At 33.8% G+C, this 230,686-nt stretch carries 261 protein-coding genes, 1 tRNA gene and 1 pseudogene (1 of these 263 running past the window's edge); 133 read left to right on the top strand and 130 right to left on the bottom strand.

Annotated features, from left to right (window positions below; genetic code table 11):
* Positions 1–434: 434 nt before the first annotated feature.
* Complete coding sequence (locus BFU36_RS11095) at positions 435–1,166, bottom strand: ParA family protein (protein ID WP_069284089.1); 732 nt, start codon at positions 1,164–1,166, stop codon at positions 435–437.
* Between the two features lie 143 nt (positions 1,167–1,309).
* Between BFU36_RS11095 and BFU36_RS11090 the strand changes: the two genes are divergently transcribed.
* Positions 1,310–1,600 (top strand): winged helix-turn-helix domain-containing protein, encoded by a 291-nt coding sequence (locus tag BFU36_RS11090; RefSeq protein WP_069284088.1) that lies wholly within the window; start codon positions 1,310–1,312, stop codon positions 1,598–1,600.
* A gap of 38 nt (positions 1,601–1,638) precedes the next feature.
* Here the strand turns inward: BFU36_RS11090 and BFU36_RS11085 are convergent, their stop codons facing one another.
* Complete coding sequence (locus tag BFU36_RS11085; RefSeq protein ID WP_069284087.1) at positions 1,639–2,028, bottom strand: MarR family transcriptional regulator; 390 nt, start codon at positions 2,026–2,028, stop codon at positions 1,639–1,641.
* Positions 2,029–2,117: 89 nt separating this feature from the next.
* Positions 2,118–3,950: a glycoside hydrolase family 15 protein gene (locus tag BFU36_RS11080; RefSeq protein ID WP_069284086.1), complete on the bottom strand. Its 1,833-nt coding sequence runs from the start codon at positions 3,948–3,950 to the stop codon at positions 2,118–2,120.
* A 645-nt stretch (positions 3,951–4,595) separates the two neighbouring features.
* Here BFU36_RS11080 and BFU36_RS11070 point away from each other — a divergent pair.
* On the top strand, positions 4,596–5,924 hold the full coding sequence (locus BFU36_RS11070; RefSeq protein ID WP_069284084.1) for a deoxyribodipyrimidine photo-lyase: 1,329 nt from the start codon (positions 4,596–4,598) through the stop codon (positions 5,922–5,924).
* Here the strand turns inward: BFU36_RS11070 and BFU36_RS13635 are convergent.
* The 5 genes from BFU36_RS13635 to BFU36_RS11050 form a co-directional block, all read right to left on the bottom strand.
* Positions 5,892–6,125, bottom strand: coding sequence for a hypothetical protein (locus BFU36_RS13635; RefSeq protein WP_083216395.1), 234 nt, complete (start codon positions 6,123–6,125; stop codon positions 5,892–5,894). The two genes, BFU36_RS11070 and BFU36_RS13635, sit on opposite strands and share 33 nt — an antisense overlap.
* 35 nt (positions 6,126–6,160) lie before the next feature.
* Positions 6,161–6,658: a 3-isopropylmalate dehydratase small subunit gene (locus tag BFU36_RS11065; RefSeq protein WP_069284083.1), complete on the bottom strand. Its 498-nt coding sequence runs from the start codon at positions 6,656–6,658 to the stop codon at positions 6,161–6,163.
* Position 6,659: 1 nt separating this feature from the next.
* Positions 6,660–7,907, bottom strand: coding sequence for a 3-isopropylmalate dehydratase large subunit (locus BFU36_RS11060; protein ID WP_069284082.1), 1,248 nt, complete (start codon positions 7,905–7,907; stop codon positions 6,660–6,662).
* 372 nt (positions 7,908–8,279) lie between these two features.
* On the bottom strand, positions 8,280–8,609 hold the full coding sequence (gene sdx / locus BFU36_RS11055; protein ID WP_069284081.1) for a sulredoxin: 330 nt from the start codon (positions 8,607–8,609) through the stop codon (positions 8,280–8,282).
* 134 nt (positions 8,610–8,743) lie between these two features.
* A complete protein-coding gene (locus BFU36_RS11050; protein WP_069284737.1) occupies positions 8,744–9,496 on the bottom strand; it encodes an SDR family NAD(P)-dependent oxidoreductase in 753 nt (250 codons plus the stop codon).
* A gap of 109 nt (positions 9,497–9,605) precedes the next feature.
* Here BFU36_RS11050 and BFU36_RS11045 point away from each other — a divergent pair, with 109 nt between their 5' ends.
* Positions 9,606–10,244 carry a GntR family transcriptional regulator gene (locus tag BFU36_RS11045; protein WP_069284080.1) on the top strand — a complete coding sequence of 213 codons (639 nt, stop codon included), beginning with the start codon at positions 9,606–9,608 and terminating at the stop codon, positions 10,242–10,244.
* A gap of 119 nt (positions 10,245–10,363) precedes the next feature.
* Positions 10,364–11,176, top strand: coding sequence for a CoA ester lyase (locus BFU36_RS11040; protein ID WP_069284079.1), 813 nt, complete (start codon positions 10,364–10,366; stop codon positions 11,174–11,176).
* On the opposite strand, the gene BFU36_RS11035 is transcribed toward BFU36_RS11040, so the two are convergent.
* On the bottom strand, positions 11,164–11,565 hold the full coding sequence (locus BFU36_RS11035) for a PaaI family thioesterase (RefSeq protein WP_069284078.1): 402 nt from the start codon (positions 11,563–11,565) through the stop codon (positions 11,164–11,166). The genes BFU36_RS11040 and BFU36_RS11035 overlap by 13 nt on opposite strands.
* A 262-nt stretch (positions 11,566–11,827) precedes the next feature.
* On the opposite strand from BFU36_RS11035, the gene BFU36_RS11030 reads away from it, so the two are divergent.
* On the top strand, positions 11,828–12,085 hold the full coding sequence (locus BFU36_RS11030; RefSeq protein WP_069284077.1) for a hypothetical protein: 258 nt from the start codon (positions 11,828–11,830) through the stop codon (positions 12,083–12,085).
* Here BFU36_RS11030 and BFU36_RS14540 read toward each other — a convergent pair.
* Positions 12,071–12,472: a SelT/SelW/SelH family protein gene (locus tag BFU36_RS14540; protein WP_069284076.1), complete on the bottom strand. Its 402-nt coding sequence runs from the start codon at positions 12,470–12,472 to the stop codon at positions 12,071–12,073. The genes BFU36_RS11030 and BFU36_RS14540 overlap by 15 nt on opposite strands.
* 55 nt (positions 12,473–12,527) lie before the next feature.
* Positions 12,528–13,871 carry an FAD-binding oxidoreductase gene (locus tag BFU36_RS11020; RefSeq protein WP_069284075.1) on the bottom strand — a complete coding sequence of 448 codons (1,344 nt, stop codon included), beginning with the start codon at positions 13,869–13,871 and terminating at the stop codon, positions 12,528–12,530.
* A 776-nt stretch (positions 13,872–14,647) separates the two neighbouring features.
* Here BFU36_RS11020 and BFU36_RS11015 point away from each other — a divergent pair.
* From BFU36_RS11015 to BFU36_RS10990, 6 genes are all read left to right on the top strand, one after another.
* Positions 14,648–16,459 carry a phosphoenolpyruvate carboxykinase (GTP) gene (locus BFU36_RS11015; RefSeq protein WP_069284074.1) on the top strand — a complete coding sequence of 604 codons (1,812 nt, stop codon included), beginning with the start codon at positions 14,648–14,650 and terminating at the stop codon, positions 16,457–16,459.
* Positions 16,460–16,770: 311 nt separating this feature from the next.
* A complete protein-coding gene (locus BFU36_RS11010) occupies positions 16,771–17,463 on the top strand; it encodes an ABC transporter ATP-binding protein (RefSeq protein WP_069284073.1) in 693 nt (230 codons plus the stop codon).
* Positions 17,460–19,076: an ABC transporter permease subunit gene (locus tag BFU36_RS11005; protein ID WP_069284072.1), complete on the top strand. Its 1,617-nt coding sequence runs from the start codon at positions 17,460–17,462 to the stop codon at positions 19,074–19,076. Before BFU36_RS11010 ends, BFU36_RS11005 begins: the two co-directional genes overlap by 4 nt.
* 368 nt (positions 19,077–19,444) lie before the next feature.
* Positions 19,445–20,974 carry an acetyl/propionyl/methylcrotonyl-CoA carboxylase subunit alpha gene (locus BFU36_RS11000; protein ID WP_069284071.1) on the top strand — a complete coding sequence of 510 codons (1,530 nt, stop codon included), beginning with the start codon at positions 19,445–19,447 and terminating at the stop codon, positions 20,972–20,974.
* A complete protein-coding gene (locus BFU36_RS10995) occupies positions 20,974–21,480 on the top strand; it encodes a biotin/lipoyl-containing protein (protein WP_069284070.1) in 507 nt (168 codons plus the stop codon). Before BFU36_RS11000 ends, BFU36_RS10995 begins: the two co-directional genes overlap by 1 nt.
* 15 nt (positions 21,481–21,495) lie before the next feature.
* Positions 21,496–23,067: an acyl-CoA carboxylase subunit beta gene (locus BFU36_RS10990; RefSeq protein ID WP_069284069.1), complete on the top strand. Its 1,572-nt coding sequence runs from the start codon at positions 21,496–21,498 to the stop codon at positions 23,065–23,067.
* 8 nt (positions 23,068–23,075) lie between these two features.
* Here the strand turns inward: BFU36_RS10990 and BFU36_RS10985 are convergent, their stop codons facing one another.
* Together BFU36_RS10985 and hel308 are read right to left on the bottom strand one after the other, a co-directional pair.
* On the bottom strand, positions 23,076–23,267 hold the full coding sequence (locus BFU36_RS10985; protein WP_069284068.1) for a hypothetical protein: 192 nt from the start codon (positions 23,265–23,267) through the stop codon (positions 23,076–23,078).
* Positions 23,218–25,353, bottom strand: coding sequence for an ATP-dependent DNA helicase Hel308 (gene hel308, locus BFU36_RS10980; RefSeq protein ID WP_069284067.1), 2,136 nt, complete (start codon positions 25,351–25,353; stop codon positions 23,218–23,220). The genes BFU36_RS10985 and hel308 overlap by 50 nt, the downstream gene beginning before the upstream one ends.
* A gap of 159 nt (positions 25,354–25,512) precedes the next feature.
* On the opposite strand from hel308, the gene BFU36_RS10975 reads away from it, so the two are divergent.
* Together BFU36_RS10975 and BFU36_RS10970 are read left to right on the top strand one after the other, a co-directional pair.
* The gene (locus tag BFU36_RS10975; RefSeq protein WP_409349225.1) at positions 25,513–25,737 is read left to right on the top strand and encodes a ribbon-helix-helix domain-containing protein; all 225 of its coding nucleotides are present in this window, start codon (positions 25,513–25,515) and stop codon (positions 25,735–25,737) included.
* Positions 25,712–26,683, top strand: coding sequence for an inorganic phosphate transporter (locus tag BFU36_RS10970; protein ID WP_069284065.1), 972 nt, complete (start codon positions 25,712–25,714; stop codon positions 26,681–26,683). The genes BFU36_RS10975 and BFU36_RS10970 overlap by 26 nt, the downstream gene beginning before the upstream one ends.
* Here the strand turns inward: BFU36_RS10970 and BFU36_RS10965 are convergent.
* Both BFU36_RS10965 and BFU36_RS10960 read right to left on the bottom strand, forming a co-directional pair.
* Entirely contained in the window at positions 26,672–27,334 is a 663-nt protein-coding gene (locus tag BFU36_RS10965; RefSeq protein WP_069284064.1) for a DUF47 domain-containing protein, read from the bottom strand. The two genes, BFU36_RS10970 and BFU36_RS10965, sit on opposite strands and share 12 nt — an antisense overlap.
* Positions 27,335–27,364: 30 nt before the next feature.
* Entirely contained in the window at positions 27,365–28,507 is a 1,143-nt protein-coding gene (locus BFU36_RS10960) for a DUF763 domain-containing protein (RefSeq protein WP_069284063.1), read from the bottom strand.
* A gap of 32 nt (positions 28,508–28,539) precedes the next feature.
* On the opposite strand from BFU36_RS10960, the gene BFU36_RS10955 reads away from it, so the two are divergent.
* A complete protein-coding gene (locus BFU36_RS10955; RefSeq protein ID WP_069284062.1) occupies positions 28,540–29,226 on the top strand; it encodes a metallophosphoesterase in 687 nt (228 codons plus the stop codon).
* Here the strand turns inward: BFU36_RS10955 and BFU36_RS10950 are convergent.
* From BFU36_RS10950 to BFU36_RS10920, 7 genes are all read right to left on the bottom strand, one after another.
* Complete coding sequence (locus tag BFU36_RS10950; RefSeq protein WP_069284061.1) at positions 29,216–30,190, bottom strand: DHH family phosphoesterase; 975 nt, start codon at positions 30,188–30,190, stop codon at positions 29,216–29,218. The genes BFU36_RS10955 and BFU36_RS10950 overlap by 11 nt on opposite strands.
* Before the next feature lie 12 nt (positions 30,191–30,202).
* Entirely contained in the window at positions 30,203–30,799 is a 597-nt protein-coding gene (locus BFU36_RS10945; protein ID WP_069284060.1) for a cysteine hydrolase family protein, read from the bottom strand.
* Between the two features lie 26 nt (positions 30,800–30,825).
* Complete coding sequence (locus BFU36_RS10940; RefSeq protein WP_069284059.1) at positions 30,826–31,422, bottom strand: endonuclease V; 597 nt, start codon at positions 31,420–31,422, stop codon at positions 30,826–30,828.
* Positions 31,392–31,877, bottom strand: a complete 486-nt coding sequence (locus BFU36_RS10935; RefSeq protein WP_069284058.1) for a dual specificity protein phosphatase family protein — start codon at positions 31,875–31,877, stop codon at positions 31,392–31,394. Before BFU36_RS10935 ends, BFU36_RS10940 begins: the two co-directional genes overlap by 31 nt.
* 12 nt (positions 31,878–31,889) lie before the next feature.
* Positions 31,890–32,456, bottom strand: a complete 567-nt coding sequence (locus BFU36_RS10930; protein ID WP_069284057.1) for a GMP synthase subunit A — start codon at positions 32,454–32,456, stop codon at positions 31,890–31,892.
* 273 nt (positions 32,457–32,729) lie between these two features.
* A complete protein-coding gene (locus BFU36_RS10925; RefSeq protein WP_069284056.1) occupies positions 32,730–33,518 on the bottom strand; it encodes a KaiC domain-containing protein in 789 nt (262 codons plus the stop codon).
* A gap of 523 nt (positions 33,519–34,041) precedes the next feature.
* The gene (locus BFU36_RS10920; protein WP_069284055.1) at positions 34,042–35,400 is read right to left on the bottom strand and encodes a RuvB-like helicase; all 1,359 of its coding nucleotides are present in this window, start codon (positions 35,398–35,400) and stop codon (positions 34,042–34,044) included.
* A gap of 429 nt (positions 35,401–35,829) precedes the next feature.
* Between BFU36_RS10920 and BFU36_RS10915 the strand changes: the two genes are divergently transcribed.
* Positions 35,830–36,684: a carbohydrate kinase family protein gene (locus tag BFU36_RS10915; RefSeq protein ID WP_069284054.1), complete on the top strand. Its 855-nt coding sequence runs from the start codon at positions 35,830–35,832 to the stop codon at positions 36,682–36,684.
* Positions 36,681–37,733, top strand: coding sequence for a DNA polymerase IV (locus BFU36_RS10910; protein WP_069284053.1), 1,053 nt, complete (start codon positions 36,681–36,683; stop codon positions 37,731–37,733). The genes BFU36_RS10915 and BFU36_RS10910 overlap by 4 nt, the downstream gene beginning before the upstream one ends.
* Positions 37,734–37,990: 257 nt before the next feature.
* Here the strand turns inward: BFU36_RS10910 and BFU36_RS10905 are convergent, their stop codons facing one another.
* Together BFU36_RS10905 and rtcA are read right to left on the bottom strand one after the other, a co-directional pair.
* Positions 37,991–39,559, bottom strand: a complete 1,569-nt coding sequence (locus tag BFU36_RS10905; RefSeq protein ID WP_069284052.1) for an aldehyde dehydrogenase family protein — start codon at positions 39,557–39,559, stop codon at positions 37,991–37,993.
* A gap of 362 nt (positions 39,560–39,921) precedes the next feature.
* Positions 39,922–40,941: an RNA 3'-terminal phosphate cyclase gene (gene rtcA / locus BFU36_RS10900; RefSeq protein ID WP_069284051.1), complete on the bottom strand. Its 1,020-nt coding sequence runs from the start codon at positions 40,939–40,941 to the stop codon at positions 39,922–39,924.
* Between the two features lie 15 nt (positions 40,942–40,956).
* Here rtcA and BFU36_RS10895 point away from each other — a divergent pair, with 15 nt between their 5' ends.
* The 3 genes from BFU36_RS10895 (at position 40,957) to BFU36_RS10885 (ending at position 43,763) form a co-directional block, all read left to right on the top strand.
* On the top strand, positions 40,957–41,391 hold the full coding sequence (locus tag BFU36_RS10895; RefSeq protein ID WP_069284050.1) for a hypothetical protein: 435 nt from the start codon (positions 40,957–40,959) through the stop codon (positions 41,389–41,391).
* A gap of 97 nt (positions 41,392–41,488) precedes the next feature.
* Positions 41,489–42,766 (top strand): glutamine synthetase family protein, encoded by a 1,278-nt coding sequence (locus BFU36_RS10890; protein WP_069284049.1) that lies wholly within the window; start codon positions 41,489–41,491, stop codon positions 42,764–42,766.
* Position 42,767: 1 nt separating this feature from the next.
* On the top strand, positions 42,768–43,763 hold the full coding sequence (locus tag BFU36_RS10885; RefSeq protein WP_069284048.1) for an alcohol dehydrogenase catalytic domain-containing protein: 996 nt from the start codon (positions 42,768–42,770) through the stop codon (positions 43,761–43,763).
* Here the strand turns inward: BFU36_RS10885 and BFU36_RS10880 are convergent.
* The 4 genes from BFU36_RS10880 to BFU36_RS10865 all read right to left on the bottom strand — a co-directional run bounded on the left by BFU36_RS10880 (position 43,760) and on the right by BFU36_RS10865 (position 46,927).
* Complete coding sequence (locus BFU36_RS10880) at positions 43,760–44,020, bottom strand: 50S ribosomal protein L13e (protein WP_069284047.1); 261 nt, start codon at positions 44,018–44,020, stop codon at positions 43,760–43,762. The genes BFU36_RS10885 and BFU36_RS10880 overlap by 4 nt on opposite strands.
* Positions 44,021–44,814: 794 nt before the next feature.
* Complete coding sequence (locus BFU36_RS10875) at positions 44,815–45,045, bottom strand: hypothetical protein (RefSeq protein WP_069284046.1); 231 nt, start codon at positions 45,043–45,045, stop codon at positions 44,815–44,817.
* Positions 45,046–45,825 (bottom strand): tRNA 4-demethylwyosine(37)-methyltransferase Taw21, encoded by a 780-nt coding sequence (taw21, locus tag BFU36_RS10870; protein WP_069284045.1) that lies wholly within the window; start codon positions 45,823–45,825, stop codon positions 45,046–45,048.
* Complete coding sequence (locus tag BFU36_RS10865; protein ID WP_069284044.1) at positions 45,776–46,927, bottom strand: amidohydrolase; 1,152 nt, start codon at positions 46,925–46,927, stop codon at positions 45,776–45,778. Before BFU36_RS10865 ends, taw21 begins: the two co-directional genes overlap by 50 nt.
* A gap of 42 nt (positions 46,928–46,969) precedes the next feature.
* On the opposite strand from BFU36_RS10865, the gene BFU36_RS10860 reads away from it, so the two are divergent.
* The 7 genes from BFU36_RS10860 to cutC all read left to right on the top strand — a co-directional run bounded on the left by BFU36_RS10860 (position 46,970) and on the right by cutC (position 50,964).
* Entirely contained in the window at positions 46,970–47,794 is an 825-nt protein-coding gene (locus BFU36_RS10860) for an SIS domain-containing protein (protein WP_069284043.1), read from the top strand.
* A gap of 1 nt (position 47,795) precedes the next feature.
* Positions 47,796–48,035 (top strand): hypothetical protein, encoded by a 240-nt coding sequence (locus BFU36_RS10855; RefSeq protein ID WP_069284042.1) that lies wholly within the window; start codon positions 47,796–47,798, stop codon positions 48,033–48,035.
* 12 nt (positions 48,036–48,047) lie between these two features.
* Positions 48,048–48,635 carry a DUF1404 family protein gene (locus BFU36_RS10850; protein WP_069284041.1) on the top strand — a complete coding sequence of 196 codons (588 nt, stop codon included), beginning with the start codon at positions 48,048–48,050 and terminating at the stop codon, positions 48,633–48,635.
* Positions 48,635–49,360, top strand: coding sequence for a uroporphyrinogen-III C-methyltransferase (cobA, locus tag BFU36_RS10845; RefSeq protein WP_069284040.1), 726 nt, complete (start codon positions 48,635–48,637; stop codon positions 49,358–49,360). The genes BFU36_RS10850 and cobA overlap by 1 nt, the downstream gene beginning before the upstream one ends.
* Positions 49,361–49,366: 6 nt before the next feature.
* Positions 49,367–49,507 carry a YHS domain-containing protein gene (locus BFU36_RS10840; RefSeq protein ID WP_069284039.1) on the top strand — a complete coding sequence of 47 codons (141 nt, stop codon included), beginning with the start codon at positions 49,367–49,369 and terminating at the stop codon, positions 49,505–49,507.
* Positions 49,508–49,615: 108 nt separating this feature from the next.
* The gene (gene cutB, locus BFU36_RS10835) at positions 49,616–50,452 is read left to right on the top strand and encodes a glyceraldehyde dehydrogenase subunit beta (protein WP_069284038.1); all 837 of its coding nucleotides are present in this window, start codon (positions 49,616–49,618) and stop codon (positions 50,450–50,452) included.
* Between the two features lie 5 nt (positions 50,453–50,457).
* Positions 50,458–50,964 carry a glyceraldehyde dehydrogenase subunit gamma gene (gene cutC, locus BFU36_RS10830; RefSeq protein WP_069284735.1) on the top strand — a complete coding sequence of 169 codons (507 nt, stop codon included), beginning with the start codon at positions 50,458–50,460 and terminating at the stop codon, positions 50,962–50,964.
* Here cutC and BFU36_RS10825 read toward each other — a convergent pair.
* A complete protein-coding gene (locus tag BFU36_RS10825) occupies positions 50,935–51,504 on the bottom strand; it encodes a nucleotidyltransferase family protein (RefSeq protein WP_069284037.1) in 570 nt (189 codons plus the stop codon). The genes cutC and BFU36_RS10825 overlap by 30 nt on opposite strands.
* A gap of 28 nt (positions 51,505–51,532) precedes the next feature.
* Here BFU36_RS10825 and BFU36_RS10820 point away from each other — a divergent pair, with 28 nt between their 5' ends.
* The gene (locus BFU36_RS10820; RefSeq protein WP_069284036.1) at positions 51,533–51,952 is read left to right on the top strand and encodes a CoxG family protein; all 420 of its coding nucleotides are present in this window, start codon (positions 51,533–51,535) and stop codon (positions 51,950–51,952) included.
* Positions 51,953–52,000: 48 nt separating this feature from the next.
* A complete protein-coding gene (locus tag BFU36_RS10815) occupies positions 52,001–52,366 on the top strand; it encodes an SRPBCC domain-containing protein (protein ID WP_306416244.1) in 366 nt (121 codons plus the stop codon).
* 235 nt (positions 52,367–52,601) lie between these two features.
* On the opposite strand, the gene BFU36_RS10810 is transcribed toward BFU36_RS10815, so the two are convergent.
* The gene (locus BFU36_RS10810) at positions 52,602–54,170 is read right to left on the bottom strand and encodes a GTPBP1 family GTP-binding protein (RefSeq protein WP_069284035.1); all 1,569 of its coding nucleotides are present in this window, start codon (positions 54,168–54,170) and stop codon (positions 52,602–52,604) included.
* A 62-nt stretch (positions 54,171–54,232) separates the two neighbouring features.
* Between BFU36_RS10810 and BFU36_RS10805 the strand changes: the two genes are divergently transcribed.
* A complete protein-coding gene (locus BFU36_RS10805) occupies positions 54,233–54,751 on the top strand; it encodes a ZPR1 zinc finger domain-containing protein (protein WP_069284733.1) in 519 nt (172 codons plus the stop codon).
* Positions 54,752–54,757: 6 nt separating this feature from the next.
* Here BFU36_RS10805 and hsp20 read toward each other — a convergent pair whose 3' ends face one another.
* On the bottom strand, positions 54,758–55,282 hold the full coding sequence (gene hsp20 / locus BFU36_RS10800) for an archaeal heat shock protein Hsp20 (protein WP_069284034.1): 525 nt from the start codon (positions 55,280–55,282) through the stop codon (positions 54,758–54,760).
* Positions 55,283–55,325: 43 nt separating this feature from the next.
* Positions 55,326–55,748 (bottom strand): methylmalonyl-CoA epimerase, encoded by a 423-nt coding sequence (gene mce / locus BFU36_RS10795; RefSeq protein ID WP_069284033.1) that lies wholly within the window; start codon positions 55,746–55,748, stop codon positions 55,326–55,328.
* Between the two features lie 81 nt (positions 55,749–55,829).
* Between mce and BFU36_RS10790 the strand changes: the two genes are divergently transcribed.
* Complete coding sequence (locus tag BFU36_RS10790; protein ID WP_069284032.1) at positions 55,830–57,491, top strand: methylmalonyl-CoA mutase; 1,662 nt, start codon at positions 55,830–55,832, stop codon at positions 57,489–57,491.
* Between the two features lie 27 nt (positions 57,492–57,518).
* Here the strand turns inward: BFU36_RS10790 and BFU36_RS10785 are convergent, their stop codons facing one another.
* Both BFU36_RS10785 and BFU36_RS10780 read right to left on the bottom strand, forming a co-directional pair.
* Positions 57,519–58,058: a phosphoribosyltransferase gene (locus tag BFU36_RS10785; RefSeq protein ID WP_069284031.1), complete on the bottom strand. Its 540-nt coding sequence runs from the start codon at positions 58,056–58,058 to the stop codon at positions 57,519–57,521.
* On the bottom strand, positions 58,051–59,151 hold the full coding sequence (locus tag BFU36_RS10780) for an alkaline phosphatase family protein (protein WP_069284030.1): 1,101 nt from the start codon (positions 59,149–59,151) through the stop codon (positions 58,051–58,053). The genes BFU36_RS10785 and BFU36_RS10780 overlap by 8 nt, the downstream gene beginning before the upstream one ends.
* 42 nt (positions 59,152–59,193) lie before the next feature.
* Between BFU36_RS10780 and BFU36_RS14100 the strand changes: the two genes are divergently transcribed.
* The 3 genes from BFU36_RS14100 to BFU36_RS10770 all read left to right on the top strand — a co-directional run bounded on the left by BFU36_RS14100 (position 59,194) and on the right by BFU36_RS10770 (position 62,826).
* On the top strand, positions 59,194–59,361 hold the full coding sequence (locus BFU36_RS14100; RefSeq protein WP_185957826.1) for a hypothetical protein: 168 nt from the start codon (positions 59,194–59,196) through the stop codon (positions 59,359–59,361).
* Positions 59,358–60,908, top strand: coding sequence for an NAD(P)/FAD-dependent oxidoreductase (locus tag BFU36_RS10775; protein WP_069284029.1), 1,551 nt, complete (start codon positions 59,358–59,360; stop codon positions 60,906–60,908). Before BFU36_RS14100 ends, BFU36_RS10775 begins: the two co-directional genes overlap by 4 nt.
* 157 nt (positions 60,909–61,065) lie before the next feature.
* A complete protein-coding gene (locus BFU36_RS10770; RefSeq protein WP_409349224.1) occupies positions 61,066–62,826 on the top strand; it encodes an AAA family ATPase in 1,761 nt (586 codons plus the stop codon).
* Here BFU36_RS10770 and BFU36_RS10765 read toward each other — a convergent pair.
* Positions 62,771–63,574 (bottom strand): inositol monophosphatase family protein, encoded by an 804-nt coding sequence (locus BFU36_RS10765; protein ID WP_069284027.1) that lies wholly within the window; start codon positions 63,572–63,574, stop codon positions 62,771–62,773. The genes BFU36_RS10770 and BFU36_RS10765 overlap by 56 nt on opposite strands.
* Complete coding sequence (gene trxB, locus BFU36_RS10760; protein WP_069284026.1) at positions 63,571–64,542, bottom strand: thioredoxin-disulfide reductase; 972 nt, start codon at positions 64,540–64,542, stop codon at positions 63,571–63,573. The genes BFU36_RS10765 and trxB overlap by 4 nt, the downstream gene beginning before the upstream one ends.
* A gap of 90 nt (positions 64,543–64,632) precedes the next feature.
* Here trxB and BFU36_RS10755 point away from each other — a divergent pair, with 90 nt between their 5' ends.
* Both BFU36_RS10755 and BFU36_RS10750 read left to right on the top strand, forming a co-directional pair.
* Positions 64,633–66,138: a dihydropteroate synthase-like protein gene (locus tag BFU36_RS10755; RefSeq protein ID WP_069284025.1), complete on the top strand. Its 1,506-nt coding sequence runs from the start codon at positions 64,633–64,635 to the stop codon at positions 66,136–66,138.
* Entirely contained in the window at positions 66,098–66,541 is a 444-nt protein-coding gene (locus tag BFU36_RS10750; protein WP_069284727.1) for a hypothetical protein, read from the top strand. The genes BFU36_RS10755 and BFU36_RS10750 overlap by 41 nt, the downstream gene beginning before the upstream one ends.
* On the opposite strand, the gene BFU36_RS10745 is transcribed toward BFU36_RS10750, so the two are convergent.
* Together BFU36_RS10745 and BFU36_RS10740 are read right to left on the bottom strand one after the other, a co-directional pair.
* Positions 66,525–66,941 (bottom strand): 6-pyruvoyl tetrahydropterin synthase family protein, encoded by a 417-nt coding sequence (locus BFU36_RS10745; protein ID WP_069284024.1) that lies wholly within the window; start codon positions 66,939–66,941, stop codon positions 66,525–66,527. The two genes, BFU36_RS10750 and BFU36_RS10745, sit on opposite strands and share 17 nt — an antisense overlap.
* A complete protein-coding gene (locus BFU36_RS10740) occupies positions 66,931–67,434 on the bottom strand; it encodes a hypothetical protein (RefSeq protein WP_069284023.1) in 504 nt (167 codons plus the stop codon). Before BFU36_RS10740 ends, BFU36_RS10745 begins: the two co-directional genes overlap by 11 nt.
* 32 nt (positions 67,435–67,466) lie before the next feature.
* On the opposite strand from BFU36_RS10740, the gene BFU36_RS10735 reads away from it, so the two are divergent.
* The 6 genes from BFU36_RS10735 to BFU36_RS10710 all read left to right on the top strand — a co-directional run bounded on the left by BFU36_RS10735 (position 67,467) and on the right by BFU36_RS10710 (position 70,869).
* Positions 67,467–67,844, top strand: coding sequence for a hypothetical protein (locus tag BFU36_RS10735; protein ID WP_069284022.1), 378 nt, complete (start codon positions 67,467–67,469; stop codon positions 67,842–67,844).
* The gene (locus BFU36_RS10730; protein ID WP_069284021.1) at positions 67,837–68,226 is read left to right on the top strand and encodes a hypothetical protein; all 390 of its coding nucleotides are present in this window, start codon (positions 67,837–67,839) and stop codon (positions 68,224–68,226) included. The genes BFU36_RS10735 and BFU36_RS10730 overlap by 8 nt, the downstream gene beginning before the upstream one ends.
* Positions 68,207–68,413: a hypothetical protein gene (locus BFU36_RS10725; protein WP_069284020.1), complete on the top strand. Its 207-nt coding sequence runs from the start codon at positions 68,207–68,209 to the stop codon at positions 68,411–68,413. Before BFU36_RS10730 ends, BFU36_RS10725 begins: the two co-directional genes overlap by 20 nt.
* A gap of 11 nt (positions 68,414–68,424) precedes the next feature.
* On the top strand, positions 68,425–69,036 hold the full coding sequence (locus tag BFU36_RS10720; protein ID WP_069284019.1) for a 6-hydroxymethylpterin diphosphokinase MptE-like protein: 612 nt from the start codon (positions 68,425–68,427) through the stop codon (positions 69,034–69,036).
* Positions 69,037–69,110: 74 nt separating this feature from the next.
* Positions 69,111–70,229: an isopropylmalate synthase gene (locus BFU36_RS10715; RefSeq protein WP_069284018.1), complete on the top strand. Its 1,119-nt coding sequence runs from the start codon at positions 69,111–69,113 to the stop codon at positions 70,227–70,229.
* 10 nt (positions 70,230–70,239) lie between these two features.
* Entirely contained in the window at positions 70,240–70,869 is a 630-nt protein-coding gene (locus BFU36_RS10710) for an MBL fold metallo-hydrolase (RefSeq protein ID WP_069284725.1), read from the top strand.
* Here the strand turns inward: BFU36_RS10710 and BFU36_RS10705 are convergent.
* Positions 70,859–71,035: a ribbon-helix-helix protein, CopG family gene (locus BFU36_RS10705; RefSeq protein ID WP_069284017.1), complete on the bottom strand. Its 177-nt coding sequence runs from the start codon at positions 71,033–71,035 to the stop codon at positions 70,859–70,861. The two genes, BFU36_RS10710 and BFU36_RS10705, sit on opposite strands and share 11 nt — an antisense overlap.
* A gap of 148 nt (positions 71,036–71,183) precedes the next feature.
* Between BFU36_RS10705 and BFU36_RS10700 the strand changes: the two genes are divergently transcribed.
* Entirely contained in the window at positions 71,184–71,498 is a 315-nt protein-coding gene (locus tag BFU36_RS10700; protein ID WP_069284016.1) for a hypothetical protein, read from the top strand.
* 321 nt (positions 71,499–71,819) lie between these two features.
* Here the strand turns inward: BFU36_RS10700 and BFU36_RS10695 are convergent, their stop codons facing one another.
* The 3 genes from BFU36_RS10695 to BFU36_RS10685 are packed head-to-tail and all read right to left on the bottom strand — an operon-like array spanning position 71,820 to position 74,007.
* Positions 71,820–72,053 (bottom strand): Lrp/AsnC ligand binding domain-containing protein, encoded by a 234-nt coding sequence (locus tag BFU36_RS10695; RefSeq protein ID WP_069284015.1) that lies wholly within the window; start codon positions 72,051–72,053, stop codon positions 71,820–71,822.
* Between the two features lie 32 nt (positions 72,054–72,085).
* The gene (locus BFU36_RS10690; RefSeq protein WP_069284014.1) at positions 72,086–73,267 is read right to left on the bottom strand and encodes an ABC transporter permease; all 1,182 of its coding nucleotides are present in this window, start codon (positions 73,265–73,267) and stop codon (positions 72,086–72,088) included.
* The gene (locus tag BFU36_RS10685) at positions 73,264–74,007 is read right to left on the bottom strand and encodes an ABC transporter ATP-binding protein (protein ID WP_069284013.1); all 744 of its coding nucleotides are present in this window, start codon (positions 74,005–74,007) and stop codon (positions 73,264–73,266) included. Before BFU36_RS10685 ends, BFU36_RS10690 begins: the two co-directional genes overlap by 4 nt.
* 53 nt (positions 74,008–74,060) lie before the next feature.
* On the opposite strand from BFU36_RS10685, the gene BFU36_RS10680 reads away from it, so the two are divergent.
* Both BFU36_RS10680 and panB read left to right on the top strand, forming a co-directional pair.
* Positions 74,061–74,738, top strand: coding sequence for a hypothetical protein (locus BFU36_RS10680; protein WP_069284723.1), 678 nt, complete (start codon positions 74,061–74,063; stop codon positions 74,736–74,738).
* Positions 74,638–75,438 carry a 3-methyl-2-oxobutanoate hydroxymethyltransferase gene (gene panB / locus BFU36_RS10675; protein ID WP_069284012.1) on the top strand — a complete coding sequence of 267 codons (801 nt, stop codon included), beginning with the start codon at positions 74,638–74,640 and terminating at the stop codon, positions 75,436–75,438. Before BFU36_RS10680 ends, panB begins: the two co-directional genes overlap by 101 nt.
* Here the strand turns inward: panB and BFU36_RS10670 are convergent.
* Together BFU36_RS10670 and BFU36_RS10665 are read right to left on the bottom strand one after the other, a co-directional pair.
* Positions 75,417–76,217 (bottom strand): 4-phosphopantoate--beta-alanine ligase, encoded by an 801-nt coding sequence (locus tag BFU36_RS10670; RefSeq protein ID WP_069284011.1) that lies wholly within the window; start codon positions 76,215–76,217, stop codon positions 75,417–75,419. The genes panB and BFU36_RS10670 overlap by 22 nt on opposite strands.
* Positions 76,172–76,918, bottom strand: coding sequence for a pantoate kinase (locus BFU36_RS10665; protein WP_069284724.1), 747 nt, complete (start codon positions 76,916–76,918; stop codon positions 76,172–76,174). Before BFU36_RS10665 ends, BFU36_RS10670 begins: the two co-directional genes overlap by 46 nt.
* Positions 76,919–76,972: 54 nt before the next feature.
* Between BFU36_RS10665 and BFU36_RS10660 the strand changes: the two genes are divergently transcribed.
* Positions 76,973–79,231, top strand: coding sequence for a 4Fe-4S dicluster domain-containing protein (locus tag BFU36_RS10660; RefSeq protein WP_069284010.1), 2,259 nt, complete (start codon positions 76,973–76,975; stop codon positions 79,229–79,231).
* Positions 79,232–79,234: 3 nt separating this feature from the next.
* Here BFU36_RS10660 and BFU36_RS10655 read toward each other — a convergent pair whose 3' ends face one another.
* On the bottom strand, positions 79,235–79,687 hold the full coding sequence (locus tag BFU36_RS10655) for a hypothetical protein (RefSeq protein WP_069284009.1): 453 nt from the start codon (positions 79,685–79,687) through the stop codon (positions 79,235–79,237).
* 34 nt (positions 79,688–79,721) lie between these two features.
* On the opposite strand from BFU36_RS10655, the gene BFU36_RS10650 reads away from it, so the two are divergent.
* The 5 genes from BFU36_RS10650 to BFU36_RS10630 are packed head-to-tail and all read left to right on the top strand — an operon-like array spanning position 79,722 to position 84,130.
* Positions 79,722–80,414, top strand: coding sequence for a MoaD family protein (locus tag BFU36_RS10650; protein WP_069284008.1), 693 nt, complete (start codon positions 79,722–79,724; stop codon positions 80,412–80,414).
* On the top strand, positions 80,411–81,745 hold the full coding sequence (gene thiD, locus BFU36_RS10645) for a bifunctional hydroxymethylpyrimidine kinase/phosphomethylpyrimidine kinase (protein WP_069284007.1): 1,335 nt from the start codon (positions 80,411–80,413) through the stop codon (positions 81,743–81,745). Before BFU36_RS10650 ends, thiD begins: the two co-directional genes overlap by 4 nt.
* Before the next feature lie 3 nt (positions 81,746–81,748).
* Positions 81,749–82,303 (top strand): HD family hydrolase, encoded by a 555-nt coding sequence (locus BFU36_RS10640; RefSeq protein ID WP_069284006.1) that lies wholly within the window; start codon positions 81,749–81,751, stop codon positions 82,301–82,303.
* Positions 82,304–82,319: 16 nt separating this feature from the next.
* Positions 82,320–82,838: an inorganic diphosphatase gene (gene ppa / locus BFU36_RS10635; protein ID WP_069284005.1), complete on the top strand. Its 519-nt coding sequence runs from the start codon at positions 82,320–82,322 to the stop codon at positions 82,836–82,838.
* Entirely contained in the window at positions 82,835–84,130 is a 1,296-nt protein-coding gene (locus tag BFU36_RS10630) for a glycosyltransferase family 2 protein (RefSeq protein ID WP_231961136.1), read from the top strand. The genes ppa and BFU36_RS10630 overlap by 4 nt, the downstream gene beginning before the upstream one ends.
* On the opposite strand, the gene BFU36_RS10625 is transcribed toward BFU36_RS10630, so the two are convergent.
* From BFU36_RS10625 to BFU36_RS10595, 7 genes are read right to left on the bottom strand one after another with little or no spacing between them, the layout of a single operon-like run.
* Positions 84,111–85,850, bottom strand: coding sequence for a type II/IV secretion system ATPase subunit (locus tag BFU36_RS10625; RefSeq protein ID WP_069284004.1), 1,740 nt, complete (start codon positions 85,848–85,850; stop codon positions 84,111–84,113). The two genes, BFU36_RS10630 and BFU36_RS10625, sit on opposite strands and share 20 nt — an antisense overlap.
* Before the next feature lie 23 nt (positions 85,851–85,873).
* Positions 85,874–87,727 carry a type II secretion system F family protein gene (locus BFU36_RS10620; RefSeq protein ID WP_069284003.1) on the bottom strand — a complete coding sequence of 618 codons (1,854 nt, stop codon included), beginning with the start codon at positions 87,725–87,727 and terminating at the stop codon, positions 85,874–85,876.
* A gap of 48 nt (positions 87,728–87,775) precedes the next feature.
* The gene (locus BFU36_RS10615) at positions 87,776–88,831 is read right to left on the bottom strand and encodes a TGS domain-containing protein (protein WP_069284002.1); all 1,056 of its coding nucleotides are present in this window, start codon (positions 88,829–88,831) and stop codon (positions 87,776–87,778) included.
* On the bottom strand, positions 88,825–89,463 hold the full coding sequence (rnhB, locus tag BFU36_RS10610; RefSeq protein ID WP_069284001.1) for a ribonuclease HII: 639 nt from the start codon (positions 89,461–89,463) through the stop codon (positions 88,825–88,827). The genes BFU36_RS10615 and rnhB overlap by 7 nt, the downstream gene beginning before the upstream one ends.
* The gene (locus tag BFU36_RS10605; protein ID WP_069284000.1) at positions 89,460–90,173 is read right to left on the bottom strand and encodes a 60S ribosomal export protein NMD3; all 714 of its coding nucleotides are present in this window, start codon (positions 90,171–90,173) and stop codon (positions 89,460–89,462) included. The genes rnhB and BFU36_RS10605 overlap by 4 nt, the downstream gene beginning before the upstream one ends.
* Positions 90,174–90,178: 5 nt before the next feature.
* Complete coding sequence (locus tag BFU36_RS10600) at positions 90,179–90,475, bottom strand: DUF424 domain-containing protein (protein ID WP_069283999.1); 297 nt, start codon at positions 90,473–90,475, stop codon at positions 90,179–90,181.
* Positions 90,472–90,864, bottom strand: coding sequence for a translation initiation factor IF-2 subunit beta (locus tag BFU36_RS10595; RefSeq protein ID WP_231961303.1), 393 nt, complete (start codon positions 90,862–90,864; stop codon positions 90,472–90,474). The genes BFU36_RS10600 and BFU36_RS10595 overlap by 4 nt, the downstream gene beginning before the upstream one ends.
* A 72-nt stretch (positions 90,865–90,936) precedes the next feature.
* Between BFU36_RS10595 and BFU36_RS10590 the strand changes: the two genes are divergently transcribed.
* The gene (locus tag BFU36_RS10590; protein ID WP_069283997.1) at positions 90,937–92,214 is read left to right on the top strand and encodes a tRNA (N(6)-L-threonylcarbamoyladenosine(37)-C(2))-methylthiotransferase; all 1,278 of its coding nucleotides are present in this window, start codon (positions 90,937–90,939) and stop codon (positions 92,212–92,214) included.
* Here the strand turns inward: BFU36_RS10590 and BFU36_RS10585 are convergent.
* The 6 genes from BFU36_RS10585 to BFU36_RS10560 all read right to left on the bottom strand — a co-directional run bounded on the left by BFU36_RS10585 (position 92,209) and on the right by BFU36_RS10560 (position 96,779).
* Positions 92,209–92,757 carry an RNA-processing protein gene (locus tag BFU36_RS10585; RefSeq protein ID WP_069283996.1) on the bottom strand — a complete coding sequence of 183 codons (549 nt, stop codon included), beginning with the start codon at positions 92,755–92,757 and terminating at the stop codon, positions 92,209–92,211. The genes BFU36_RS10590 and BFU36_RS10585 overlap by 6 nt on opposite strands.
* Positions 92,754–93,506: a serine protein kinase RIO gene (locus BFU36_RS10580; protein WP_083216448.1), complete on the bottom strand. Its 753-nt coding sequence runs from the start codon at positions 93,504–93,506 to the stop codon at positions 92,754–92,756. Before BFU36_RS10580 ends, BFU36_RS10585 begins: the two co-directional genes overlap by 4 nt.
* Positions 93,507–93,517: 11 nt before the next feature.
* Positions 93,518–93,844 carry a translation initiation factor aIF-1A gene (locus tag BFU36_RS10575; protein WP_069283994.1) on the bottom strand — a complete coding sequence of 109 codons (327 nt, stop codon included), beginning with the start codon at positions 93,842–93,844 and terminating at the stop codon, positions 93,518–93,520.
* Positions 93,845–93,899: 55 nt separating this feature from the next.
* A complete protein-coding gene (locus tag BFU36_RS10570) occupies positions 93,900–95,084 on the bottom strand; it encodes a thiolase family protein (RefSeq protein ID WP_069283993.1) in 1,185 nt (394 codons plus the stop codon).
* A 116-nt stretch (positions 95,085–95,200) separates the two neighbouring features.
* Positions 95,201–95,740, bottom strand: a complete 540-nt coding sequence (locus tag BFU36_RS10565) for a hypothetical protein (protein ID WP_069283992.1) — start codon at positions 95,738–95,740, stop codon at positions 95,201–95,203.
* Positions 95,741–95,771: 31 nt separating this feature from the next.
* Positions 95,772–96,779, bottom strand: a complete 1,008-nt coding sequence (locus tag BFU36_RS10560; protein WP_069283991.1) for a DUF1152 domain-containing protein — start codon at positions 96,777–96,779, stop codon at positions 95,772–95,774.
* Between the two features lie 141 nt (positions 96,780–96,920).
* On the opposite strand from BFU36_RS10560, the gene BFU36_RS10555 reads away from it, so the two are divergent.
* Both BFU36_RS10555 and BFU36_RS10550 read left to right on the top strand, forming a co-directional pair.
* Complete coding sequence (locus BFU36_RS10555) at positions 96,921–97,463, top strand: hypothetical protein (protein ID WP_069283990.1); 543 nt, start codon at positions 96,921–96,923, stop codon at positions 97,461–97,463.
* Positions 97,442–97,756 carry a hypothetical protein gene (locus BFU36_RS10550; protein ID WP_069283989.1) on the top strand — a complete coding sequence of 105 codons (315 nt, stop codon included), beginning with the start codon at positions 97,442–97,444 and terminating at the stop codon, positions 97,754–97,756. The genes BFU36_RS10555 and BFU36_RS10550 overlap by 22 nt, the downstream gene beginning before the upstream one ends.
* Positions 97,757–98,022: 266 nt before the next feature.
* Here BFU36_RS10550 and BFU36_RS10545 read toward each other — a convergent pair whose 3' ends face one another.
* The 5 genes from BFU36_RS10545 to BFU36_RS10525 are packed head-to-tail and all read right to left on the bottom strand — an operon-like array spanning position 98,023 to position 102,451.
* The gene (locus BFU36_RS10545) at positions 98,023–99,153 is read right to left on the bottom strand and encodes an aminotransferase class I/II-fold pyridoxal phosphate-dependent enzyme (RefSeq protein ID WP_069284721.1); all 1,131 of its coding nucleotides are present in this window, start codon (positions 99,151–99,153) and stop codon (positions 98,023–98,025) included.
* A complete protein-coding gene (locus BFU36_RS10540; protein WP_069283988.1) occupies positions 99,137–100,078 on the bottom strand; it encodes a homoserine kinase in 942 nt (313 codons plus the stop codon). The genes BFU36_RS10545 and BFU36_RS10540 overlap by 17 nt, the downstream gene beginning before the upstream one ends.
* Before the next feature lie 4 nt (positions 100,079–100,082).
* Positions 100,083–101,714, bottom strand: coding sequence for a molybdopterin-binding protein (locus tag BFU36_RS10535; RefSeq protein WP_069283987.1), 1,632 nt, complete (start codon positions 101,712–101,714; stop codon positions 100,083–100,085).
* Between the two features lie 24 nt (positions 101,715–101,738).
* Complete coding sequence (locus tag BFU36_RS10530) at positions 101,739–102,020, bottom strand: PqqD family protein (RefSeq protein ID WP_069283986.1); 282 nt, start codon at positions 102,018–102,020, stop codon at positions 101,739–101,741.
* Positions 102,017–102,451, bottom strand: a complete 435-nt coding sequence (locus BFU36_RS10525; protein WP_069283985.1) for an OB-fold nucleic acid binding domain-containing protein — start codon at positions 102,449–102,451, stop codon at positions 102,017–102,019. The genes BFU36_RS10530 and BFU36_RS10525 overlap by 4 nt, the downstream gene beginning before the upstream one ends.
* Positions 102,452–102,854: 403 nt before the next feature.
* On the opposite strand from BFU36_RS10525, the gene BFU36_RS10520 reads away from it, so the two are divergent.
* From BFU36_RS10520 to BFU36_RS10505, 4 genes are read left to right on the top strand one after another with little or no spacing between them, the layout of a single operon-like run.
* Entirely contained in the window at positions 102,855–103,667 is an 813-nt protein-coding gene (locus tag BFU36_RS10520) for an S-methyl-5'-thioadenosine phosphorylase (RefSeq protein ID WP_069283984.1), read from the top strand.
* Positions 103,634–104,428 (top strand): hypothetical protein, encoded by a 795-nt coding sequence (locus tag BFU36_RS10515; RefSeq protein ID WP_231961134.1) that lies wholly within the window; start codon positions 103,634–103,636, stop codon positions 104,426–104,428. The genes BFU36_RS10520 and BFU36_RS10515 overlap by 34 nt, the downstream gene beginning before the upstream one ends.
* A 4-nt stretch (positions 104,429–104,432) precedes the next feature.
* Positions 104,433–105,278, top strand: coding sequence for a hexaprenyl pyrophosphate synthase (gene gdS-2 / locus BFU36_RS10510; RefSeq protein ID WP_069283982.1), 846 nt, complete (start codon positions 104,433–104,435; stop codon positions 105,276–105,278).
* 35 nt (positions 105,279–105,313) lie between these two features.
* Complete coding sequence (locus tag BFU36_RS10505; protein WP_185957840.1) at positions 105,314–106,201, top strand: RimK family alpha-L-glutamate ligase; 888 nt, start codon at positions 105,314–105,316, stop codon at positions 106,199–106,201.
* Between the two features lie 46 nt (positions 106,202–106,247).
* Here BFU36_RS10505 and BFU36_RS10500 read toward each other — a convergent pair whose 3' ends face one another.
* The 3 genes from BFU36_RS10500 to BFU36_RS10490 are packed head-to-tail and all read right to left on the bottom strand — an operon-like array spanning position 106,248 to position 108,220.
* Positions 106,248–106,709 (bottom strand): Lrp/AsnC family transcriptional regulator, encoded by a 462-nt coding sequence (locus tag BFU36_RS10500; protein ID WP_069283980.1) that lies wholly within the window; start codon positions 106,707–106,709, stop codon positions 106,248–106,250.
* On the bottom strand, positions 106,706–107,704 hold the full coding sequence (locus tag BFU36_RS10495; protein ID WP_409349223.1) for an NAD(P)/FAD-dependent oxidoreductase: 999 nt from the start codon (positions 107,702–107,704) through the stop codon (positions 106,706–106,708). Before BFU36_RS10495 ends, BFU36_RS10500 begins: the two co-directional genes overlap by 4 nt.
* 6 nt (positions 107,705–107,710) lie before the next feature.
* On the bottom strand, positions 107,711–108,220 hold the full coding sequence (locus tag BFU36_RS10490) for a hypothetical protein (RefSeq protein WP_069283978.1): 510 nt from the start codon (positions 108,218–108,220) through the stop codon (positions 107,711–107,713).
* Positions 108,221–108,276: 56 nt separating this feature from the next.
* Here BFU36_RS10490 and BFU36_RS10485 point away from each other — a divergent pair, with 56 nt between their 5' ends.
* A complete protein-coding gene (locus tag BFU36_RS10485) occupies positions 108,277–109,089 on the top strand; it encodes an isoaspartyl peptidase/L-asparaginase (RefSeq protein WP_069283977.1) in 813 nt (270 codons plus the stop codon).
* Positions 109,089–109,628 carry a phosphoesterase gene (locus BFU36_RS10480; RefSeq protein WP_069283976.1) on the top strand — a complete coding sequence of 180 codons (540 nt, stop codon included), beginning with the start codon at positions 109,089–109,091 and terminating at the stop codon, positions 109,626–109,628. The genes BFU36_RS10485 and BFU36_RS10480 overlap by 1 nt, the downstream gene beginning before the upstream one ends.
* Here the strand turns inward: BFU36_RS10480 and BFU36_RS10475 are convergent.
* Complete coding sequence (locus tag BFU36_RS10475; RefSeq protein ID WP_069283975.1) at positions 109,625–109,861, bottom strand: hypothetical protein; 237 nt, start codon at positions 109,859–109,861, stop codon at positions 109,625–109,627. The two genes, BFU36_RS10480 and BFU36_RS10475, sit on opposite strands and share 4 nt — an antisense overlap.
* A 94-nt stretch (positions 109,862–109,955) precedes the next feature.
* Between BFU36_RS10475 and BFU36_RS10470 the strand changes: the two genes are divergently transcribed.
* Together BFU36_RS10470 and BFU36_RS10465 are read left to right on the top strand one after the other, a co-directional pair.
* Entirely contained in the window at positions 109,956–110,339 is a 384-nt protein-coding gene (locus tag BFU36_RS10470) for a DUF5751 family protein (RefSeq protein WP_069283974.1), read from the top strand.
* A gap of 38 nt (positions 110,340–110,377) precedes the next feature.
* Entirely contained in the window at positions 110,378–111,739 is a 1,362-nt protein-coding gene (locus BFU36_RS10465; RefSeq protein ID WP_069283973.1) for a digeranylgeranylglycerophospholipid reductase, read from the top strand.
* On the opposite strand, the gene BFU36_RS10460 is transcribed toward BFU36_RS10465, so the two are convergent.
* Positions 111,710–113,308, bottom strand: coding sequence for a DUF2070 family protein (locus BFU36_RS10460; RefSeq protein WP_069284720.1), 1,599 nt, complete (start codon positions 113,306–113,308; stop codon positions 111,710–111,712). The genes BFU36_RS10465 and BFU36_RS10460 overlap by 30 nt on opposite strands.
* A 182-nt stretch (positions 113,309–113,490) precedes the next feature.
* On the opposite strand from BFU36_RS10460, the gene BFU36_RS14280 reads away from it, so the two are divergent.
* The 6 genes from BFU36_RS14280 to BFU36_RS10430 all read left to right on the top strand — a co-directional run bounded on the left by BFU36_RS14280 (position 113,491) and on the right by BFU36_RS10430 (position 118,904).
* The gene (locus BFU36_RS14280; protein WP_231961132.1) at positions 113,491–113,637 is read left to right on the top strand and encodes a hypothetical protein; all 147 of its coding nucleotides are present in this window, start codon (positions 113,491–113,493) and stop codon (positions 113,635–113,637) included.
* Positions 113,624–114,424, top strand: a complete 801-nt coding sequence (locus BFU36_RS10450; protein ID WP_069283971.1) for an HAD-IIA family hydrolase — start codon at positions 113,624–113,626, stop codon at positions 114,422–114,424. The genes BFU36_RS14280 and BFU36_RS10450 overlap by 14 nt, the downstream gene beginning before the upstream one ends.
* A 588-nt stretch (positions 114,425–115,012) precedes the next feature.
* Positions 115,013–116,713, top strand: coding sequence for a succinate dehydrogenase flavoprotein subunit (locus tag BFU36_RS10445; RefSeq protein ID WP_069283970.1), 1,701 nt, complete (start codon positions 115,013–115,015; stop codon positions 116,711–116,713).
* The gene (locus tag BFU36_RS10440; protein WP_069283969.1) at positions 116,714–117,676 is read left to right on the top strand and encodes a succinate dehydrogenase/fumarate reductase iron-sulfur subunit; all 963 of its coding nucleotides are present in this window, start codon (positions 116,714–116,716) and stop codon (positions 117,674–117,676) included.
* Positions 117,673–118,545: a CoB--CoM heterodisulfide reductase iron-sulfur subunit B family protein gene (locus tag BFU36_RS10435; protein WP_069283968.1), complete on the top strand. Its 873-nt coding sequence runs from the start codon at positions 117,673–117,675 to the stop codon at positions 118,543–118,545. The genes BFU36_RS10440 and BFU36_RS10435 overlap by 4 nt, the downstream gene beginning before the upstream one ends.
* Positions 118,545–118,904 (top strand): succinate dehydrogenase, encoded by a 360-nt coding sequence (locus BFU36_RS10430; RefSeq protein WP_069284719.1) that lies wholly within the window; start codon positions 118,545–118,547, stop codon positions 118,902–118,904. The genes BFU36_RS10435 and BFU36_RS10430 overlap by 1 nt, the downstream gene beginning before the upstream one ends.
* Before the next feature lie 86 nt (positions 118,905–118,990).
* Here BFU36_RS10430 and BFU36_RS10425 read toward each other — a convergent pair whose 3' ends face one another.
* Together BFU36_RS10425 and BFU36_RS10420 are read right to left on the bottom strand one after the other, a co-directional pair.
* Positions 118,991–120,349, bottom strand: coding sequence for a VWA domain-containing protein (locus tag BFU36_RS10425; RefSeq protein WP_069283967.1), 1,359 nt, complete (start codon positions 120,347–120,349; stop codon positions 118,991–118,993).
* A complete protein-coding gene (locus tag BFU36_RS10420; protein ID WP_069283966.1) occupies positions 120,346–121,494 on the bottom strand; it encodes an AAA family ATPase in 1,149 nt (382 codons plus the stop codon). The genes BFU36_RS10425 and BFU36_RS10420 overlap by 4 nt, the downstream gene beginning before the upstream one ends.
* A 385-nt stretch (positions 121,495–121,879) precedes the next feature.
* Here BFU36_RS10420 and BFU36_RS10415 point away from each other — a divergent pair, with 385 nt between their 5' ends.
* Positions 121,880–122,509 carry a phosphoribosyltransferase gene (locus BFU36_RS10415; protein ID WP_069283965.1) on the top strand — a complete coding sequence of 210 codons (630 nt, stop codon included), beginning with the start codon at positions 121,880–121,882 and terminating at the stop codon, positions 122,507–122,509.
* A gap of 2 nt (positions 122,510–122,511) precedes the next feature.
* On the opposite strand, the pseudogene prf1 reads toward BFU36_RS10415, so the two are convergent.
* Positions 122,512–123,582, bottom strand: a pseudogene (prf1, locus tag BFU36_RS10410) (peptide chain release factor aRF-1); the annotation flags it as partial.
* 123 nt (positions 123,583–123,705) lie between these two features.
* Entirely contained in the window at positions 123,706–124,713 is a 1,008-nt protein-coding gene (locus BFU36_RS10405) for a transporter (protein WP_069283964.1), read from the bottom strand.
* 121 nt (positions 124,714–124,834) lie between these two features.
* Here BFU36_RS10405 and BFU36_RS10400 point away from each other — a divergent pair.
* Positions 124,835–124,919: transfer RNA gene (locus BFU36_RS10400), tRNA-Leu, on the top strand.
* On the opposite strand, the gene BFU36_RS10395 is transcribed toward BFU36_RS10400, so the two are convergent.
* From BFU36_RS10395 to BFU36_RS10380, 4 genes are all read right to left on the bottom strand, one after another.
* Positions 124,901–125,098, bottom strand: coding sequence for a putative integrase (locus tag BFU36_RS10395; RefSeq protein ID WP_083216391.1), 198 nt, complete (start codon positions 125,096–125,098; stop codon positions 124,901–124,903). The two genes, BFU36_RS10400 and BFU36_RS10395, sit on opposite strands and share 19 nt — an antisense overlap.
* Before the next feature lie 338 nt (positions 125,099–125,436).
* On the bottom strand, positions 125,437–128,433 hold the full coding sequence (locus BFU36_RS10390) for an FAD-binding and (Fe-S)-binding domain-containing protein (RefSeq protein WP_069283963.1): 2,997 nt from the start codon (positions 128,431–128,433) through the stop codon (positions 125,437–125,439).
* 16 nt (positions 128,434–128,449) lie between these two features.
* The gene (locus BFU36_RS10385) at positions 128,450–128,872 is read right to left on the bottom strand and encodes an HIT family protein (RefSeq protein ID WP_069283962.1); all 423 of its coding nucleotides are present in this window, start codon (positions 128,870–128,872) and stop codon (positions 128,450–128,452) included.
* A 75-nt stretch (positions 128,873–128,947) separates the two neighbouring features.
* Positions 128,948–129,163 carry a hypothetical protein gene (locus tag BFU36_RS10380; protein WP_069283961.1) on the bottom strand — a complete coding sequence of 72 codons (216 nt, stop codon included), beginning with the start codon at positions 129,161–129,163 and terminating at the stop codon, positions 128,948–128,950.
* Positions 129,164–129,218: 55 nt separating this feature from the next.
* Between BFU36_RS10380 and BFU36_RS10375 the strand changes: the two genes are divergently transcribed.
* Complete coding sequence (locus BFU36_RS10375) at positions 129,219–129,824, top strand: hypothetical protein (RefSeq protein ID WP_069283960.1); 606 nt, start codon at positions 129,219–129,221, stop codon at positions 129,822–129,824.
* Entirely contained in the window at positions 129,821–130,327 is a 507-nt protein-coding gene (locus BFU36_RS10370; RefSeq protein ID WP_069283959.1) for an NUDIX hydrolase, read from the top strand. Before BFU36_RS10375 ends, BFU36_RS10370 begins: the two co-directional genes overlap by 4 nt.
* Here BFU36_RS10370 and BFU36_RS10365 read toward each other — a convergent pair.
* Entirely contained in the window at positions 130,299–130,970 is a 672-nt protein-coding gene (locus tag BFU36_RS10365) for a chlorite dismutase family protein (protein WP_069283958.1), read from the bottom strand. The genes BFU36_RS10370 and BFU36_RS10365 overlap by 29 nt on opposite strands.
* Entirely contained in the window at positions 130,963–132,174 is a 1,212-nt protein-coding gene (locus tag BFU36_RS10360) for a hypothetical protein (protein WP_069283957.1), read from the bottom strand. Before BFU36_RS10360 ends, BFU36_RS10365 begins: the two co-directional genes overlap by 8 nt.
* Before the next feature lie 107 nt (positions 132,175–132,281).
* On the opposite strand from BFU36_RS10360, the gene BFU36_RS10355 reads away from it, so the two are divergent.
* The 6 genes from BFU36_RS10355 to BFU36_RS10330 all read left to right on the top strand — a co-directional run bounded on the left by BFU36_RS10355 (position 132,282) and on the right by BFU36_RS10330 (position 136,207).
* A complete protein-coding gene (locus BFU36_RS10355; protein ID WP_231961128.1) occupies positions 132,282–132,806 on the top strand; it encodes an NTPase in 525 nt (174 codons plus the stop codon).
* Positions 132,807–132,862: 56 nt separating this feature from the next.
* Positions 132,863–133,699 (top strand): NAD+ synthase, encoded by an 837-nt coding sequence (locus tag BFU36_RS10350; protein ID WP_069283955.1) that lies wholly within the window; start codon positions 132,863–132,865, stop codon positions 133,697–133,699.
* Entirely contained in the window at positions 133,690–134,502 is an 813-nt protein-coding gene (locus BFU36_RS10345) for a nitrilase-related carbon-nitrogen hydrolase (protein ID WP_069283954.1), read from the top strand. The genes BFU36_RS10350 and BFU36_RS10345 overlap by 10 nt, the downstream gene beginning before the upstream one ends.
* A 346-nt stretch (positions 134,503–134,848) precedes the next feature.
* Positions 134,849–134,977, top strand: coding sequence for a hypothetical protein (locus tag BFU36_RS14410; RefSeq protein WP_255446763.1), 129 nt, complete (start codon positions 134,849–134,851; stop codon positions 134,975–134,977).
* Positions 134,978–135,028: 51 nt separating this feature from the next.
* The gene (locus BFU36_RS10335) at positions 135,029–135,289 is read left to right on the top strand and encodes a winged helix-turn-helix domain-containing protein (RefSeq protein WP_069283952.1); all 261 of its coding nucleotides are present in this window, start codon (positions 135,029–135,031) and stop codon (positions 135,287–135,289) included.
* A 69-nt stretch (positions 135,290–135,358) separates the two neighbouring features.
* Positions 135,359–136,207 carry a lysine exporter LysO family protein gene (locus BFU36_RS10330; RefSeq protein WP_231961126.1) on the top strand — a complete coding sequence of 283 codons (849 nt, stop codon included), beginning with the start codon at positions 135,359–135,361 and terminating at the stop codon, positions 136,205–136,207.
* On the opposite strand, the gene BFU36_RS10325 is transcribed toward BFU36_RS10330, so the two are convergent.
* The gene (locus BFU36_RS10325; RefSeq protein ID WP_069283950.1) at positions 136,204–136,773 is read right to left on the bottom strand and encodes a hypothetical protein; all 570 of its coding nucleotides are present in this window, start codon (positions 136,771–136,773) and stop codon (positions 136,204–136,206) included. The two genes, BFU36_RS10330 and BFU36_RS10325, sit on opposite strands and share 4 nt — an antisense overlap.
* Before the next feature lie 35 nt (positions 136,774–136,808).
* Between BFU36_RS10325 and BFU36_RS10320 the strand changes: the two genes are divergently transcribed.
* Positions 136,809–137,540 (top strand): bifunctional 2-polyprenyl-6-hydroxyphenol methylase/3-demethylubiquinol 3-O-methyltransferase UbiG, encoded by a 732-nt coding sequence (locus tag BFU36_RS10320; protein ID WP_069283949.1) that lies wholly within the window; start codon positions 136,809–136,811, stop codon positions 137,538–137,540.
* On the opposite strand, the gene BFU36_RS10315 is transcribed toward BFU36_RS10320, so the two are convergent.
* The gene (locus BFU36_RS10315; RefSeq protein WP_069283948.1) at positions 137,521–138,504 is read right to left on the bottom strand and encodes a radical SAM protein; all 984 of its coding nucleotides are present in this window, start codon (positions 138,502–138,504) and stop codon (positions 137,521–137,523) included. The genes BFU36_RS10320 and BFU36_RS10315 overlap by 20 nt on opposite strands.
* A 186-nt stretch (positions 138,505–138,690) precedes the next feature.
* Here BFU36_RS10315 and asd point away from each other — a divergent pair, with 186 nt between their 5' ends.
* The 3 genes from asd to BFU36_RS10300 are packed head-to-tail and all read left to right on the top strand — an operon-like array spanning position 138,691 to position 140,974.
* Positions 138,691–139,761 carry an aspartate-semialdehyde dehydrogenase gene (gene asd / locus BFU36_RS10310; RefSeq protein WP_069283947.1) on the top strand — a complete coding sequence of 357 codons (1,071 nt, stop codon included), beginning with the start codon at positions 138,691–138,693 and terminating at the stop codon, positions 139,759–139,761.
* A 32-nt stretch (positions 139,762–139,793) separates the two neighbouring features.
* On the top strand, positions 139,794–140,591 hold the full coding sequence (locus tag BFU36_RS10305; protein WP_069283946.1) for a hypothetical protein: 798 nt from the start codon (positions 139,794–139,796) through the stop codon (positions 140,589–140,591).
* Positions 140,592–140,629: 38 nt separating this feature from the next.
* Positions 140,630–140,974 carry a hypothetical protein gene (locus BFU36_RS10300; RefSeq protein ID WP_069284717.1) on the top strand — a complete coding sequence of 115 codons (345 nt, stop codon included), beginning with the start codon at positions 140,630–140,632 and terminating at the stop codon, positions 140,972–140,974.
* Positions 140,975–140,976: 2 nt separating this feature from the next.
* Here BFU36_RS10300 and BFU36_RS10295 read toward each other — a convergent pair whose 3' ends face one another.
* Positions 140,977–144,207 carry a S8 family serine peptidase gene (locus BFU36_RS10295; RefSeq protein ID WP_069283945.1) on the bottom strand — a complete coding sequence of 1,077 codons (3,231 nt, stop codon included), beginning with the start codon at positions 144,205–144,207 and terminating at the stop codon, positions 140,977–140,979.
* 115 nt (positions 144,208–144,322) lie between these two features.
* Complete coding sequence (locus tag BFU36_RS10290; protein ID WP_069283944.1) at positions 144,323–145,189, bottom strand: menaquinone biosynthesis family protein; 867 nt, start codon at positions 145,187–145,189, stop codon at positions 144,323–144,325.
* Between the two features lie 44 nt (positions 145,190–145,233).
* Between BFU36_RS10290 and yjjX the strand changes: the two genes are divergently transcribed.
* Complete coding sequence (gene yjjX / locus BFU36_RS10285; protein WP_069283943.1) at positions 145,234–145,755, top strand: inosine/xanthosine triphosphatase; 522 nt, start codon at positions 145,234–145,236, stop codon at positions 145,753–145,755.
* Between the two features lie 17 nt (positions 145,756–145,772).
* On the opposite strand, the gene BFU36_RS10280 is transcribed toward yjjX, so the two are convergent.
* Together BFU36_RS10280 and trxA are read right to left on the bottom strand one after the other, a co-directional pair.
* Positions 145,773–146,423: a hypothetical protein gene (locus tag BFU36_RS10280; protein ID WP_069283942.1), complete on the bottom strand. Its 651-nt coding sequence runs from the start codon at positions 146,421–146,423 to the stop codon at positions 145,773–145,775.
* A gap of 8 nt (positions 146,424–146,431) precedes the next feature.
* Positions 146,432–146,830 (bottom strand): thioredoxin, encoded by a 399-nt coding sequence (gene trxA / locus BFU36_RS10275; protein ID WP_069283941.1) that lies wholly within the window; start codon positions 146,828–146,830, stop codon positions 146,432–146,434.
* Positions 146,831–146,886: 56 nt separating this feature from the next.
* Here trxA and BFU36_RS10270 point away from each other — a divergent pair, with 56 nt between their 5' ends.
* Positions 146,887–147,804, top strand: a complete 918-nt coding sequence (locus tag BFU36_RS10270; RefSeq protein WP_069283940.1) for an FAD-binding oxidoreductase — start codon at positions 146,887–146,889, stop codon at positions 147,802–147,804.
* 14 nt (positions 147,805–147,818) lie between these two features.
* A complete protein-coding gene (locus tag BFU36_RS10265; RefSeq protein WP_069283939.1) occupies positions 147,819–148,532 on the top strand; it encodes a D-aminoacyl-tRNA deacylase in 714 nt (237 codons plus the stop codon).
* Here the strand turns inward: BFU36_RS10265 and BFU36_RS10260 are convergent.
* Positions 148,497–149,126, bottom strand: coding sequence for a 2,3-diphosphoglycerate-dependent phosphoglycerate mutase (locus tag BFU36_RS10260; protein ID WP_069283938.1), 630 nt, complete (start codon positions 149,124–149,126; stop codon positions 148,497–148,499). The two genes, BFU36_RS10265 and BFU36_RS10260, sit on opposite strands and share 36 nt — an antisense overlap.
* Positions 149,127–149,194: 68 nt before the next feature.
* Here BFU36_RS10260 and BFU36_RS10255 point away from each other — a divergent pair, with 68 nt between their 5' ends.
* The 3 genes from BFU36_RS10255 (at position 149,195) to BFU36_RS10245 (ending at position 151,212) form a co-directional block, all read left to right on the top strand.
* Positions 149,195–150,172 (top strand): metallophosphoesterase, encoded by a 978-nt coding sequence (locus BFU36_RS10255; RefSeq protein ID WP_069283937.1) that lies wholly within the window; start codon positions 149,195–149,197, stop codon positions 150,170–150,172.
* A gap of 175 nt (positions 150,173–150,347) precedes the next feature.
* Positions 150,348–150,842: a CBS domain-containing protein gene (locus BFU36_RS10250; RefSeq protein WP_069283936.1), complete on the top strand. Its 495-nt coding sequence runs from the start codon at positions 150,348–150,350 to the stop codon at positions 150,840–150,842.
* A 40-nt stretch (positions 150,843–150,882) separates the two neighbouring features.
* Positions 150,883–151,212: a hypothetical protein gene (locus BFU36_RS10245; protein ID WP_069283935.1), complete on the top strand. Its 330-nt coding sequence runs from the start codon at positions 150,883–150,885 to the stop codon at positions 151,210–151,212.
* Here BFU36_RS10245 and BFU36_RS10240 read toward each other — a convergent pair.
* The gene (locus tag BFU36_RS10240) at positions 151,209–152,972 is read right to left on the bottom strand and encodes an archaea-specific SMC-related protein (RefSeq protein WP_069283934.1); all 1,764 of its coding nucleotides are present in this window, start codon (positions 152,970–152,972) and stop codon (positions 151,209–151,211) included. The two genes, BFU36_RS10245 and BFU36_RS10240, sit on opposite strands and share 4 nt — an antisense overlap.
* A gap of 605 nt (positions 152,973–153,577) precedes the next feature.
* On the opposite strand from BFU36_RS10240, the gene BFU36_RS10235 reads away from it, so the two are divergent.
* Positions 153,578–153,994: a Fur family transcriptional regulator gene (locus tag BFU36_RS10235; RefSeq protein WP_069283933.1), complete on the top strand. Its 417-nt coding sequence runs from the start codon at positions 153,578–153,580 to the stop codon at positions 153,992–153,994.
* On the opposite strand, the gene BFU36_RS10230 is transcribed toward BFU36_RS10235, so the two are convergent.
* A complete protein-coding gene (locus tag BFU36_RS10230; RefSeq protein ID WP_069283932.1) occupies positions 153,965–154,879 on the bottom strand; it encodes a nucleoside hydrolase in 915 nt (304 codons plus the stop codon). The genes BFU36_RS10235 and BFU36_RS10230 overlap by 30 nt on opposite strands.
* Positions 154,880–154,987: 108 nt before the next feature.
* Between BFU36_RS10230 and BFU36_RS10225 the strand changes: the two genes are divergently transcribed.
* The 3 genes from BFU36_RS10225 (at position 154,988) to BFU36_RS10215 (ending at position 157,360) form a co-directional block, all read left to right on the top strand.
* The gene (locus BFU36_RS10225; protein ID WP_069283931.1) at positions 154,988–155,458 is read left to right on the top strand and encodes a hypothetical protein; all 471 of its coding nucleotides are present in this window, start codon (positions 154,988–154,990) and stop codon (positions 155,456–155,458) included.
* The gene (locus tag BFU36_RS10220; RefSeq protein ID WP_069283930.1) at positions 155,448–156,068 is read left to right on the top strand and encodes a class I SAM-dependent methyltransferase; all 621 of its coding nucleotides are present in this window, start codon (positions 155,448–155,450) and stop codon (positions 156,066–156,068) included. The genes BFU36_RS10225 and BFU36_RS10220 overlap by 11 nt, the downstream gene beginning before the upstream one ends.
* Before the next feature lie 470 nt (positions 156,069–156,538).
* Positions 156,539–157,360 carry a cation diffusion facilitator family transporter gene (locus tag BFU36_RS10215; protein WP_069283929.1) on the top strand — a complete coding sequence of 274 codons (822 nt, stop codon included), beginning with the start codon at positions 156,539–156,541 and terminating at the stop codon, positions 157,358–157,360.
* Here the strand turns inward: BFU36_RS10215 and nurA are convergent.
* From nurA to BFU36_RS10190, 5 genes are all read right to left on the bottom strand, one after another.
* Complete coding sequence (nurA, locus tag BFU36_RS10210) at positions 157,357–158,373, bottom strand: DNA double-strand break repair nuclease NurA (RefSeq protein ID WP_069283928.1); 1,017 nt, start codon at positions 158,371–158,373, stop codon at positions 157,357–157,359. The genes BFU36_RS10215 and nurA overlap by 4 nt on opposite strands.
* A complete protein-coding gene (locus tag BFU36_RS10205) occupies positions 158,363–160,969 on the bottom strand; it encodes an AAA family ATPase (protein WP_069283927.1) in 2,607 nt (868 codons plus the stop codon). Before BFU36_RS10205 ends, nurA begins: the two co-directional genes overlap by 11 nt.
* Positions 160,970–162,103 carry a DNA double-strand break repair protein Mre11 gene (mre11, locus tag BFU36_RS10200; RefSeq protein WP_069283926.1) on the bottom strand — a complete coding sequence of 378 codons (1,134 nt, stop codon included), beginning with the start codon at positions 162,101–162,103 and terminating at the stop codon, positions 160,970–160,972.
* Positions 162,103–163,599: a DNA double-strand break repair helicase HerA gene (herA, locus tag BFU36_RS10195; RefSeq protein WP_069283925.1), complete on the bottom strand. Its 1,497-nt coding sequence runs from the start codon at positions 163,597–163,599 to the stop codon at positions 162,103–162,105. Before herA ends, mre11 begins: the two co-directional genes overlap by 1 nt.
* A gap of 241 nt (positions 163,600–163,840) precedes the next feature.
* Positions 163,841–164,389, bottom strand: a complete 549-nt coding sequence (locus tag BFU36_RS10190) for a rubrerythrin (RefSeq protein ID WP_069284716.1) — start codon at positions 164,387–164,389, stop codon at positions 163,841–163,843.
* 213 nt (positions 164,390–164,602) lie between these two features.
* Here BFU36_RS10190 and BFU36_RS10185 point away from each other — a divergent pair, with 213 nt between their 5' ends.
* On the top strand, positions 164,603–166,114 hold the full coding sequence (locus BFU36_RS10185; protein ID WP_069283924.1) for a bifunctional ADP-dependent NAD(P)H-hydrate dehydratase/NAD(P)H-hydrate epimerase: 1,512 nt from the start codon (positions 164,603–164,605) through the stop codon (positions 166,112–166,114).
* A 24-nt stretch (positions 166,115–166,138) separates the two neighbouring features.
* Here BFU36_RS10185 and BFU36_RS10180 read toward each other — a convergent pair whose 3' ends face one another.
* Positions 166,139–166,585, bottom strand: a complete 447-nt coding sequence (locus BFU36_RS10180) for a peroxiredoxin (RefSeq protein ID WP_069283923.1) — start codon at positions 166,583–166,585, stop codon at positions 166,139–166,141.
* An 81-nt stretch (positions 166,586–166,666) separates the two neighbouring features.
* Between BFU36_RS10180 and ppcA the strand changes: the two genes are divergently transcribed.
* Complete coding sequence (gene ppcA / locus BFU36_RS10175; RefSeq protein ID WP_069283922.1) at positions 166,667–168,202, top strand: phosphoenolpyruvate carboxylase; 1,536 nt, start codon at positions 166,667–166,669, stop codon at positions 168,200–168,202.
* On the top strand, positions 168,199–169,008 hold the full coding sequence (locus BFU36_RS10170; protein WP_069283921.1) for an ATPase: 810 nt from the start codon (positions 168,199–168,201) through the stop codon (positions 169,006–169,008). Before ppcA ends, BFU36_RS10170 begins: the two co-directional genes overlap by 4 nt.
* Here the strand turns inward: BFU36_RS10170 and BFU36_RS10165 are convergent.
* A complete protein-coding gene (locus BFU36_RS10165; protein WP_083216389.1) occupies positions 168,998–169,858 on the bottom strand; it encodes a DUF1641 domain-containing protein in 861 nt (286 codons plus the stop codon). The two genes, BFU36_RS10170 and BFU36_RS10165, sit on opposite strands and share 11 nt — an antisense overlap.
* A gap of 8 nt (positions 169,859–169,866) precedes the next feature.
* Positions 169,867–171,096: an NAD(P)/FAD-dependent oxidoreductase gene (locus BFU36_RS10160; RefSeq protein ID WP_069283920.1), complete on the bottom strand. Its 1,230-nt coding sequence runs from the start codon at positions 171,094–171,096 to the stop codon at positions 169,867–169,869.
* 154 nt (positions 171,097–171,250) lie between these two features.
* On the opposite strand from BFU36_RS10160, the gene BFU36_RS10155 reads away from it, so the two are divergent.
* A complete protein-coding gene (locus BFU36_RS10155) occupies positions 171,251–171,853 on the top strand; it encodes an alpha/beta fold hydrolase (RefSeq protein ID WP_069283919.1) in 603 nt (200 codons plus the stop codon).
* Entirely contained in the window at positions 171,843–172,502 is a 660-nt protein-coding gene (locus BFU36_RS10150) for a DUF2250 domain-containing protein (protein WP_069283918.1), read from the top strand. The genes BFU36_RS10155 and BFU36_RS10150 overlap by 11 nt, the downstream gene beginning before the upstream one ends.
* Here BFU36_RS10150 and meaB read toward each other — a convergent pair.
* The gene (gene meaB, locus BFU36_RS10145) at positions 172,491–173,399 is read right to left on the bottom strand and encodes a methylmalonyl Co-A mutase-associated GTPase MeaB (RefSeq protein ID WP_069284714.1); all 909 of its coding nucleotides are present in this window, start codon (positions 173,397–173,399) and stop codon (positions 172,491–172,493) included. The genes BFU36_RS10150 and meaB overlap by 12 nt on opposite strands.
* A gap of 19 nt (positions 173,400–173,418) precedes the next feature.
* Positions 173,419–173,844 carry a cobalamin B12-binding domain-containing protein gene (locus BFU36_RS10140; protein WP_069283917.1) on the bottom strand — a complete coding sequence of 142 codons (426 nt, stop codon included), beginning with the start codon at positions 173,842–173,844 and terminating at the stop codon, positions 173,419–173,421.
* A 203-nt stretch (positions 173,845–174,047) separates the two neighbouring features.
* Between BFU36_RS10140 and BFU36_RS10135 the strand changes: the two genes are divergently transcribed.
* On the top strand, positions 174,048–174,335 hold the full coding sequence (locus BFU36_RS10135; RefSeq protein ID WP_069283916.1) for a hypothetical protein: 288 nt from the start codon (positions 174,048–174,050) through the stop codon (positions 174,333–174,335).
* Here BFU36_RS10135 and BFU36_RS10130 read toward each other — a convergent pair.
* Positions 174,325–174,732 carry an ArsR family transcriptional regulator gene (locus tag BFU36_RS10130; protein WP_069283915.1) on the bottom strand — a complete coding sequence of 136 codons (408 nt, stop codon included), beginning with the start codon at positions 174,730–174,732 and terminating at the stop codon, positions 174,325–174,327. The genes BFU36_RS10135 and BFU36_RS10130 overlap by 11 nt on opposite strands.
* Before the next feature lie 95 nt (positions 174,733–174,827).
* On the opposite strand from BFU36_RS10130, the gene BFU36_RS10125 reads away from it, so the two are divergent.
* The 4 genes from BFU36_RS10125 to BFU36_RS10110 all read left to right on the top strand — a co-directional run bounded on the left by BFU36_RS10125 (position 174,828) and on the right by BFU36_RS10110 (position 177,697).
* Entirely contained in the window at positions 174,828–175,367 is a 540-nt protein-coding gene (locus BFU36_RS10125; protein WP_231961125.1) for a hypothetical protein, read from the top strand.
* Positions 175,368–175,838: 471 nt separating this feature from the next.
* Positions 175,839–176,237, top strand: coding sequence for a metal-dependent transcriptional regulator (locus BFU36_RS10120; RefSeq protein ID WP_069283913.1), 399 nt, complete (start codon positions 175,839–175,841; stop codon positions 176,235–176,237).
* Positions 176,234–176,812 (top strand): DedA family protein, encoded by a 579-nt coding sequence (locus tag BFU36_RS10115; protein WP_069283912.1) that lies wholly within the window; start codon positions 176,234–176,236, stop codon positions 176,810–176,812. The genes BFU36_RS10120 and BFU36_RS10115 overlap by 4 nt, the downstream gene beginning before the upstream one ends.
* Positions 176,813–176,824: 12 nt before the next feature.
* Entirely contained in the window at positions 176,825–177,697 is an 873-nt protein-coding gene (locus BFU36_RS10110) for a sulfite exporter TauE/SafE family protein (protein WP_069283911.1), read from the top strand.
* On the opposite strand, the gene BFU36_RS10105 is transcribed toward BFU36_RS10110, so the two are convergent.
* Positions 177,680–177,985, bottom strand: a complete 306-nt coding sequence (locus BFU36_RS10105) for a hypothetical protein (protein WP_069283910.1) — start codon at positions 177,983–177,985, stop codon at positions 177,680–177,682. The genes BFU36_RS10110 and BFU36_RS10105 overlap by 18 nt on opposite strands.
* 97 nt (positions 177,986–178,082) lie before the next feature.
* Between BFU36_RS10105 and BFU36_RS10100 the strand changes: the two genes are divergently transcribed.
* From BFU36_RS10100 to BFU36_RS10080, 5 genes are all read left to right on the top strand, one after another.
* Positions 178,083–178,565 (top strand): hypothetical protein, encoded by a 483-nt coding sequence (locus BFU36_RS10100; RefSeq protein ID WP_069283909.1) that lies wholly within the window; start codon positions 178,083–178,085, stop codon positions 178,563–178,565.
* A gap of 111 nt (positions 178,566–178,676) precedes the next feature.
* Positions 178,677–179,327, top strand: a complete 651-nt coding sequence (udg, locus tag BFU36_RS10095) for a type-4 uracil-DNA glycosylase (RefSeq protein WP_069283908.1) — start codon at positions 178,677–178,679, stop codon at positions 179,325–179,327.
* Positions 179,278–180,060: an SDR family oxidoreductase gene (locus tag BFU36_RS10090; protein WP_069283907.1), complete on the top strand. Its 783-nt coding sequence runs from the start codon at positions 179,278–179,280 to the stop codon at positions 180,058–180,060. Before udg ends, BFU36_RS10090 begins: the two co-directional genes overlap by 50 nt.
* Before the next feature lie 110 nt (positions 180,061–180,170).
* Positions 180,171–181,658 (top strand): ATP-dependent endonuclease, encoded by a 1,488-nt coding sequence (locus tag BFU36_RS10085; RefSeq protein WP_069283906.1) that lies wholly within the window; start codon positions 180,171–180,173, stop codon positions 181,656–181,658.
* A 3-nt stretch (positions 181,659–181,661) separates the two neighbouring features.
* Complete coding sequence (locus tag BFU36_RS10080; RefSeq protein WP_069283905.1) at positions 181,662–181,919, top strand: TIGR00304 family membrane protein; 258 nt, start codon at positions 181,662–181,664, stop codon at positions 181,917–181,919.
* 89 nt (positions 181,920–182,008) lie between these two features.
* Here BFU36_RS10080 and BFU36_RS10075 read toward each other — a convergent pair whose 3' ends face one another.
* The gene (locus BFU36_RS10075; protein ID WP_069283904.1) at positions 182,009–183,307 is read right to left on the bottom strand and encodes a hypothetical protein; all 1,299 of its coding nucleotides are present in this window, start codon (positions 183,305–183,307) and stop codon (positions 182,009–182,011) included.
* Between the two features lie 47 nt (positions 183,308–183,354).
* Here BFU36_RS10075 and BFU36_RS10070 point away from each other — a divergent pair, with 47 nt between their 5' ends.
* Positions 183,355–183,780 carry an NUDIX hydrolase gene (locus tag BFU36_RS10070; RefSeq protein WP_069283903.1) on the top strand — a complete coding sequence of 142 codons (426 nt, stop codon included), beginning with the start codon at positions 183,355–183,357 and terminating at the stop codon, positions 183,778–183,780.
* On the opposite strand, the gene cysS is transcribed toward BFU36_RS10070, so the two are convergent.
* The 3 genes from cysS to BFU36_RS10055 are packed head-to-tail and all read right to left on the bottom strand — an operon-like array spanning position 183,761 to position 186,503.
* Positions 183,761–185,167 (bottom strand): cysteine--tRNA ligase, encoded by a 1,407-nt coding sequence (gene cysS, locus BFU36_RS10065; RefSeq protein ID WP_069283902.1) that lies wholly within the window; start codon positions 185,165–185,167, stop codon positions 183,761–183,763. The two genes, BFU36_RS10070 and cysS, sit on opposite strands and share 20 nt — an antisense overlap.
* Positions 185,168–185,179: 12 nt before the next feature.
* Positions 185,180–186,073 carry a bifunctional phosphoglucose/phosphomannose isomerase gene (locus tag BFU36_RS10060; protein WP_069283901.1) on the bottom strand — a complete coding sequence of 298 codons (894 nt, stop codon included), beginning with the start codon at positions 186,071–186,073 and terminating at the stop codon, positions 185,180–185,182.
* Entirely contained in the window at positions 186,066–186,503 is a 438-nt protein-coding gene (locus BFU36_RS10055; RefSeq protein ID WP_069283900.1) for a hypothetical protein, read from the bottom strand. Before BFU36_RS10055 ends, BFU36_RS10060 begins: the two co-directional genes overlap by 8 nt.
* Positions 186,504–186,558: 55 nt before the next feature.
* On the opposite strand from BFU36_RS10055, the gene BFU36_RS10050 reads away from it, so the two are divergent.
* The 5 genes from BFU36_RS10050 (at position 186,559) to BFU36_RS10030 (ending at position 192,442) form a co-directional block, all read left to right on the top strand.
* Positions 186,559–187,878, top strand: a complete 1,320-nt coding sequence (locus BFU36_RS10050) for an FAD-dependent oxidoreductase (RefSeq protein ID WP_069283899.1) — start codon at positions 186,559–186,561, stop codon at positions 187,876–187,878.
* A gap of 92 nt (positions 187,879–187,970) precedes the next feature.
* The gene (locus BFU36_RS10045) at positions 187,971–189,098 is read left to right on the top strand and encodes a DNA double-strand break repair nuclease NurA (protein ID WP_069283898.1); all 1,128 of its coding nucleotides are present in this window, start codon (positions 187,971–187,973) and stop codon (positions 189,096–189,098) included.
* On the top strand, positions 189,095–190,915 hold the full coding sequence (locus BFU36_RS10040; protein WP_069283897.1) for an ATP-binding protein: 1,821 nt from the start codon (positions 189,095–189,097) through the stop codon (positions 190,913–190,915). The genes BFU36_RS10045 and BFU36_RS10040 overlap by 4 nt, the downstream gene beginning before the upstream one ends.
* 215 nt (positions 190,916–191,130) lie before the next feature.
* Positions 191,131–191,520, top strand: a complete 390-nt coding sequence (locus BFU36_RS10035; protein WP_069283896.1) for a hypothetical protein — start codon at positions 191,131–191,133, stop codon at positions 191,518–191,520.
* Positions 191,498–192,442: an acyl-CoA thioesterase gene (locus tag BFU36_RS10030; protein ID WP_069283895.1), complete on the top strand. Its 945-nt coding sequence runs from the start codon at positions 191,498–191,500 to the stop codon at positions 192,440–192,442. The genes BFU36_RS10035 and BFU36_RS10030 overlap by 23 nt, the downstream gene beginning before the upstream one ends.
* Here BFU36_RS10030 and BFU36_RS10025 read toward each other — a convergent pair.
* On the bottom strand, positions 192,406–193,506 hold the full coding sequence (locus tag BFU36_RS10025) for an MFS transporter (protein WP_069283894.1): 1,101 nt from the start codon (positions 193,504–193,506) through the stop codon (positions 192,406–192,408). The two genes, BFU36_RS10030 and BFU36_RS10025, sit on opposite strands and share 37 nt — an antisense overlap.
* Before the next feature lie 56 nt (positions 193,507–193,562).
* On the opposite strand from BFU36_RS10025, the gene BFU36_RS10020 reads away from it, so the two are divergent.
* Complete coding sequence (locus BFU36_RS10020; protein WP_197490528.1) at positions 193,563–194,324, top strand: SDR family oxidoreductase; 762 nt, start codon at positions 193,563–193,565, stop codon at positions 194,322–194,324.
* Between the two features lie 10 nt (positions 194,325–194,334).
* Positions 194,335–195,081, top strand: a complete 747-nt coding sequence (locus tag BFU36_RS10015) for an exodeoxyribonuclease III (RefSeq protein ID WP_069283892.1) — start codon at positions 194,335–194,337, stop codon at positions 195,079–195,081.
* On the opposite strand, the gene BFU36_RS10010 is transcribed toward BFU36_RS10015, so the two are convergent.
* The gene (locus BFU36_RS10010; RefSeq protein WP_143577114.1) at positions 195,070–196,179 is read right to left on the bottom strand and encodes an MFS transporter; all 1,110 of its coding nucleotides are present in this window, start codon (positions 196,177–196,179) and stop codon (positions 195,070–195,072) included. The two genes, BFU36_RS10015 and BFU36_RS10010, sit on opposite strands and share 12 nt — an antisense overlap.
* 37 nt (positions 196,180–196,216) lie before the next feature.
* Here BFU36_RS10010 and BFU36_RS10005 point away from each other — a divergent pair, with 37 nt between their 5' ends.
* A complete protein-coding gene (locus tag BFU36_RS10005; RefSeq protein WP_069283890.1) occupies positions 196,217–196,747 on the top strand; it encodes an ADP-ribose-binding protein in 531 nt (176 codons plus the stop codon).
* On the opposite strand, the gene BFU36_RS14095 is transcribed toward BFU36_RS10005, so the two are convergent.
* A complete protein-coding gene (locus BFU36_RS14095) occupies positions 196,744–196,905 on the bottom strand; it encodes a hypothetical protein (RefSeq protein ID WP_185957849.1) in 162 nt (53 codons plus the stop codon). The genes BFU36_RS10005 and BFU36_RS14095 overlap by 4 nt on opposite strands.
* Positions 196,906–196,941: 36 nt before the next feature.
* Positions 196,942–197,955, bottom strand: coding sequence for a PTO1314 family radical SAM protein (locus BFU36_RS10000; protein ID WP_069283889.1), 1,014 nt, complete (start codon positions 197,953–197,955; stop codon positions 196,942–196,944).
* A gap of 741 nt (positions 197,956–198,696) precedes the next feature.
* On the opposite strand from BFU36_RS10000, the gene BFU36_RS09995 reads away from it, so the two are divergent.
* Positions 198,697–199,512, top strand: coding sequence for an MBL fold metallo-hydrolase (locus BFU36_RS09995; protein WP_069283888.1), 816 nt, complete (start codon positions 198,697–198,699; stop codon positions 199,510–199,512).
* Positions 199,513–200,730: 1,218 nt separating this feature from the next.
* Here BFU36_RS09995 and BFU36_RS09990 read toward each other — a convergent pair.
* The 7 genes from BFU36_RS09990 to BFU36_RS09960 are packed head-to-tail and all read right to left on the bottom strand — an operon-like array spanning position 200,731 to position 207,024.
* On the bottom strand, positions 200,731–202,152 hold the full coding sequence (locus BFU36_RS09990) for a type II secretion system F family protein (RefSeq protein ID WP_069283887.1): 1,422 nt from the start codon (positions 202,150–202,152) through the stop codon (positions 200,731–200,733).
* On the bottom strand, positions 202,136–203,677 hold the full coding sequence (locus BFU36_RS09985) for a type II/IV secretion system ATPase subunit (protein WP_069283886.1): 1,542 nt from the start codon (positions 203,675–203,677) through the stop codon (positions 202,136–202,138). The genes BFU36_RS09990 and BFU36_RS09985 overlap by 17 nt, the downstream gene beginning before the upstream one ends.
* A gap of 2 nt (positions 203,678–203,679) precedes the next feature.
* Entirely contained in the window at positions 203,680–204,381 is a 702-nt protein-coding gene (locus BFU36_RS09980; RefSeq protein ID WP_069283885.1) for an ATPase domain-containing protein, read from the bottom strand.
* A complete protein-coding gene (locus BFU36_RS09975; RefSeq protein WP_069283884.1) occupies positions 204,363–204,851 on the bottom strand; it encodes a flagellar protein F in 489 nt (162 codons plus the stop codon). Before BFU36_RS09975 ends, BFU36_RS09980 begins: the two co-directional genes overlap by 19 nt.
* Position 204,852: 1 nt before the next feature.
* Positions 204,853–205,317: a flagellar biosynthesis protein FlaG gene (locus BFU36_RS09970; RefSeq protein ID WP_069283883.1), complete on the bottom strand. Its 465-nt coding sequence runs from the start codon at positions 205,315–205,317 to the stop codon at positions 204,853–204,855.
* On the bottom strand, positions 205,314–206,051 hold the full coding sequence (locus BFU36_RS09965; protein ID WP_069283882.1) for a hypothetical protein: 738 nt from the start codon (positions 206,049–206,051) through the stop codon (positions 205,314–205,316). The genes BFU36_RS09970 and BFU36_RS09965 overlap by 4 nt, the downstream gene beginning before the upstream one ends.
* Before the next feature lie 52 nt (positions 206,052–206,103).
* Positions 206,104–207,024 carry an archaellin/type IV pilin N-terminal domain-containing protein gene (locus tag BFU36_RS09960; RefSeq protein ID WP_069283881.1) on the bottom strand — a complete coding sequence of 307 codons (921 nt, stop codon included), beginning with the start codon at positions 207,022–207,024 and terminating at the stop codon, positions 206,104–206,106.
* 124 nt (positions 207,025–207,148) lie between these two features.
* Between BFU36_RS09960 and BFU36_RS09955 the strand changes: the two genes are divergently transcribed.
* From BFU36_RS09955 to BFU36_RS09925, 8 genes are all read left to right on the top strand, one after another.
* Positions 207,149–207,628 carry a hypothetical protein gene (locus BFU36_RS09955; RefSeq protein ID WP_069283880.1) on the top strand — a complete coding sequence of 160 codons (480 nt, stop codon included), beginning with the start codon at positions 207,149–207,151 and terminating at the stop codon, positions 207,626–207,628.
* Positions 207,629–207,975: 347 nt separating this feature from the next.
* A complete protein-coding gene (locus BFU36_RS09950) occupies positions 207,976–209,115 on the top strand; it encodes a hypothetical protein (protein ID WP_231961124.1) in 1,140 nt (379 codons plus the stop codon).
* Between the two features lie 35 nt (positions 209,116–209,150).
* Positions 209,151–209,555: a hypothetical protein gene (locus BFU36_RS09945; RefSeq protein WP_083216388.1), complete on the top strand. Its 405-nt coding sequence runs from the start codon at positions 209,151–209,153 to the stop codon at positions 209,553–209,555.
* A 62-nt stretch (positions 209,556–209,617) separates the two neighbouring features.
* On the top strand, positions 209,618–210,424 hold the full coding sequence (locus BFU36_RS09940; protein WP_069283877.1) for a MarR family transcriptional regulator: 807 nt from the start codon (positions 209,618–209,620) through the stop codon (positions 210,422–210,424).
* Between the two features lie 9 nt (positions 210,425–210,433).
* The gene (locus tag BFU36_RS09935) at positions 210,434–210,919 is read left to right on the top strand and encodes a hypothetical protein (protein WP_069284713.1); all 486 of its coding nucleotides are present in this window, start codon (positions 210,434–210,436) and stop codon (positions 210,917–210,919) included.
* Positions 210,916–211,095: a hypothetical protein gene (locus BFU36_RS13625; protein WP_083216387.1), complete on the top strand. Its 180-nt coding sequence runs from the start codon at positions 210,916–210,918 to the stop codon at positions 211,093–211,095. Before BFU36_RS09935 ends, BFU36_RS13625 begins: the two co-directional genes overlap by 4 nt.
* Before the next feature lie 200 nt (positions 211,096–211,295).
* Positions 211,296–211,511 carry a ribbon-helix-helix domain-containing protein gene (locus BFU36_RS09930; RefSeq protein WP_069283876.1) on the top strand — a complete coding sequence of 72 codons (216 nt, stop codon included), beginning with the start codon at positions 211,296–211,298 and terminating at the stop codon, positions 211,509–211,511.
* A gap of 633 nt (positions 211,512–212,144) precedes the next feature.
* Positions 212,145–212,915: a ParA family protein gene (locus tag BFU36_RS09925; protein WP_069283875.1), complete on the top strand. Its 771-nt coding sequence runs from the start codon at positions 212,145–212,147 to the stop codon at positions 212,913–212,915.
* A 3-nt stretch (positions 212,916–212,918) separates the two neighbouring features.
* On the opposite strand, the gene BFU36_RS09920 is transcribed toward BFU36_RS09925, so the two are convergent.
* The 4 genes from BFU36_RS09920 to BFU36_RS09905 all read right to left on the bottom strand — a co-directional run bounded on the left by BFU36_RS09920 (position 212,919) and on the right by BFU36_RS09905 (position 215,959).
* On the bottom strand, positions 212,919–213,911 hold the full coding sequence (locus BFU36_RS09920) for an alcohol dehydrogenase catalytic domain-containing protein (protein WP_069283874.1): 993 nt from the start codon (positions 213,909–213,911) through the stop codon (positions 212,919–212,921).
* Positions 213,912–213,956: 45 nt separating this feature from the next.
* Positions 213,957–214,328 carry a hypothetical protein gene (locus BFU36_RS09915; protein ID WP_069283873.1) on the bottom strand — a complete coding sequence of 124 codons (372 nt, stop codon included), beginning with the start codon at positions 214,326–214,328 and terminating at the stop codon, positions 213,957–213,959.
* Positions 214,329–214,854: 526 nt separating this feature from the next.
* Positions 214,855–215,241, bottom strand: a complete 387-nt coding sequence (locus tag BFU36_RS09910; RefSeq protein ID WP_069283872.1) for a CBS domain-containing protein — start codon at positions 215,239–215,241, stop codon at positions 214,855–214,857.
* A 103-nt stretch (positions 215,242–215,344) separates the two neighbouring features.
* Complete coding sequence (locus BFU36_RS09905; RefSeq protein ID WP_069283871.1) at positions 215,345–215,959, bottom strand: AAA family ATPase; 615 nt, start codon at positions 215,957–215,959, stop codon at positions 215,345–215,347.
* A gap of 230 nt (positions 215,960–216,189) precedes the next feature.
* Between BFU36_RS09905 and BFU36_RS09900 the strand changes: the two genes are divergently transcribed.
* Both BFU36_RS09900 and BFU36_RS09895 read left to right on the top strand, forming a co-directional pair.
* A complete protein-coding gene (locus BFU36_RS09900; RefSeq protein ID WP_069283870.1) occupies positions 216,190–217,020 on the top strand; it encodes a TIM barrel protein in 831 nt (276 codons plus the stop codon).
* Positions 217,001–217,693 (top strand): phosphoglycolate phosphatase, encoded by a 693-nt coding sequence (locus BFU36_RS09895; protein WP_231961123.1) that lies wholly within the window; start codon positions 217,001–217,003, stop codon positions 217,691–217,693. The genes BFU36_RS09900 and BFU36_RS09895 overlap by 20 nt, the downstream gene beginning before the upstream one ends.
* Here BFU36_RS09895 and BFU36_RS13620 read toward each other — a convergent pair.
* The 4 genes from BFU36_RS13620 to BFU36_RS09875 all read right to left on the bottom strand — a co-directional run bounded on the left by BFU36_RS13620 (position 217,673) and on the right by BFU36_RS09875 (position 219,973).
* Positions 217,673–218,125: an METTL5 family protein gene (locus BFU36_RS13620; protein ID WP_306416248.1), complete on the bottom strand. Its 453-nt coding sequence runs from the start codon at positions 218,123–218,125 to the stop codon at positions 217,673–217,675. The genes BFU36_RS09895 and BFU36_RS13620 overlap by 21 nt on opposite strands.
* Positions 218,126–218,238: 113 nt before the next feature.
* On the bottom strand, positions 218,239–218,916 hold the full coding sequence (locus BFU36_RS09885) for an HAD family hydrolase (protein ID WP_069283868.1): 678 nt from the start codon (positions 218,914–218,916) through the stop codon (positions 218,239–218,241).
* Positions 218,917–218,928: 12 nt separating this feature from the next.
* On the bottom strand, positions 218,929–219,234 hold the full coding sequence (locus tag BFU36_RS09880; RefSeq protein WP_069283867.1) for a transcriptional regulator: 306 nt from the start codon (positions 219,232–219,234) through the stop codon (positions 218,929–218,931).
* Entirely contained in the window at positions 219,209–219,973 is a 765-nt protein-coding gene (locus tag BFU36_RS09875) for a sugar nucleotide-binding protein (protein ID WP_069283863.1), read from the bottom strand. The genes BFU36_RS09880 and BFU36_RS09875 overlap by 26 nt, the downstream gene beginning before the upstream one ends.
* Before the next feature lie 143 nt (positions 219,974–220,116).
* Here BFU36_RS09875 and BFU36_RS14270 point away from each other — a divergent pair, with 143 nt between their 5' ends.
* The 5 genes from BFU36_RS14270 (at position 220,117) to BFU36_RS09850 (ending at position 223,262) form a co-directional block, all read left to right on the top strand.
* Positions 220,117–220,416: a hypothetical protein gene (locus BFU36_RS14270; protein ID WP_069283862.1), complete on the top strand. Its 300-nt coding sequence runs from the start codon at positions 220,117–220,119 to the stop codon at positions 220,414–220,416.
* Between the two features lie 114 nt (positions 220,417–220,530).
* On the top strand, positions 220,531–221,721 hold the full coding sequence (locus BFU36_RS09865; protein WP_069283861.1) for a Cdc6/Cdc18 family protein: 1,191 nt from the start codon (positions 220,531–220,533) through the stop codon (positions 221,719–221,721).
* On the top strand, positions 221,702–222,022 hold the full coding sequence (locus BFU36_RS09860; RefSeq protein WP_069283860.1) for a hypothetical protein: 321 nt from the start codon (positions 221,702–221,704) through the stop codon (positions 222,020–222,022). The genes BFU36_RS09865 and BFU36_RS09860 overlap by 20 nt, the downstream gene beginning before the upstream one ends.
* A 74-nt stretch (positions 222,023–222,096) precedes the next feature.
* The gene (locus BFU36_RS09855) at positions 222,097–222,921 is read left to right on the top strand and encodes a mechanosensitive ion channel family protein (RefSeq protein WP_069283858.1); all 825 of its coding nucleotides are present in this window, start codon (positions 222,097–222,099) and stop codon (positions 222,919–222,921) included.
* 50 nt (positions 222,922–222,971) lie between these two features.
* Positions 222,972–223,262: a 4a-hydroxytetrahydrobiopterin dehydratase gene (locus BFU36_RS09850; protein WP_069283856.1), complete on the top strand. Its 291-nt coding sequence runs from the start codon at positions 222,972–222,974 to the stop codon at positions 223,260–223,262.
* Here BFU36_RS09850 and BFU36_RS09845 read toward each other — a convergent pair.
* The 7 genes from BFU36_RS09845 to BFU36_RS09815 form a co-directional block, all read right to left on the bottom strand.
* A complete protein-coding gene (locus tag BFU36_RS09845) occupies positions 223,254–224,417 on the bottom strand; it encodes an MFS transporter (RefSeq protein WP_069283854.1) in 1,164 nt (387 codons plus the stop codon). The genes BFU36_RS09850 and BFU36_RS09845 overlap by 9 nt on opposite strands.
* A 33-nt stretch (positions 224,418–224,450) precedes the next feature.
* Complete coding sequence (locus tag BFU36_RS09840; protein ID WP_069283852.1) at positions 224,451–224,957, bottom strand: hypothetical protein; 507 nt, start codon at positions 224,955–224,957, stop codon at positions 224,451–224,453.
* On the bottom strand, positions 224,954–225,664 hold the full coding sequence (locus tag BFU36_RS09835) for a hypothetical protein (protein WP_069283850.1): 711 nt from the start codon (positions 225,662–225,664) through the stop codon (positions 224,954–224,956). The genes BFU36_RS09840 and BFU36_RS09835 overlap by 4 nt, the downstream gene beginning before the upstream one ends.
* A 32-nt stretch (positions 225,665–225,696) precedes the next feature.
* On the bottom strand, positions 225,697–226,464 hold the full coding sequence (locus BFU36_RS09830) for a lipopolysaccharide assembly protein LapB (protein WP_069283848.1): 768 nt from the start codon (positions 226,462–226,464) through the stop codon (positions 225,697–225,699).
* Between the two features lie 100 nt (positions 226,465–226,564).
* On the bottom strand, positions 226,565–227,383 hold the full coding sequence (locus tag BFU36_RS09825; RefSeq protein ID WP_069283846.1) for a gamma-glutamylcyclotransferase: 819 nt from the start codon (positions 227,381–227,383) through the stop codon (positions 226,565–226,567).
* 3 nt (positions 227,384–227,386) lie between these two features.
* The gene (locus BFU36_RS09820) at positions 227,387–227,674 is read right to left on the bottom strand and encodes a hypothetical protein (protein WP_069283844.1); all 288 of its coding nucleotides are present in this window, start codon (positions 227,672–227,674) and stop codon (positions 227,387–227,389) included.
* Positions 227,655–228,029, bottom strand: coding sequence for an NfeD family protein (locus BFU36_RS09815; RefSeq protein ID WP_069283842.1), 375 nt, complete (start codon positions 228,027–228,029; stop codon positions 227,655–227,657). The genes BFU36_RS09820 and BFU36_RS09815 overlap by 20 nt, the downstream gene beginning before the upstream one ends.
* A 34-nt stretch (positions 228,030–228,063) precedes the next feature.
* On the opposite strand from BFU36_RS09815, the gene BFU36_RS09810 reads away from it, so the two are divergent.
* Positions 228,064–229,368 carry a thermopsin family protease gene (locus BFU36_RS09810; RefSeq protein ID WP_069283840.1) on the top strand — a complete coding sequence of 435 codons (1,305 nt, stop codon included), beginning with the start codon at positions 228,064–228,066 and terminating at the stop codon, positions 229,366–229,368.
* Positions 229,369–229,391: 23 nt separating this feature from the next.
* Complete coding sequence (locus tag BFU36_RS09805; RefSeq protein ID WP_069284711.1) at positions 229,392–230,201, top strand: slipin family protein; 810 nt, start codon at positions 229,392–229,394, stop codon at positions 230,199–230,201.
* A gap of 33 nt (positions 230,202–230,234) precedes the next feature.
* Here the strand turns inward: BFU36_RS09805 and BFU36_RS09800 are convergent, their stop codons facing one another.
* Positions 230,235–230,686, bottom strand: the end of a protein-coding gene (locus BFU36_RS09800) for a DNA double-strand break repair nuclease NurA (protein WP_069283838.1). Its footprint extends 643 nt past the window's final position; the window shows 452 of its 1,095 coding nt (coding positions 644–1,095); its start codon lies off the right edge, out of view — the gene reads right to left on this strand; its stop codon occupies positions 230,235–230,237.

Genomic DNA, 230,686 nt, shown 5'->3' with positions numbered 1-230,686 from the left:
GTCTTTAAACTAATACTACATTAAGTATTATCTGTACTTAATTTCAGATTTTATTTTAAATATAATTTTATTATTATCGTAACTAAAAGTTCATAAGATTTGAGGATTAAGATATAAACTTATATAATATCATAAACAATTACTAGTTAAATATAGTATTCTAGCGTAATTAAAAACCATTATATAAAAATTTTACAAGACATACCTCCACAGAAAGGTATATGTGAGAGTAGGGACGAGTTTTTATTTTAGATATTACGTAACCTTTGCCTCATCAACCTTTTATTTCTTATAGATAAACGTTATTTTAGATATTACTTGGACTGTCTCGTTATTTTAATGATGAGAGACCAAACCTTACAAAAGTTGAACTAGCATTATGATGAATTACTTAATTACAATCTGATAATGAATTTAACCTTGTTAAGTATAAATCACATTTCTTCTAAGCTTAATAGGATATAACTTGTAAGCTGATCTATCTCCTTAGGCTTTTTTACTCTGTCGAAAGTACTAAATATTGCCTCTTCGATGAATGGTAATTTAACGATTTTATCAGTTAAGTAATAAACCTTACTTAAGTTGATTTTAGACCTCCTATCATACATATTTACTACTGCAGACAAGACGTTAGTTTTAATATCATTAATTTCGTGTGAGGCACTAAATTCCACTAAATAATTTTCAAGAAATATTTTCAAAAATGCTACACTTTCATCCAATAGAATCTGATGGGATGGTAATACGGTTATGAAGTTATAATCAGTTTTCTTTGTTATTGAATTATGAATGTAGTAGGATTCCATTTCTTTCTCAAAGCAAAAATCGGATACTACTGGAGGATTATCCACGATTATTATATCGTTTTCATCAAATACATTGTATATTTCAGCTATCTTAGTAGGTTCAACGCTTTTAACATTGTGATTACAACCAAAATTTAGTACGGTTAAATTTCCTAAGGTCTTATAATACTCTTGAGACGAGTTAGAGGTTAAATAGGATAGCAAGCTTCCCCTTATATGATATATCTTACTTATCGTTGACGTTAAGTCCTTATCTAATAAGAGTACTTTCTTAGATTCACTTAGACTTCTCGTTAGGAAATAAGCTATAAATGACTTTCCTACTCCACCTTTGACGCTCACTATGTCTATTCTTTTCATTATAGTGTTGAATCGTAAGTTAAACCTATATAGTTTGATATTCCTGCTAGGGAGAAAATTAAAGATGTGGATAGAAGAAAAAGAATAGTATATGCTAGAGATTAAGGCAAAAGTTTATAAGCTAGAAAGTATAGAACATCTTAATGGCTAAGAAAAGAAGCAAATTGGAAATAATACAAGCTATTCTTGAGGCATGCAAATCTGGAGCTCCAAAGACAAGAATTATGTATGGAGCTAACTTAAGCTATGCTTTAACTGGAAGATACATAAAGACCTTAATTGACCTAGAGATTATAAGACAAGAAGGTAAATTGTATCTGTTGACCAAAAAAGGAGAGGAGTTGTTAGATGATATAAGGAAGTTCAATGATATGAGGAAGCAGATGGAACAGCTAAGAGAGAAGATAAACGGAGTATTAACGATAAAACAATAGACTTCTAGTTTTTTATTTTGACTTTATTTCTTTTTAAATTATTTTTCTATCTTTAATCCAGTTACTATTATTATCTTAGACTTCATTACATTAGTCAATTGATCTATGTCATTGATTATTTTCTTGCTGAGATATTGTGGGTCAGCCTTATACAGATAAGTCCTTCTCCCTTTCTTTGGCATTTCGGTTTTCTCCTTAATTATTAGACCTTTCTTCTCTAAGTTTAGTATAGATTTATTTACGACAGATTTAGTTATCCCTAATCTTTGCGAAATATCCTCCATCGATAGGGGGGTATTAGAGTTCAGTATCATGCTGAGAATCTCTATATCTCTGTTTGTTAATCCATAAATGAATCCTATTACATCTAGAACACTTACCGTTCTGCCGTCTGGTAATTTTATGCCATTTTCACTACTGCTTTGCATAATTAGAAGGTTTCATATAACTCTTAAAAATCTTTTGGTATCATGTAAACCTATTTAATAGTGAAAAAGGAAAATATTTTAAATTACAATTATGGATTTAACTTTCCATATTTTAATGCATACAATGCCCTAACTAACTCAGCATGACTCCACGCTAAAGGCGCTACAGACGGATAGTTGCCACTCTCAGATATTTGTTCTGGTATCACACCAGTCTGTAAAGAGTTTCTTATAACCCAATCTAACTTCTCCTTGGCCTTATCCTTTTCTCCCATTAACGAGTAAACCTGGGATAACCATAAAGTCGATATAAACCAAATGTTTGGTCTCTTACCTTCTTTTAAATAGGAATCATTTTCATACCTAGCTATACCTCCATTAATATTCAGAGTTTCCTCAACAGTGTTTAAGTTTTTCATAAACCTTACGTCCTCTACTGGAATTACGTCAAATACTGTAGCTAATAACGTACTTGAGTCAACTGTGCGATCTATATTGTAAACGTTTCCATTTTTTATATATAGTGTCCTCGCGAAATGATCTCCTACCCAAAAAAGATCTAAAGCTCTTTGCATTTGTTCAGCTACATTCTCGTACTTAGATGCTAGATCTTCTTCACCGAAGAATCTAGCGAAATATGCAGAAGCCTTTAAACCAGCTATTACGGTAACAGTAGTATAAAAATGGATACCATCTCTCTCCTCCCATAAGTCAAACGATGGCAATGGTAAATTAATTTCCTTATACCTATAACTAACTAGGAAGTTGGCAAATCCTTTAATGATAGGCCTATAATAAGGTTTTATAAAGTCCACATCCTTCCACCTAATAAAATGATACCATAAAGTGTAGATGAATAATGCTGTCTCATCCTCTTGAATAGGTAAGTATTCTAGAGTCCAAGGATGCCACGTAGAACCAAAGTGACCATCTACAGTATATTTTTGAAATAATGCACCGCTTACTGTTACTAGGTTTTTACTAAACTCGAAAAATCTTCTAGGCTTATCAAAATATCCCATTAATTCCAGAGCCATAATGGAAAAAGCTGCGTCTCTATGCCAAACGTAATTGTAAGTATCTCTATTAAATCGTAATATATCAGTATCTAAAGAAGCTACTATAGCTCCATTATTTTGAAAATGAGTTTGCAATATTAATAGGCTTCTCCTTAAAAATGAGTTATACTCACCATAATCTTCTACCTTACTTAACCAGCCCTTCCAATAATCCTTAATTCTCTTTAACAATACTTGAGGTGATCTCTTCTTAACGTAATCGTTCAATGCTCTCGCTTCAGTATAGTTTTTACCAGCTACTATCCATATATAGAAGTCGTTAAATGCCTTGAAGTTCACTGAAAAGTCAACTGAACCTTGGGCTATTGGATTTCCAGACAGTTCACCATCTTCACAGTCTTTCCACGTACCTAAATAACCCTTATATTCCTTTATTCCAGTAGCATATTGATAAAATGGAATCGATGATGATAACAAAAACCATCTAGAGCCCTTATATTGAATCATTGCTTCGCTATAAGGGTCGAACAATGCAGTATCTCCATCTGGAGACCCTCCAACATGAAAATCCACTGATACACAAATCCTAACGTCTTTATTATCAGGGTTACTTAAAGAAACCTTCCTTATCCAAATATCATAAGCCATATCCACTGCGTCTTCCAGATGAAAATCTACGCCATTATGAGAAAAGGAAGAATAAACTGCTAAAGTATCGTCAACGTAATCTATTTTCGGACTAAGAGATTCTATCCACTTAAAATCACCATCTATCCAAACACCAAATCTTAACCTCTCTAAATTATCGGCTATAGTTAATGGCCAATAGAACTCTCTAGGAGTAAAAGTGTTATCGTACAAAATAGTCAAAGAACCATTTCCTAAGATTAAATGCCTAGTCATATCATATTTTTTACTTTCAGCTTAATTTACCTTTTGTCTTATAATTTATGAGTGAAACACTAACTAGAAAATACCTCGCTACAATTTGAGGAAAGCCTCGCCTTTTAAGGCAAGGATAATAAAGGTTTTAAAAGGTAATGTCGTACTTAAATGTGCGGGGTCTCTGAGCCTCGTGAATACCCACCAAATGAGAGATGTAATCATGAATTGATGGGGGAGCTGATGAACCACCAAGGGAATCATTGCCCTTTATTGCGGTGAGGAAGTCATTATCGTAAACGTGGACTTGTAGTTTTTCAGTGAGAGTATATTGCTCTGAACGGATACAGTGAAATCATAAAGCTAAAATTTCTTTATTTTGAATTACCGTGATATGGGTATAAATTCTAGGAAGTACATCACTCATACACAGCTATTTGCAATAATAGATTTACCTAAATTCGGACCCTCATATCTACACTACGTATTAAGCTTAACAAATAATATTTATACTATAGTAAAATTAGATATTGAAATTTTATTTTATGCAATTAATCACTCATTAGCTTTGGAGTATAAATTCAGTTATTATCTCATAAAATTTTTCCCTTTTGTTCTATATTCTTTAATCAAAAGATAAAAGGTCACTATTGAATTCATACTGAAATGTTATGCTTATTCATTTTTAGAAGGGATTTAAGATTAGACGATAATACGGGTTTGGTGAAGGCTCTAAGAGAGTGTGAAGAAGTTATTCCAGCATTCATAATTGATCCTAGGCAAGTAGGGGATACAAATGAGTATAAGTCTGAGAAGGCAGTGAGGTTTATGTTTAACTCAATAAACGAACTAGATGAGGAACTTAGGAGTAAGGGGGCTAGATTGCATGTTTACGAGGGAATTGCAGAGGAAGTTGTAAAAGGTTTACTAAAGGAGGTTGATCGCGTTTACATAAATGTTGACTATACACCCTTTAGTAGGGTGAGAGATGAGAAGATTATGGAGTATTGTAAACATTATAATAAAGAGTTAATATCTACAGAAGATTATTTGCTTACTTCCGTTAATGATTTCAAAAATTATCGTAGCTTTACCGTGTTCTATGCAAGCGTGAGGAAGAAGCAAGTCAGAGAGCCGGTGAAGAATACGTTCTCAAATTATTACTCTAAAAGCATAGGGGATGAAGTTGATTTACCTCCTAGGCATGAGGGACCGGGTGGTAGAAAGGAGGGATTATACTTAATAGAGAGGGCAAAGAAAATAGATTATAGTAGAAGGGATTACCCAGCTGAAGACAACGTAAGCTTTCTTTCCCCACATCTAAAATTTGGAACAGTTTCAGTCAGAGAAGTTTATCATGAACTTAAAGGGAATCAAGCTTTCATAAGGCAACTATATTGGAGGGATTTTTACACACTATTAGCATATCATAACGACAGAGTATTTTCTGAACCTCTAAGGAGAGAATATAAGTACATAGAGTGGGAAAACAATGAAAGGCTATTCACTGCGTGGAAGGAAGGTAGGACTGGATATCCAATAATAGATGCTGGCATGAGACAACTAAATGAAACTGGATACATGCACAATAGAGTTAGGATGCTAACAGCTTTTTTCCTAGTTAAAGTGTTACTAGTAGATTGGAGATGGGGAGAAAAGTATTTTGCAACCAGATTAATCGATTATGACCCAGCTGTAAATAATGGGAATTGGCAATGGGTTGCCTCAGTGGGGACTGACTACATATTTCGTATATTTGACCCATGGAAACAACAGAGGATTTACGATCCAGAAGGTAAATATATCAAGAAATATATTAAAGAGCTAGAACCTTATCCTTCAGAGGTAATACATGAGATTTACAAACATAACGTTCCTAATTACCCTAGACCTATAGTGGACTGGAGAGTTAGGGTGAAATTAGCTAAGAAGTTGTATGAATCTTGCAAAATAAACAGTAAGTTATTTGATTCGGGACGAGAACAACTTTACTAGCTTTTTACCATTATTCCACATGAAGAAAATTACGGTGAATTCTATGACGAATATTAGAATAAGGTATGCCAAAGTGAATGGTAGAGAAGTAAGTATGGAATAAACTACATACCCATATATTGCTCTCGTTAACTCCAGACCTAAAGTGTAGTCCCCTATTGTTAATAAGACTGAGAGTAGGGTGATAATAATCAGCTTCACATGCAATAATGTATAGTTAGTAAAAAATAAACTTTTTAGTTTCGGCTAACTCTCTGCATATTCTTCAAATATTCCATAATACCTCCAGCCTTAATGATTTCTAAAGCCATCCCCGTTATCCCCTTACCTCTTAACAACTTATTCCCAGCTTCTATTTCACCAGTCTCCACATTAACCTTTACTGTAATACCTTCACTTAACTCTTTTGTAGCGTTAGGCAATGTTATTACGGGAAGACCATTATTTATTGCGTTTCTATAAAATATCCTGGCAAAAGACTCAGCTATTACAGCTTTTACTCCAGCCGCTTTCAAGGCTATGGCTGCTTGTTCCCTTGATGAACCCATCCCGAATACTTTACCAGCAACTATAACGACACCCTTGCTAGCCTTCTTATAAAACTCCGGATCTAAAGGTTCCATAGCGTGTTGAGCTAAATATTGAGGATCTGTGTATTTTAGATATCTAGCAGGAATTATAATATCAGTATCTATTTTATCTCCAAATTTCATGACTGGACCTTCTATTATCACCTTAGATCACCCTTGGATCAGTTATTTTACCTTCTAATGCACTAATAGCAGCTACTGCTGGTCCAGATAAATATACTTTTGAATCATTACTTCCCATTCTTCCTTTGAAGTTCCTCGAACTAGTGGATAAAACATTCTCACCTGGTCCCGCAATTCCGAAATGTCCTCCTAAACAAGGTCCGCAAGTCCCATAAGTTACAATACATCCAGCGTTTACTAACGTTTCTATATACCCTCTCTCCATGGCCTCTTTAAACATTTTGTAAGAGGCTGGAATTGCTATACACCTAGTCTTAACCTTTCTTCCTTTCATAATCTTAGCTGCTATCTCAAAATCACTTAACCTACCGTTGGTACAAGAGCCTATATACACTTGATCGATGGGCGTTCCCTCAAGTTCATTAACAACCTTTACGTTATCCACACTATGCGGAGCTGCAACTAATGGCTCCATCTTTTCTAAGTTTATCGTGTACTCATCTACGTATTTTGCGTTTTCATCAGCCTTAATTAAAGGTGGCTCATAACCTCTCATTTCCTTAACATATCTCACAGTCTCTTGGTCTGGATTGAACATTAGCACATCAGCGTTCATTTCAATGCCCATATTTGAAACTGTAGCTCTATAGTCCATTGGAAAGCTTAATGGCTCTTTTACGAAAACCTCTATAGACATTCCATTAAAGTAATCAGCTTTGAAATCTCCTAACAATTTTAGAGCAACGTCTTTTCCAGTTATCCATTTAGCAGGTTTACCTTCTAGAACGACCTTAAATGGTTGCGGAACTACTAGCCATGTCTTTCCGGTTATGGCTGCAGCTGCTATGTCACTAGCTCCCATACCTTGAGCAAAAGCTCCTATTGCTCCAGAAGTAGTAGTATGGCTATCTGCTGCTAATATAACTTGACCAGGATTTGCGTATTGTTCTAACATTACTTCATGTAATATTCCATAATTTATATCATAAAAGTTAGGTATGTTTTGGGATTTCACAAATTTCCTTATATAGACTTGTATCTCAGCACTTCTTACATCTGGTGGTGGTGCTAGGTGATCAAAAGCTATTACTATTTTATTCCTATCAAAAACCTTTAACATCTGAGCTTTTTCCATTACTTCTATAACATGATATCCAGTTAGATCATGGAAAGCTACTATATCTACATTAGCCTCTATTACATCGCCGGGAGATACTTCTTTGCCAGCTGCTCTACTTAAGATCTTCTCCGTTAACGTTTTAGGAGACATCAGTTAATGTTTAAAATATACATAAATAAACATTTCTTACGAAGGAAATACTTTTAGGCTGAATGGAATACGAAAAAAGAACCTAAATCAATAAATATGCGAATAATAAATCTGACTTCCTCCCCTTAGGAAGGTCCTCCTCATCAATTCTCATCTGAAGGGCAGCCGAGAAGATCAGAAAACCTTTCTGAATAATTGGCTTTTAAAAAATTATATCATCTCCGCACTAAAAAGCGAGGCTTTCACCACTTTGTAATGCGTTATAGGTCATGAATCTTAATAAAAACATAATTGGGAAAAGATTACTTTCTAAGCTAGCGTTAATCCTCGATTACAAGAACTTCAGAGTGATTGATTCATAAAAAATACCGCTTATACGTCTACCTCTATCCAACCATTATTATCCCTTATTTGATAGGTTTTCAGACCTAGTTTGTCCTTTGGAGCATCTGGAGCTACATACGGAGGTTCAAGCATTTTACCAGTGTTGAGATCATATAATGCGTGATGACATGGGCACTTAACAGTTAACTTTTCTTCATCTAAAATTCCTAATATACATCTAGCATGGCTACAAACTGCATCCATTGCGTAAAGTTTTCCATTTATATTTGCTATGAATATTACCTTATCTTCAACCTTTACCGAGGCGTATTTTGCCTTCTCGAGAGCCTTAGCCGAAATAGTTCTTTTCCACGCCATAGATTACCACTAGAAAGGTAAAATTTAAGCATGTTTATTATAAACTATTAGAATTTAGAACTTTTATCATTCAGTTTTTATATTCAATAGTACCGCATAGTTGTATATTATGTTATAAAAGGTTAATTAACGGACTAAACTTCGCCTCTAGATATCTCCTCTGGATCAGGCTTTCTACTAATGATCCTACCTCCATCAATGACAATCTCACTACCCGTGATGAAAGTGTTATAATCTGAAACTAAAAACGCTAGTAAATTAGCCACCTCTATTGCCCTACCCATTCTCCCTAACAACGTTGCAGCTCTACTATCTAATTCCTCTGGTACGCTATCTCCTTTAGTGTATATTGGTCCGGGTAATACTGCAATAACTTGAATTCCGTATTTGCCCAAATCTACTGCTAGGCTCTTAGTCATTGCTATAAGCCCACCTTTAACCGTCACGTAAGGTAACGAATGATGAAGAGGATAATATGCTTGTATCGCAGAGATATTAATTATTTTTCCCTTAATTTTATTCTTTATCATCAGTTCTGCAGCCATTTTGGATAGAAGCATGGGTGAGGTTAACTCTAACTCAATCATCTTATCCCACTCTTCCAAGGTTACATCTAGAATGGAGTACCTCGAATTTACCGAAGCATTATTAATTAAACAGTGAATAATGCCTATGTTATTTTTGTACCAATCTATGAAAGAGAGAACTTCTTTTCTGGAAGTTAGGTCAACTTTATAAAACTCAATATTATCAATTTGATTAGTAATTTTTCTACCTAATGCTATAACTCTACAACCTAAATCTGAGAATAGTTTGGCTGTCACCAGACCTATACCGTGAGTTCCACCGGTAATTAAACATACCTTATCCTTAAGAGATATTTGCATATTTATCTTTTTTGTAACACTATTATAAATCATGTTATTTGAATATTAGGGAAAACATTATATGTAGAGAATAACGTTTTTAATCTTCAATTTATATATAATCACGTTTATGTCATTATCACAAACAGCTTATGAAAAAATTCTAGAATTCGTTGTCAGTGGAAAGTATAGACCGGGTAGTATATTGAAAGAAGAGGAGTTGGCATCATTACTTAACATCAGTAGAACTCCAATTAGAGAAGCATTAGTGAGACTGGAAAAAGAAGGAATAATTGTAAAGAATGGCAAATCATACTCGGTAATACCTCTATCAGAAAGTGATATAATTCAGCTTTATGAGGTTAGGATTCCGCTTGAAGCTGAAGCTTCAAAATTAGCTTCAATGCGAGCTACTCAAGAGGAAATAGACAACATGCTTAGGTTAATAGATCAAATAAGGAATACTAAGGAAAACGATCCGCTAAAATTAGCAAATCTTAACGGTAACCTACACAGTTTGATAGCCGAGGCTTCGCACAATAAATATATTGTGGATATTTTAAATAATATCAGATTGAAGTTAAAAATTGTAAGAGTGACGCTTTTTACTAGCTACCAGAGAAGGGATGAAGAATTAAAGGAACATGAAGAGATAGTTCTAGCAATAAGGGATAAGAAGGTTGAATTGGCTTACGAAATGATGAAAAAGCATGAAGAAAACGTGCTAAACTATGTAAAACTAAACGTTCTCCCTTTGCTTTTTAGATAAAAGCTTATGATTAGAAACATTTTTCTCTATTTTTGAAGAAATCTCCAATTTATAAAGAAGAGTTTAGGAACTCTCTATAAGAGGATAAAAATTTATTCTTACAGTAATATTCCATTTTTATGATAAGAAGATCGCAGCTTTATGTCCCTTCTATCTCCGAAAAAATGATAAGGAAATCTGTTGAATTGAATGCTGACTCGATAATTTTTGATCTAGAAGACGCTGTTCCACCAGAGGATAAGGAAAGAGCAAGAGAAATTTTAATAAAGTTAATTAAGGAACTAGACTGGGGTAAGAGGGAGTTATGTGTAAGAATAAACTCGTTACAATTATCAGAATCTTTTAAGGATCTTGCAACGATTTCTAAAGAGGAAAAAATAACATGCATTGTAGTCCCAAAGACTGAAAACGATTTATCCTTTTTATTCAAGGCAACTGGTAAAACTCTTATTCCATTGATAGAGACCGCTAAAGGAATAGCCAAGATAGAGGATATTGTTAGATCTGAAGGAGTAGAGGCAATAAGTTACGGTATAGCTGATCTTTCATTATCATTAGGTGGAGATTTCACTTTTTATGAGAAGAACGAGTTCATTAAAACGTATATCGTAAATATAGCCAAAGCTTATGATGTTGACGCTATAGATAAGGTTTACTTTGATCTTAAAAACCAAGAGGGGTTTAGGAAAGAATGTGAAGAGGCTAGGAAGTTAGGATATGTAGGTAAACAAGTGATTCACCCTTCCCAAGTGGAGATAGCTAATCAAGTCTTCTCACCATCTAAGGAAGAAATAGAGTGGGCAAGAAGAGTTATTGAAGCTTATGAAAAGGCAAAAAAAGAGGGTAGAGGTGCAATAAGGTTAGATGACAAGTTGGTTGATTACGTACACTATAAGATAGCTAAGAGGATTATCGAGTTTCAGAACCTATAGACTACCCAAGTTCCTAAAGCCTTTGCACATAAACTACCATTACCATCATAAGCTGAAATTTCTATAACGACTAACCTATTTCCCTCACTTATTACTTTACCTTCCACTGTGAAAGGACCTTGTTTCATAGGCTTTATGAAGTTCACTTTTAATTCTGCTGTTACCTCATCTTTTACGTTATCTAATGATTTGGCTGCCATACTTCCCGCATAATCTATAGCAGTTAACATTACACCTCCATGAAGAATGCCACCTATTCTTGATAGCCTATCACTATAATTAAAAGAGAGCTTAGCATAGCCTTTATCTATCTTTTCAAATTTTATACCTATAAAGTTAAATATTTCTTCTTGTTTTAAAACTTCGTTTAATTCTTCAACGGAGATCATGAATAAAATCTATAATAAATGAATTTAGATTTAATTCTAACTTCCTCCTCATAAGCCCTAGATAAAAAATGTTTATAATAAAAATAACCAGAGGAAAATCATATACTAAGGAAAGAGTTGGGCATAAACTTCCTCAAAACTGAGGAGGTAATCATATTTTCTTACTAGCACATCTATTCTTGACAAACTTCCATAATTTTCAATATACGAACAAATTCTCGTCTATTCTAACCTTAAAAGCTAGGAAAAACATGTATATAGTATGAGCTGGAAATTTAAAGATTTAAAAGGACTTTCCGCCCCTAAAGACGTTAAGAGTTGTACTGTAGATGAGGCAGTTAGAGAGTTAAAGAAAAAATATGAGGTTGATGTTAAAGTTTTAACTGATATTGCGACTGATATATTAGTAAAGTATTTAACTGAGAATAAGATTAGCCTAGACCAGATAAGGCTGAAGTATAGTTATGTAAAAAATATAGATAATATTATATCTGACATCCTTAAATTAGCTGGCAAGTGATTTCTGTAATCTCTTACTTATCTCTTGTAATATTTCTTGATGGTCAGGGAACCTTTTTTGATTATACCTCGAAAATACTAATTCGTCATTTATATAAACATCGAATATTCCCCTATCCCCTTGCACCAATTCCACGTTAGCCTCCTCAAAGTAACTAAGGATATCCTTTGCTAGGTCTAACGCTCTATCCATGTATTTGCAAGGTCTACAATAAACTACTTTAACATCTATCTTTTTATTCAAATCTTCTTTTTTAACGTACCTTAATGGATCTTTTTTAAACTCCTCTAAACAGTGAGAAGAGCAGAAATAGTATGTTATTCCTTTATAGTTTACCTTGAAGGGAGTTGTATTCTCGACTTCCATTTTACATACCGGATCTTGCATATTACATACAATTAAAGCTATTAAATAAAAAGTGTTAATTATGAAGTTTTGAATTTTATTTATACGAATCGGCTAACTTATACGATAATTCTACAAATTTATTGGGGTTCATAATGTCATTAGGGTCAATTAGCCTCTTAATCTGATACATAAGATCTAAAACTCTGTAACCATTATGCTTGATTAATTGTTCAGCCATTAACTTCGCTTTTTGGACACCTATTCCATGTTCCCCACTAACAGAGCCTCCTAGTTCTATAGCCATTCTAGCAATTTCCTCAAAGGCTCTTTGTCTTAACTCCTCATCCTCTATCACAATATTAGGGTGTAAGTTTCCATCTCCAATATGCGAGATTACATAAAATTTAGTATTATATTTATTACCTATCTCTTTTAGTCTCTTTATTGCCTCCGGCAATTTTGAAATAGGAACTACAATATCTTCAGCATAAAACACGTTCTTAGCCTCAGCTTTAACCGCTATTGCTGCTTGAGCCCTTAAAGAATATAACTTCTCAGCCTCTTCTCCCTCAGCCACTTTAACCTCAACAGCTTTACCATCTAAAACTTTAAGAACATCATTAACTAAATCTTCCTCAACTGAAATTAGTAACATACCACCCTCAGTCTCTTTTAGCCCAGCGTTTAGATGCTTATTTAAAGCTTTAATGACGTCAGAATCCACGTACTCTGAGAGCTCTGGCAGTATTCTATTCTTCCTTAGACCCAAAATAACTTCTCCGGCAGATTCAAAATCTCTAAGTAAAGCTAATATGGTAACAATCTTTCTCTTAGGTAAAGGGATTATTCTCAACCATATTTCAGTAATGACACCTAATGTACCCTCACTTCCTACAAATAAATGTAAAATATCATATCCAGCTCTATTTTTTCTCAAAGGCTCTCCAATTTTTACCACTTCACCACTTGGTAATACTACCTTTATCGCTAAAACCCATTCCCTAAATGAACCATACTTAACCCCCTTCATTCCGCCAGAAGATTCTGAAACAGCACCTCCTACACTACATAGAAAGAAACTTGCCGGATCCGGAGGTAGCATGAAACCTTTCTTCTCCAATTCCTCAAATAGATCCACTAACTTCATACCAGGTTGGACTCTTACATACCAATCTATCTCATTAATTTCAATCACCTTATTCATCCTTGACATATCAATTAGGATACAGTTTTTATCACACGATACCGCTCCGGTTAAACTAGTACCAGACCCCCAAGGTATAATAGGAATTTTATTACTGTTTGCAAATTTTACTATTCTAACTACATCTTCCTCACTCCTAGGATAGAAAACGATTAATGGATTTACTTTCTCTCCGGAGAAATCTTCTCTTTGTTCAACACTGTGTGGGATATCACTTAACTCATGAAAGTCCATATGTTATATTACAAGTTAGTTAAGTAATAAACCTTACAATGTGAGGAAAGCCTTGCCCTTCAAGATGGAGTATGTGGACAACAATTTGGTTGATATGAATTGAATTTTCTTTATTGCGAAAAAGTATTTTTAGGGTGAGGCAAGAATATGTTTGATTTCCTCGCCCAAATTATCTCTACCCTTTTAAGCTTAGTTTCATTCCTTGGACGAGATTATATTAGCCTCGATATTTTGCTTGTCAAGTTGAAGGACTTCATTTCCTCACACTACCTTGCTCTTCACAAGTTGGCTAATGTTAATTATGAGCTTAAGCATGATGTTATGGGGATCGTTTGCTCGTTGATGAGGATTAATGGTGAGTTAGGCATTACGAGCCTGGGCTAATTCTTCATGTAGTTTGCACGTTTATGTAAATGGTATTAAGCTGGAAAATTGGAGGGATAAAGTTACACGATAAGGCTACAAGGCATTCTCTATTGCAGTAATAAACTTGTATGGCTATCTGAGCCTCTCGACTGCTCATCATATGAGAATCGATGAGGTAAACCTCTAAGGGAAGGAAGTCAGATACATTAACTCTGATTTCTATTGAAAGCATACGTTATAACGTATCAGTCTTGTAGTTATCATATTAGTTCATAAGGGAGTTGAATATTTAATTTATAGTTTCATTGTATTTTAAAATGTAACAATCAGGATTAGCTTGAACTTAACAAGTTTTTTAAAACATATACCAAAACTAAAATGTTTTTACCCCTTATTACCGAGTATATAATATGAAGGATGATATAAGTTTTTTAAGCGACTTCGTTTCGGACAGAATAATTAAAAAATTAGAAAGTATTAATAATAGTTCATTAACGCATTTTTTGAGAACCTATGTAGAATTATGTGAACCAGAGAGCCTATACGTTTCGTTAGGTCATGAAAGTGATAAAGAGTATGTTAAAAAGAAGGCAATAGAGTCTAAAGAGGAAATAAAGTTGAAGATGGAAGGTCACACAATTCACTTCGATCATCCATTGGATCAAGCTAGGGCCAGAGAGGATACATTCATCTTAACTGACAACAAAATTCCTTTCGTAAACACAAAACCTAGAGAAGAAGGTTTAAGAGAAGCTTTATCCTTGTTAAAGGGTTCAATGAAAGGTAGAGAAATGTATGTAGGTTTCTACTCATTAGGTCCCAGAAATTCTCGTTTTCAGATTTTAGCAGTCCAGATTACTGATTCTCCTTACGTAATACATAGTGAAAACATACTATATAGAAACGCTTTCGAAGATTTCTCAAATAATAAGCCATTCCTAAAATTTATCCACTCTAAAGGTGAACTAAATATTAAAAAAAGGAGGATAATGATAGACGTTAAAGAAGATACTGTGTATAGCGTTAATACAACCTATGCCGGCAATAGTGTAGGTCTAAAGAAACTAGCCTTAAGGCTTACCGTTACGAAGGCTGTAAGGGAGGGATGGCTTTCAGAACATATGGCAATAGTAGGATTTGAAGGTGATAATGGGATACACTACTTCACAGCATCGTTTCCCTCTGGATCGGGAAAAACGTCTACTGCTATGTTAGGTTCATTAATAAGTGATGACTTAGCGTTTATACGAGAAGTTAGCGGAGAGGTTAAGGCGGTTAATCCTGAAATTGGAGTATTTGGAATCATTCAAGGGATAAATGAAAAAGACGATCCCGTAATTTGGGAAGTATTACATAAGCCGGGGGAAGTCATATTCTCAAATGTGTTGATGACTGAGGATGGAGATGTTTATTGGGAGGGAAGTGGAAAAACCAAACCAGAGAAAGGTTATAATTATGAGGGAGTGTGGAATAAGAATAGTGGCAAACCTGCCTCACATCCTAATGCAAGATTTACCGTGCCTTTGACGTCCTTTAGTAATTTAGATAAAAATTACGATAATCCAGACGGTGTAAGTATTGATGGAATAATATTTGGAGTGAGAGACTACTCTACATTAGTTCCAGCTGTTGAGGCTTTTTCGTGGAACCATGGCATCATTACCATTGGTGCCTCCATGGAATCAGCTAGGACATCAGCGGTCATAGGTAAGGCAGACGAGTTAGAATTTAATCCGATGGCTATTCTAGATTTCATGCCATTATCCTTGGGGAGTTATTTGAATAATTATTTAAATTTTGGAAAAAAATTAAAAAAGGTCCCAAAGATATTTGGATTTAATTACTTCTTAAAGGACGGAAATAAATTCGTAAACTCAAAAGAGGATAAGAAAGTTTGGATAAAATGGGCAGTGTTAAGAGTGGAAAACTCTGTTGACGCAATTTATACACCTATTGGTTTTATACCCTATTATGATGATCTGAAAACCCTATTCATGAAGGTTTTAGGCAAGGAGTATGGAGAAAAAGAATATGAGTTGCAGTTCTCTTTAAAGTTAAGAAGATATTTGGAGAAAACTGAAAGGATTCTAAAAGTTTACAGTCAAATTTCAGATACGCCTTCTGACGTCATAGGTGAGTTAAAAGCTCAACAAGACAGGTTATTAGAATATATTAACAAGTACGGTGATGTTGTCTCTCCTTTAAAGCTAAGTAAAGATTAATATAAAAGTAGCCGATTTTTTAAATCCTTAAAGCACATTTATAGCTGACCTCCTCCTCACCATAAATGACGAGGCTTTCCCTACTTTGTAAAATTGATTTTGGTTGTAGTGAAGATATAGGTAAAATTCCAGAAATTCAAATTAGAATATTCTTAAAGGATCGTATTTCGATAACACTTTTGTTTTAAAGCAAAAAGCTTTTAAGATATTGTTAGGAGAAAGAGAACGGTGAAGTAGTTGGAAGAATCCTAGAGGCGATCAACTTAGCTTATACTTATCCCAATGGCTATGTTGTATTTGACAACATTAATATGTTTACCCGGGAGAGGGAGTTGGTCGCAATAGTTGGACCAACTGGAGTTGGAAAGTCTACTCTACTTAGGATATTGGGTGGTTTCATTCGACCCTCAAAGGGGGAAGTTAGGCTTCTTGGGAAGCTGGTATTAAGTCCATCTCCTAAGATTGCCTTAATACATCAATCTATTGCTACTTTTCCTTGGCTTACGGCACTAGATAACGTTAAGTTAGGCTTAATGAACAGAAAGTTACCCAAAGAGGAGGAAGATAAGATAGCTAGACACGCTTTGGAAATTGTTGGGCTTCAAGGTTTTGAGAGCTTTTATCCTAAACAGATGAGTGGTGGTATGAGGCAAAGGATTGCTATTGCGAGAGCATTGGTTGCAGACCCCTTAGTTCTTTTAATGGATGAACCTTTTTCTCATTTAGATGAGTTAACTGCTGAGGGCTTAAGGCAAGAAATCTATTCTATGCTATTTAATGAGGGTACTACATTAAAGAGTGTAGTTCTTGTATCTCATAACTTAAATGAAGTAGTCGAACTGGCTGATAGAGTTTACGTCCTAAATGGAAGACCAGCCAATGTGGTAGGTGAAGTAGAAATTACGTTAGAAAGACCTAGAAATCCTAAGGATGAGCGTTTTCAAGAATACCTAGACGTCCTCTACGGTTTGTTAACCCCAATTAAGGGGGGCGAGAAAGTATGAACACGGTTTTATTGTTAACCTTAGCCACTTTAGCATCATCAGGTAGAGTGTTCCTAACAATAGGTTTATCTATTCTAACTGGTTGGCTATTAGGATATATTGCTGTAAAAAATAGAGCTTTCGAAAACGCTTATGTATCATTAATTGAGGTTTTTGAGTCTGTCCCCGTAATATCATTCTTTCCTATAGTTCTCATATTTTTCGTTTACAGAATAGGAGGTTACTTAGGTATAGAACTTGCAGTTGACTTTCTAGTCTTTACTGCAGTGGTGTGGAATATATGGGTAGGAATCTATCAAGCCTTTAAAACAATTCCATTAGACCTAATTGAAGTAGTAGATAACTATAGATTAGGTTTTTTGGATAAAATGAGGAAACTATACATTCCTTATTCATGGCCTAGGATAGCAGCTAATTTAATACCTAGCTTTGCAGATGCGTTCTTTTATATAACAGTTAGTGAAGTTTTCTCCATAGGTACTTCTACTTATCACGTATTTGGAATAGGTACACTAATAGCTGAATTATCAGCTGAAAATAATTACATTGCTGTAGGTGAGGGATTAGCAATTTTAGCTGTCTTCGTAAGTATTTTTACATATCTTTTGAGGAGATTTGCAGTATATACTGTCTCCAAATACGGTCTAGATACAGAGATAAAAGTATCTAAAAGAGGTAAGATAAGAATAAGGTATACAACAAGAATTTCTAACACTTTAGCACCATTTACTAAACTATCAAAGTATGCAACCAGAGTAACCAGAATCGTTAGTAGGACTAGTACTGAGGAAGAGGCAAAGAGGACTATGCCATGGAGATATTTAGGAATAGGTATCGCGCTAGCAATTTTAGCCCTTATCATATATGGAGCGTTTTCCACGATTACCTCCATACCTAAGTCTACGTGGGCTTATTTAATATCAACCACACCATCAGACCTTTATAGTTTATTAATAGACTACGCTAGAGTCGCCTTTATAGCAGTTGTAAGCTTTGTTTTTGCTCTATTCTTGGGTTATTATATTGCAATTAACGAAAAGGCTGAAAAGGTAGCTATACCAATAATACAGACTTTCGCGTCTTTTCCAGCTCCGACGTACTTTCCCCTTCTTTTAGCGGCAACTATAGGGATAGTTAGTAAGATATTAGGGGGATGGACTAACGAGTTTTATGTGATACTTTTAGGATTTATCTCAACATTTTATTATGTCTTTTACAGCTATTGGCTTGGAATTAAGAATATGCCTCAACAATATTGGGAAATAATGAAGAACTATAACTTCTCGTTCTGGCAAAAAATGAGATATGTGATAATTCCTGCTACTTTTCCTTACATAATAGCAGGTATCTCAAGTACAATAAATAGTGCTTGGGGAGGATTAGCGATAGGCGAGTACTGGCAAGGAATTTATGATAGTTACACCTTACAAGTTTCTCATGGTATAATGAAAGATATAGCTCTAGCCACAGCTAATGGCAATATACCTTTAGCGGCGTGGGACTCATTATTATTTGGTATAGTTGTAGTGATATACTCCATATTATTCACCAGAAAATTAATGGATATAGCTAGAGAGAAGTATGTTGCAGAGGAAGGAATTTACTTAGCTTAACTATCTGTTACCTTCTAATTCCTTTTTCAATTGATCAGCGTTCGCGCATTTCCTCACTGCTCAGTTCCCGGATTCGTCATCCTCAGTATGGAGTGGCTTACGATAATTAAATATTTTTCTGTATAAAGTTTAGAGTGTTATTTTGTAATTTAGATTCGATATCCATGATTTCAACGCTACTTCAAGTACGTTTCTAGAAAATCTATAAGGAGATAATTTTCCTCTTAATATTTTCTACTTCCCCTCCTTGGACTAACATAAAAAGTTTGATGTTGATCACTTTTTATATTAAAAAATTTTTAGAATTTTATACATAGATAAATTCTAAAGTTAAAAACTTTTAAACCCGATATACACTATTATTATTAATGCCCCCATTTAATAAAGTTCTCGTTGCCAATAGAGGAGAGATAGCAATCAGAGTAATGAAAGCGGTAAAAGAGATGGGAATGAAAGCTGTAGCAGTCTATTCAGATGCTGATAAATATGCTCCTCACGTTAAATATGCGGATGAAGCGTATTGGATTGGACCTTCACCCGCACTTGAGAGCTACTTAAACATAGATAGAATTGTTGACGCTGCATTGAAAGCTCATGCTGATGCCGTACATCCCGGTTACGGATTTTTATCCGAAAATCCAAGGTTTGTAAGAGAAGTAGAGAAAGTCGGTTTAACCTTTATAGGACCTTCAGCAGAAGTCATGGATAAAATAAAAGACAAGCTAGATGGTAAGAGGATAGCTAGAAAGGCTGGAGTTCCAACCTCACCTGGTCCATTAACACCAGTCGAGAGCGTAGATGAGGCTTTAAAGGTCGCTGAGGAAATAGGCTATCCAATAATGCTGAAGGCTGCTGGAGGAGGAGCTGGCGTAGGGATAATAAAGGTTGATAATTCAGCAGAATTGGCTGAGGCTTTTGAAAGGAGCAAAAGATTATCATACTCAGCTTTTGGTAGAGCAGAAATATATATCGAGAAAGCTGCCGTAAAACCTAAGCATATAGAGACACAACTAATAGGCGATAAATATGGCAATTATGTAGTAGCATTTGAAAGGGAGTGTACAATTCAGAGGAGAAATCAAAAGCTGATAGAAGAAGCTCCTTCTCCCTCAATTACCTGGGAAGAAAGAAAAACAATTATTGAAGCTTCGATTAGATTCGGTAAGGAAATAAATTACTTCACCCTAGGTACTATGGAATTCGTATATTCTCCAGTAACACATGACTTTTATTTTTTGGAAATAAACAAAAGAGTACAAGTAGAACACACTGTAACCGAATTTATAACAGGTATTGATCTAGTAAAACTGCAGATTAGACTTGCTGCTGGAGAATATTTACCGTTTTCCCAAGAGGATCTGAAAATTAGAGGACACGCCATTCAATTTAGAATAAATGCTGAGGATCCTTTGAACGAATTTACGCCACAATCTGGTTACATAACATATTATAAAGAACCTACTGGACCGGGCGTGAGAGTTGATAGTGGAATTGAAGTTGGTACATGGGTTCCACCTTATTATGATCCATTAGTCTCTAAGTTAATAGTATATGGTCAAAGCAGAGACTATGCAATACAAGTTGGATTGAGAGCATTAAATGATTATAAGATAGGTGGTGTAAAAACTACTATACCCCTATATAAGCTCATCTTACAAGACCCAGACTTCTGGGAGGGTAACTTTACTACCGCTTATATCTCTGAGAAAATACAATACTTTAAGCAAAAACTAACTGAGGAAGAGGAAAGAAAAGTAGCAATTGCTATAGCTTTATATAATAGAGGTTTATTGAAGAGAAAAGCTGAAGAGAAGAAGATTATAAGAGATGAGAGGGCTCCAAACAAATGGAAGACTTATGGCATCGCTCTACAATCTAATACGAGGGTGATGTGGTAATGAAGGCTTATAGAATCCATACAGAATTGGGAGATTCTTACGTTGTAGCCTATGATCAGCAAGGAAATATAGATAATATAAAAATAGGAGAGAAGGAAGTAAAAGTGAAGTTCTTAGGCAGAGGTACTAGGGAAAATGAATATCTATTTGAGATCGATGGGAAAAATTATTATGTGTTTGTTGAATCAGATGGGACCTTAATATTCGCTAATGAAAACTTTCTCAGATTAGACAGAATAAACGAAATACCAGTTAAAGAAGGAGAAAGTATAGAAAGTGTTTTAAGAGGAAAGGAGGGAGAGATAATTTCACCTCTATTTGGGAGAATCGTTAAGATTAGAGTGAGGGAAGGTGATGCTGTAAATAAAGGTCAACCTTTACTCTCAATTGAAGCTATGAAAGCAGAAACTGTTATTTCTTCCCCTATCGCCGGTATAGTTCAAAAAGTTATGGTTAAAGAAGGTCAGAGTGTGAAGAAAGGTGACATTTTATTACTTATTAAATAGTTAAGGTGATAAGATATGTCCCTATATGAGAAACCATCTGTGGATAAATTAATTGAAGAACTAAAGCAATTAAAAGAAGTGGTAAGAAAAGGAGGAGGAGAGGAAAGAATAAAATTCCAACATAGTAAAGGTAAGTTATTAGCTAGAGAGCGATTAAATCTATTATTTGATGAAGGTACATTTAACGAAATATTGACTTTTGCGACAACTAGATCTACAGAGTTTGGATTAGACAAGAATAGATACTACGGAGACGGGGTAATAGCTGGATGGGGTAAGATAGATGGACGTACAGCTTTTGCTTATGCACAAGATTTTACGGTGTTAGGAGGAAGTCTAGGAGAGACTCATGCCAATAAGATAATTAGAGCCTATGAGATGGCATTAAAGGTGGGAGCTCCAGTAATAGGCATAAATGACTCTGGGGGCGCTAGGATACAAGAGGGAGCATTATCCTTGGAAGGTTATGGTGGAGTATTCAAGATGAATGTAATGGCTTCTGGCGTAATACCTCAAATAACGATAATGGCTGGACCTTCGGCTGGAGGAGCAGTGTATTCTCCTGCATTAACCGACTTCATAATAATGATAAAGGGAGATGCATATTACATGTTTGTAACTGGACCAGAGATAACGAAAGTTTCGATAGGAGAGGAGGTTAGTTATCAGGATTTAGGAGGAGCGATAGTTCATGCTACGAAGTCTGGAGTAGTTCACTTCGTCGCTGAAAATGAACAAGATGCGATAAACATTACGAAGAGATTGCTATCCTATCTACCATCTAATAACATGGAAGAACCACCATTTATGGACACTGGGGATCCTGCTGATAGAGAAATGAAAGGTGCTGAATCAATAGTACCTAGCGACCCACTTAAACCATTTGATATGAGAGACGTGATATACAATTTAGTTGATAATGGCGAGTTTCTAGAAGTACATAAACTATGGGCTCAAAACATTACAGTTGGGTTCGGAAGAATAGCAGGAAATGTAGTGGGCATAGTTGCGAATAATTCTATGTATTACGGAGGAGCAATAGATGTTGATGCTGCTGATAAGGCTTCAAGATTCATCAGATTCTGTGATGCATTTAATATTCCTTTAATAAGTTTAGTCGACACTCCAGGGTACGTACCTGGAACTGATCAAGAATACAAAGGAATAATTAGACATGGAGCAAAAATGTTATATGCCTTCGCTGAAGCTACTGTACCAAAAATTACGGTAATTGTGAGGAGATCTTATGGAGGAGCTCACATAGCAATGAGTATCAAGAGCTTAGGTGCTGATTTAGTATACGCTTGGCCTACAGCTGAAATAGCAGTCACTGGACCAGAGGGTGCCGTAAGAATCTTATATAGAAAAGATTTACAAACTGCAAATAATCCTCAAGAGTTATTGAATCAAAAGATTAGTGAGTATAGAAAATTATTCGCTAATCCCTACTGGGCTGCGGAGAGAGGACTAATTGATGATGTAATAGAACCTAAAGATACGAGAAAGATTATTGCAATGGCATTAGAGATGTTGAGGAACAAGAGAGAGTTCAGATATCCTAAGAAACATGGAAATATACCACTATGATTTTTCTTTTAGATTCTCTTCTTAACTGACAATTGAGAGCAATCTTTAAATTCAATTTCCTTTTGACCTAGAGCTAGAAATATTAATAATAATTTCCTTAAAGTTTCACAATCCTCATCTTTAACTATAAACTCTTTTCCATTCTCTAGATTAATGAATTCTATTAAGTAATCTTGCAGCTTCTTGGACAACTTTCTCACCCATTTTTGCCCCAAGTAAACTCTTCACTTTATCTGGCTCAATTACTATATCTCCTAAGCCCCTAATTCCATTATTATAGAGTAATCTTGCCCTCTTCCTACCTATGCCCTTCACTTGTACTAATTCTAATAAATCTTCCTTAACTCCATCTTTAACTCTCATGTTCAACATTCTTAGCTTCTCACTATGTTCATCCAACCTTAAGACCTTCGATATTTGATAACCACTATAAGTTAGCCAATCCATAGTCTCAATTATGTTTCTTAGATCTCCCGAACCTATACCATACTTTTCTAATATTACATCATTATCTATCTCATCAATCCAATCCTTCACAATCATTGCTACTTTCAATGCGTTTAAATATAATGAGTACTCTTCGTCCTCATAAGGCTCCTCTATTAAAAGATCACAATCTAAATCCTCTATCATACCTATTAGCTCCTCTTCCTCATTTCTACCTAAGGAGACTAGGGGTCCATCTGGAGTAAAAGCAAATAAGTGGAGATAAGCGATATCACATGACGACTTAGCTTTTTCTAACCCTGCCCTCACTACATCTGCAGTAAAGGGGTTTATATATAAGTCAGCTACTCTTTTTCCAAAATCGGTTAAGGATAATACGTGATCACTTAAACTCATAAAATTATGTTCGTTTAACCAGTTCACTGCCTTATCAAAATACGTGTCTACTAAAATTCTGGGAAGAAAAGACTCATATGCATAATTAGCCAAATCATCATATTTCATCTCACCTTCGACAGAAAGTACTCCTAATAAGAACGTATAGAAAGCTCTCTCATTAGCTAATTTAGACTCAATTGGTTCAACAGTTGAGAATATGTATTTCTCAAATACTCTCTCCACACTCTTCTTATCCCTCACCACTATTATTGCTTCCCCGATATCATCAAAACCTGGTCTACCGGCTCTGCCGCTCATTTGTTTGTATTCCATAACCGGTATTTCCTCTTGAAATCCAGCTATCCTTCTGTTATACCTATATATGTCCCCTATTATAACAGTTCTAGCTGGCAAATTTACCCCAGCAGCTAATGTTGGCGTAGCCACAATAACCTTAATCTTCCTTTGCCTAAATCCCTCTTCTATCAAGTCTCTCAGACCCTTAGATAGTCCCGCATGATGAAATGCAACTCCTTTATTTATCAATTCTTTGAGAGCCTCTTTCTCTTCACTTCCTCCATCTTCAACTTCCTCTAGCTTGGTAATTATCTCAGATATTCCTTTGTCATCTAAAGTTATGAAGTTCATATAGCCAGCTATCTTCATCGCTGTGCTTTCTACAATTCTCCTCGAATTTCTAAATATTAACACCTGACCATTTCTGTTTAAACTATCTAGTGTATAAGCAATAATAGGATCGTCCCCATAAACCTTTCTAGTCGAATTATCCTTAAATAATACTGTATATCCTTTCTTATCTGGGTAAAGAACCCCTTCTATCAATGGTACTGGTCTCCAGTTGACCGTTATTGGTTCAGTTCCTAGCCAATTACTCACTTGTTTATAGTTACTTATTGTAGCGCTCAAGGCTAACAAGTTTTGTTTCTTAGCTCTTATTGCTACACTTTCAACTACTGGTCCTCTCTCAGGGTCATTTAAATAGTGAAGCTCATCTAATACGAAATATTTTACGTCATTAAGCCATTTAGGTCTATGTCTCCACAAGGAGTCCAATTTTTCATACGTTGTAACTATTATGTCATAATTCTCTAGCCAAGCATCGTCAGTATCATAATCTCCAGATGTCATAGCTACTTTAAAACCTAATTTCTCCCAATCCTTAAAAGTTGAATATTTTTCATTAGTTAACGCTCTAAGTGGGGTTACATAAACAGCTTTTCCCTTATTTTTCAATAAGAAAGATACCATTCCTAGTTCAGCAATCAATGTCTTACCAGACCCGGTTGGAGATGTTAATAACAGTTTTTTATTATCTAAAAGTCCCTTCTTTACAGCCTCAGTTTGAGGGGGGTTAAGTTTGGTTATACCCCTCTTCAAGATGATTTCTATTACTTCTTTTGGTAAAGGTAACTCGCTAACAGGCATCCACTCTACTGTCATAAAATCAAAATACTTCTTCGCAACCTTTTATAAGTACTTTTACCCCTTTGATACGCGAGTAGTCCTCGTTAAAAATTTTTCAATCTCAACGTATTATTATTTAAGCTTTCTGGTACCTTTTTAAACGAAAGGTTTATCTATCTAAGATAACTATAAAGTATGATTCGTATGCAATCTTTCAGAAAGGTAGATGAGTCTACATTTGAATTAGAAATCTCAAGTACAATAACGATCTCGTTTAAACTGGAGGACGAGTTTTTAAATAAGATAGATAGTATTGCAAGAGATTTAGGCTACACAAGTAGGAGTGATTTTATTAGGGACGCAATATTGGAATATTTGAGGTTCTTAAAGCAAAATGATAACAATAGAAATACTGGTTAATTATGCTTTATTATTAATAGGGGTTGTTTCTGCATATCTGATTGGGAGTAATAATAATGCTACTTCTTTAGGTATTCTATTCGCTACTAATGCAATAAGAAGAAGACAAGCGTATCTACTTAACATGATATCTCTTTTCTTAGGGGTAGTTATTGGAAGCTTAACGATGCTCCATAGTGTTTACGGTCTAATAAGTGGGAACCAGTTATACGTAACGATTTCTATTGTATCCACCCTTTCATCTTCAATAATAACCTTTTATTATCTGAATAAATCTGGTATTCCTTCATCTTTAAGCCAGACCTTTTATCCTTCTTTAGCCGTAATAACATTAGTATCCCACAGTCTACTTGACTTAGACTGGATTAGGTTTTGGATAGTAGTCCTCTCCTGGGCTATCTCACCCATTTCTGCGATATTATTCTCCTTATTTCTTTATTATGTTCTAAGCAACGTGCTGACAAGTGAATATAGGATATTAAGACAGATAAAAATTTATAAGAGCCTTATAATGTTTTCCTCAGCCTTTACCTCATTTGTTGTAGGAGCTAACGCAATAGGTATCATAGTTTCGTCAGCCTTAGTAGTTTTTCCGACATATATAATATTACCCATGTTTGGATTGTCAGCTTCTTTAGGGGTGATATCAAGTCGAAGAATAGCAATTAAAGTAGGATTTAGAGTAACTAAGTTAGGATATTTGGGGGCTTCATCGGCAATTATAGGTAGTAACGTAATCAATGAGATCTTCACTTTTTTCGGAATACCACTTTCCATTACTCAAACTATCATGGGAGGAATAATAGGACTTAGTTTTAGGAGTTTTACCTCAGATGTTAGAAAACAAGTTAGACAAATAATAAAAAGTTGGACAACTTCACCACTAGTTGCAATAGTATTATCATTAGCAATATTTGGAATAATTAAAAGTATTTTAGGACTTTAAAGTAGCGTAGAATATTTCTACACTTAGAGTAGCTTCTTCTAAAGAATCCAAAATATCATCAATGAACAAGATTATATCTTTCATCTGCAATATACTAATAATGTCTATTTCCTTTTCTATCTCATATAACCTCTGGAGTAAGTTATCCTTTATCTCATCTCCTTCTCTCTCCATTGCTTGAATTTCTCTACCTAACTTTAAAGTACCCTCCATATCATTACTAATCTTTCTAGTAAGTTCATGCGTCCTAGAGGAGGCTTCTGCTACTAACGCGAGGTACATATTAACAGTATCGTAAAGTGTGAGAATACACTTCTTATCAATCTTCCTTGATCCTAGAGCTCTAGCTGCATCCTTTACTGCACTTAACGTATTAAAAAGTGATTGCGTTAACATCACCATCGCCTCTTTAAAATCTGGCAAAAACGCTTCCCCATATAAGGTAGATAATATTTCCTCCCTCAATATTTCAGCTTTTTCATGAAGACTTTTAATCTTTATTAAGTAAGAAGGTAATTGTTCGTAACTTTCCTTCTTTACTGCCTCAAATTCATTACTTAATATTTTTACAGCTTCCTCTATGAACTCAGCTAGATAAGTTAATCTTTCAAAAACTTCCTGCTCTTTATTATTAAGCCTTAGCTTAAACATAATTAATATACTTTTAGATTTGTCTATTATTTAAGCTCTCTCGCTTGATCCTAGTTCACGTAATTTACTTAAAGCTAATCTCTTGTCGCTCTCACTTAATTTAGCCTTACTAATGAAGTCTTCTAATGTGTAAATTACTTCCCATGCTACTCTTCTATTCACTGGAAAAGGTATACCATCTTTACCGCCTACTGCAAAAGCGTACTTGAAAGGATCATAGGGATAATTAACTGGGTCCTTATAAGAGGGTGGTTCATTGTATATTAAATCAGCTATTAGATAAAGTGCTCTAGCAGTAGAAGGACCTAATCCGTTAATTAGAGCTTCCTCAAACGTTAACGGTTTAGCCTCATATATGCTACTCAGAACCTCTTGTATTTTACTAATGTCAACAGGTTTCATATATACCAACCTAGCCTCTTTAGAAATTATTGAAATCGAACCACCCTTAACCCACATATCTAGAGTGGACTGTCCTTTTAACATGGCTTCAGCTTGCTTGTACAAGGATAATATCTTTTTAGGGTTCTCCTTCAGTAGGTCTAATACCAATTTTCTAACGTTATCCTTGTTCCTCTCTATAATATTTATTACTTTATTATCCCTCTTCACACCAGCTATTGCTGAATGAGGCTCTACGACGAAATTTTCAGTTTCTTTCCAATGATATCTTCTAGCAAACTTGGTTTCCAAATTCATGCCTTGTTGAACTATACCCCAATTACCCTTCTCAGTAACCAGAAGAGAGTGATGATAAAGTTGATGACCATCTTGAACTAAAGTAGTATCTACCTTAGCCACGATTTTACTTATACGCTTTAACCTACTCTTATCCACATCGAAAGGCAATCTATCTATCTCATCTTGAACTTTCAATGCATTACTACCCTTACCGCCTAGTATAGCAAACCCATGGACTTCAGGCTTAACAACATCTTTTAATATTCCTAAAGTTACCGTGGTAGAACCAGAAGAGTCCCAATCCATCCCTATGGCATTGTTAAAACCTTGAAACCATAAAGGATTTGAAAACCTCTCTATCACCTTCTCTGGACCCCACTCTAGTAACATTACCTCAATTATAGCCTTAGATAACCTTTTCATTATGGGAACAAGCCAAGATGGAACATGCCCAGTATGTAATGGTAAGTCGGCTATTCCTTCTACTTCCATATTTTATAAGTTATCAAAACAAAAGTATATATGTGCTTATTATCTCGACATCAGATATACACTCTCCTAAGTATCTTAATGAATTCTTTCTAGCCTTAAGAGAAATTAGTAATATTAACGCAGACTTAGCCATCCTAGCTGGGGACTTAGTAGAAAAGGGTTATTTTCAGCATTTTAGCCCAGTCTACAGTGCTTTGAAGAATAGGGCTAGGTATGTCATAGCTACATTTGGGAATGAGGACTATTCCGAGAATAGGATGTATTATAAGGAGAAGTATAATGATATTATATGGCTAGATGATGAAAGAATAGACTTAGAAGTGGGTAATATTAAAGTAACAATCGTGGGAAGTGAAGGAGTATTAGAGTCACCAACTAAATGGCAGATGATGAACGGTATTGATGAAAACTTTTATATGAAGAGATTAGAAAAGCTTGAAAATTTGTTATGTAATTCGAGCTCGGATATAAAGATACTTCTAACTCACTATGCAAGCACTTTTCAAACAGTTCTTGGTGAGAGAAAAAGCGTTTATCCACATTTAGGGTACAGAATTATAGAAAAACTAGCCTTAAATGGAAGGGTAGATTGTTTGCCTAATATAGCTATCCATGGACATGCGCATTACGCTAAGAGAACATTTTATGTAGTTTATGGAGTCAAGGTTTATAACGTGGCGTTACCGGCTAATAAAAGGATATTAGTAATTAATACTTAGCCTCAGCTTTTTGATATTTAATAAAACCAACGTCTATAATAGCACGTTCAACCTTCTTTACCACCCAATTCATCATTGGAGAAGATATTCCAATTTTTCTTAATAATCTGTAAATGATAGGTACTGTTAGTTGGGCTCCAGCTGCTAATGGATGCCCTCCTCCTCCTAACTTCACTGCAAATTGTCTGACATCAATATCCCTACTCCTAAACGATACACTTTTACCATTTGCTGAAACGAAAACTTCTGCATTTAATCTAGTCATCAAGAATTGGGATGCATAACTTATATCCGGTGGACCTTTCCACCTTAACGCTATTACCACCTTATGTCCATCTATCTCTATTAATCTCACGTTTTTCATTAATTTTTTATATCCTTCAATTTCCTTAGAAACTATATCCTCTAGCATCCTTTCAAAATTTTCATTCCATAGCACTCCATTATAAAACGTTTTAATTAGCTCGATCTTCCATGAAAAGTCTTTATTAGTCTCCACTATTCTTCTTAGCTTCTCGCCCATAGGATCGTCATGAAGCCAAATGTCTACTGAACAATCAGCTGATGCTAACTTTCGTGAAAATTCGTCTTCTTTGTTTCTATACTTGTATATTACACCTGCCCCACATGTCGAAGTATCATGATAGACCGTAACACCTATTTCCCTCAATTCATCCTTCCACTCATCTCTCCAAACATGATGATCGAACCATTCGATTTCAGCTCCTTCGCTTATTAACCTTCTCAGCTCTTTTACAATCTCATTAAACGTACTAGCGTTAATACCTAAATCGGCTATCATAATGTTATAAACTCCTCTAAGCTGTAAAGATTTCAGCAAGGAATGTAACTTATTAGGCTCTGTGAAAAAAACCGTTTTAGGCAATGACTTGACAGCACGGGCGTATACAGCAGCAGATGCAGTTCCATCAAAATCGTTATGAACTATTGCATAATAATCCAATTTATCATCTACCTACCTTTCAAACTTAATACTATCTGATGTAGTTATTTTGCCTTTATATAAAAAGTCTACTTGTCTGAGTGTTGCATAATAGTCGAATTCTGTTATTGCCGAAATACTATCCTTAGGCATAATAACATTATACCACCTTAATGCTGCACTACCGGCAGTATGTAAAACACATATATTAGCTACTGTTCCAGTAATTATAGTATTCTTTATGTTTTTCACCCTCAAAATGTAATCTAGTGATGTCTCAAAGAATGCATCATACCTATATTTTTTAACAATAAAATCCTCCTTTTCTGGTTTAAGCTCATCTACAATCTCTGCACCCCAAGTACCCGCTAAGGCATGCTCTCCCCAGATCTTAAATTCTGGATCATCCTTCATATGCCAATCCTGCGTATATACTACTAACGCTCCAGCACTCCTCGCCTTATCTATTAGGTTCTTTATATAAGGTATAGTGTTTTCAGCAGTAGGTACTGAAAGTTTTCCATTTTTCCTAACGAAGTCATTTTGCATATCCACTATAATCAGAGCTGTTGACATGGGATTCAAAGTTACTTCTTTCTCTATAGGTATATTAGGAACTTCAATTTTCATTGTTTTTTATATAGCATAAGACACTTTTATTCTTTTTTTAGTTTCTTAGTCAGCATATCTGCTATCTTCAAAACTTTAGGATAACCAGCCTTACCTAGTTCAATGCAGTCCTCTAAACTCACCTTATTCCCCGGGCTATAGTAGTACTTTCCAAATTTGACCCCAACCTTTTCGCCCCTATGTGCTACATAAACTATTCCATTCTCTTCTACAAATTCTCCTATTAATCTAGACTTAGCTACACCTATTGTGGGGAAGTCTAGGATTACGCCAATCACTGAAGCTATACCACTTCTTCTTGGATGTGCTAATCCATGTCCATCAACTAAGATTAGGTCACAGTTAAGCCCTTCTAAGGCTTTCAACATAACAGGTGCTTCTCTCATGAATAAAAACCCTGGTATATAAGGGAAACTAACTTCTCCAATGTAAGATTTATAATAATATTCACCACTCTTCACATTCATGCTTACCCCAACTGAATATCCTATGTTATTTTTATAGGCTACGTCAACACCACAAACTCTCTCTGCCTTATTCACCCCAAAATACTCAATCTTTACATTTTTTGAAATTAAAAGTTGTAATTTTTCTAAGAATTCGAGTAAATGAGATTCAACCAATTCTTTCTCATCCCTTCTATTCTTAAAAGAAACATTTCTTGCTGATATGTTTGCACTGCCCCTGGTCTCACACGCCTAACTTCATCTAATGCCTCCTCTAAGTCTAGACCCTCAAAAAGTATCAAGTAGGAAGCTAAGATTGTTCCGGTTCTCCCTATTCCTCCGACACAGTGAACTAGATTTCCTACTTTTTTACTATTCAGCCACCTCATAATTATTAAAAACTGATCATCTGTTGGAGCCTCACCATCTGTTATAGGGACGTGAATATACTCTAATCCTTTACTTCTAAGTACGTCGAAGTAATACTCCTTATCTCCCCATGCTTCTTCGATCTCCCAGTCCTCTGGCAATACCAAAACTCTCTTAACACCTTGTCTTTTCCACTCTTCTATCTCATATTCATTATAAGGTATTGGAGATCCACCTATGACCCTCTCCCTAACCCAGTACATTGCTCTCTCCTTCTATCTTTTACATACATTTAGAAAATTCTTAAAGATCTCTGTCCCTTTTTCAGTGTGTTTTACCTCTGGATGAAACTGTACACTGAAGATAGTGTTTTCAGCGTTAACCATAGCTTGAACTTTAGCATTACTGCTACTCGCTAGCACCTTAAATCCCTTAGGGGGTTCCACAACCTCATCGTTATGGCTTTCCCAAACGTTTAGCTCTTTTGGTAAACCCTTTAGAATAGTATCTTCATCATGAATCTGTATCTTAGTTAGACCAAATTCTGGATTGTCAGCTTTCTTTACAATTCCTCCTAGCACATAAGCGATTAACTGATGACCTAGACATATTCCTAACATGGGTATTTTTAACTTTTTAATATATAGAGGGGAGTTTCCCATCTTGTCTATCTCAGATGCTACGGAATATGGACCACCACTGAAAATTAAACCATCATAATCTTTAATCTCATCAACTTCTTTATTTGGTATTATAACATCTACATTAGCACCTAGGTATTTCAAGTTTTTTAGTATTAAGTGATTATATTGACCGCCATAGTAAATAAGCCCAATTTTCATTTCTCAGTTAATCCTTGCACTTTCAGTATATAACAGTTACTAAAAACTCTCTTATCTACGCATTACGATATAACTCGTATTGAATAAAGCAGATATTGTAGAATTACGAGAGCTCTTTCTGATGATCACTTTTTGCATCATACTTCCTTTCCATAAATAGTAAGGCTCCCATCTTTCACTCGCGGAATTTTCCGTTATATAGTTAACTTTTAACGTAACTACATTATGTATAGTTTTAACTTTTTTTAAGTTAATAATCATATTTCAATTCAACTATTTTAGCTCCTCTTCCTCCTTCTTAGAACTTTCAATTATCTTATTTTTTACCTTTTCTGGTAGGGCGTAGTCTTCTCTCCTCTCCTCTAATTTTCCTTTCAATACGATCCCTTTACCATTGACTATATCTATTTCCCATACGTGCTTATCATGATCTGTCTGTCTCATTTTCTCAATTATTATATATCTATGAAGCTCTCCATTTTTTATAGCCCTCCTAAATCTTATTATGCCATCTGCTACATGCTCAACCCCAAACCCAAAAGCTTGTGAAGTAGTAATAGCGTATTGCGAAGTAGCGTATATCGTAAAATTCCACTTATTCAAAACCCTCTTGAGATAATAACTTATCTTCCTAGCCATCGCGGGTTTATCGAGAAACAATGCACTGACAGAATCTATTACTAACCTCGCTCTTCCGTAGCCTAATTTCTGCTTAGCCTCAATTATTTTATTCACCACCTCCTCTGGATTAAGACTGATAAGAGACCACTCATCCTCCTTTTCCCTCATTAACGCATCTATTATAATTAACTTCTTTTCTATATGTTCTTCGAAGTTCCACCCAAACTGCCTTGCTTGTCTTATAATTGACTCCCTACTCTCCTCGGTAGTAACATATATGCATGGATCACCCTCTTTCAACCCTTGCGCGGTGAAGTGTAAGGAAAATATTGTCTTTCCAGTTCCGGGTTCACCAGTTAATGCAACAAAGAAACCTTGGGGGATACCTCCTTGAATAAGTTTATCGAATGCCAGTATTCCAGTCGATATTCTACTTGTCACAAATTTAAATATTATAGACAAGGATAATAAAATAGCATGAAGTAAAGCGGATCTTCTGAGAAAGTGATGAAGGTCTTAAGTTACTGATTCTGACCTTCTACAAATTACATTTTAAATACGTTATGCAATGAAATATACTCATGCTCTATTTTAAAAATTAATAAATTACTATAGTGCTCTACCCTCCTCCCCACCTAAAGGGTTCCACTGAGGTCTAAAGCGTTACTCCCCTTTGTTACTCCGTTAGATGTTACTAAGAAAGACAACGACTTTTTCCAATCTACTAACGACCTTACTCCAATTTTCATAATATCATAAAGTTAGGATTCGCCAAACCTCTCTTGTATTACCGTTAATATGGGCAAGAACTCTAAAAGTATATCCCTTACATACGACTTTATGCCCTAATTGATTTTACCTAAATTTAAGTCCTCATGACGGCACTACATAAACAATACTATAAAAGGGAATTAATTTTTCAGCCCTTTAAGTTACATCACTGCCTCAGAGCCGTCACCATACATCATTTTAATAATAGATTCTCATACTCTTTTACAAACTTTACGCTTCTCTTCACATCAGAGAATAACTTAGAAGCTTCTCTAACATCGTCAACCTTTATAACATTTCTATTATTCCTTTGTGCTATTACTTGTGATGGTTCTAATAATTGAACAGCGTATCTCAAACTATTTTCTACACCTATTTTAGTTAACTCATCTAGAGCCTGGGGATCCAACTCAATCTCAAGTTCATCTGCTCTTATCTTAATTATTTCTTTTATTTCTTCAGCATTGTATTGTCTAGTCGGGATTATTAAAAGTCTATCAAGTAAATCTAATGGTATGCCGTGCGGTGACTCTACATCAGTTCCCCTTATTTTAGTTATCCCTCTATTAGTAGCTAAGATTATTATAGGAGCTAATTCTGACTCTAACGCTCTAGTGAGAAAGGAAAAGGCTTCCAAATCTAACATATGAGCATCATCGATGAACAATACACCTACTACCAATTCAGCTCTTCCTTGGTTTATCCATTCTTTAACTAGCCTATCCACTTCCTTTCTAACATCCTCGCTTACCTCCCTTTCTGTGAATAATGAGAATATTGCTGTTACCGCTAAGTTTCTAGCTGCTAAATTTAGGTCTAAATCATTCAAGGTAAGTGTTGTAGTTATCTCCTTCTCTTTCCTCACTGGACCAGAAGGCATTTCAATAACTCTTGAGGTCTCTATATCGTAAGTCTTTATACCTTCAAATCCTTTTGCTTTACCTTGTACTATCACTTGTCCAGTCTGAGCGTCTATCATTATTACATCGCCTTTCTTTACTCCTAAAGAGACTAATTGTTGAGCTATCTCTTCTCCCACAGTCAACGTTCTTTCATCATCTTTGGTAGCTAATGTTATTTGGGCTTCAACAGGGACTTGAGAATAGGGATTTAACCTACTTCTAGCAACCTTAACTTTTCTGTCCTTTAAAACACCTTCGTAAACCAGCCTCTTCTCCCTTATTCTAACGCCTATAGACTTTCTTATTAGTTGTGTTAGTATTTCTGTCTTCTTTAATTCCGTAGAGTATATTTCCGATGCGTTGATAGCTGTAAAAGGAGTATCTTCCCCTAATTCTCTGGCAATGGCTACTGCTATTGCTGTTTTACCAGTTCCGGGTGGACCGACGAATAATATTCCTTTACCTGCCATCTTTCCTTGCTTTATTAATTGAACTACAACCCCAGCTGCTTCTCTAGCCTCAGCCTGCCCGACTAAACCATCAGCTATGAACTTAGCTTTCCCATTCTCATCTAAACCCAATCCCTTTATGTGACTGTGAATACTTGCCTTCTCCCTTACCGGCTTTCTAATCTCTTTTATCTCAGCCATACTATATATAATTATTTAGGAATGCTTTTGAAATTAACCATAAATGCCATACTACTATGTACAATATTAGCATAATCTAACATTTAAGTCACTTAAATCGTAGAACTCACTTGCCATACTTTTATAATACTTTGAAGATTCTACTTTTTTTGATGCCTTTTTTCGTCATAAGAATGTTAAAGCGATTTTAAGTGATATCTCTTAAACTGAAGAGGAAATAGGTATCTCCTTTTTACGTTAAATATATTATAATTGTTAATCTGAAATTATATTATTATTCCTAATAATTGGAATATTTTTCATATTTTGCCATTATCACTCGAAAGACTAACTTTTATTACTAGAAAGTTAGAGAGTAATTTGTGATGAAGACCTTTGGGACTGAAGAAAGTGATGTTGTGGCGGCTGTCTGAAGAGGTGGTCATATAGATGATTCACTTAGCTGTAGGTAGGTTTAACATCGATGTAATAGTAAGACTAGATACGATACCACCTATAGATTCTAATCACGTGACGGACGTATTGGAAATATTGCCAGGCGGGGCTGCAACGAATTACGCAGTAGCTGTTACAAAATTTGGACATTCTGCTAAGTTATTAGCAAAAGTGGGAAAGAATGAAGTTGTGAAAAGCCTAATGGAGAAAGTTATAGAAATGGGGGTAGGCTTAGAATATGTTGAGGAAGTAAATGAAAAACCTAGCGTAACATTGATTTTTCTAAGAAATGATGGAAGTTTATCTATGGTTAGAAGGTTAGGAGCCTCTATACTATTAACTAGGGAAGACGTTAAGAAACACTTTGGACTATTTGACGTAATTCACTTTGCCTCAGTCTCTCCCAACATAGTAACTAGAGATCCATATGCTAAGCTAATATCTTATGATCCTGGACCTTATTCTAAAGATATCAACGTAATAGACGTAGATATTCTATACTTAAATGAAAAAGAATTCGAAAACGTGAAAGACAAGAATATCAGAGCTAAATATATTGTAGTTAAGATGGGTAAGAAAGGGGCTAGAGTAATAACGCAAGATAATGAGGAGTGCGTTGTAGAGTCATTAGAAGTGGAGAAAGTAGTCGATACTACCGGAGCAGGGGATACTTTTGACGCAGCGTTTAACATCTCGATCTTAGAGGATAGAAACGTAGAGAGAGCTTTACAGCTAGCTACAGTAGCATCTGGTTTAAAGATAATGAAAATAGGAGGAATATCTTCGCCCACATTAGAAGAAGTAAGGGAATATTTAAGAAAGAAAAAGCCGAAAGTTATATGTAAATGATTATACTCTTCGTGGACTTCGATTACTTTTATGCTCAAGTTGAGGAAGTATTAAATCCCTCAATAAAGGGAAAACCAGTAGTAGTATGTGTTTTTTCTGGCAGAAGTGAGACTAGTGGCGCCGTAGCTACTGCAAACTACGAGGCGAGAAAATATGGAGTAAAGGCTGGAATGCCAATAATTAAAGCTAAAGAGATTTTACCAAATGCGATTTATTTACCAATGAGAAAGGAATTGTATCAGCAAGTCTCAAATAGGATTATGAATATTTTAAGAAGCTATTCAAGTAAAATTGAGGTAGCCAGTATAGATGAAGCTTACTTAGATATAACTGATATGGTAAAAGATTATGAGGAAGCATATAAATTAGGTTTAGAAATAAAGGGAAGAATTCTGAAACAGGAAAAAATAACTGTTACAGTAGGAATATCCAAAAATAAAGTTTTTGCGAAAATAGCAGCTGATATGTCGAAACCAAACGGCATCAAGGTTATCAATGATGAAGAAGTAAAAAGATTAATCAAAGAACTAGATATAGATGAATATCCTGGGATAGGTAGAGTAACTGCGGAGAGATTAAAAGCTTTAGGTATTAGAAAATTGATTGATATATTGAATTTTGATTTCGAGATTATTAAGAAGCAAGTGGGGGAAGCAAAGGCTACCTATTTATTTTCTATAGCGAGAGATGAATATTCTGAGCCAATTAAGGAAAAAGTTATCAAAAGCGTGGGAAAGATGGTCACTCTAAAAAGAAATACTAGGGACATAGAGGAAATAAAACCATTTTTGTATAGAACAGTTGATGAAGCCTATCTCAGATTAAACGGAATGATGCCTAAGACCCTTCACCTAGTTGCGGTAATGGAGGACTTAGAGATAATCACCAGGGAGAAAACATTCCCTTATGGAGTAAGTAAGGAAAGAGCCTATAAAGAGTCACTAAAGTTGCTTGAAAAACTCTTAGAGGACGATGATAGAAGAATAAGGAGAATTGGAGTTAGGTTAAGTAAGTTCATAAAATCAGCTACCCTGGATGAATTCTTTTGATTTTAATGAAATTACGAGCTATTTTCCAATTAACTAGTAAGTAAACTACGTTAAATAACAATTTTACTATAAATTAAAATATTATGAGTTCGTCTTAGAGAAATTTACTAAGATAGAATAAGACAGCGATTTTTAAAAAGGTATTACTTAAGATAAAATGGTTCATTAATCTTCAAGAATTTTTAAAATATAATAGGAATTGTTGTCATGTAGCAAAGCTACTACTATACGTAAAAAACTGCCTTACTAAGAATCATTTAAACGTATTCAGTTATAGCTTGCTCCCTTAAGAAGGAGAGTAGATAATAGGGACCTCCAGCATTCTTGCCAGTCCAACCAGAATGTTTCCATCCGCCAAAGGGTTGTACGCCCGGCATAGCACCTGTTGTTGACCCGGCAATTCTATTAGCGTAAACTACACCAGCTTGTATATGACTAAAGAAGAACTCAATTTCTTTCTTATCTTCTGAGAAAATACCAGCTGTTAATCCATAATCTACATTATTTGCCAGTCTTATCGCCTCCTCCAGCGACTTTACCTTGCCTATTAAAACTATTGGCACAAATAATTCAGTGTACCATAACCAATGATTATATGGTACCTCTACAACAACAGTCGGCTCTACAAAATATCCTCTTTGATCATCTTTGACATTCCCGCCTACTAGGATCTTTCCATTGCTTTTCCTTACTTCTTCAATATATTTTCTATACTTTTCAATCGCTTGTCTATTGATTAAGGGTCCTAAGAATGTTCTTCTATCCCTAGGATCACCAATTACAATAGACTTCACCTTATCTACGAACGCTTTTACGAAGTTATCGTAGATTGGCTCTTCTACAAATATCCTAGATGTAGCACTACACTTTTGTCCTCCAAAGCCAAATGCTCCTCTTAGTGTACCCTCTACTGACTTATTGAGATCAGCCTTTTTAGTAATAATAGTAGCATTCTTACCGCCTAATTCTAGTACAGCTGGTCTTGGATTTTTACTAATAAAGTCCTTTAATAACCTATGCCCTACTTCTCTAGATCCAGTGAAGGCGAAACCAGCAATACCTAGGTTCTCTATTATTTCTTTTCCAAATAATTCTCCCGATGTAGTAACATAATTAACAGTATTTTTTGGGAAACCAGCCCTCCTCATTATCTCGACCAACTTAAATCCAGATAGTGGAGTATCTGAAGACGGTTTTATAATAGCGGTATTACCGGTAATCACGGCGCTAATAGTCATTGTAGTAGTTATTGCCAACGGAAAGTTAAATGGTGAAATAATTGCCCATACTCCATAAGGTTTCATTACGCTATATGCAATCTCATTCTTGTATATCCTAGACTCCATTGGTCTTACATAACCTTTATTCTCCTCTAAAAGATACGCGTAATACATAAAGTAATCTATTGCCTCGTCCACTTCAGCAACGCTTTCAAACCTATTTTTCCCATTTTCATAAGTGATTATTGCAGCTAACTCAAACTTTTGTCTTTTCATCAATTCAGCAGCCTTGTAACTTAATTCTACCCTTTCATGCCAATCAACATATTGCCATTCTTCAAACGCTTTCTTAGCCACTTCTACTGAATCCTTAATTTCATTAACACCAGCTTTCTGGAATTTGCCTACTAATATTGATGTATCAAAAGGGGATCTGACCTCAAACTTGTCATTCACCTTTACTTCTTTCTCCCCTATAAGAAGTGGGTATTCCTTACCTAATTCTTCCTTAACTCTATCTAATGCTCTTTCGAATTCTCTATGAAATTCGTCTTCTTTACCCTCTTCAACATATCGCTGATACGTTTTTTCATTAACAAATACCATAACACTTTATTGTATAATCGAATAAATAAAAGTTTCTCGTGCAACAATTTAAAACAATTGAATCAAAAATATTACTAATCACTCATATTTTTAACATTTAACTCCTTATGTAGTGCCGTAATGAGGATTTAAATTAAGATAGACAACTTTAGTAATGAATGCAAGTTATTGATATTTTTATAACAATATAACAGCACTATCAGTATCTGTTAATTCTGAACACATATGTGGACAATCGACCATCTAAGGCTTTTTGATTACTGCCTTGTCTTCATTAAGGTTAGTAAGCCTAGTTTTTCCAAATGACAAAATATAAGTGCTTTTTAACATATTAATGATTTGATGTTATCTCTTTGAGATGATCATATGGGTTTACATTCAAAATAGAACGGGCTCTTTCCTTTGATCTCAACTTTAACTTCTAAAAACTTTCTTATTACTTCTATATTAGTTAAGGCATGGCTGGTTAATTCAGCACCTACGAATTCTCCCCTAAAAAGGCAAGCATAGATCATCAACATGTCACTCATATACCTATCCACAGCTGAGCTGGTTTTAAAATCGTTAAGCAAAGTATTAGATGCTTCCTCTCCAACTGTTTCTGCTCTTTTTCCTCTCTCCCCTAATGAGTCTGCTCCAATTACACTATTTTCTCCGATCAAAGCTAAGGTAATCCCGCTGCCCTTACTCCTTTCACCTTGACGCACATCGAGGCTAATATCTATGGGAACGTTAGGTAATGCTTTAGTTAAGATACTCTTAGCTGAATTCATCTGTCTCTCCGCTATATGAGATGGCAATGAAGAGACGTGTGAAATACCTTCAACCTTCTCTACCTTTCCTAGTTTAGTTAATGAAAAATCATGAGGATTACCTTTAACTTCACTTAATATGACTTCTCCACCACCTTCTGGATAATGGCCTCTTCTAATTAAGTCCAAACTAAAGTTTATCCCTATTTTCTCCAATACTCTTTTATAAACTAGTCTAATGTAATCGATTGTAGGTGATTTAGGTACATCGGTACCACCTAGCACTCTTAATTTAATATTCTTATTAACTATTGCAGGTATCGCAGTCTGTAATAACAGCGTTATGCTTCCAGCTGTTTTAATGTCGATAGTTATATTTCCGCCTCCCTTTAATTCTCTAGGTGAGAATACTAATTCTTTGGATCCTACCTCGTCACCCTTAGTTTCAGCATTAGATATTATTTTCATTAGCCTTACAGCCCACAAATGCTGATGCTGTAAACCGGGGTTAGGTCTATTAGCTCTAATGTTAAAAATTCTAAATGGTTTACCAGTTATGACTGAGAGAGACAAGGAAGTCCTTAGTATTTGTCCACCTCCCTCACCAAATGATCCATTAATTTCAATCATTAGGTGATGTAATAAATGAAGATTAAAATAAAGTCAATCGTTAAACCTATAGGCGAAGAAGAACTTTCTATAATACCACTAGCCGAAAATGGCGTGTTTGTAGAATGCCTAAATTTTTATGAGGATATAGAGGGAGGAAGACAGGCTAGGCTAGTAGTTGTCTTAGATAAATATGGTGATATAAAGTTTGACCAAATAAATTACATAAAAGGTAAAAAAACATACATAGATGCTGAGGGTGTAGATGAAGACTTTAATTCAATTAAGAAGATCATAAAATTGGATAGAATAGCTAGGATGTACAGAGTTCCATTATATTTTGATATACAAATTGTTGACAATCCAGATATGAATAGTAGAGGGATCAAAGGCTTGATAAATTATTTAGCTGTACATAAGGAAATCAATATTACTAGTTTAAGAAATGTGGTAAGGTTAGAAGTTATTTAAGGTTTAATTTGTTTAGCATTTTTAGTAGTTATCAGAATGGAGAGACTAGGCTCTATAAGTTTTATTAAATAATACTTCTAATCCTTTATGAACAAAAGTGTACAAGGAGAATGTACTCGACGTATTAAAATCTGGTAAGATAGATTATGTCAGAGTTGAGATTGTTGACCTCTTAGGAAATACTAGAGGTAGATCTTTAAGAAGAGCAGAATTTGAAGATATGATAAATAGTAATAGAGGAGTAAATTACCCTGAATCTCTTGTACTAATGGATTACATGGATAGACCAATCAAAAGCAAATACGAAGACGTCACTGCGATACCAGACCTTAACACGTTTATTATAGTACCTTATTTAGAGAGGACTGGTAGGGTCTTATCGTTTATTACAAATCCAGATAATTCTCAATACGCATTTTGTAGCAGAACAATCCTTAGTAGGGCTATAACCAAATTGGAAGAGATTGGGTATTCATTAGAAATCTCTTTTGAACCAACATTTTACTTGCTTGACAAAGATTTTAACCCTGCAGATTATGCTAAGGCATTCTCGTTGGAAGGTTTGCTAGAACAACAAGATTTTCTAAAAGCCCTTATAAAGTATTTGGAGGAGGCTGATATAAAAGTAGAGACCATAAACAAACACTATGGTCCGGGACAATATGAGATAAAACTGTCACAGAAGTCTTTAATGGAGGCGGCTGATGCTCTTATAGCAAGCAGAGAAATTATTAGAGATACGGCTAGGTTCTATAATTTATTAGTTACATTCATGCCTAAGCCATTCAAAGAATACCCTAGCAGTAGTATGGATATAAAGATTAGCATAAAATCAAAGGATGGAAATGATCTTATGTACGATTCTAACGATCCAAGGGGAATAGGCCTAAGTAAGGTGGCTTATAATTTCTTTGCTGGAATATTAGAACATCTAGCTTCTATATTGGCATTTGCTGCACCTACGGTTAATTCGTATAAGAGATTTAAGGAACTTGTGACTCCAAACATTATGGGCATAGGAACGGAGAGACATTATATTGTAAGAATACCTAACTCTTATAGGGATTCACATTACATTGAATTTAGATTGGCTGATCCTCTATCTAATCCTTATTTATTATTAGCCTCTATGATTTATGCCGGAATTGATGGAATCGAGAGAAATCTAACTCCTAACTTGAATGAGTATTACGGAAATTTGCCACAAACACTTAAAGAGTCCTTACAGAAGCTCGATAGTGATAACTATATGAAATATAATTTAGGGCAGGAATTAATAAATACATATATTAATTTAAAGAACATTGAAATTGAGGAATACGAGTCACAGATAACTAAGTGGGAGAGGGAGTATTATCTAAAAGCCGGATGGTAAAATGAAAGCAGCTTTGTTTAAAGAATACGGAATTCCATTAAATATAGAAAACGTAGCGGAGCCTAAAGATGGAATAATACTGCGAGTTTTAGGAACTGGATTATGTCATGGGGATGTTCACCTAATCTTTGGAGATTGGAAGTACGATATTAAAATTAACACTCCTAGAATTTTAGGACATGAAATAATCGGGGAAGTGGTAAGTGGAAATACAAAATCTCTTGAAAGAGGTGATATGGTACTAGTATATAATGCAGTAGGTTGCATGAATTGTAAATATTGTAAAATTGGACATTACCAATATTGTGAAAATGTAAACATAATAGGACTTCACTTAGATGGGGGATATGCTGAATATGTTAAAGTGCCTAGTGAGAGGAATCTATTAAAAGTTGAAGGAAATCCTATTGAGCTAGCTCCTTTAGCTGACGCAGGAATAACGGCTTATAACTCAGTAAAGGGGATAAGTGAAGACGATAATGTATTACTTGTTGGAACGAGCTACGTATCACTTTTAGCGTTACAAATCTTGAAAAATAGGAGAACAAAGGTTGCAGTAGTTGGAAGAAATTTAAGCAAACTGAGTAAATTTAAAGAGATAGGAGCTGATGAGATAATTCCTTTGAAATCCAATTCTGTCGGACAAGCTGTGGGTGAGATTTCCTCTTTATATAAGTTTGACTACATAATAGATTACGTAGGAAACAATACTACACTCACCGATTTGCCATGGTTGTTAAGGAACGAGGGAGAATTAAGGATAGTTGGCGAATTTGGAGGGGTTCTAAATATTCCGGAACAACTCCTAGTTTTAAGGGGGATTAAAGTGAAAGGAATATTATATGGAACTTATGATGATTTATTAGGAGTATATGAGTTATATAGCAAAAAAGTAATCAAAACTTTTCCAATACCTTATTCATTAAATGAAATAAATCAAGCTATTAACGATGTAGCTAATGGAAAAATTTTTGGCAGAGCTATAATAATTCCCTAGGTTTTATTGTCCTTTTGTTGCGTCTTATTTTCTATAAATTTCTTGAGCATTTGAATATTTTCTTCATGTACGGACTTTCTCCTAATATCCACATAGATACCCAATTTTCTAGCTTTCTCAATAGTTAATCCCGCTTTAACTATTTCACCTACACTAAAGCCTTTTCCTACCCTATATACCTTCCTATCATTTTTATACTCGAAAGTAAAGTTAGGCCTTTTTATTTTTGGGGTGGGAACTTCAGCCCTTTCAGTCATATATATTGCTAAGCCTAAAACTTCTTATAAAGTTATAATTCGTTTTTAAACAATAGTCGATTGCATAAGCTGAATACGCATATAAAAATTGTTAAAACTGGTCCCCTTCTTGCCTTAGGTGACTAACCTTTCCTCATTTTCTAAATCTTATCTATAGTTTTAGCTCATTTATTCGTTACAAAGTGAGGAAAGCCTCACAAGGTGAGGATGAAAAGTATATAAACCCCTTATCTCTTCACCTGCGAGTAGGGGAGTTAAAAAGGGTAGGTTAGAAATCATGACTACTATTAACCTTATGATTTTCCTTACCTTCCCCTACTCAACCTTGTTGAAAGACATGAGAGAGGTTTAGTCTTCACCCTAAACCGGCACAAGACTGTTATAGGGATGCAATAGCAATACACAAGGGTTAGTTGAAGAACCCTAAACGCAGTAGGTATCCTAGAATACGTAAAGCATCAGTTTGGTTAACTCCTAATATCTTATAAAAGATATAGAAAAGGTCGCTTATAGGTATTTGCGTTACTATGAGAATGATAGGGATGTAATTGCTATCATGAATCTTCATGATTTTCTGAGCCTCTCAACATATGAGAGATGTAAGCACGAATCGATGAGGGAAAAGGGGAGGAAGTCAAGTAAAGTCTCTTAGTTGCTAAAATAGTTGTTCCTCCCATACCCGCTATTCTACTACTAACTGTAACTATGTTTTTTATTATTTATTTTAGTTTTAATCGGAACTTTTAAATTTTATAATTATCAAATCAACGATGAAAAACTCATAATTTATATCACTAAAGAAGCTTGTATATTATTGATCCAGCGAATATGACAGCATTTCTATATTCTGTAAAAATTCCGCTTCTAACTAGCTTATCATCGTGGTATAAGTTAACTATATAAAAGTACATATTTTTCTTGCTATTTTTTCTCCTATGGAATTTTAAGACATACCTACCTAGTATTAATGTCTTCTTTTGTGAAGCATAATAACCTAAAGACATAATTTCTATTTCATCTACCATTTAATTCACCTTTATATCCAATGCCACATGGTACTTGTGAGGATTAACACTCCTTACAATTCGGGCGAAATATGCTCCATACTTCTCTTTAGCAATTCCTACTGGATCTTCTCCTTTACTTACTTCCACTTCTGCGTACAAGTGAATTATTCCACCTTTTCTTATCTTTTCTAAAGCTACTTGATAAGCCTTGTCAGCTAACTCTGGAAGAGGGATAATGATTCTGTCAGCTTCCTCTAGATCATTTATTCTTTTAAAAGCATCTCCATAAATTGGAATAACCGCGTAAGTTTTGTTTAGTTCGATATTTGCCATCATATAATAATAAGCATAAGGATTTATATCTATAGAGTATACAATTCTAGGTTTTCCAAGACTTGCAGATAGGATTGAAAAAGGTCCAAAGCCCGAGAACATATTTATTATTACCTCCCCCTCTTTCACTTGCCTAGCCACTCTCAAGTGTTCAAATGAGAGCTTGGCTGAAAAGAAGACCTTTGTGAAGTCTAAGTAATATTTACATCCATGTTCTTTGTAGATAGTTTCACTTCTCTTCTCCCCTGCTATATGAGCATAAGACGAAAGTCTATATGTACCAGAGACATCTCTATACCTACCCCAAACCGATTTTATATAAGGAAATTTTTTAAGAATTTCTTCAGCAAATTCTATTAGTTCCATTGGTTTCTTTCCAAAAGGTATTCCTATTACTGCAATATCACCTATGATCTCAATTCTTTTCCAAACTTCTTGGTTCTTTTCCCCTTCTTCTGTTTTCAATTTCAGTTAACCTCTCCTCAGCTTTTTTAATATCTTTAATTCCCACATTTAACGGAACTCCTCCATCTAATATGGCTTCTCCATTAACTAGTATAGTCTCTGGATAATCTAGGTTAAACATCATTGTTTCGTAAGGTGCTTCTAGATCAAGAGGAAAAGACGGGGGTTCTCTGATCTCATATATTACTAAATCAGCAACTTTATCATTCTCTATCGAGCCTCTATCATTATACTTCAATTGGCTGTAACCCCAGACAGTAATAGCACTAAGGGCTTCCTCAGGTGTTAACAAAAGCCTAGTTAAACTTACCGAAACTTCGTGCTTTATATTAAAGGATGGTGTTAGATCTAATGATATTGAAGGCTTATACTGAGATAATGGGAACTGGGATACTTCATAAGATGGGGTAAAAGATAATGAAAATCCATTCTTCTTTATTAATTCTAGATCGCTTCTAGCCCCTCCTCCTAATCCTATTACGTTTACAGCATTATCAATATTTTCCAAATTCACAAACCTTTCCACTAAAACTGGTATGTTGTACTGTTTTGATATCTCAAATACCTCCTTTGCATTGTCTTTACTACATAATCTAAATATAACCCTATTTTCTTCCCTACTCGACCATCTATTATAAAGTGATGTAAACTCCTTCTCCCAATTCTCTTTAGAATCTGGACAATTTACTCCGACAGCTAGTATTGGTTTGAGTCCTACTTCACTTATTGCTCTAGCTATCATGTCTAGATTTGGACCAGAAGTTACAATAGTTGTGACGCCAGATTTTAAAAGATGATATGCACCAACTAACGAAAAATAGTAAATGTCATTAGGGGATAAGACACTAAGCAATTCAAAAGCATTAAGTTTACCAGAAAATATTCTATATCTAAACGGGTATAAATACACAAAGGAGTGTGTAGTGATGAAACCGGGCAAAACAACCCTATTTTCTCCTCCTATAATATATTCTGCATACTCATATTCCTCAGGTTCTTCTTTAGATATTACTTTAATTCTTCCCTCCTCAATCCCTATATAAACGTTTTTAAGCGGTCTCGGTGAACCTAATGATAGAGTAGCCTTTACTAGAACTTTCATCCTAAAGCACTAATATATGTCTATCTTAATTAAAGTTATTTAATGTACGTGGAATTAATCCAAAAGGAACTGGAACAAGATTTCGTCGTAAATACTGATTTAAAGTTAGAAAGGGCTTACGTCGCAGGTGCAGGAGACTCTTATGCAGTAGCTTTAACGATTGAGGGAAAGACAAGGGGAAAGTTTAAGGCATTAGATCCTTATGAAGGGTTAGAGTATGAAGAATTAGAACGTCCTTTAGTTATAGTCTCTGTATCCGGTAAGCCAAAAAGTAATATTCAACTTGCCTCTAAATTTAAAGGTAAAACTAAAATTTTTGTAATTACCGCAAATGAAGAATCTGAACTTTCAAGGTTTGCTGACTACCTTATTTTAATACCTTACAAATCTAAAATACAATTACCCGGCACATTGTCCTTTTTAATGAGTTTAAGTGCAATATATTCTTTAGCAGGAGAAAAAATTGATAGCGAGGAAGATAATAACGTAATAAGTTTATCTAATAATCCATTCTTCGTAGGACATGGAGAGAACTTCGGTATTGCATATTACGCTACGTTGAAATTCTCTGAAATCTTCGGATATAGTGCTAACAGCGAAAAATTAGAACAATTTTGCCACTCACCTATATTTATGACTAGCAATAGACAAATAATATTACTTAGAAGAGGCATAGAGAGAGAAGAAGAACTCATTAGTAAAATTGACTACACTAGCATAGCATCTACAAAATGTAATGGAGCTTTTTGTAACGCTAAAGTATTAATAAAGTCAATATTAGAAAAAATGAGGAAGGAGAATTGGGACAGGATTTACTTCATAGATAACAAAAAAATATTAAACATTAGCTCACAAATGATATATTGATATGGATGAACTGGATTTAACTAAAGCTGATACAAGATGTGGGGCTGACTCGCCGTCAATTAGACTACTGAGGTTTTGGTTAGAGGTAGGCGGAAATAAAGAAGTTAAAGTGATAGCATTAAGAGGTGTTCAAGAAGATCAAGTGGATATGTGGATAACGGCTATGAACGAGAAAGGAGTAAGATTAGTTAATAAAGCTAGTGAAAAAGATAAGGTAGTATATACAATATTCCTCCCCTAGTAGGGAGTTTTTATGAATTTTTTAAACATATCAAAGTATTTAGGTTTTTCAATATTAATAGGGTCAGCGGTAGCATATATATTGCTAGATCCTATTGATAGATTGCTTTCATATCAAGGTCCAATCATATCCGGAGGACTATTAGGTTGGTATGTTTTAATGTCAAATACTCCTCAAGATAAGTTTGTAGAAGTGGATAAGGAGAAAGTATCTATAGTTTCCTTACTACTTCGAAAGAGAGTGCCATTATTCATCACTATTGCACTAGCGTTAATCATTCCATGGCTACTCCCTCAAATATATATTATATCTACTAAATTAGAGTGGCTATTCGCATGTTCGTTCATCTCAGAATTCGTAGGAGGATTCCTCGTCGGTTATAGTATAAACTCCTTAACTTTTACGGAGAAGATCATATTATATAGTTTAGGATTTGCAGGAGACACTCTCTTTTTACTAATACTATACGTTGCATCTAACCTATTTGCTATACCACCACAAAATATACTTAACTCAATCATATTACTAGTTTATGCAATTAAGTTTCCTGAAGGTGCGGCATTTGCGATTTATATATTCAAAAAAGTAAATGTCATTTAATGAAAGGGAAGGTTTATATTGTAGGTGCTGGTCCGGGTGATCCTGAGTTAATTACCCTTAAAGGTCTTAGACTACTACAGATGGCAGACGTTATTCTTTACGACAGGCTTATTTCTAAAGAGCTATTAAATTACTCTAAAAGAGAGGCAGAAAAATTGTATGTTGGGAAAAGTATTGGGGATTACGTTATTCAAGATGAGATAAATCAGACGTTAGTGAAAAAAGCATTAGAGGGCAAGATAGTCGTAAGACTAAAAGGAGGAGATCCTTACGTCTTTGGCAGAGGAGAGGAGGAATGTATCTATGTCATATCAAAAGGAATAGAATGCGAGATAGTGCCCGGAATAACTAGTGCGATAGCTGTGCCCGCTTATGCAGGTATTCCAGTAACTAGCAGATTGTACTCAAGCGGGTTTACAGTAATTTCTGGAACTAGAGCTGAAGATGAACTAATAGATTCTAGTTATATTCCAAAAAAGGGTACCTTAGTTATTTTAATGGGTATACGAAAAATAGACGAATTAGCGAAAATGCTTATTAAAATCAGAGATGAGAACGAACCATTTGCGATAATAGAAAACGGTACTACTCCTAATCAGAGAGTGTTATTAGGGAAGCTTAAAGATTTAGAGAATATTGCAAAACAAGATGAAGTTAGGTCTCCAGCCGTGATAGTAATAGGAGAAGTTGTTAAATTAAGGGAATACTTATGGAAATTTAAGTGATCAAATATGAAGTGTACTGTGTGTGGAGAAGAGATTAGAGGAAAAGCCTATACTTACACTTATAAGGGTAATACTTACTATTTCGACAATCCAATGTGTATGGCAGAGTTTAAGAAGAGACCAGAAAAATATATTGCAAAAAAATAATTTTATATGCTCTATGATTTTTAATTATACTAGAGAAGTTTGAGATTTTAGTTTGCGTTTTAAAGATTCATGAGCTAAGTATATAAGTGACTAAATAATATTATCCATGTGTACCCGCCAAAGATTGGATATGTAATACCGGATAACGTGAAAGAAGCCATTGAGTTCCTTGAAACTCATGAGAACTCTAGACCATTAGCTGGAGGACATAGCTTAATACCAATGTTGAAGCTAAGGATATTAAGACCATCATACTTAGTTGAAATAAGGAGACTTCCAGAATTGCATTACATAAAAAGTGAAGGAAACGCAATAAAAATAGGCGCTACAATGACTCATTATGATATTATGAAGGCTAATATACCATTGCTAAGCGAAACAGCGTCAAAAATAGCTGATCCACAAGTCAGAAATATGGGTACTATAGGAGGAAGTATATCCCACTTAGACCCAACTGCGGACTATCCAGCTGCATTAATTGCGTTAGATGCTAAAGTAAAAATAGCTAATAGTAAAGGTGGGAGAGAGGAGAAATTCTCTTCCTTTGCAAAAGATATGTATACGCCTGATTTAAATCAAGGAGAATTAGTCACAGAGATTGAAATACCTAACCTAAAGGAATATAAATATTCGTATCAGAAGTTAGAGAGAAGGGCAGGAGATTTCGCTATTGTAGGAGTAGCAGTATTGCTAAAAGTTAATGGCGATATGATTGAGGATGCTAGGATAGGGTTAACTGCTGTAAACAATGTACCCGTTAGAGCTGCTGAAAGTGAGAAAATTTTGATGTCAGGTAAAATATCTGAGAAATTAATAGAGGACGCTTCAAATGCGGCAATTAAATACGCTAATCCAACCTCTGACATAAGAGGATCAGCTGAATATAAAAAGAAAATGGTTAAAGTTATGACTAAGAGAGCTATATTATCTGCATTAAATAGGTGAAGAAAATGAAGGTATTTGAAAAAGATCAAAAAGTAAAAATCCATCTAAAAATAAATGGTCAAGAGTATGAAACAGAGACCGAGCCCAGGAGATTATTAGTTCACGTTTTAAGAGAACTAGGCTTTACTGGAGTGCACATTGGATGTGACACAAGTAATTGTGGTGCCTGTACGGTAATACTAAATGGAAGAAGTGTCAAATCATGCACGTTATTAGCAGTTGAAGCTGATGGAGCTGAGATATTAACTATAGAGGGCTTGTCCAAGGATGGTAAGCTTCACCCTATTCAAGAAGCTTTCTGGGAAAAGCATGGATTACAATGTGGTTATTGTACTCCGGGTATGATAATGGAAGCTTATTGGTTATTGAAGCAGAATCCAAATCCAACTGAGGAAGAGATAAGAGAGGGAATTTCTGGAAACTTATGTAGATGCACTGGTTATCAAAACATCGTTGAAGCAATAAAATTAGCATCACAAAAACTAAGGATGGAAATCCCTAAAGCTCATTAGATCCTCTTTTTTATCAATATCTATTAGAATACCTTTTCCACATTCTGCAAGGCATATCTCTCTTTCACTTAATTTTTCCAATATGATTCTAGCCCCTACATCTCCACTTAACTTATTTAGTTCTGGAAACAATTCCTTGGAAATTAACACAGGATTTCCTCTCTTACCTTTATGAACTGGGATAACGACTTTACAGCCTGGTTTAAACGAATTTAAGATTTTCATTACATCCTCCCTCGTAACGTAAGGCATATCAGCTAACGCAAAAAGAACTCCATCATAATCGTTAAACATTTTTACACCTAACTTAATTGAACTACTAATTCCTTCCATCCAGTTCGGATTATAAATTACGACTTGGTCTAACAATATTGATATAAGATCTTGAACATACTTTCCAACTACAATTACTTTCTCTAATTTATCATATATACTGATAGTCTTCAAAATAATTGGGACTCCATCTATCTTTGCTAATAATTTATTTCCACCAAACCTTTTCCCTTCTCCTGCAGCTAAAATAACAACCCCTATATTCATAAATACTACTTTATTCTAAAACTTAAATATGAAATATGAGGGTTCAGTCGACATAAATGCGTCAAAAGATCAAATAATAAAACTATTAGATAACCCAGATCAAGTCTCCCAATGTTTTCCTGGAGTGAAAAGTTTTTCAAAAAAGGATGACGGATATGAATTAGTAGGAGTAACTGGTATTGGATTCATAAAAGGAGAGTATAAAGCTAATGTAAAATTTGAAAAAATAGACGATTCCAAGAGGAGGATATTGGCAAAAGGTTCTGGAATGAATAGTAACGTAGATATAGATGCTCTTGTTGAGGTATTAGATGGAAAACTTAACTACTCTGCTGACGTAAGGGTGTCTGGAGTATTAGCGTCAGTAGGGGCTAGACTAATGGGAAGTGCTGTTGAAAAGATCATAAGTGACTTGTTCTCTTGCATAAAAGAAAAGGTGCTAAAGTAATGCAAATAGAAGGAGAGGTGAAATTAAATAATTTAGAGAAGGCTAAAGATTTTTTTTTCTAATCAACAGAATCTAATCCAATGTATACCTAATGTAGAAGAGATAAACGGAAATTACTTTAAGGCTAGGGTAAAATTTTCCTTTTTAACTGTTCAATTGAATGGAATGATAAAAAAACATGAGGTAAACGAAAATAAAGTTAATACGATAATTTCAATTGAAGGTCCAGGAATAGCTGCAACAATATCTACCATCCTTTTGCTCGAGCAGAATAAGATTAATTGGAAGGCAGATTACAGTGTTGAAGGTCCTTTGGCAAACAGTTTGAAAAAGTATATAGATACAGAAGCCGAAAAAATATCAAGGCAAATAATTGAATGTAGCATATCTAAAATAAATAATATTCAATCATAAATTTGCTTTTACTTCAAACAAGTTTATCATATTTGATGTAATATCGCGTAATAATATACTTGGAAATTGTGAAACTGACCTCCTCCCAGCAAAAAAGGACGAGGTTTGTCTTTCTTTTATCAGATTATACCTTAATTTCAATGCACCTTTACATTAAAGAAGGCTAAGTTGACCGTTAAATAATTATTTAATACAATGATAATATGATACATATTCCAAAAATTCTCTCTGCTTTTTATAACGGCTCTAAAACCATGCCTACTCCTCTAGTTCTACCTTCTCTGAATACGAATATCTGACCTCTTTCTAAATACTCCGGTCTATATAAAAAGGAGAGTATTACCTCACTAGTATCACCAGTTCTCAAAACTTTATTTTGTATTTTTTCAAATCTGGCTGCTTGACGTATAGTGTAAGAGTGAAGAGTAGCTACGTAACCTTCTCTTATGGTAGTTGGGTGATGAAGAATGAATATCTTAGCCTTAAATCTCCTTATAACTTTAGGGCTTCCTTTTAACATAACCATTCCTTTCCTAAGGCTTTCCTTATCAATACCTTGGATTGCAAATGTAGCTATATTACCCCTAGACACGGAATCAACGAAAATCCTGTTAACTTGAATGCTCTTTACTCTTACTTCTTTAAATTCACCAGCCTTGTTTGGCCCTATCATCAATGACTCATTAATGTTAACCTTACCTCTTACCACAGACCCTAAAACTACTGTACCGACTCCAGTTACATTATATACCTCATCAATATACACTAATGGCGGCTCTATGTCTCTAGACGCTTCAGACTCTGGTGGAAGTAAGTGAAGGAATTTAATAAGTAGATCTAAACCTTTGCCAGTAACATTTGATACCTTAAATATTGGTACAACTCGTTTCGATTTAATTGCCAATATAGCATTTATCACATCATCTTCGTCCTCAACCTCTAAGGCTAACCTATTAATTCCAGGAATTTTAAGAATATTCTTTATATCTGTAATGATGGATTTTATCTTCTCTTCTGGGTATTTGTCAATTTTAGTTATCAATACAAATATAGGAAATTTTAAAACGGACGCTATTGCTAAGTGTTCTTTACCCATAATACTTAAGCCATCATCTGCACCAACTACGATCATTACATAATTAATTTCATAACCTAAAAGTCCCTTCAGAGTAGTTCTTAAATACCTTTCATGACCACCTAAATCAACTAACCTTATTACCTTACTACTGCTCATAGTCACTTCAGCTTCGTCCAGAGGATCTTTTAGCTGCCAATTCACTATTTTTCCATTATCGTCGAATCCAATTAGTCTCAACGTAATGGATGACGTCCTTCCAGATAATACTTCATGGAGATGCCTAGCAATAGTACTCCTTAAACCACCATTACCATCATCTAATTTGCCCAATACTAAAGCTCCAGTTACGGTACTTTTTCCAGCATTCACATGCCCCATAACAGCTACGTTCACCTCAACTGGGAGTTTTTCCTTAAATCGTCTGACTAATAATTCTACAACATACCTCCCTTTCCTTACTTCAGCTTCTCTTCTATAAACTATCTTAGCGTTTATTAGGTTAGCTATCTTACCCAAGGTTGAAATGCTGGTCTCAACTTCCTCCCTACTTAAACCTATTATCTCACCTTCATTCGTGACTCCTAATACATAAAATGCCTCCCCGTTTCCTTCCTCTAACCTATATTTCATCTGAGAAGCTAACTCTTGGAGACGATCTGGCGTAACATCATGGAGAATAAGTTTATATTCTACTTTTCCTTCATCACTTTCGCGGGGTAATTTCATTACACCACTTAACAAGTAATAAATTTGAGAACTACTAAATAAGTTTGATAGGTGAAATAAAAGTGAGTCAAGAGCCTAAATTATTATTTGAGGAAACTTTAACGTGCCCGGTATGTAAGAAGAACACTCTCCATGCTAGGGATTACTTATATGAGGTTCCAATTGCTGGCATGTTAATATTATCTAACTGGGTATGTGAAAATTGTGGATATAGGTTTAGGGACGTTAAACCGTATGAGACCAACAAGCCTAAACTAATAAAGTATAAGGTAGAGAATAAAGACGACTTAAAGACCATAGTATATAGATCACCATTTGGAAAAATAATCATACCAGAGCTAGAACTAGAAATTGAACCAGCTAGTGCGTCTCAAGGATATATCACAACAGTTGAAGGAATATTGGAAATAGTACTTGATCAAATAGAATCTTATTGTGATGATAACTGCATGAATATGATAAATAATGCAATGGATGGAAAAATTAGTTTCACCTTAATGATAGAGGACGAATCTGGATTAAGTTTTATCAAATCTGATAAAGCTAAGATAGAAGAGCTCGTAATAAAATATAGTCATTAAGGAGAATTATTCAATTTTAATATCAACACCCGATTCTGATACGGAAGGAGATTTCTTTTGTAAAGTTATCTCTAGTACACCGTTCTTATAATTAGCCTTAGCAGATTTCTCATCTACCTCGGCGGGCAAGTCGATCTCCTTATAATAATTCTTATCCTCCGACTTAGCAGTTATTACAAGTTTCTTTCCATTATTTGTCAATTTGACTTTAATATCATCCTTGTTTACACCTGGAACCTCAGCTATCACTTTAATCTCCTTATCTCTTTCTATAACGTCAGCTAGAGGCTCTATTTCTTCTGAGATCATTGGCTTACCTCTAATCTTCCTCACATTACCAAATTCCTCTACTTTAGGTACTCCGTCTGGTCCTACTGTTACTCTAAATCCATACACATAAGGACCAAATTGCTTTACTTCACCGCTCTTAATATTCCTCATGAACTCTCTTTCTATTCTCTCAAACTCCTCTTCCATCTCCCTAATCCATTCATCCATTATATCAAATATATCTCTCTCTTTCTTAGGCATTAGATATCACCATTATTATATATTCCCTTTTTAACTTAAAAATTCACTCTTGTGGCTGAACTAATTCTAATAAAATTCCCATCGCACTTTTAGGATGAACGAATGCTACTAAATGACCTCTTGCACCTTTCCTCGGTTTAGTATCAATTAATTGCAAACCCTTACCTGATAACTCTTCTAAAGACTTTTGTATATCACTAACTTTTATCGCGATATGATGTAATCCTTGCCCTCTATTTTTCAAAAACTTAGCAACTGTGTTATTTATATCATAATGATTTATTGGCTCCATAAGTTCAATAGCAGTCTCCCCGTTTTGCCCAGTTAAGAACGCTACCTTTATTCCTCTATCTTCTAAAACTTCAAAGTGGACTAACTTCATTCCCAGAACCTCTTGATAAAATTTTATTGCTTGATCAATATTCTCAACAGCTACACCTATGTGATCTATGTTTTCTGCATTCATTGTAATACTTCAATACTATTTAGCTTATAAATTTGATTTAAAAGTAAAAGTTATATAGCGTTTAAACAGATTTAAACTTATATGGACATAGAGGATAAGATTAAGGAGTGGGAAGAGAAAGTTTATAAAGAATGGATAAAGAAAAGAGCTGAAAGAAAAAAGGAATTCACTACATTTTCTGGGATAAAAGTGAATCCTCTTTACACGCCATTAGATGTAAGGGGAGAGTATTTAGAAAAAATAGGATTACCGGGGCAATTCCCCTTCACCAGAGGAATCTACCCTAATATGTATAGGGGTAGAATTTGGACGATAAGGCAATATGCTGGCTTTGGTTCTGCGGAAGAAACTAATTCTAGATTCAGAAGACTATTAGATGCTGGTCAAACTGGCTTAAGTATGGCTTTTGACTTACCAACACAATTAGGTTTAGATCCAGACCATGAATTAGCCTTTGCTGAGGTTGGAGTAGTAGGAGTTTCAATGTTTCACTGGAAAGAAATGGATCTAGTAATGTCACAAATACCGTTAAATAAAGTAACAGTATCTATGACAATCAATGCTACTGCAATGGAACTACTATCAATGTTAATAGCGACTGCTGAATCGAGAGGAATTGATAAGAGTGCATTAGACGGGACAGTTCAGAATGACATTCTCAAGGAATATATAGCTAGAAAGAATTTCATATATCCTCCGGAACCTTCTATGAAATATGCAGTTGATATTATAGAATATTCAGCAAAATATTTACCAAAATGGCATCCAATAAGTATCAGCGGATATCACATCAGAGAAGCTGGGGCTGATGCAGCACTTGAAGTAGCATTTACTTTAGCAGATGGAATAGAGTACGTTAGAAGAACGTTAGAGAGAGGCATTTCAGTAGATGAGTTTGCCCCCCATTTATCATTTTTCTTCGCTGCTTACACGGACATCTTCGAAGAGGTAGCTAAGTTTAGAGCAGCTAGAAGAATGTGGGCTAAGATAATGAAAGACTGGTTTAAAGCTAAAAATCCAGAATCTTTGATGTTAAGATTTCACACACAGACAGGGGGGGCTGAATTAACTGCACAACAACCCGAAATTAACATCATCAGAACTACTTTGCAAGCGTTGGCTGCGGTTCTAGGAGGGACTCAAAGTTTACACGTCAACTCTTACGATGAGGCATTAGCTTTACCAACCGAGAAGTCAGCTAAGATAGCTATTAGAGTACAACAGATAATAGCATATGAGAGCGGTGCAACGAGCACAGTAGACCCATTAGGAGGGTCATATTATGTTGAGTGGCTTACTGACGAAATAGAGGAAAGGGCATGGAAGATCATAGATCAAGTCGAAAAGATGGGCGGGATGATTAAGGCTATTGAGTATGGCTTTCCTCAATCTCAAATAGCTGAAAGCGCATATAGGATTCAGAAGAGGATAGAGGAGGGAGACTTAATTAAAGTAGGAGTTAATATGTTCTATGAACCAGATTGGGTAGGCACCACTGAAATATTTAGAGTTAACCCAGAGATTAGGGAAAAGGTACTTACTAGGTTAAAGAAATACAGAAATGAGAGAGATACTCAAAGGGTAAAAGATTCACTTAACAAATTAGTAAAGGTAGCTGAAAGGAATAGTGAAAACTTGTTCCCGTATGTGTTAGATTGTATAAAGGTTGGCGCGACAATAGGAGAAATCAGTGGGGCATTAAGAGAAGTTTGGGGAGAGTATAAAGAGCCATCCATTTTCTGACTTGTTAATGAAATATTAAATTTCTGGTTATTTTTTAATCCTTGCCAATTCATGATATAAATTTAAAAATCTATCTTTATTCTCTATTTGAATATCCCTATTCTCTCTAACCACATCCCACTTATCCCACGGAAATACTATCCACTTATCAATTTGCTTATAGTAGAAATCCGGTATCCTCTTAGACCAAGGTTTTAGATAAAGGGTAGCCGTCATTATTTTTGTAGGGTTAAACATTGTTATTACATTACTTACAGCCTCCAAAGTTTCTCCAGTATCAGAAACATCATCCACAACAAGAACGTTCTTCCCTTCTAACGAGTCCGTATACACTGACTTAATTACTGGCTTATTCTCTGTCTTACCTACATTTCTATAGAACTTTATTTCAATATACCTTATATTCTTAATATCAAGAAGATCTGATAATAACTTAGCAGGTATCACGCCACCAGTTAGAACAGCTACTATAACGTCTGGAATATAATAATTTTTAACTAAAGATTCGCCTATGTAAAAAATTCCTTCTTCAATTTCATTCCATGAAGGTATATAATAATCAACCATTTAGCACCACCAAAGGTATTTCGAACTCTTCTGACAATAGACCACCATGATGACCTTTAAGTTTATCATACTCATCTTTCTGCTTGAAACTAAAGATATATGACTTGTAGTCTGTAGGGACCACAATATAATCTGGTAGTATGCTGGAGTCACTTATTCTGCCTAAAAGCTTCTCTGCATCCGATTTTCCAAATATCCTTAGATTATCATATTTCCTCGTTAAATATGTAGAAATTTCATATCTAGTTCGTAGAAATATTGCTCTTGAATCTCCGTATGGAGGAACTTCCAGATAATTGATTAATTCTTGATCATCATTTAATAAGATATTTTGAGATACTGGAACATGACCGTGATCAGCCGTAATAATGAAAGAGTAGTTAGTATATTTTTCAGCCAATGACATAATACTCTTCAAAAGATCCTTAGCACAACTAACAGTAGCTTCTGAATAAGGTCCGTTTTTATGGGCTAAAGTATCAACGTCAGGCTCATAGAAGTAAATGAAATCATAAGATCCTTGTTGCAGGGCTTGTGATAATTGATAGAACGAGTCCCAATAGTTCGCATAAGTTCTATATTCGCTTGTTCCCCCATGTGTAGCATTACTGAACTCAGTGTTTTCTATACCTTTAGGAATAACAGATAAAGTTTTCTTATTATTGACCTCCTTTAAATAACTTTTCACATAAGGAAATGAGACATTGAAGGATAATGAATCCTTTATGGAGTCCCTCTCGCTTAACTGGGGAAACGTATAACGTAATGTATTTACTATCCCACCTAATCTTTTTACAAACGTATTATATCCTAAAACTCCGTGCTCACCAGGGGTCAAGGCAGTAAATAAGGTTGTTAAGACAGTGGAAGTAGTTGATGGGAAAACTGTAGTTATCTTCTTCGCATTGATTTTACTCTCTGTCTTTTGAAAGATGTTCCATCCTAATCCGTCAAATAGGACTAAAACCAGTCTATTATTTAATGAAATATCCATCTCTTTAAGGCAATTTCTATTAACACCTAGAAACTTTGCAATCGTACACGAAAGCGTATAAATATTCTCTCCATAATAATCTGGTAATATAACGTCCATTTTGCAATAGAGTTATATTGCTCACTTTTTAAGTTTATGTTAATGTCACTCATTATACTCGCAGCAAGCACTGCAACAACTAAGGTTGCAAATACAATACCTCCCATCCAATCCACGATAGAAACGTTTACCTATATATCAATAGGCTTAGGTGGTTTAGGTGTTGCAATTGGATTTCTCATTTGGTTCTTACAAAGGCGGTCAAAATGATTGACGTAGCAATAGTAGGAGGAGGACATAACGGATTAGTCACCGCTGCATATCTAGCTAAGGCTGGCTTAAAAGTAGCTGTATTCGAAAGAAGGGAAATAGTTGGAGGGGCTAGTGTTACTGAAGAATTATGGCCGGGAATTAAAGTTTCAACTGGTGCTTACGTACTAAGCTTACTAAGACCCAAGATCATAGAGGATCTAAAATTAAAAGAATTTGGTTTAAAAGTGTATTTGAAAGATCCTGGGTTATTCTTACCTTTCCCCAACGGCAAGAAGTTGTATATTTGGTCTAGTCTAGAAAGGACCAAAAAAGAAATTGAAAAATTTTCAAAGAACGACGCTAAGAGTTATGAGAGATGGGTTAAATTTTGGGATAACTTTGCTTCTTTAGCTGATTTCTTTATGTTAAACCCTCCTCCTAGATTAGATGAGGCTGAGAACTTAATTAAACTGTTAAAGGGTAATGTAAATGAAGAAGAGGTTTTAATGTTCCTTAGAACTTTTGTTCAAGACGCTAACTCAATGTTGGATGAATATTTTGAGTCTGAAGAGATAAAGTCAGCTTTAGTGGAGGATGCCGTAGTAGGTACCTTTGCCTCACCTTCTATGCCCGGCACAGCTTACGTGTTAGCACATCACGTAATTGGAGAAGTTAATGGGGTTAAGGGAGCATGGGGATATGTGGAAGGAGGTATGGGTGGGGTTACTCAAGCACTTAAGAGATCAGCTGAATACTTTGGAGCTGAAATATATACTAATGCTGAGGTGGACGAGATTCTAGTGAAAAACAACAAGGTAGAGGGGATAAAACTAAAGAACGGTAAAGAGGTTAAGGCAAAGATAGTTGTTTCTAACGCAGACCCTAAGAAGACATTTCTACATTTGTTAAGAAATGCAGAACTTGATGAGGGGTTTGTAAAGAAGGTTAAGGCTCTGAAGACTACAGGTGTTTCATTTAAGATAGTAGGATACTTAGAGGAGTTACCGGATTTCGGGAACGGAAAAAGTCTTTCTCCGGAACATATAGCTTCAGAACTAATTATGCCGAGTATAAATTATATCGAGAAAGCCTATGATGATGCGAGAATTTTTGGTTATTCGAAAGAACCATGGCTTTCAATTAACATTCAATCATCAGTAGATCCTACTGTGGCACCTCAAGGTAAATTCTCGTTCTCAATTTTTGGGCAATATGTAGTATATGACAGAAAGAGAAATTATGAAATGAAGGATGAAATTGCTACGAGAACTCTAGAGCTCATAAGAGAATATGCACCTAATTTTAAACCAATTAAGTACGAAATGTTAACTCCATTGGATATAGAGAGCAGGTTCGGAATTACTGGAGGAAACATTTTTCACTTGGACATGACCCCTGACCAGTTATATTTCTTTAGACCCCTAATAGGATACTCTGACTATACTACACCGATAGAAGGATTATATTTATGTGGATCCGGAACTCATCCAGGTGGAGGTGTTACTGGTGCACCAGGGTATAATGCATACATTAAAATTCTAGAAGATTTAAAGAAAAAGTCCTAATTTAATAGAGAATAATCGAATCATTTTCTTGATAAAAGTTTTTGAAATAAGCTTATAATCATAAAAACGGATATTATTATCGGATTGAGCCTTGAATGAATACACAGTAAATCTTATAATCATATTTATCAGCTTGTCCGTATTAATAGTAATACTTATGAAGATTTTCGGAAAATCTACTGCAAAGTTCGCTTATTCTGATAAAGCGTTACAATTACAAAATAAAACTCAGAAAAAGAAGCCCGAAACTGAAGATAAGAGAATAACTTGGGATGATATTGGAGGTTATGAAGACGTAAAGAAAGAAATAAGGGAATACATAGAGCTTCCTCTTAAAAATAAGGATGTTGCATTAAGATATGGATTAAGACCACCAAAGGGAATATTACTCTTTGGTCCTCCTGGATGTGGAAAAACTTTAATGATGAAGGCTTTAGCCAACGAGACAAAATTGAACTTTATTTACGTCAATATAAGTGATATAATGAGCAAATGGTACGGGGAAAGTGAGGCTAGACTGAGGGAGTTATTTAATAATGCCAGAAAGAACTCTCCTTGTATACTGTTCTTTGATGAGATAGATACCATAGGCGTAAAAAGGGAATCTCACACAGGAGATTCTGTTACACCAAGATTATTATCCTTGATGTTATCAGAAATAGATGGTCTACATAGTGATGATGGAGTAATTATAGTTGGTTCTACTAACGTACCCCAAATGCTAGATAAAGCTTTATTAAGGGCAGGGAGATTTGACAAACTAATTTACGTTGGAGCACCAGATAAACAAGCTAGAAAACAGATTTTACAAATACATTGTAAGGGAAAACCATTAGCTGATGATGTTGATTTTGATAGATTGGCTGATATAACTGAGAGATATAGCGGAGCAGACCTAGCTAACCTATGCCAAGAAGCTGCGAGAAAAGTAGCAGCTGAAGTTTTAGAAAAGGGAGCGGATAGGAAAATCACTATGGATGATTTCATTGAACTAATAAAGAAATACAAACCTAGTATAACCTTGCAAATGATAGAAGATTATGAGAAATTTAGATTAGACTTTGAGAGGAGAGTTAGAAAAGGAGAAGAGGAGAACGAATACTTTGAGGAGAAGATATCTTTAGATGATATTGGAGGATATGAGCAAATAAAAACTGAGTTAAAAGAACTGCTTGAATTGCAATTATTTCACTATAAACTTTTGGAAAAATTAAAGATTCCTCCTATCAGAGGGATTCTACTCTATGGTCCACCTGGAGTAGGTAAAACGATGATGGCAAAGGCTTTAGCAAAAACACTCAAGGTAAAATTAATATCATTAAGCGGAGCTGAGATAATGTACAAGGGATACGAGGGAGCAATTGCCGCTATAAAGGAAGTGTTTAATAGGGCTAGAGAAAATAAGCCGTCAATTATACTTTTAGATGAATTGGATGCAATAGCATCAAAAAGAAATTACAAGAGTTCTTCAGAAGCATCAAAAATAGTAAATCAATTGTTAACTGAAATGGATGGAATAAGAAGTTTAAAGGAAGTAATAGTAATAGGTACAACTAATAAGTTAAAGGCTATTGATCCAGCAATTTTGAGACCTGGGAGGTTTGACAAAATATTACACATGCCTTTACCAAATAAAGATGAGAGATTAGATATCCTTAAGAAGTATATAGGTATGGATGAGTGTGAAAAAGTTGATTGCAGTATAATAGCGGAGAAAACTGAGGGATATTCTGGAGCTGACTTAGCGGCGATCGCTAGGGAGGCGAAAATGAAAGTACTAAAGGACATGTTAAAGGGTATTAAGGATAGGAGTCTAACTAAAGAAGATCTTACGTATGCCTTGGAAAAAATACAACCTTCAGTTAAGAAAAAGAAGAGTAAATCCTCTTCAACACATCATGATCCCAAGATAGAATAATTTCGTCTATATTATATACGTTATCTATTCCAACACCAATTTCTTTTCCGTCTAATGTTGTAGCTATTGTATTTAGACGTTTACAAAAGTTTATCGATGCTGAAATGTCTACATTTCTTAACCTTCCCCTTAAATCAAAGAATAAGTAAGCCATTTTAGTACATACCAGCAACATGTCAAGTGAAGCACTACCTAAACTTCTTATCTTATATCCGTTAATTTTGCTCAAAATTTGAATTGATTTCTCCACTTTATCTTTTTCAAAATACGTTATAACAATTTTCGGTAAAGATAGATCATTTGGCTTATCATTGTAGGGGTAACCATTAACATAAGCATTTCTAATATCGTAACTGTAGACCTTATTGTATGGAACGTTAATTACAAATCCTGCTATGGAATCTAATATCGTCTTAGACTTTCTATCATATATTGCAACAGATACAGAAAACCAAGGAATATCTAACACAAAATTAGTACTACCATCAAGAGGATCTATAACGGCAAGATAATCATAATTATCCATATACCCAGAAACTCCAGATTCCTCTGAGACAAACTTAAATTTGTAACCAGTATCCTTTAGTAATTCAAATAAGTATTCCTCAGACCTCTTATCTATTAACCTCGTTGTATCCCCAGAATGATACCCAATAATCTTAGTAGCATTTCCCTCATCTCTTACTTCCTTAATGTATTTAGATACTTTAAGAGCTATATCATCGAGAGTTTGTCTTAATTCACTCATTTTTTACCCTTCTTTTCCGTTAAATATCTATATGCGGAAGTTGCTGCTACACCACCTTGAGCTACAGCTGTTATAATCTGTCTAAACCCTAGCCACATGTTGGTACAATCACCTGCAGCATAGACACCCGGTACATTTGTTCTCATCCACTCATCAACCTTAATATACCCATTACTATCAACTTCAATTCCGTTATTCCTAGCAAAATCTGTCGGTGGATCAAAACCTATTTCTATGAAGACACCGTTCACATTCAATTCCTTAATCTCTCCAGTCTTCAGATTCTCCACTACAATCTGTCTAACTATCTTATCTCCTTTAATTTCCTTAACTGCTGAGTTTAAAACGAACTCAACGTTAGGCTTTTTCTTTACAGTTTCAACATAAATTGGCTGGGCTTTAAAGGAGTCTCTTCTATGTATAAGGTAAACTTTTGTGGAGTAACTTGATAATATTTCAGCTCCTTCTAAGGCTGAGTCTCCTCCTCCTACTACAGCTACAACTCTATTCTTAAATAGTGGAGCATCGCATATAGAGCAATAAGAAATACCTTTACCAACGAATTCCTGTTCCCCAGGAACATTTAGTTTCCTCCTCTTAACACCTATTGTCAGTATTACAGTATCTGCCTTAAATTCCCCTTTCCTTTTTGTCTTCACAATAAACTCATCATTGTTTTTCTCAATTTTCTCAACAATATCCAAAATTATTGGGACGTTATATTTTTCAACATGCTTATTAAATATTTTAATCATATCGCTAGCTTGAATTTCTATTAAACCTAAATAATCGTCAACTATACCTGCCTCAGTAAGTTGACCTCCTGGTGTTTCGCCTATAACTAAAGTCTTCATCATATATCTAGCAGCATAGAGTGCGGCACCATATGAAGCGGGACCTAACCCAACTATTATCGTATCAAATTTTTCTCCAGGCTTTATACTTGCTGTTTTTGGTAAAAGACTCATATGATTTATTACACATGATTTAATTTTAAGAGTTTTGTTCAACGATAAATAAAAACTTGAAGTTAAATAGTTTAACATCTATTATATCATGTGAGAGTATTACTGGTAACTGGAACTTTGGCTGCCCCAATTGTCTATGATGTAATAAAAAATATTAGAGACATACAAGTTGAGGTTAAAGTTCTTGATTATCCCGTTGCTGCACTGATGAGTACTAAGTATATTGCTGAAAAACTGAAAAAAGATGTTAGTAGTGATAAAAAAATTGACTATATTTTGGTACCTGGGTTAGTATATGGAGATGCAAAAATTATCGAGAAAGAGACAGGGATTAAAGCATTCAAAGGAACAGAGGAAGCTTGGGATATTCCTAAAGTTATTGAGGCATTGAAGAGTGGAATAGAACTATCTACTATTGAACCTGCTGACAAAATAATAGGTAAGGTATCTAATGTTGAGGAAAAATTGAAAGAAATTGAAGAAGATGCTAAAATAGCTTTTGAAATAGGTGACATAAAAATCCCTATAACACCTCCTCCTTTTAGAATATTCTTAGAGTTTGATCATAATTGGGACTTTAGTTATCTAGAGAAAGTAAGAAGGTTAGTAGATATTATAGTTTTAGGATTTCCTGTGGGACATAACGATATTGAAGAGCTAAGGAAAAAAATTAGAATATTAGTGGACAGTGGTTACGTAGTTGGAATAGATGCGGATTCTCCTAAAGCGTTAATTGAAGGTGTGAAAAGTGGGGCATCAGTTGTATTTAACTTAAACGAGTTAAATATCGACAAATTAGAGGAAATTAAGGATTCTGCTTTCGTAGTAGCACCCTTTTCAACTGAAAATAAAGGTGAAATTACGGTTAAACTAATAAGTGAAGCTAGAAGGAGAGGCTTCAAGAAACTTATAGCAGATCCTATCTTATCTCCTCCACTTAAGGGAATGGTGAAAAGTATGTTTGATTACGCTTATGTAAGGGAAAAATTGTCTGATGTTCCGATTTTAATGGGTATACTTAATGTCACTGAGTTATTAGACGCTGATAGCGTAGGAATTAACGCATTACTCACAACGATAGCTGGGGAGATAGGAATTTCCAATCTACTAATTATGGATAAGGGTAAAACCAGGTGGAGCAGTTGGGAAGTTAAGCAAGCGTCTAAAATGGTTAGTATTGCATTGAAAGAAAACAGGGTTCCTAAGGATTTAGGAATTGACTTATTAATACTGAAGGACAAAAATAAGATTAAAAAGGAGAATAAGAAAGCAGATATTCAGATAAAAGATAAAATAGATCCAATTATGGATCAAGGTTACGCTAAGGTATTCATAGCCGATGATGGAATTGGTATAGAGTGGTACGGAAAGGAAAGAGTAACAATAAAGGGAAAGGACGCTTTAAGTCTAGGAAGAGCTCTCCTAAGAAGAATAAATGAGGTTAGCAAGGAGCATGCATTATATATTGGATATGAATTAGCTAAGGCTGAGATAGCTTATCAGCTAGATAAAAATTATATTCAAGATAAACCGTTATTTAAAAAGATAGTTAATGATGATAATAGCGATTCCGTCAAGAATAGAGAAGATAGCTGAAAGCTATACCTTCGTATTTTCTGTGATTCCGCCTATAGTCTCTTTCAGAAATTCTAGTGAAAAGGAGAAGGACTTACTCATTAAATTGAAAGAGACTTACAGTATTGATGAGGCTTGTAAGGATCATGAGAAAAAGTTTTGCTATCCTGCAATTTTAGGGGGAATATTCATCTTCAATGAAAACGTGATTATGAAAAGATATGAGACTTATGGCTATATTTGTAAAAGTAATGGGCACTTTATACCTAACTTAAACAATCTCTTTGAAAAAATGGAGAAAGGTGAGGAGTGGTGCTTCAAATTTTCTGATGAAGAGATCTTATGTTATAGGAAAAACAAAATAAGTCAAGAATGTAAATGGATTGATAATGTCGGATTACGTTTTATCATGGATACTCTATAACCGCATAGGAATCTTTTCCCTCATAGATCTTTACCATGATCTTATATTTTCTATCCAATTTTTCATAGATTATTTTGGCAATCTCCATACCTATGTACTCGACTGTAGGGAAGGGAGCGTTGATCACTTTATACTCCATTCTGAAGGGACCTTCAAATCTCGATTTTTCCAGATCAGGCTCAGGGATGATTAACTTATGATCCCACTCTTTCACGATTTCTTTAATGATCTTTTTGAGCAAGTTAAAATCTATCACAAATCCTGATTTTTCGTTTACCTCACCCTCTACCTCAACGCTAACTAAGTATGTATGTCCATGAATTTGACTATCTTGATATGATGACAAGGTGTAATGGGCTGAATCTATAGTAATTCCTTCTATTCCTACCCTAACCCTCATTCAAAGACCTCCTTATATTCTTGTCAAAGTGTTCCCAAGTAGCCTCGCTTAAATATTTTATCTCATCGCATAACGACTTGATATTAGCATCCTTTTTTGCTATCTCTTCAATTATTTTGTTTATATTATAGAGAATGTGAAAATCACCTTGAGCGATCTCCTTTTCCCCGAAGTAGATCTTGTCTCCGATTACTGTATTTCCTCCTTCCTCTATTATTTTATACACAGCGTAAGTCAAATTGTCAATGTTAATGTTATTAGCATATCGCGAGAAAATTTCTCCTAAGTCATACCTTAACGTATATATTCTGTCTTGAATGAGATCTATTAAGCTGTCTAGCACTTCTACTTGAGCCTTGAAATTTTCTATAGATAATAAATCCTTATACTTACTCGTCATAATGCAAGTAGTATTACACGGAACTGGAATGTCAAGAATAGGCAATTTTACGCTAATTCTCTCTGTAAGATAACTTTCTGCTATTTCTTTCATAGATTTTTATATCAACCAACTAACTATTAAGCATGAAGTTAATATTAAACGCAATTGAAGAACTTTCATCATCAATAATTGAGTGGTATGGAAACTATGTGAAAAAAATAGTAGTAGGAGGTAAATCTTTTTCAGATAAGCGAGAGAATGAAGAGGTCATCTATTTGTTAGTTTTAGATAAAGTTTCTAAAATATCTATTTTCTCGAGAGGAGAAATTTTCCTATTTTTCTATAATAAACTTCTTAAAAGCAAAACAATAGATCAATTCAAATCCAAATATGGTTCTTTACCAAAAATTCTTGGAATTGTTTTATCCCCTAAAGAATTAGAGTATGAGATTCCTTTAGTAGATTACGTGATGAAGAACGGTTACGTACTATTTGATAGAGAGGTTGAGGAAAATGGATGAAAGTTTATTAGCAGCAGAGTTCTTAATAAGGGCAAGAAGAACATTAAAGGAAGCTAAAATAGCATTTGATGATGGTGACTTGTATTACACATTAATAAGAGTTTTAGATACTGTTGAAAATCTGTCCAAGGTATTATTAACCCTTAATGGAAAGTATGCTTTAGATACCTTCTGGAACGCTATCTCACTTGGCGGGAATTCAGATATGGAGAGTAAATTAAGGGATCTGGAAGTAAAGTTAATGTCGTTAATCTATTTAAATGAGTCACCATTAAAATCACCTTCAGTTGTTGTAAGGAACAAAGAAGCTGAGATATTATTGGAGGAAATTAATAAAGTGTTTGAAGAGGTGGAAAAAATATATGACGAATACCATAGTTGATTTGGACTCATTTACTTGTTCTAGCGATCCTATAGAGGCTATAGGGTTTTTAGCTGATAAGGAAAAGGTTACGTTCAAAATATCATCTAATAATCCGTATTTTAATGATATAAAAGGTAGATACAATATACGAATTAAAAAGATAGAGGGTGAAATAATTTACTTTGGGATAAATTTAGATGGTTAAATTTCTATAATATGATAAGAAGTCAGTTAGGGATAAAGGAGAGAGATGATTATTTATCAGCTTCGATATTAAACTCAATTATTGAACCTTATAATGAGGATGAGCTAAGAGACTTAATAAAGGGAAGGAGTGTAGCAGTAATAGGAGCTGGACCACAGTTAATTAATGTAGATAAAGTGAAAGAGGAAGTTATTATTTCGGCAGATGGAGCAACGAACTACTTAGTTCAAAAGGGAATATATCCAGATGTAGTGGTAACAGATCTTGATGGAATTACGGTATTTCCTAAAAACACAATTTACGTGGTCTTAGCTCATGGCGATAACATTAACCTATTGCATAAAGTCAAAGAGATGAGGCGAGTTATACCCACAGCCCAAGTTCAACCCTTTGGTAAAATGAAATTATATGGTGGATTTACTGATGGGGATAGAGCAGTAGTTTTAGCTAGATATATGGATGCTAAGGAAATTAAACTGTATGCGATGGATTTTACATCTGGGGTAATAGGAAGATATTCTAAACCAGGTTTTAGTGAAGACGTACCTGCTTCGATGATTAAAAGGAAAAAGTTAGAAGTAGCAAGGATGATAATTGAAAAAGTTTTAAACTATGAAATATAGTAAGTTTTAAATAGCTTAAAACGTGATTTTTAATCGGTGCAAACGAGGTATGAGTATTCTCTGGAGCTAAAAAGATAAGAATATTTGACACTACATTAAGAGATGGTGAGCAAGCTCCGGGAATTGATTTAACCGTTGATCAAAAAGTCAAGATAGCACAAAAATTAGCTGATTTAGGGGTAGATGTTATAGAGGCTGGTTTTCCCGCATCTTCAGAGGGAGAGTTTACTGCAACCAAGAGAATATTAGAGGAAGTAGGAGATCAGGTAGAGGTTATAGGATTATCCAGGTCTAATAAAAATGATATAGATAAAACAATAAGTACAGGTATTTCTAGTATACATTTGTTTATTGCAACTTCTGAATTGCACATGAAGTATAAGTTAAAGATGACCAAAGAAGAAGTATTAAACAGAATATATGAAAGTGTTAGGTATGCGAAAGATCATGGAATGATAGTTGAGTTCAGTCCAGAAGATGCAACAAGGACAGATGAAGATTTCCTATTTACTGCTATAAGAACGGCAATAGATGCAGGTGCAGATAGGATTAACATTCCAGACACTGTAGGAGTTATGCATCCATTCAAATATTATGAACTAATTAAGAAAATAGTAAATTTTGTAGGAGAAAGAATAATAGTAAGTGTACATTGCCATAATGATTTCGGATTAGCTACTGCTAATTCCTTGGCTGGAGTTTATGGAGGAGCTAGGCAAGTCCACGTAACAGTAAACGGGATTGGGGAGAGAGCAGGGAATGCCTCATTGGAAGAGGTAGTCATGGGGATTAAGAAACTATTAAATTATGATGTAAACGTTAAAACATGGAAACTATATGAGGTTAGTAGATTAGTATCAGAATTAACGGGTGTTCCAGTACCTTACTTCAAAGCTATAGTTGGGGAAAATGCATTTGGTCATGAATCGGGAATACATGTACATGGAGTAATAGAGAATCCTTTCACTTATGAACCGATCTCTCCAGAAGAAGTAGGTAATTTTAGAAGAATAGCTTTAGGAAAGCATAGTGGTATACATGGTTTGAAGAAATTATTAGAAGAACAAGGGATTAAACTATCAGATGATAAATTAAAGGTTGTATTAACAAAGATTAAAGAATTGGCAGAAACGGGGCATAAGGTAACTGTGGATGATGCAAAAAACATCGCACTTAAATTACTAAATGAATAAGTTAAAGCTCATGCGAATAAAGTTTTTTGGGCACTCATGCGTTTTAATAGATGATAAAATTTTAGTAGATCCACACGATGGGGGAAGTATAGGATTACCAAAGCCTGACGTGAAAGATGCTAATCTAATTCTTATAACTCATGATCACTACGATCACAACGCATACCAATTATTCCAATATAAGGATTTAAAAATAAATTATTATGGAGAGTTTAAATACGAGGATTATGTTGTTAAGGGTTTAAAAACTTTTCACGACAAATATAACGGAAAATTGAGAGGCGAAAATACGGTTTACGTTATAAAGAGAGGAGATAAGAAAGTTGTACATCTGGGGGATATAGGGCATCTTCCAGATGAGAAGATTTATGATGAGATTTCAGCTCCAGATGTTCTATTAATACCTATCGGTGGAGTTATAACCATAGATTATAAAGAGGCTTTAGAGATAATTCACAAAACTACGCCTAAAATTATAATACCAATCCACTTTTGGGTAAAGGGACATTATATGCCTCTTGATCCTCCAGATAATTTTCTATTAAATATACAAGGCTATCAAATAAAGCAGATTGACTTTAAAAACAATGAGATAGACATTGCTGATGAACAAAAGATAGTTTATGTATTTAAAACCTGATCTTTTCTACTCTTGCCACCGGCACCGTTTCCTTGCTAAGTTCCTCTTTAACCATTTTTTCGACAGCTTTCCTTATTGCTTCACTTCTATTTAAACCATATTTTATAGCATATCTATCCAACAATTCTAACAAATCTTCTTCCACTTTAAATGTTACAACTCTCATTTCCACTCAAATTATATCTTGTCATTACTAAGGTTTAAGTATTCTCTGGAGCGGTATTCCAGTCTTCTGATATAAAGAGGAGTATATAATAGAAAATGAAGATTAATATACTTCTCTTTGCATATTAATATTTAGAGGAGAGTACAGAATGCCTACAATACATTTATCTTTGCCGGAGTGGATGTATGATGAATTGAAGCAGAAGGCTGACGAGTTGGGAATACAGATGACAGATCTAGTAAAATTATATATAAAGAAAGGATTAGAAGAGGGATTTAAGGATCAAGAAAAAGAAGAAGATAACACAGAGAGTTCTAAATATGAGGAAAGTATAGCGTTTTTAGAAGCTAAGGTAGCCCAGCTGGACTCCATTTTGCTTGAAGTATTAAAAAGATTAGAGATTCTAGAAGAGGAGAAAGAAGAGGATAATGAAGAAGTAGAATTAGTAAATGATAATCATTAATCAGTTATAATACCTATTTCTACATTAGTTTCAGCACGTCCCTACTACATCATTTTAATTAAGAATTGGGGACCCACCTGCGCTCATATTACCCCGGGACACGGGGATATTTATCACGCAGGCCTAATATTATAAATGTATTAGGGCATTTAAATATGTTCTCGTGATCAGCATTTGACGATTGCTACTTTTTAATCTTATTCTTACTTATACCTAAAATTCTTGTTATATAAATAGCTGGGGAAAACCAGATTAACTGAGGTGACGTGTATTTTTGATGAAGCTAAAATACATGAATATAGAGAAGAGGGAAAAATAAAATTACATTACAATTAGAGTTACAGTACGTATTATATTTGGATTTCTTCTTATTTCATATACTATCTTCTTTAACTCGTCAGAAGTTTTAGCTTCTATCTCTATTACAACATCATATTCACCATAAACTGGATCTGCTCTCACTACCCCTTGAACTTTCTTAGCTGACTCTGTTACTTCTATTTCTTTACCTACCGTAGTGGATACGAGAACATACGCTCTAACAACTTCAGCCATGAAGTATATAGTTATAATGTAATATTTAAAAGTTACTTTAGTAAAAGCCTTTCAGAATTAAACAGTTTTGAAGAGATTAAGAGTATTAATATTGAAACTATTAAAGTGGCTAACATTATAGCTATTGAGATAAATGGTAGGCCTGCGATGTAATATAGTAATGATAAACTCAATTGTTCATAGGGTATGATTAATACTAGACTAAATGGAAAACCCACATTTGCAACGTTAACAAACAGAGCTGAAAATGAGGCTATCAGCCCGAATCCTAACACAAGAAAGTTTATCAGTTGAACATTACGCATCGATCCACCTAATCCGACTAACAATATTACGCTTAGTGAAGCAGTAAGTAGAACCGTTAATAAATAAATTCCTACTATTACTAATAAGAAAGGTAAACTCACTGTTATAGGTGTACTAAAAGCGAATGATAGTAAAGATGAGAAGATTATTATTCCTACTATGTCCCCTAAAGACGAAAGAATACCTAAGATGATTGACATTATTACCTTAGAAAATATAAACGATCTAATTGAAATCGGAGATGCCAATAATGACTCTAACGTTCTCCTCTCTTTTTCTCCAACTATTCCATCAGTTACGTAGAATATTACAGGGGTTGAACTGGGGAAGAGAACTAAGGCAACTATTCTTACGATCTCTCCCAAATTAGCTTGTGATTGAGGAACTACCTTATGGGTTACAGTAATGGTAGTCTGGGCTACTAAAATAGGATTGAGAACTTCTATTGGAGATAGGTTTGCAATATGGGAGCGATTTATTAAAGTAGTTACTCTTTGAAGGATTAAGTGATTATCTAACTCAGATAAGGCATTATATATATCGTTTATTGCTTGCTGATTAGAAGACACTATAATGCTTAGTTGCAGTGTACCTTGCCTATTTATATGAGAAACATTATAACTGAAATTGGCTGGAAATACGAGTATCGCATCAGGTGTTACATTAGAGGAATTGTAGAGCACGATAATTCCTTCTTGCTTTAAATAATTTGTTACATTCTGGATGAAAGGTAAGTTGGATTCATTATAGTTGACTATCTCTACAACCGGTGGAGAAGCTGCAACAGAAGCGTAAAGGATTACTCCAATTAGTGGAAGTAATATGAGTGGTAGAATTATTGAGCCAAGCAGTAATTTTCTGTCCCTTTTAATATCTAGTAGTTCTTTCCTCAATATTATCCTTATCATCTTTTATCACCAAAGACAAGTTTAAGGAAAACCTCTTCAAGATTCTTAGATTCTGTATCCTTTACCAGTTCCTTAGGTTTTCCTAATGCTAATTCTCTTCCATCATTCATCAATAATATTCTATCACAAAGAAATTCTACCTCTAACATATTATGTGATGATAGAATTATCGTCATATTATGCTTTTTAGCCATATCCACTATTATATTTCTTATCCTAACAGCTGACTCAACATCTAAGGCTGAAGTTGGTTCATCAAGAATTGCAATCTTAGGATTAACCATTAAGGTTCTGGCTATTATCAATCTCCTTTTCATTCCTCTACTATATTCGCTAGTCTTGTCGTATATCCTATTACCTAGCCCAGCGATCTGAATTCCTAATTTTATGAACTCCTCTTTCAGTTCTCTATTACCCTTAGAATATAGTTCAGCATAAAACTCTAGATTCTCATAGCCAGTCAATTTTTCGTAAGGAAAAGCATCCTCTGGCATATAAGATATATATCCAAGTTGTTTAGCCCTACTTGGAGATAATCCCAATATATTAACGTTTCCATTGTAATCCTTTATAACTCCAGCCAATATTCTTAAAGTAGTAGTTTTCCCGGCACCATTTGGACCAACTATGCCGAATACTTCTCCATTTTCTATTGAAAACGTTAAACCTTTGAGGATCTCCCTTCTCCCAATCATTTTCCTCAAGTCGGTAACACTCACTATAACGTTGTTAATCGTCATACCTAATCTAATTTAGCTAAAGAACTTATTATATGCTATCGAAAGTTATTAGAATGCTAGGGACTGTTAGAGATAGAACTCTAGAGGCTGTTCTAAAATATGGGGATAAGGCTAAATACGTCATTAAGGTGGCTATTGAGATTTCTGAAGAAAACGAAAATAAAGAATTAGGTGATTTCAGTTACAAACAATTAATAGAGAAATTCAATGAGTTAAATATAAATTATGATCCAAGAATGGTACTTAGAGCATTAGAAAAGGACTATGGAATAATACAAACTACATATAAATCAAGTAATCAGCATTGGTGGAAATTTATAGATATAGAGCAAACTAAGCAAGTAGTATTTGAGGAAAATATTGAAGAAGAAGAACCTGAGATTTCCTTGATTATAATCCAGTACAATAGTTTAAGTGTGAAGGAGATTGAAAAAAAGTTAATGTTCTATCTAAAAAAACCTAAGCTAAATGATATCGATAAAAGGATTTTTTCTAACTTAGCCTTTGATTTGCTTCCTAAAATAGTAGAGCTTTACAACCGTGCTTCACAGATGGAAGAAACTTATGAGATAGCAGAGAATTTAAGAAAAATTATAAGCTTAGCTAGGAGAGTGAGTATGAGGATTAGTAATGAAAAAGATCACGGTAAGGGATTTCATAAAGAAGAAGTCGAAAGAGAAGATTACAATGCTAACAGCTTACGATTATCCAACAGCGAAAATAATTTCTAACACAGAATTGGATGGAATATTAGTTGGAGACTCACTTGGAATGGTAGTTTTAGGATATCCCTCTACCATTCACGTAAAAATGGAAGATATGATACTTCATGTTGAGGCTGTAGCAAGAGCCAAACCCAACCAGTTAATAGTAGTTGATATGCCTTTTTTAAGCTACGAAATAGACGAGAAGGAAGCTGTTAGAAATGCTGGTATGTTAATAAGAGCTGGTGGAGAAGCAGTGAAGATAGAGGGTGGGGAAGAGGTTAAGGATGTGGTAAAGGCGTTAGTGAGAGCAGGAATACCAGTTATGGGACACATAGGCTTAACACCACAGAGATTTCTAAAATTGGGAGGATTTAGAACTATAGGTAAGAGTAAACAAGAGGAAGAGCAATTATTAAAGGACGCGTTAGAGCTAGAAAGTGCAGGTATATTCTCCCTAGTTATAGAAAACACATACGGGGATATCGCAAAAAGAATAACTGAAAAACTTTCAATTCCTACAATATGCATAGGAGCTGGACCATATTGTGATGGGCAAATATTAGTGATTCATGACCTTTTAGGACTTTCCGACTTCACTCCATATTTCGCTAAAGTTTACGTGAACCTTAGGCAAGTGATAGAGAGTGCAGTAAAACAATACATAGAGGATGTAAAAAATTCAAGATTTCCTGGAAAAGAAAATTATAAAGAGAGGGAAAGCTGATTTAACCTATCAGCCATAAACTTCATTGCTTCTCTCAAAATCTCCTTATTATTATACTGGGACACAATCTTCATTAATTCTTCTTCCCTTAGTTTCTTAAGTTCTTTAGCTTTTTGAACTAACTTAGGCAAAGCCCTTGTTATGTTATCAACAATTGTTATAGTAGCAGAAAGCGACGTTCTTGATAAAGGATTTAAGTCTATTGCAATAACCTTTTTCCCCATGTTGACTAATGCTTGAGTTCTATCTCCGTCCTCCAGACCTAATAATACTACATCAGCTATGTATATTCCTTGTGGACTAACTCTTCTTCTTTGGCTAAATAACTCTGGAATTGTCATTGAGGCATCTTCTCCTACACCTAGTACCTTTTTAGCATTAGCCTTATATAGCACTTCAGCTATAGCCTTCTCTCTGTCTTGATTTCTATAAAACAAGTTGACTTCTATTCTAGCATTTGTCTCCTCAGCTAGCTTCACTATATCCTCAGAAACTAAAGCAGCCATATTTCCATTGACGGAAATGACAGGTACTTTAGCTAATAATATCATTGCTACAGCAGCTTCAATAGCTTTTTCAGCAAACGGTTGAGTTTTTTCTCCGATTAAATAATCAAAACATTCTCCTCTTCCATGCGCAATTAACCCTTGTGGAACTATTATGTTATTCTCTAGTGCATCAACTAACTTCTCTCTAATTAATAACGATTCTCTCCTTGGATGATTTTGTGGTATTAAGTCACGTATGCTCCACGATTTGCTATTTTGTGTCTTATCCACACACCATTTTCCGGTTCAAAGATTTTAACAATTATCCCCTTTTTCCTATATGAGTAAGGATAATTTGAGACAAGTCCTAAATCTTTAGTAAACCTTGACGCTACTTCTATAAACTTAGGTGGAGAAGGGTTAGTTAAGAAATCAGCTATGAGAGATAACGCTATATCAGACTTTCTGATTATATTCTTTGTAGACATTTGCTGAATAATGTGTGTAAAAATTGGAAAAGATGCCCAGTCTATTTCCAAAACTTCTATTTCTCCGTATCCGATACCACCCGGCTTTTTCCTATACACTAGCCCCCCGCCGTGATACTGAGAAACAACATCGCCTAATCCATTACTAGTTAAAACCTCGCTTAAATGAGCGACGTTAACTGCCTCCTCTTCATTTATCGAGGCAATTTGGCTAGCTCCTAATGCGTAAGCTAAACTTATAGCACCACTTAATCCATATCCATAGCCTAAGGGAACCCTAGAGTAAACATCTAACCTATACTCTCCTAATTTTTGCCTAAGTATGTTATAATTTGGGAAATTAATCTCTACATCATTAAGAAATATTCCATTTCCCTTCTTTATCTCAGCTATAACATACGGTTCTAATGTTAAGGTAAGTCCTATTGAGCCTGACTCTAAAGGGTTATCTCTTTCTACAGGATACCATATTCCGGAAATTGAAAGAGGAACGAGTACTTCTATAGACATAGTCTAAAATATTTTATATATGTATAATAATGTTTATTATGAAGAGTAGTGTTACTAGATGCATCAGTATTTAGCAGAGCAGTTATTGGAGGTTATGATGTCAAAAAATACCAGATTAAAGAGGGTTCTGAAGTAATAGTTGGTAGATTAACCGGATTATATGGTGATATTTTAAAGTATGCTAATCCGAAGGTAATTCATGCTCCAAGTAGGTTTGATGATAATACATTAGTTAGAGAGGTAGAGGGGAAAAACGTATATAAGATTTTTGAAGTTCCAGCTGGAATTACCTTTGAGAACCTAATCAAAGAACTTTCGAAAACGGGATATTTCCCTGCTCTATTTCCCTTATATTTAAAAGGAACCGTTGGAGGCTTTATAGCCCTTAACGGTTCCGGATTTGGTAGTTACAAATTTGGTTTCGTCAAAAATAGTAAAACTGTACATGAATTAATAGATTATAAGGTAGCTAGAATATTAGGTGTGAAGTATCCAGAAGTAATAGAGATAGAAACTGAGAGTAAATTCGCATGGTCGGCTGTAATATATAATGGTGGAGAGGTAAAATACTTTGTACCCTCAATTTACGGAAAGATACTAAACGTTGAACCAGTTAAGATAAAGTCTACGCAAGATGTTATACACGAGATGGAGATAAACATTATGAATGTTTTTAAAAGAGATTATGTCCCCATCGTACTAAAAATTCCTTTTGAGAAAAGTATTGAGATTAATATTGACGTACAGTTAGGCTATATTATAAATTATAACTCTCCAGCCAAGTTTAAGGTTTTAATAGGAAAAATTGAAGAAAGTAGATTAGAAGAACTATTTGAGTACTTAAGGAAAAATAGAGACGTAACACCGTTTCCTTACCTTAAAGATTATGAGGAACTTCACAGAGCGATAATTGACAACTTTAAAAAATACAATGTTAAGATAAGGGAGAAAGGAATAGATAAGAATTTATTCATTGATGCAAGTAAATGTATTAATTGCTCATTATGTTTAGATAGCTGTTTATCATATAGGACTACAAATAACATTATCTTCTCCGCATTAGGAAGAATAAACAGATTATTAACAAACGATAATGTCTTTGAAGCATGTTTTGGATGTACTCCTTGCGAACTATCTTGCCCAGTAGGAATTAGTATATCTAAAATTACTGAGGTCTTACCAACGATAAGCTCAGTTAAAGAAAAATATAACATAGAAATGAGTGAATTACCTAACTCAATATATGAATTAGAAAAAATTTTGGATAATAAATACAAGAATAAACCAGTGTTTTTACTATTTGTTGGATGTGCGTCAAAGTACGATCCATTAAGTGTAGAGGGGTTTATGAATTATCTTCTAACTCATGGTGATAAAATATCCATTGAATTATCCCCCAGAATAAAAGTAATAAATGGAATATGTTGTGGATTTGATGCGTTATTATCTGCAGACTACGAGAGAGCGAAAAAACAAGTCGAGAGGATAAATGAGTTAAAGACTGAAAATAACGCAATAGGAATCTACTTTTTATGCCCCGAAGGATTATATGTGTACAACAAGTTTAGTCATTCTAAGGGAGTATTTGCATATGATGTTATTAAAGGTGATCTTAAAGATAAAGAAGTACATTTAGGTTGTTGGGCAAGGAAATTAGGATATGATTCAAAGTTCAACGAGTGTGCAGGACTATTTTTGACAACATATAAAGGTAATCCACTGAGAGCAGAAAAGAAAGGTTTCTTAACAGTATGCCCGTTCTCGACATGGAAATTTGGTACTGTATCGGTTTATTCTGCAGTGTCCGAGAAAACAAAGTTTGAAGAAATCAGCAGAGAATCTCAGTATGATGAGAGCTTAATATTTGACTTACTTGTTAATAGCGTAAAAGAAGCTCTCAATAAATGCGCTGACGAGATAGCAGAGAAGGTAATAATGTGGAAATTAGGTGGCGAACAATACTTTACCTTGTTAAGCATACCAATTATTTCAAAATATATAGGCTTAGAGTTAACTCGAAATTTAAATTCTACCCCATCGGTTAAGCAATTCTTTAATGAGATAAGTCAAAACAAATTACTATTTAATCAAAAGATTTCAACGTACACAGACTACTTAATCCATTATAGTTTCGATTCTGAAATAGATGGTTTAGTTAAGACTATTCTAAACTCACCTAAGCTTGACTATTCAGCTAGAGATATCGTAAACAACACCAACTTTAAGCAGGCTTTAAGAACAGCACTACAAAGGGCAATAAATCAATCTTTAATACAAAATTCGATTATGAACATCTTGTACATATAAAAATTATTTATAATCAATCATCATGTATTTTTTATAATTGTGATCAAAATATATCAAACCATTCCTTCTCAGAAATCTAAATAAGGGAAGTAGTCTACCAGGCAAATTGTTCTCCAATTTATCGTCATCAGTATATACATTAAAGTACATATTTAACAGCTGTATTGTATCAATGAAAGTTACTAACGTTCTGCTATTATCTAACTTCATGCTAAAATAATTTTTACTATTTAGCCTTAGGTTTTGGTTCTCCTCTATTACTAAATATGTTGATGATAGAATTTGCTCACAAAAGCTGTTTTTCTGCTGATAATTTCTTTCCCCGGAGATTTTAATTAGATACTGCAATAATTTCTCTATTTCATCAAGTTTTTTTAACACTTCGTTAGTACTCTTACCATTATAAGACCTATACTCATGATTAAATATTAAATCTATTAGCTCGTTTTCATTCATATTTACATAAAAGGCTTATTTATAGGGTGAGTGAATGAAGAAAGTAAAAATAATGTACTTCGCCTTCTTGAAGGACATTACAGGTAAGTCCATGGAAGAAATGGAAACTGAATGTAGTGAGATAAATTGTATAATAGACGAGTTAAGCAATAAGTACGGGGATAAATTTCGTAAATACGTAAAAGAAGGAATAAACGGAATAAGAGTTACAGTATTAATTAATGGATCAACAAGAAATTCAGAAATAAAAGAAGGGGATGAAATAGCGTTCCTGCCACCTCCTTCAGGTGGAGATCTGAGAAATGATAAGATAGATATCTTAGAGGAGATAAAAAAGTTTAGAAGCAAGGCTCCTCCAGAGGCAGGTTCTCTAGTGGTTTACGTTGGTTTCGTTAAGGGAATAGTTGAAGGGCATAAGGTATATGAGCTCGTATATGAAGCATATGAAGAATACACTAAGAAAAGGTTTAGTGAAATAAAGGAGGAAATGAAGAAAAAGTACAAGGACCTAATTGACCTTGAGATCCATCACGTTATAAACGCCATGAAACCTGGTGAGGATGTACTTTTAATAATGGGGTTAGGAAGAGGTAGAAAAGATGCAATAGATGCAGTAAAAGAAACTCTAGAATTAGTAAAACATACTACAGGTATTTGGAAGTTAGAAATTAGGGATGATGGCGAGTATTGGGTTGTTGCGGGAAACACGAGAGTGAAAAAAGAATGATAAAACCGATTGGAATGTCAATAGCAGGACTAGATACTGGTAATGGTGCAGGTGGGGAAAGCGATCTAAGAGTATTCGAGGTTTTAGGTATTCATGGTATTTTTGCAGTAACTGCTCTTACGATTCAGAACACTAAAGGAATTAAGGATATAATGATAGTAGATGCAAAATTCTTAGAGAAACAAATAGAAACGCTTTTAGAGGACTTTAGAGTTGAAGGAGTAAAAATCGGGATGATATATAATAAAGAACAATTCGAAGTCATCAGAAATACATTGAAGGATAATTTCTTAGTAGTTGACTCTGTATTGTACGCCAAAGATGGAACGCAACTAATAAAGGATGTGGAGGAGTATAAGAAAATAATACTTCCAATAGCGAAAGTTTTAACACCAAATGCAATTGAAGCTTCATATTTAAGTGGAATGAGGATAGAAAATGAGAAGGACGCTATATCTTCATGTAAAAAAATAAGAGAATTGTATAACATACCCTATGTAGTCGTAAAAGGAGGTCACATAAACGCTGAGTATAGTTTCGATGTATTATGTTTTGACGATGGTATTTATAAAGTAGGTTATAATAGGCTAGACGTTAAAGATACTCACGGTACAGGTAGTGCATTTTCCACTGCGATAACAGCTGAATACATAAAAACAAAAGATATAATTGAATCGTTTAGAAGGGCCAGGGAATTTCTTCAGACATCAATAGAATATGGGCTAGGCATAGGTAAGGGGATAGGGCCAATAAATGTTAGTTCTCAAATAATGAAGAAATCAATGAAATATGAAGTGATGGAAAACATGATAAGGTTTGCAGATTTCATTGAAAGAAATGACAAATTCTGGATACTAGTTCCCGAGGTACAATCTAATTTGGCCCATAGTATTCCCTCGGAATATGTTAGAGATCTAAACGATATTGCTACGTATAGGGGAAGAATTATTAGGAGATGGGATAAGAAGGTAGTAGTAGGACATCCAACAGTTTTCGGAAATCCAACTCATACGGCAAGAATGTTATTATCAATAATTTTCAAGGGTGTAAACGCTAGATGTCTAATTAATATTAGATATGATGAACAATTACTGAAAATTTTTAGACAGCTAGGCTATGATACGTTAGAAATAAACAGAGAGTTAGAGCCAAAACACGGGGAAGGTAAGACGATGCAATGGATTATAGATTATATTTACAACAATTACGGCAAAGTTCCCAATATAATATACGACACTGGAACTAAGGGAAAAGAAGCCATGATAAGGTTTTGGACAAGTGATATTAATGAGCTTATCGAGTCTTTAGATGAATTACTTAAAATGGTGTAAGAAGTGAAGTTAAATAGACTTTTAGAGGGTTCTAAAAACCTTGTAAGAACGGGATGGATGCAAAACGGTATTCCTCCAGCAATTGGAGAGACAGTAGCTTCACATAGCTTCGAAGCCTCAGTTCTTGCCTACGTCATATCTCTATGGTTAAAAGAAAGGGGAATACAAATTAATCCTGAAAGAAGTTCGGCTATAGCTCTGTTTCATGATGTTGGTGAGACGTTATTAGGAGATTTACCAAAATGGGCAAGCATTAGAATTAACAAAAGTGAAGCAGAAACTGAAGCGTTTGAGGAGTTAGGAATAGGTAAGGATTTATTCTTAGAGTTTAAGGAAATGAAAACTAATGAGGCAAAGGTAGCCAAACTATGTGATAGATTATCGACCTACTTACAAGCATTAAGGTATAGAAGAGCCGGCTATGCAGTTGATGAAATAATTCAAACCTATGAAGAAGAAATAAATCGACTATTAGATATATCTCCATTAGATAAGATAAAGGATTTAGTAATCAATTTGATGAGGAATAGTGATTTAAAAGTAGAGAAGATAAAGTAAATATGGTGTCATATAAATGAAATTAGGACCAGGTAAAAAGGCTCCAGACGAAATTAACGTCTTAATCGAAATTCCGATGAACTCTAACATAAAGTATGAATATGATGAGGAAGAAGAGGTAATAAAGGTGGACAGAGTGCTCTATACTTCAATGGTATATCCTTTCAATTATGGCTTTATACCAGACACTTTAGAAGAAGACGGAGACCCATTAGACGTATTAGTATTGGGTAATTACTCTTTACTTCCTGGAACAGTAATAGAAGCTAGACCAGTAGGAATAGTTTATATGAAAGATGAAGAGGGAGAAGATGCTAAAATAGTTGCGGTACCTAGAGATAAAACAGACCCAACATTTTCTAACATTAAAGATGTTAATGATCTACCTCAGGCAATCAAAAATAAGATAATACATTTCTTTGAGCACTACAAAGAATTAGAACCCGGTAAGTGGGTGAAAATAAGTGGCTGGGGGTCTGCTAGTGAAGCTAAGGAAAGAATTAAAAAAGCGATAGAAAGAAAGAAAAATAAATGATAGTTAATGAGATTATAGAAATACTACTCTATATATCCTCATTTTTTACAGCATCTTGGATAATTCTTCAAGTATTTTATTATAGAATATCAACTAAATATGATGTTAGTAAGTTAGAAAAGAAAGAAGAGGGAAATGAAAAGATTAGTATCATAGTAGCTATAAAGGATGAGGACGAGAATACTGTTAAAGGGCTGATAGAAAACCTTTCAAAATTAGATTATGATAATTACGATGTAGTTGTTATTTCTGATGATAATCAAGATAAATTTGAAAAGTTGTGTAGAAAGTTAGATAAGATTCCGAATAATTTCATAATGGTAAGACGTGAAAACAATCAAGGAAGAAAGGCTGGAGCCTTAAACTACGCTTTAAAGTTAGCCAAGGGAGACGTATTAGTATTTCTAGACTCGGAAGCTAGAGTTGATAGAGACTTTCTGAAAAAAATATCGGCTTTTTCCGCATACGACGCACTTTCCTTCAGATTAAGAATTAGAGAAGTTAGCACAGTAGTTCAGAAAATTTATGCTAATACTACAGAATTTGTAATGAACACATTATTCAAGGCCAGAAGTACTCTTAACTTACTAATTTTTCCAAATGGTTCGGCAATGGCAATTAAGAAAAGTATTCTAATAGGCGTTAAAGGTTGGAAAGAAGGAAAGGTGACTGAAGACTTAGAATTGGGTATTAGGCTAGCATTAAATGGTGTTACATTTAAGTACATCGACAGTATTGTCATATACACATTAGCGCCTTATACGTTAACAGATTTATATAATCAAATAAAAAGATGGGCTTATGGCTCTGCTGAACTCTTTTTCTACAGCTTGAAACTTTTCAAACTGGGAGCGAAAGGAGTAGAAGGTTTTATTTACGCTCAACAATGGGGAATATATCCGTTATTCCTACTTATGCTTATTATATCATTGGGTAATGAATTTTTACTGAAAATTAATTATCTATATGTTTTCGCATGTTTGATACCAATTCTGTTTTCACTGTCGTTATACATGTCAGTTATAAGAGTTAAAGGTGAAATCAAAGATTACAGACCTAGTTTAGTTACTTTATTAGCCTCGATGGTCGGATATATACAAGGCTTTTTGAGAATAAAATTTAGATGGAAAGTCACACCTAAGGAAATGGATAATAGTGAAAATAATTATATAATAAGTGCAAAAATAACTGGCTTATTATTAGCATCTTTATCTTATTTAAACGCGATTTATGACAGGGACATCTCCTCTATTATATTATTAATACTTGCTGTCAGCTTTTTACTGATATAGGTCTTATTTTCGCTATTGCTTGCACTTCCTTAATTGCTTCATCAGGCTTAAGACTGTACTTTATGATGTACTTCTTAAGTATCTTATAACTTTCCTCACTTTGCACAACATCCCTTGCTGTAGATAAAAGTTTTAAGAATAATGCTCTTCTCTCTATTTCGACTTTTACGTCGTCTAAGTTTAATCCTGCCTCTTCAATTCTGTTCCTCAATACCCTTGCTTGATCTAACTTTAATTCAAAGGCATCTGCTCTAGGATCCCAGTTCACTACAGTTCTATAATCGTTCCAACTAACTATCTCATGAACCGATACCACACGTCTTCTAAGCACTATTTTGTCTCCAATGTAAACTGGCAATCTTCTGATGGTCATAATTATATTCATCATAGGTATCCATTCTTGAGGAATATTCAATGGTTCATTCATCAATCTCTTTATTGCTGATTCAGCATTGTAAGCGTGAAAAGTAGTAGCACCACCGTGACCTGTTGATATAGCTTGGAATAACACATATGCTTCTTGCCCCCTTATTTCACCAACTACTATTAGGTCTGGTCTATATCTTAATGAAAGTTTTAGCAAATCCATCAGTCCTATTTCCTTTCCAACTCCTGCATAAGCTGGTCTAGCATATAATTGAGTCCAATTTGAATGAGATATCTTTATCTCTGGTATATCCTCTATAGAGACGATTTTCGTATTCTCCTTTACCATGTTAAGAACTGCATTCAACAATGTAGTTTTTCCTGCTCCCGTAACCCCGATAGACATAAAACTCATTCTCATATCTATAGCATACCATAGATAGGCAGCTAACTCTGGTGATATTGTGCCAGAATTTATTAAATCAAGGATTGTTATAGGCTTTTCAGCAAACCTTCTTATCACTACTGAGGAACCTCCATAAGATACCTCTTTTCTAAACGTAGCAGCAATTCTTGCCCCGCTAGGCAACATTCCATCTTGTATCGGTTCAGCAACTGAAATAGTTTTACCAGCCAGAGAGAATAACCTCAATACTAATTGATCTAATAGTTCCTCTCCGTTGATAGTTATATCTAGCTGTGGAGATACTTTCATGTTCTTCGAAAATATAACATTAGTTGGTAAATACTCATAATTCCTATGATAGACATAAACAGGATTATCTAGACCTGATATGGACACATCTTCTATATTTTTATCAGAAATTAGTGATGTTAAGATATTATAGCCAAACATATTTCTGAGAAGATAATATAATACTATTCTGGCATTTGTACTTAGTACGTTTACTTCTCCTCTTCTCTCTTGAATTACATTAAGATCTTTCCTCTTCTCATTTATCTCGAATATTACACCAGCTAAGTCAAGCGTCTTAGAACTAGAGAGGAGCTGTCTCTCTATCTCTTCTATAAAGATCATGTATATGTTTAGTATATCGTTATTTACGGGAGGCTCTACCACGACATACTTGTAAATACCTTTGTCGGAGTCAAAGGTCACGAAAACATGTGGATTAGGTAAGAGTAGTTCTATCTTGTTATTGATAATATTAGATTTTATATCGTCAGGTATTATATCTAGAATATTTATTTCATAATCAGCTACAATATTAATTATTTCTTCTGGAATACTAGTTATGGGATATAAGGTAATCGGAAGATCCAAACCCAACTTTACAGCACTAGCTGAGCTCTTCCCCCTATTAAACCTGAATGACTTTAAAACCTTACTCATTATATATCATCCTCCCTCCTAACTTATAAAGATGTCGACGATGGAGATATAGAAGGAATTAGTGATATGTGCAATGAAATTATTACCAATATAGCTGTTATAACTATCAATATGGCAGAATGTATAAAGCCGGCAGCAGTTTTTCCATAACCTATTTTACCCACTAGAAGTCCCGCTAAAAATGAATTAAATATGGATGAGATAGCGATTACGTATAATGCCTTAGGCAATAATCCTCTTGCAGCAGCAAGTGGTCCATAAGAAGTAACAAATGCTTCTTTTAACAATATTGTGTAGATTGCATTACCTAGTAGAATTGACGCTACTAATGCTAATATTATTCCCACATAAGGTGCATAGAGTAACACTCTTATTTTAGAGTTATAAGACCTTCTTATCCTTATTTGAGCATCTACTTGATCAGCTAAAGCTTCTACGGTTTCTGGAGTTAGACTACCAATCTCTATCATGTCCGCTAATGAAATTAAAGATATTCTGCTCGAGAAATCCAATATTCTATCTGCAGCTTTCTTGAACGCATCTTTCATCGGAACTCCTAATACAGTATAGACGTATATCGTATTTAGTACATCTCTAAACTTGCCCATCTCAGGAGAGTCCTTAAGAGTTTTTATTACGGTCTCTGGGTTCAATCCAGCCCTGAGACCCTCTGCTATTGATCTCAAGAAAGATACTACATAAGTATCATATCCAGTACCCTCTCTTAACTCCTTCATTGCGAGAATTCCAGGCGGTATTACAGCAACTAGCAGACCTATTGTAAAGGCTAAAATAGTATAAGGTATTTGTTGTGGTCCACCAGTTAAATATAATAAGGGTATAAGTAAAGGTATTGGATTTCTGATCAAGTATAAAATTAATAAGGATAATATGATGCCTATTGGAAAAGTAATGTAGAAAATCTTGTACGCCTTTAATGATCTTTCAGGGAAACGGAACTGTGTTTGATCCGTCACCCAAATAAACATTAGATTAACTATTGGAACAAGAAATATAGCGAAAGAAGCTATAACCGGAAACGGCACAGATCCAATTAAGCTAGGAAATATAGCTTGTAACAACATAACAAGGAAGAACGTTATAAAACCAGAAGAAAGCCATATTACAAATCCCTCAGCAACTCCGGATAAGTTATCAGCAGCGGTTGATGCCAAAACTTCTATATTCTTCAAGATATCCTTGGCTTTTGCTTCCATTGTCTCTAATACAGGTGCACCTGTCCTCACAGCAGTAACATAAGTTAACAAGAACTCATTAAAAACTTTAGATGGTGAAATTTTTAATGACTCAGATATCGCACTTTCTACACCTTCTCCTAGATATTTAACCCTCTTGTTGATGTATGAAGAAATTTGGCTGGCATATCTCATAGCGGCTGAATTTGATAAATACTCGAAAACAAATCGTGCACTTATACCAGACTTTAAGAACACATTAAATATTGCAGAAAATGCCGGTGCTTCACTATCCAATCCTATTCTTCTATTCTCTATCTCTTGAGAAATTTGTAGTATCTGAGAAATATAACTAATTGGAGGTATTATTATTGCAAATACTATCATAACCATAAACCCTGCCAAATACTTAACTTCTAGGGTTAACCGGTATAATTCAAACAATCTTACTGAAAAGATGACAAAAATCAACGATATCATTATTGAAAATATTAAAATGAAGAAAAGACGAGAAGCAAATAATTTTGGATCTTGTGTTGAACCTGCCTTAATTAGCTTAGGCTCTATGTTTTTGGCAAGCCTTTTAATAATACCGCTATTATAAAATAATAAATCAATTCTAGATAATTGTGTAGCACCAACTCTTTTATTATTGTTATTCTTCTTACTAAATACACTCATCTTAATACTATATATTTAAAACATATACTTAAATTTATATAGAACAAATTATCTTGTGTGAATCTCTACTACGTCTTTATCTTCTAGAACATGAGTAGGACCAACTTTTTGCCCTTGGAATTTAACCGATCTACCCCAGACTCTAGCATATTTAAAATTATCTGCTAAGGAGGAGTGCAATTTTTTTGCAACATCCAATACAGTAGACCCTCTTTTCATGATTAACGGATCATCAGTGGGATCTTCACCAGGTTCTTTAGTGTATACCCTAATAATTTCAAGCATTTCAAACATAATTTTAGGTAATACTTCGATTTGACTTAGAGTTATACAAGGGAGATCAATAATGTTTAGTTTTGACGGAGATATTATGACAGCTGGTTTATAACTCACAGCTTCAAATATTGACTTCTCTATATCATCCATACTAACTTCTCCTATTATCTTAACTATAGCCGATTTTATCCCGAAGCTCTCAATATACTCTCTAACTGCCTTTTCGTCAGCATCTATTATTTTTCCTAAATTAACTACCCTTATACCAGATAGCCCGTATCTAGTCCTTTCAATTACTACTTTACCTCTAGGCTTCTTTAGTAAGATATAATTATCTTCTAAAAATCTTCTTATGGTTAACAACTCCTCTTCATTATTAACTCCAATGATTACCTCATCAGCATTCCTTATTAGCCCAACTATTTTGGGCAGAGGTAAGCTTTTAGGAGGATTAATCAACTGAATTTGGACGTCTTCATACTTAACCATACCGGGTATAGGTAATTCTCCAAATTCTTGTTTAACATTGGTTAATTTTCTCATAACCTGCGATCTGAGAGAAATGTCACCAATAATTATAGCCTGTCCAGCACCTTCCTTTTCTACGAATAACGAGAATCCACTACTCTTTTTACTCTTTTTTACTTCTATTTCTTCCCTTAACTCAGCCATTCGCCTTTTTGCCCAATATACTAGATTTTCAGTTCCCTTATGCTTAGGGACCTCCTTTAGGAATTCTTGCAGAGCTTGTAATTTTTCCTCTGGGGTCTTAGCGTCCATTACCTTTAACCATTTTGCCTTAGCTTCAGCAGGCAGATTGGTTACCATAACCTTTCACTCTCCTTTTCTATATAATATAATGGAGCAATAGAACGTAAAATTTTCCATGTCCTTCTTATGATCGGAGGAGGGAAAGTAGTTTTTTTATAAACATTTTTTAGCCAATTTATAGTCTTTTGATCGCTTGGATAACCACTACCGAAATCACCATACTCTTCTTTGAGCTTTTCAATATACCTATCTCTTATTACTTTAGCTATTATACTGGCTGTACTACTCTCGATGAAGTTCTCATCGGCCTTATGAACTACGTTAGGCTTATATCCTAACCTTAAAATCAAATCAATTACTGGTTTCTCGCTTCCAACCTTATCCACTGTAACAATATATGGAGAGAAACTTGATAAGGAGTATATTATCTTAATTACTGCACTATAAGTCAAATCATTTAGGTTAAATCTATCTATCTCTTCTGGAAACACCTTAACCACTGAAAATGCCTCGACTAAGCTAACTATAATACTAAATAACTTCTCCCTTTTCTGCCTAGACAGTTGCTTACTATCTCTAACACCTATGCTTTTTAAAACATTTACTTTACTATCATCAATCACAACCCCAGCAACTACCATTGGCCCTATTAAAGATCCTCTACCAGCCTCGTCTATTCCTATTCTCATATCCTCAATGAAATAACTAACTTTGCCTCCTTTTTACCATTTTTTACCCTTTCATTCTGATAACTCTCATTAATCTCTACATCAACAATACTTGAGATGTTGGAGACTAGTTTTTTAGCTACACTCTTACTAATGAAATAGTAATCAACGCCTTCTCTCCCTTCAATCACATCAGATATGCTATCTATTACTTCTTTAGAAAAGAACGACTCAAAGAAAGCTCTCTTCTTATCATCTACTCCGATTGAGTTTCTACCCCTCAACTGAACTATTGCCTCGAAATACTTCGTTTTCTTTCTAAAACAATATATGCACAATGACCTTTCAATTTCTAAATTCACTATAGCCTCACGTGAGAAAGGAATTCCCTTTAATTTACCTTTGAATTCTACGGTAGTAAAAGTATGACCTCCTTGATCATTCCAGATACTCTTTATACTAAAGCTAAACTCTTCTACGTTTCTATCTATAGTAATTTTGTTTGACAATTCCTTGTAAACTATTTCCTCTACGGCATTAGTGGGATGAGAGTTAGAGTCCCTTATCCATTTACCATTAATCCAAAGAGCTCCGCAAATCTTACAGTATTTTCCACTTATTCTCTTTGGCAATATTATTAATTCGTTCTTTTTCAAATAACAATCTGGACATAATGAGCCTATTAATTCTACGTCCTCTTTTCCGCACATTACACAGAATTTCTTTCCCATGCGTATCACATATTATATACTTGAGCTATCTTTACTCCGGCTATGTTTAGCACAGAATCTTTATGAACTATTCCCCTCTTTATAGCCTCTTCAACCGCATCGTTTCCTACAATACTCATAACAGTAGCCTCATCTATCAATGAAAATGCATAATCTATCTCCACTAGTTCCCCGCCATAAAACTTCTCACTAACGTCTAGCACCAGATCTCCTTCTCTGAATATCTTACCTAGTAATTCCTTTTGGCAAACGTTTATTAGAGTCATATCTTGGGTCTTAATTATGTTCAATAATACCTTCATATAGGCTTCACTGGCGTTTGCGCTCCACAAGCTAGGCAACTTATATACCATCCTTTCTTTTCTTTCTTTAAAATGGTATCTAAGCTCTTACATGTACTGCATTGTACATAACTCTTCAAGAATCTCTCCATCAAAGTATTGATTACTTGGGATGAGAACTTACCTTGGATAACTAATTCTCCCCTTTCACTTACACTTCCAGCTGCAGCTAGCTCTTTTAGCAAGTATTTCATGCATATCTTGTCTTCCCTTCTAATCCTATCACAATATTCTGAGAAATTCCTTATTATTGTATTATTTCCTATATTTAATATTATTAAATTTGGTAGGGCTTGAGTACCTACCTTATGAGCCTTGTCTGGTAGCTTTGTATAAAGTCTATCTAACATTTCAAGATATTCCTTTTCTGAGCTCACAATAAATCTATAAGCGTCTGGGGTTTAAAATACTATTGAAGAATTATGAAAAAGGTATACATTGAGACTTACGGCTGCACATTAAACAAGGCTGATTCGTATATAATGATGACCTTATTAGAGAAGGAAGGTTATGAATTCGCAAATAGTCCGGAGGAGGCTGAGATTACAATACTAAATACATGCGCTGTTAGGCTAGAAACTGAAGAAAGAATGAAACAAAGAATAAAGGAGCTAAACAAAGTTTCAAAAAAGCTCATAGTAGCTGGATGCATGAGCAGTTCTGAGCCTGGGGCTATTATATCTATTGCCCCCAATGCTTCATTGATTGGACCTCAAAGTATCGATAGAATACTAGAGGTCGTAGGATCTGAGGAAAGAAAAATAATCTTAGAAGGAGATAAGGCGATAACAACTCCAAGAATATTTGATGGAAAAATTGCTATTATTCCAGTAGCGGACGGATGTGCTGGGAACTGTAATTTTTGTATAACTAAAATAGCTAGGAGTAAGCTAAGGAGTTATCCACTGAGAGAAATAGTAGACACTGCAAGATACTCCATACAAAAAGGTGCAAAAGAGATTGAGCTAACTGGCCAAGATACTGCTGCATATGGTTTGGATCTTGGTGGTAAAGTAAAGTTAACAGACGTTGTAAGAGAGGTAAGTCAACTAGAAGGGGAATTCATGATAAGAATAGGTATGATGACTCCTGAACAAGCAATGAGAATTTTGGATGACCTTATAGAGGTATTAAAAGAACCTAAAGTTTACAAATTTGTCCATTTGCCCGTTCAAAGTGGAGATGATAATGTATTAAAGCTAATGAACAGAAAATATACTGTTGAAGAGTATAGAGAGCTCGTAAGAGAAATAAGGAAGAAGATTCCTATCGTTAATATAACTACTGATATAATCGTAGGTCACCCTGGAGAAGACGAAGAGGCGTTTAATAACACATTAGAGCTCATAAAAGACTTACGTTTTGAGAGGATTCATATAGCAATGTACTCTATGAGACCAAATACCAGAAGTGCTTCTATGCCTCAAGTTCCAGATGCAATAAAAAAGGAAAGAGTAAAAATAGCTAATAAGTTATATGAGGATATAGCGCTTTCCATTCACTCTGATTACATAAATAAGGTGAGCAAAGTAGTAACTACTGAACTAGGTCGTAAAGGTTCAGTTATAGGAAGGACAATTAATTACATCCCGGTAGTCATAAAGGATACCATGGTCGAATTGGGAATGTGGTATAATGTTAAAATAACAGAGGCTTCATTTTATGATCTCCGTGGCCAAATACTGGAACCCATTTTATAACTTCTTTCTCGTTAAACTAGAGACCTTTGATGATATTAATTCTCTCTCTGCCTTTTCTAAAAACTTATATATAGTACTGTGTTCTTTACCGTATATTAGTAGCTCTATAGCACTTCTTGCTATTTTCACTTGATCATATACTCCAAGGATTCCAATGTAATGTTCATATATGGATATGTAGACTCCAGTGTACTCTTGTATTATCTTCTTGGATTTTCCTTTTTCTCCAATAACCCTTCCCTTAACTCTTCTAAGCGTATTTGGATCGCTACCCACGTAATTTTTAAGATCAATCACCTCAATTGTATACTCGTCACTTAATAGTTTAAAGGCGATATCCTCAGAGAAACCTAAACCTATAGCTCTTATTACAGATATAGCCTTAAAGGCGTCATAAGAATTCTGCCCCTTTGGTATAATATTAAAGGCCTTAGTGACCTCGTTATACTCTATCTTAGTATCCGTAAGTTCTTCCAATTTGTTTATAATTTTTTTAACATTTTCTAATTTCTCATCCTCTACAGTCACGAACAAGATTATCATTCCCCAGAAATTAGGCTTAATATTATCTCTTCTTTAGGCTTTATATTTATTCCCTTGCTTTCAAAAAAGTTATTTATGTTCTCAATGTCTCTCTCTAGCAATTTCAATGCCTCATCATGGTCAATCGATATTGCTTGACTTACGTCAATAATATAACATTTCTCATTAAATACCATCACATTATACTCGCTTAAATCCCCATGTACTAATAACGCTCTTTTAACCATGATATGTATTTGGGATATCAAATCTTCATATAGACCCTCAGTTATTTCTTCGTCACCTAGCTCCTTAAGAAGAGGTGCTCTCAATCCGTTCTCGCCAATAAACTCCATTACTAATATATTCTCATATACCATGATTGGTCTTGGAACCCTTACTCCAGCTTGATACATCTTACTAAGATTCTTGTACTCCTTGCGAGCCCAGGTATTTATTAATTGCTTAGTATTACTAATTTTGACATCCTTGAACCTTATATCCCCCTCAGTGTATTTCTTTATTGCTCTTTTGCTTTGGGCAGTCGATGTGTAGTATATTTTTATAGCATAATATTTACCTTCAATCGTCTTGGCAGGATAAATTCTAGCCTCTTTGCCGGATGAAATAGCTCCAAAATATGCTTCTATATTTAAACGACGGGCAATTTGGATTAAATTGAAATAAGTTCTAGAATCAATCGTGGAATCTACTACTTTAAATAGATCCTCGTCTTTAAGTTTCTTCTCCTCCTTAGTCTTTTTATCGATTCCGACCAATTTTATCCTCTTAGTTGATCTATAACTTCTCTTGATATTACTCCTTCATTTATTAGCCTCTTTATTTCATCATTCTCATATCTATGCACTATGTCACAACGGTTTGGTTGAAAATCCCAAATTCCTACTAAAACCACATCACCTTCTTTCATCCAAACTTTTTTCCTTATTTTACCTGGTATTCTAGCTAGTCTTTCTTTTCCATCCATACATAATACTATGAGATGATCCCCGCCTAGCATCTTTTTAACGACACATATAGTTTCTCCCTCTGTTGGCATAGGAACGTCTCTATTTGAAGGCTGTTGCGCTCTATCCTTTTTAGGCAATTACATAACCACCTACATTAGTAGATAGTATATTACGCATAAAAAATTACTTGATTTAAATCATAAGCTCTATCGCCATTGCCGTAGCTCCTCCAATTCCATGACATATGCTTGCAATTCCCCTTTTTCCATTCATCTTAGATAATACATTAATTAAAGTTGTAATAATTCTAGCCCCACTAGCACCTATTGGATGACCTATTGCAATTGCCCCACCAAACACGTTTAGTCTATCATAAGGTATTCCTAAGTATCTATTAACAAGCACATTATTTATGGCAAATGCCTCGTTATTTTCAAAATAATCAAAATCATTTACCTCCATTTTCAGTTTATTTAATAATTTCTTAATTGCATAAATAGGAGCCTCAGTAAATCTCCAACTTTCTATCCCAGTCCAACTATAACCCAATATTTTAGCAATAGGCTCAACTTTCAATTCCTTTACAGCTTTTTCGCTCATAATCACTAATGCCGAAGCACCGTCAGAAATTTGAGAAGAATTTCCTGCAGTATGTACACCATCTGGATTGAAAGCTGGAGATAATTTTGAAAGTTTTTCTAACGAGGTATCTGGTCTAATACCCTCATCTCTATCTATAATTTTTCCATTCACATTTACTTCAACTATTTCAGATTTGAAATAACCCTTAAGTGTAGCCTCATACGCTCTTAAATGACTTTGATAAGCTACCTCATCTAATTCTTTTCTGGAAACGTTTCGTGACTTAGCTACCATGTCAGCCTCTTGTCCCATTAGCTTCATATTAAATGGATCAGTTAATCCATCAACTAGCATAGTATCAATTAAATCTAGCTTTTTTTCCATTAACATCTTAACCCCCCATCTTACATCTGCTCTAACAGCAAACATAGCTTGACTCATACTTTCAGTTCCTCCAGCTACTACGATATCAGCATCACCACTCCTTATCATTTGGGATGCAATTATTACACTCATCATGCCCGAAGAGCACACCATATCTGTTGAAAACCCGTCTATCTCATATGGTATTCCAGCCCTTATCGCACACTGTCTAGCTATATCTTGTCCGTGTCCGGCTCTTAGCACATTTCCCATGATGGCTATGTTGACCATTTCTGGAGAGACGTTGGCTCTCTTTAAAGCTTCCTTTATAGCTATCGTCCCTAAATCGACTGGCGATAAATCTTTTAATGACCCAGCAAATTTTCCTATCGGCGTTCTAACAGCTGAAACAATATAAACGTTCTCATTCATACTATATTTGTTTTTACTTATAGCTTTTAAATTTTTTAAACATAAAACTTCACAGTTAAAGTTTCTCACTTCAATACTCTTGGGTAGTCAACATTTTCCCATTATTACCTAAAATATTACAAATTAGGTTTTATTAGTTCCCCAGCTAATGGTAAATTATACTTATCGCTGAAGCTTTTTATTACAGTATAATAAGAGCTTAAGACCTCTCTATTCTTTTCGTTCTCTAAAAATACCTTAATTTCATCATACTGCTTAGCGTAAAGGAGCCTAAAGAACCTATATAATATTCTCTTAGGTTCACTGAGGATTTCCTCGGTAACTAATAGATTAGGTTTAGGTATCATCGTTAATGTTAAATGTATACCATCTAACAAAGCTATCATAGCTATCTTATACGCACTATATTCCCTAGTAGGCGATTTCTTGCTTGCTTTTACTTCAACATAATACTTCACACCATCCTTATACGCTTCAATATCATGCGTTGGCATATCAACTGACTTTATGTTTTCAAAATTAAATTGCTGTAAGACTTTTCTCGCTCTATATTCCATTGCAAACCCAATAATGATCCCTTTTGCTCTCATCAACGCATAGTTTATCTCCTCTTCATCAAACTCATAGTTTGTCAGTATCTCATGAATAGGATCCATAGCAATATTAGGAATTAGTAAAAATAAAAATTTAGCACTTTATTCTAATACCACCTAATCTCTTCTTCCCCTCTTCTCTAATACTGATAACTTCTTCTCCAGAAACCTTTGAGGAATCCATACCGTATTTTCGATATAGGTCTATTTCAAAATTATATTCTGTATAAATACCTACCTCGTTTAATTTTTTATTCGCCTCCTCTATATTTATTGAATTCTTAACTATCTCATAAAGTATTGTAGTATTTGCTATCTTAATGGGATCTAAGAAAAACATCACTGCTGATATGGGTGAAACGAACACTTTCCTAGTTCCGTTCCTTATATTAACTTCTCCGTAAGCTCCTTTAAAAGCATAGTAAGGAATTCTTGAAGCTTCAGTATTAACTTCATTAAGCACTCTTTCAACTAACTCTGCCGATTCCTCGTCATATCCTTTAATATCCATGAGTCCATTTAACGAGGCTATCTCGCTTATCCTCTTAAGAAAATAGTCATATGGTAACTCTCCATCACTCCCACTACCTATTACTCCTAAGACTACTTGATAACCTTCTTGCTTGAGCTTAACTAAAGCTGACAGAGATATAAAGTCTATTAAAGGGCTTCCTAAAGTTTCCTCACAACCTTTTGCTAGCACATCCCCTCCTGCATCAACGCCCACTATTAGATCAATGTCATTTTTTAAAATAAAGTCCTTTAAACATTTATAAAGACCTATATCTCCACCTCTATTGCATATTCCATAACCCTTAGGAATTTTTAGAGAATTTAAAAGTCTGACCAATTGCGGAATTACTTTCTTACCTCCCCTTATAGCGTAGGACATTGGACTAACTTCATAAATGCACTCATTTACCATATTGGCGTTAACCATATCCTCAAAACAAATTGGTCCAGGCAATGGATCTTCTATATAGCGTTCCCAGATTATTGAGCCTAAAATTACTTCATAACCTAATTTTCTAAGATAAGAATACGCTACCAACGCAGATACAGCATCTCCGCCTCCACCAATACCAAATACGAAAGCCTTCATGAAATTCTTTTAAAAGTTTCTCCGCTTTATACTTTTACCTAAGACGTATTATTTTACGGAAATATATGTCTTGAATTAAATGGTATTATCTGAAATCTCTCTCATATTTATATTCACCAAACATGATAACTAGGGATAACTTTGAGTATAGAAGCTGATTCAAAAAATATTGCAAATAACTTGACAGATTACGTTGAAGAAGAGCTAAGGGTAGGAGAAGCATTGGCCCACATATTGGCTGCTGCATCCGTTGTAATTGAGCTAGAGGGGGAAAGTGATGATATAAAGGAAACCGTGAGAAGATATGTTGATTTGTGGATATCTAAAATATCCCCCATAGACTATTCACCCGGTATGGCTGAGGTAATAGGATCAAAAATCAAGGTTAACATAACGAAAATTTTCAGAAACATCGATGAGGATGAGTTAGGTAAAATTCTAGATTCTGTGGTTGATATTAAAAAGAAGCTTGACCATAACGTTATAGATAGTGTGAACATAATTGAACTAGAGGCAAATACTGAGAAAATATTTAGGGCATTAGGTATAGATTTAAATGACGTACGAATGTTTTTCAATTTCATAGACGTAGAGAAAAGGGCTAATAGACTTATATCATTATTAGCTGTTGCCATCGGAATTTCAGCTTTATGGGATGAAAAATGGATAGTGGGATCTCAATAACAGCTGAGAAGCTAATAGATAGCACAGTGAAAAAAGCATGCAAAATGCCAGTAAAAGACGAAGAGGTAGTAAGATTAGTTGGAATATCGTCTAAAAAAATAGCTTTAAATTCGATAGATAAAGTTTCTTTTTGGTTGTCTTATGAAAATAACAATCTACTTTACTGTAAATTATGTAATAGGGGACCATTTACTAAGAAAGGATTATATTTACACTTAACAAGAATTCATAGAAATGAAATAAAACATATGTTGGAAGATGAACTAAAACGTGAGATAAGAACTATATTGTAGTAGAATTTAAGGAGGAATTACTATACATCTAACTACTTGGCTTTAGAGCTCAATCAATTGATCAGTAGATTATTTAGTCGTTTTGTCTCATGAAGATAGATCAGTTGAATCTAAAAAGATAATGAAGGATTTTGTCAAGCATCTATTAGATTGTATACATCTAATGTTAGACTTGCAACCGAATAAATTCGTTTCAACCGTATTGTATCCAAAGCTAGTATTTTAATATTTTAGTAAGAAGACTAATTTAAAAATATTTTTCAATATTATGTAATACTATTAAGTGCTCTATCTAAATCTTCAATCAAATCATTAACGTCTTCTATACCAACTGATAATCTTAGGAGAGAGTCAGTAATTCCTACAACCTTCTTCTCTTCAACAGTTAAGCTTCTGTGGGACATTGTGGATGGTTGAGATATTATTGAATTAACCCCACCTAATGTTTGAGCTGGGATTATTATCTTTAAAGACTTCATGACCTTCATTACCTCTTCTCCACCGCCCTTTATCTCAAAACTAATAACACCACCAAATCCCTTCAATACTCTTCTAGCTATTTCATGATCCATATGGGTCTTCAGACCAGGATAATATACACGTTTTACCTTTGAATGACCTTCTAAGAACTCAGCAATTTGTTCAGCATTTCTATTTATAACATCCATTCTTATTTTTAACGTCTTAATACCACGTAGAGTAAGATATGCTGCATGAGGATCGAGAGAAGTACCTAACGTTCTCCTCATCTGATCTATAACAGATAAATACTCAGAATAACCTGCCGCAAGCCCTGCTATTACGTCATTATGTCCAGCCAGAAATTTTGACGCGCTGTGAATTACTATTGTACTACCCAATTCCAGTGGTTTTTGATTTATTGGAGTAGCAAAAGTTGAGTCAACCACTAGGATTCCATTGTATTCTCTTACAATTTTCGACAACTCTGGAATATCAATTACTCTTAATAGTGGATTAGATATGCTTTCTATGAATATTAGATTATACTTCTTAGATTTTGCCATTTCAATAAGATTTTGATTCCCTGGTAATGATGAATCGACGTTAACTCCCCAACTTCTCACAAAGTCCATAAAAAACTTATATGTTCTAGCAAACATGTCACGATGAATCAAAACATTAGCATTAGGCTTGAGTAAGGATAAACTGACAGTTGATATTGCCCCCATCCCGGACGAAAATGCTACACCTTGTTCTGCTCCTTCTAACTCGGCTATTTTCTTTGCAAGTTCTAATACTGTCGGATTTGCCTCCCTTGAATATCTGTATTTCTCACCTTCAGGGTAAAGATAAGCAGTGGTTTGATAAATAGGAGTAGTTATTGCTTTGGCTGAATCATCAATATCTTCTTTAACAGATTTAGTTGCATCTCTCAACCTTAACACCTCCTGCTATCTTTGCTTTTATTATATTACAATCTATACCAAATTCTTTACAAGTTTTAACTCCCTCATTTACAATTTTATTTTCATCGGTCAATTCATCCGTTAAGACTAGGATAGAAGGTCCAGCCCCACTTACACATGCACCTATCGCGTTATTTTTTAATGCTATCTCCTTAATTTTAGGGTAATGTGGAAATAATGGTAATCTAGACTTTTCTACTATCTCATCATTCAATCCTAGTCTAATTAAATCTCTACTACCCCTCACAAACCCAAGAATTAGTGAGGATAGGCTTCTCGAATTTAAGATATAATCACTAAGGCTTATTGTTCTAGGTATCATCTCTCTAGCTTTCTTAGTCTTTTGGGCTATTTTTAAATTTTGTGGAATAAATAATAAAATATCAAAATTGTAATTAACAGGTATATCTACAACTTTTACAGGGTTAACAGAGATAACAGAAACGACCCCACCAAATATGCTCGCTGAAACATTGTCTGGATGTGGTGAGCCAGACACTGCTTCCTCGCCATACATTGCATACTTGACTAATTCTTCTTTAGAAAGGTTAAGATTTAACAAATCATTTAATGCTACTACACCTGCAGACGCTGATGCACCGCTACTACCTAAGCCTAAACCCTCTGGTACTCCTTTTATTATTTTAACCCTAACTTTGACGTTTATCCCTTTATCTTCAAGAAGTTTTTTCATAGGGTACATTGCTGAGTTCTTATCGATTTCTGTAGGTATGCTTGGGTTATTAACTGAAATAATCTCTATTTCTCTATTAGTACTATCTTCAATTTGGACTTCTACAATATCATGGAAAGCCGTATGTGCCATAGATAAGATGTCAAAGCCAGCTCCTAAATTAGCTGAACTTGAATAGGCTATAGCTCTTCTACATTCCACAGTGCTAAATATTAAGATTACTTATAAATTTCTTACCCCTTTCTGTAATCCCTACTAAATACAATCGCTCTTCTGATACTTTTTCACCTTTTATATACGAGCTTGGCGCAAATACCTTAGCTCTTCCTAATAACGAGTACACAGAGGAGGGAGATTTTAACTTTACAACGGGATTTTTTATCAACTTACTCATTCCAATCCAATCATCATAACCTATTTCTTCACCGTTACCATTTGATAATATGTCCCTCCTAATAACCTTATCATATTCATTAACATCTCCATATAAAGAACTTATTATCGCAATGTCTCCAAACTTATACTCAATGGCCTTTAATCCAGGGAAGGAGCCTAAGAGAATAGTCTTAGCATCTAAATCCAAAAACCACTTTTCCTCTTCACCAATAATGGTCAACGAATCGTCATATTTCTTTACATTAACCTCAACTTCTTTTCCTTCTTCTACTTCTGTACCAGCTTTTAACATAACGTATCCTTCTGATAGTGCAAAAGTACCTACCATATAACTATCAAACTTTATTGGAAGAGCATAATAATTGCCATCTACCCCTTTAAATATGTATACTGGAAACAGAGTGTCCCTATTCTTATCAGCTCTAAGATGAGATACTATTTTAGCCTTTAACTTCCCTAAACCTAATTGTTCTTTACGAGCAGGGTAAATATTTTCAAGAATCTTTACCACAATATTATCAAAGATTACAATTGAAGAGACAACATTACCCGGCAATCCTATCACTGGCTTGTCCTTCACTAATCCTAATATTGTAGGTTTTCCAGGTTTAATCTTTATCCCGTGAACTATTATCTTACCTAAATCTAATATAGCTTTATGAACAAAATCCCTCTCTCCTGCGCTAGTTCCACCTGTCAAAATTACTACGTCAGCTATCTCGGTAGCTTTTAATATTTCATCCTTTATTTTATCTAGGTCATCATTTAACCATACTCTACCTACTACTTCAAATCTTTCCTTTAATCTAGATACGAGATAATGTGAATTAGATTCATATATCTTGCCTTCAATTAATGCTTTACCGGGTTGTATTAATTCGTCTCCAGTTGTTATTAAGTATATTTTTAGTTTATCATATACTTTAACTCTATCAATTCCTAAAGAAGCTAGAAGAGCGATTTCTTCATGTGATAACCTTTCCCCCTTTCTAACTACATATGTTCCCTTTGGTATGTCACTCCCAATCCACCCAACGTTATAACCAAAATTTACCTTCTTTGATATAACTACTTTATTGTCCTTAACCTCAACCTCTTCAACTTTAACTACTGCATCACTTCCTAAAGGTATCATAGACCCAGTATCTACTTCAACCGCTTTACATTCATCAAGATGAATATTTTTATGTTCTCCTATTCTTATCTTCCCTATTATTTCTAATACCCCCGGGGTGCATGAAGATTTTATTGCGTAACCATCAACATTTGATCTCGAAAACGGAGGATAATCAATAGGTGATTTTATATCTTCTGCTAGGATTAAAGAAAAAGCCTGCTCTACAGGAATATCTACAATCCTTTCAAATTTTATATGCTTTAAGAAAGCTTCTATTGCATCATTTGGATCATATAAAGAGTCTTCTTTGACAATAATTCTCATAAAAAAATCTTAACTTATACGAGATTAAAAAGTTATGAGAGACGCTTTCTGTAACTCGTCTAAAACCATAACTACGGGGTCACGAACTTGCGATATATCTAAATTAGCTTCCTTACTTAACTCGGTTACGATATCAGTTACACTCCTATTACCATCACACATAGCCCAAATATAATACGCTATGGGTGCCAATTCGTAAATCTTTTCATCCGATACTTTCACGATATAATTATCTCCTTCTTCACTTCTATCTATTAGCTCCCCTACCTTTTTCGGCTTCATATCTTTTACATCTTCATAATTCATTCTTCTTCTCCCTCTTCCTCTCTTCTTCCTCCTCTTCTTCCGTACCTTCTTCCTCCTCTAAATCCTCTTCCTCCACGCATTTGTTGTGGTGCTGATGGCGTATTCTCTGGAATTTGGGATGATTCTGGAAATCCATCCTCAGACACTTCAGATATTTTAGTCTTACTTCCAGCGTTTAATTGAACCTTACCTTTAAAAGCAGTAGTCCAAGCATTTTCTATTTTTACTACTTGACCTTCCTTTATACTTCCAGCATGCTTACCCCATAACGTTAATTTCACTCTACCCGTATCGTCTCCAACAATTGCCTCACTTATTGTTCTAGTACCATTCTTCGTTTGTATCTGCCTTGCATCTGTCGCTTCCAAAACTCTTACAGTTAAATCTACACTTTCCATATTTGGTTTTAGATTACCTACTTTTTCTTCCATTCGACTCGACTCACAGATTTGTTAAGTTACTATTAACCTTATCAACTATATAAACCTTATGTACTTCAGATAAGTTAAAGCTAATCATGGCTTAAATCACATAATTTAGAGACTATACAACTCTTTATTTTGTTAAAATTCCATTATAGTCTTCTTACTCAGATATATTACCTAATTAACAAAATTGTATTTATAACTTAAATATAAGTTAAGGTATCATATTCAATGTTGACTTTAGATCTAAAAATAGCTTTTAGTAGCCAAATTTGCTAAGTTCCATAGAAACTGAGGTAGAGAAATATTTTATCTAAATAAAAGTATTTTCATGATTTTCTCTACGTCATCGTAAGACGAGTTAAAGTAATAATGTAATTTTTATATATATATTTTGGTTATCTTTCTTATGGCTCAGACGACTGAAAAAGCAACGATTGGAATAATAGGGGGTTCTGGGCTCTATGATCCTGGTATTTTGACTAACAGCAGAGAAATAAAAGTATATACACCCTATGGGGAACCTAGCGATTTGATAACGATAGGTAACATAGAGGGAAAGACTGTAGCTTTCATTCCTAGGCACGGAAAGAGACACAGAATACCTCCACATAAGATAAATTATAGAGCTAATATATGGGCATTAAAAGAACTAGGAGTGAAATGGGTCATCTCAGTTTCTGCCGTAGGAAGCTTAAGAATGGACTATAAGCCTGGAAATTTCGTAATACCCGATCAATTCATAGACATGACAAAGAGGAGAGAATATACGTTTTTTGATGGACCAATAGTTGCCCATGTTTCTATGGCTGATCCTTTCTGTAACCATTTAAGAAATATTATCGTTCAAACTGCAAAAGAATTGAATATAATAGTACATGACAGAGGTACTTATGTGTGTATAGAGGGACCTAGATTTTCAACGAGGGCAGAAAGTAGAATTTGGAGGGAAGTTTATAAAGCCGATATCATAGGGATGACTTTAGTTCCAGAAGTAAATTTAGCTTGCGAAATGCAAATGTGCTATGCAACAATTGCGATGGTAACTGATTACGATGTTTTTGCTGATAAGCCAGTTACTGCTGAAGAAGTGACCAAGGTGATGTCTGAAAATACGGAGAATGCTAAAAGATTATTATATGCGGTAATTAAAAAAATTCCAGAAAGACCTCAAGAGGAGTTGTGCTCATGTTGCAACAGCCTAAGGACAGCTTTAGTATAAAAGATTCGATTAAAATATTCAAATTAAAGATTCCTAGTAATACAGATATAATAGTATTCGGCAAGGGACAAGAACTTCCGGCATATACACTGAAGAATGCATTAGTCTCTATCAAGGGAAATTATATAGAAATATCTAATATTTATGATTTTTTATTTCTTGAAAGTCCTTACACTGACATATCAAGGATATTAGGTTTTTTAGGAGATGAAAATGAGCTTCATGATTTGGTAAGTGGGATGCAAGCATTAGGAATAGGTGGAGTGATTTACTTTTGTGGAAGGACTAATTATAAGCCTTCCACCAGTATAATAGAGTTAAGAGTTCTGGACATCAAATTATGTGAAATAAATGTATCGCTATCATTACTAAATACTATTTCCGAGGATAAGAATAAAAGGGAAATATCACTGATTCAACAAATAAATGATCTATCTGATTTGGAAAACTGGATTAAAACAAAGTCTAGAGAGTTTGATCTGAATTTGCATCTCATACTTTCTCCGATTATGAGTCCTGCTAAGTCTTTTTTAGAAAGGATTGGACATAATGTTTCAACTTATTTTGATAAGATAATATTAACTGATTCTCAAATTATTACCACGGGTGTAGATGCTTACATGATGAGGAGAATATCATCTTATTTAAGGGCTAATGGAAAGAATGTCAAAGAGGTATTATTGGATACAGATCCTTTGATGGCACCTATATATTTAAGTATGATTCTATTTTATTTAAAAGAGGTTAAAGAGGAGGTATGAAGTTTTGAATATCATAGATTTCTGGTTAAAGGCTAAGGTCATAATTGATAATCTAGTAGAAAAATTCTTGACCGAGAATAAGGAGTGGGAATTGCTTGATATAAGTAAATATATCCTAAAAGACGGGAAGAGGTACAGAGGAACCTTAAGTATGTTCTTCACTCAAGCTTTAGGAGGGGAAATAGAAAGTAGTTATGGTGGGGCTTTAGCTATTGAAATTCTTCACTCTGCTTCACTAGCTCTAGATGATATAGTTGACCTAGATATAACTAGAAGAGGAGATAAGGCTGCTTGGGTAGTTTATGGCAATAGGAAAGTAATTTTTATTACTAACTATCTAATTCCTACCGCACTGAGAATAATCCAAACTTCCTATGGTGATGATGCATTAAATATAAGTATTGAACTCTGGAAAGATACAGCTGTCGGTGCGTTAAAGGATATTTACAACAGTAATAATTATATAGAAACCATAGAACTAAAGACTGGTAGTCTATTTAAACTGTCCACAGTATTAGCTGCTTATGCGTCTAAACGAAGTAACTTTAAAAATGAAATGTTATTAATAGGAAAGTACTTAGGGATAATATATCAAGTAATAGACGATTTCATAGATTATAAAGTTAAGAAAATTGATGAAATTGAAGGAAGTGCAAGGCAATTACTCAAATATTATAAGGAAGGTAATTTAGAAGGATACGTAAAGTCAGTTTATTTAGAATATAAGTCAAAGTATGAAAAGACCGTAAACCAAATCCCATTTTTAGAAGAATATGTAGATGATATTAGAGGTTTACCAGACTTCTTATCTAGCGGGCTTCTTAAGGAAGCCGGCATAGATAAGATTTAAGAAATTCAAATCTGAGGAACAATTGGTGAAACGAAATTAAACTTGCGGTTATTCATGAATCAGAAAAAATTACTAGCGCCTCTAAACAATTGTTACTAGAGATTAAGAATAGAAATCACAATGCGTATTATATTAGAATATCAAAATTGAATGCAGAAATTACTGAAAAGGGAATAGAATTTACTTATAGTGGTAAGAAAGTTGAAATCGATGGAGGATTAATTAGAAATTTAGGCTTTATATCTACGACTGAGCAGTTCATAAAAAGGTTTGACGTTCTAAGAGAACTGGAGAGAAGCGGAGTAGTTTTAATTAACAGACCTGATGCAATGTTACAAGCTAGAGACAAATTTGCAAGTTTAATGAAAATCAAAAGAGCTGGGATACCGGTACCAAATACCGCGGTTGTAGAGGACCCATTTGAAGTAATGAGACTAGTAGAGAAATGGGGAGAAGTTGTAATAAAACCAGTGGTAGGTAGTTTAGGTCTAGGATCTGTAAAAGTATCTGATCCGGATATAGCGTTTAGAATTTCTAAATCGATATTATCGGTAAATCAGCCAGTCTATGTTCAAAAATATATTAAAAAACCTGATAGGGATATCAGAGTCATAGTAATAGGAGATAGAATCCTAGGTAGTATATATAGAATTTCTAAGAGTGGATGGAAAACTAATATAGCGCAAGGAGCAGTAGCTCAAATATTGGTCCCTACAGCTGAACTTGAGGAGATTAGTTTAAAGAGTGTAAGGGTCCTAGGTTTAGATTACGCGGGAATAGACGTAATAGAGGATCTTGAAGAGGGAGGGTATAAAATACTTGAAGTTAATGCAGCACCTCTTTGGGGAGGATTTGAGGCAGCAACCAGTATTAGCCCAGCTAAATATATAGTAGGGCATTTAATAGAAAAGATTAAGAGATGAGGAATAGAAAACCGGCTGAGCTATGAAGAGGAGCTCTCGCTCCTGATCATAAATCGAGTTCCTTCTTATCCTTTATCACTCTTAGCACAAGCATTGTATAAGTGGAAGTAACTCCTTCCATACCACCTATCTTATCTAAAACTTTTGCTAAATCTTCTCTAGTCGGAACTCTTACCTTAACCATAGCATAATATTCTCCAGTGACATCATATATCTCATATATTTCCTTAATTTCAGTTAGCTGTTTTAAAATATTTTCATATCTTTTAGGATCAGCTTTTATTAACACAAAAGCAACTACACTTAAACCTATCTTATCATAATCGATCTCAGTATAGAAACCTTTTATAACGCCGCTCTCCTTTAATCTTTTAATCCTAACGTAAATTGTAGCCTCGCTTAAATTTAGCATCTTAGCTAATCTGGAGAATGGTATCCTGGAATCTTGCTGAAGAATATTAAGTATCTTCTTATCTATATCGTCTAAATAGTAAGTAGATGAATTCAAATGATTGACCTCCCGAAGAGCTTTATTAGATCCAATCTATTAAAATCACCTATAGCAAATCTTAAAACTAACTCTGGATCACTACTAGTAATCGCTTTTGAGAGCCTTACAGCATTGGGATCTCTTTCCTTAGACATTTTTAGAACCTTAGCATGCCAGTTTAATGACCAGTACAACTTACTTTTCTTAAACTCCTTCCTAAAGTCCCTTCCATCTATTAAAGAGTCCGCAAGAATCTTTGAGGATATTATCGAAGGTCTTATACCCTCGCCAGTGATAGCATATACTGTGCCCAACGCTTCTCCAACATAGTTTCCGTTAAGCCTATCCTCTATCACCCCGTAGTCAGTAACTCTAGCTCCATGGAATTGCTTAATTCTTCCCTTTAATATACCTTTAACTCTTTCTTTTAATTCATCTACCCCCGCGTAGCCACCTATGCCTATTTTAGACCCCTCTCTATCTGGAAAAATCCATGCATAACCTAATAATCCAGAATAGAAATAAAATTCAACAACCTCTTTATCTATCTCGTAGTCAGTTATGTATTGTATTGCAGGTATTGTCATAGACTTTTCCACGCTGTAATGTCCCGTAGCTATAATCACTTTATCAGAATCTAGTTCCTTATCGTTCAAGTAATACTTGTTATCCTTTAACGTTATTTTCGAGTTAAATTTAACATCTCCAATATCTTCAGCTAACTTCTGAAGAAAGAGTGGCTTATCTATAATATATCCCAATTTCTCCTTATTTCTGATATCAAAAATTAACTTATTATTCAAATATATTCTAAATCCCTTTATTTCACTTATTATACTACCTTTAGGAATTGGCAAAAATCCCTCAATTCCAGTTATTAAACCCCACGCACAAGGTTTAACTCCAGGTTTAGACATACTTTCGTAAACTGTTACATCAAACTCCTTTCTCCCCTTTAAGAAATAAGCTAGCGATAGACCAGCAGGACCAGCCCCAATTATGCTAACCTTCATCAAAAATTACCCCTTTCTAAAATATAATAACGCTAAGACAGCTAGAATTAGAAATCCAGAATACAATGACAGTAAGACGTAGAAATTTGTTATGAATACTCTGCCTATTATAGCCCCTATGATAAGCACTATTGAAAAAGCGAAAAATCCGTTACCAACGTATAATATGTCTCTCTTTATTATTGTTGGTAAGATAGGTCTGAGAACCAGGATCAGATTGAATATAAACGGGATTGATAAAATTAAAGTTATTATCGCAAATTTCACCGGATGATAAGGTAAGGCTAAGAATAACCCAAAACCGTCAGCAATTGAGGATAGACCAGTAAAGTATAGAGTACTAATAGCAGTCTTTAAATCATTAGCCCAAGGTTTCTCTGAATATAAGACGTATAAAGCTAAGACAAAATCTATAATCGCTCCACCTAAAAAGCCTGGAAATGAGTCTACTAGTGCTGGTACTACTGGTAATATTATCATGAGTATCGAAAGAGGCAACGTGTAACTAGGTTTCATCCTAATCTTAAAACAATTAATCAGAAAATAAAAATATCTATTCACAATAACAACATGTGAGATACAAATCACCAGTAATCGTTGTCCACGGTGGAGCAGGAAGTTGGAGAATAACCGATCAAGAGAGAGCTAAAAATACAATAAAAGAGGCGCTAGTTAGAGGATTTGAAGAATTTAAGAGAGGATCAGCTATAGAGGCAGTTGTCGAGGCTATTTATACCATGGAGGAGTCTGGAGTATTTGACGCGGGAAAAGGTAGTGTAAAGAATTCCATGGGATATATAGAAATGGATGCTGGCATTATGATTGGGAATACTTTACAAGCAGGAGGAATAATGGGATTGAGAGAAGGTAGTGCAATAAAAAGGGCTTTAGAAATTTTAAAACAAGGAAGACACGTTCTAATGATTGACAATTCAAAGGTTATGCATTCTACTAGCGGAAGTGTAATATCTGGAGATACTGTAGGTGCAGTTGCCTTGGATAATGAGGGAAACCTAGTAGCCGGGACGAGTACGGGCGGAATTAGTGGTAAACTGCCGGGAAGAGTAGGAGACTCTCCAATACCCGGGGCTGGATATTACGCAACGACTAATGTTGCTGTATCAAGTACTGGTATAGGGGAAATAATACTTAAAATATTGCCAGCAAAGGAAGTCGATATATTAGTTTCTATGGGATTTAGTATAGAAGATTCATTAAGATCTGTAATCAACAAAGTTACTAAAATCTTTGGAAAAGATAATATTGGAATGATTGGATTAGATAGATATGGGAATGCATCTGCTTACTACAATACGAAAGGAATGGCTAGAGGAGTTATGTCTTCAGAAGAGGTAAAAGTATTTGTTTTTGAAGGTGAGATATAGTGAAGATTTTGGTAATGAGTAATGTAAGATTCCCCGAACCGCATGTTGAAAGTACTTTATCTAGTATTATAAAGAAAGAAGAGCCGGAAGTTATTGTTCTTAATGGAGATACAACACAGTGTTATTGGGATTATGAATGCCCTAGGGTAATAGATGTATTATACGTTATAAGAAGCATAGCACCTTGGGCTCAAATAATTTACGTCTCAGGCGATATGGATCCTCATGCGATAAAGTGCATAACAGCCGAACCAAGGTATAGAGAAGAAATCATCGGCACAACAATGTATATTGCAGAAGCTGCTTCAGTTAAGTATTATATAGTTCACGGACATCAAGGAGAGATAGACCAACTCAGAAAAAGTATTGGGGCTGGTCCTTGGGATTGGTTAGTAATAGGACAATACAAAAGACTTGAAGCTGATAGACTAGCAAGAGTAATCTATAGTGGAGGTATAACAAGAGAGTTCCCACCGGAGTCTAGAGGATATTTAATCATTACAGACTCTAACTTTTATATAAAGAATTTGAGAAGCTAAGCACAGGAGAATAAATAAGATTTCCTCAACATCTCGAATATCTTTATATCATAAATCTCTTCAATAGGATTATTATTCATTCCTTCCTCCCATATTTTATAATTATTAGCAAATATCATATTTTTCTCCCCATTATAAAATATAATCTCTTTTACAAACGATATCCTTCTCAGTCCGGCTATAATGCTCCTCATATTCATATCTAACTTTCTGTAGATAACTAGGATTATCATATATACTATTTTCTTTCGCTAGCACTTAAGATAATGGATAATTAGCTATGGTATTTTCATAAGTAATTTAAACCTCAGTTATACTAAATACATTGTGCAAGCGGATAGTAAGTTTCTTATGATCATTTCGTCCACGAGTCCGGAAGACATACCTGAATTCATAAAGAAAATGTTCAAAGAGTGTAGACTAAGCAATAGCAAAAAATTAATATTGCACTTTATATCAGAGCTGTCGTATCCAGAATTTATACAATATGCTAGGGAATCTCTCCTAGACAACATTGACCTAGGAGTTTATATTTACACATGGAAAAAAGAGGATACTGAACAAATGCTTAGAAAAGTAATTGAGACAAAAGATTCTATGAAGGGATTAATACTCTATTGTGATGATAATAATAAGGTAATAATTGAGAAAATAATGCAAAAAATACCTAATTCCATAAAGGCTAATATTATAAAGGATTACTGTAAATAGATTTTTATTTTTTGAGATCAAATTAAATGCGGTCTGATTTGAGAAAAGCCGAATATGACGTTTTGATTATCGGACTTGGGATGGCTGGAGCATCGTTAGCATGGCACTTGTCTAAAAGGGGTCTCAAAGTTTTAGCAATAGATAGTAAACCTTGGAACAGATTTGGAGATAAACCTTGTGGTGATGCAATAAGTAAAGACCACTTTGACGATTTAGGAATGCCTTATCCTAGAGGGAAGGAACTAGAAGAGGAGGTTGAAGGAATAAAACTATACAGCCCAGATATGAAAACCGTATGGACGGTAAAGGGGAAAGGATTTGAAATAGACTCTCCAACATATATACAAAGATTAGTCAAGGAGGCTAATGAAAAGGGCGTGGAAGTCCTAGATCTAACCACGGCTATGAAGCCAATAATTAGTAATGGAAAGGTAGATGGAGCAATATTATTCAATAGAAGAACGAATGAGACTTTTGAGGTCAAAGCCAATGTGGTAGTCGATGCTACTGGCTATTCCATGAGTTTCAGAAGTAAGTTACCATATGAGCTTCCAGTTACAGAACTCCTAGATGATAGAGATGCTGATATCGCGTATAGAGAAGTTTTGAGAACTAAGGATGAAATTGAGGATTATCCTTATTTAAGAATATACATAACCCAAAAAGCCTCGCCAGGCGGATATTGGTGGTATTTCCCTAAAGGACCAGAAAAAGTAAATGTAGGTTTAGGAATTCAGAGTGGAATGGGGTATGGAAACATTCATGATTACTATAACAAATATTTAGACTACTACGCCCCAGATGTGGATAAGAAGGATCTATTAGTTAAAGGAGGAGCTTTAGTTCCAACTAGAAGACCTTTAGCGAGCATAGTATGGGATGGGATAGCTGTTATTGGAGATTCTGCCTTTACAGTAAACCCAGTTCATGGAGGAGGTAAGGGATCAGCAATGATCTCAGCTTACTGTGTAGCCAAAGCAATACATAATGCTTTTGAGATAAACGATTTCTCAGCACGTGGATTATGGATAGCTAACGAGTGCTATGTGGAAAAATACGGGGCTAAACAAGCTAGTCTTGACCTATTTAGGAGGTTTTTGCAAAAGTTAACAGACGACGAAATAAATTATGGAATGAATAAGAGGGTTTTGAGAGAAGAAGATATAGTTGAGGCAAGTTCTAATGGAGATTTGCAACTATCAGTTGCTGAGAAAGCCATGAGAGTGATAATGGCTCTGGGGAAACCATCGCTACTATTAAAACTTAAGGTAGTAGCTGAATATATGAAAAAGATAAAGGAAGCATACAGAAATTATCCTAATGATCCCAAAGATTTAATGAAATGGAAATCTAATGTCGATACGATAATTTCAGATTTTACTAATGCTTTGGGCAAGTAATATAGCTATAAGCGCTAAATAAGGAGTAACTAATGGTATCCAAAAAGTTTTAGCCGTATACGCTCCTACTTCCTCTAATGCTTTAGACATTAAGGAAACTATTTTTCCCACCACCCTAACTCCTTTAACTTTGACAACGGTATATTGTATATTCTTAACCTCTTTTAGATTAAGTGTAGATTCTTTTACCAACATTTTAGTTTTATTTATTAACTCTTCACAAACTCCAGCAGGATAGTAGGTTATCCCTAAACTAACTCCAGTACAAGAGTGATCATCTGGAGTTATTAATATAACCCTTGAACCTTCTTCAAGATTCTTCATAGCTGTATAAAGTTCTCTAGACGAGTTATTAGCATAAAGATAAACCAACGAGATCTTGCTCTCGCCATCACTTAACGTTACGACCCTTACCCTATTATCACATAATCCCTCACAAGACTTTTCAATCACGCCTTCAGCATAACCGATATAAAGTTTCCTATTACTTTTAATTCCTTTCTGTTCCATTAAGAACATCTTTAAACTTTCTACTTCATCTTTTGAATATCCTTCTATCATATAATTATTATGACAGTCAACTAAATAGTTGTTATAACTAAGCATGTATTTCCATAGTGAGGATGGAAGATCATCTATTCCTAAGTTCGGTCTCTCAAGGAAGGATATTCTAAATTTATCAAACTCAAGTGAAGTTACTTCGAAATTATTAATTTTTTCTACAGAGATCCCGTAGAAATTAACTTTGTTCCAACTATTTCCATTTAAACTTCTCTTGATTTCTTCTAGTACTTTATTCACATCAAAGGAAGAAGCTAAATCTAATTCATGACTTCCCGCACTATGAAAAACCATAACGTTTTTACCTAAAGTTTTCTCAGCATCATATACGAATCTCGAACTTCCAATATCTCCAAAGATACCAAAGTGTATTTGGGGTAGTACAAATAGTATATCGTCCAACTTATAAAGTAAAATATTGAGAGTAGTTTTTACTGAAATTAAACTAAGAAAGTTTTCTAAAGGAGCCTTATTTTTTTCAGTAATAGCTCTTATAAATGGCACAGCCACTTGTGTAGACTTGAAACCAAGAATCTTAACACCTTTTTTATTTACAGTATATATATAAAGATGAAATATTAATGATATTATAATTATATATATTATATAAGGCAATATATATTTGAGATAAAATATGATAGGAACAAACGATAATAAAGCTGATAACGTTATAGATAAGGACTCCCTATAACTACCTAAAAGTATATATGCCAATAAAGGCATGAAGAAGCCAAATGCAAATATGGGGGAGACAGGCAGAAACGATAATACTATATAAGGAATTCCAGTTAAATCCGTGATAAATAGGCCTAGTTTATAACGTTCTCTAAATAACGCAATCAACAAAACGGAATATAATAAAAATGAGTAAAGATAATCAAATGATATTTGTAAACTTCTAATCAGTAAAATAATATACTCAAAGGAAGTTAGCGTTAAGAATATTTTTATATTTGGCAGACCTTTGATATAAGCGTAGTATTTGCGAGTGAGGCTTTCTGTATCCATGACTCTCATAAAGTATTTTGAGGTGAAATAAAATAGTTTCGCAAATCGATAGTAAAAAATTAGGCGTAGATAAAGTCATTTTAAACTCTTTAGATTATTGTAACTTATATGTTATAGAAAAAGGAGAAAAAATTTTATTACTGTATTTATTTGATAGGGGAGATTATATATATTTTAAGATAATGCCTCCAGTTATAGGTAAATGGGAAAATTGTGAAAACGCAATATATACTGGTATCGGTCTCTTCGGTTTTGTGAAAAAAGGAGAAGATTTAGAGGATAAGATAAAAGAAAAGATAGAGGTGTTAGAGTCCATTGGCATTAGTTAACGATTACGAACTTATAATAAGCGACATTGATGGAGTCGTAGTGAGGGAAGGCGAACCAATATGGGAAAACATAAAGGCTTTACGACAACTTAAAGATAAGGGAATCAGCATAATTTTTGTAACCAACAATTCAGGGTTTAGCAGAGTATTATTGTCTAGGCAATTATCATATTTAGGACTAAACGTAACACCGAATGAAATAGTTACTAGTGGATTAGCCGCTGCAATTTATATGAAAGAAAAGCTAAAAAATATAAAGAGAGTATTCCCAGTTGGAGAAGAAGGATTAACTGAAGAGCTTAAAATTCATGGCTTCACGATACTCAACAGTGCTGAGGCTGAGGAAAACATACCAGATGCTGTAGTATTAGGTTTAGATAGATTAGCTACTTACGATAAACTTTCACTAGCAATGAGGTGTATAAGTAAAGGGTCTAAGTTTATTGTAACTAATATGGATAGACTTTGGCCTGCTAAAGATGGCTTAAAGTTAGGAGCTGGATCATTAGCTAGTGCGATTATCTACGCCTTGAAGAGAGACCCTGATTTCATAGCCGGTAAACCAAATCCATGGATTATTGAAATTGCGATGAAATTCTCAAACATCAAGCAGCTGTCGAAGGTTTTGGTAGTAGGAGATCAATTGGAGACGGATATACAAATGGGAAATAACATAGGTGCTGATACTGTGTTAGTTCTTACTGGTATATCGACACGCAAGGATGCTGAAAACGGAAACATAAAACCTAAATACGTTGTTAATAATTTGTTAGAGTTAGTACAATAATGTGTTAATATCCTGTTATATCAATTTTTGAAAGTTTTCACGTTTATAATTTTATCATAGGTATGTAATTTAAGTTATAAACGAAAGGAGAGCTCGCCCTTTAGGACGGAAATTACAAAGCATATTAATTCACATAATTAAGAGGGTTTTAAGAGATCGTCAATAAGTTTTAGGAATAAGTTATATTTGATACAATACCGTAGAATACAGTATTGGATTGAGAGACAAAGAAACATGATCTTAGAGTTGTTTATGTTGACCCTAGTTTCTCATCTACCTATTATCCAAAACATGGTAATGAGATGAAGAGGTTGGTTATAGATACTTTCGTTGCGTTAATTGCAGTTATGAAAATGATACGGAAGTTATTTCAATAGTGAATTTGTATTGTTCTCTGAGTCTCTCTTGACTGCCCCTCATACGAGAGTGGACTAGGGGATCCCTCTAAGGGGAAGAAGTCAGATCGGTAAAGCTAGAAAACAAGATTCTTGTTTAAACAAGGTTTTTGAAATCTCAATCTTTATATAAGTTTAAGTTAAAATATAGTTGAAAGAATACTTAAAAACTAGATGATGAATATAATGACATATGGAGAAAATCGAATATGACGCAGTTGTAATTGGAGGTGGATTAGCGGGGCTAATGAGTGCACATGAGATAGCTTCAGCGGGTTACAAAGTTGCCGTAATATCTAAGGTTTTTCCTACCAGGTCACACTCCGCTGCTGCAGAAGGAGGTATAGCTGCATACATTCCAGGAAATTCTGATCCAAACGATAACCCAGATTATATGACTTACGATACTGTTAAAGGAGGAGACTATTTAGTAGACCAAGACGCGGCAGAACTACTTTCAAATAAATCTGGAGAAATTGCAATGTTACTTGAAAGATGGGGTGCACTATTCAATAGACAACCAGATGGAAGAATTGCAGTCAGATATTTCGGAGGACAAACGTATCCTAGAACAAGATTCGTAGGAGATAAAACTGGTATGGCACTGTTGCACACATTATTTGAAAGAGTATCTGGCTTATCAGTAGATTTTTACAACGAATGGTTTGCTTTAGATCTAGTTACAGATAATAAAAGAGTTGTAGGTTTAGTTGCGATGCCAATGAAGACTATGACACCGTATTTCTTCAAAACCAAAGCAGTTGTTATAGCATCTGGAGGTATGGGAATGCTTTATAGACATACTACAAACAGTTACATTAATACCGGAGATGGATTTGGAATTGCATTGAGAGCTGGAGCTGCCTTAAAAGATCCAGAGTTTGTCCAGTTTCATCCCACAGCGTTATACCCATCTGATATTTTGATTAGTGAAGCTGCTAGAGGTGAAGGAGCGATTTTAAAGAATATAAAAGGAGAGAGGTTTATGGCTAAATATGCTCCGAAGAAATTGGACTTAGCTCCGAGAGATATTGTGTCCAGATCTATAATAACAGAAATAAGGGAAGGTAGAGGATATCCGGGGGGATATGTAGGATTAGATTTGACTCACCTTGGTGAGGAATATATAAAAGAGAGATTGGCATTGGCTTATGAAGCAGCTAAGAACTTCGCTGGAGTTGATGCAATTAATGAGCCCATACCGGTCAGACCAGCCCAGCATTATTATATGGGAGGTATAGATGTAGATATTAAGGGAAGAAACCCTGATCTCATAGGATTATATTCAGCTGGAGAAGCGGCTTGCGTATCCGTACACGGAGCAAACCGATTAGGATCTAACTCTTTATTAGATACATTGGTCTTTGGTCAAGAGACTGGAAGAACTGTTGTTGAGTTCTTAAGAAGTAACCCCAATACACCAACTTCCAACTACGAGAAGGAGGCTGAGAAGGTAGTCGATGATGCTTATAAGTTCGTAAAGAGCGAAAGTGGAGTTCATTTTGGTGAAATATTAGAGAAGTTGAGAGATGTAATGTGGGATAACGTAGGAATATTTAGAGATGAGGGAGGTTTATTAAATGCAATGTCCGAGATAAATAATTTAAGGGATATGGTAAGCAAAATGTACGTTACAGATAAGAGTAAAGTTTACAATACTGAGTTCTTTAACGCTCTTGAGCTAAGAAATATGTTAGATCTAGCTATAGTAATTGCTAAATCAGCTTTAGATAGAAAAGAGTCTAGGGGAGCCCATTATAGGACTGATTATCCAGAAAGAGATGATAATAATTGGCTGAAGCATACAATAGCTTACTTAAGGGGTAATACAGTAGAGATTACGTATAAGCCGGTTAAAATGACAAGATGGAAGCCTGAACCTAGGGTGTACTAAATGTCACAGAACCTCCAAGAACAAGAAGTAGTATTTAAAGTAAAAAGGTTTAGTCCAGAGAAAGGAGATTGGTGGAGTGAGTATAAAATAAAGGTTGACAGGTTTACACAATTTACAGAAGCACTAAGAAGAATAAAGAGTGAGCAAGACTCAACTCTATCATATAGAGCATCATGTCACATGGCTGTATGCGGAAGCTGTGGAATGAAGATAAATGGAGAACCCAGATTAGCATGTAAAACTTTAGTCCTAGATATTGTTAAGAAATACAATAATAACGTAATAACTATAGAGCCAATGGATTACTTTAAACCAATTAAAGATCTAGTTGTTGATTGGGATGAATTTTATGATAGGATGTTTAAGGTAAAACCTAGATTATATCCATCAAAAGAAGTGCTAGAGGAAAAAGCTGAGCATAGATTAAAGCCTGAAGATCAGAAAGAATTGTGGAAATTCGCACAATGTATATGGTGTGGACTTTGCGTATCGGCATGCCCTGCAGTGAGAATTGATTCGGAATTCTTAGGTCCTGCAGCTCACGCTAAAGGTTACAGGTTCTTAGCAGACCCAAGAGATACTATAACCGATGAAAGGATGAAAATACTAATTGATAGTTCATGGCGTTGTACTTACTGTTACCAATGCTTCAATGTATGTCCAAGAGATATTGAGCCAGTAACAGCTATTAAAAAGACTAGAAGCTTTACTAAGAATTACTCTGATAAGTCTGAAGTGGCTAAAAGAGGAGAAAAACACGTAGAAGCTATTTATGATTCTATAAAACAAACTGGCAAATTGCTTGAAGGAATGGTTTACTTGAAGACATATGGACTGATCCAGTCGCTAACAGATTTAATTTATATGTCTAAAACCGGAAAGCTTAAATATGCGCTAGTGCAAGAAAAGAATGTTCAAAATATAAATGAAATCAAAAAGATTTTAGGTGGTGAGAAAAAATGAAAATAGCCTATTATCCAGGTTGTGCGACACATGGCTTATCTAAAGACGTAGATGTAGCTACTAAAAAGGTTGCAGAGATTTTGGGCATAGAATTAATCGAAGTACCTGATTGGAACTGTTGTGGAGGAGGTTTCCTCGATGAATATGACGAAATAGGGCATGCTGCATTAAACTTGAGAAACCTATCACAAGTAGAGAAGATAGGTTTAGATAAGATGACAACACCATGTAGTGTTTGCTTACACAGCCATAGACTAGCAACTTACAAATATAATGAGGATAAGGACTTAAGAAGAAAAGTGGATAATAGACTTCAAGGGACTTCAGTTAAATATGATGGCAAAGTTAGTGCTGAGCATATAGTTTGGGTCTTATTAAGAGATGTTGGAATAGAAAATATTAAAAAGCATATCAAGAAGCCATTAACTGGGCTTAAAGTGGGTACATATTACGGTTGCCAAATGCTTAGACCAGAGCAAATTATGGGATTTGAGAACGCTTATAATCCTCATAGTTTATCAGATCTGGTTTCAGTTACTGGTGCAACTCCAGTCACATTCCCTATGATGACAGCTTGTTGCGGATTTCCACTTATGGGGAGTAATCCAAAAGGCGGGTTAAAACTAGCTTATAATGTGCTAAATAGTGCGAAAAGTGGTGGCGCTGATCTCATAATACATCCTTGCTCATTATGTCACCTACAATTAGACTCTCTTCAATTGAAGGTAAAGGCTGAGTTTAACGTAAATTGGATGATGCCTGCCATTTATGTAACACAGTTATTAGGACTAGCGTTTGGCTTAAGTCCAGACGAGTTAGGAATTGGAAATATCGCTAAGGAAGTATTAAGAAGCAAGGGGATAATATGATGAAGGATGAGATAAAAAAGGTTATTGAGAGTTCAGGAGGAAAAATGGATAATTGGATCCCAGTATCTGAGAGGCCCGGTAGAGAACCTTTCGCAAATGAAGCTAACTATTCTTTTAACGACTTATTCTGGGGGAAGATACATTTAAGAAATGATGGAGACCTATATGTATTAATAATTTCTAAAATTGTTTTTAACTGGAAAGACAGAAGGAAAGATCTTAAGTTAAACGGAGAAATAGTTGATGCGGCAGGAGGATTAATGTGGCTAAGAGAATATAATGTAGATGGATTAAAGAGCGATATGGATTACATAAAAAATTATCTTAATAGTTTGAAACAACAACAGAAAACTTCATAAATTTTTATTCAAAGATTTAAGTACGGCCATACTCAACAGACGCCCGCGAGTCACGTGGGAGGATGAAGTTGAGGCCTCCTTATTTATTAGGCCTCAACTATTTTAATTAGATCATTATGATCTAACTTGTACACAACAAGGTATTCGTCTGAAACCCTCTTCAGATCTGCATTATCTCCTCTGATCATAACACTAATTAACTGGGAGTTAGCTTCCTTTAACGATCTTCTAACTGTAGTTTCAGCTATTTTATCCTCTCCATCTGTTAATAGGATTATTTCGCTTACTCCTTTTACATGACCTTCTTTTATGTCTTCACAAGCAGATATCACAGATCTGCTAATATCTGTTCCTCCCCCTCCTCTTATCTTTCCTATGTATTCTATCATTTTTATGACATCCTTACTTTTAGCATTCTTCTGAACTTTTATTAAGGGATAAGGTATATTATCGAAGAATCTTAAGTAGAAGTCCCTATTTTCCCTCCTCGCTCTGCTATATAACGCTAAAGCTACCGCCTTTGCCCATAAGATCTTTTCTCCGTCCATACTGCCAGATTTATCAAGTAACAAGTAGATTGGTCCCAAAGTCTCCTTGATCTGTTTTTGATATAATAGTAATTGCCCTTCAGCTAATTTTAGGTAAAATAATACATCAGGGAGTGCTAATTCAGAATATACTACTCTTTCAATATCACTACCTTCTTCATATCCGTAAAGTTCTCCTTTCGAGAACCTAGTAGTTCTCCTCTTAGTTATACTTCCCAATTTTGGAATTCCGCTTAAAAACTCCAGTATTTTCTTAACTTCAGTGTTTCTAGCTAATCTTAAAACCTCATGAATCTCACCTTCAAAAGTCAATACACTACCAGTTCCAGCTCCGTTCCCGCCAACTATTTTTTGTAAATCCCTCACTGATTCAGCATCTTCCATGGCTTTCGATAAGGCTTTCTCATGAGCTTGTTTCATAACTTTTTCCATTGTCTGCTGTTTAACGTTCTTTTGCTCTTTACCTTCTTTAGGAGAACCACCCTTCATAATACCGTTTAAAATCTCCTCAGCTGCCTCTCTTTCCTCCATTGATTGTGAGGTCTTCCTAATTCTTTCTAATTCTTCTATCAAGTTTTGTACATAACTCACTGTTAATGCTAAACTAACTGCAGAGTTTACTATAGAATACTCCCTGTTCTTCAACACAATATCTGATGACAACGTAGAATCTACTAAAGAGTACATTAACTCTTGATCTTTTCTTACATCGCTTTTACTCTTAGTCATAGGTAAGGGTAAATAATGTACATAATACATATCAATTAGAAAATTCTCTTTCAACTGTATATCTCTTCCTAACAATTTCTTTAATGTATATGAAATCCTTTCCCCTCTATATTTAACAAGGGGATCTCTATAATCTATTCCTCTTAGTACTCCATCATCTTCACTCATGGGTATATCCCCAACTTTCTCGCAACTTTTTCTATTAATCTGTCTATCTCACTCAAAACTTCTTTAGAAAATTCCTCTACTTTTTCATCACCACTTTCTTTGCCCAGCTGTATAATCCTATCTCTTGTAGCCCTTAGGCTTCTTATCAATTCTATTAATCTAGGATCTGATTCGTTAGCAGCATCTACATATTTTGATGCCTCCTTGATATTGTTATATATTTCATTCAATTCTTTCATATACTTTATAGGTGTCTTTAGTTCCTCAGATAATAGAGCAGAAACTTTTTCAAAGTCATCTATTTCTCTTGGTGCTATATATTTCAATACTATGAGATCTTCTTCCGATGCTTTTAATCTTCCATTTAATATCGCATGGGCTGAAACTATCTTCAGCACTTTACCTTTTCTTCTATCAGTTAAATGAATGCCTTTTTCTTCTAACATTGCATATAATTTAAGGAGCTTATTCTTTACGCCAGATAAATCTACTTGCTGAAGATACGAATATAGCTTATCTAGATGTTCAACATTCATTATCGGTTCTTTAACGGACCACTTACTTGTGAATTCTATCTCCCATGTAGCATCTAATAACTGTTTCCATAATTCTTCTCCGACAGGTCTTGCGTAATGTCTTAACAATAGCCTATCGTATAAAGCTTCTAATTCTGGCTCATCTGGAACTCTGTTAGATGCGCTAATCAATGTCCTTAAAGGAACCCTTATAACATTATAACCATCATATATTACCCTTTCATTAAGCAGTGATAATAGTGCATTTAATATAGCAGAATTAGCGTTAAATATTTCATCTAAAAATGCTATTTGACTTTCTGGTAATCTGTCTTTAGTTATTCTCTTATATTGCCCCTCTCTCAACGCATTAATGTCTAACGCACCGAACAACTCAGCAGGCTCCGTGTATTTAGTTAAAAGATACATGAAGAATTTTGCATTTAGCAATTCAGCTGCTCTCCTAGCCAATGCCGATTTAGCAGTTCCAGGCTCACCTATTAGTATTACGTGCTCCTTACTTAGTAATGCCAACACTATTACCTTCGCTTCTTCCTCCCTCCCTATGAAGGGTGCGGATAGTTCTTCCATAAATTTCTTAGGTAGTTCAAGTAAAGCTCTTTCACTCAATTTTATCCCAAATTAATCTTCTCAATATTAGCTTATAAACAAAAGTTAAGACTTACAACGCAAAATTAACCTATGATCTGTTCCACCTTAATATAGTTTTTAAATAAATGCACTTGTAATTATTCGATTAAAATTATATCACGAATATTCTTGTTGTTCTGATCTATATGTGTTATTTCAAATTTCAATATAATAATGTAGTATTTAGGAAATTTTATCAACTATTTATTTTATTCGTTATTATGATAACATTGAAACTAAACCTATTCTATTGCCATAAAATTATCAGAACTCTAGAAAACAAAAATATATTACGATATAAGCTATTGCCAAGGGGAGCAAAAAATTGATAAAGTTCTAACGTAAAAGATTAAGGGAGTTAATTTTGCCTAAGATACCCGTTAAAATAGTGTCTTGGGATGAAATTATAAAATTGTCAATGAAATTATCGGAAAAGATGAAAAATGATGATTATATACCAGATGTAATAATTGCTATAGCAAGGGGAGGATTAGTTCCATCTAGATTGGTAGCAGATATGTTAGGTGTCATAGACATACTATCTATAAAGATAGAGCATTGGGTTGAAACAGCATCACACACTCCTCAAGCTAAAATAAAGTATCCTTATAAGGTTAATTTAGATGGAAAAAAGGTCGCGATAATAGATGATATTACAGATACCGGAGATAGCATTGAATTAGCCAAGAAATACGTTATAGAGAATTTTACCCCCTCTGAAATTAAGACAGCTACACTTCAATATATAAAACCGGTTGCAAAAATAGTACCTGATTATTACGCTGAGGAAATTGTAGAATGGGCATGGTTTATGTATCCTTGGAATTATTGGGAAGATGAAATAAACTTAATTAACAAAATATTAGCTGAGAGATTTACTACAAACATAAATGAGCTTAAGAGTCTTTTCAAGCAAAACTATGGAGTTGAAGAGCCTCCTATTCCTATAGAGGATATCATAAAAGAGATGAAAAGAAGAAAAATGATTAAATAGACCTAATATATCCTATATCTTAACTTACCGACAATACCGTTAAAGGTTTTCCTAACCCACTCTGCCTCTGGAATTTCGTCGTTTACAACATATATCTTAACACCATAGTTCTCAGCCTCTTGGGACAGTTTCTCGACTTCATCGCCACTATCTTCATATATAATTAACGAATCAACCGCTCCCATTTCTACAGCCTTTTTTATTGCATCTATTCCGTAAATTATAAGACCATCATCTTTTGCTAAGTGATACTTTAATTCCTCCAGTAATTTTTGGACCTCTACATATTGCTGATTCTTTAGTAAATCTTGTGCTCTCATTACCATTTCTCTTAAACCAACTTCTCCTTGATCTGAAACATCAATTAGAGGCTGTATTATCATCTTCTTTATTCTATAATCAAAATATTCCCCCTTGTAGAAATCATCCTTAGCATATCCTGGACCTCCTAGTAATACCCCTTTCATTTTTCCATTATCGATATAAGGTAAGAAATAGGAATTAACCTTCTCACCAACTTCTTTCAGAAAATTATCGTACATTTCTTCTATAATCCTCTCAATTCTTCTCTGTGACTGTCCTCCCATCATATGTTTACCGGGCACAAAACCTTCCATCTCCTCTAGAACCTCTATTCTACTTCCCTTAAGTAAGCCTATAGTTGCTTGATCCCTTTCTATGATTATTAGACCATACACACCACTATCTTCTACCATATCTTCTAGAAATTCGGTGTGAAAAGACTTATCAGTCCTATAGAAGAACAGCGGAACTTTTTCTGGAGGAGAAAACATAAAGCATTTGAAGTCTTCTGTATCAAAATTTTCTCCGCAAAAGAGTACTAAGCCGTTACCTTCCACTTTAGGTATCTTGTTTAATCTATCTATGGCAGCACCTATAGCTGCTAATACTGCATCTCTAGTTCTCTTTAATTTTATGTTTTGAGCTATTGAATACTCTTGTCTTAGTAGATTAACCACATCTGGTACTGGTCTACCCGGAGGGATATACAGAGATAACAAGACGGTTGCAGGAGCTTTCCATTTCTTCAATTCCTTTAACAGAGTTTTTAACTCCTGCTTATTAAGGACATATTGGTCAAAGACTCATCCCTAATCATTATAATGTGTATTGGATTCACCATATAAGTTTAACCACTAAGAGTAAGAATCTAATAATCGTTGAATAATCCTAAGTCATAATATAAATATCATTAAAGATGAAGCTATTAGAAACGATTCCGGTGTAATTGGAAACAATGAGTATAATGTAGGAATTGCGATACCGGCTATTGAACCAATATTTAGTGCCATTCCCAATCTTTCACTCTTTTCACCCCTCAAGTCTAAATACTTGGGTACGATCGACAGAATACCTAATCCAAAAATTGTAAAGGGTAATAACATATAAGGATAAAGTAAGAAAGTAGATAGTCCCGACAGTAACATAACTATCATCGTGACTATTACACACTTTCTAATACCCATTCTCTGACCAATAATTGGTAACCCCAAGTAGGCTATTATTGATAAAACATAAGCTGGTAAAATGAGCCATGTTAAATTAATCTTCTCTAGTATGCTGGGAATTACTTCTAACGCAAATGCGGGAGTCAAGGCTGACAAGTAAATTAGAACAGACGAGACTTTAGGAAATGAAAAGTTCACTCTAGCTTTGAGAACCTTTAATGGTTGCCCAATGCCTAAGAAGGATAAGGATAATATTAAAACACTAGCGAATAGGTTAATCTCATAAAAGGAGTGTAGGAATTGATACGCTATATAAGATAAAACCCACCCAATACTCCAGCCTCCAGTAGTTAACCCGAGTATCAAATTGTTACTACTCTTCACAGCGTTATCGACAGCATAACTAGTTAATAGACCAAAGAGAACCCCTATGAGAAACCTAACTGGAAATATTAACAATAAATTAGACTGCAAAAACGTCAGTAAAGAAAGTAAGATAAAGGGTATAGTGTAAGATCTAAAGAATTGATAGAGCACTGAACCAAAAACCCTACCCAAAAATGGTAAGGATAATAACAAAAAAGCCTCCCAATAAGGAAAATGTTTAGCTAGCATAGGTATAAAAAATGACGGATAGACCAATACGAATGTAGGAATTGAATAGGATAAAATGAACAAAACTGGATTATAGGAGATACGATTTAGCTTTAATGAGACTTTAATTAAGCTAATCATAACTTTTCGAATTATTTAGAAAGTAATATCAACTGAGACTAGGCTAAAACTTATCTATGAGCAAAATTACTATGGAGTCGTAAAACTTTATACCTAGTTGAAATAGAATATAGGTGAGAGTGCGGGGGTGCCCGAGCTAGGGCAAAGGGGGCGGACTGAGGCTCCGCTGGCGAAGGCCTGCACGGGTTCAAATCCCGTCCCCCGCACTGTGGGGGAGTGCCCCACTCCCCCCATTTCTAACGTAAAACTCAACCACGTCAGCTAAAGGACCAACGTAATGCTCCTTTACCTTACCCCTATCGTCCTTCTCTATAAAGTAAACATAATACTTATCCCCTCTCTGACGTATTTTGTATTGCCCTGCAGAGAAAACTCTATAACCCATATTTAATCTTTGCCCCTTTCCGGTAATTAAAGCTTAAATATTTGGGGTAATTGCCCCAATTGCAACTAGAATAAAAACAATAAAAAATCTTGCCTTTGGTTATATCTTAAAATTGTTAATATTTAAGTAGGTTATTAATTATATAATATTAATAATGATAAAAAATTGAAATATACATAAAATAATAAACTATCAGATTTTCAGTTAATTATATGAAATGCTATATTAAGTATGGTGAAGTCTTATTAGTCAGAATGAGTGACTAATATACACTTACAAATCCTGAAATGTAAAAATTGTCGTTATTTATAAATAAAAAGTATAAATATGTAATAAAACTACATTTTATTAAGTTCTGTCGATAATATGTTCTTGAGCCTCTCCTCATTCTCTCTTAGTAGTTGTATTAAGGCTAAACTAACAACCTTTTCGTCATATTCTTCCTTAATTTTGCTCCTCAACAGAGTCATGAATGGTTGAATTGCCTTATCTAGCTCTATTGTTGATAGAACATTTGAAAGTTCTCTAATGTATTCTGCAATAATAATTGGCTTGCTTGATGATTTTTCAGTTATCAATGATTTAATCGTATCGTAAAGCTTAGCACTTATGGACTTAGCTATCTCGTCCACAGACTCAGAAACAATTGGCTCAATAATCTTCTTATATTCATCTAAGCCTGAGGTGGAGAAAGTAGCTGTATCAGCTATAACATCAGCTCTTGCGTTAAGACTTCCTAATAATGAAGATAACAATAAGGATTTAATATACTCTTTGTCTTTTTCACTAAGCTTGAAAGTTATTACTTGGTATTCAGGTGATTGAATACCTAACTTTTCTGCTAGAAATTCTATTAAGGTTATTGCGTTAATACCCACACTTCTAAACTTAGCAGCAGCTAACGGACATAAGGTAATTATTTTTCCATACTTCTCCCCTATGGCCTTAGCCATTAGATCTGCTCTTTTACCTAGGCTTTTTTCTAATACAGCTCCCGAGCAACCCTCAATCTTTTTTACTCTAAATCCTTTTTCAGAAAGTCTTCTCACTATTTCATCTGCGTAACTAGAGGAGAAACAAGCTATGTGCAAATTGACATTCTCGTTATTACCTTCCACCATTATCGACTTTAACAATCTTAACTCTAGGGGAACAACTTCAAAATAAGCTTCAGTTCCCAATAGCTTAGAATAGTCCTTATATGCAGTTGAAAATGTTCTATAGTCCTCAGGAGTTATAGTTACTATTTCTAATGAATTACTCAGTACGTTAAGATTTTGTTTCATCTTTTCGACAAACTTATTCCCATTACCACTTATGTAATCTAAGAAGCCACTATCTGAACCGGTACCTATAATTTTCACTTTTAATCCCATTTTCTTTATCAGTTTTAATGCTGTTGTAGCTACTGAAGGGTTATTCATCATGTTTTTTCCTATCCAGAGAATTATCTGACTATTGGGATCTATTATTGACGATAATTCCTCATCAGATAATAAAGGAAGATCCACTGATGGCTCCTCCGGCATTTTCTTAGCCACAAGACTATTGAGCTTTAGAAGTAATGTGGAAATTGGTATTTTGGCGGGGCATACTCCATCACAAAGACCACATTTATGACAACCAGATAATTCAGCAATCGCACTGTCTGGAATATCTATGGTACCTTGTAACTCATGGTAGGCTATTGCTCCTTTTACGAAATCAAACATACCTTTAGGGGCGTATGGCCATTGTGGAATTAATCTATATTGTGGACACACCGTTACACACATAGCACAATCTATGCACATTAGGGCATAATCAGCGAAATCTTCTAAATACCTTCTCACATGTTTAAAACCGTCAACTTCTCCACCCGGAGATAGCCTCTTCGCAATTCCTATGCCAAATCTGAAACGTAGGGCCTCTTGTTGCCTAGATGGTATCTCCAGTACAGCTTTAGCTCTATTCTTAGGATCAAAGAGCTTACCTGGATTAAATATTTCTTCTGGATCAGCCTCCTCCTTATATTTTTTAATTGCCTCATATCTATCAACGCCTAAGTCCATAAAGGTTTTCCCCATGCTATTTAGCCTATTTTTAGCATATTTATGAGCAAAAATTCCAATTGATAATAGAGATCCTCCTACCTTGATGTACTCCTCCATCATGAGCGTATTTTTCGCTAAATCATAAAGTATCTTTTTATCAACGGGATTAACGGAGACTTGTGTAAACGAATTAACTAAGAGAACCTCTCTCCTTTCCAAAGCTATATCGACATCATAACCTCCATCTGGTGAAAGTTCTCCTATTTTCCCTAATGTCTTCGATAAATTGTTAAGCAGTTCCGTTAATGCAGTGTAATGTATTAGTCCATGTTGATGTATCAAGAGACCTTGTGTTCTTAATGCTGCAACTACTCCGTGATTAAAAGACCACCAACCAGTCCATTCTCCTTCAAAAACTTTTCCACCATAAGCTTGAGAGATTTTATAGACTTTTGGTTCTACTAGCGGGGATCTAGGTGAAGGATATAAAATTACCATGTTCCATTTTTGAGGATCTAGAGGTGCTTTGTATTTTTCTGCCATATATGTAGAGATATAAGGTCCTCTAACTTGGACATGCCATGCTGGTATTACCTCTCTATAAAACTCTCCAACTGCCTTGACCATTTGATCTAGGCTATCGAATGATATTACCATAGCCTCAGTGGGAGAGAAGTTCCTCAGTTTTATCCCAGCTCTTACTATAATTCCAGTAGTACCTTCAGCACCACAAGCAAGTGCTAAATCTTTCCCTTCTAATCTTACTATATCTCCCCTAGGATTAACGATATCTACAAATGTAACATTATCCGAGATAAAACCATATTCATAAGATCCTATACCTAAACTATCACTAGCAATTCCTCCTCCAACAGAAGAATCATATGATGAGGGAAATGTCCTAAGTTGTAAACCTTCTTGCTGAGCATAAATGTCAACTAATTTCCATGTCGCACCTGGTTCTACAATAGCTACTTTATTAGCTTTATCTATACTAACGTTTGACATTTTAGAGAAGTCTAGTAATATTCCACCATCAGCCGGAATTGCATTACCGTATCTATTAGTTCCTCTGCCATAAGGTGTTAATGGCACTTTGTACTTTAAGGCTATTTTTACTACATTTATAACATCTTCTACAGACCTAGGATATACTACGTAGTCCGGTACAATATTTATCTTGATTCCAGACCAGACTAACTCTGGAATGAAACCCATATCTGCTGAATGAGACAGCCTTTCAGTTAGATCATCACGAAAATTCTCCCCTAATAATCCTTTTAAATCTTCAGCTACTCCCATTTCTATTTAACCCTTATTATTTAATATTCTTTAAACTTTCTATTATAATTTTCTGTATGTATTCATAATACTCCTTAGGTTGCTCTTTCCTAGGCACGAAGTTCATACCTATATTAGGATCACTTAACCACATGGGTACGATATGAAAATGGGAGTGAAAAATAACTTGACCCGCGCTTCTTCCTATATTGGTTAAAATCCTTATACCATCAGCTCCTAATGCGTTTTTAACTCCTACTGCAATTATTTTTACCCTTTCGCAAAAGTAAGATAATACTTCAGAAGGTATTTCTAAGAAGTTTTCATAGTGCCTCCTCGGAACTACTAAAGTATGACCGGGGGTGATTGGAAACTTATCCAAGAACGCTACAACGTTATCATCTTCATAAACTATGTAACCACTATCCTTTCCGCTAATAATATCGCAAAATAAACACATAAGTTATCACCAGCTAATTTGTATACATCAAGCTGAGAATAAAAAGTCTTAATATACGAGAAGAAGTTAAATAATCTAAACCACAAATTTTGCCTTCAAGTAATTCCCTTTCTCAGTTATTATCTCAATAACATGACTTCCTTTAGGAACTATAACATCCTGAACTTCTAACGCTAACACCTTGCTACCATATGGAATATATTCTGGAGAATAGTTATACGACATCTTACCATCTACCCTAACAGCTACGATCTTACCTGAAACTTTGTCCACATTTATGGGAATCTTCATAGAAATCATCTTTACATCATAACGCTTAAAAGTCATTATCCGGTAAATAATAATAATGATATCAATCCAAGCGTTGATAGTAATATTCGTGATTTCCTTTGTGACTAATGCGACACCTTTTCTAGGTGCTCCTTACACGTTAATAGCAACTAGTATACTTCTCAAGAGCGGTGTAAGTCCACTATCACTTATCTTAGTTATAATATGTAGTGGATTAGGAGCATCATTATCTAAAACAGTTATGTATACTTTAGGTATTGCAGTGAGAAAACCATTAAAGAATAACAAAAATATACTTTTTCTAGAGAGAATTAGTAAAAGTATTGGATTTTATCTTACATTATTTATATTTTCAATATTCCCATTTTTGCCCCTTGATGACTACATATTTCTAGCCTCTGGTATAGCAAAGCTAGGATTACTCAAACTAATCTTGATCTCGATAGTGGGGAAAATAGTTAAGAGTAGTATAGAGATAAGCATCGAAGTAGAGGGAATTCAACTAATTTCTTCATTTCTAGATATTAATGTTGTTGAGCTCTCTATAATTTCTATAGCAGTTTTCGCTATACTAGGTTATATACTTCTAAAAATAGATTGGGAGTTCGCTTTAAGATATATAGAAAAATTCTTAAGAGATAAACTAAAAATTAATATATGAAAATTTTTAGCGGAAAGAAGTTTGAGGTTCACGTAGAAAAAACCAAGTTACCTAATGGTTACGAGAGAGAATTGGAATATATCAAACATAGGGGTTCAGTGGTAATAATACCTAGACTAGACGATGAAAAGGTGGTGTTAATTAAGCAATATAGACCCGTAATTGGCAAATGGATATACGAATTACCTGCTGGAACTCTTGAGGAAAATGAGAATCCAATAGAGGCTGCTGAAAGAGAGTTAATAGAAGAAGTAGGATATAAGGCTGAAAAGCTGACCGAAATAGTGGGATTTTATTCCTCCCCTGGAATATCTAGTGAGTACATGAGATTATATCTAGCTGAGAATTTGAAATACGTAGGAGCTAGACCAGAGCCTTATGAGATAATTGAACCAATAGAGGTTAAAATTGAAGATGCGATAAATATGATTAAAGAGAAGAAAATTGAAGACGCAAAGACCATAATAGGACTTCTCATTCTAAAAACACATCTAAACCTTTAAGTTCTCCTACTAATATAGGCTCTTCCTTTATCACCCATTTTCTAGCTTTAGCCTCTCTAAGGGCTTCGACTACCTCGACCCAATCTTCTATTGAAGGTACTTCATATATCACTACAAATTCGTAATCCCCAATTCCAAATGAGTATGTAGTATATGATCTAATTCCCTTATTTTTTGGATGTTTCTTAGCTATTTCTATGTGTTCTCTCATAATTTTTTCCCTATCTTCAAAAGGCAATAAATACCAGTCTACGCTTTTTTTCATAGGATAGGCTATGAAGTAACGTAATGGCTCAGCATTGAGCACAGATTTTACATTAAAATTACCTTTAACGTAAGGGGAGGGCTTATAAACTGATAACATAGAGAAGCTCTCAAAACCAAAATTTTTCAAACTTTTAAGAATATTATATTTAAATTCTACAATCTTAGAAGTGTCTTCTGAACTTATCCAATAAATGATATCACTATCATATCTCAAAGATATATATCTCTTTAATGAGATTAGATTTTCTCTAAAATTTGACTCAATTGATTCTATATTATCAACCATTTTTCTTCTATTTTCCCTACTCTCACTCCACCAGTTTTGAGATAGTTTAAATGAAGAAACATACATATAAACTACATTATTTTCACTCATCTTGATCATCTAAGTCTTCAATAATATCATTATATAATATTAAGATTTCCTCTAAATTTGCCAAATATGCTACAAACGAACTAGATAAATTCTGCCTAAAATATTCATCAAGTAGCTCTAAGCCATCAGATGTTGGTCCTTTAATTATCCTCTCTACATATTCCTCAAATCTCCTTTTTGAATCGGCAACAACAATAAAAACAATTGGCAGAACGTATAGTATTTCCTTATTGCTTGAATTTTCATTCCGCCTTTTCTTAACATCTTTAATATTCTTTATTAATTCCATACTATCGCCATAGTAACTAACGTTAGTTATTTTGAACTTATTTCCTAGTAATTTCTCTGCCTTAGTCTTTAATTTTAGTATATTTTTATCTAGGTTTTCCATATCAGTGAGATTACCTATTATTACTTCAACACCAACATTATTTACTAACTTATCTAGGTAAAGTATTGCTTTTAACACTCTCGCTAATTTCCTCTTCTTTATTATTATACTCCTTTTCTCAGTGTTAAAACTGATAATGTACTTAAATATACATCCAACGTAGAGCTTCTTACCATTCTCGGTAGAATTCTCGGCAGGTATAAAATTATAATCTAACAATTCTCTATAAACGATGGCGTACTCATCCTCATTTATAAGACCCTTTATATAGTCCTCAAAATTGCTAACGTACTCCCTCCTAGACTCCACTACTTGTCCCAACTCATTATATATCTTGATTAAAGGTGGGTTATACGAAGTATCCATAAATATTTGAAGTATCGGAAACGAATCTTCCTTTCTTAGTACAGTTGACGCGAAAGTATTATTAGAAAATTTTACTATACTAACTATCACCCTGGAATCTATCTCGCTTGATAAGGCAACATGCTTAGATGATGCTAATGCTAGTCTCTCCACATCAAACCAGTCGTTACTTAGAACTAAGGAATTTGAATTAGAATCATCATTACCGGAGTTATATACTATAGAATCTACTTTCAATTCTTCAGCAACTTCTTCTATGACATCCCTTATTAAAGAGTCTATTTGAGGGACAGGAGGTAAAATGTAATGTTCTTGTGTTTTATAAACATGTATACCGTTATCTTGAAGCTTGATTAACATGATCTCTTTTTTATTTCCTTTATCGTCAATCAAAGAGCACAGAATCTCTGGCTTTTCTGGATTTGAATATACTTCTAGTAATCCCATTATTCCATCCTGCTTAAATTTGTTAATACGGTTAATTTATTAGCATTAGGGTACAAAAAACCTTTTTCCATATAGTATTATATCTCTAAAGGTAGAGAATTCTTATCGTGGTACTAAGAGTATATTTAACGGGAAACCCAGGAGTTGGGAAGACTACAACTTTCATTTTTTTGCTGAATGAATTGAAAAGAAGAAACTTAAAAATTTCAGGATTTTATTGCCCAGAGGTCAAACATGAAGGAAGGAGAATAGGATTTAAAATAGTCGATATATGGTCCGGTAAGTTCGATTGGTTAGCTAGAGTTGACTATCCCGGTAAAATAAAGATTGGCAAATACACCGTGCTCGAGGATAACGTGAACAGAATTCTCGCTGATATAGAATCAAGTACTTCGAATTCTGATATCATAGCTATTGACGAGATAGGACCCATGGAATTATCAATAAAATCAATGAAAGATTTTATTCTGAAGGTTATTAACTCGGACGAAAAACCCTTGTTAGCAGTAATTCATAGAAGTTTAAAGGACTCTCTTAGGGGAGGAAAAGTATATACTATAACTTTGGATAACAGAAATACAATTAAGTACGAAATATTAAATTATATCTTAATCAACTTTAAAAAGACATAAACGGGCTCTCTATTCAGACATTTATTCCTTAAAACTAATAACATATTAGTATGGTAATGCCAGAATATGTGAGAAATTCACTTAAGATAGATTGTAATACGGTTGTGGATTACCTAGTTGAAAGGTTAAAGGAATACCTTGAGTTTAGTAGAAAGGATGGAGGCGTTATAGGTGTAAGTGGAGGTATAGATTCAGCAGTTACAGCCTCTATATTGGCTAAAGCTACAGATAACTTCTTCATACTACTCATGCCCTCTTCTTCTACGCCAAAAATTGACTTAGAGGACTCATTAGAATTAGTAAAACTTCTTCATGCAGAGAATAAATACAAACTAATAAACATCGATGAAATAGTTAAAACAATATCTAACAATATCGATACTGAGGATAGGGTAATAATAGGAAATATTAAAGCCAGAACAAGAATGATACTCCTTTATGCTTATGCTCAAAAGTTAAACTACTTGGTTGTAGGGACTGGAGACAAAAGTGAATTACTTCTAGGCTATTTCACAAAATATGGAGATGGTGGAGTTGATGTACTTCCGATAGGAGACTTGTATAAAACGCAAGTAAGAATGTTAGGAAGATGCTTAGGTTTACCGGAACGAATAGTAACTAAACCCAGCTCCCCAGCCTTATGGGAAGGACAAACGGCAGAGGGCGAATTGGGTGTAGACTATGATACAGTAGATTCCATATTATATTTAAGATTCGACGAAATGAGAAGTGAAGAGGAAATATCCAATATGCTTAAGGTTCCGATTGAGGTAGTCCGTAAAGTAGATAAGCTAGTGAAAACGTCCCAACATAAAAGACTACCACCAGAGATATTTAGATTAAGTGGAAGAGCAATTAATTCAGATTGGAGGTTCCCTAGGAGATGGGTATAACAGTAGAATTAGCTCAAATAAGGTCGTATTTAGGTAATATTAACAAAAACTTCGATAAGCACATTGAGATTATAGAGACAAGCACTGCAGATTGTATAGTTTTCCCAGAGTTATCGTTGACCGGATATATCTTAAAAGATCTAACCTATGAGGTATACAAAGAGGCTATGAAGGTAACGGAGAAGATTGCAGAAAAAGTAAGCAAATGTGCAATTTTCGGAACATTAAAGGAGATGAGAAAGGGAATAATTAGAAACTCAGCAGCAGTAGTTATTAATGGAAAATTAGACTACGTGTATAAATTCTATCTTCCTACATATGGATTATTTGAAGAGCGAAGATATTTTCAAAGGGGTGATCCTCTTAAGGACTTAAAAGTTTTTGAATATAAGGGAACACGATTTGGAGTAGTAATCTGTGAAGATGCATGGCATCCAGAACCAATAGAGGCTATAGCATTGTTAGGTGCTGACGCTATTTTTATCCCATCAGCCTCACCAATGAGAAAACTAAGCGAAAGACTAATGATTGAGGATAATTGGGATGCCTTACTGAAGGCTCATTCATTAATGAATACTGTTTGGTCAGTTTTCGTTAACGTAGTAGGTAGTCAAGAGGAGGAATATTTTTGGGGAGGGTCCAGAGTAATCTCTCCGCTTGGAGAGACTAAGCTAAAATTAAAATTATTCTATGAGGATAGAGGAGTAGTAGAAATTACCGATAACGAAATTGAAAGAGCTAGATTCTTTAGCAGTTATAGGGATCACATAAAAGAATTTCATTCAATTCTAGATAAGCTATAATTTTTATAATGGTTTTCATAATTATAAATATATGTTGTCACAGAAGTTCAACCTTAACGTGTTACTTTTTATTGTAATAATCATTCTTCTTATTCTTGCGATATTCTATCCTATTGCTTTAATCCCGGCAGCATTAGCTGGAGTCTTTATCGAAGGCTATCCTTTTATAAAATTTTTCATTCCTATACCATTACTTATATTATTCCTTTTAGGGCTTCATAGCGAATTTTACTCATTTAGTACCATTGTAATATTATTACTACTATTGTTTGTGTTTTTCAAAAGTATTATCAGACATCAAGGTTTTAAATTTTAAATTTAAATATTCTGGCTCTACATTTTACATATGGATAAGTTATTACTAGGTTTTGTAATAGCTAACATTCTATTATCTTTTACATTGTCTCAATTATTTGTAATTCCACTCGTTCTTATAGCAATTAAATTCATTTTTTCTACCAATGAAAGAGATTAGAACACTTGTACTAAGGCTTAGAGTTTTATCAAGCTTTACATATTTTAACATATGCTACTGAAAATAGAGGAGATCTTCCAAAACAAGGGTTGGGATACTAGAAAAAAGATATTAAATGAATTGAAAAATAATCCACAAAGTGCATACGAGTTAGCCAGAAAACTCAATTTAAATTATTCTACAATAAAATATCATTTAGAAATTCTAGAGAAATTTGGATTAATAATGAAAATCAATAAAGGTTCAAAATCGTTGTATAGGGTAACCAAAAACTACAACTTACTTGAAAAGTATATAATTGAGGAAGAATAAAGAATTATCGAAACTAAATTGAGCACGAGCTCCTTACTTTTTATAATACTTTATATAATATTTTTGATCTTGGGAAAAATAAAATATTATAAGGCTATCGAGAAGTTTACCGATGTAATAGTAATTTTGTTAATTTTCTCAATATCCTTTTGGGCTGGTGAAGAAGTATTAGGAATCCAGATAGTTAGTTTACTCTCTATATCACTCATATTTTCCATTCTTTCTATAATCGTAACGTACCTCTTGGGATTTATTGTAGTCACCAACAAGTCATTATTAATGCATAAGGAAAAGATTAATGGTAGAAAATTAAATAATCGAAACGAGAAAATAATAATTACTAAATACATGATCCCTTTCATTCTAGGATGGATAATAGGGGTATTCATACGTGTTAATCGATTATTCTTAGTGGGCATAATAAACTATGAACTGTACGCATTGGCTTCCATACTTGGCTATATTATGGGTAAAGAGTTCAATATCAAGTTAATAATAGACGGTGGAAAAGATGCCTTATTATCCATACTTATAACAGTTATAGGAGATGTTATCATAGGAGCCTTATTATTTTTAATGCACGTAGCACCCATAAATGTTTCATTAGTTATATCACTAGCTAGTGGATGGTATAGTTATGTGGGTCCATTAGTAGCTTTAGAAGTCAACCCTTATTTAGGTACTTTAGCGTTTCTTATAAATTTCTTAAGAGAACAGCTGACTTACGTATTTGTACCTCTATTGTTAAGGCTGAGATTTGAACCTAAGTCTGCAATAGCAGTAGGTGGAGCTACAGCAATGGATACTACGCTTCCTCTTTATGTCGAAACGTTAGGTAAAGAGTACGCTATTACCGCGATGATAACGGGTTTTTTATTAACTTTCGCTATACCAATTATATTACCGCTTCTCCTTTAGATTTTTCCAATCTTTACTAAAACTATTATTGCAATTATTATAACTGCTAATACTACTATTAAGGGAAGATAATCATATACGTGGGTTCTTATCGCAGAGTTACTTGAACTATTAATTAGCGTAACATAAAGCATTATATTGTTACTGGATCCATTTATTTTATAGAGAACTCCATCACGATAAACTAGATTTATTTCTATAGAAGAGTTGTCTATCTCAACGTATCCCTTATAAAAAGAAGTATTTACATCATTTTTTAAGGAAGCTGAAATAAACGTTAGATTATGTATCTGACTGCCATCTATAGGAAATTCTGTTGGAAATAACTGGCTATTTTGGTAAGAGATATAGTATTTGGTAAAAATCGTCTGACCATTGGTGGAAATTATCGAAAGGTTATATGTTAGCGGATTTAAATTTAATATAGTGTAATTATATGTGTATAGATATAATTTATCACCATCTATTATTTGAACACTATAAGTAAAATTCTCGTGAGGGTATAAGGGTACTGTCGAGGCTATAAGCGTTAAAAATAGAATTATTAAGAACGTACGATAAAGCATATATTTAATAACTTACTTTTGAGTTAATAAAAATTATGAGCGAAGAGTGGTTAAGGGTATTTGAGTCTGATTTGTATATTAGAGAGATGCTAAAAGTTTGGGACGAAGGAGAAAGATGGGCTAATTGGATTGATGAAGCCGTTAGTAAGTATAAGCTTGGAAAGAAAGTCTTGGACGTCCCTTGTGGCGTGGGAAGGGTTGCATATTTTCTTTCTAAAAAAGGGTATAAAGTTACAGGGGTAGACATTTCGGAGAAAATGATAAGTATGGCAAGAAATAATATATCAAATGGTAATTTTATTGTAGGGGATATGAGACGACTAAAGGATATAATAGGCGATGAAAAATATGATCTGGTAATAAATATTAATAATAGCCTAGGTTATTACACGGAGGAAGATGACATAAAAATACTAGAATCGTTAAGACAATCAAGTAATGGTTTAGTAATAATAAACCTTGATAATAGAGATTACATAATTTACAATAAACCTAGTGAATACTATATGTTTATACCACCTTATCTGGTTTACTCTAAGGTAGACTTCGATCAAGAGACGTCAAGGTTAAACGTGTATAGAAAATATTATATGGATGGAAAGTTAGTGGGAGAAATAAATTATTCACAAAGACTATACAGTCTTCATGAAGCTCTAGCTCTGTTAAAGAAATCCGGCTTGAAGGCAATTGAAATACTTTCGGGATACTCGTGGAAGAAATTCACAATAGCAGACCCTGAAATGACCATCATTGCCAGTCAAGCCTAGCTAAATATATTTCGTCTTTATTTCTAATAATTCTTACCTTAACTTCCATCCCGACGTCTAAATCATTTGCATCAACTAGGGTTATTACTCTGTTTTTAGCCTTAACTATCATTTCATTCCTCATCCATCCCTCGCTTATAACTTCACCTATAACTCTCTCTCCTATATCAAAAACGGGGCCTAATCTAATGTCTGGAAATATCTCGAAATCCATAGGCGATAATTTTAGCCTCACCATTGTGATCTTTTCTAAGTCGTCTAAATAATTATAAAACTCTTTCCAGCCAACTTCTTTTATATCATTCCCTCTACCATACTTATGTTTTATAAATTTTTGAATTCCAATTTTAAAATTATAATCTTTAGCAGTTTTTACTATTTCCACGATATCTTCATCGTTGATACCAGGTAACCAAACTGGGGTTAACAATACATCTATGCCTTGAAGCTTAGCATAAATCAGTACTTCAAGAATCTTATTTATATCATATCCTTTATGTCCAGTAAGAGACTTTGCCTTATTAATATCTAAACTATCGATAGATACATTTAATCTATCCAATCCCGCGTCCACTAACTTGTTTATATTTGCCTTATTTAATGTCAAGCCGTGAGTTTCTATCGCGACTTCATTTACCTTAGGATTTCCTTTTAAACCTTTAATTATTTTATGTATTTCCGGGTGGAGGATCGGCTCTCCTACTCCGTCAATCAAGACGTTAACTTTATGTATCTTTTTCGAAATCACATAATAACTCCAATCAAGTAAATGGTCTGAGTTAACGATAAACTCAGTAACTCTATATCTTGAATTTGGTCCAGCATCTACTGAACAAAAAATACAACTCATTGGACAATTACTAAAAGGTCTTATTTGAAGAAGATTAGTTCCACGGTCAACTATGCCAAATGCGATATGCCCTATTAGGGGAATGGGATAATTAATGTATATAAGTTTTTTCACGTCAAGTTGAATATTGACCCTAAAAATTATATTTTTTATGTTATGATTAACTTGCCGTCATTTATATTTAATACAAAAAATTCTGAGTAATGTCTTAATAATATATATAACCAAAAAATTCTAAAACTTATATTTTTAAAGTAAGCTTATATTCCCCCATTCTTATAATTTTATGGGGGAAAATTTTTGAGAAGAACCTTGAAAGCAGCAATACTAGGCGCGACGGGATTAGTTGGGATAGAATACGTGAGAATGCTATCTAACCATCCTTACATAAAGGTAGCGTATTTAGCCGGAAAAGGATCTGTGGGTAAACCTTATGTTGAGGTAACCAGATGGCAAACCGTAGGTCAAGTACCAAAGGAAATTCAAAACATGGAAGTTAAGCCTACTGATCCGAAGTTGATGGACGACGTAGATATAATCTTCTCTCCCTTGCCACAAGGAGCTGCAGGACCCGTAGAAGAAGAATTTGCTAAGCACGGCTTCCCGGTAATCAGTAACTCTCCAGATCATCGTTTTGATAAAGACGTTCCTCTACTTATACCAGAAATAAATCCTCATACAATTACCTTAATTGATGAGCAGAAGAAAAAGAGGGATTGGAAAGGATTTATTGTTACAACACCTCTATGTACTGCACAAGGTGCCACAATACCATTAGCCCCATTATACATGAATTTCAAGCTAAATGGCGCTTTAATAACTACAATGCAATCTGTGTCTGGCGCGGGCTATCCTGGTATTCCATCTCTGGATGTTATTGACAATGTATTGCCATTAGGTGATGCTTATGATAATAAAACGGTAAAAGAAATAACTAGAATATTGACTGAAACACCTAGACAAGTCAATGATGATACTAATGAATTATTATTATCCGCAACTACACACAGAGTAGCAACAGTGCATGGACACTATGAGGTTATTTATACTATGTTCAAGGAAGATGTTAACTTAGAAAAAGTTACAGAAACTCTGAGTAACTTTAGTGGAGAACCGCAAAAATTGAAATTACCAACAGCCCCAGATAAACCAATTATTCTAACAAATCAAGATAATAGACCTCAAGTATATTTCGACAGATGGATAGGAGAACCACCAGGGATGAGTGTGGTAGTAGGTAGGATCAGTTACGTTAATAAGAAAATAGTGAGGATGGTTTCTGTAATTCATAACACTGTAAGGGGTGCTGCTGGAGGAGGGATTCTCGCTGCTGAACTATTAGTAGAGAAAGGTTATATTGATAAGAGATAACTCTTTTTATTATACATTCTTATTTTACCTTAATGAATTTTATCAAATTTGCTGAGAAGTTAGGAATTGATAGAGAAGCATCAATAAAAGTTTATAGACTGTTTAACGGTGGATACTTTGAAACCCTATACTATTCTAAGCCCCCGCTTCTTATCAGACTTAGAGAGTGGCCTAAGAAATACTTGTCAAAGAAAATAGTTTACATAACCACACCACAGTTATCTCAAGCATTTGAAACTCTATTGTGGGTTGATACAATAAGTTTATACGGAATGTCCTCTAAGTTTACTAACTCTCCCTTGAGATATGAGATATTAGAGAAAAGTATTGAGATTGCCTATGATAAGATTAAGGAGTATTCCACTTTAAATAATATAGATACCTATCCTATGTATTCTAATTTAGATTTCTTTAAGACCGATTTTAGTGAATTTATTTATGATTTATACAATAAAAGATTAGAAGAGATGAAGATTGATGATTTATATATAATTAATGATATCGCTTACGATAGTAAGTTGATGGAAGAAATTAAGGTAAAATATCCTTGGGCAAAGAACATTAGAAGAGATAACGCAATAAGAGCTTTCCAATTGTCAGATAAAGTTAATGAATTTCTGGAATACATTTCTCCATATATATACTATTTAGCATCGTCTAAGAGTTTATACTTTGATAATATACTAATATCTAATAATATTATAGATACTATAAAAATAATAGAAAAAGAAGGAAGTATGACCATAAAAGAAAAAGAAATTAAAAATGAATTCCAAAAGAAAACATACGAAATATATCAGATGATTATAACTAACCTCAATTACTTTTAGGTTTATATACTATTGATAGCAAAAGAAAAATCGTGACCATAAAAGAAAAAAGCAAAGAGAGACAGAAAAAGAAGAAATACAATGAAAGTATATTGGCGTTCAAGAAGGAACTTAGGGCCTTAAGTTTTGAACCAATATATGGCGAATCAATGAAGGATATTATAACTAGACTAACTGTAAAAATTGAGGAACTAGCTAATCAGTACGGATATTCAGTAGAATTTCCTGAAAGAGCTGAGGTAGATACTGAGGGAGACATATATTACTTTATATATCCCATAACACTAAAAACCAAGACGGGTAAGAAAAAAGTTAACATACATATACAATATATTATGTATGACCAAAATCAGTGGATAGGAATGATAACATCAGTGAAGTAAGTTCATTTATATCCTTTTCTCCTCAGCAGAAACACTGTGATTATAGTAACAACATCTATTAGAATTCCTATCGGAAGTAAAAGATTATTTGTACTAACAGTAGTATTAGAGGACCTAATGTAGGTAGGAGTAGAGGTAATACTTACGGTGCTCGTATGGTAATAGCTACTATTTATATTTAAAATTTTAGCATTTAAAACACTAATATTCATCACTTTGGAATTTATGAGATCAACTGAACCGTTAACTACTACTAGCTTATTTATTATACTATTAATAAAAGTTGCATTATGGTTAAATATTAATGCCTCATTAATGTACTCGTTATAGGCCAAAGTACCATTAAATAAATTAACGTAGATATAGGGTAAAACTACAAATTCTTTATTTGGAGTTATCGGGTTGATGGTCAACGAGTTTATATCTAATGAAGCTGGAAAACTTATTGGAAGACCATCTTCGTTTATACCTTCTATATAAACGTACCAATAGCCAGATATGCCGTAAGGCGATAAACTGAATGGATTATTTTGATTCCCATTAGGAATTTGAAAATTACCTATCCAACTTCCATTATCATATGTTAGTGGGACGCTATATTGTAACTCTAAATTATCAAAATTACTTAACATATATGCTGGTATTATAATAGCGGAGAAAGTACCGTACTTAACTTCTGTGCCATTAGGATAAGTTATATTCGCAATTACGGTTAAATTTTCATTTTCATACATCACATCAGACGGATAAATATTAACTTTTACATTAATCGTATACGGAGCTACGTATATCTGTGTTATTCCAACACCCTCTGCAGTGAAGTTTGAGCCGTTATACGTAGCTTTTGCTACGACTAAATAGTACCCTGGCTTAAGATCAGGCATTTTAATTTGTGTTATATATACTAAGGTATTTTGATACAGTATACTATTAACGGGTATTGAGTATACATTATAACCGCTCTCGTTATAAAAGCTTATTGTTAAATTGGGCTCTCCTAAGGCTAAAGTTTCGGCAAGAATAGTAACATTTTGTCCTGGCGCCACGGTCAATGGCTCTGTAAATATTGGCGGGTAAACCGCATCGAGCAGATATATTCCTGCTACGAATTCATCGAAACCGAAAACGTTTGGAATACTAACGAAATAAACCCCGCTTAAATTGTTAGGTAATTGGAATGTAGCACCTAGATATTGGGATTGAATTGTTATACCTAATAAAGTTAGATTAAACTCAACTTGCCTACTTAGACTCATACTAGATACTAGAACATTTTTTCCGGTTATGAGATCGTATTTATATACGTTAATAGTTAGGTTTGAGGGTGGTTTGGAAACTACAGAACCATTAGGATACGTCAACTGAACCAATATTGGAACAGACTCAGGTTCTGGGAATAAGGCAACTGGTGGAAATAGAAACTGTGCTTGATAACCAACGGTTATATATGTAAAACCAGTTAAATTCCCATCTTTTACAATAACCTCTTGCACACCACTACCTTGTGCTATAAACTTTCCGACGAAAGATGTACCATTAAAGGTTAGAGGAAATACATCTACAATAGAACTACCATTATACACATAACCTGTTACCGATTTAGACAATATCTCGCCAGATACGTTAGCAACAACCTTAACTTGTTGACCATCAAGGTATGTAGTATTATATACTACAACTGAAATTTTAGGCTGATTAAGAACTTTTGGTAATAATGTAAATAAATAGCCGGCGTTTATAGATCCTAATCCAGTTACCGGGTTTAAGGAGGAGTTGACATAGTACGGAGTATTATAACCAAACTCTATTGGTAATATAGCCTTGGTATCTTTCAATTCGTATAAATATGTATTAATGAAACCTAGTTTACCATACTTTTGAGAAAGAAGATCAATCATAGCTGAAACCATTGGAGTTGCAAGAGACGTTCCTCCTACTAAGTACGTCTGATTATAATAGTATAGAATATAGGCCCCAGTATAAGGATTAGCATCAGCCACTACATCGGGAACTAGTCTATATCCAGTAATGTTTTGATAATATGGGGCAGGAAATATACTGCTATATCCTCCTGTACTAGCCCCAATCACACTTTCTCCACTCCATGCAGTCTGTATTACCCCATTCTGAGAAAAGTATAAGGAAGACCCTCCTACAGCTAGAACGTATGGTATTGATGCTGGGAATATTACTGATCCCTCTGGGGATAAATAATAATTATACCCATTTCCCCCTGCATCACCAGATGCAGCTACGAACGTTATACCCTCTACTTCGCCTAACCAGTATTCATACATTAGTGAATTTACATATGATAATGGTATCAATCCTAAGTCAACATATAGTTCCGGAATTCCAAAGCTTTGAGATAAAACGTTAACTTCATCTTGCTGATCAATATATGCAATTATGGCTGGTAAAGGAATGCTAGGGTTAGCTACATATAGAACTATACCCGCATCTGGAGCAATAATATGGGCATACTCTACATCTAATGAAATCTCCATGGCCCAACCTGTTGAAATACCTTCGTTTGGATTGTATGCACCAATCGGCACTATTTTGAGGTATGGAGGATTCGAAATGTTGAATGATGAATCAAAAGCTTGAATCTGCTGCTGAATATATGGATCACCATAAAAATCTAAAATACCTATTGCTGTTCCTTTTCCAGTAATATTATTTTCTTGTAACCAACTAACGTTATATGCTTTAATGAGTTCATTAGGATAAACCGCAGTATATGCAACAGCTTGAGTAATATTATACAATGTAGTAGGCTTTTTCAAAAATAATGAGGTCACATTTGTACCTATTACTATTACATTGGAAAATGTTGGGGAGCCAGAAAATTCATAAAATCTTATCCCGTCAACAGCATAAACGTAAAACTTCCCATTTAATGCTTCCTCCAATTCACCAACTTTGCCAGAGGCTAGTATAACATTAAGATAATTAACTGCAGAAATATTATAATTTCTCAACTTGGAAATTATTTGAGTAATTTCTTTTTGTGGAACAAATAGCCTTTCAACCTCAGTTTGATTTAATACTACATGATCTTGTACGTACTGTTGCAATAGTGGTAAATTTTTAGGAGGTAATACAATAGAAACAGTTACATAGTAATTGTTAGGCAACAATGCAGTAACTTGATGGAATGAATTAAACATACTCATGGGTACTACAATTCCACTTAACGTTAAGAATATTAAGAATACAAAGCTCCACATATGTTATAATACTATCGTTTGCTTATACGCTTTTTCCCAATAATTAGCTTAAACATTTATGGTGTTTTTAAATCAAAAATATTTATTTATAATTAAAAATAACTACTCAAAATCTCTATATTAAATCTATACTTTTAACTTTAGGTAATATTCCTCTTTCATGAGTTATACTGTAGAAGAATTCCAGTCCTTTTCTCACTTGATCTACAGGAACGTTATATTCCTCAATATCAGCCCAGATCGTCTTTCTCACAATTTCTTCGTCAAGATCAGCCTTCTGAGCTTCTCTCATTATCTCCACATCCTTAGGAATAACCTCATCAAGATGGGCTTCAGCATATTTCTTACTTCTTTCATAAATCTCCTTAAATCTCATCGCTAGATCTTTACCTAACTCCTTACTTATTACTACCATCCCCATTGGCATAGGAGTATTATTTGAAATGTTCTTCCACATATCCCACATACTACTAATTCTTACCGTATTAATTCCCAATTTTTTCAAGGCATACATCATCTTAATCTCATGCACAGCAACTAACACGTCACCCTCCTTCCCTAATGCCTTAATCTCATCCAAAACCTTCCTCACTATAATTAGTTTGTGATATTTTCCGATTAGAAGCTTATATAAGGTAAATGCGGTAGTGTTTTGGCCATGAACTATTAATCTACTTTTCTTTATTTCCTCATCGCTCATGCTCTTCACCCCTAATAACGGCATGCCAGTTATACCGTCAGTGGCAGTAGCAACAGCATTGCTTAAAATGTAATAATCATCTTGAATATAAGGATACATGGCAACGGAAGGTACGGATACGTCAACTTCCTTCTTTAAAACTGCCTCATTAATATCTTGTACAGTTGGGATTATCTCAAATTCTAAGTTAAAACCCTCTGGCTTAATCTTTCCCTCAATTAATGGAATAAAGGGATACAAATCGCCCGAATCAGCTAAGGCACCTACTCTTATAGTTACCATATGATAAGTTTATTAAAACATCTTAAAAGTATAAATTAAACGACATGATTAGAGTAGCATTGGGGAGTGAGAACCCAGTTAAAATAAGTGCAGTTAAGGAGGCGTTAGAAACATTAAAATTGGATTATGAACTAGTAGCAGTTAAAGTAGAGAGTGGTGTTAGTTCTCAACCATTTTGTGAGGAGACTTTGATAGGGGCAAAAAATAGAGCTATGAATGCATTAATAAAGACAAATCTAGATATAGGCATAGGAATTGAGGGTGGAGTATGCAATATATACAATAATTTCGTAGCTTTCGCTATCGTTTATATGATAACTAAAAATGGCTTAGAGAATTTTGCAATATCAGCCTCATTTACACTTCCTAAATCTATAGTATCATTATTATTTGATGGAAAAGAGTTAGGTGAGGCGACAGATTTAATATTTAACGTAAAAGAGAGTAAAAAGAAAGAGGGAGCTGTTGGTTTATTAACTAAGGTAATAGATAGGAAAGAACTTTACGTACAGCCAGTGATAATGGCTTTGTACCCCCTTTATAATGTTTCAGTTATGGAAGGATAATAAAATAATACCTTAATTCAGAAATAACCTCCATTTACTAAGCTTTTAAATAACTCTCCTATTTCATTAAGTTTAACTGTATCATGTTCAGACGGTCTTGGTATAGTTGCTAAAAATACTCCATGTTCCTCATGGTTCCCTTCGTCGTATCCCTTTGGTTCTCCGTAAACTGAAAATATAATGAAATCATCTACTTTGTTTACAATCTTCCTCACAGCATCATCTATAATTTTATATACGTCACATTTCTTTGAGACATCCTTATGCAACATTCTATCGATCACCGTTATAGAAGCAATTACCGGGGATTTCTCAATTGACTCAAGTACCTTTGGTAATATATTATTAATTTCTTCCTCAGCAGAAATTTCACTATTGTAAGGTAAACTAACAACACCATAAGTTGGATTGGATATTGGTATGTTAATAGGCACAGCATTAGTCTCTTTTATCAATGGAGGAATTTCATTAACCTTAGTAAGAAAACTATTATTATTTTCATACATTCCTAATACTCTCATCCATGAAGAATGAGGAAACTGAGGCTTCCTATTAACTACTACTCCTCTATACGTGCTACTGAATAATGTAAATAGGGTTTTGGGATTACATTTCATGAAACTTGTGTAACTTAAGCCATCTATTCCCAATAGAATAGGATAAGTCATTTTTATCACTAATCCATGAGAGCCTTTAGTTTTTCTTCTATTTCTTCTCTAGGGACAGCCCCTATAACTGCATCAACAGGTTCACCGTTTTTAAAGAATATTACTGTCGGGAGACTCATTACACTATATCTTGCAGATATTTCTGGGTTTTCGTCAGAGTTTATTTTACCGAATCCTATTTGAGGATAATCTCTTGCTAACTCTTCTATAATGGGAGATAATATAAAGCAAGGGGCACACCATTCAGCCCAGAAGTCTACTACTGCTATCTTGTTCTTAGTTATAAAGTCATCAAAAGTTTTAGAATCTAAATGTCTAACTAGTTCATCTTCTTCCTTTTTTACAATTTTATTGAACTTCTCCTCTAGGATTTTTTGTAATTCGGGATCTTTAGTTTCTTCAGTCATAAGATATTATATATACTATTAATTTAAAAAGTTTTTATCATATAAAGAATACTGACATGACAAAATTAGTCGTAGTTGGTGGAGGAATAACGGGATTAATGATTGGACTATTATATAGTGGAGACTCAGTTATATTGGAAAAAGAAAAGAAAATAGCAAATAATTCTAGAGCGAGTTTGTGGTCAATTATGCCACCTCTATGTGGATCTCATAAGCAAGATTGCGAGAAAGCTATTACATTTTACTCCGAGATTTGTGAAAAATACGGGGTATATTGCAAAAAAACACACATATTGCGATTAGCTCAAAATAAGATAGGCGGAAAAATATTAGATAAGAAAGAGATTAAAGGTTTAGAACCAGTACTTAATATCGATGAAGCGGAATACTTTGATAATGCATTTTTCGTAGAAGGAGAAGAGTTATTTAACTTAATTAGTACAGATTTACACCTAGAAACAGGGTACGAAGTATTGGATGCAATGGTCGAAAATAACGAAATAAAATACTTGATAACTAATAAAGGTAATGTTAAGGGTGAATACTATGTTTTTACTACTGGGTTCATGAGTTCAAAGATATTACATAAGTTAGGTATCGATATAGAAATTCTACCATACAAAGGACACTTGATAATCTCAAACAAAAAAATTGGACTAAACGGAATATTGATAGTAAACGACAGAATAGCAGTTGAGGGAAAAAATCTTTATCTCAATGGGGATTCAAAATTAGATAATTCGATTGATGTAAATTATGAGGAAATTTATAGAACTATTAACGAAATAGGAAAGATAATTCGAGTTGATACATCCGCTTTAGAGATAAGGGTAGGTTTTAGGAGTGTCTCTAAGGATGGTGAACCAATAGTTAGAAATATTTTTTCTAACGCTATTTTAGTGACAGGTTACAGATTTGGATTCGCTCTCGCACCTATATTAGCACATAAAGCGATAGATTTAATCAAAAGTTAGGAGGAATAAACACTATGGATATTAGAGTCATTTACTCTTCTAAAGACCCAGTTGGTATTACAATTAAAAAATTAGGTTATAAATTTGAAGAAATAAATGAAGACGTTACGAATTTTAGATATGATAAGGGAGATGCAATAATAATATTTTCAAGACATAAGAGTAAAGCAGGTGTTCCCTCAATTACCATACACTATCCAGGTAATCCTACAGAAGAGACGATGGGAGGAGAGCCGAAGAAATTGGGCATGGCATATCCAAAGCTATTTTCATCTATATTGAGGGAAATACTGAAAATAAACTTTAATATAGAAAAAGTGATAGAAGCTACGCATCATGGACCAACATATCAGAGTAAGCCAATAATTTTCGTTGAGATAGGAAGTAGTATTGAGTATTGGACTAATGGAGAACTAGTAAAAACCGTTGTGGAGCATACAATTAAAGGTGTTGAATCATTAGATAATAATATATGCAAAGACTATATTTCAGGGTTTGGGGGACCTCATTACTCAAAACTATTTACCAATTTATCAAAGGAAAATTGCATAGGACATGTAGTTTCCAAACACTACGTAAACATGATTGATGATAACGTGATTGTACAAGTTGTTAAAAACAGTATAGAACCAATTAGAAAGGTAATTTTAGATAGCCTAAACTCTACCCAAAGAGAAAAGATAACTAAAGTTTTAAAAAACTTTGACATTAATATCGAGTCTCGCTAATATCTGATTTGATATAATTGGTGAGCCTATACTAAGAATTTTACAAGATTCAATATTCCTACCACACTTTACAATACTAAAACTTGCATTGGGTATCTTTATGCCCCAACCACTAATATCGTCTAAGCCCAAAAAATAGTTTATTATTGCCCTTATAGGATCAGAATGAGATACGGCAATTATTATCCCATTCTCGCTCAGCACTGAATTGACAAAACTCTTCATCCTCCTCGTCATATCGTCCCAACTCTCCAATCCCTTTATCTCTATATTTCCCTTTAACATTCTTAACTTCCAATGGTCAGAAGGATCAAAGGTAGTATTATTTAACTCTCCTAGAAATCTCTCTCTTAATCTCTCATCAACTATTGGTAGAAGCCCTATCGTTTCAGCTATAATTAACGCAGTTTGATATGCTCTTAGAACTGGGCTAGTGTATATTTTCTCTATTTTCAATTTTGCTAATTCCTTAGATGCTTCTTTAACCTGATTAACACCCTCCTCAGTTAAAGGATAACTATTACTATCATGACTAAGGATCTTATTGACGTTCGATGTGCTTAATCCATGCCTTACAAAAACTATTGTAGTCATCAGTATATGTATGACATTCCAGCTTATTAGTTTAAACTTTAAATACGATTATAAGATGAAGAATTAATGTGGTCTCATTATTTAAGAGGAAAAAAGATGACAGCACAACTGACAACTTAGTCAGGATTCTATTCACATCAGATCTTCACGCGTCTTATACAACCTTTAAAAAATTCATAAATGCTGCAAAGTTATATAAAGTAGATGCATTAATAATAGGTGGCGATATAGCTGGTAAGTCATTAGTTCCCATAATAGATTTAGGAAATAATAAATTTTTAATTGATAATAAGGAAATTTCGTCTTCAGAGTTAAATACTATAACAGAGAAATTTAAAAATGAAGGAACGTATTACGCAATACTCAGTAAAAAAGAGTTTGATGAGGCTGTTGGGAATAAGAAAGTTCAGGAGGAATTATTTAAAGTAGCTATGATTAGTACTTTAAGAGATTGGATTAGAATAGCCGATGAGAGATTGAAGGAAAACAAAATACCTATATTTGTAAATTTAGGAAATGATGATCCAGAGTATTTATTTGACGTATTAAAAGAAGGTGAGATGTTCAAGGTAGGAGAGGGAGAGGTATTTGAGTTTAACGGGTATCAAATCGTATCTTATGGCTATGTTAATCCAACGCCTTGGAACACATTTAGAGAAAAGAGAGAGGAAGACATTTATTCCGATCTAAAAAAAATAGTGTCAAAAATTACTAATTTTGAAAGGGCAATATATAATTTTCATGCTCCTCCATTCAATACAAATCTAGATAATGCTCCTTTACTTGATGAAGAGCTTAAGCCTGTAATCAGAGCTGGAGAAATTATATATACACACGTTGGATCAAAGTCTATACGAAGAATAATTGAGGAGACAAAGCCTCTATTAGGTTTACATGGACACATTCATGAATCTAAAGGATTTGACAAATTAAACAATACCATTGTTATAAATCCGGGTAGTGAATATAATAACGGGCTATTACACGCTGCACTTATTGTCCTACAAGGAAATAAGGTGAAAGCACATCAATTTATCTTAGGGTAAACTCTATTTTTCCTTACTCTAAACCTATTTAATATTTAAGTCATATCCCCTTTTATCATGAAGGAGTACTTAAAAGACGTATAGAATAATTCGGTGAATCTTGAAATACTATATATAGAAATACAAAAAATGATAAGTATAAAGTTTATTTACTCCTTTTTACATTATATATTATATGCAACTAATGGTCAAAAATGTAATGTCTAAAAAAGTTTATACAATTAGAGTGGACTCAACGATTAAGGATGCAGCTGATGAAATGAAAAAACATAACGTGGGATCTTTATTGGTAGTTGACGAAGAGGACACAATATTGGGTATCATAACTGAAAGAGATATAGTTAGAGCTTACGCTGATAAAAGAATTGATAGTAAAATAAAAGATTACATGACAAAAGAAGTGAAAGGTGTTTCAGAAGATACAAGCGTAATTAATGCTCTAAATATAATGGTGGAAAATGGTTTTAGGCATCTCCCCATAGTAAATGAAAGGGGAAGAGTAAGTGGTATAGTGTCAATTAGGGATCTAGTTAAAGCATTAGTAGATCCACACTACTCTCAGTATGGGAAAGAGTGGCATGAAGTTAAGAGTACTGGTTTAACTTGTCCTGTATGCGGTCTAGAAATCGATGAATACGGTTACTGTGGATGCGGAAGCGGATCTAGTTAATGACCAATAGTTTTTTTAAGGTGCGAACTTTCTTCTACATATGATTATATTTTATGCAATAGGTGAGAGAGATCGTGCAAAAGAACTGGTAAGAATTATTACTAAAACTCGTTGGAAAACGATCTCTAAACACGCTATAAAAATAGCTAGCTCATCTATTGGACCATCAGTAGTCATATTCAAACCTACTATGGCTGGACTTGCCGTAGCCTTATGGTTAAAACAAAGGGCTGACGAATTAGGAATGACTTCAACGGTCGGATGGTTTGAACCTATAACTGAAATACCACCGCAAGTAGAGGACGCGATTAGAACTGACTTAAATAAAATCTTGATGAAAAAACTAGAAGTGCCATGGTCTCCATCTTAAGTTGAAATTTCAACTTGTTTAGATGGTATTGTTTTTATTTCTGTGCTCTCATTACTTTTGGTTACTATTACATAATCTGCTATTTCTGATAAGTACTCTAGTAATCTATTAAACCTCTTCTGATCAAAAGTCATTGCTGACTCATCAATTATGAAGTAAGGCGTCTTGAAGTAAGCTTTAAGAGCGCTTAGCACTAGTATTAACGCTAATGTAGTCCTCTCTGATGAAGATAATTTCTTTATATCTATGGTTGCTCCTCTTCTTTTCACAACTAATCTGTAATTATTATCTATTTCCGCTTCCATCTCAAATTCAAACCTTCTCAACAATTGATTTGATATTCTAGTAAATTCATCCCTAGCTTTAGTCAGTCTTTTGATGTACTCCACTTGTAACTCCTCAACTTGTTTCTGCAACTGCTCTATTCTTATTTCCTTTTCCTTAAGCTCCTCTAATATCGAGGATGGGACGCCTAATAATTGCAACTCATACTCGTATTCCTCCCTTTTCTTTCTCAATTCCTCAATTCTCTTCAAAATAGCATTACTATCATCTGGTGTGATTACTGCTCCACTTAAAGACTCACTCCTATTGAATCTCTCTTCTGTCTCTCTCTTCTGTCTCTCGAGATCATCAATTTGGAATTTAACAGAACCTATCCTGTTTATTAGCTCTTCTCTCTTACCCTTTAACTTAATAATATCATTCTCAACGCTTTCAAACTCCTTTAGTTTTAACTCTAATTCTTCTTTTCTCTTCTGTAAACTAATTATGTCATTACGAACAGAGTCTAGCAACGAAGTTTTATCTCTCAATTCTCGCTCTATAACGTCTATTCTAACTTTCCATATACTCGGATCAACCTTACTTCCACACACATTGCACGTGTCAAGGTGTTGCTTATCTGACTCTTTTACTTCCTCAAATACCCTCTCTAATACTTTAAGTTCTATTTCCAACTCAGACCTATCATTACTTTTAGCCTTAAGTTTCTCATTAATTTCGTCTAATTCTTTCTGTATTTGAGATTTAATTTCTGAAGAGATCTTTGATTGCTTACTTTGAATTTCCTCTTCTATCTTCTTCAGTGCAAGTTCTAAGTTAGCAAGCTCATCTTTCTTTACCTTTATCTTATTCATGATCTCGTTTATCTTATTTTGTCTCGTTATTGTTATTGTGTGTGTAGTCTTCATCACAATATTAGAGCTACTTTCCCTCTCTTTTTCTAGTTTCTCCATCTCCTCATCAAGAGCTCTTATTTTATTTTGAATTTCCCTTATATCGTTATACTTCTTTTGTAACTCATCTCTTGAAGCTATTTCCGCATTTAATAGCTTCTGCATTTCCTCTTTCTTAGCTCTAATTTCATTGATTTTAGAAGTAGCTGAAATAAACCATTCTACGTTTCCATCTCCAGATAAAATTTGGGTTACTAATCTATTTTCTGGAGAGAAGTACGTTAACAGTAAAGCTCTATCGTCATCCATTATTAGATTCTTTTCTTCATATAATCCGTTTTTAACCCTCTTTATCCTTCTATAGTACTCTTTATTATCTAAATATACTTCAACATACCCATTATCAGCAAAAACATTCAGCAAGTCCTCTGGCTTAATGCTAGATGTTAGCATAGACACTAATGCCCTAACTAACGATGTCTTACCATAAGCGTTTGGAGCTTCATATGTTGTAACGCCTTTCTCTAGGTCAATACTATATTCTTGTGTTATTCCACCTATATTATATACTCTAACCTTCATCTAGTGGTATTAATACTAGGAAGTATAAAAACTCTTTCCTCCCTCAACAATCTTATTATGGAAAAACTCTTCAAATTGAAAATATGGAAATAGGATAACTTTAGATTTTAGTATATTTAATATCACAGTTAAAGTTCATTAAGTTTGATATTTTGCAATAAAGCTAAAGTAGATCAAAGTGTATTTATTAACACTTTTTAAGAATATATAAAGTCGATTTAATAAAGATATATGTTAACTCTACATATGCCCAGAATAATTAGCAAGACATAAATCTACAGTTTTCCTTATTAGGTCAATATCTTTACATGATTATTGAGAATTGCATAGTCGATGGGGCTTAGATGTACGAACTCTAATGAAAGCCCAAAATTTAATATTCATAAAATAAAACACAGTTCCCCTAATAAAAATTAGTTTATAGTAAGCTTATATGACAAAGCTTGATCAAATAAATAACTTTAACCTCTTATCGCCTATATATGAATAGAGTAAAATCAAGGGGCCTATCTTTTTGAATTTTCTACACTTTAATTTAACTAGATTCCTAGATAACTGCAATTAGGAGAAATTTTAAATTACTCGGAAATAGAAGTTAATTCAGTATGGAAGCTGATCTAGCAAACCTCTTGAGGCAAAGGAACTTAAAGGTAACTCCCCAGAGGATAGCTATATTAAAACTAATTATGAAAGGAGGCCATTTCAGCGGAGAACAGATCTTTCAAGAACTAAAAAAAACAGAACCCAGCATTAGTCTATCTACAGTCTATAATACATTGGAAACTTTAAAGAATGCTGGAATACTGAATTCCTTTGAAGCGAATGGTATTACTTGGTTCGAAATAAATAGGAAACCACATATTAACGTGTTCTGCACTAATAACAGTGAAATTATAGATGTAGATGATTTAGAAATAAATGACTTAACTGTGGAATTAAATAAAAAGGGGTTGGATGTGAAAAACGTTAGTATTGTAGTCTACGCTGATTGCTCAAAACTTACTAAGGGTACTAAACAATAAATTCTTAAACTTTTCATCATCAGCTTCTAATACTATTTCAGCATTCTGTCTGTTATGACTATACCAATCTATCAACATTGCACCTCTAGATTCTGAACAGGTTTCAACATCAACATACCTCCTTAATGATCTCTTTATTATTGTGCTATCGTAAGCTATAGCAACTGTTAACGAATCAGGGTGAACACTTCCATTTATGCCTTGTGCTTTAGAATAATCACGTAAAGTCTTGTTAACTCTAATGAAGAAATCTGATAACCTAGTATTCATTTTCGATATTCGATCCCAATCTTTTTCATTAACAACAGCATGAAGTTCTGCAGTCTCCCATGGAACTATAGTTACATCAAAACCGGCATTAAGTATAATTTTAGCTGCCTCTGGGTCAACCCAAAAGTTAAATTCAGCAATGGGTGTAGTATTTCCCTTGGAAAATGCTCCCCCCATAATCCATATCTTCCTTATTCTGCTTACTATTTTGTGATCCTTTAGATAAGCTAAGGCAATATTTGTTAGGGGCGATACTGCCAAGATTTCAAGTTCTCCATTGTATTCTTTCGAGAGTCTTAATATCGCATCCACAGCATGTTCATCTGTAGGCTTCTTATTAGGCTCTGGATAATTCCAATCTCCCATTCCATTATTACCGTGAACTTCTTCTACAGTTCTCCACTTACCTAGTATTGGTCTATCCGCTCCAATATAAACTGGAACGTCTGATCTTCCAATATATTCTAGCGTGAACAAAGCGTTCTTCACCTGATTCTCGAATTTAACGTTACCCGCGACAATAGTAACTCCAAGAAGATCAAAATATCTCGAAGCTAATAGTATAGCTATTGTATCATCACTGGCTGTGTCTGAATCAATTATTACCTTTCTCACGTTCTCTGAAAGAATAGAATAAAATAAAAGATTAACTCTGCAAAGGTATTATACGATCCTTATGATATACACTATCTTTATTAGGCTGAAGGAGAAAATTTATTATTGATGCAAAACTTTAGAGAGCTTACTATTGATATAGCTCTTTCTAAGAGGATTAGTGGATACGAAAGGATATATGAGGATGGGCTGAGAAGAAGAAACTCATGTGTTTATTATAATACTGAATATTGTAAAAAATTTTCAGGTAAAAGTAAAATACTTGCAAGCTGGAAATCTAATGGAAAGATAGTTCCTCACCCTGCATTTTGTTACTTATGTCCCTACTATTCAATTAAGGACGATGGAAAAATTATAACGGCAGACCTCTTAGATATATATATAATTTACGTTAATTTAAAAGGACAGCTAGAAAAAGAATTGGAATTTATTGAAAATAGGTTGTCAGAATTCTCCTATTCTACGTCGATAGCATTAAGGAGAAGGAGAGAAGATCTATTAACATTCTTAGATGATATAATATCAAAAATTAAGATATTACTAGAGATGATTAGGATTAGTGAGACTAATGGAGTATGAAAACATATTTAATGATCCAAAAGGATATAAAAGATGGTACGAAGAACACAATAAAATATACGATAATGAAAGAAATGTCGTTAGAAGTTTTAACCTTAAAGATTGTTTAGACATAGGATCTGGACCAGGCATATTTCATGAAGTTATACATGGATACAAAGTCTCAGTAGACATATCATTATTAATGCTAATGGAAAGTAAAAGCGATGATAGTGTATTAAGTGATGCGTTATACTTGCCTTTTAGGAACAAATCATTTGACTGTACTTTCACATCAGTTACAATATGTTTTATTGATAGTCTTGAAAAATTTATTAGTGAAATAGAGAGAGTAACCAAAAAGCGGGCGGTAATATGCTTTATACCTAGAGATTCTCCATGGGGAAAATACTATGATGAATTGGGTAAGAAAGGACATAAATACTACTCTAGAGCAATTTTTAGAACTAAAGAAGAAATATACAAAACTATTAATAAATATATGAAAATAATCACAGTAAGGTCTACATTAAGCTCAGAACCATCTAATGAGAAAAGCTGGGAGGATAATGATATATATTACGATGATGACAGAGGTTCATTTATTTGTGTTGAGGCTATCACCCGGTAGAGCGGAGCCCTTTTCATCGAGCCTTCATAGGCACTCGAGGGCTGATCCTACCGGATTGCTGATCTATTCCTTCTTTTTAAAACTCTTAAATCTTTCCCCAGTCCAATTTAGATAAATTTAGTAACCCAGTGCTTTTAGAATATTAAACTCCTATGTTAATTGCTTGATGCCTATAAGATAATAGTCTTTCCATTACGTGAGGAATAACTAAACGTAAGGTAAATTGTATAAATTTAATTAACTTGTGTAAAATACTAAATAATCTTAACTATTTTCATATTGAAATAAATATGCTAATAAGATATGCACTCTTAGGTATATTTATTCATTTGTTCTGAAGAAAGCATCCGTAATATGGTTACGAAGTGCATAATGACTCAATCCCTAAACTAAAAATTTTGTAATGATACGATCTTTTTAGGATCCTCCTAAATAAGCTTTATTTTAGGGTTTAGCGTACATTATATAATGTGAGAATAACTTTAATTTTAATGACTTTAATTGTTATAACAACACTTATAGCATATTTCATAAGTCACAGTCCACTACTCCTCTCTGAATTTTCTCATTCATTTATAGATTTTATTACTATTTTACTATCTATATTACTAATAGGCAAAATTTCTGGGATCTCCGGTAATAAAAACTTTATTTATACATATGGACTCCACAGATTGGAAATTTTTTCCGCTATACTAAACATAGTAACTATTATAGTTCTGTCACTATTTATTGTCTATTCTTCTATTATATCATTATTATTAGGCATTCATGAAAACCCAATACTTCTTATAATTATTTCAACTATTGCTGGAATTTTAACATACGTAGCCAATAAGTTCACGAGAGAAGATAACATAGGTAAGAAGGGCATAAGCTTACACTTATTTTCTGATCTGATAAGCTATATTTTAGGAATATTTGCTGGCTTTATTATATTACTTTATAAACTTTACTTTATTGATCCAGCAACGGCAATAGCCATAGTAGCCATCAATCTAATAATCACTAGACCGATTTTAAGAGAAGCTTACGTTATATTAATGGAAGGCTCCCCAGTTAATACGCAGGACATAAAATCTGTCTTAGAAAGCGAAAAGATTAATGTTCATCACTTGCACGTCTGGTCGGTCTGTAGTCATATTAAGGCTGCGACACTACACGTTAAAGTTAGTCCAAACACTACAATTAAAGAGACCGACGAAATCAGAAGAAAAATTTCTAATATCCTCAAAGAGAAATATAATATAACTCACTTAACAGTTCAGTTTGAATCAGAAAACTATGATTAATAAAACTGGCTTGGCCACCACTCAATCTCTTTCTTAAATTTACTTCCAATCATATTTAGTATGCGTCTTCTGTCTTCACTTGAAATTCTGACATCTATATGTGCCTTCAACAAAGGGAAAGGATAGCCCTTTATTGATACATTAGCTAAAACATCTACAATCTCCTTAACTATGTTTTCATCAATCCTTCCTAAAACATCTACCCTTAAAACCCTACTACCCTTACTAAGCCTTACATAAAAGGAGCTATATTCCATCCCTTTCAAAATTTCTAGCTTATCGTAGTTATCTGATATAAGATTAGAATCTATAGTTTTAGTTAATATTTTTGAAAATCCCGGGTCTTGCGTAAATAACTCTAATAGTACAGTGTCTGGATAATCTGTATTAAAAACATCTTTAGATCTGCTGATTTTAGATATCCACATAACTTTATCACTAAAATCTTCTACAATTTTAGCAATTATATACTGATTTAGCAATTCTAGAATCTTTTTCATTTTTTTCTCATCCTTTAATGAGATAATATTATCAATGTCCAGACTTTCAACCATCTTTAAATCATCTTGGGTTAAACCCTCCATATTCACCTTTTTGCCCAATTTTTTTACTAAATTACCATCTAAAAGGACATAATCCCCTTGACCGCTGTAATCTAAAGATAATTTAAGTTCTAAAGCTTCCATTAACAAGTTAGCTCTCTCTCTCGCATCGACACCGGGTCTAAAGAAACCAATCTTACCATCTTCAGATATTACTTGAATTTTACCTTCATAACCCAATACAGCCTCTGCGTCGATAACATATAGGATTCCTATTCTCATAGCCCTAGTAAATGAACCACCATCAATCGCTATAATTTTTTTATTTACCTTAGGATTTGGATTATATACTCTCCAATTTGCTGAAATCTGTTCTTTAATTTCTTTCTCCAAATATTTTGAAATATTAAATATCTGATCTCTTATTTTTTGATGATCCTTCAGTAATATGTCATATACTTTAGTTATCATTAGCCTCACTCACCACGCTCTTATTTCCTTTCTTTTCCACATTAATTACATAGTCTGCTGCATTTTCTATCTCTCTGTCGTGTGTAACTACAATAATTTGTGGTACTACCTCTTTCAAGTTTTTAATTATTTCGATGAGATAATTTCTTCTATCCTCATCTAAGTGAACTGTTGGCTCGTCTAGGATGAAGAAATTAGCATCAGACATGAGACTTCTAGCTATGGCTAACCTTAAACCTAATGCTAATGCCATTTTTTCTCCTCCACTTAATGAGGTTACGGGCAATTGATCTCCACTATTTGTATAAACTATAATATAATCTCCCCTATTACTTTTTCCCCTCTTAGGGGATATCTCTATTTCTGCGTTCTTAATTGATAAATCGAATTTCGATATTATATCATTTAAGTTATTTTCTATAACTTGTTTAGTTGCCATAATTATATAACTCTGTAGCCTTTTCTCTCCTAAAGCTTCCCTTATTCTGGTTAATTTGCTAATTGCGTTAGTTATTTTTGTCTCCTCACCTAACTTGGATTCGATCTGAACCATCTGAGTATTCATATCTTCTATTTCTTTCTTAAGGCTACTCAACTCTCCTTCTATCTTACTTTTCATATTTCTCCTCTCATCTAGAAATTTATCCAGATTTTCTACTTTTTTCTTTAATTCTTGATAATAATCTTCGTCAAAAGATATTTCTTCTAATTTCTGCTTAAGTTTTTCTATTTCTTTCTCTAAATTTTCTTTTTTCTTAAGATCCTCTTCCAATATTGCTCTCTTTCTCCTTAAATCATCTAAACTTTTCTTCTTCTTCTCTAGCTCTTCTATCCTTCTTTCGATTTCAAATTTGTTTAATCCTTTAACTTCGTTCTCTAATTTCCTTAATTCACCTTCAATTTGCTTCTTCTTATTAAGTAGCTCCTCTATTCTCCGCTTCTTATCTGAAAGAGAACTTTCATCATACTTGGATAATTTAAGGTAATTATCATAATAGTCCTTGAGTTTTTCTAATTCATTGTTAACTTCATTTCTTCTATCCTCTATATTTCCATATTTACTAATTTCTTGCTTTAATTTCGATAGTTCATCCTCTAACTCTTCTATTTGCATTTTTATCTTGTCGAATTTTCCCTTTTCAGACATTATTCTTTTTTGTTCCAATCTTAATTTATTTAATTTATTAGTTAGCTCTCTTAAATTCTCTTCAGTGCGCTCTTTTTCCTTTACTAGACTATCCCTTTTTTCAGTATATTCGCTGATAACTCTCTGCCTATGCTCATCATCTAAAGGTCTTCCACAGATAGGACACCTATCACTTTTAACCTGGGTAATATTTTTGATTATTTCATCAGCCTCCTTGATACCATTTTGAATTTGTCCCAATTTCCTATCTAATTCAGATTTTTGATTTTCAAACTCCTTTATGTTCTTTTCGACTTCTTCTAAATTTTTTTCATTAAATTGTATATTCGCTAAATCATTTTTATATTTCTCCAAAGTTTGTTCTTTAGATGCGATTTTACTTTTTAACTGAATATATCTATTATACTCTTCGTCGATTCTTTTCTTCTCACTATACAATTGGGTATACTTAATATAAAAGGGTTCTAACTCCCTTTTCTTCCTTAGAGACTTTTCATATTCATCAATTTCCACTTGAAGATCATTTATACTCTTAGATACTGAATCATAGTTATCTTTCAATAATAAATATCTATCTAAATTATTTTTAAGTTCTCTTAATTTTTCTAACTGCTCCACTTCTTTTTCTAATTCACTTATATTTCTAGTCTCGTTTTCAAGTCTCTTTATTTCCCTTTCAATTTCTTCAAATGATTTGTTCTTCTCATCTAGACTAGTTTTTATTTTAATATAATTCTCTCTCTTTATCTCATACTCATCTAACTCTTTATTAACTTGTCCTAGAGAACTTTCAAGGTTAGCGATTTCATTAGACAAAGATGATATGTAATTCTCTAACTCCTTTACTTTATCTTGCTTTTCCTTTAATCTATCCCTTATTTGGTTATATTGACTCTTCAGTACGTTAAAGCCTTCAAGTTTTGACTCCAATTGCTTAATTAAATTGGCTATTGGACCCTTACTATCAATTAATTTGTCAATCGCCTCAAGTTTGAGAATACCACCTATAGTATTTTGGAACTCATCTAAGATTTTATCCAATTCTCCTTGTCTTACGATTATAGTAGAGAGGGCAATATCTTTATCTATTCCTAAATATTTTTCCAGTTCTGATGTTACATTTTCAGCACCATAAGTAATAGGCTTATTGTTTACTAAAAGATGATCTTCAATAGAACCACTACCTCTACTTAAGTTTCTTTTTATTATTATTACATCATTACCTCTAGACAAAGTTAACGAAACCTTGCTTCTTGATGCACCACGTTTAATGAAATTCTCTAGAACACCCCTGCTTTTTTCCCTAAACATGGCAAAAACGATGCCATCAATTATTGAGCTTTTACCGGCTCCATTAGGACCTAATATTACATTTACCTCTCCTTTGAATTGAACTGTAGATTTCTCATGACTAATGAAGTTCTCTAGCTCTATTTTATCTATTTTCATTTATTCCAGACCTCCTAATTTCATTAGAATTTTCTCAACATTTTCACTTGAATCTACATTCTTAATCATTTCTATTATCAATTCTGCTTCCTCTTTACTGAACTTTTCATATTCAGTTAGATACTCCAGAATTATTTTATCTAATCCCTTATCCTTAGGTGGAGTGATAGTTAAATTCCCAATTGTCTGAGAAGTTTCATCTTTATATATCCTATAATAGGCAACGACGTCACTTAATTCCGTTGTTAATTCGGCATTCAATTTGTCTCTTCTCATTTTTTCTCCACGCAATATAATGTGTAATATTGGTTTAGACTTCAACTTTTTTATCTCATCCTTTATGTTTTGAATATCAACCTTTAAATTACGTGTATCGACAGCTCTTACAATTTGTGGTCTAATCTCTAAGTTTATCTCTTGAAGTATTGGTAAATTCTTGGAAAAATCTATTAAGTATACCCCTTTACGATTTTTTTCATAGCCTGCAATTTCCTCTTCCCTCATAATATCTGGAGAACCAGCTATAGCCACAATAGACCCGTTATCCATTTCCATTTTCCATCTATCATGTAAGTGACCTAAAGCATAATATCCAAAACCCTTAGGTAAATCACCTATCTCCAACTGCCACGAACTCTCATATGGCAATAATTGTTTAAAACCTTGATGTAAAAGCAAAATACTTCTAGTGCTACTCGGTTTTAAAGATGATAACATTTCCTTCAGAATTTGTCTTGAAATAGTTGGCACATGTGAAATTCCATAGACTTCCAGATTATTACCTAATATGTATGGAGTCCTATAATCAAGTATTTTTATTAGATCTAACTCAGCTAAAATGTTATGAGGGTAGATATAACCTTTTCTTTTAGGCGTATCATGATCACCGGGAATAGATAAGAATGGTATGTTTGCTTCTTTAAGCTTTCTTAAACTTTTTATTGCATTAAGAATAGCGTTATTAGGCGGATTATGTACATCGAAGAGATCGCCAGAGTGAATTACAGCATCGACATGATTCTCCAAGGCTATATCTACTATTTTTGAAAATACATCATAGAGGTCTTTCTCTCTCTCTAGTAAAGAATATTGTCTTTTACCTAAATGAGTATCTGAAACATGTAGTATAAGCATTACTCTTCACCAGAACCAAAATTCACAAATCCCGATATACTATTTTCTTCCTCTTCCGCGTTTTTCCATTCTTTTAACATATCAGGATCAGCCCCTAATAGTTTTCCCTCAAACTTGTCTATCTTTACTATAGCAGGTAATTTAACTATCTTACCTATTATTATCGCTTCTCCTACATCCAATGACGAAAGCTGTTCAACTAAATCTTCACTTAAATTATCACTAGACTCCAAGATGTATTTTTTATCATTAGGTTCAACTATTTTCAAAATAATCTTATTGGTCATTTGACTTAAGATATTATCATCTAGCCCTTTTGGTCTCTGGCTAACTATTACTAATCCGACACCGAACTTTCTTCCTTCTCTTGCTATTCTGGAAGCCCAATATTTAGTTAACGTATTTTCATTCTTAGAAAGGAATACATGAGCTTCTTCGATAACGGAAATTATAGGAAACTTTAAACCAGAGGATCTCTTTCTAGCAAATTCTTTTCTGGAGTCTAAAATTCTTCTTAAATAATGTGACACCACAGCATCCATTGAATCCTCATCTAGTTGAGTCAAGTTTACAACATTAACTCTACTTCTCTTAATTTTCTCTATGACGTCAGAAGCTGATAAATCTATTACACCATTATATCTATCAACAAATTCTTCTAACTTATTAAGAAGTTCATCAGCAGGGTTCTCTCTTTTCTCTCCTTTACCTTCATTTTGAATGTAACTCTCCATTATTTCAAGAAATTCTTGATTTAATTTGGAAAGAGATACTTGACCTTCCTTAATTTTATTCGATATCTCCTGCTTAAATTTATTGAATGCTCTTCTTAGTATTCTAAACTGTATTGTAGCATTTTCTCTAACCTCCAATAATGTAGCAAATTCTCTAGGAGTTAGATATAACGGATTAAGTCTGGGCTCAATATTATTCAAATTTTTCATATCGCTATCGTAATATTCTCCATGATAGTCAAATATTATAACAGATCCACCTAACTCAGATATTCTTTGTGACAAAACTGCTACTGTATTTGACTTTCCCGCCCCCGTAGCTGCTAGTATTGCTAAATGCCTTGACAACGAGTTAATATTCAATCTCACACTTACTGATGTCCCAACTAGAGTACCTATCCTAATATTACCATCCGAGTAAATACTTTTTAATTCTTCTTCTTCTGCTTCTCTAACTGGCGTTCCAGCAGATGGAGGAATATCGGGCATTAAACAGTTTTTATTTAAATCACATAATAGTTTAATTTTTGCCTTAATGAAAAACGGAATATTATCATTGTAATCTTTTAACTTTTGAACAATTTCTATATCATTCATATTCTCATCTAACATGGAACTACCACGCGTTACAAACGTAATTAAACCTAGTACCTTAACATTATCATATTCTAGCATAACGTAATTTCCTAGCCTAACTGGTTTCTCCGCCAACATTGAAGCTTCTTGAGTAGTGGCAGAACCTATAACATATCCAATTATCATCATTATTTAATGGTTTCTAACACTTTAAATGGATTACCACAAACTTAAAAGTAATACCTTCAAAATTAATTGAAAATTTAATCAGATAAAAGAAGGAAGGAAAAATTGATCAATTAAAAACAGTGTTTTGATTCCTTCGCATGCCTTACAATCAAAGAAAATATACTTATTACTTGAAATTTTTGTTACGTTAAATTGTAGAAAAGTTCTAACAAAACAAACTTAAAAAGATAAAATAGCTTTAAAGAGCCTTCGCTACTGATTTTATTGTTTCCGCAATTTTAGCTTCTTGATCAGCAAAACTGCATAACATCCTCTCTATATCTTCATGACCCTCTGCCTTAGCAGTCATAGCAACCTTATTATACTCACTAATGTGCTGCATATCCTCTTCTTTAGCCATTTCCTCTAAAACCTTTGAAACTTTACCTATTGTTTCCGCAATTTTAGCTTCTTGATCAGCAAAACTGCATAACATCCTCTCTATATCTTCATGACCCTCTGCCTTAGCAGTCATAGCAACCTTATTATACTCGGCTACATGTTGGTCTTGTTCCTCTCTTGCCATTTCACCTACTACATTGTTTAGTTGCTTATGCCTTAATAATGTCTCAAATATTGCCTTTGCATGACCTAATTCAACTAATGCTTTCTCTCTTAATGCTTTAGCCTCCTCTTTCTTACCTAATTGCTCTAACTTCTCAGCAACTAACATTAATGACATAAAATCTTCTGCGTTTGCTTTGAATAATTCTTTTAATCCCATTTCGGTTTCTTTTCCGAGGACCATAGGAGACACCTTGTTAATTATTACTCATAATAGGTTAATAAACTTTAGTTAGACTCTAATTTAATGTTGTGAGATTTTATAGGAGGAAAGATATTTATAATTAATGTAATATTGTATAAGAACGTATTATAGTTGATGACTAACTCCAATCCTGAGGTAGTGATGAAGTAACTCGCGACTGATATTTATTAGTGTTTTTACAAACTATGACATATGATTACCGTAAAAGAAATGAGAGCTCTAGAGATAAATAGTACTTCGCTGGGTGTTCCAACTTTATTATTGATGGAGAATGCAGGGAGATCAGTTAAGGACGAAATAGTCACAAGATTTGAAAATAATGTAAAGGAAAAACAAGTGTACATTTTCGTGGGACATGGAGGAAAAGGAGGAGATGCTTTAGTAACTGCTAGACATCTAGCTGGAGAGGGTGCAAACGTTAACGTAATTTTATTGGGAGAAAATAAACATGAAGATGCAGTGCTTAATTTAAACGCGATTGAAGAGATGGATTTCAGCATAAAAATGATTACTGTAAAAGATGTTGAGGAATTGAAGCCGTTAACTGCTGATATTCTAGTTGATGGAATGTTAGGGACTGGATTCTCCGGAAGACCGAGAGAGCCTTTCAGAACTGCTATTAAAGTATTTAACCAAAGTAAAGGGTATAAAGTGTCAATTGACGTACCGTCTGGAATTAACGCTGATACCGGCGAGGCATTCCAAGATGAGTACGTAAAACCAGATTTAGTAGTAACTTTTCATGATATGAAGCCAGGTTTATTAAAATATAATTTCAACATCGTTGTGAAGAAAATAGGCATTCCTCCTGAGGCTGAGATATATGCAGGACCAGGAGATGTCATCGTTAACTTACCCAAAAGGCGTTTCTCGTCAAAGAAGGGAGAAAATGGAAGAGTTCTAGTTATTGGGGGGAGTTACACTTTCAGTGGAGCTCCAACTTTGGCTGGAATGGCTGCGTTAAGAACGGGTGCAGATTTAGTGTACGTAGCTGCACCAGAAGACACTGCTAAAATAATAGCAGGCTACTCTCCAGATTTAATCAGTATAAAATTACAAGGAAAAAATATTTCGCCCAGTAATTTAGAAGAGTTAAAGCCATGGATAGATAGAGCTGATGTGGTAATAATTGGACCCGGCATGGGACTCTCCGACGAAACCGTTGAAGCCTCTAAAACTATAGTGAATTATTTGAGAGAAAAAAACAAAACTGCAGTAATCGATGCGGATGCTCTAAAAGCTATAAAAGGATATGAACTATATAATAAGGTTGTTATTACTCCGCATGCTGGAGAGTTCAAAATATTCTTTGGGGAGGAACCTAGTATTAATATGAGAGAGCGGATAAATCAAGTTGTTAGAAATGCTGAGAAGTGTAAATGCACTGTATTATTGAAAGGTTATATTGATATAATCAGTGATGGAAAGAGGTTTAAGTTAAATAAGACCGGCAATCCTGGAATGACAGTAGGTGGTAGTGGAGATACGTTGACCGGAATAGTAGGAACTCTAATGGCTCAAAGAATTGAACCATTTATCGCAGCTTACTTAGGAGTATTTATAAATAGTCTTGCTGGTACGTTAGCCTATAATAAATTAGGTGCCCATCTAGCACCTACTGACATAGTAAATGAGATACCTAATGTTATAAATAATCCGTTAGAAGCGTTCAAGAAGAAGGTTTATAAAAGAATACTAGAATAAAAAAGGTATTTAAGGGAAAACTTTCTAACCCTTAGATTTCTTTATAATTTCTAAAGACTTATCAGCATGTTCTTCTGCTCTCTTAAGGTTTCTTAAGATTTCTATTATCTTCCCGGATTCGTCTATTATGAATGTAACCCTTTGCGCACTTGTTCCTTTATCATTTAACACTCCATACATTTGAGTTATCATCTTATTATCGTCAGCCACAATAGGAAAAGTTGCACCATATTTTTCAGCGAATTTTCTTTGAGTATCTATCTTATCTACGCTAACACCTATAATTTCCGCGTTTAAATTCTTAAACTCTGAATAGAGTTGTACAAATCTCTGTAATTCTCTCGTACAGCCACTTGTAAACGATTTAGGATAGAAATATAATATAACCTTTTTACCTCTGAAATTAGATAACTTTATCTTACCTATTGTTGAATCGGCTTCAAAGTCTGGAGCATCTTCTCCGGGTTTCATGATTTTAAGTAGGATTCAGATTCCTTAAAAAGATTTAGATTAAGAAAGTTTTTAACTGAAGACGGAAAAGTTCTTGAACAAATGAGACTAATACCGCGTACTATGTCTACACAACATCCTGATAACGCTAAAGTACCAGAGTGGGCTAGAAGCGAAATAATAGAAGGGGAAGACGAGGTTAAGGAAGCATATTTAGCGTATAGTATGTATGGAGTTCACGAAGTAATGTGGGATGCTGAAGGAAAAGACGTGGATACTCATGTAGTAAGAAAATTACTAACTAATTACACCGATTATTTTAGAGAACACATACTCGGAAAAGATGTATTTTTAACCTATAGGCTGCCTAATCCAAGAGTTGAAGGAGCAGATAGAAAAGTATTTGCTGAGACAATGGAAAGCATTCCTATAACTTATGATTTAGCAAAAAAATTCTATGGAAATGGTATTACAGTACCCGTTTTTGAGGTAATTCTCCCCATGACTACTGACGCTTTAGAGCTGATAAGTGTAGTAAAGTACTATGAGAAAGCCGTAGCTAATGAAGAAGATATAGAGCTTTATGATGGAATAAGAGTAAGGGATTTAGTAGGTGACATTTATCCTAAAACGATAGAAGTAATTCCATTAGTAGAAGATATCGATTCGATGCAAAATATTGATAAGATTATAGCGGGATTTTATAAGGTAATTAGACCAAAATATATTAGAGTTTTCTTAGCAAGATCAGACCCTGCTATGAATTATGGAATGATTCCAGCAGTATTATCTGTAAAAATAGCCTTAAGTAAGTTGTATAAACTGTCTGACTCCCTCAATCTAAGCATCTATCCTATCATTGGAGTTGGTTCACTACCCTTTAGAGGACATTTATCACCAAGAAATTATGAATACGTACTTAGGGAGTATAAGGGAATTTATACTTTCACAATCCAATCTGCCTTCAAATACGATTATGACTTAGAGGAGAGTAAAAAAGCAATTGATTACATAAATAACTCTAAAATTGCTATGCCAGATAAGCTAAGTGAAGAAGAGGAAAGGATATTAGTGAAAATTTCAACACTATTTACACAAAGATATCAGCCGATAATAGAAAATCTAGCTAAGCCTATTAATGATGTTGCATTATTATTACCAAGGAGAAGAGCCAGAAAGCTTCACATAGGTTTGTTTGGATACTCGAGAAGTACTGGTAAAGTTACACTTCCTAGAGCAATTTCTTTCGTGGGCTCACTTTATTCTATAGGAATACCTCCAGAGATAATTGGAATCTCAGCCTTAGATAATTTGAGTGAAGAAGAGTGGGAAACCTTTAAGAGGAATTACGTATACTTTAAACACGATATCGAAAGAGCTGCTAGATTCTTCAATTGGGATTCATTTGAATTAATTAAATCAATATGGAACGTGAATAATGAAATAATAGATGAGATCAAAAAAGACGTTAATTATGCTCAAGATGTTTTAGGAATTAAAGTAGGAGGTTCTGATTATGAAAGTAGAAAACACATCCTTTTATCTTCTCTATTTTTACTGTCTTTAAGAGAGAAAATTCATCAAGAATCAAAGAAATACTTATATGAAATGGCATTAATTAGAAGATCTTTGGGATGAGAATATTAGTTAATGGTTTATTACCAAATGACTCTGGAAAGACAACTTTTTCATTATCTCTAATAAGATTGTTTCGTCAAGTAGGCATTGAGCTATTTCCCTTAAAGCCTATGGCAGGACATAATGCTTGGTACAGTTTTAACACTCTGATAAGAAGTGAGGAATTAGGTGCTCTAGCTGGCAATGATGCGTTAAAATATTATGACGAAACTAAAAAGGACATTAGAAAAATAAATCCGTTTGCCGTTCTTTTCATTCCAATAGACTTAGAAAAGTTAGGGTTTAACGTATCTTTATATAACCTAATGATGGATTATGGATTTCCATATTTAATTCGATTCAGCGATTGTATAACTGGTATAGACAGCTATTTTGTCAACTCTAACGCAGAACTATATTCACCTAAACCTTTATTACGCTTCATAAATAACTTATCCTTAAAATTTAACGCTAGATCCTCCAATAGCTTAAGGCAACTTATAGATTCTTCTCCATATAACATAGATGTTTGTGTAGAAATCACTTTCAAAGAGAATGAAAATGTGATAATTGAAAGTTACAATGACTCATCTTCACCCACAAATAGGTCTGCTGATGTTGATTATGTATTCATAGTATCGCCTGCTAAAGCGTTTTTAGTTAAGGGTGACGAATTTAAAAAGGCACTATCTTTATACTCAATTCCTCCATGGAATGTAAAAGTATCAAGTTTAATTAAATATCTAAAAATAGAGAAAAGTTTTGAGATAGACATAGGCGAAAGTATCGCTAAGGAGGAAATATTAGACTGGACTCTTAAATCTTGATATCTTGATAGGCAAGTCCTTTTTCTGGCTCATAAACCTTACCTATGTGTCTTAAGACTGATACTACTACACCTAATCCTCTTTGAACATCCTTATCACGAAAGAGCCTATACAGTTCCCACAAGCTGGTTACCGGTTGAACATTTTCTACTTTTAACGCTTCTCCAGTAGCTGATACTAGCCAAGTGTAATATTTAAAGTTACGAAGGTCAATTTTAGATAAATCATTAGCTATTTCCTTCCAATTATTTAGCAAGTTAAGTGTAAAATCATTAACCAATCCATTTATAATGTTCCCTAAAGTATTCTCGTCTTTAATAATTCCTCTTATCACGTCTAGAATCCCAACCTTGTTAAGATCCTCCATTAGACTTAATATAGTATTTATAGTATTTAGCATATCTTCTGTAGTCAAATTATTTGCTAAGGCTAATATGGAATCCCATCTTGAAACAATGTTTAAAAGATTATCATTAACAATTCCGTTTATGATTTTACCCAAGTATTTCTCATCGCTTAAGATGCCTTGTAATAAATCAATTAAACCTATTTTCTTTGCCTTATTTGCAACATCAACCAATTGAAGAATGACGTCTAAGTTTTCATCATCGAGTAAAAGTTTATTTAATACATTCAACAATTTACCAGAATTTAAAAAGAAATTCAACATCTCATCTGATGTTATCATACTGACTATTTTCCCAAACGTTTTTTCATCTTCTAATATACCTTTTACTAAATCTACTAGGCCTAATTTGTCAATATCTATCATTACTTCTAAGACTTTATTAGTAACGTTTAGTTTTTCATTAGCTAATAAAGAATCTAATTCTATTATATTCTCGGTCATCTAAAAATTCACCAACTCGCTAGGAACTTTTCTAATGCCATATCCCCTTTAGTCCACATGAAATATTTTGTAAATAGCTCCTTCTTTAAATGATTTATCGGAGATGGATCAGCAATTGACGTATTACCCTTATACCATGTATCATCCTTCACTGCAACACCAAAACCTTCAAATGGATTATCAGCAACACATACGATAGTGGGATAATAGCTATCAACTTTTATATCAACTCCTAACCTTCTAGCTAAATGTTGAGCTGCAATATTTGCAGTTTTAACTGCCAAATATCCTAACTTTGGAACTGTAATCGAATTGGAATCTCCAACAGCATAAATATTGTCATACTTTATTGAAACCATGTTCATATCTGTTGGCACAAATCCACCATCATCAATTAGATCCTTTGTGGAATTCTTTAACGCCATGTTACCCGTATAAGGCGGTATTAAGATAGTTAAATCAGCCTTAATAGTCTTTCCAGACTCGTCTAATATCTCGTTCTCTCTTATTTCCTTAATTTTGAAATTATCTACTAGCTCAATTCCCATTTGCTTATACATCTCTCTTACTATCTTCCTAGAGGTAGTGGACAAATCGGATAAATACTCGCCAGGAGAGAATATTACAAATTTCACCTTATTAGCTAATCCTCTTTTTTTAAAGTAACCGCTAAGCATTAAGCTCATTTCGAATACTGGACCTTCACATGCTGCATCGGCTAAAGGAACATAATTCTCTGGCACTTTAGGCTTTGGATTCTTACCTTGATAGAAATATCCAGAGCCTATTGCTATCGTTCCACCTTTAAAATCCTTAAGTCTTTCTCTCAATTTCAAAGCGTAATCTATTTCGCATACACTATAACCGTATGTATCCCATCCCTTAACTATCTCAGTAGATAGATGTGCGCCTAATCCAATTATCAAATAGTCATAATCTTCTTCCGCTTTATTACCATCAGGTTTAGTATAATAAACTAAACCGCTATCAGCGTCAATTTTCTCAACTGTTCCCTGCTGGAACCTTATTCCCTTTTCTGGTAATGCTTTAGTTAGGTCTATTCTAACATCCTCCTCATCCATTACGCCTACAGCTACATGAGGTAACGCTGGTCGGAAATACGTGAATCTTGAATTGTTTATAACTTTTATTTCCGCCTTACTTCCTATTAGTCTCCTTAATGTGTATGAAGATGTTAAACCACCGAATCTAGCTCCTAATACCAGTATCTTAGTCATGTTTATCCTTTTTAATATTTAGATTCATAGTTTATATAATTATCTTCAAATTAACTAAATTAATGATTTAGCTTTAATGCTTATCTGTTTATTTATTTCTAATTATTTAAAACGTAAAAAAGCTTATAACTTTTCAAACAGAAGAGATTATGATATGTATCAATTAAAAGATAAATATGTCGAGATAAAAGGAAAGAGGATACACTTCATAGAGGAAGGTAACGGTGATCCCGTACTCCTGTTTCATGGAGCAAGGTTTAATGCTTATACATGGCACGAAACTGGTACAATCAAATCTATAAGCGATAACGGTTTTAGGGCAATCTCTGTGGACTTTCCAGGTTTCGGAAAGTCAGAGAATGTACAAGGGTTAAAGCTCACTGAATTCATAAAAACATTTATGGATAGCCTAGAAATCGATAAGGCTAATTTATTGGGAGCTTCCATGGGAGGCGAAGCCGTATTAGGCTTTTCGGTTGACTATCCGAATCTAGTCTCTTCCCTTATACTGGTAGGAGCAGTTGGGGTAAAAAATTACGAGAATAGTTTAGATAAGATCTCTGAAATACCTGTTCTTCTTGTATGGGGTTCAAATGATACAATATCTCCAAAATCTAACTATGAACTTCTTCTAAAGAAACTTAAAAATGCAAAGCTAAAAATCATAGGCAGGAATCATGCATGTTATCTAGATAATCCTGAAGGGTTCAATAACACTGTAGTCGAGTTTCTAAAGGGATTAAAAAATGGTAAATGAAAATCAAGAGATATTACAGCTTAAAGAGAAACTTAAAATACTTTTAAAAAATGATGTAAGATACTTGACTATTTTAGAACATTTAAAGAAGGCAAATATTGATTATGGAAAATCAATTATGTTAAATACAAAAATAAACTTAGAAAGTATAATGAAACTTCTTGATGATTTAGAGAAATTAGGCTTAGTCGAAAGAGTCCATGGCGCTACACTGAAGAATACTGAAGCAAAGTTTAAGCTAAGTTCAGAAGTTCATAAACATCACACTTATTACACTTTAACTAGAGAAGGAGATCATCTATTAAGATATTTGACCGATGAGAAAACGATAATTGAGACATATATCGATATACTAAGAGATGACAATTTTGCCTTAAATCTTTTAAGGTATGCTGAAGAGCTTAATGCAGATCATGCATTAACTTATGCTAAGTTATTACATAAAAGATTAGAAGATACTATTCAAAAAATCGAGGAATTAATCAGAATTGGTCTTATTGAAGAGAAAAACTCCAAAATCATAAAATTTGGAGAAAGAAAAGCAAAACCTAAGAAAGAAACTAGAACTCATCATAAATACTATGGATTGACTAGGATGGGAGAGTTAGTTGTGAGAGAAATGAAAAGAAAAGGTATCTTACCCAAGTAAACGCTTAACCTTGTCGATTGTATCATTAATTGACTTATAAATAGATTGATTTACTATGATATCGAAGTTTTCCGAAACTATCTTATCTACTAACTCGCTTAATTTTCTCCTCACAACTAATTCTACAATCTTTGCCTTCCTCCTCATAACCCTTTTATTAAAAATGTCGTTTTGCATGATGAATCGCTTATGTTCCTCGATACTATCCACTAATTTTGATATTCCTTCATGCTTAATTGCAGTAGTTTTAACTATTAATGGTCTCCAATTATTTCGAAAACTAATCTCAGCCGAGTCTATAGCGAATTTTATAGCGTTATATGCTAAATCAGCGTCAATTTTGTCTGCCTTATTGATCACATAAATATCTCCAATTTCCATTATTCCAGCTTTCAAAGCTTGAATTTCATCCCCTGTACCAGGGACAGTCACAACTAGAAGAGTATGAACTACGTCAGAAACCTCAGTATCAGTTTGACCAGCTCCAACAGTCTCCACGAGTATCACGTCAAATCCTAATCCATCTAAGGCTTCTATTAGCATTAATGCCTCAGCTGATATTCCTCCTAAGTGTCCTCTAGATGCTATACTCCTTATAAAGACATTTTTCAGCAAAGATTTATCCTGCATTCTTATTCTGTTTCCCATAAAAGACCCCTTACTATAGGGACTGGAAGGATCTATAACTATAACTCCTACTTTACTCCCCCTAGATACGTATTCTTGTATTAACTCATTTATCAATGTACTTTTCCCAGCACCGGGTATACCAGTAATGCCTATTACATGTGCCTTACCAGAATTTTTAGAGAGGATGTCTAGTGCTGATATACCCTCCTCAGTCATATACTCTATTTTCGTTAATAATCTCGAAATGGCTAATTCTTCGCCTTCCATAGCCCTTTGCAACAAATTATTATCCAACTCGAATACCCCTTTTCTCCTTAGCTACCTTTGTAACCTTGTTAACAATCTCTTTAAGACTTGATCCCGGCAGAAATACTTCATCAACTCCCATTTCTTTTAATTTATTTATATCTTCAGGAGGAATTACGCCTCCTACAACTAATCCAACATCGTTCAAGCCATTTTGCCTCATAAGTTGCACTACCTTGGGTATTAATTCTAGGTGTGCTCCACTTAATATGCTAATCCCTATTACATCAGCGTCTTCTTGTATAGCTGCCTTAACTATTTGTTCGGGCGTTTGTCTCAATCCAGTATAAACTACCTCCATCCCGGCATCTTTCAATGCTCTAGCAACTACTTTTGCTCCTCTGTCGTGTCCATCTAAACCCAGCTTAGCAACTATTACTTTGATTCTCTTATTCATCATCATTATGTTTTGTAAGTTTTAAAACGTTTAAATTTTTCGCTGAGACTTCATACCACTTTCTTAAATTAAGGAAATAATGACACCACATCTCAATCTTAATTTGAACTATTGAATATTACTAAGATTAAGCTTATTTTCAACTAGATTTGTGATTACTATCATAAAATGGGTAAAAATTTAATAATGCCAACTTAGGAGTTATATAGCATATGTTTAAGATGTGGTACATTCACATTTCACTTTCAATAATAGCAATAATACTTTCAATTCTAGTGCTGAGAGAATTTTTAAGACTAAGACAAGACTTTAAGGGCAGACTTACCAGCATTTTAACCGTATTCGGAGTCGTGCTTTTAGCACAATTCTTTTCGTTCCTTACTCAGTTCATTTTATGGTCTAACAGCAAAGAACCTATGTATATTTATCCCTCTTTAATAACTATTGGATTATCTTTCACTAGCATGGTACTATTTTATTACTATGTTACTAAACTTTAAGCTTCCTATATTTTTTTACTACATCAGTAACAGAAAATATCGTAACTATAAAAATTACAACTACTGAGAAAATTTCTGCAGAAAAGGGATGATAAAGAATAAGATAAAATAAGACTAATAAGGATGTAAGTAAAAACGAGGAAAGAAATATGGATCTAGGAACAACAACATTTTTAAACTTGACGTAATCTTCCACAATGATCTTCGCAACCACGTATCCTTCCTCAGTTTCTTTTACAAGTCCTTCTTCCATTAACCTCTTAATGTGATAACTAACGATAGAGGGAGAGCTCAGATTCAAATCCTTTTGAATTTTTCTAATACCAACCGCTTTCTTCTGTCTAAGGAGATAATAATAAATTTTCCTAGCAGTCCCCGATAACTCTTCCTCTTCCATCTATAATATAGTATTTTTCATCTACAAATAAGGTTTTCTATGAAAAGCCAATGTTATGAATAAATATTTATATCATTTAAACTACGTTATTTATCGTGAAACCTTATCTGATGATTATTGCTGGAGTTCTGATAAGTATACTTATTGCCTCCTTGGTTGTATATTTATCCCACCTCTTCATAATTTATAACATTAGGGAACCTAATATTGTAGGAGGAGAAAACCAGTCAAAATATCATCCTCCTTTGATTATAATGTCAGCTCCAGAAAAATTTAATTACAGCGCCTTACCATTAGCCCTCACACCTAATTATTACACATTAAATTACGTAGAATCAGTACCAATAGCTAACAAAGACCCATACTTTCATGTTTATCCTTCATTAATAATCGTTACGCCTAACCAAAGTTCATTTACGATTTATATTTATTATTCTACTAATGATAAGGTAAATATTCCTTTAGAAAATCAAAACTATACAATAAGCATACTTAATTCGTCAATAATAGATGATCAAATAGTTGAGACTGCTGTTCAGTTCAATTTTGATCACGCCAATTCTAACACCATATATCTAATACCAATTTGGAACGAGTATAACGTAACTATTTATTTAACAGTATTTTACGAGTGATTTCATATTCAATATTTGGGTCTCATAAATCTCTTTAATATATTAGCTTTGAGCTAAATATTTGGCATTTATATAATAATCTCAATGATAAAAGAGAATACAAAGGATTTCCCTAATTAAAAGATCCTTATTTAATATGAGGAATTCCATTCTAACTTGTGTAGAATCTTCTATATGTGTATATTTAGTTTATCTTAAGAGAACGATATTCCTATGCTCTACACTATATCAGTCGGGGATAATTGTCTTCATCAACTCTACCCATCGACCTTCATCATCTTTATCAAGATTTGATCTTAAATTATTCTAGATTAAGACCTTTTATTGGCACTATCTGACTTAATCAGATTTCTCAAGTTAAGGTTTTAAAAGCCTTTCCATATTTCCGTTGGCAAAAAATCCACTGAGACCTTAAGTCCAATGAAATGCAAACAAACATTTATTTATTTTTTACCATAATTCATAATATAGATGCGAAATCTATCTAGAAGGGAGTTTTCCTACTTAAACGCCATAAAGAAATATAATGACAGCGGTGAAGGAGCTAAACTTAGTAGAGTCGCTAAGGATTTAAATATAGCTGCCTCGAGCGTTTTTGAGGAAATAAATCACCTAGAGGAAAAGGGATTAGTCAAAAAGAGAAAAGATGGGATATGGATAACGGATGAAGGTATTAAGAGTTTAAATTACGTAATAAAGGCTCATCGTGTAATAGAAATTCTTCTGGTCAATATAGGTATAGATAAGGATACCGCTTGTGAATATTCGAAACAATTCGACTATTTGGTCCCTGAAGAAATTATTGATAAACTTTATAATTATCTAGGTAAACCATCTACTTGCCCACATGGTATGAGTGTTCCAGAATGAACTACATACCATCAAACTATCTTATATTATTTATTCTCATGTTATTGGAAGGAATGTCTTTACCAATACCAAGCGAAGTAGTAATGCCTTTAGCTGGATATCTATCTTCTCTAGGAACACTTAACTTGTATTTGTCAATCTTAATTGGCAGTTTAGGCAGTTTAATGGGATCTCTAATAGACTATTTTATTGCGTTAAAGTTAGGATTACCGTTCTTATTAAGATATGGGAAATACATTAAGCTTAACAAAGATAGGCTTGATTATCTTAACACATTCTTCGCTAAACATGGAAATACATCTGTATTTTTTGCCAGATTCCTTCCTGCGATAAGAGCACTTATATCTTTTCCCGCTGGGATAGCTAAAATGAGACTAACTTACTTCATACTATTCACTTTATCTGGGCACTTAGTTTGGGATACTGTATTAGCATTCATAGGATATTACTTTGGATCATCATGGCAACCTATAGTTTCGGAATTAACAAGGTTTGATTATATTATACTATCAATAGTTTTGATAGCATTAGTTATCTATATTTTAATAAAGTATAACTTTTTAAAGTTTAAATAAAACTAACATAATATGGTACCATTTAATGTAACAATAACTCTTCTCCAATATATACTCTCGATAATATCTGGGATTTTAGTAGGTTTTAGTTTAGGCTTAATAGGGGGAGGTGGATCAATATTAGCAATACCCTTATTACTTTACTTCGTAGGATTGGCTAACGGGGTACCGCCTAGTTCTCCCGAATATTCATACATAACACACTTGACGATTGGGACAACTGCCTTAGCTGTGGGACTTAATGCTTATATCAATTCATTTATGCATTGGAAAAAAGGAAATGTCAGAGTTGCTGAAGGAGTAATCTTTACTATACCGGGGATTGTTGGAGACGTAATAGGAGCTTACATTAGTCATTTAATGTCTGGAGCGTTAATCCTATTTCTCTTCGGTTTTCTAATGATAGCTGTAGCTATAAGGATGTGGAAAAGTAGATGTAATCCAAAAAATCTAAATAACCAACAAAGCTCAAATAGCTTAAGTTTAAAACAGAGGGTTAAACTGAACAGAGTGATAACAGCTGGTCTTTTAGTTGGTTTCGCCTCAGGATACTTTGGCATAGGTGGTGGATTTCTAGTGGTCCCAGGGTTGCTTTTTAGTACTGGTATTGACATGCTAAGGGCTGTAGGAACATCTCTAATAGCTGTAGGAACATTTGGCGTAGTGACTTCAGCTACTTTCGCGTACTACGGATACATAGATGTAGTTATTAGTTTATTATATTTAGTAGGAGGTATTCTTGGAGGTTACGTTGGGTCTAATGTAGCCTCACGACTTCCTAGGCAGACGTTAAGAAAAATCTTCGCGATTGTTATAATAATAGTCGCGATTTATACAATGTACTTAAACAGAGTCGGTATAATTGAGCTAACTCATTTGTTGTAAGTCATTATAATATTTTTCTATTTCATTTGAGATCTTATCCAACGCTTCTATAACGCTATCGAGAATCAAATCATATTTTTCTTGGTCAATTCCTTTATTAATATTATCTATAATATTTTTGAACTTTTCTACTTTATAGAATTTCCTGATGAATACATTTAGTTCACTTTTGACCCACTTGTATATAGTTTTATCTTTTCTCTCTTGTATATGCAATTTGACCTTCTCTAATGATGTCTTAGCTAATATGAGATCTTGAAGCTCGTAAAACTTTTTTGAAACACTCATAATAGCGTTTAAGGACTATGTAGATAATAAGTTACAATGAAACTTATTATGAATTGTATATGATAAAATTTTTATTAGGTGTTAGTGAATCGCATTTGTGAAGAACTCAGAATACTATATATGGGTTTTAGTAATAACGATAATATTTACTATTGTTTGTATCTCTTTAGCTCCATTAGTTCCTATTGATGAACCGTTAGTGTATAGAGCGAGTACGGGGGTTATTTATAATCTAACAATTCCAGTGGGAATATCATTTTCAGCTTTCATCGCACTAATTGTATTCATTATATCAATTGTATTAGTAAGTGGAATAAAAAATAACTATTATAACATTGTAGTTGATGCTTCTGCTATTAGCTTTATATTTTTAAATTATCTGAATTATTATCTCATCTGGTACGTTTGGAGACCTACGGTCCATTTATTTCCATTTTTAATTGAAATTACGTATAATCACGCTACAACATTACAGCTTGATATCGGACAGATAGTATTAATTATATTTTTATATAGGTTATATAGAAGGTTAAGAATGCCCCATCCCCTATCAGGATCTGATGAACAAAGCCTAAAATGAAGATCCTCAGCCGGATGGGGCACATTATGATGATGCCTTCATCGTCTAGATTCGTGAAGAGAGGTCGATGGGCTGATTAAATTATAATCCTTATTAACCAATTATTAACACATGAGTGAGCTCGAACTCATAGCTGAGAAAATAAGGGTATGTAAGAAATGCAATTTATGGAAAACTAGGAAAAACGCTGTTCCCGGCGAGGGGTCTTCCAAGGCCCAGATAATGTTCATTGGAGAAGCTCCAGGGGAGACTGAAGATATAGAAGGCAGACCGTTTGTAGGGCTAGCGGGAAAACTATTAACAAAATTTATAAATGAAATTTTAGGATTAGGTAGGGAAGATGTGTTTATCACTAATGTAGTTAAGTGTAGACCACCTAATAACAGAGACCCAGAAGAAGAAGAAATCATTGCGTGTTCCCCTTACTTAGATGAGCAAATAGAAGTAATAAGGCCTAAGGTGATAGTAACCCTTGGAAGACATTCCTCATCTTATATATTTAGTAAAATGGGTATTTCATTTAAATCCATTAGTTTAGTTAGAGGAAAATTTTACAATTGGAGGTATAAGGATAATCTAATTCTTGTATTTCCTACCTATCATCCTGCTGCTGCGCTCTACAATCCTAATCTTAGAAAAGTTTTAGAAGAAGACTTCATGAAAATTAAGGAAACCATAAGCTCAAAAAGTCTAACTTTAGATAATTTCTTGTATGGATCTGGGAATAAAGGGAAAAAAGGTATTAGTAACAGCAGCGAGTAAAGGTATAGGATTCGCCACCGCAAAGAGATTTTTAGAAGAAGGAGCTAGGGTAATAATTTCGTCACATGACGAAAAAAATCTGGTAATAGCATATGAAAAGTTAAAAGAAACAAGTAAGGATATCGATTATATAAAGGCAGACTTATCTAATCCTAATGATGTAAAAAATTTAATTCATCAAGCTTACAAAAAGCTAGATGGTCTAGACGTCCTAGCGTATGTAACCGGAAGTCCTAAGCCGGGGAACATATTTTCATTAACTGATAAAGATTGGATTGATGCTTTTAATTTACTTCTAATGAGTGCAGTAGTAGCTGTAAGGGAAGCTGGTCAACTAATGAAAAGTAACGGAAGGATTATTCTCTCCACATCTATAACTTTAAGACAACCTATAGATAATTTGGATCTTTCTAATGTAGTTAGGCTCTCACTAGCTGGATTGATAAGAGTAGCATCTAGAGAGCTAGGACCTAAAGGAATTCTGGTTAATGGCGTAATGCCGGGTTGGACTAAGACAGAGAGAGTAATACAAATTGCTAAAGATAGAGCAATGAGAGAGAATAGAAGTGAGGAAGAAGTTCTGAAAGATCTTGCTAAAAGTATACCATTAGGAAGATTAGGAGAACCTGAAGAAATTGCTAACGTGATATTGTTCTTAGCTTCTAATCTTTCGACATATATTACTGGGACCTTAATATTAGTAGATGGAGGAAGCACACTAGGAGTCTTTTAAGCATTTTTGCAGATAATACCACGTTTTTTCTCCATATATAGAATACTCTTGGCCAAGCCTACTAATGATTATATTTTATTGTGCTAAGTATTACCGTAGAGTGATCCTTAGTGAAGATTACTGAGTTTTACGTGTCAAATTTTAGAAGTCTTAGTGAAGTTAATTTGAAGGACCTAGGAGGATTTAACATTGTAGTTGGATATAATGGTTATGGGAAAACTAACTTACTCTCCTCAATCTACTTATTTGTTAGAAATCTTTCAGCTGGTATTGAGAAAAGATCAGTAGAGGACAGAAACCAAGACCTAATACTAATCTGGCAAGGATATAATGTTAATAAGCCAGTGATTTTAGGCGGTAAGGTAGAGTTCTCGCCAGAGGAAGCTGCGAAAATCATTGGAAAAAACCAAAAGGTAACATTAGAAGTCGTAAATAAGATAAGATATGTTAACAATTACGTAGAGTGGAGTTTAGATACGCTATACGTCAATGGCTCGCCCCCAGGTGAAGACGATTTAAAAATTGCTAAAAAACTAGCTGAGTATGCGTCCCAATCAATAGAATATGTTCCAATTTTCGATCAAACATACTTCGATGAGATACTGAGAAGAATGACAGACATGAATAAGTCTCCAATAAACTTGAGGAAATATTGGTATGATTTTGTAAATTTAGTGAGTGCTACAATACCAGAGATTAGAGGAATGGAATTTTGGGATGGAAGAAGACTAGTTCTAAATGTTTACAACTTACCAATATATATCGATCTGGCTGCCAGTGGATTCCAAAGAGTAATTCTAATGTTATTTATAATATGGTTAAGCGGTAACAAAATACTATTAGTTGAAGAACCAGAAGTTAACATGCATCCTACCCTCCAAGCTAAAATTATGAAACTTATAAAGAATTGGACAGATAATGGAATTTTGCAAGCTTTCCTAACAACCCACTCTCCATACATTGTAGAAATGTCTGCTGATAGCTACATTGTGATGAGAAGAATTAACGGCAGTTCTACTGCTATAACTGTAAAACCTACCCAAGATTTAAGAAGTTCCATAAATCTACTTAATACGAACTTAAGTGATATTCTCTTTAGTAGAATTATCATATTAACGAGCGAACTAGCAGAACCAGCAGTCATCATAAATTGGTTAAAGAGGCTAAACATAGATGTAGAGGATCATGGCATAGGCATATTTAAAGTATCATCTGATATAGAATTACAAAATTGGTTAAGATTAAGGAATACGTTAAACCTTGATATAATCTTCTTTGGACTTTGCGATAAAATAGATATCTCACTAAGGGATTATTGCGTTCCATTGGGATATGAGGTGGAGAACTTTTATAGTAAGCAAGCCCTACTGGAGGTTTTAAGAAAGTTAGGAATAAGTTTGGATGAAAAAGAAATTAGAGACTTAGGTAAAGAAGATAACTTGAGATGGTTAGTAAATGTTTTGAAAAAACGTGGGATAGAATATGATAAAATAAGAATGCCTATAGGTAGATTAATTACGAGTATAGATACCACAGAAATACCAAAAGAAGTAGAAATGTTAGCGGTTAAGATTAAATCCCTCCAGGCTGAGCTATAATATATGAATGAGTATTTATTTTATGCGGGATTAGCAATAATCTTCATAAGTATAATATTATTGTTAGCTGGATCCATTTATGAAAGCAGAAAGAGTAGTAATAGGCAAGAAAATAATAAGCAAAGAACTGAAGTAGGAGGAGTAATTTTTATTGGACCTATTCCCATAGTATTTGGATCATCAAAAGGTATAGCTAAATGGATGATAATTTTAGCAATTATTCTATTTATAATAATGGTGGTTTTCTACATACTATACTAAACCGTAACAATTAATCTACAATTAAAAGATAGCTGAAAAGTAATCATAAATTTTACAAATATAGATACATCTAGAGATACGTTAAAAAATTATTCTCTTTTATGTAATAGAACAACAACTGCTATTATAATTATCGTGACAACAATTGAAATGGTCAGTGATAAATTAGGGTTAATAACTTTAAAGGGTAACGTCGTATTGGTGTAATTAAAGACATTAGGATATGTCTCAAAAGGATTAATGTAATTATTACCTACTAATGACGATATAAATACCGGAAACACTGATGAATTTAGTATGCTAACAGACTCCTCTTTTAATAATACACCGCTGGTACTAAAGTATAATAATTGAGCTGATAGGTTGGAGGATATATAATGCCTATACTGATATGCCTCAAAACTTCCAGCTATTGTTGATATGGTGGTTTTATTAACGAGTACAAACGTGAATCCATTCCAAGTAATGCTCTGATTTCCTACATCAGTAATGAAGCTAGTTGGTTCATCTATAGGGTTATTAATATAAATTACAAAATTCACCGACTTACCTTCTAATAATGAGGGTAATGCTAGATTTTGCCCTGCCCTAATTTGTATTTGAGTTATCTGAGTTACTAGCACGTCATTCTCAAAAAGTAACGGATAATCTATTTCTAAATATCCTACCGGTAATGTAGAATTAGATAAAGTTGAGTAATTATAAATAGCGTAAAGATATGGTTTTTGTATATAATTCGTTAGCTGAGATATATTATTATTGCCACTAGAAGTATTTAATGAAACATTTAGGAAAGTTGAGTAAGAGGTTAACGTCATATAAAGCGAATTATTCTCTAAACGATATACTATGCCATTAGGTAATAAGCTGATTTTAATAGAGTTACCATTAATTACACTACTATAATTATAAACAGTAGTATTCACTCCATTAAAGAGCACATACCCTTTGCCTAAATAGTTGAGTGCTATTGACTCATTAGGCGTTATTATACCATAAGAGGTATTATAGATTATATCAGAGATGATATATGGATAATAAATTGAAATGGGTTGAAAAATTAGATTAATAACATGCAAACCTTTTGTAATGTATACTAAATTACCTAGCTTTAGGCTATCATTAGTAAAATTTCCAGAAACGTTAACGTAGGCTATATCTTGGGTAATCTTAGTTACATGATAGCTTAACGTGTAATTGTAAATCTTCTCTATAGTTTTATTATTTATAGTTGTTGAGTTTACTAATTTAGCTATGTAGTTGATTGTAGAGGGTATGGTAAAACCACTGATAATCTGAGAATTACTGGTTTGGGAGAAACTTGGCACCCCTAAGGATATTACCCAAAGGGATAACATTATCAAGGCAATTAAGATACTTGTTCTCATACACAATACACCATAAATTACTTAATATTAACTTTTATCATCACTATATGGATAGACCAATTGTAGCAGTAGGTTGCTTTGTGAAAATAAACGACTCTGTACTTTTAGTTAAAAGAGGTCATCCTCCAAATGAAGATCTATGGGCAATCCCGGGTGGAAAAGTAGAGTTTGGAGAAACTTTACAAGAGGCATTAAAAAGAGAAATGAAGGAAGAGACCGGATTAGACGTTAATGTGAAAGACTTGATAGCATTAGTTGAAATTATACATAAAAATTATCATTACGTAATTTTGGATTTTGAGTGTGAACCAATAGGTGGCAAACTATTAGCCTCAAGTGACGCTAAAGAAGTTAAGCTCATCCCATTAAAGGAATTAGAAAAAGTCAAGATGACCGATACTACTTACGATATGCTTAAGAGATATGTTAACAACGAGAAGAAACCCTACTATATTACTCAAATCTCCAAGTAGACTTATCTTTACTATCTAATATTCTAATACCTGATTTTAAAAGCTCCTCCCTGATCTTATCCGATATTTCATACATTCTCATTTTTCTCAGCTCATTCCTAATTTCTATAACGCTATCAATTATTTTTGAGATTTTTTCATATGACGGATAGAATTCCTCATCCATTACTCCAAAGACGTCATTAAATTGTTTTAGGGCTTCAAATGCCAGCATCGCTCCTAAGAAATCTCTGCTGTACTGTAACTTAGAAAATATTAAACTAACTATTTCATGAATATGAGATAAGGCAGTAGCGGTATCAAAATCGTTACTCATAGATTGATGGAACATATCGAGGTATTTCAGTATATCTTGCTGAACCTTTATATCCTCGTCTTTAGCATAAAACTTAGGTCCTTCAGAAATTATTGACCTTAAAACTGCAATAGAATCTTTAATCCTCTGTAGGGAGTTTGAAGCTTGGTTTAAAGCTTCCTCTGAGAAATCTATCGGGGACCTATAATGTGATGACAAATACCAATATCTCAGTACTGATGGACCCCATTTCTTTAACGCTTCATTTAAAGGAATTATATTACCTAATGATTTACTCATCTTCTCCTTCTTAATAGTTAAGAAGGCGACATGAACCCAATAGGAAACCCATCTTTCTCCAGTTAACGACTCAGTTTGAGCTCTCTCATTTTCATGATGAGGAAATATTAAATCAGAACCACCTCCGTGAATATCGAATTTTTCTCCTAAGTATCTAGTTGACATGGTAGAGCACTCTATATGCCATCCAGGTCTTCCTTTTCCCCAAGGAGAGTCCCAATAAGGCTCCCCTGGTTTCCACGCTTTCCATAAGGCAAAATCATAAGGATTCTTCTTTTCTTTAATGAATTCCTCCTCTTGATTCCATTCTTCCCTTTTTGCTCCCGAGAGCTCCCCATAATGAGGATAACTGTTAACATCAAAGTATACGCTTCCACTATTACTCACGTAAGCGTGACCCTTATCTATTAGTCTTTGAACGAAGTCTATTATTTCCTTAATGTGTTGGGTAACTCTAGGGTGTATATCAATCTTAATCTTTAATTGCCCCAACGCATCTATATAATCCTTAGAGTAATAGTCTACAATTTCTCTCCAATCTTTTCCAGTTTCTTGAGACTTCTTAATTATCTTATCGTCAATATCAGTGATATTTTGGACTCTTATCACAGTATATCCCCTTAGTCTCAAATATCTAGAGATAGCGTCATAGACTACGAAAGTTCTCCCGTGACCTATGTGAATGAAGTCATAAACGGTGGGTCCACAAACATACATCTTTACAACGTTTCGCTCTACAGGCTTAAACTCCTCAAGCGTTCTTCCTAACGTATTAAATATTTTTATGACCATTAAGGATAAAAATTAACTTAATCTAAATAAATTTGAGGTTAGTTTTCTAGCTGTGGGTATGTTATATAGTTTATCTGGAGTTTCATTTAATCTCTTAGCCATCTCAAATGAACTCAATCCTGCTAGCATTAGCAAGCTTGAAATATTCATCAAATCACTTTTAAAGTAGGGTTTTATAACTATTGCATTTAGGACTTCTTCGGTAATCTTGTCAATTTCATTACTCTCTATAACTATTGGAGATAAAGACTTACCGTGAACATAACTTTCAATTTCATTATGATTAACCTCTGGAATTTCACCAAAAAATGCCGGATATTTTGCGTTCTCATTTATTTCTTGCTTGAACCTCTTAGCTATTGATAGATATCTAGAGGAGTAAAATACAGGTATCCTAGAGGGTAATATTAACTCGGCAAGCCTTTTAGATTCCTCTATAACCTTGTCCCTAGCTTTTATTACTCCATCTTTTAACTCTTCCATTATTAACTTTATACCTCTTCTCATAGAAATCATTCTAGTCAAAGGCGTAAATAGATAAGGAAATGCATATCTAGTCTGGAAACCAGATGGTACCTTAATAATATTTAGTTTCTTTTCATTAGCTATTTTCTCAAGTAAACCACCAGATGTTATAACTATCACTTCGGAACCTGAAGATATAGCATTATATACATCAGATATAGTCTCTGAAGTATTACCAGAGTAACTCACAGCAATAAGAGTCTCGTTTCCTTTAAATTTCTTATCAAAACGAATCCCAAGATCCAGAATATTAGCTATTTCCCCTACTATCCCACTTCCACCAATTCCAGAAAATATTATTATATCATTTTTTATATCAAAGACCGGTAGCTTGAAAGCTTCATCGAATAGTTTATCCCATTTCAAATAAATATCATCCACCTTTAATCACCAATGAAACTGAAAGAGAAGGAGGATTAGAGCTTATATTTATGGTAATGGAATCTATATTAAGTACTTTATTATTTTGCTTTAACACTACAATCATTTCTGAGACTGAAAACGCTAGAGTATCAGAGATATTATCAATAACGCCCGCTAATCTGCTCTTTGATACTAATGATAAAACAGTAGGCTGAGTTAAGTATCCGAATATAGAATTAGATCTCTGAAGAATTTGAAATGTATAGGATAAAACGTTATCCCAATCCTTCTGATCAATACTTCTTGAGAAAGCCTCAAAAAGATTTTTCGATTTCATCATTTGGTTCTTTAAGAATTTTAATAAATCTACCTCACTTATACTGAGTTCACTTTCATTTATTTCGTTTATCTTACCAATAGTTTCATTTAACCTCTCAATTGCTTTCATATGCTATAATTTTCGATATTAAGATATAAGAAAGTTATCATATATATTGACTAATATGGAAAGACTTATTGTAGTCGGCGGTGGAGCTGCAGGGATGACAGCAGCCTCTTGGGCTAGGAGACTTAAACCTAACCTTGACATCATAGTTTTTGAAGCTACGAAGATGGTAAGTCACGCACCGTGTGGAATTCCGTATTATGTAGAGGGTTTATTTGACGACGAAAATCTATTTTTGACTTATACTCCTAGCTACTTCACAGAGAAGAGAGGAATAAAGGTAATAATCAATACAAAAGTGACAGACATAGACGTAAACTCTAGGATTATAACTGTAATGGAGAATAGTCAGAGTAAGAATAGATATGAGTATGACTATCTTGTTTTATCAATGGGTGCTAAACCTAAAAAGATTCATTCAAATGGTGACTATATATTTTATGTTCATCATCCCGCAGAAGCCACGATTATAAGAGAGAAGCTTTGGAGAGTAAATAAGATAGCAATAATCGGTGGGGGAATATTGGGTATAGAAATGGCTGAAGCTTTAAGTGCAAGGGGTAAGAAGGTAATTCTAATTCACAGAGGGAGATACTTATTGAATAGAATGCTTGACGAAGATATGGGTAAGACAATAACCGAAAAGGTGTCTTCCAAAGTTGAAACTAAGTTAGGAGAAAGCTTAGTTGATGTTAAAGAAAATGGAAAGCTAGTGATAACTGATAAGGGAAGGTATGAGGTAGATTCTACTATTGTTGCTATAGGAGTTGAACCAAATGTAGATCTTGTTAAAGATAAACTAAAGCTAGGAGAAACGGGAGCCTTGTGGACTGATGATCACATGAGGACAAACGTCCATAACGTTTATGCTGCAGGTGATAATGTGGAATCAATAAATATTATAACTAAAAAACCTAGCTGGGTACCTTTCGCTCCAGTAGCTAACAAAATGGGATTCGTGGCAGGAAGTAATATTGGAGGAAAGGACATTAGATTCCCTGGAGTAATAGACACACAAATAACTAAATTTGACGAGTACATTATAGGAAAGACTGGGATTACAGAGAATGAAGCTAAGAGGCTAGGAATTAAAACTGTCTCGGCTATAGTTCACCATAAGACAAGGGCTAGATATTATCCAGGTTCAAAAGATATAATTGTAAAGCTTGTAGCTGAGGAGAACTCTATGAGGATTATCGGAGGACAGATAATAGGGGGAGAGGAAGTATTAGGCAGATTAAATATGTTAGCTTCTGTAATTCAAAAAGGTTTCACTGCTGAAGAACTGTTCTTCGTCGAAACTGGTTATGTACCCCCAGTTAATAGAGTTTGGGACGTTATCACATTAGCAGCTAGGAAATTGTATGCAGGTGATTAAAAACAAATTTATTCGAAAATTTTTTGTTAGCGTAATACCCTTTTGGTAATACCTCATATTTAAATATTACCATAATAAATTATGTTTAGAAGATGGGTAAGAAAATAGAGCTACAAGTATTACTGAAGGACATCATAACTAAGTATATCCTAAACTATTTAGACTCATCTAATGCTGATGTAAGGATCGTTAGTGGAGAAACCGATAATTCCTTTTCTAACGAGAGTGAAGCAATACTGATTACTCCAGTTAATGAAATTCTAAGAGATGTTAAACCAAAAAGGATACATAACGTATATGCCATAGATGGAAGTAGTAGAAGCTTTATTTCATCGAAGGGTATTATAAGCTTAGCCTCTTTGGTATTAACTTCCTCTATGAACCCTATTGTTGGTGTTTATCCTCCCATTTCAGGCCTTCCTAGCCTTGACTTAGAAAGACCTTTTATAGCAATTGCACCTGCAGGAAGTAGTCAAGGACCTTTAATACCATTTTTTTACAGCTCAGAATATATTACGACTTTTTCCCTAGATGGCAGTTTTTTTACCTCAGCTGAATCTCCAGAAGAAATAGAAACTGAGATTAGGACTATTCTAGAAACTGAGGCATTACGTAAGATCAATGATGAAAGTACAATTATACTTATTGATGGACCACTAATACCTCCTCTAATATTTTTGAAAAGCAAAGTAAGAGACGAAATAGTAAGGGTTAGGTTAAGAGCGTTAAAAAGAAACGTAATTGGAATAGTTAAGAGACTGGATAAGTCTAAACTGCTTATTTCTACACTCGCTAAAAGTAGACTTAAAATAATAGAGAAATTCCGTGTAGATCCTAAGAAGTATTTCAATGACGAATCTTTTATCCTAGATTTAATTAAATATAACGTTTCTCCACCTTATAGTCCGGTTTACTTAGGTCCTATACTTAGATATGTTAATAATATTCCAATCTATACAAATTATCTCATATATCCGTTTCATCCTTATACATTTAAGTTCTCTATATTAAGAATAGAAAGTACTCATAACAATGAAGATATTTTAGGGAATATCTGCTCATTGCAATTTACAAAAGATGGATTACCATCTATTCTAGGATTATCGGATAAGATGGCCAAGGAAATAAGCGGGGCAATTTTGAAAATAATAATGAATACATTAGAGAGCATGGGACTACAAGCGAGCTTTTATAGTAGATTAGAACAGGTGGGAATTTGAGCTCAGACCTATATAACGATATTAAGGATAAAATATCCAAGGCAAGAGCACTAGCAATAACGTTAGGAGATCTAGTGGGTAAGGTATCTAGATACGTACCTAGTGAAATCAATGAAGAGTCTAACCTTGTTAATGTTATTATAGACCCTAACACATACTATAAATACAACTTTTTAGGCAAAATAGGAATATTTCTCGGAGCTATTGACATAAAAACCTTATATTTCGTCCTGCTAAGAGTCGTAGGATACCAGAGAATAGACGCTTCTTCGTTACTTGTTAATGATTCAAGTATAGTTAGTAGTGTAGGCAGTGCTGAAGATGAACCAGGATCACTCATCACGAATGTATCACTTAAATGCGAGATGCTAACTAAGGTAGATTTTCTGAATTCATCTGAGCCAGACGCAGCTGATATAACAATTGAGCCACAATCCCCAGTAATTATCCCTAAGCCAGAAGTCATTGAAAGATCATTGGGCACAAATAGAGGACTTTTAAGAGTAGGCTTCCTCGACACCTCTTACAGTAAAGTAAAGATAAGTACCAGCCTAGACGATTTAAACTTTCATATGTTAGTATTAGGGACCACTGGCGCAGGAAAGACTTCATTCATAAAAGATCTCGTAGCTGGTATAAATTTAATTAACGAGGAGAATAGTAAAGTATTTATCTTAGATGCTACTGGTGATTACTATCACATATTCCTTCCCCCGGACAAATCAGATAGAATAGTGAGAGCTGGCGTAGAAGAATTTAATGAATTGTATGGAAACGTAATTAAAGGTATAAATTTAGACATTATATATCCCGTTAATAAAAGTTGGATTAAGAAGTACATTGGAAAAGCTAAGTCAGCCAATGCAATAACCAAGGCCTACTACGAAATGTACGTCAAACCTATAATTAATCATTTAGTTAACAAGGGTATTACAATTTACTCTTCTGTAGTCAATAATAAAATCATAATCTCTAACTCTGAGTGGAAATCGCAAGTTAACGTTTATCCGTTTTATTTTAGATTTAAAGATGTAAGGAAAATTCTTCATAGACTAAATCCTTATTTTAGTGAACAAGCTTCTCATTTCATCAAAATAATGATCAGAAAAAAAGGGAAAGAGATCTTAACATTACAAGATTTGATAAATAAGTTTAATGAGGACTCTTTGGAAGGGGTTGAGATACATAGGAGTACTAAGGAAAATATAGTAAGGGGTCTATATTTACTTAGGGAAACACAATTATTTGACGTAGGAGTAGAAAGATTTCCATTAGCTAAGATATTAGAAAATTCATCATCTACAATAGTTTTTGACCTATATAATAACGAAATAGACGATTTTTCTCAAAAGATTTTAACATATTACTTCTTAGATAAACTGTTTGCATTTAGAGAGAGGCAAATGAGAAACGGAAACGTAAAGGGAAGGTTTATTATAGTATTGGACGAAGCCCATAGATTTTTTCCTTCTGCTAAGGGCATGGAAGAAGATACTAATTACGTTAGAAGAGTAGCCGGAAAAATAGCTACGATGATGAGATTAGGTAGGAGAAGAAAAATAGGTTTCATCTTCTCTACACACAACCCTAACGATTTAAGTGATATAATTACGCAATTAGCAAATACTAAAGTTATCTTTAGAATAAAATCAGAAATAGCTGAAACTTTAGGGCTATCTAAAAACGAAGCAAAAATACTAAATTGGGAGAGAAATGGCGTAGCATTTTTATTAACACCATGGCTAAGAGAGGGAAGGATAAAAATTAAAGTGCCTGTTCCTCCCCCACTAGGACATTACGATTTATCAAAAACATAATATATCATCAACTATTTACAAAATGAGGAAAGCCTCGCAGTGTGGGAATGGCAAAGTTTTTAAGTCTAAAAGCCAATCCTAACAATTAGATGGGAGGGGTTCTCTGAGCTTCTCGACTGCCCCTAAAATGAGAGATGTGATTACGAATCGGTGAGGGGAATCAGTGAGACGCCCCATGAGAACCCTTATCCTTTAGGACTTGGAGGAAGTCAGAAATGGATCAAAAATTAGAGAACTTAATCGATGCCTTAAAAAAGAATAAGAGTAAGGAAAACGTTATAGAGTTTTTAGAAGTAATTAGGAAATATTTTCCTCCTTCAGACGACTATTCAATAACATTATGGAAGGCTGGAGTTTATGAATACGTTTTGGATAGAAATGGTATAGCCATGTTAAGAGTAGCAGAAGATGAGTATTTACCATATATGACAGGCTACGAGAAGAGAATCAAACCTAACGCTTTGCCCGAAAACATAATAAATAACTTTGATTGGAAATCTGTATTAAAACAACTTAGAGATATAACCTTAGAGTATTCTAGGAGAGATAAAAATTTTGAGAAGATTGCTAACATGCTAAATGATGCAATCTTTAAGAATACTTGACACGATAGTAGAGACGTATAGTATAGTTCACTATGAACAAACCAACTTTATGAATAGAATGCATGGAGGCGATATGCTTTTCCTACTAGTCGAGACTGGAATGTTATCAGCAATAAAGATATCTAGAGGGACTACGCTATTAGCCTCCATAGACGACGTAGTTTTTAAAAAGGCAGTCCGATTGGGAGATATAATTAAGGTTAAGGCGGAAGTAGTCTATGTAGGTAACACATCGGCAGAAGTAGAAATTAGAGCTTTCGATAAGGGTGAGGAAGTAGTTTCGGCATATGCCACGTACGTTAAGGTAGATGATTTATTGAGACCTATTCCTATAAACGTAAAAGTAGAAGGAATTAGTGAAGAGGAAATTAAAAAAGTGGAGGAGGCTAAGAAAAGAAGAGAAATAAGAATATCTAGAATCAAGGACAGACAAAAGATGAGGTTTTACGTTGAAGATCCTACAGAGGGATTAAGATTTAGGATTACTACATCAATTTATGTATCGCCTAATCTGACTTATGATGGAAAGATAATGTCTGGTGGAAAGTTATTGAAATTAATGGATGATATAGGAGGAGTAATACTATTAAATTACATAGGATATGATAATAAGCCAGACTCTGGGGGAGTAGTCACAGTAGCAGTAAAAGGCCTCTCGTTCTACTCCCCTATAAGAATTAACGATATAATACATATCAGAGCCGGAATTGTTTACGTAGGCAACACCTCTGCTGATGTCATGATCAACGTGATAAGAGAGGATTTAAATGGTTTTAAGGAGCACGTAGCTACTGCATACTTTACATACGTTAGAGTAAATTACCAAGGCAAACCAATAAAAATGCCAGAGTACAATCCAGAAACGGAAAAAGAGAAGTCTCTGTATCAAGAGGCCTTAGTGCGAAGAGGTTTAGCTAAGTAAATATATAGTAAGAACATTGACAATGCAAAGGAGTAAAAAGCTATCTGATAATTTACAGCTATATTATTAGTAGAACCGGCTAAGAAACCTCCTGCAATGTTCGCAACGTCTTCACTGGCATTAAAAATACCTATAATAGTAGCCTTATTTCTTCTTAGGCCTTTTATCAATACTGAAAAGAACGAAATATTATAAATGGGAAATAGCGGTCCAAAAGTTAAAAAGAACAACATGACGAAGTAATGTATCTTAAACCCCGTTATTATTATAAATATTAAGGTCAATATTATTAATGATCTCAAGAATATTACTAAAAACATAAAATACTCCTCCTTGCCTTTGACTAACTCAAGACCCTTACTATAAGTTAATTCTTCGATAAAATATAATAAAGAATAACTGATAAATACAATAAACGAGGGATTTCCCATTAGATAATTTAACGGAACGTATAACGTGTAGAATATTTCAGCAGCTAAATTAAACCAAAAGAAAGATATCACGGGAATGTACAACAGTTTTAACATCTTATTTCTATCAGCTGCATCAAAGTTTATTCCACCATCATACTTAGGTATATGGATCACATTGACTAATAACGATATAGTAAAAAATCCAATTATCATGTAGTCGTTGGGATAAAAAGCAGACAAGAGAGAACCAGTAATGTTTCCAGCTAATGAAATTTGAGAAAACCTTGTATTCTCTATCAGAAGCCTTTCTTGAGGTATAGTTTCAAGTATTATAGCAGAGTATATAGGACCGTCTAAGGCGGAGACAAATCCACTTAATTCATAAGCTATTAACTTATTTTGGTGGTAAATTACACCAACACATATACCCAAAAGTGAGAGTAAGATGGCGTATTCCTTTCTAAGCCTCGTCCTATCTATTAAGTATCCCCAAATATAGGAACCTAAAGCGTTTAGCAAATTATAGATCCCAGAAATTACCCCTAAAAGAAATAATGATTTTGTTTCACTATAAAATTCCACTGGAAATAATAACCCTATCATCGTGAACCCATCGACTATGAAGAACTGTCCGATGAATCTTCTTATCACGTTAATAAAAGATACATGAAGAAAACGTTAATAAGGCAAATGGTATATTTCAGATGATGAGATTCCAGGATAAAGTAGTTCTTGTAACAGGTGGAACGAGAGGAATAGGCAGAGCTATCACTGAAGGGTTCTTAGAAGAAGGGGCAAAGGTAATAGTTCTTTACAACTCTGCAGAGAAGGAAGCTTTAGAACTAAAAAATAAGGGCGTTTATACAGTTAAGTGTGATGTAGGTAATAGAGCTGACGTCATAAGAGCTAAGGAAATGGTAGAAAAGGAGTTTACCAGAATTGATATTTTAGTAAATAACGCTGGTATTATGTTGTTAATGCCATTTGAGGAATTTGACCAAACTAATTACGAGAGAATGTTAAACGTAAACTTAAACGGAACCATTTACGTAACTTATGAATTTTTGCCACTGCTAAAAAGGGGAAAGAGTCCATCAATTGTAAATATGGCATCAAATGCGGGGATTGGAACATCAGCTAATGGTACTACGTTTTACGCTATAACCAAAGCCGGAGTAATAATACTTACTAAAAGATTAGCCTTTGAATTAGGTAGATATGGAATAAGGGTAAACGCAGTTGCGCCTGGCTGGACTGAGACGGATATGACGTTAGGAAACAAATCCGAGGAAGAAGCGGAAAAGTTAAGGGAAATATTTAGAAGTAAAACTGTATTAGGCATTACCGCTAAGCCAAGAGATATAGCTAATGTGGTACTATTTTTAGCGAGTGAGGAGGCCAGATATATTACTGGACAAGTAATTGTTGCTGATGGTGGAAGGATAGATAATTTAACCCATTCCCTATAAGAGTATTCATGTGAAGATCGTAAGCTGGAATATTAACGGATTAAGGTCAGCTTTAAAGAAAAATCTACTGGATTTTATAAAAAATAATAATTTCGATATAATATTATTTCAAGAGATTAGAGGAGATTTAGTACCCTTAGATTTTATTACACTAGGCTTTCAAATTTTCACATTTCCTGCTAAAAGAAAAGGGTATAGTGGAGTAATGACACTATGTAAAGAGAAACCAATCAACGTCATAAAAGGGCTAGGTAAAACTGAATTTGACGAGGAGGGGAGAGTTATTACAATAGAACTTAACGATTTTTACGTTATAAATTCTTACTTTCCAAGAGCAGGAGATGGGCTAGAGAGATTAAGCTATAAATTAAAATTTGATGAGATTATAGAAAATTTTTCAGAAAAATTAAGAAAAAATAAACCAGTAATACTGTGTGGAGATTTCAATGTAGCACATCAAGATATAGACGCAGCCTATCATGATCCTTCAATTCCGGGTTTAACACCACAAGAAAAACAATGGCTTACACACTTTCTGTCGTTAGGATATATTGATACGTTTAGGTATTTTTATCCTAATAAAAGGAAATATACTTGGTGGAGTTACATGATGCACGCTAGAGAAAAGAACCTTGGATTGAGATTAGACTACTGTTTGGTTTCAAATGAGCTAAAAGACAGGATTAAAAGTGCTGACATTTTAGATAACATACAAGGGTCTGATCATGCGCCAATAACCTTGGAATTAATAGGATAGAACTTTACTTGCGGCTAAAAGTAATATTATAGAAATAAGTGGAGAAACTATTATAAACAGTAAAGCTATTGATTTGCTTATCGTGATAAAATACCCTAATAAAATGCTACCTAAAGTTCCAGCGAAAGCTTTTCCCGTATATAAAATACCAGTATTAGTACCAGAAAATTTGTTACCATAAATATCACCTAATAATGATAGATATAACGTAAGGGTAGAACCCCCAAACAAACCGACTAATATTGCTGATAAGGGGAGAGAGAGAAGAGAAAGTAAAGAAGCTAGAAGCGTTAGTGAATTTAATATTATAACGCTATGAAATCTATTCATCTTATCTGATAACATTCCAAATAATGGTCTGCCCAGCCCACTCGTCACAGGAAATATGGTTATAGAAAGTAGAAGTAACCATCTAGGTAATTCTGATCCCAAAAAAGATAAAGAGGAGGAAAAAGAAAGAAGTGGAATTATCGCAAAAGAATATGAAAAATAAATTAACCACCAATCCTTGCCTCTTATAATTTTCTTAGGAGAATTTCCCTTAAGCTTATCCCTTGGAGGGTATGTCACGTTAAATGAAATAAGTAATAGACAAAATAAAGATAATATACCTATTATGATGAATGGATCATAATAATATCTATAAATTGAAATAAAAGGATTAAAAATAGCCCCTCCAATACCAAATCCTAATGATACTATACCAGTGGCGAACCCCCTCTTATTCTCGTACCATTTTAACGCTACATTCACTGCTATACCATATAGTATTCCCTCAGCTATGCTGCCTAAAGACCAGGAAATGTAAAAGAGGATAATATTTGGAAAAATAACTGGAATAAGAAATCCTAGGGAAAAGAAAATTGCGGATATTACTCCAACTAATCTCGGACCAATAGTATCAATTATATACCCTCCTCCTATTTGAGAAAACGAAGATAATATAGCATATAACGTAAATGCGACTTCAATAGCTGTGACAGAAGAGTTAAGGGTCCTTGACACTAGAAGAGATATGGAATTCCACGAATACTGATAAATAGAGTTAAATAACATTATGACTAGAGCAAGAAAAAGCAGTTTTACTCTTGAATCCACTTACTTTCTTAAGCAATAACAACTAATATAATTTTGTATGTATCAATTAGAAAATGGTCTAAAGGTCGACCTAATTCTAGGAGATATTACAGAAATTAGAGCAGATGCAATAGTTAACGCTGCTAATTCTTACCTTCAACATGGAGGAGGAGTAGCTTATGCAATTGTAAAGAAGGGTGGATATGAAATACAAAAGGAGAGTGATGAATACATTAGAAAAAACGGACCAGTGCCCGTTGGAGAAGTAGCTGTAACAAGTGCAGGAAAATTAAAGGCCAAATATATAATTCATGCGGTAGGTCCTAGATACGGTATAGAAGGTGATGATAAGTTGGAATCAGCTATTAGGAAGTCGCTAGAGAAAGCTGAAGAATTAGGTTTAACAAGTATTGCACTACCTGCAATATCTACAGGTATCTTTGGTTATCCTTTTGAGGTATGTGCTAGAATAATGGCAAATGTGATAAAATCCTTTAAGCCTAAAACTCTGAGGAACGTTATAGTAGTTTTATATACGAAAGATGCATATAATACGTTTAAGCAAATATTCGACAAAGAGTTTTCTTAAACACATTTTTTCCAACCAAATCTCTCCTCATATTCTTTAGCTTTATTAAGCGAAGTAGACTGGTTTTTATCTAATGGAATCACACCTATTACTTTCTCTCCATTATAAACATACATGAAATATTTGTCTTCTATAAATACTAGTTTGTAGCAAAACATTTTTAATATATTTTTTCAATATCTAACATTAAAATTTTACGGTATAAGATCATATATGTAACTTACAATATTGTTAATTATTTTCTCCCTAATCTCACTTGAATTCTTCCAGCTAAATAATGAGGGTTCAAGATGACAAGCCAAAGCGCACCTATTACAATTCTCATACTTCTCCCACGGATAGTTATTCCATAGCTTCACTAAATCAACCTCCCACACTTTTTCAAAACCCTTATACTCATTTAAAACGTAACAAGGCAGGACTACCTTACCTTGCGGATCTATATTTATCACTAACCATGGCTTACATTTCCATAAAATACCATAATACCAAGAATTTTTAATAGCATTAAAATAGTTTATAGATTCTACAATAGGATAACCTTTTTTCTTCAGCTCTATCAGAAGGTTCAACGTATTAAACAATTTTTCCCTTTCCGGACTCAATTTCTCAGCTGTAGAATAATCATATGATACTTGAACACTTACTGTAATACCTAATTTTTTAGCCAATTCAACAACTCCTAATACCTGATCATAATTATCATTAGTTATAGTGAAGCTAATTGAGACTGGGATGTACTTTATAGCTTCTCTAATTCCTTCAATAGCCTTATCAAACGATCCAGGAATTCCCCTAATTTTATCATGAGCCTCAGCTATTCCGTCAATTGAGACAAAAAGGTAATCCAAATGCTCACTTATACTCTTAGCCTTTTCTCTCAATAGCCAACCATTCGTTACTAAGGAAGTGTGAAATCTTTTATATGCTTCCTCTAATATTTGATCTATATCTCTCCTTAGAAGAGGCTCTCCTCCCTCAAATCCAATAAATAAGACACCAGCCTTCTCCAGCGATTTAAAGATTAATACTTCTTCATCAACCGTTAATAATTTCTCATCTTTTCTTCTCCAGAAGGGACACATCCTACATCTTAAATTACATGAATAAAGTAACTTATGGCCTGCAATTAACGGCAACTTCTTAACTCCTAAACCTTTGAAAGCCCTTTTTACATTTCCTAGTAGTAGAGGTTTTGCCTTAGACACAATATATTCTATACTATTTTGTACCTTATTAGCCTTCTTTCAAAATTTATCTTTTTAACTTTTATTCATGATAAAAAAGATATGGGAGATGCCTAAGAGTGTTGTAAAAATGAAACGCCATTTAAAGAGTAACTTTGCATGAAGGGTGTGTGGACAACAATTTCATCCACCTCCATAAAATTCAATTTTATTCCAACTTATGTCAATAGATTTCGAGTAAATTGTATTGAAGAATATTTTTAGCCATCTCGTTATTGTGTTTCTTGTTGAGTTAGGTGAGTGTTAGGAAATCAAACCCATGCATCTACTCGTCCCAATAGATGAGTTGCCTCATGCAAAATACTTTTCCACAATAGACAAAATTCAATTTATTTTAAAACAACCAAATTGTTGTCCACACACCATGAAGGTTAAACTTCTCCTTTAAAATTTCATAAGTTGCCTTATGAACTTCCTTAACTAGGTTTTTCTAGTCTACTTTCCCTTAACCAATCAACTACATATCTTAACCTTTTCTCATATCTTTGAACAAGGTTGAGTAGGGAAGGTGGAGGAATCATAAGGCTAATAGTAGCCATAATTCCTAATCTAACCTTTACTAATAGACCCCATACTCACAAAAAGGAGAGAAAGGAACTTAAATACCTTACTATCCCCGCCCTAAAGGGCGAGGCTTTCCTCATATTGTAAACTTAATTTTTAAAAACAAGTTTAATACGTTATTGATCAAAGTATACCACAATGCCTACTATTAAATTAACCAAGGATGTCTCAGTTATATCAGGCAGTCCAAATACCTTAGTTTTTGACAATCGAATAATCGTAGATCAAGGCGGAAAAAATTCGTCTATAGATATTAACGCTGAGGTTCAATTAGCTACTCATGGTCACGCTGATCATATAGCCGGATTATTCAAAAAAGATGCTAAAATTAGATATTTACCTATAGAAGATTACTGGACATTAAATATCATTGGAAGAAGAGCATTGGTATATGGGTTTAGTTCTAAGAATTCCGATATTTTTATGTATGATTACATAAAAGATAACCTCGAATTCTTGGATAATAACATTCGAATTTCAGAAGTAGAAGTAATCAAACTACCGGGACATACGCCTGGGCACTCTGGCTATATCATAGGAGATGTATTGTACGCTGGTGATGCATTTTTTGGTGATAAGGTATTAGAAGGTTATTCAGTTCCTTTCTATATCGATTTCTGGGAAGCTGAACAGAGTTTATACAAAATCAAAGAACTAGCAAAAAGCGTACAAAATATAGTAATTAGTCATGGTCCTATTTACAACAAAAATAAAATGATTACGTTATTAGAACATAACATAAATTATCTTCACAATATAGTCAATAAAATTTTGGACTTAATTTCCATGGAAGAGTTAACAGCTGAACAAATAGCTGTTAAATTAAAGCCAGATATCTCACCTACTAATATCTTACTTAATACCATTACTATAAAGTCTTTACTTTTAGGTTTAGATAATATTGAGTACGAAGTAAAAACCAATGGACTAGTTTTCAGAAAAAGAAAGCACTAAGAAAAACTTCCGCCTTTACCTAGGAAACATTCTCTGCTAATTATAATTTTTAGCAACAATTATAACATACAAATATAGTACCTATTTAAGTTAGACTTCACCATTACATCAATGGACTTTATATTAGCTATAGGTTCTGAACTTTCTATAATGACATTAAATTAGCACGTGCTAGTAAAGGCAACAAAGGCTATAAATAGGAGTTTTAAAACACTGTAGGACGTTAATATGTTTGAAATGGAGATGTAATCAAGATTTGTACCTTTATGGCTACGTTATTATTTTTCGTATATCAGGTTTATACCTGAACATAAACTTATAGCCAAATAACTTAAAAGTTCTAAGCTATAAGTAGTGTAATCAATGGAGATAAATAGTTGATGAATATAGTGCAGTCATACAATGTGTAGACGATAATTTGGTTAGTTATTTTGTATAAATTGTATTTTCTTTGTTACAGAAAAGTTTTGAGTGAGGTTATTTATTGGGATGAAAACACGAAAGTTAATTTCCTCATTCATGCTCTAATTCTTCCCTTTTTAAACCTAGGTTTAATCCTTTATATTGCCTTAGCTCAACCTCTTGGGTTCTATCCGGTCGGAGAACTTTTGCCTCATAGTAATTTGCTTTTTACAAGTTAACTAATCTTAGTTAACAGGATTAATGTTGAGGATCGTAATCATTTCTTTGTTTTTAGTTTAAGGCGAGATACATTGTTAAGCATTACGAGTCTTCATGCCCTAAGAGAGTTAATTTCACGTTTACGTAATGTTAAAAGGGACTGAACTAGATAATTGGAGATACAACATCGTCATTATGCATGATAAGACATCAGTTTATAATATACTCTTGCAAAGCACAGAGACTTTCGACAAGAGTAAGTTTAGCAAGTATTCAGAAGCTTAGGCTGGCAAGCATGGACTTACCTTCGAACTTAACGAAAGACACAATAAGGAAATGGTTAAAAACATTCTTCCTTAACACGACCTATTCGAAATCTATTGGCATAATTCAGAATAAAATTGAATTTTATAGAGTAAATTAAATTGTTGTTCACATATACATTCGCAAACGGAATTTCAGGATTTGAATATTAATTACAGTTTATATTCCTACATAGAATCTCATTAGTAGAGTTAAAGATTTTATATAATTCGAAATAACAATCCATACAACACAGGTTCTTCTAAAGTTTAAATAATGGTTAATACCGATTCATCAAGGCAATTGAAGCAAACCGGAAGGACCGCTGAATGCCCTAAAGATATTACCTGTCAATAATAGAACCAAATGGTAGGTTATAGAACTTAGTATTAGTAATATCCCAATGAAATACAAGCTAACATATACTGATCTACCATAAGCCAACGTGATCGCTATCCCATTAGAAAAACTTAGAATCAGTAGTATAATTAAGAATATTCTTGAAATCGAATCTATACTAACTTGGTTGAAACTAAATATTGTGGACACATTACTTGTAGAAAATATACTATCGAGCATACCAACTATCGATATTAAAGCCGCTGACACTCCAGCAGAAGCTGTTTGTAACGCATATATAGAAGCTTCGAATGCTCTACCATTCTGCTCTTTTCTAGCTCTAATGTTCAATATAACGTCACCAATTTTACTTATTACCTCTCCAACAGTCAATACGTTGCCTCCCATATTTATAGTTTCATATAACGCTTTGCTTAGCATAGATACTAGCACGCTTTTGCTTTCCATACCCATAAGCTCAAAAATAATCTTTTTGTTTATTCCCATCAATAATCTGTTTAATGCCCTTCTTATTAAAGGTCTAATATCTCCTAGGTCACCTCTTAATACAGCCATTAAAGAATCCCTTAAATTGTTTACTATAAAGTAATTTTGGGAAAAGTACCTTATGAATAATATAAAATATCTTTCAATTCTATTTATCCTATTTTCATATAACCTATATCTTAGCCCTACTATGACAAAAATTATACCTAATAATAATATGTATAGATATGACGTAAATATCACTGAAATCGTAATGCCAGTTAACATTAATAAGGCTATTAACGACTTGTCAAACTTATTATATTGCATATACGTTTCTGGTCTATAGATTATATACATCACTAATGTTACATTTCCGAGTATCATTACCGACATTATTGTTAGTTGAAATATCAACTGAGTTCCACCATTATATATCAGTGATAATATCGTCATATCAGCAATCAAAAACGTTAATGAACTGTTTAAAGTCGCATATACAGTGAGGAAATTGTTCATAGATTCTATAAGCCTAGCGGATGAAGCAGAGTACTCTGATAACGTGAAGTCAATTTCTCTAGATAAGAACTGAATCATATTATCTCCGAAAGTTATAGCTTGTGATAATCTTATCAAAAATTCTTTCATATATTTAATTTTAACATTTCTTACAGTATAAGATATGCTGGATGAAAATTTATATCTATATCCGGTCAATAAATTCTTAATTTTCCTGATAATTCTTGTATATGGGTAAAAAGATCTCTCCTCTGATAGATGAAGTATTACAATCTCAGGAGGAACACCAGACGAAAATAAAGCTAACATAAAAGCTAACATAAAAATATATTTTGAATCTATTTCACTTTTTCTGCTAAATATTTCTGACATATTTCACAACCTCCTCTATACCTACTTGTCTTGCTTTCAATATATACGACCATACATCAAAATAATTAAAAACTTTCTTTTCTACAAGAAGTTTAAGAAATTCTGCTTTTAAGTTTAACTCGTCATATAAAATATTAATATTCTTTCTATCTATTCCCCTTCTTATAGCCACTTTATTTTCTATTAGATATGAAGAACCTCTTCCAGCAAATATGATCTTATCCTCAACCGGGTCATAATTAAATGAAGGGATATAAACCACGTCATTAGTTACAGGATCAATATCAATTATCTCATCCACTTCTACTACTCGTCTTATTAGATTTCCTCTGTTATCATAAAGAGCCGTCTGAAATAACGCTATATTTAGGTTATTAATATAACTCTTCGGTACCTCAATTGGATAACCAGTTAGCCTTTGGACTAAGGTCCTTATGTTTGCAGCATGAAATGTTGCCATCACAGAATGCCCAGTCTGCATTGCTTGAAATGCCACATTACCTTCTTTATCCCTTATCTCCCCAACCAAAATGTAGTTAGGTCTCTGCCTTAACGCCGCTTTAAGTAAATCAAACAATTTTATAGTGCCCTCCCCGGACGTTTCTCTCGTTACCTCTGCAACCCAATTTGAGTGAGGGACAGTCAATTCAGGTGTATCTTCTATAGTGACTATTTTGAGATTAGGAGGGATAAATGCGGTTATTGCATTAAGAGTGGTCGTCTTTCCGGAAGCTGTTTCACCACAGACAAAAACATTCATGCCTTCATCTAGCATCATCCAAATATATGCTGCAAGAAGTGGAGAAAATGTCTTGAAAGAAATTAATTGAGTAATACTTGTCGGTACTTTACTAAACTTCCTTATCGTTAAATTAGAACCTCTTCTACTAATATCTATACCATAGACGAAGTTTACTCTTGAGCCATCTGGTAAGCTAGAATCGACTATAGGATGATTATGCGATACTGGCCTTTGTGACTTTTCACTTAATGACACTATAAGCTCATCTAATTCCATATAATTATTGATGACAATTGACGTGCGCATTGGTCCAAAAATTTTATGGACGATATAGATATGACCTAAACCTGGAACTGAAATATCTTCAATATAAGGATCTCTAATTAATGGTTCTAGAGGACCATGATAAAGTTTATCTCTAATAAAATGATAAATAGCATAATCTTTAGGTACCGATAATTTTGTCTTCGCTAGAATTTTTTCCAATATTCTTTTCATCAATTTTTCTTTTTCTTCGATCTTAAGTGGAGGCTCTTTATCTCCAATTTCTCTAGCAAATCTTTCCTCAATACGTTCCATTTCTTCACTCTTAGGTCTTGGCGGTTCAATCACGTTGTATTGGTTATATCCATCTTCTGATTTAATACTCATTACATGAATGTAAATGTATTCATCAACTTTGTATATTGCATTATAATTCTTATTACCTTTTAGAGAGATTGGATCATTAACGAGTAACGGTTTCTCTACAAAATTGGATAAGTAGTCGCCTAGGAAAGACATGATCACGCCCTCGATAATGATAATGGTACTACTTTAACTCCCAAAGCTGGATCAATATCGAATGAAATGGCATCATTGCCTTGAATCCCACCTATTGTCTTAACTCTTTCTAAAACCTTTATCCTTCTACCTCCTATACTTGTAGATGACAATTTAAAATAGACGTCAACAATACTTGTTACCCTACTTTTAAGTTCTTCATTAAACACATCTGGATGAATTGTAAACATTATAAGCCTTCCTAAGTTAACTAGAACCCTTGATTCTTTCATGAATTGAAGGATTTGTTTTTCTTCAGCAAAAGTAGCAATTACTGACAAACTGTCTATGCCAATAAAATCTATTTTTTTACGTTTAGTGAAGTCAATAATTACATCTAACACTTTATTAGCTATATCTGAATTCCAATTAAACCTTGAAGTATTTAATGGGGCTACTCCTATCAAATTTTTCATAAAAAATGGTATAAGGTTAATCTTCACTTCCCTCATCTTCTTCAGATAATCTCTAGTTGTCTGCTCTGTAGTAATTATGTACCCTTTTTTACCGGCTAAAAGTAGCCCATAGATAAATTGAGCGCATAATACACTTTTTCCAGTTCCATGATCTCCCTCTAACATTATTAAGGAGGGAAATGGTATCCCGCTTAATCTTCTATCTAAATCCTCATTTCCAGTACTTACTATCATAATATCCCCCTCCATATAGCTTCCGGCCCATAATTAGTCGCAATAATAATGGTACCTAAGGTATTAGGATAAGGTGGATAAGGCAGATCTATGATAAACGTTGCGTCATTATCTGGATTTATTAACACTGAGTTTGTAGTCCATAGATAAGGACTTAGTGATTTAGAGTAGTTATATTCACTAACTAATAGGGTAGACACATTACTAATATTAGCATAATACTTAACTATAACAGAAAATTCACTAAATTTATATAAATTAGTTGAACCATTGTTAGTTATTGTTACATACATAAAATTTTGTGAAATGGATACCGATTTAATATAAATTTTAGTTTGCAATTGATCCATTTGAAGCTCTTGTTTATATTCTTCTGCATCAGTTAAAACTTGTTGACCTCTTATATATGAGGTCAGAAAGATTATGAATAACGATAAAGCTATCATTGCCAATAGAGAATAAGTTACAACTTGTGAGACAGCCATCTCAGTTCGCCTTAAGAGCATATGTTACTATATAACCATATGAGGTAACGTACTCAATAGTGTAATATTGACTTGAGGATAAAGGAGACGATAGGTAAATAGTAATTTCAGCTACGGAACCGGGATTTAATGTATTTGTACTTACAATCCAATATGGCTTGATACCAGAATTAAAGCCTATTTGTTGCAAGTTTCCATCAGCACCAAAATAAAGTACTCCATCTTGAAGATTATAAACTGTAACCTCCCCAACATTATGTAAATAGACAACTATGATAGTTGGACTGGTGTTTGTAGCATAATCTATTTGAAGATCTGTGAGAAGCCTTTGTGATTCTAAGATTGAATTAGATGACATACTAGTAGCGATTGATGAGACGACTGAGAATACTATGCCTGCTAATACTCCAATTAACGTTATAGCAACAATTAACATAATGGATTCACTTATTACCTCACTTGTCATCTTTTTTCGCCCTCCAACAATAATAAATATTTCTTCATTTCTGCAGATGCTGAAGAATAACTTTCAGCCACATTCATTGCCACATATGCTAAGTCCCTAGCTCTCATTTTTCCATTATTTGACCTAATATAGGCTTGTATTTTAAGAATAACATACATATCGTCAGCTGATATATACCCGAGCTCATAAAGGGAATTGAGCTTAATTTCATCATAATCTAAAACTTCTAGTAATACGCAACCTCTTATGAAGCTAGATAAGTCGATATTTGTTGTACCGACTATTTCAGCTACAGCCTTAAGGTTTTTACTTGGGTTATCAACGTTTTTCTGAGTTTCTGATGATATCACGTTAAACGGAGAAGAAGAATCTGACTGAGTTGCCTTTAGAGATAATGCCATATCCTCTATTGAAGTATTCAAGTCCTTTATAAGTCTCTTCATCTCCTCCATAGAACTATTAATTATTGATGCTAAATCGCCCTGATATTTATCCATTTTATTTGCGAGACTCTTTAACGTTTCGATTAACTCTTGATTATTATTTTGCTGATTATTACTGTGCGGGGATTCCCTTTGAGGTGCCTGCTGACTAGTCTGCTGCTGGTTAGGTTTAGGTCTAGACACTCTAGGAATAACGATCCTAAATATAAAGAGGAAGAACATTGCTAAAGGGAGACTTATACCAACTAATATTACAAATATTGGTGACTGTGTAAAATTGGGAATTATCATAGATAACCCTCAGTTCTAATTTTTATTTTGTTAAAAAAAATTATTTAATATTTTATCCTATTACCGTCACATTTCCTTCTGGTTGATATACATATTCTGATAGGGTTAGTGGCGATCCAATATTAGGAGATATTTGTATGGTTATGGTCTGGTATTGGAATACATGGCTTCCTAGGTCTGGTCCGAACAGAATCATTACACCTATTACTGAACCAGCCGGTGCTATAGCACTACCAATTAATGGGTCTCCTGCGACTGGATAAGTAAAGGCAAAAGTCTGATTAACATACGCATAAAATATCTCGAGTGTTCCGCTAATGTTTAATGTGAATTGAAACACGTTATCAGATGTCAGCCATGTTTGAGTCGAAGTCGACTTGGTAGTCGTTATATACAGCGGTGAATATTTTATTTGCTTGCTAAGCACCATTTGATATAAGCTATAATTGAGGGCTAGTAAAGCATAGTACGGATTAGGATAATATACGTAAGTTTGCCCTCCACTTGATTCTTGATCAGCTAGGCTTAGATATTGAGGTGCAGCATACACTACTCCGTTGACCTCTGAGGGAGATACAGTAAGTAAAGTATATTTATAAATATTGGAATATGCTACTCCTAATGCGGAGGCAGTGAATGATATTGCAGTAGTTGCAGGCGATAGTTCTACACTTGATACTCCAGAGCTTGGAGAAACAGTAAAGTATATCCAATAACTTCTGGAATTAGATGGATAATTAACTGCATACAACACCGACCCAGACAGAGTTAATGCTGTAGATGCTGTCTCCTCACCTTTATCTATTGTTGATTTTGCTTTCTGTGTCACAAATAATCCCATATTTATCGCAACATATGCTAATACTGAAGCAGTTATTATAAAAGCTATTAATATTATCGCAGTGTCCAAACCAGCTAATCCTTTTCTTTTCATTTTTTTATTATATTCTTTTATTACTTTTTTAAATCCCATATCTTTTCACTCACCTAAAAGAAAACTGTCCTTTGGTCTTTAAAAACCTCTCCATTACTTTCGACTACCAGTCACCGATAAAATAAGGAGTTTTTTAAGAACATTATTCTATTAAAGAAATAGCATGAATCCTTTCTTTTTAGAGTATAAAGTGATAGACAATAACATAACATACTATATAATTTATGTTTTTATATCAAATATCTCCTTAAAAATAGTTTCAGTATATGTTATAAATCCATATTCTCACACCATATTAAATTATAATGCTTCCATAGAACCGGAACAAATATTTTCAAATGTTTCTGGAAATGCTATATATTATCATTTAAATGGAAATAAAATACTAGCATATTCGTCCGATAATGGAAAAATAATTGTCGCTTATAATGGGTTGATTTTAAAGAAGGAAAATTATAATTCCATAATGTGCCTTGTTAGTGCACACTATCCAGGAATTTCAAACTCGACGTTTCCAAATTTAGATAAATTAGCTGGTATATCGCTTTTTAATAATAGTTATACAGTTCTAGGATCAGTTATGGCTCTATTATTTTCTCTAATATTATTTAGAATTGTAACTAGAGGTGATAGAAAATTATAGCAATCAAAAGTTTGAAAGTTCACATTCCATGGATCTCACTACTTCTCATTTTTATTTCCTATATTTTAGCCTCTGGTATATATCTTACAATTAATAGAATTACTTATTATCCAATTTTTAAATCTGACTTTCTATCAATTATACTGATAATACTGTCATCCGCATTATTGGCATTCTATGATCATAAAAAATATGTTTTCTTAATCCCGGTATCATTATTATCATTCTTTTACCCTTACGTCATTCAATCAATCTCCGCTATCCTTATTCTTCTCTTCGAAATAACTAGGAGAAAACAGTATCCCTCATCACTTTTATTATTATTACTTATAATATTGGATTCTTCTATGATTTCATGGATATTAATACGTTTAATATTCAATATCAATACATACTTATCTATACCATTAATGATCTTTCAAATCGGATTACCCACTATTATACCAATTGTATGGTTTATTGGTATTATATTTGCCTTAATTCCTCACAAAAAAACAAACAATAATGCAATAAATATCAATCCTATCTTACCGTTTATCGTCGTTTTATGTATATCTTTGCTGCCTTACTTGCCTAGCCTAAATCCCTCCAAAATTCCTGAAACTGTAGATTTTAGATATTATTTTTCATGGTTAATGAATCCTCAATTTAGTGGATGGTTTTTTGACACAAGACCTTTTTATTTAATATTTCTTCTCATTTTGTCTTTTTTATTTAAACCGTACTTAACTACATTCTACCAATTCGTATTCCTCTCGTTGTTGTACACATTTTCTGCATACAAATTATCCTCCTCTATAGATAAGTCAATAGCACCTTTGTCTTCACTATTAGCCGTAGTATCCCCTATGTTAATCACATTCCTTTATTCAGGTTTAGATGCTAACCTTTTTTCAATATCACTAATGTTTTTATCAATGTCTTATCTTATAAAGAGAGAAAAATTAGGACTAGCAATGTTACTATCCTTTCTAGCTATGTTATCTCATATTTATGCATGGGCACAACTAGCCGGTGGAATCTTGATTTATTATGCTTTTAGAAGAATAATGAAAAAATATAATTTAGATAAATATGAAAAAATATATATAAGTACAATACTTCCTTTCCTTTCCTTCGGACTAATAATGATATTTATTGGCAAATTCCCTGTTCCATTCTCTCTAAACATCCTTAATTATAACCAACTAATTTATCAGATAGCTGTAGTTAGCTGGGGTTCTAATAATGCATTACTTTATTTTCTAATCTCTGCACTCGGTAATAGATATTTAAAGAATGAAATGGTGAACATACTATATATTATTTCAGTTATAGGAACACTGTTTATTGGTTCTGCTACTAACCTAATCATTGACCTACCCCTATTTATTCCATTAGCATATGCCTTAAAGAACTTTAGATACGATCTCTCTGTCCTATTAATGTTAGCGTTTATACTATGGGGAATATATATGAGTATCAATAGTGTCCCACTGTTATACTAAAAAATTTATATATTTCACTTCAAGTTAATATACTTGTGAGAGAGAGTTACAAGATTTCCTTACTCTTGATAATTTCCTCGTTAATCACTTTAATAGTAACAATTAGATTATACATATTGATAATTCCAACGTTGTTTTTATCATCATACTTAGCTTATGAGTCCAAGATACCAGAAATTAAAAACGAGAAAACATTATATGAGTACGTTAAGAAGATATATGGCAAAGACATCGCATCACTAATAATGAAAAAATTCAAAGTTTTTGAACAAAGCTTAACTTCCGCATATTTTCCTACAACCCTAAATGAGTGTAGTATAGTTATATCAAATGAAAATTTAATTCTAAAAATTAACTCTGATGTTATGATTTTGGATAAGTATGAGGGAATAGATTTCTTAGCGACCATGATGAAAAGGAATGTAAATATTTGCAACTGAGTGGCATTTTGTCTAATTATATCAAATGTTTAAATAGATACAAACTATAATGTTATACAGGCATGGACACTAACATATTTAATACTTTGAAGCAATTAGATTCTATAATAGACTTCTCTAGATCAAAGTTACAATGGGATATACTGTTTACAATCAATTCTAAGGGTCCTTGTTCCGTCTCTGAAATCGCCAACATAACTGGTAACAGTAAAAAATCTGTTACTGATGCTATTAGAAAATTAATAGAGAAAGAGCTAGTTATCAAGGTTAAATATGATATATACGATTTATCAGAAAAAGGCAGACAACTAGTAAGTATTTTGAATAAACTTCTTATCAACGATGATAGAAGTATAAAGCAGGAATTAAATAACCCCTTATCGTCCCTTGGGGAGAATCTGGTTCAGCTCTTCTACCTTATTGAACTAGTTAAGATATCTCTACTAAATAACGGAGAGGTAAATCCTGGTAAAGTATCAAAAGAACTAGGGGTATCAACACAAACATTAAAATACTATTTAGATCTATTCACTGAAAGAAAAATGTTTAAGAGAGTAAGTAAAAAGAATCTACTTGGCAAGAGTTATCAAATTTATGTACTAAATGTTGAAGGCAAAAAAATAGCATATAAAATACCGATTTTAGTGAAATTAAGAAGAAATGTATTTCTAAAAATATTGTTAAAAATGACTTTTAGTATAAATTACGAGACTTCATTGTTAAAATTAATGGCAATACTGTCTTTAACGTCCCCTATATTAATATATTTTAAAAATTATGATGTTGTTCACTTAATTGCGATAATTTGGCTCTTTATGCTGATTTTTTCTACTCTATTAGGTATATTCGCATATATTTCGATGAAATAGGTGATAAAAATGGATATAATTAATGCTACATTGCTTTATTTGGTTACCGGCAATCATATAAGTTATTATCTGCTAATAAAAATAATTAGTATTGAAAATAATTCAATATTAGCAAATGTAACACAAATAAGTAACAATATCTATTTGTCATATATCGTTTCATATCCCTCTTTCTTAATATTTATTCCTAACTATACTGCAAACAACTTAACTACTTATGATGGAATCCTCGTAACTACTATGTCAATTAATAACTTTACTGTCTACATCGATGTCTATAACGGAATAGTCATACATGCAATAGGAAATGGAGAAAATATTACTCTTATAGGATCAACTATCCAATTAGGTCCGAATATATATAGGACTATACCCTATTATATCCTACATACCGGAACGAAGAATTATAATAAGTACGAGTATGAAACATTAGCTCTTACGATAACTTTGGTAGCATCATTTTATTTGATATTACAGAAGGTGAGTAAAAAATGAAAATTTATAATCTCGGAAGATCGTTCGTGCTGACTGGAATAATAGAGTTAATTATATCATCAATACTTTATACTAAAAATAACATCTTAACGGAGGTATTAGGTGATTATACGTTTTACTGCCTCTTACTTGGCACGTTACTTATAATTATATCTCTTAACTTTGAAAAAAACTAAAATCATTTATATTATATGAATAAAGGAAATATTCGATCTTCATACTAATGATTTTAATTCATTGTTTTTTCAAGATTTAGAAATCTAAGTCATTCTTACAGAAATCATGAATATTATTCTCCTTCTATCGTACATCACATAATGGGATAAAATATAAATATATATAAGGGAATTTTATATATATTATTACAGTGAAAGTCATGGAAAAAATAACTCGAGTCAATGATACTACATTCATCATTGACATAGAAAAATCAACAGTAGTAAGCTTTAAGCTCGACGATAATCTTTTGGAAATAATAGACTATTTAGTTAGTAAATTTAATTACAACTGTAGAAGTGATTTAATCAGAGAGGCAATTTATGAGTACCTAAAATACCTAAAACAGAAAAACGCTTATAATGCTATTTCATGATTTATATTAGATCTACACTAATAATTGGCTTTTCTTTTAAAACATTATCACTGATATAAAATATTGAGTTAAAAAATTTTAAGATATTTATAACTAAATGGTATCAGTTTAGTTAGAAAAATATGTAATATTTTTAAGGATTTTTTGTACAATATATATAAGAATAATTTCTACTTTAATATAAAATGTCAAAAGTGATGTTTATTGACAGAAGTTCAGTAAGATATAATATAATGAGTAATTTTCGATAAATAAGGTTCCATTTAAGATAAAAGCGCTTGATAAGCTTATTCTACAAATAAACGAAATTACTATTCACACATATGTAAATATAATATTATTTATTATAGGTCAACAAAAGGCGTCGTCTTAGGTTAAAATAATGGGCTGATAAATCGACATTAATTTTACTTAGAATTTGTATAACTAATAATTCACTGGAAACTCATCTAATCTGTTAATAATAGTTAAAACCTATCTAAAGAATAAGGTATTAAGTAATTTGATAAAACGCTCAAATACATGAATGTATAAACATATAAAGTTTATATAGGTTTATCAAATGGATCAGTCTTTATCTTTATAATTTATAATATAATTTTATAAGCTAGAATTGGTTAAGGATAAATAGAAATGCTGAGAATAAATGTGCTAGGATTCAAAGGCGGTTCCGGAAAATCAATGATAGCTTATTATCTTGCTAAGGAATTGAGCCAATATTATGCTGTAACATTAGTGGACAAGACATTCTCTGGTACTATAAGTAAAATATATAATTTAAATAATAGTATCTTCTCCTTTCTAAGAGGAAAAAATGAATCATTTTACACTACCAAGGGAAATTTAAATGTAATAAATATGAGCTTTTCAACTGATACAAATCTTGAAGAAGTAGATCTTAATGGGTTTAAATATCTATATAAGAAGTTGCTAGACGATTCAGATATTGTCATAGTAGATCATTCTTCTCTACCCCATGACTTTGCCATCGAGATCGAACTAAAAGCCTTTATCGAAAGCTTTAAAGCATATACTTATAACGTAATTTTAATTTTAAGTAGTGATGAACTATCAATTAAGAGATACTTAAATTACACTTCATTACTAAATGATTTCATAAAGCATGAAGTAGAAGACCTTCTACACCTTAACTTACCAGAAAATGCAAGATTCTTAAGAATATGGGCTATTGTACTAAATAAGGTGATTAAGGAACAAGAAAATAGTATCAACGAACTTTTAAAAGGTGACGAAATTCTACAGAAACCTGCTAAATTTATTGTTCCTTTCTATCCCCTATTCATACAAAAACATTTCAAAGATATAGAACAACCCAAAGAAATTTCACAGCTTGTGGAATATGTTAAAAGTATTATTAGAGAACCTACATCAGTAGTCTTTTAGCCTTTATATCTTGATCATTATCCTACCATCTCTATTTGAACCCATTTCCTCCTTAAGTGCTTCTGCACCCTCTTCTAATTTGTACGTTTTCCAAACTTTCACTTTACAGTCTTTACATAATTGAATAAGTTCTATTAACTCCTTTCTACTCCCTCCAGTAGTTCCAACTAACTTCACGTGCTTACCATAAAGTGATCCAAGATCTAGATTTATATTGCCCCCTGTTAACGTTCCGAAAAATGCTAGTTTTCCGTCATAACCTAGAACCTCCAAGCTCTTACTCCACACCGATGAACCTAACGAATTTATTACTACAGTAGCCAGTTTTCCGTCGGTTAACTGCTTTACCTTCTCAGAGACGTCATCATATCCTACAACATGGTCAGCGCCAAATTCTTTTAGCCATTGTTTTCTGGATACTGCTATAACAGTTGCGCCAAATTTTTTAGCGAGTTGAACTGCAAAAATGCCCGTATTTCCACTTGCTCCAAACACAACTACTATATCATTAGGACTGACTTCTAACTCTTTCAATGCATGGTACGAAGTTAGAGCGGCAACAGGTAAACTAGCAGCAATATCCCAACTCATATTTTCTGGAATCTTAAATAAATTTTTATCTGGCACTACAAAATATTCGCTCCATCCACCATTTGTTACCACACTCATTATTCCTCCATTTCTACATAACATTTCCTTTCCAGCTAGGCACAAATCACAACTATTATCGAATACTCTATTATAAACAACTACCTTATCTCCTGGATTTAGGCCTTTGACGTGATCACCAACTCTTTCTACAGTTCCTGCTATTTCAGCTCCGGGGATATGTGGCATTGGCTTTACAGGGATATAATTCACTACGAAATAATCTATTGGATTTACGCCAGATTCAACAACTCTTATTAACACGTCATGAGGACCTAATTGAGGTGTTTCTAATTCTCTTACCTTTAAGTTATCTAATCCACTTTTATCGAAAACTAGGGCTTTCACAGAATTTAAGAGAACAGACTAGCTTAAATAACTATCTAAGATTTATTAATTATTTATTTTATTAATAATACCTATTTTTCCTTTATTTTTCACGCTAAGGTACTCATATGCCAAACTAACGAAATCGTTATCTGCCTCTACTCCTTTTTTCTTTATTACTAGATATCTTAATGTCTCTAATTCCACTGACGAAATATTCTCTATGTAGATGAACACATCGGTAGGCTTATGTATTATTATAGCTTCAGCTCCCTTTAAGACAAGCAGTTTTAATCTATCTCCTTCCTCTTCCTCTGCTACGTTTAAATTTTGACTTATTACCATTGTTTTATTCCTCCATAAGTTTTTTAGGATCTCTATCTCATATGGATCCTTTGATTTTTCAATATCATTTACAAATCTCCTAATTGCCTCCATACAAAAAATGTATACGTGTTAGATTTATTATTTTCTTTAATCGTCTTATTGGCACAGTTGTTTGAATAATATATAATCGGTTGAAAAACAAACAACACTGATGAAATTTTTCGCTTATATTTAGTTATCTTAGCATCTCGTAATTTTTTGCTTTTTGACCTTACAAATCGTGATTTTATAAAAAACTTTAGTGCGCTATAAGACTTAAATTTAGGCAAAATCCTATGCGACAAATAACTGTATAACCTGCCCTAAGTAGGTGGTTGATAACTAAGTCCATATATTTCACCTTAACTGATCTCCTTTTCCGCCCTAAAGGGCGAGGCTTGACATTTTATTGTCAAATGATATGAATGACAGTGTAGGGATAAACGGTTACGAATAGACTGAAATATTAAGCTATCAAGAAGAGATATAAGTGTAAGATAATCTAAAGAAATATACTTCTTATTCCGCTCTAAAATATTAAGTTAATAATAAGGTTTATTATTAAAAAATTAAAATTCAAAAATAATATTGCAGTACATTATGAAAATTTACTTTTTTCTAGATAAAGAAGACTTTTTGCAATATCCCTTATTGAGACAATTCCTATTACCTTATTATCGTCATCAACTATTGGTAGGTGTCTAAAATGATTTTCCAACATTATTTCTCCAGCTTCAGCTTCTGAAATCTCGCTTTTTACCCCTATTACATTCCTAGTCATGTAGTCTTTTACTTTTGCATCTAGATTTCCATCACTTACTGCTCTTACAATATCTCTCTCAGTTAAAATACCAATAAGTTTACCATTCTTATCAATTACTGCTACAGCGCCAATATTATTTTTTCTCATAAAGTCAGCAACATTTACTAATGGATCTTCCTCATATGCTACTAAAATTTTTTTGGACATTATATCCTTAATCATAAATTCATATCTTTTTCAGCTGTTTAAAAAGTTTATATGATTTATACTTGACTATAAATAGCAACGAGTCAAAGTAAGGATTATATACAAACATTAGCTCTAATTAAAACAATATTCGACCAACTAGCGATTCAACTTTGGGGAAATCAATCTTGTATGAGCCATAATAATCCTTTATAAACGGTATTATTGTAATATGATCAACCTTTACATTTTTGTTCTTTACTATACTTCTGATAACATTATTATAACTCAAGGAAGGTGTCTGATTAATGTAATTCTGATCCTCCTCATCTAAACTTATTAAATTTACAACTAACAAATTTGTTACTTTAACATCCTCCCAAAGCTTAATATATTCTAGGGTATCAACAAGAGAGAAGTAGTCTGTAATAAAGATATTAAATATTTTCTCGCTTTCCATTTTTGGCAATTCATTTGTCAAAATTCCAGGATAAGTGTCTACAATAACATAATCATAGTCTAAGGTTAAAAACTTATTATCATGCTTATTACAGTGATATACATCAAAAGTTAAATGTCTATTAATTTCACATTCTTTAGATTCAGTCAGTTTCGATATTGTAAATAAATTATCCATATCGTAAACTAATACTTTATAACTTGAGAGAGAAATTATTCTTGCCAGAGCAAGTGAAATGGAAGTCTTACCTACCCCGCCCTTATAACTAAGTACTCTGATGATTCCCTTAATCAACAAGATTAATTAATAATTTAAGTTATATTAATATTTCCTCATTTACCTCGTATAAACAATAGAGTCAAATGTTCCGCGTAAGTAAAAATTTAAGAATATCCTTGGATGGGCTAATCGAAAACTGCCCACCATAAATAGCAAGACTTTTCTTATTTTGTAAGGGTACGCAAGTTTATCGCTCACCTTCACTAGGTTACTCTTTAAAAATGGTTATAATTTAGATATATTATATGGTAAAAATTTATCTTGGACCTGCTGGAGTTCCTCATTCAGCTAAAAAGAAGAATACTATTGATGGTATAAAGACTGTTAAGGAACTTGGGCTTAACGCCATGGAAGTTGAGTTTGTACAGGGCGTAAGAATGAGCAAAGAAACTGCGCAAGAAGCGGGTGAAATAGCGAAAGAGTTGGGAGTAAGATTGTCTGTTCATGCTCCGTATTTCATTAATTTATGCTCTGAGGAAGAAGAAAAGGTAAAAGCTTCTAAGCAGAGATTACTTGAAACTGCTGATAGAGCTGAATTGTTGGGGGCTGATGCCATTGCAATACATATAGCATTCTACGGAAAAATGGGACCAGAGGAATGTTATCAAAGGGTTAAAGCTGAGCTTGGCGAAGTTGTTGATAATGCTAGATCAACGGGGATTAAAAACGTGAAATTTGGTGTAGAGACTATGGCTAAGGAAACTGCATTCGGGACCTTAGATGAAGTAATATCAATTTCTAAGGAGATAAAGGGAGTCATACCGTACATAGACTGGGCTCATACTTTCGCTAGGCAAGGAGGGAAAATTAACTATGGAGAAATTATTGATAAATTAGTTAAGGAATTGGGACTAACTCATATAAACTCTCACTTCGAGTCTCTAGAAATCAGAAAGGGAAAATACATTGATGAACATAGATCAATAGATTATAATACTCCTCCCTTTGAACCGTTAGCAAAAGAGTTAATCAAAAGGGATGTTTCAATTACTTTAATTTGTGAAAGCCCGGAATTAGAAAGAGATGCTTTAAAAATGAAGGAGGTATTATTACGAGTTGGTTACAAGTTTGAATGATATTCTAGTTGCATCAGACTATGATAGAACATTGGCCAGTGAAAATAATAACTTTGTTATAGATAGTTATGTTGCTGAGAAAGTTAACGAATTTTCTAAAAAGTATAAATTCGTTGTAGTTAGCGGTAGGGAGAAGAGGTTTATAGATATTTTAGCTCCTAATTTAAGCCCGACAGCCTGGATATTGGAAAATGGAGCTCTAATATTCTATGGAAATAAAAAATATACACTATGTGATATGGAATGGAATGAAAGAAAAGAAAAGATTACTAAGATTTTAGATCGCTTAAGTGTAAAGTATTCCGTTGGAGAAGTCATTATTTATGTTAACAACTACGTAAATAGGATAAGAGATTTAGAAGAAGTGGAAAAATATGCAACTTTAGAAATAAATAGGAATGATATTATGATATTACCGAAGGGCATAGATAAAGGTACAAGCTTAATTAAATTTAAACAATTAATTAAATTCAATGGAAAGGTCGTGGCGATAGGGGATAGTGAAAACGATTATGCGTTATTTAGAGTAGCTGATATAAAAGTAGCTGTTAATAATGCCTTACCTCAAGTGAAGCAAATAGCTGACATAATAACGTCTAAGCCAAATGGACTAGGGGTTCTGGAAGTATTAGAAAAGATTTTAAATAATGAATTACAAAATTTTAGTAAATAAGTAAACGTCAACGAGAAACTCATGAAACCTCTCCTTATGCCATGGATAATATTGCTTAAGCCTATACTTTTCAGTAATTACAGATACTTTAAACCCTCTTTCCTTAGCTAGATTAGTGATTATCTCTCTAGTTCTTCTATTGAATTTATGAATTGAGTAAATTATTTTAGCATTGTTGAAAGCAGATATTAGAAATTGTATGTCAATTCCCTTATTAACCACTCCGAACGGAGGATTTTGTATTACTACATCAAAATTGGCTTTAAAGAATCTTATGTCAACATTTACTAAGTCCACTAATAGACCTAACTCATTAAACATTTCTTTAGCAACCTTTAACGATTCCAAATCAATATCGACACAAACACAATATCCTCCCAACAAAGTTACAGCTAAACAAAAAATGCCTGTACCACATCCAGCATCTAATATCCTTTTATTTGCAATATTACCAGATAAATAAGCATGCCATACGATTTCGGATACTAATGATGGAGGAGTTAAATATTGCTCTAATTCATATTTTGGGTTAGGATGAGGTTTAGCTAACTTTTGTAGTAACTTTTCGACCTCTCTTTTACTAGCTCTAATGCTTCTAATAGATTGTTCACCCTTTTCTCTTTTATCTCTGAGTAAAAGTTTTGTCTATCTATCAATAAGGCTTCTAACCCAGCTCTCTTAGCTCCCAGTACGTCTATTTCATAGACATCTCCAATATGTATACCATCACCTCCTGCTAATTTAACGGCATAAGAGAAAATTTTGGGGTGTGGCTTCATAATGTTCAAATCACAAGAAGCTACGATACCATCAAAATATTTCTTAATTCCTAAATCCTCTATTATCCTATAAAGGCTTCTTGTAGCGTTACTTATTAAAACTATTTTAAGACCTAAACTCTTTACACCTTCTAAAAAGGGAATTGCATCATCATACAATTGATACTCACCAGACAACAAATTCTTTGAATTTAATTCTTTAATAACTGTCCGATCTGGATAAATCTTTAATTCATAAAATAGTTCTGCAAAATCTAATGAAGAAAGCCCTCCATATTCTGGACTAGGATAATGGTGTCTTCCTAGAATCCTATTAATAGCTCTAAATAATTTCGCTTCATCTACTTCATATCCGTAGTCCTTCAGAGCAATCAAGACGTTTTCATGATATCTAGGTTTGAAATGTACTAAAGTCTCTCCTAAGTCTACAAATACAGCTCTCATGGACTTTAATTTTTACTTTTTCCTAATTAAAAATTTTGGCGAATCAATCTTTTCCGATTTACATATGGGACATTTCGTTGGCCTCTTTATTTTCTCAGAATCAAAAACGTAACCACAACTCTTGCATCTGGGTGGTATTATTATTAATATGAAGTCCTTTCTCTTACTTGATTTCGCTAAATGTTCTAAATGTTCATAGACTTCCTTCTCTTTTCTTATACCCAATCTACTCATTATCTCTTTTGCACTTAATGGTTCATCTGAATAGGTTAAGAGAATTAAAATTTTCTCCCTAGTTGTTAAAAAGCTTTTGCTCAACTAAACTCATTATATTATCCTTCGCATTTATTTTAACGTTATATGCTCTAAGTAACCAATCATCCAACGAAAAATCTCTCATAGAACCATTGACTTCAACAATCTCGTTTCCGAAAACATCCGATAAATAATTACAAAAATCTAACATAGAAATTCTATTACTACCTACGTTTATTACACCTCTAGCATCTTTTTCTATAAAATGCTTTATCACCTTTGCTAATGACTGAGTACTGATTATTGATAGATAGAAGTTTTTGTTACATCTTAGAATTTTACCCTTTACTGATGCTCTTATAAAAGGATATAGAAAACCCTTGTAGCTTAAAGAAAATAAGGCACCTAATCTTAAAATTAAGTAGTTCCCCAGTCCCATTATAGTAGTCTCAGCTACTAACTTACTTAAACCGTAATAATTTAGGGGAGATGGAGTATTATGTTCCTTATAGTACCCCTTCTTACCATCATATACCATAAAGGTCGAAAGATATATGTTAACGCTCCCTATCTTAGAACCAGCCCTTGCTATATTGATAGCATACCATGTATTAAAAGTCCAGGCTAACGGAGGATTTTGAATGCTATCGTTCATGGGTATTTCATTAGTGTGAATAATAACGTTAGGCTTTTCTCTGATCACGCTAGACGGAGTGTCGACTATAATCACCTCGTACGATTTACCTAAATATACGGCAATTGTCTTAGCAACTTCTCCCTCATCAGTCACTGCTATTTTCAAACTATATTCAATTTTTCTATAGAGTTTAAAAACATATTTTAATGCTCAATTAATCTTTCCTTGCTATTCACTTGCGGAAGGAAAATTGTCATGTTAAAATATATTGGATTAAATATAAATATAACCTAACTAGTTTATGCTTAATGGGGAAAATTAGAGAAGCATTTAAAAAATCGACACTTGCTGTATCTTTATCTACATCTTATATATTATACTTAATAATAAGAGTTTCGCTTGAATCCTCAAAATTGGCGTTTATAGTAGCTCTTTTAGAGTTGTATCCTTATTTTTTAATTGAATATTTATCTACGACCCAAATAGTGTCTTTATTCTTTCAGTCTCTCTTAATATTAGTATTTGCAATCATAGTGTTAATTATAACCTCTATAATTTTTATATCTTACAAAATATATAAAAATATTAGGAAAGTATTTTTAAATTAACGAATTTTTATTGCATTAAAAATATTTTTACATAGTAACAAGTAATATCTTTGATTGTAAAATAGTTGATGTTACCAATAACCTTAACGAAAACAAGTTTAACTAATGAAACAGATGAAACTAAATGTGATTAGAGATACACTGAAAGGTGGTAAAGGTGAGGTTATTAAAAATCCTAAAGTTTTCATCGACCCCTTGTCGGTATTTAGGGAAATACCATTTAGAGAAGATATTTTGAGAGATACAGCCATAGCTATTAGATACTTTGTAAAGAACGAGGTAAGATTCTCCAACTTATTCTTAGGATTAACTGGGACAGGTAAAACTTTCGTAACTAAGTATATTCTCAACGAGATAGAGGAAGTGAAGAATGAGGATGAAGAATATAAACATGTAAAACAAGCTTATGTTAACTGTAGGGAGGTTGGTGGAACTCCGCAAGCAGTTTTATCATCTTTAGCAAGCAGGTTAACAGGTTTTTCTGTGCCTAAGCATGGTGTAAACTTAGGAGAGTATATTGAAAAAATTAAAAACGGGATTAGATCAGGAAAGGCTATAATATACTTAGATGAAGTTGATACTCTGGTCAAGAGAAGAGGCGGTGACATAGTTCTATATCAACTACTACGATCTGATGCTAATATTTCTGTGATCATGATCAGTAATGACATAAATATAAGGGATTACATGGAACCTAGAGTGCTATCGTCTTTAGGACCTTCAGTAATCTTTAAGCCTTATGATGCAGAACAATTAAAATATATTTTGTCTAAATACGCTGATTATGGATTATTCAAAAATACTTATGATGACGAAATCTTAGGATATATAGCAGCTATTTCAGCTAAGGAACATGGAGATGCAAGAAAAGCAGTCAATTTACTTTTTAGAGCGGCACAACTAGCTTCTGGAGAAGGCATGATAAGAAAAGAACATGTGGATAAGGCTATTGTAGAATATGAACAAGAGAGGTTAATTGAAGCCGTTAAAGCTTTACCGTTCCATTATAAACTCGCATTAAGAAGCTTAATAGAATCAGAGGATGTTATGAGTGCACACAAGATGTATTCTGACTTATGCAGTAAGTTTAAACAAAAACCACTTTCCTATAGGAGATTTTCTGATATAATTTCTGAACTTGACATGTTCGGTATAGTTAAGATAAGAATAGTGAATAGAGGAAGAGCAGGCGGAGTTAAGAAATATGCGCTAGTTGAGGATAAAGAGAAAGTGCTGAAAGCATTGAATGAAACGTTTAATGAAGATATGGAATTAGGTGAATTGGATGCTCTGGGAGAAAGTTAAGGTATTAGAGGAGAAAGCTGAGATGATAAGAAGAGAGATCGAAAGCATTGAAGAGCAAATCAAGGATTTACCGTCTGGTCATTTAGAAGTCAAGATCATAAACGGTAATAGGTATTATTACTTGAGGTACTGGGAGGATGGGAAACTAAAAAGTAGATATATAGGAAAAACTGCTGAAAATGTTAAGCAAAAATTGATTAAATATGAAGAACTTAGAAAAAGATTAACTAACTTGAAAGAAGAAGAGAGAAAAATAAATATAGTGTTGAGCAAAATTGAAAAAATTATAATTGATTCCTAAACAATTATTTTCTGACCTTTTTCATATCAACGATAAGTTTTTATATTCATTTATAAATATATTCATGATCTCGAATGATAGTAGTTACTGCGCAAACTTCCATCTCGCAGGCACTATCTGGTATAGCAACTAGTATAATAGACGCCATCCCTTCGATTATCCTATTCGTTATCATTTTGTTAATCGGTTATATAGTTGGAAATATTGTAGCATACTCGATAAAGACCTTCTTAGGAAGGATATTTAGAGAGGAACATGTAAGGGCTAGCGTTGATATAATTGCTGGAACCGTAAAGGCACTAATAATACTAATTGCATTATCTATAGCCTTGTCTTTTCTCCAATTAGGTAGTGCATCAGTCTACATACAAGATATAGCTAACTATTTACCAAAATTGGCTGGTGCTATAGTCTTGCTGACTATAGGTTTGACTTTGGTCAACATCTTAGTAGACTATATGCAAAAGCAAATAGGTTCAAGCTCTTCTGAACCTCTAATGACCGCAATTTTCAATGTTTTAAGATTTGGGTTATACGCAGCTATAATTACAGTAGCAGCTGCATTAGCAATATTCAGTGTAATACCTTATGTTGACCCTTACGTATTCTATGCAGTTATATTGGGTGCAGTAATTCTTTACGCAGCTTATTCATTAATAGATAAAATTTTAGTACCTTTTGCCAGTTCAACACCGGACCTAGCGTATATAGCTAATTACGGGAGACTTATTCTTTACATAATTGTACTTCTGATAGCAATAGCAATTATCGTGGAACCATTTGGAAATGTTACTACTATAATTTATGCATTGTCATGGGGTTTGGCAATAGCTTTCGCTATAGCACTCATACCTTTGGTCATTACCTTGGTTAAAAGATTTCTTTCAGAGGTTAAATGATTTTTTAGGATCATAAAGGTTTTTAATCGTGAAACAGTTAAAGCATATTCATGAGAGAAATCTCGGAAGGAGAAATTAGTCAACTTATATCAGCAGGTTGGAATTTAACTGAAGATAGAAAGAAAATTAAGAAAGAATTCAGATTTAAGAACTTTAAGCAATCTATCGATTTTATGAAAGAAATACAGCCCATAGCTGATGGTCTTAACCATCATCCAGATGTTTGTATATACTATAATAAAGTGTTTATAGAACTTTCAACGCATGAAAAAGGAGGATTAACGGACTTAGATTATCAGTTAGCCGTTAAAATAGATGATATTTATAAAATGTTATCCTAACATTACCTTATCCTTCCATGCTACTTTAATAAGTAATATGGTAGATACGATAACTGGTAATAGTAAAGTCATAAAGGCTAATCGGTAATTTGATTCTAGGATATATAACAAGTATCCATAAATTGCAGGTGAGATAGTGAAAAGTACATTATTATATGCTAAGAAGAAAGAATTGGCTGAATTCCTTTCAGCAATATTTGTTCCTCTACTAATCATTACTGTGGATATGGGGAATATTGAACCATGAGGTATTCCCAAAATAAACATTCCTACTAGAAGTATGGTATAGTTAGGAGCTAACGAGACCACTATTATGCCAATAATAGTCACCATTATTGAAATGAGTAATGGTCTCCTTAGGTCTCTGAATGGTTTTATCGACATCAAAAACCTAGTTATGAATGACAACGTGAAAAAGGGTATAAACACTGAGTAAGCTTCAAAGCTAGATAGATTAAACAGCTCCTTAGCATATATAGCTATAAAAGTAGTTATAACGGCGAAGGGTATGTTATATGAAGTTATTGCTAATATGCTTGCTATTAAACTCTTATTCTTCAAAGTATTGAATCCTTTCACCTCATTTTTTACCTCAGGGAACTTCACAGTTCTTGAAAGGAAAGCCAAAGGTAGAGATAACGGTAAGAACAATAGAAATATATCTCTATACGTATAACTTTTTAATAACAAGGTTTCTAAAATAGGACCTATTATTAAACTAAGACTTAAACTTGTAGAGTATATATTGAGTAATCTCTCTGAACTTTTCTTATCATAACCTGAAATTGAAGCAAACGTAACTAAGTTTGGCATTATGAACCCGTATAAAATACCGGTAATAGGAACCACTAACCATATCGTAACAGCATTTGAAATATAAAACAAGACTAGAATTGGTATCACTAATATAGATGATAGGATGAAAGCTATTCTCCTCTTAGAGGACTGTAAGAAAACATTGATCAAGCTGGTCGCTATTAATGTAGCAAGTGAGAATGACGCAGACAATAACCCTACAGTTTCATCGTTCATACTTAACTCATATTTAGATAATAGAGGTATAGTCGTTGAGATCATGTTATTTACTGATCTTGCAGATATCGTAGACAGTAATATTATAATGATTATATATATAAGACCTTCCTTTTTTCTCACAAAATTCAAATCCCCTACATTAAAAATAAAAAGTTATCTTAGAAGGAACTTTATAATCTCTACTCCTCCAACTTTAGTTCCCTTATCTACCTTAATCTTTAAAAAATTTTTAAATATACTAATTTTCCCATTCATATTTACGTGAATTACTTTACCTGGTAATTTCCAAATAGCCTGATAAGGGTATTCCGCGACCTCTTCCTCATAAGAATTCTCATAAACGTTAACTCCCTTTCTCAACCTCCCTCTGAATACAATTATAAATTCTAGTACCGGATGTTCGATATCAAGAAGAAAAAGGTCAATATTGATTACCTTAGCTAAACTTCTGACACCGTTTATAAGGATTTGTTCTTCGTCCAAAAATCTCTGCATATTACGTCTAATCTCGTTTAACTCTTCCTTAAGTATTTCTTTACTTAAGCTAGCATAATATGTGTTTTTATCATAATAATAGAAAAAAGTATACTGAGTAACAGTGCCTGATTTATCCATTACAAAATTTCCTAAAGCATATATAGGAGTTACGTCTTCACTCATGTTCTTTTCCTTTTTCTTGGAACCTCCACCTGTAAGTATCCGTTTAATACTTCTCTTAAACTTTGACATCCATCAATTTTCTTTTTTAATTGAGCAATGAAACAACATAAAGCTCTTAGTCTATCAATTGTAATAAATTTTATCGAGTTTTGAGGTCTTTCGGTAGATATAGTCAAAAACTTCCCTTGACCTACTAAAGCTTTCAGATATAATCTGTTAGTATAAGCGAGCTCTGATGTCACCCATTTACCTTCCACTTGTTCGGGTATCTTTATCTCATTCCATGTTACCTTACTGCAGTCTAAATCTACTTTAAATTCTTCCTCTGAACTGATTAAGTCTACTACCTCCGCTTCACTTAATTGTGCTGTTCCCAAGAAGTTTGAGGTTACATTAATTAGTTCATCTTTTACGCAAGCACAGCAGGATAATGTTTGCAATTCATCTAGCATCTCAAAGTCTCTTAAATTTATATTATTGGTTCCTCTTACGGTTGATATAGTAAGTAAGGTCAAAGAATTAGGTAGCATAAGTACTTCAAACCTAAAGTAATTTGAATCAGCTATCCTTATAATATATGTCTTATTTTCCTCATTTGCTAATTTTCGAAATAAACTAAATTTTTCTTGCAGAAAGTTCTTGTCACAATTAGGAACTAAAAAGGTGAAACCCCTTATCTCTCTGAACTGCTTAGTTGAGCACTCCATGTTTAATATATATTTGTATATCTTATTTAAACTTAAGACCCGTCAAGCTCTCTAACCCTTTCAATATCGCTCATAGCTTCTTCTTCCATACCTAATTTCATATAACTTTTAGCTCTTCTCACGTATGCTCCTCTGTAGTTAGGGTTCAAAGCAATAGCCTTAGAATACAACGTAACTGCATCTTGTAAAGATCCGGTTCTTTCTTTTAGTTCACCTAAATTAAAGTAGACTTCAGCATAATACGGGTTTAAATTAATAGCAACTTGTAAATCATTCTCCGCTTCCTTGTAATCCCCCAATTCCTTGAGGGATAGAGCCCTAAACAAATATAATTCGGCATCCATGGGATAATACTCTATTGCTCTACTAAGATCCCTTATAGCATCCAGGAATCTACCTAACTTAAACTCAGAAATACCTTTTATTTTATATATTAAGGGATCATCATTTCCCGTTATTTCTTTCACTTCATTGAATGCCTTATCGAAATCTTCAAGCCTTAAATATATTAATGCCCGTAATTTTTTGAATTCGTCAGAATCCCCTTTCTCAAGGTATTGTAGTGCATCAGCATAAAGACCTCTAGCTATTAGAACTTTGGCTATTCCCAAACTATCGTTAGCTTTCATGAAACTATCTAGAGCCTCATCTAATTTGCCCATCTCCATCAGAATTCTTCCTTTAATAGAATAAGCTTCTCTCAGTTCAGGATTTTGAGCTATTATCTCATTTACGAGTTTAAGAGCGTAATTTAAATTTCCGTTCTTATATTGTTTATATACTTCATCAAGATTCAACATCCCACTAATTAATTTAATTGTTAATATAGCTAATAAGAATTTTTAAACAGTAAAATCAGAACCGAGTTCGATCGTCATCAAATAGGTTATGCCAGGCTCATCATATGTACTTATCTAAACCCGTACTAATACAACTATTACCCCAACCTCTCTTTAAACCTTCTCTTATAATTTCTACGTATTCATTACTTGGATCTCTTTCATCTTCCTTATGACTTGAAATATACGCATAAGCAAAATACTCTTTCCCCTCTTTATCATAAACCTTTACAACTTCTCTCATATACTTTATCAAATGTTGCTCAGCTCTATCTAAAGAATTTAGAGTGTGAAGGAAGACCTTCTGCAAATAGCCACAAATCTTTCCATTAGGCTCTTCAACTAAATTTGCGCAATAACCGTACTTACAAGGGATATTGAATATCATCCTATACCCTAGGGAGTATGCAGGAATTTCACTTAAAATTAAGTCAACCCCTCTTGAATGAAGAACATTTAAATTTGTGTTCTCTGCGTATGCAAAATAGTTTACTATTATAGGCATACCTATCCAAGCAGAATAGTCACCAGACTCTATCTCTTTCCTATCTACTATTTCCCTATTATACTTATAGAAAAATACATTATCAATATAATATTTCCTCTTTTGATCGAAGAAAACCCTAGTTCTCTGCCTAGTATATAAGTCATCAGGAGAACCCTTGTAGTCTTCTACCTCATCAAGAAATTTAATTAACTCATCATTTATCTCATACACTTCGCCCCATACAACACCATCTCCTTTTATAATACCTGGATAACTACCTAAATCATACATATCGTATCCTTCTATGTATCCTAAACCAACAAACCTAGACTTGGAAATGATATGATGTAACTCAAAACCATACCTAAGGCTACCGTATACAAAAATATACATAAATTATCCACCTATCAAACTTTCTAACCAAAGCTCAACTTCATCTTTACTCATAGCTCTTATAACTTTATCTTCCTCTATGAGCAAGGCGGAATCAAGATAAGCTAAGTCACCATTTTTAATGAACTTCAACAAATAGTATCTTTGAGATGCCTCACCATAATTTTCACCTCCAGCCTCTTCTATAGGGGGTGGGTAATAAATAGCTAAGATCTCGTTTTGATTTTCCTTTACTTCCCAACCTCTTTGTCTTAACATATTTATTAATTCTCTATACTCTATCTGTCTCAACTCTACTCGCCCTCTTCTTCACTATTAGTTTTAATCCTTCCCTTTTAACAACAACTATGTCCTCACCTTTTTTAATATCTTCCAGTGCAATTGCCTGCCAATATTCTCCTTCTACTAAAACGTAACCCTCTTTTCCCACCTTCATATCCTCTAATGCTTTGCCTATCTTTCCCTCATAAGAATACAAATTTCTCCCTCTAGTTTTAATTACAACATTAATTACCCTATATGTAAGAAATCCTAAGAGGGCTAGCGAAGGAATGTCAATTATTGGATCAGAAATATAACCCGTAATCACAAGCACAGCTATCAAAATAACAATGATTATTATTGTAATAGCTACTGGGTGTGCCACAAATTTTTATTAGTATAATTAATATATATTTCTGATGTACAAGATTATTCCCATAATAATTCTATTGCTTTCGCTATTACTTCCCTTAACGGTACAATCACAAGCCTTAATATTTTCCTTTCCTACTGGCATATCCAGCTTTCCAATAAATACGATAATTTATACTAATTTTGTTCAAGGGGAGATAAATATTACTAGCTTGAAAATAGGAGATTCGTATTTACAAGGACAGCTTTTGACCAATGGTAACGCGTCCCTACAATTAAATGCAATGATATTAGGCAAATATTGGGCTCAAAACGTGATATTATTTCATCAAATTTCTTCCAATACATTTTACTTAACACTTATAGTAAATGTATGGAATTTAAGCGGCCCGTTTTATAATACAACATTAAACGATTCTGAAGTGTATCAAGGTCTAGGAATAATCTACTATCAAGGACCTACTTTTAAAGAAAGTCTTCCTTTACATATTTCCTTATTTATGGACATAGTTAACTCTACGTTACAATTCGGTTATGATATAAACAACCACAAAGGAATATATTTTACCTTGCCTATAATCGGACTATTTCAGATAGGAGGTTTTTCCATTCTAGGGCTACCAAATGACTTGGAACTAGTATGGGGTGGACCGGGGGGAGGTAGTATGGTATACATGAATGTAACAGCTACAACCCAGCTATACTATTTTAATGGCAAATCATTAACAATAGTCCCTAATGCATACTCGATTGGATTTGATACTGCCGAATCAGCTTATGGAACAAAAGTAAATACATATTTACGCAACATCTTTTCACCACTCGCTTTTGAGTCTCCGGGTATAAACACTCCTAATATATTATGGCCTATTCCTCCCCAGATTAAAGTTAACCAAACCGAGAACAAAATATACGTTAACATCAGCATTAATGGAGAACCTATACCAGATCAAGAGGTATATCTTGAAACAGGTTTTCCTCCCTCAGTCGCTGCTAAATCCATCACTAATTCCTCCGGTATTGCTGAATTTTCATACGAAAATTACTCTTTTTACGAAGTTTATTTTCCCGGTAACTATACTCTGTCTTCAGCCTATTATTACTCCTCACCAATACTTAATTCCTTGACCACAAAGATACAAACTTATTATCAGCAATTATTAAACTTTTTAAAATCATTTCAAAATTCATTTAAAAATGGAATTAAATCCGTACTTTCGAAACAAAGCCCCACAACAACTACAAAACAAACAAATAATCAGATAGGATTTAACATGTATATCATAATCTACATTTTAGCTTTCGTAATTGGTATGGTAATTTCAGCAATATTAATAAGGTTCAAATTATAGTTTATATATTGGGGAGTAAAAAAGTGGCAATTGATATAGGTTTAATTGTAGGTTTGGTGTTTTTGTTCATAATAATAATAATATTTGTAGCGATGTCCTTCAGAGTAGTGAGGGAGTGGGAAAGAGCAGTAGTACTAAGATTAGGAAGATTTCTTAGGATAAAGGGGCCAGGTATTATATTTCTAATACCATTTGTTGATAGACCATTAGTAGTAGACCTAAGAGTTAATACTGTTGAAGTACCTCCACAAACTATATTGACTAAGGATAATGTTACAGTTAGTGTAGACGCAGTGGTATATTACAAAGTAATAGATCCACAAAAAGCTGTAATAAGTGTTTATAATTATAACGTTGCTGTGCTTAATCTAGCTCAAACTTCACTGAGGGATATAGTAGGACAGATGGAATTAGACGAACTGCTAAGTAAGAGGGAAGAAATCAATAGAAAACTTCAAGAAATATTAGACATCAGTACTGAAGGTTGGGGAATTAAAGTAACTGCAGTAACAATAAGGGATATAAGGCTCTCACAAGACCTTCTTACAGCTATGGCTAAACAAGCTGAAGCAGAGAGACTGAGAAGAGCTAAAGTTATATTAAGTGAAGGTGAAAGACAAGCTGCTAGTATATTGGCTGATGCTTCAACATACTATAGAGATAATCCTACAGCTCTTCAATTAAGGTTCCTTGAAACCTTATCTGATATTTCTCAAAGGGGTGGGCTGATAATTGTAGTACCTGCAGGTAACGAAATTTATCCAACATTAGGAACATCAGTGGCATTATCAACATTATCTAAAAAGATACAGGCTGACACTAAACAATCTTAACCCTTCAGCTGGACTAGGATTCTTCATCATTCCTTAAATCTTACTTTTCATCATTAATTCGATTAACTTGTCTTTGGCATCTAAATAATTATCTCTCATTAGTTTAAATAATGTGGCATAGTTTCTAGCTTCACTGAATTTAATTTCTGAAAAATCATCAGCTAACTTATTTAGTAACGTTATTTCTTCAGTTCTCGCTATCGCCCAAGTATTTACATATTTTATATCCTCTATTTTAGGCTCTAATCTATAAACCACATCTAATCTTGCTAGTGGGGAATTGGCATCATACTGATAATAAGCCGAGTATATTGAAAAGTCTCCAAGATTTCTCTTATAATTTTCATAAGCTTTAGAAATTCCCTTTAAGTCATCTAATGTATTATTATGATCCATCAATAAATCCCAATTGATCCATCCTAGAAAGACTGGCTTACTAAATTCATTATTTTCCAATCTAAATCTATATATAATATTTCCTACCA

Source organism: Sulfolobus sp. A20 (assembly GCF_001719125.1).
Lineage (GTDB): Archaea > Thermoproteota > Thermoprotei_A > Sulfolobales > Sulfolobaceae > Saccharolobus.
This window is presented reverse-complemented; position numbering and strand designations above follow the sequence as displayed.

What these genes read in the sequence shown, in the direction of transcription:
- BFU36_RS10220 (WP_069283930.1), top strand. Translation starts at nt 155,448, where the DNA reads ATGGAGTATGAAAACATATTTAATGATCCAAAAGGATATAAAAGATGG.
- trxA (WP_069283941.1), bottom strand. Translation starts at nt 146,830, where the DNA reads ATGACTGAAGAAACTAAAGATCCCGAATTACAAAAAATCCTAGAGGAG.
- BFU36_RS10515 (WP_231961134.1), top strand. Translation starts at nt 103,634, where the DNA reads ATGTTGCAACAGCCTAAGGACAGCTTTAGTATAAAAGATTCGATTAAA.
- BFU36_RS10810 (WP_069284035.1), bottom strand. Translation starts at nt 54,170, where the DNA reads ATGAAATTACCCCGCGAAAGTGATGAAGGAAAAGTAGAATATAAACTT.
- BFU36_RS10155 (WP_069283919.1), top strand. Translation starts at nt 171,251, where the DNA reads ATGTATCAATTAAAAGATAAATATGTCGAGATAAAAGGAAAGAGGATA.
- BFU36_RS10445 (WP_069283970.1), top strand. Translation starts at nt 115,013, where the DNA reads ATGGAGAAAATCGAATATGACGCAGTTGTAATTGGAGGTGGATTAGCG.
- BFU36_RS10385 (WP_069283962.1), bottom strand. Translation starts at nt 128,872, where the DNA reads ATGTGTTTATTTTGCGATATTATTAGCGGAAAGGATAGTGGTTACATA.
- BFU36_RS10405 (WP_069283964.1), bottom strand. Translation starts at nt 124,713, where the DNA reads ATGATTAGCTTAATTAAAGTCTCATTAAAGCTAAATCGTATCTCCTAT.
- BFU36_RS09935 (WP_069284713.1), top strand. Translation starts at nt 210,434, where the DNA reads ATGGATATAATTAATGCTACATTGCTTTATTTGGTTACCGGCAATCAT.
- BFU36_RS10205 (WP_069283927.1), bottom strand. Translation starts at nt 160,969, where the DNA reads ATGAAAATAGATAAAATAGAGCTAGAGAACTTCATTAGTCATGAGAAA.
- BFU36_RS10920 (WP_069284055.1), bottom strand. Translation starts at nt 35,400, where the DNA reads ATGGCTGAGATAAAAGAGATTAGAAAGCCGGTAAGGGAGAAGGCAAGT.
- BFU36_RS09970 (WP_069283883.1), bottom strand. Translation starts at nt 205,317, where the DNA reads ATGACAAGTGAGGTAATAAGTGAATCCATTATGTTAATTGTTGCTATA.
- ppa (WP_069284005.1), top strand. Translation starts at nt 82,320, where the DNA reads ATGAAATTAGGACCAGGTAAAAAGGCTCCAGACGAAATTAACGTCTTA.
- BFU36_RS10365 (WP_069283958.1), bottom strand. Translation starts at nt 130,970, where the DNA reads ATGAGTGAAAATAATGTAGTTTATATGTATGTTTCTTCATTTAAACTA.
- nurA (WP_069283928.1), bottom strand. Translation starts at nt 158,373, where the DNA reads ATGATAACTAAAGTATATGACATATTACTGAAGGATCATCAAAAAATA.
- cutC (WP_069284735.1), top strand. Translation starts at nt 50,458, where the DNA reads ATGAAGGTATTTGAAAAAGATCAAAAAGTAAAAATCCATCTAAAAATA.
- BFU36_RS11045 (WP_069284080.1), top strand. Translation starts at nt 9,606, where the DNA reads ATGTCATTATCACAAACAGCTTATGAAAAAATTCTAGAATTCGTTGTC.
- BFU36_RS10190 (WP_069284716.1), bottom strand. Translation starts at nt 164,389, where the DNA reads ATGGTCCTCGGAAAAGAAACCGAAATGGGATTAAAAGAATTATTCAAA.
- BFU36_RS11035 (WP_069284078.1), bottom strand. Translation starts at nt 11,565, where the DNA reads ATGATCTCCGTTGAAGAATTAAACGAAGTTTTAAAACAAGAAGAAATA.
- BFU36_RS10250 (WP_069283936.1), top strand. Translation starts at nt 150,348, where the DNA reads ATGCAACTAATGGTCAAAAATGTAATGTCTAAAAAAGTTTATACAATT.
- BFU36_RS10595 (WP_231961303.1), bottom strand. Translation starts at nt 90,864, where the DNA reads ATGTTAGATAGACTTTATACAAAGCTACCAGACAAGGCTCATAAGGTA.
- BFU36_RS10280 (WP_069283942.1), bottom strand. Translation starts at nt 146,423, where the DNA reads ATGACTTATCCTATTCTATTGGGAATAGATGGCTTAAGTTACACAAGT.
- BFU36_RS10630 (WP_231961136.1), top strand. Translation starts at nt 82,835, where the DNA reads ATGATAGTTAATGAGATTATAGAAATACTACTCTATATATCCTCATTT.
- BFU36_RS10265 (WP_069283939.1), top strand. Translation starts at nt 147,819, where the DNA reads ATGGATATTAGAGTCATTTACTCTTCTAAAGACCCAGTTGGTATTACA.
- BFU36_RS10825 (WP_069284037.1), bottom strand. Translation starts at nt 51,504, where the DNA reads ATGAATATAGGGGTTGTTATTTTAGCTGCAGGAGAAGGGAAAAGGTTT.
- BFU36_RS10995 (WP_069284070.1), top strand. Translation starts at nt 20,974, where the DNA reads ATGAAGGCTTATAGAATCCATACAGAATTGGGAGATTCTTACGTTGTA.
- BFU36_RS10530 (WP_069283986.1), bottom strand. Translation starts at nt 102,020, where the DNA reads ATGAATTATGAAGATGTAAAAGATATGAAGCCGAAAAAGGTAGGGGAG.
- BFU36_RS10460 (WP_069284720.1), bottom strand. Translation starts at nt 113,308, where the DNA reads ATGGATACAGAAAGCCTCACTCGCAAATACTACGCTTATATCAAAGGT.
- BFU36_RS10170 (WP_069283921.1), top strand. Translation starts at nt 168,199, where the DNA reads ATGAGAATATTAGTTAATGGTTTATTACCAAATGACTCTGGAAAGACA.
- BFU36_RS10115 (WP_069283912.1), top strand. Translation starts at nt 176,234, where the DNA reads ATGAACTACATACCATCAAACTATCTTATATTATTTATTCTCATGTTA.
- hsp20 (WP_069284034.1), bottom strand. Translation starts at nt 55,282, where the DNA reads ATGCCTAAGAAAGAGAGAGATATATTTGATATAATGGATGAATGGATT.
- BFU36_RS10625 (WP_069284004.1), bottom strand. Translation starts at nt 85,850, where the DNA reads ATGAGTAAGGTTTTAAAGTCATTCAGGTTTAATAGGGGGAAGAGCTCA.
- BFU36_RS10725 (WP_069284020.1), top strand. Translation starts at nt 68,207, where the DNA reads ATGACGAATACCATAGTTGATTTGGACTCATTTACTTGTTCTAGCGAT.
- BFU36_RS10345 (WP_069283954.1), top strand. Translation starts at nt 133,690, where the DNA reads ATGGGTATAACAGTAGAATTAGCTCAAATAAGGTCGTATTTAGGTAAT.
- BFU36_RS11080 (WP_069284086.1), bottom strand. Translation starts at nt 3,950, where the DNA reads ATGACTAGGCATTTAATCTTAGGAAATGGTTCTTTGACTATTTTGTAC.
- BFU36_RS10790 (WP_069284032.1), top strand. Translation starts at nt 55,830, where the DNA reads ATGGACATAGAGGATAAGATTAAGGAGTGGGAAGAGAAAGTTTATAAA.
- BFU36_RS10055 (WP_069283900.1), bottom strand. Translation starts at nt 186,503, where the DNA reads ATGAAAGCAATTGAGAGGTTAAATGAAACTATTGGTAAGATAAACGAA.
- BFU36_RS10945 (WP_069284060.1), bottom strand. Translation starts at nt 30,799, where the DNA reads ATGAAAATTGAAGTTCCTAATATACCTATAGAGAAAGAAGTAACTTTG.
- BFU36_RS09885 (WP_069283868.1), bottom strand. Translation starts at nt 218,916, where the DNA reads ATGAGAGCTGTATTTGTAGACTTAGGAGAGACTTTAGTACATTTCAAA.
- BFU36_RS11030 (WP_069284077.1), top strand. Translation starts at nt 11,828, where the DNA reads ATGAGCTGGAAATTTAAAGATTTAAAAGGACTTTCCGCCCCTAAAGAC.
- BFU36_RS09990 (WP_069283887.1), bottom strand. Translation starts at nt 202,152, where the DNA reads ATGTCAGAAATATTTAGCAGAAAAAGTGAAATAGATTCAAAATATATT.
- BFU36_RS10375 (WP_069283960.1), top strand. Translation starts at nt 129,219, where the DNA reads ATGATATCAATCCAAGCGTTGATAGTAATATTCGTGATTTCCTTTGTG.
- BFU36_RS09985 (WP_069283886.1), bottom strand. Translation starts at nt 203,677, where the DNA reads ATGTCTTTCCTAGGCGACTACTTATCCAATTTTGTAGAGAAACCGTTA.
- BFU36_RS10475 (WP_069283975.1), bottom strand. Translation starts at nt 109,861, where the DNA reads ATGATAATCCTAGTTATCTACAGAAAGTTAGATATGAATATGAGGAGC.
- BFU36_RS10075 (WP_069283904.1), bottom strand. Translation starts at nt 183,307, where the DNA reads ATGAGAACAAGTATCTTAATTGCCTTGATAATGTTATCCCTTTGGGTA.
- BFU36_RS10165 (WP_083216389.1), bottom strand. Translation starts at nt 169,858, where the DNA reads ATGACCGAGAATATAATAGAATTAGATTCTTTATTAGCTAATGAAAAA.
- BFU36_RS11070 (WP_069284084.1), top strand. Translation starts at nt 4,596, where the DNA reads ATGTTATGCTTATTCATTTTTAGAAGGGATTTAAGATTAGACGATAAT.
- BFU36_RS10930 (WP_069284057.1), bottom strand. Translation starts at nt 32,456, where the DNA reads ATGAAAATTGGGCTTATTTACTATGGCGGTCAATATAATCACTTAATA.
- BFU36_RS10680 (WP_069284723.1), top strand. Translation starts at nt 74,061, where the DNA reads ATGCTAGGGACTGTTAGAGATAGAACTCTAGAGGCTGTTCTAAAATAT.
- BFU36_RS10590 (WP_069283997.1), top strand. Translation starts at nt 90,937, where the DNA reads ATGAAAAAGGTATACATTGAGACTTACGGCTGCACATTAAACAAGGCT.
- BFU36_RS11020 (WP_069284075.1), bottom strand. Translation starts at nt 13,871, where the DNA reads ATGGACTTTCATGAGTTAAGTGATATCCCACACAGTGTTGAACAAAGA.
- BFU36_RS14100 (WP_185957826.1), top strand. Translation starts at nt 59,194, where the DNA reads ATGTCACTCATTATACTCGCAGCAAGCACTGCAACAACTAAGGTTGCA.
- BFU36_RS10880 (WP_069284047.1), bottom strand. Translation starts at nt 44,020, where the DNA reads ATGACTGAAAGGGCTGAAGTTCCCACCCCAAAAATAAAAAGGCCTAAC.
- sdx (WP_069284081.1), bottom strand. Translation starts at nt 8,609, where the DNA reads ATGGCGTGGAAAAGAACTATTTCGGCTAAGGCTCTCGAGAAGGCAAAA.
- BFU36_RS09825 (WP_069283846.1), bottom strand. Translation starts at nt 227,383, where the DNA reads ATGTATATTTTTGTATACGGTAGCCTTAGGTATGGTTTTGAGTTACAT.
- BFU36_RS10245 (WP_069283935.1), top strand. Translation starts at nt 150,883, where the DNA reads ATGATTATATTTTATGCAATAGGTGAGAGAGATCGTGCAAAAGAACTG.
- BFU36_RS10655 (WP_069284009.1), bottom strand. Translation starts at nt 79,687, where the DNA reads ATGAATGAAAACGAGCTAATAGATTTAATATTTAATCATGAGTATAGG.
- BFU36_RS09950 (WP_231961124.1), top strand. Translation starts at nt 207,976, where the DNA reads ATGATTTCATGGATATTAATACGTTTAATATTCAATATCAATACATAC.
- thiD (WP_069284007.1), top strand. Translation starts at nt 80,411, where the DNA reads ATGATAAAACCGATTGGAATGTCAATAGCAGGACTAGATACTGGTAAT.
- BFU36_RS09995 (WP_069283888.1), top strand. Translation starts at nt 198,697, where the DNA reads ATGCCTACTATTAAATTAACCAAGGATGTCTCAGTTATATCAGGCAGT.
- BFU36_RS10560 (WP_069283991.1), bottom strand. Translation starts at nt 96,779, where the DNA reads ATGAAGGCTTTCGTATTTGGTATTGGTGGAGGCGGAGATGCTGTATCT.
- BFU36_RS10325 (WP_069283950.1), bottom strand. Translation starts at nt 136,773, where the DNA reads ATGCTTTATCGTACGTTCTTAATAATTCTATTTTTAACGCTTATAGCC.
- BFU36_RS10570 (WP_069283993.1), bottom strand. Translation starts at nt 95,084, where the DNA reads ATGAATGAGAACGTTTATATTGTTTCAGCTGTTAGAACGCCGATAGGA.
- BFU36_RS09955 (WP_069283880.1), top strand. Translation starts at nt 207,149, where the DNA reads ATGAATCCTTTCTTTTTAGAGTATAAAGTGATAGACAATAACATAACA.
- BFU36_RS10820 (WP_069284036.1), top strand. Translation starts at nt 51,533, where the DNA reads ATGAAATATGAGGGTTCAGTCGACATAAATGCGTCAAAAGATCAAATA.
- BFU36_RS10395 (WP_083216391.1), bottom strand. Translation starts at nt 125,098, where the DNA reads ATGGGTTATAGAGTTTTCTCTGCAGGGCAATACAAAATACGTCAGAGA.
- BFU36_RS09855 (WP_069283858.1), top strand. Translation starts at nt 222,097, where the DNA reads ATGATAGTAGTTACTGCGCAAACTTCCATCTCGCAGGCACTATCTGGT.
- BFU36_RS10750 (WP_069284727.1), top strand. Translation starts at nt 66,098, where the DNA reads ATGATAATAGCGATTCCGTCAAGAATAGAGAAGATAGCTGAAAGCTAT.
- BFU36_RS10295 (WP_069283945.1), bottom strand. Translation starts at nt 144,207, where the DNA reads ATGTGGAGCTTTGTATTCTTAATATTCTTAACGTTAAGTGGAATTGTA.
- BFU36_RS14280 (WP_231961132.1), top strand. Translation starts at nt 113,491, where the DNA reads ATGCCTCCAGTTATAGGTAAATGGGAAAATTGTGAAAACGCAATATAT.
- herA (WP_069283925.1), bottom strand. Translation starts at nt 163,599, where the DNA reads ATGATAATTGGATATGTTATAGGTTCTGCCACTACTCAAGAAGCTTCA.
- BFU36_RS10765 (WP_069284027.1), bottom strand. Translation starts at nt 63,574, where the DNA reads ATGAGTGAATTAAGACAAACTCTCGATGATATAGCTCTTAAAGTATCT.
- BFU36_RS10020 (WP_197490528.1), top strand. Translation starts at nt 193,563, where the DNA reads ATGAGATTCCAGGATAAAGTAGTTCTTGTAACAGGTGGAACGAGAGGA.
- BFU36_RS10700 (WP_069284016.1), top strand. Translation starts at nt 71,184, where the DNA reads ATGCCTACAATACATTTATCTTTGCCGGAGTGGATGTATGATGAATTG.
- BFU36_RS14270 (WP_069283862.1), top strand. Translation starts at nt 220,117, where the DNA reads ATGGGGAAAATTAGAGAAGCATTTAAAAAATCGACACTTGCTGTATCT.
- BFU36_RS10435 (WP_069283968.1), top strand. Translation starts at nt 117,673, where the DNA reads ATGAAAATAGCCTATTATCCAGGTTGTGCGACACATGGCTTATCTAAA.
- BFU36_RS09900 (WP_069283870.1), top strand. Translation starts at nt 216,190, where the DNA reads ATGGTAAAAATTTATCTTGGACCTGCTGGAGTTCCTCATTCAGCTAAA.
- BFU36_RS10240 (WP_069283934.1), bottom strand. Translation starts at nt 152,972, where the DNA reads ATGAAGGTTAGAGTATATAATATAGGTGGAATAACACAAGAATATAGT.
- BFU36_RS10970 (WP_069284065.1), top strand. Translation starts at nt 25,712, where the DNA reads ATGATAACAATAGAAATACTGGTTAATTATGCTTTATTATTAATAGGG.
- trxB (WP_069284026.1), bottom strand. Translation starts at nt 64,542, where the DNA reads ATGAGTCTTTTACCAAAAACAGCAAGTATAAAGCCTGGAGAAAAATTT.
- BFU36_RS09840 (WP_069283852.1), bottom strand. Translation starts at nt 224,957, where the DNA reads ATGAGTGAAGACGTAACTCCTATATATGCTTTAGGAAATTTTGTAATG.
- BFU36_RS10080 (WP_069283905.1), top strand. Translation starts at nt 181,662, where the DNA reads ATGAATGAGTATTTATTTTATGCGGGATTAGCAATAATCTTCATAAGT.
- BFU36_RS10855 (WP_069284042.1), top strand. Translation starts at nt 47,796, where the DNA reads ATGGATGAACTGGATTTAACTAAAGCTGATACAAGATGTGGGGCTGAC.
- BFU36_RS11040 (WP_069284079.1), top strand. Translation starts at nt 10,364, where the DNA reads ATGATAAGAAGATCGCAGCTTTATGTCCCTTCTATCTCCGAAAAAATG.
- BFU36_RS10225 (WP_069283931.1), top strand. Translation starts at nt 154,988, where the DNA reads ATGCAAAACTTTAGAGAGCTTACTATTGATATAGCTCTTTCTAAGAGG.
- BFU36_RS10045 (WP_069283898.1), top strand. Translation starts at nt 187,971, where the DNA reads ATGGGTAAGAAAATAGAGCTACAAGTATTACTGAAGGACATCATAACT.
- BFU36_RS10520 (WP_069283984.1), top strand. Translation starts at nt 102,855, where the DNA reads ATGGCTCAGACGACTGAAAAAGCAACGATTGGAATAATAGGGGGTTCT.
- BFU36_RS10390 (WP_069283963.1), bottom strand. Translation starts at nt 128,433, where the DNA reads ATGGGAGTAGCTGAAGATTTAAAAGGATTATTAGGGGAGAATTTTCGT.
- BFU36_RS10600 (WP_069283999.1), bottom strand. Translation starts at nt 90,475, where the DNA reads ATGAAGGTATTATTGAACATAATTAAGACCCAAGATATGACTCTAATA.
- BFU36_RS09915 (WP_069283873.1), bottom strand. Translation starts at nt 214,328, where the DNA reads ATGGAGGCAATTAGGAGATTTGTAAATGATATTGAAAAATCAAAGGAT.
- BFU36_RS11015 (WP_069284074.1), top strand. Translation starts at nt 14,648, where the DNA reads ATGAAGGATGATATAAGTTTTTTAAGCGACTTCGTTTCGGACAGAATA.
- mce (WP_069284033.1), bottom strand. Translation starts at nt 55,748, where the DNA reads ATGAATGCAGAAAACATAGATCACATAGGTGTAGCTGTTGAGAATATT.
- BFU36_RS10035 (WP_069283896.1), top strand. Translation starts at nt 191,131, where the DNA reads ATGGATCAAAAATTAGAGAACTTAATCGATGCCTTAAAAAAGAATAAG.
- BFU36_RS10935 (WP_069284058.1), bottom strand. Translation starts at nt 31,877, where the DNA reads ATGTACTGGGTTAGGGAGAGGGTCATAGGTGGATCTCCAATACCTTAT.
- BFU36_RS10320 (WP_069283949.1), top strand. Translation starts at nt 136,809, where the DNA reads ATGAGCGAAGAGTGGTTAAGGGTATTTGAGTCTGATTTGTATATTAGA.
- BFU36_RS10030 (WP_069283895.1), top strand. Translation starts at nt 191,498, where the DNA reads ATGCAATCTTTAAGAATACTTGACACGATAGTAGAGACGTATAGTATA.
- BFU36_RS10650 (WP_069284008.1), top strand. Translation starts at nt 79,722, where the DNA reads ATGAAGAAAGTAAAAATAATGTACTTCGCCTTCTTGAAGGACATTACA.
- BFU36_RS10620 (WP_069284003.1), bottom strand. Translation starts at nt 87,727, where the DNA reads ATGAGTGTATTTAGTAAGAAGAATAACAATAATAAAAGAGTTGGTGCT.
- BFU36_RS10360 (WP_069283957.1), bottom strand. Translation starts at nt 132,174, where the DNA reads ATGGGATTACTAGAAGTATATTCAAATCCAGAAAAGCCAGAGATTCTG.
- BFU36_RS09830 (WP_069283848.1), bottom strand. Translation starts at nt 226,464, where the DNA reads ATGTTGAATCTTGATGAAGTATATAAACAATATAAGAACGGAAATTTA.
- BFU36_RS10840 (WP_069284039.1), top strand. Translation starts at nt 49,367, where the DNA reads ATGAAGTGTACTGTGTGTGGAGAAGAGATTAGAGGAAAAGCCTATACT.
- BFU36_RS10430 (WP_069284719.1), top strand. Translation starts at nt 118,545, where the DNA reads ATGAAGGATGAGATAAAAAAGGTTATTGAGAGTTCAGGAGGAAAAATG.
- BFU36_RS09925 (WP_069283875.1), top strand. Translation starts at nt 212,145, where the DNA reads ATGCTGAGAATAAATGTGCTAGGATTCAAAGGCGGTTCCGGAAAATCA.
- BFU36_RS09865 (WP_069283861.1), top strand. Translation starts at nt 220,531, where the DNA reads ATGAAACTAAATGTGATTAGAGATACACTGAAAGGTGGTAAAGGTGAG.
- BFU36_RS10235 (WP_069283933.1), top strand. Translation starts at nt 153,578, where the DNA reads ATGGAAGCTGATCTAGCAAACCTCTTGAGGCAAAGGAACTTAAAGGTA.
- BFU36_RS09975 (WP_069283884.1), bottom strand. Translation starts at nt 204,851, where the DNA reads ATGGCTGTCTCACAAGTTGTAACTTATTCTCTATTGGCAATGATAGCT.
- BFU36_RS09860 (WP_069283860.1), top strand. Translation starts at nt 221,702, where the DNA reads ATGCTCTGGGAGAAAGTTAAGGTATTAGAGGAGAAAGCTGAGATGATA.
- udg (WP_069283908.1), top strand. Translation starts at nt 178,677, where the DNA reads ATGAGTGAGCTCGAACTCATAGCTGAGAAAATAAGGGTATGTAAGAAA.
- BFU36_RS09965 (WP_069283882.1), bottom strand. Translation starts at nt 206,051, where the DNA reads ATGATAATTCCCAATTTTACACAGTCACCAATATTTGTAATATTAGTT.
- BFU36_RS11000 (WP_069284071.1), top strand. Translation starts at nt 19,445, where the DNA reads ATGCCCCCATTTAATAAAGTTCTCGTTGCCAATAGAGGAGAGATAGCA.
- BFU36_RS10720 (WP_069284019.1), top strand. Translation starts at nt 68,425, where the DNA reads ATGATAAGAAGTCAGTTAGGGATAAAGGAGAGAGATGATTATTTATCA.
- BFU36_RS10290 (WP_069283944.1), bottom strand. Translation starts at nt 145,189, where the DNA reads ATGGTAACTATAAGAGTAGGTGCCTTAGCTGATTCGGGCGATTTGTAT.
- BFU36_RS10185 (WP_069283924.1), top strand. Translation starts at nt 164,603, where the DNA reads ATGATTACCGTAAAAGAAATGAGAGCTCTAGAGATAAATAGTACTTCG.
- BFU36_RS09940 (WP_069283877.1), top strand. Translation starts at nt 209,618, where the DNA reads ATGGACACTAACATATTTAATACTTTGAAGCAATTAGATTCTATAATA.
- BFU36_RS11050 (WP_069284737.1), bottom strand. Translation starts at nt 9,496, where the DNA reads ATGCAAATATCTCTTAAGGATAAGGTATGTTTAATTACCGGTGGAACT.
- BFU36_RS11095 (WP_069284089.1), bottom strand. Translation starts at nt 1,166, where the DNA reads ATGAAAAGAATAGACATAGTGAGCGTCAAAGGTGGAGTAGGAAAGTCA.
- BFU36_RS10895 (WP_069284050.1), top strand. Translation starts at nt 40,957, where the DNA reads ATGAAGATTAAAATAAAGTCAATCGTTAAACCTATAGGCGAAGAAGAA.
- cysS (WP_069283902.1), bottom strand. Translation starts at nt 185,167, where the DNA reads ATGGTCATAAAAATATTTAATACGTTAGGAAGAACGCTTGAGGAGTTT.
- BFU36_RS10370 (WP_069283959.1), top strand. Translation starts at nt 129,821, where the DNA reads ATGAAAATTTTTAGCGGAAAGAAGTTTGAGGTTCACGTAGAAAAAACC.
- BFU36_RS10565 (WP_069283992.1), bottom strand. Translation starts at nt 95,740, where the DNA reads ATGGATCCTATTCATGAGATACTGACAAACTATGAGTTTGATGAAGAG.
- BFU36_RS10495 (WP_409349223.1), bottom strand. Translation starts at nt 107,704, where the DNA reads ATGAAGGTTAGCATAATTGGGGCTGGTCCTGCTGGTCTATCGCTAGCT.
- BFU36_RS09960 (WP_069283881.1), bottom strand. Translation starts at nt 207,024, where the DNA reads ATGGGATTTAAAAAAGTAATAAAAGAATATAATAAAAAAATGAAAAGA.
- BFU36_RS10005 (WP_069283890.1), top strand. Translation starts at nt 196,217, where the DNA reads ATGTATCAATTAGAAAATGGTCTAAAGGTCGACCTAATTCTAGGAGAT.
- yjjX (WP_069283943.1), top strand. Translation starts at nt 145,234, where the DNA reads ATGATTAGAGTAGCATTGGGGAGTGAGAACCCAGTTAAAATAAGTGCA.
- BFU36_RS11090 (WP_069284088.1), top strand. Translation starts at nt 1,310, where the DNA reads ATGGCTAAGAAAAGAAGCAAATTGGAAATAATACAAGCTATTCTTGAG.
- BFU36_RS10425 (WP_069283967.1), bottom strand. Translation starts at nt 120,349, where the DNA reads ATGAGTGAAGATGATGGAGTACTAAGAGGAATAGATTATAGAGATCCC.
- BFU36_RS10130 (WP_069283915.1), bottom strand. Translation starts at nt 174,732, where the DNA reads ATGGAAGAGGAAGAGTTATCGGGGACTGCTAGGAAAATTTATTATTAT.
- BFU36_RS10050 (WP_069283899.1), top strand. Translation starts at nt 186,559, where the DNA reads ATGGAAAGACTTATTGTAGTCGGCGGTGGAGCTGCAGGGATGACAGCA.
- BFU36_RS10180 (WP_069283923.1), bottom strand. Translation starts at nt 166,585, where the DNA reads ATGAAACCCGGAGAAGATGCTCCAGACTTTGAAGCCGATTCAACAATA.
- rnhB (WP_069284001.1), bottom strand. Translation starts at nt 89,463, where the DNA reads ATGAGAATAGGAATAGACGAGGCTGGTAGAGGATCTTTAATAGGGCCA.
- BFU36_RS10745 (WP_069284024.1), bottom strand. Translation starts at nt 66,941, where the DNA reads ATGAGGGTTAGGGTAGGAATAGAAGGAATTACTATAGATTCAGCCCAT.
- BFU36_RS10785 (WP_069284031.1), bottom strand. Translation starts at nt 58,058, where the DNA reads ATGGTTGATTATTATATACCTTCATGGAATGAAATTGAAGAAGGAATT.
- BFU36_RS10490 (WP_069283978.1), bottom strand. Translation starts at nt 108,220, where the DNA reads ATGAAACCTAGTTACACGTTGCCTCTTTCGATACTCATGATAATATTA.
- rtcA (WP_069284051.1), bottom strand. Translation starts at nt 40,941, where the DNA reads ATGATTGAAATTAATGGATCATTTGGTGAGGGAGGTGGACAAATACTA.
- BFU36_RS10380 (WP_069283961.1), bottom strand. Translation starts at nt 129,163, where the DNA reads ATGAAGATTCCCATAAATGTGGACAAAGTTTCAGGTAAGATCGTAGCT.
- BFU36_RS11085 (WP_069284087.1), bottom strand. Translation starts at nt 2,028, where the DNA reads ATGCAAAGCAGTAGTGAAAATGGCATAAAATTACCAGACGGCAGAACG.
- BFU36_RS10705 (WP_069284017.1), bottom strand. Translation starts at nt 71,035, where the DNA reads ATGAGAGTTGTAACATTTAAAGTGGAAGAAGATTTGTTAGAATTGTTG.
- BFU36_RS10525 (WP_069283985.1), bottom strand. Translation starts at nt 102,451, where the DNA reads ATGGAAGAAAAAGTAGGTAATCTAAAACCAAATATGGAAAGTGTAGAT.
- cobA (WP_069284040.1), top strand. Translation starts at nt 48,635, where the DNA reads ATGAAAGGGAAGGTTTATATTGTAGGTGCTGGTCCGGGTGATCCTGAG.
- BFU36_RS11010 (WP_069284073.1), top strand. Translation starts at nt 16,771, where the DNA reads ATGTTTACCCGGGAGAGGGAGTTGGTCGCAATAGTTGGACCAACTGGA.
- BFU36_RS10710 (WP_069284725.1), top strand. Translation starts at nt 70,240, where the DNA reads ATGCGAATAAAGTTTTTTGGGCACTCATGCGTTTTAATAGATGATAAA.
- BFU36_RS10350 (WP_069283955.1), top strand. Translation starts at nt 132,863, where the DNA reads ATGCCAGAATATGTGAGAAATTCACTTAAGATAGATTGTAATACGGTT.
- BFU36_RS10690 (WP_069284014.1), bottom strand. Translation starts at nt 73,267, where the DNA reads ATGATAAGGATAATATTGAGGAAAGAACTACTAGATATTAAAAGGGAC.
- BFU36_RS10850 (WP_069284041.1), top strand. Translation starts at nt 48,048, where the DNA reads ATGAATTTTTTAAACATATCAAAGTATTTAGGTTTTTCAATATTAATA.
- BFU36_RS10550 (WP_069283989.1), top strand. Translation starts at nt 97,442, where the DNA reads ATGGATAGTGGGATCTCAATAACAGCTGAGAAGCTAATAGATAGCACA.
- BFU36_RS10965 (WP_069284064.1), bottom strand. Translation starts at nt 27,334, where the DNA reads ATGTTTAAGCTAAGGCTTAATAATAAAGAGCAGGAAGTTTTTGAAAGA.
- BFU36_RS10685 (WP_069284013.1), bottom strand. Translation starts at nt 74,007, where the DNA reads ATGACGATTAACAACGTTATAGTGAGTGTTACCGACTTGAGGAAAATG.
- BFU36_RS10110 (WP_069283911.1), top strand. Translation starts at nt 176,825, where the DNA reads ATGGTACCATTTAATGTAACAATAACTCTTCTCCAATATATACTCTCG.
- BFU36_RS10775 (WP_069284029.1), top strand. Translation starts at nt 59,358, where the DNA reads ATGATTGACGTAGCAATAGTAGGAGGAGGACATAACGGATTAGTCACC.
- BFU36_RS09930 (WP_069283876.1), top strand. Translation starts at nt 211,296, where the DNA reads ATGGAAAAAATAACTCGAGTCAATGATACTACATTCATCATTGACATA.
- BFU36_RS10105 (WP_069283910.1), bottom strand. Translation starts at nt 177,985, where the DNA reads ATGAGTGTTTCAAAAAAGTTTTACGAGCTTCAAGATCTCATATTAGCT.
- BFU36_RS10160 (WP_069283920.1), bottom strand. Translation starts at nt 171,096, where the DNA reads ATGACTAAGATACTGGTATTAGGAGCTAGATTCGGTGGTTTAACATCT.
- BFU36_RS09910 (WP_069283872.1), bottom strand. Translation starts at nt 215,241, where the DNA reads ATGATTAAGGATATAATGTCCAAAAAAATTTTAGTAGCATATGAGGAA.
- BFU36_RS10585 (WP_069283996.1), bottom strand. Translation starts at nt 92,757, where the DNA reads ATGATAATCTTGTTCGTGACTGTAGAGGATGAGAAATTAGAAAATGTT.
- BFU36_RS10740 (WP_069284023.1), bottom strand. Translation starts at nt 67,434, where the DNA reads ATGAAAGAAATAGCAGAAAGTTATCTTACAGAGAGAATTAGCGTAAAA.
- BFU36_RS11005 (WP_069284072.1), top strand. Translation starts at nt 17,460, where the DNA reads ATGAACACGGTTTTATTGTTAACCTTAGCCACTTTAGCATCATCAGGT.
- BFU36_RS10885 (WP_069284048.1), top strand. Translation starts at nt 42,768, where the DNA reads ATGAAAGCAGCTTTGTTTAAAGAATACGGAATTCCATTAAATATAGAA.
- BFU36_RS09850 (WP_069283856.1), top strand. Translation starts at nt 222,972, where the DNA reads ATGAGAGAAATCTCGGAAGGAGAAATTAGTCAACTTATATCAGCAGGT.
- BFU36_RS09810 (WP_069283840.1), top strand. Translation starts at nt 228,064, where the DNA reads ATGTACAAGATTATTCCCATAATAATTCTATTGCTTTCGCTATTACTT.
- BFU36_RS10915 (WP_069284054.1), top strand. Translation starts at nt 35,830, where the DNA reads ATGATTCACTTAGCTGTAGGTAGGTTTAACATCGATGTAATAGTAAGA.
- BFU36_RS10905 (WP_069284052.1), bottom strand. Translation starts at nt 39,559, where the DNA reads ATGGTATTTGTTAATGAAAAAACGTATCAGCGATATGTTGAAGAGGGT.
- BFU36_RS14410 (WP_255446763.1), top strand. Translation starts at nt 134,849, where the DNA reads ATGGATAAGTTATTACTAGGTTTTGTAATAGCTAACATTCTATTATCT.
- BFU36_RS10260 (WP_069283938.1), bottom strand. Translation starts at nt 149,126, where the DNA reads ATGACTACAATAGTTTTTGTAAGGCATGGATTAAGCACATCGAACGTC.
- mre11 (WP_069283926.1), bottom strand. Translation starts at nt 162,103, where the DNA reads ATGCTTATACTACATGTTTCAGATACTCATTTAGGTAAAAGACAATAT.
- ppcA (WP_069283922.1), top strand. Translation starts at nt 166,667, where the DNA reads ATGAGACTAATACCGCGTACTATGTCTACACAACATCCTGATAACGCT.
- BFU36_RS10875 (WP_069284046.1), bottom strand. Translation starts at nt 45,045, where the DNA reads ATGGTAGATGAAATAGAAATTATGTCTTTAGGTTATTATGCTTCACAA.
- meaB (WP_069284714.1), bottom strand. Translation starts at nt 173,399, where the DNA reads ATGGAAGGCGAAGAATTAGCCATTTCGAGATTATTAACGAAAATAGAG.
- BFU36_RS10860 (WP_069284043.1), top strand. Translation starts at nt 46,970, where the DNA reads ATGTACGTGGAATTAATCCAAAAGGAACTGGAACAAGATTTCGTCGTA.
- BFU36_RS10070 (WP_069283903.1), top strand. Translation starts at nt 183,355, where the DNA reads ATGGATAGACCAATTGTAGCAGTAGGTTGCTTTGTGAAAATAAACGAC.
- BFU36_RS10735 (WP_069284022.1), top strand. Translation starts at nt 67,467, where the DNA reads ATGAAGTTAATATTAAACGCAATTGAAGAACTTTCATCATCAATAATT.
- BFU36_RS10960 (WP_069284063.1), bottom strand. Translation starts at nt 28,507, where the DNA reads ATGGAAGTAGAAGGAATAGCCGACTTACCATTACATACTGGGCATGTT.
- BFU36_RS14540 (WP_069284076.1), bottom strand. Translation starts at nt 12,472, where the DNA reads ATGCAAGATCCGGTATGTAAAATGGAAGTCGAGAATACAACTCCCTTC.
- BFU36_RS10305 (WP_069283946.1), top strand. Translation starts at nt 139,794, where the DNA reads ATGAATTTTATCAAATTTGCTGAGAAGTTAGGAATTGATAGAGAAGCA.
- BFU36_RS10975 (WP_409349225.1), top strand. Translation starts at nt 25,513, where the DNA reads ATGATTCGTATGCAATCTTTCAGAAAGGTAGATGAGTCTACATTTGAA.
- BFU36_RS10135 (WP_069283916.1), top strand. Translation starts at nt 174,048, where the DNA reads ATGTTTAAGATGTGGTACATTCACATTTCACTTTCAATAATAGCAATA.
- BFU36_RS10270 (WP_069283940.1), top strand. Translation starts at nt 146,887, where the DNA reads ATGACAAAATTAGTCGTAGTTGGTGGAGGAATAACGGGATTAATGATT.
- BFU36_RS10605 (WP_069284000.1), bottom strand. Translation starts at nt 90,173, where the DNA reads ATGGGAAAGAAATTCTGTGTAATGTGCGGAAAAGAGGACGTAGAATTA.
- BFU36_RS11060 (WP_069284082.1), bottom strand. Translation starts at nt 7,907, where the DNA reads ATGTCTCCTAAAACGTTAACGGAGAAGATCTTAAGTAGAGCAGCTGGC.
- BFU36_RS10090 (WP_069283907.1), top strand. Translation starts at nt 179,278, where the DNA reads ATGGATCTGGGAATAAAGGGAAAAAAGGTATTAGTAACAGCAGCGAGT.
- panB (WP_069284012.1), top strand. Translation starts at nt 74,638, where the DNA reads ATGAAAAAGATCACGGTAAGGGATTTCATAAAGAAGAAGTCGAAAGAG.
- BFU36_RS10120 (WP_069283913.1), top strand. Translation starts at nt 175,839, where the DNA reads ATGCGAAATCTATCTAGAAGGGAGTTTTCCTACTTAAACGCCATAAAG.
- hel308 (WP_069284067.1), bottom strand. Translation starts at nt 25,353, where the DNA reads ATGACAGTAGAGTGGATGCCTGTTAGCGAGTTACCTTTACCAAAAGAA.
- BFU36_RS09835 (WP_069283850.1), bottom strand. Translation starts at nt 225,664, where the DNA reads ATGGAGTGCTCAACTAAGCAGTTCAGAGAGATAAGGGGTTTCACCTTT.
- BFU36_RS10865 (WP_069284044.1), bottom strand. Translation starts at nt 46,927, where the DNA reads ATGAAAGTTCTAGTAAAGGCTACTCTATCATTAGGTTCACCGAGACCG.
- BFU36_RS10910 (WP_069284053.1), top strand. Translation starts at nt 36,681, where the DNA reads ATGATTATACTCTTCGTGGACTTCGATTACTTTTATGCTCAAGTTGAG.
- BFU36_RS09980 (WP_069283885.1), bottom strand. Translation starts at nt 204,381, where the DNA reads ATGGAGGGGGATATTATGATAGTAAGTACTGGAAATGAGGATTTAGAT.
- BFU36_RS10695 (WP_069284015.1), bottom strand. Translation starts at nt 72,053, where the DNA reads ATGGCTGAAGTTGTTAGAGCGTATGTTCTCGTATCCACTACGGTAGGT.
- BFU36_RS14095 (WP_185957849.1), bottom strand. Translation starts at nt 196,905, where the DNA reads ATGTTTTGCTACAAACTAGTATTTATAGAAGACAAATATTTCATGTAT.
- BFU36_RS10150 (WP_069283918.1), top strand. Translation starts at nt 171,843, where the DNA reads ATGGTAAATGAAAATCAAGAGATATTACAGCTTAAAGAGAAACTTAAA.
- BFU36_RS10615 (WP_069284002.1), bottom strand. Translation starts at nt 88,831, where the DNA reads ATGGTAACCAATCTGCCTGCTGAAGCTAAGGCAAAATGGTTAAAGGTA.
- BFU36_RS10440 (WP_069283969.1), top strand. Translation starts at nt 116,714, where the DNA reads ATGTCACAGAACCTCCAAGAACAAGAAGTAGTATTTAAAGTAAAAAGG.
- BFU36_RS10770 (WP_409349224.1), top strand. Translation starts at nt 61,066, where the DNA reads ATGAAGATTTTCGGAAAATCTACTGCAAAGTTCGCTTATTCTGATAAA.
- BFU36_RS13625 (WP_083216387.1), top strand. Translation starts at nt 210,916, where the DNA reads ATGAAAATTTATAATCTCGGAAGATCGTTCGTGCTGACTGGAATAATA.
- BFU36_RS10335 (WP_069283952.1), top strand. Translation starts at nt 135,029, where the DNA reads ATGCTACTGAAAATAGAGGAGATCTTCCAAAACAAGGGTTGGGATACT.
- BFU36_RS10780 (WP_069284030.1), bottom strand. Translation starts at nt 59,151, where the DNA reads ATGGACGTTATATTACCAGATTATTATGGAGAGAATATTTATACGCTT.
- BFU36_RS10730 (WP_069284021.1), top strand. Translation starts at nt 67,837, where the DNA reads ATGGATGAAAGTTTATTAGCAGCAGAGTTCTTAATAAGGGCAAGAAGA.
- BFU36_RS10535 (WP_069283987.1), bottom strand. Translation starts at nt 101,714, where the DNA reads ATGAGAATTATTGTCAAAGAAGACTCTTTATATGATCCAAATGATGCA.
- BFU36_RS10990 (WP_069284069.1), top strand. Translation starts at nt 21,496, where the DNA reads ATGTCCCTATATGAGAAACCATCTGTGGATAAATTAATTGAAGAACTA.